Genomic DNA, 230,686 nt, shown 5'->3' on the forward strand with positions numbered 1-230,686 from the left:
ATCGTGCTGGAATTGCTGGCGTTCAATGTGGGCATTGAATTTGGCCAGTTGTTGATTGTTGTAATCGCGCTTATGCTTAACTTCCTTCTCACCAGGGCCTTGCCCGTACAGAAACGGGATTGGGCACTGGGCATCAGCAGCGCAGCCGGGGCCATTGCGCTTATGTTGATTTTAAGCCAGGATTTTTCAGCCATTTTCTGAAAAACGAGTATAAAACAGGAATGCCCCTGCTTTCCTCTTTTCTAAGCCGCATCCATGCTGACTGAGTCTTACCGCGTATTAGGAGTCCCTTTTGGCGCCGAGATGCCCCAGGTAAGGCATGCCTACCGGAAGTTGGTCTTGCAGTACCATCCAGACAGAAACAAAGACCCCGAGGCGCCGGCCATGTTCCTGCGCATCCAGTCGGCGTATGAGTACCTGCAGCGGTTCAAGGAGGTAAAGGCGGCCGCGCCCAATGCCTCCTATTCCTACACGGCGCCTCCCAAGCAGCAGTCTGACTGGGAGAAATATGAGTTTGTCTATGATCCGCCGTCCGATCCCAAAGAGTACCTGGCCTGGGCCGCCGTAGCCCAGGAACGGGCCCGCCGCCAGCGCGAGAAAGACCATGAGGCCTACGTGCAACGCACCCTGGAGATGAAGAAAAAGTGGTGGTACGCCATTGCCTGGGGCAGCAGTTACCTGGTGCTCTTGCTGGGCTTCCTTACGGGCTTCATCTTTATACTGGTTCCCTTCCTTTTCTTCTATTCCGGGCAATACAAGCACCTGTTGCTGGGCGTGATCACGGTTCCCATTGGGTCAGCCATCTTCCGGCTCATGAAGACCCTCCGGCAGGATATCAAAAAGCACTTTGGGGAGGATCTTCCCCAAATGTCTAAATAAGAGCACGTCTGCTTTTATCTTTGCGCAGAATTGCCCAATTTGCTATTTCTCACAATCAGACAAACACAACCTTCAACACTAAATGAAACAATTCTTACTCGCCTCCGGGCTGCTCCTAGGTTTGGCAGTACCGGCTCTGGCGCAGGAAAACATTGACAAGTCCAAGTTCAGGCAACTGGCGCAGGAATTGCCCACCCCCAATACCTACCGTACCGCTTCCGGCGCCCCGGGCCATGAGTACTGGCAGCAGCGCGCTGACTACAACATCAAGGCCGAGCTCAACGACGACAATCAGTCGCTCACCGGCTCGGAGACCATCACCTATACCAACCTCTCGCCAGATGTTTTGACGTACCTGTGGGTGCAGCTGGACCAGAACATCTTTGAGAAGAACTCCATGACCAACCTCACCCGCACGAACCGGATCCCGGACAAGCCTACCTTCGGGGTGGCCGAGGCGCTGGCCGAGCAGACGTTTGACGGCGGGTACAAAATCAAGTCGGTGAAGGATGCCAACGGCAAGGCTTTGCCGCACACCATCAACTTCACCATGATGCGCATTGACCTGCCCCAGCCCTTGAAGCCGAAGCAGTCTGTGAAATTCAGCATTGAGTGGTCTAACCTCATCAATGACCAGAAAAAGCAAGGTGGCCGCGGTGGTTACGAGTTCTTCCCCGAAGACGGCAATTACGAGTACCAGATGGCCCAGTGGTTCCCGCGCATGGCCGTGTACGATGACGTGAACGGTTGGCAGCACAAGCAGTTCCTGGGCACCGGCGAATTCGCCCTTCCGTTCGGGGATTACAAAGTTAGCTTGACCGTTCCCGCTGACCACGTGGTCGCCTCTACCGGCGAACTGCAGAACATGGACGTGCTCACCAGCGCGCAACGCAGCCGCCTGGCCCAAGCCCAAAAAGCGAACAAACCTGTTTTGATTGTGACGCCAGACGAAGCCCTGCGCGCCGAGAAAAACAAAGCCAAAGGCAAGAAGACCTGGACGTTTGTGGCCAAAGACGTGCGCGATTTCGCGTGGGCCTCTAGCCGCAAGTTCATCTGGGATGCCATGAACGTGAACTACGCCGGCAAAAACACGCTGGCCATGAGCTATTACCCTAAAGAAGGCAACCCATTGTGGGGCCAGTATTCCACTGAGGTAGTGGCGCATACCATCAGAACGTACTCCAAGTTCACCATTGACTACCCGTATCCGGTGGCCATCTCCGTACACGGTGCCGTGGGCGGCATGGAGTACCCGATGATCTCCTTCAACGGCGGCCGTCCAGAGAAAGATGGTTCTTACACGGAGCGCACCAAATACGGCATGATTTCCGTGATCATCCACGAAGTGGGCCACAACTTCTTCCCGATGATCATCAACTCTGATGAGCGCCAGTGGACCTGGATGGACGAAGGCCTGAACACCTTTGTGCAGTACCTGGCCGAGCAAGAATGGCAGCGTGACTACCCGTCTAGCCGTGGTGAGCCCCGCAACATGACCACCTACATGAAGATGGACAAAAGCATGCAGCAGCCTATCATGACCAATTCTGAGTCTATCACGCAGCTGGGCAACAACGCCTACGGCAAACCGGCCACGGCCCTGAACATCCTGCGCGAGACCGTAATGGGCCGCAAATTGTTTGACTACGCCTTCAAAGAATACTGCCGCCGCTGGGCCTTCAAACACCCCATGCCGGCAGACTTCTTCCGCTCCATGGAAGACGCTTCGGGCACGGACCTGGATTGGTTCTGGAGAGGCTGGTTCTACACCACCGACCACGTAGAGCAAGAACTGACCGGCGTGAAATGGTACTCTGTGGACACCCGCAACCCCGAGGTGGAGAACGCCAAACGCAGAACCGAGATCAACGCCGCGCCTAAGAGCCTGTCACAGCAGCGCAACCTGCAGGACATCCCTAAAACCCTGCTGGACTCCAAACCAGAGCTGAAGGATTTCTACAACACCTATGACCCTTTGGCCGTGACCGAGGAAAGCAAAGCGCAGTACCAGAAATACCTGCAATCGCTGGCCCCAGAAGAACGCGCCCTATTACAGAAAGGCCTGAATTTTTACGAAGTAGGTATCAAAAACAACGGCGGCCTGGTAATGCCGGTGGTGATGCAGATGACCTACCAAGACGGCACTTCGGAGATTGTGCGCATCCCCGCGGAGATCTGGCGCTACGACGAGAAAGAGATCACCAAGGTGTTTGTGACCGAGAAACCGGTAGCCAGCTTCATGCTGGATCCTTTCCAAGAAACCGCCGATATTGACATGAACAACAACTCGTATCCGCAGCGTCCGCAGCCAAGCCGTTTCGAGCTGTTCAAAGAGCAACCCCGCGGCATCACGCCCAACCCGTTGCAGCAGCAGACCCAACGCCAGGCAGCACCCCGTTCGCAAGGCGGTAACTAAGCAACCTATTTTGGGCGCGTTTTCCTGAAAACAGCCTCAAAACAATAACTCACCTAAAAGCCTCACCTGTTCATCTGGGTGGGGCTTTTGCTTTTACCAGGATTTCTACTCTGGATTGATGCACTGCCATTGCTGGCCGTTCCAGTAAACCCACCGCACCGCTTCTGGCTTCCGCAGGTCCAGCACTAGGCCACCACCTTTGATCCCGGGCAAGACAGATCCTGCGCCCGCCGGGAAATGAGGCGTGGCTTTCCAGTAAGCGATTTCTTTGAAGTCTTTCAAGGCAGGCCACTGCCCTTCCGCCACTACCATGGCTTTGGCTGGATTCGCGCCCAGCACAAAAGCGATGGCAGGTTTCTGGGTGTGCTTGTTTTGCAGAAACACAGCGTAATCTGCCGTACTGTCTCCGTCAAAGTTCTCCTGCAGGTAGAAAGGATTGAGGTTAGGGTTGAGGGTGTACTGTGTTTTAAGATCGTTTTGCTCAAAAGCAGGCAAAAGTGCGTTAGGCAATTCATCCAAGGTTGGAGCAACCTGAGGTGATTTTGTAGGGAGACATCCCTCTAGCGTGAGCACCATGCCCAGGAACAATAGGTATTTTGGTTTCATGTAAGTTTACTGTCAGCTTGTCTTTAGAAGACAGCCATACGCCCGATATCCCTTGGCTGGCGTCAGAGGTAAAGACAAAAAAAGGACTGCCCAGTATCTGAACAGTCCCTTGAAGCGGCAACAGCCTGCGTTTATTCTTTGTTTTTGAAATCCCCGTTCTTAATGGCTTTGATTACCTGGTACCACTTAATCGGGTCTAAGAGCGGGTTGGTGGCTCCGGGATTATAACCTCCCCTGCGCATCTGCTGCTGGTTCTGCAGGTTCATGTAGTTGCGGTGGTTAGAGTTGGCATCCATGGGCGTGTTCCGGAACATCTGGTTCAGGATCTGCTGGCTCATGGCGCTCTCCTTGTCAATATCCTCAACCGGCGACTTCATGGCTAACACGGCTTGGGTAAAGTCGCGGAAGGTGGCATAGGGGAAAACCCTGATCTCGGGCAGGGCCGTAGGATCTTCCAGCATCTCAATGATAATGGAGTAACTGTCTCGCTCAAAACTCTGCGGAATCACCAAAGACTGCTTGGCGTACCCCAGCGAACTGAACACCACGCTGTCGCCTGCCAGCACCGGCAAAGAGAAAAAGCCATATTCATTCGTATTGGTCCCGCGGCCGGCCTTGGGGATGTACACGCTGGCCCCCGGGATTCCCAGAAGGCTATCGCCGGCGGTCACTACCCCGGTTAACTGAATCACTTTTTTGGCTCCCTGGCCGTGCGCTGAAGTAAGGCTAATTCCTGAAAGAAGTAAGAGAACCACCAGAAAGCGCCCTAGATGCGCCCAACAGCGGGAATATAAAGGAGAAGGATTGAAATATAGCGTAGTCATGGATCAGTTCGTTTACAAGTATAGGCTTTTTATAGTATTTTGTGCCGAAGAGCTTTAAATTAATTTTACGAAGAGATACTCCATGAGGCTCAAACATTTTAACGTCAGTTTTGGGGAACAAGTATTCAAAGCCATGAGTGACGTTTCCAGAATACGCGTCCTGAACCTGTTAATGCGCAACAAAGAGCTATGTATCGCTGATCTGGAACTGGTGCTGGATTTCACCCAAACCAAGACCTCTCGCCACCTCATCTATTTAAAAAACACGGGTTTGGTATCTTACCGTAAACAGGACCAATGGGCTTTTTATTACATCAAAGACGAAATGCTGGACTTTTTGCAACAGATGTTCGGGTACCTGGAAAAAGACCCGCTCTTGCTCAAAGACCAGGAAGTCTACCAGACGCTTTTCTCAAACCGCGAACTGGCCATTAACCGCCTACAGCAGCGGCATTTCACCGGCCTGTAATTGCATGCGTACCCTAGATGCCTCCGGGCGGTATTTCTCGGCATTGACCGGACTGCGCGCCGTAGCCGCTTACCTGGTGTATGCCCACCACGCCAAACCCCACGTTCCGTTTGCCACCTCTTTCTTTGATGCCTTGTCCCGGGAGGGCCACATGGGGGTGTCACTTTTCTTTGTGCTAAGCGGCTTCCTCATTGCCCTTAGATATAGCCAAAGTTTCAAGGAAAAGGAACCTAGCGGCTGGCGGCTATATTTCCTACACCGGGTGGCCCGCATCTATCCCGTTTATCTCATCTGCACCATTATCGCGTTGGTTTTCCGGCAGGATTTCAGACCTGGTTCATGGCTGGTCAATCTCTTCTTGGCGCAAGGCCTTTTTCCGCAGTACTCCTTCACGGGTATTGGCGTGGGCTGGTCCATGACCGTAGAAGTATGTTTCTATGCGGCGGCTCCTTGGGTTTTATTGTACTGGCAAAAGTTGGGGCTGTTCCGGTGGTTTCTGATGACCCTGCTCGCCGGCGGCGGCTTACTCCTGATGGGGCAAATGCCTCTTTCCTTTCCAGTTGTTCCTGATTGGAATTTTCTGTTGAGGTCCACTTTCTTCGGGCGGTGCTTTGAATTCTACATAGGCATCTGGTGTGCAAAAAGGTATCTGCTGTCGCCTGCCCAGCCATTTGTCCTTTCTAGAAGGGCAACTGGCGTATTCACCTATGTTGGCGTCTTTGGTGTCTTGACCATCATGCTGCTCATAGCCCCGGCACTTGCGCTGCTTCCGGATCTTCCTCCTTTAAAGGCCCTTTCCTTCCATATCATCAACAATTTTTTGCTTCCTGTTTTCATCGGAAGCCTGGTGACCGGGTTGGCTTTGGAAAAGACCGCGCTTGCTCGGCTACTCGGCTCTAGAATTGGAGAAGCGCTGGGAAAAGGTTCTTACATTTTCTACCTGGCCCATTACACCTTCGGGTTTGATGTCCTTTACTTTCATGTTTGGCAGAACAAAGGAGGTGTGTTGCTATTGCTGGCTTTGGCTTCGGTGGCGGGATATTATGTGTTAGAGGCTCCTTTGCACAAAAAAGCCCTTAAGATGTTTTCCCCACGAAGCTTTGTTGAAACTAAAAGCCTGTAGAATGGTTTAAAAATAACAACTTTGTTATTCTGCTGCTTTTTAGTGAGCGTTTCTGATATGAAAAAGCCAAAAACTTACCGTCACCTGTTCTTCGACCTGGACCACACGCTGTGGGACTTCGAGAAGAACTCTGAAGAGACGCTATTCCATTTATACGACCAATACAAGTTAGACCAGCTGGGGAATTTCTCTCGGGACTCGTTCTACAAAAAGTACAGTTTTGTAAACCAGCGCCTGTGGGACCTTTACCACAAAGGTAAGATCACGCAGCAGCAGCTCCGCGAGAATAGGTTTATCAAGTGTCTGACGGATCTGGGCATGGAGGCCACCGATGTGCCCGAGGGAATTAGCAAAGCCTTCATAGACCTCTGCCCCACTAAGACCGCGGTGTTCCCGTTCACCCATGAGGTTCTGGGCTATCTGAAAAATAAATACGTGCTGCACATCATCACCAACGGGTTCAAAGACGTGCAATACATTAAAATGAAATCGGCGAAGCTGGATGCCTACTTCTCTGAGATCATCACTTCTGATTGCATCAACTGCACCAAGCCAGACAAGCGCATTTTCCAGCATGCCCTGGACCGGGCCGGGGTAAGCGCCCAGGAGAGCCTCATGATTGGTGATAGCCTGGAAGCCGATGTGCTGGGTGCCATGAACGCGGGCATTGACCAGGTTTTTTTTAACCCCGAGAAGAAACGCCCTCGTCTGAAACCAACCTATGAAGTGCACTGCCTGAGCCAGTTGAAGACCTTTCTGTAACCTGTTTTAGGGTTCCTTTCCGCAAAACAGGCCTTAAACGGGAACTCCCGCCAGGTAGGATTTGTCTATAATTTGGTTACTTTTGCAGGCATCGGCCGTAGAAGACCGAAAGAGTTCTTTCACAATTGGGGATGACCGGAATTGACAGCTTGAGCAAGCTGGGTGTAAGCATGTCGGGAGTTGGCAGTTTTCCCGTAAATCAGAATTGACCGACGATTATCTGGCGAGTCTAACTACGCCATGGCTGCCTAGTCTAGGTACTAAGCATTTTGCCATTGTCCTGCAGCTCCTCGGTTCGGTGGGGGCTGGTCACAGGGCATCGTAATGCCGATCTAGTGTAGGCCAAGGTGCGGGGTCTGCATGAAACTAAAGCATCTAAGGTGACTTCACAGGCCAGGCTTGGGCCTGGAGCCACACGAAAACCCAACCAAGACTAAACATGTAGAAAGCGCTCAAGTTTCCTTGTCTGGACCAGGGTTCGAATCCCTGCATCTCCACAAAACACGCACACAAAAGCCTGATTATCAATTAGATAATCAGGCTTTTGTGTGCGTGTTTAACCCTATCTAATAACCTCTTACGCATATATTAGTACAGACAGAAGTTTTGTTAGCACAAGCTTAGGAGAAAAGTCCTTGGTAAAATTTTATTTTACTTAGCTATTTACTTACTTAAATAGCGTATCTCACTTTGGAATTCGGCTGAAAGACAGAGAAGGGTTAATGGAAGTGCTTAGAGGCAAACAGCTGTTTTTGTGTGGTTTTCCAAAAAAGGGGCGGAAAACACATTCCCAACACATCTTATAAATCGGACCGCCTTTGGGCATAATTAAAATACCAAGAGTGGAAGAGAACAAAGGGTGGAACGAATCCACACCAAAAACAATCATGCAACCGGACGAGGTCTACTCCATCTTCATGCAGGCCCCGGCCATGATGTGCGTGTTCGAAGGCCCTGACCATGTCTTCAAATTCGTGAACCCTCCCTACCAGGCTTTGGTGGGCAACCGTCCGCTGTTGGGCAAGCCCATTGCGGAGGCCATGCCGGAATTGAAGGGGCAGCCTATCTTCGACCTTCTGGACAAGGTATACCACACAGGTGAGCCTTTCCATGCCCATGAGATGCAGGTGCGGCTTTTCCACGACAACTCCACGGACAACCTAGGGCAGAACTACTACAACTTCATTTACCAGGCCCTCAGGAACCCTAATGGGGAGATTACGGGCATTTTGGTGTTCGCCTATGAGGTAACAGCGCAGGTGAACGCCAAGAGCAAGGTGGAGGAACTATACGAGGAACTAGCGGCCGCTAACCTCAGCCTTAGATCCACCAATGCGGAACTGGCCTCCTCCTACCAGCTCCTACTGGAGACGAACCGGGAGTTAGAGGAAAAACAGGAGAGTCTCCGTTCCCTCAACGAAAGTTTGGACGCGCGCGTGAAAAGGCGGACCCGGCAGTTAGAGGAGGCGCTCCAAGAGACGCAACTGAAGAGCCAGGAACTGGAGATGCAGAAAGGTCTTCTTTCCGAGATCCTGGGACAGGTTCCGGCCTATATCGCCACCCTGCAAGGACCTGACCACCGCTTCACTTTCTTCAACGACAGATACAAAACCCTTACGGGCAACCGCGCCAGAATAGGCCTAAGGGCGTCTGAGGTTCTGCCGGAGATCGCGGAACAGGGTTTCGTTAAACTGCTGGACGGAGTGTATGCCACCGGGGAGCCCTTTGTGGGCCAAGGCATGGAGGTCCAACTTAACAACGCCTCTGGAAAGCCCGAGCAGCGTTTTCTTGACTTCGTTTACCAGCCCCTGAAAAATAAGCAGGGCAAGACAGAGGGCATTTTGGCCTTCATAGTGGATGTGACGGAGAAGTTCATCGCCCAGACAGCGCTGGAGGAAGCCAACCAGCAACTTAGCCGCACTAATGTGGACCTGGACAACTTCGTCTACTCCGCCTCCCATGACCTCAAGAACCCCATCCTGAACATAGAAGGGTTGGTTATTATACTCCAGGAGAACCTGTCTGATGCCGGCGAGTTACCCCACTTTACTCAGCAAATATTCGAGCGAATCCAGGACTCCATTTCGCGGTTCAAGAAGAACATCAGCTTCATGTCTGATATCACCAAACTGAAGAAGGCCTACAGTGCGGCACCCTCCGAGATCAACCTTGCCTCAGTGGTGAAAGACGTAAAGCTAGACCTGGCGCTTGAAGTCCAGGAGTGTGGGGCAGAGGTGTCCATAGACAGGGACAGCTGCGCCACCGTCCGCTCTCCAGAGAAGAACCTGAGGAGCATTGTCTACAACCTGATCTCAAATGCCATCAAATACCGCTCCCCTGAAAGGTCATTAAAGGTCATTATTCGGTGCCAAGCTGAGGATGGGTACCACGTACTGAGCGTGCAGGACAACGGCCTGGGCATGGACTTGAACAGAGACAATAAGTTATTTGAGATGTTCACCCGGCTGCATGACCATGTGGAGGGCTCCGGATTGGGCCTGTATATGGTGAAACGGCTCATCGAGAACGAAGGCGGCAAGGTGGAGGTGGAGAGTGAGGTCGGCAAAGGTTCTACCTTCCGGGTATATTTCCCCGCCTAACTCCTGCTTCCCGCTGTCTATCTAAGCAAGAGACTAGTGCCCCAATCACCCAGTTGACCACCTAATCTACAGCCTACCGTATTTGTGGCATAAAGTAGAGGTAAGCCCATCAGGCGTCATAACCTTTGGCCCTTTCTAGTAAAAGAAAACCCGAGCACCCACTCTACACCAAGCCTACCTTGCCCGTTTAAGAGCACCCATTCCAAAGAAAGGGGAAGATGTCCCGACTTCTTTTCTACCCCACTCTGGCCCAGTACTGCCCCCTTTATTATCTAATTAAAGTTGCCCATCTTTCCTACATTCATTGAACGGGAGCGTATGTGCTAGGCTGGACTTCTGAGAACTGTTTTGTCAGGTTAAAAACCTTGCAGGTAGAGGCGTGATCAAGGGAAAACTACAAGCGGGCTAGTGCTTCAGCCATTCTATGGCGGGTTCTATCTCTGAGAAACTCTCGAACTGGATGGGAAGCACGTTATTGTTGAACACTTTGCTCACTACGTGTTCCCGGAAGACGCTGGTGGAGCTAACGCGTGCAACCTTCTGCACCCGCGTGGTTGCCAGGTCTAACACAAACTGGGTGATGACCGGGGCGAATACCTCCTCCTGGACATCAACCCGCGTCTCCCTTGCATCAAACAGGAGTCTCTTGATGTCATAGTTTCTCACGTTTTCTACAATAATTGCGAACGACCTGTTGATTTCAGGTACTAGAATGTCGTTCACCGGGGGCATGGTAACAGACAGGATGTCCACGCTTGGATCAAAATCAAGGGTTAGGAAGGCGCTATTGTAGATGATCATGGATTGTTTATCTGGGTCTATCAGAAAACGTGCCTGCGTCGTATTCGTTACAAGGTATGATGGATGAGAGGTATCTCAGAAAGACAAGTAGTGTAACAGGGAGACCTTCGCTCACAGTTCAGCTGCATGACTTGGCTTCCCCTTCTTCCTACTCCCGCAACGTAAAAAGCGTCTGTCCAGCGTCCCTATTTAAGCCCTGACCGCCTGAAGGTTGCTCAAAATGTGTCCACGTCTTTCTGTTCAAACAACAGCATAAAAGCAAAAAGCCAGCAGGATAATTCCTACTGGCTTTTTGCTTTTACCTGTGATTGCTACTTAGCCTGCCTAGTTTTTATAGAAATCAAAGGCGACGATGTTGCAGAATTTACCCGGCCATCCGTCTGGTTGAGTGGTGAGGTAGCCCATGCTTACCTCTGATTTCTCCTGGACCGTGAAGGTTACCCGCAGTTCACCAATGGGTCTTCCGTTGAAGATTTTCACATGTCCCAAAGAGGTGGTGACTTGCTCCACGTCCGGCAAGGTATTGCCCAAGGCTACTACCAGGTAGGTGTTATCGTCAGGTGTCAGGTTGGTGTCCCTTAGATTTGATATCTCAAAGGTATAGATCCCAGGATCAAGGGTAAGGGTCTGGTAGATTTTTCCGTTTCTGATAGGAGGCGAACCCCAGCCAGACTCAACATTGAAGATGTTGCCATTCCACTCATCCCAACCACCAAAACCGTCGTGGTTTTTGGCAGCGTCATTCGTGATCCAGTTTGCCAGATTGCCCCACCTTCCCGAGGTAGCGGAAGCAATAAACGGTACTTTCTTGTTTTTCAACTGCGGCACAATGTTGATGGCGTAATCCTGGAAGGCCACCGCAAATGTGTCAATACTGGTGGGCTCTGGCTTAAAGACCGTTCTATACTTGATGATAGTGGACTCTGTGAGCCCTTCAAGAGCAGTCTTAGATTCAGATACTGGGGTGGTCACACGCTTAGTTTCGCCGTTCACGACATACTCCACTTCGGTATATTGCGCGCCGGTTGACAGGTCCATGGCATCCCAATTGATGATTGTCTTATCCGCTTCAAAATCAAGCAGAGAGATGAACCGGTTGTTCAATCTCCTCCGATAGGTATCTCCGTAGGAAGTACCTACCGCATTCACCGGAATAGAAGAATTCCCGGCGGCGTCATAGGTGATGGTCACAAAGTTCTTTACCCCTTCATCTACATTGAAAGTTCTCTCAAAGGGTTCTTTGCCCACGCCTTTCTCAATCTGGTATTCAACGGAGTCTTTCCGGTCATTCCAGAATATTCTCACCATTTTCACCTTAGGATCGGCACTCAGCTGAGCCTTGTACAGCACGCGTCCCTTGCCCGAGAAAATCTTAACGGAGTCCATTTTGCCGGCGTACTGAATCTCCCCCTCCTCGGTAAACTCCTTGAAGTCATCCCAGTCAGAACAGGAGTACAGAGCCATTAAGGAAAGCAAGGAGGCAAAGGCCAGCCTTATTCTATTTGTAAATATCCTTTTCATTGTATGTTCTCTTTATAGGCCCTGCTCCCCTTCCATGGAGTTCATAGAGTTCCACAGGACCTGGATTTATATCTTTTACAAACGGGTATCTCCGTAAACTTTCAGTTCATTGATGCTTTGGGCCGTGCCACCTGCAAAGTTCTCCAAACATCTGATTCTGATGTATCGCACCTTGGGCGCATTCAAGTCCAGATCCCAGTTGAAGCCAGCGGCGGCTGTTTCTCTGTCTTTGGGCGTGTCTTGGCCGTACCCGGTACCTGAAGGTTTTACCACTTCATAAGAGCCCAATAAAACCCAAGTATCGTCTAAGGCTCCGTTCAAGGAAGGATTGGCAGATCCGTAGATCTCAAACCGCTTCATGGTGGTGAGATAATAGAACTGGGATGGATCTAACTCTGGGAAAGGACGAATCCAGATACGGCTCATTTTGGCTAGTTTACCGGTATCAAAGGTGATCATGTGGGGCTCGGGTCCTCCGTTCACCTGGTGCGTGAAGCTCACATAGGGCCACCCTAGAAGTCCATCCCAGGCATATTCCAGCCTGGCACCATTGGTCACCTGAGGCGCATCACCGGGCAGAACAAAGGCCCTGAACCCTGAACTTGGCAGTTCCGCTTCAAATAAGGGCTGGACTATCTTGGTGGTGGTGTCTGTGGTGTTGCCCCATCTGTCTTTGACAAATACCTGAAATTCATACCGGGCAGTATCCAGGCCCCTCACCTTTGAAGTGATATCCTTTACCGAGGTGAACACACTTTTTTGGTTATCTACCTCAAACTCATTTAAAGCGTTTTTCTTCATCACAATGATGGATACATTGGCCGTGTCTGGGTTTGCCGCGGACAGGTTGTACCCCCCGAATGCCGTAGCGATCTGGATGCTTTTGTATACTTTCCAGATAGGAGCCTCAAGAGGTTTTACCTTCACCGTCACCGGATTGGATTTGATGTTGCTTCGGCTTACGGTGAACACCTGAACCTCATGCTCGTTCGTGTCTGCAAACCCATCCACAATAAGCGAGTTGTTGTAGTAAGAGGTCTGGGCCTCCAGGGTTTTACCAGTGGCAATGGTGTACACGGCCTTCACGTAAAGCAGGTTCTGGTCGTTGGGTATGGTATAGGTCAGTTTAGCCTTACCCGCCAGGTTCTCCACGGAGACATTAGACACCATGCTGGGAACGCTGTTATCACCTCCAATGGGTTCCCGGAACTGCAGATCCTCCTCGCAGGAAATCAGGCCCATTATTCCAAAAAAGAGGAAAAACGATGTTTTTAGTTTATGTAAGTTCATAAGTTTGATTCGCTAAAATGTTGATTTACCACCCTGGGTTTTCTACCAAATTCTGGTTGCGTCTGATGTCATAGTTGCCCACTGGCCAGAAGTAGTCTCGCGGAGTGATAAACTTCTGGCTGAACACCACACGTTCGTTGTTGTAGGTCTCGGGGGTTTTCCCCATGATATTGAAGCCAGTGATGTCTTTGTTCAACTCCTCGGCAGCCAGTTTCCATCTTCTCAGATCCCAGAAGCGGTGTCCCTCAAAAGCAAGCTCAATGAGACGCTCACGTCTGATGATTTCCCGCAGACCTGTCTGCGAGGTGTATTTTGAGGGGTTTTTAGAGAAACTAGACCAAGACTCAACAACGCCTTTCAGACCGGCTCTGTCTCTTATTTTGTCTAAGTACTCAATGGCCACCGGAGAGCCTGCCTGCACTTCATTCAGGGCTTCGGCATACATCAGGTATAAATCTGCCAGCCTGATTTCTGGCCAAGGATAGGATTTCCAGGTAGGGGCATTGGTACCGTTGGTGGTGGATTCCCAGTGCACCAGCTTTTTAATGAAGTACCCGGTCTCGTTCCAGTTCACAAAGTCCCCGAAACCTGCCTTGTCGCCATTTTTAGATTTTACATAAAAGGTGTTGACGTCACTCCCCGTGGCGTTTCCGTCTTTCATGTACCAGATTCCGCCATCAAATCCTAAATCGGCATAAAAACGGGGTTCGCGGTCAAAATTCAGGCGGGCGGTTTTGTAGTTTGCCTCTATGTTAAAGGCCTCCTCCGGACCAGCTACTTTCACGGCTGAATAGTTGGTGAAGTCCAGCGTTTTGTCTTCCTCAATGGGCACCCCGTTTTTGGTGTAGAACATTTTGGCAATCTTGATGGGAGCAGACCAGGGGGCCTGCAGTTCAAACCTGCTGTTCTGGGACCCTCGCTCCATGGGAGGCATGCACAGCCTTTCATTCACGAAGTAGCTGTTGGATAAGGCCCAGACATGCTCGGTGCCCCACCGGTTGGTAACTGCGTTTCTGATGTTCAACTGGGTTTTGGTAACCTGGCTCAGGTTGTGCACATCCGTTGCGTACCGGTACAGCGTGTTCCCGTTTTCCTCAGCAGATTCAATGGCCGCCTTGGCAGCTTCGGCAGCCTTCACCCACTTGTTCTGGTCATAGGTTGGGTTAAACAAGGCAACACCCTGTTTGTCTGTGAAGCCTGCATAATCTGGGTTACCGTTATACAAAGGGCTGGCAGCGTACAACCAGAGCTTTGCTTTCACAGCCAGCGCGATGGGCTGGGTGATTCTGCCCATCTGTTTGTTTTCATCAAAAATCCGGCTGGGTAGTTTCTCTACGGACTGATCAAGCAGATTTGAAATGTAGTTCACCACCTCGTCTACCGGCATACGCTTGGCGCTGGGTTCATCACTCACCGGAATCTCATCTATGATGGGAATAGGCCCATACATCCGGAATAAGTAGAAGTGGTAGAATGCCTTTAAAAACTCCACCTCCCCAATCCACCGGATGCGCTCCTCTGGGGTGAGATCAGGCACCTTGCTGGGGTCCTTTACATTGGCCAGAAAGATGTTGCAATGGCGAATCCCTCTGTAAATCATCAGGTGGTCATTCCAGGCACCGTTGCCTTTGCGGTTGCCCGCCCACTCGTTAAACAGGGGAGCATCTTTGTTCTGCTGCCCCAAGGCAATCCTGTAGGCTGGGTGCCAATGGGTTTGACTTGCCTGGGGCAGCCAGATCTCATCGCCAGACATTAACCCTGCGTTGTACCAGCCGTCGCCGTTTTTAGGCAGAAAGGAATAGCAGGTGAATAGATACTTTTCAGCTTCATTGCGCAGCTTAAAGGCGTGTTCTATGGTGGCTACGTTGTCCGGCACCACATCCAGATAGTCTTTGCAGGAAGATGCAGCCAGCGCCAAAAGAACGAGGAAGAAGCTGAACGGTTTCTTGCTTCTGAGTGAAGACGCATTCTTGGCCAGGGATTTGGGAAGCCTTTTGCCAAAAGGATATATTTTTGAGAGGAAACTCTTCTTTTCCATGGTATCGTAAATCAACTATGATTATAAATTAAGAGAGACGCCCAGGTTGTAAACAGACTGGATTGGATAGTTCAAGCCATTGCCACCCATTTCCACATCCCACAGCTTGAATTTGCTGAACATAAGCAGGTTGGTGGCAGAGAAGTAGATCCTGGCGCTCTGAATTCCAAGTCTTTTCACCTTATCCAGATTGTAGCCAAAGTCAACATTCTTCAGTCTGATGAAACTTCCGTTTCTCATCCACCAGGTAGAGGTTTGGTTGTTGGAAGGTACCTGCCAGGTGCTTAGCCGTGGCCAGAAGGCATACAGGTCTCCATTTTGCTCTGACCAATGGTCATCAGCTATGGCCTGCAACAATCCTGTCTGGTAACCGCCTGCCTGATTGGGAAGTTGGTACTGATAGAAGGGTTGGATCGCCCAAGGGTCAATGAAGAACGAGGTGCGGGCAGCTCCCTGGAAGTACAGGTTCAGGTCAAACTTCTTGTATCTGACAGTAGTACCGAAACCGTAAATGATCTCCGGTTGCTGCGGATAACCCAAGGGAACCATGTCATCGGTGTTGATGACGCCATCTTTGTTGATGTCCCGGTATTTGATATCTCCGGCTAGCAGGCCCATGTCCCCGAATTGTACCGGCGAGTTGGCTACCTCTTCGTTGTCCACGAACAAGCGTTCTGCTATGTAGCCCCATCTCTGGCTTAGTGGACGCCCGGCTCTGGACAGATGGGCTAAGTCACGGTCATAGGCCAGTTCATCTACCTTCACCGCCTTGCTGGTGGCGTAGGTGAAAGTTCCCCTGAGTTCTACATTCAGATTCTGGGAAAGGGTCTTACTATAGTTGGCAGAAAGATCCACCCCTTGAGACTCTGCCTTGCCGTAGTTGGAGAGCGGGGTAGCCATCAACCCTGAGGCATTGTCTATATAGGTTATAGGCTGCAAAATCTGGGATCTCTGTTGTTTGAACACATCTACGATGAGTTCCACGGAGTTGAGGGCAGATCCAATGTTCAGGTCCATTCCTAAGTTGAGCTGCTTTGATTTCTCCCAGGTGATGCTCTCATTAGAATACCTAGAGATGGAAACTCCTGGCCGGTAATAAACAGCGGTACCGTCATTTCTTCCGAAGGAAGAACCAAAGCCGTTGTCATTAAGATTGACGTTGGACATATAGAGGAACCGTTCATCTCTGTTCCCGATTTGGTCATTCCCAACAATCCCGTAGGTGGCCCTGAATTTCAGGTTAGAGATGATGCCTTTCAATGGCTCAAAGAATTTTTCATTGGAGATGCGGTATCCAATACCGGCGGATGGGAAGAACCCGTAGCGGTTCTTTTTGGCGAAGCGCTCAGAACCGTTGTAGCCAAAGTTCATCTCCACTAGATAACGCTGGTCATATCCGTAGGTGAACCGGCCGGAGATACCGTGGTTTCTGTTTGGGAGGGAACGGATCAAGTTACCGGGGTTACCGGCCTCGTAGTTGGAGATATAAGACACCAATAATCCGCCTACCTCATGTTTGTCAGCGAAGTTTCTGTTATAGTCCACCGCTCCCTGCAGCCAGAACGTTGACTCCACTAGTTTAAGGCCTTCGGTGTAGTTCAGGTACTCTGTTCCCGGCAATCCGATGGAAGTAGAGGAACCATCGTTCAGCACCCCAATTTTATAGCTTCCGTCTTCCGGGTTGATGGTTGAGTTATAGAAGAACGGATTGTAGAACCTGTTGAGCGACACAAAAGACACCCGCTTCAGGTACGTCATCGCCCTGGCGCCAAGTCCTTTGGTAAGGAAACCCAGGTCCTGCTTTATCTCCAGCTGGGGGTTCAGGTTGGCTGTTTTGTAGGTTTCGTACCCTTTTACCATCTCGGCGTAAGGATTCACGAACAAAGTGGTCGTTTCTACGGCATCGCTGTTAATGGTGCGGGCCGAGCCAAACAGCGGGTGATCTACGAAAGGCAGTTTGTCTTTGGGGTAAAAGGCCGGGAACATCACTGGGTTGGTGTTCAAGGCATTTCTAAAGGTAGTACCCCCTCCTCCTATCGGTCCGTTGTAATCATCAAACTGGCCATACACCCGCGCGGTTAGAACGGTTGTGGGTGTGAGATCAAAGTCAATGTTGGACCGGATAGAGTAATTGTTCAGGCTAATGTTGCTATTGAAGTTGTTGATAGGGTCTACTTTCAATATCCCGTTATCGCGGTTGTAGGTCATGGCCAGGTAATAGCGGCCTTTGTTGGTCCCCCCGCTTAAGTTGATGTTGTACCCCTGGTTGAAGGTATAGTCCCTGATCAGCTGATCAACCCAGTTGTTATTGGGGAATAAATAAGGGTCTTCCCCCATTCTGGTGCTGTTGATTTTATTCTGGGAATAAGGCTCCTTCGCAAGTGGGGAACGAGTCAAGGTAGCATCGTTCGCCAGGTTCATGTAGGTGATGTTGTCAGCCAGCTGGAAGTTCTTCGTATTGCTGGAGATGCGGTTTTCCACCCGCAGGCTAACTTTGATGGGTCCCTCTTTACCAGACTTGGTATTAATTAGGACTACTCCGTTGGCGCCTCTAGCCCCATAGATAGAGCTGGCGGCGGCATCCTTCAAAACCGAGAAATCTGAGATATCATCTGGCTGCAGGCGGGCCATGTCTGTTGGAGAAGACTCAATGCCGTCAATCAGAATCAGAGGATCGCGTTTACCGGTCCCGAAGGTGGACAGACCCCGGATATAAAAAGTGGAGTTATCGGTCCCCAAGCCAGGCTCGCCGCTTTGCTGAAACGAGATCACCCCGGCAACTTTCCCCGCGATGGCATTGGTTAGGTTAGAAGTTGGGGTCTTCAGATCAGCCACGCTCACCGAAGTGATAGAGCTCACCAAACTGGCTTTTTTCTGCTCTCCAAACCCTACCACGACAACTTCCTGGATCGCTTTAGTGTCAGGAGCAAGCTTGACGCTGATTTCTCTCCTGTTCTCAAGAGGTACTTCTTGGGTGACAAAGCCTATATAGGTAAAGACGAGTGTCCCTTTTCCATCGGGCGTGTTGAGGGTAAAATCACCGTTTATGTCGGTGTTGGTGCCAATGGTCGTGCCTTTCAAAACCACGCTTACCCCAGTCAAAGCAGAGGCATCTTCAGAAGACACCACTTTCCCTGTCACTTTAAATTGGGTTTGGCGTTCAGTGGCGGCGCCTCGGCTTGCCTGGTGGTTACTGGCAAGAATGGTGGGATTATGGCCTCTTTTTGAAGAAACAGCACCAATCCCAGAGGGCTTTATTTCACTTTTGGGGAGCCCCTGGGCCAAGCCCGTGAAATGCATGGAAAAATAAAGTAGCAGAACCAGAGCGTACTTGTTCTCTTTAGGTGAGTAGTTGTGCTTCATAGATAAAATAGTTGGTTAAAATTTTAAAAGAGTATCAATGCCAAGCCCTTCTCCAAGAGATTAGGGCATGGAACCACTACAGCGTTTTACTTCTTGAAAATCTTGGGTCAGGATCAACCAAACCTATTGTACCCGTTGGGGGAGACGGGCTTTGGCAACGGTATCTATGGCAGCATGGGAGCAATGGCAACTACTCTTTGCATGCGTGTTGTGCATCCTATATTCAGGTAGGCGCAACCTAGGAATACCAATTCTGGTATGGAACCTTTCGGTAAAATAATAAGCGTATTTTATACACTTATATTGCTTGAGATAAACCTACTCTTTAATTCAGAATTTGCAAAATCCGTAACCATGTTTTTATAAAATAAATTTTTATCAATTATTAACAGCCATTTAGCCTCCTACGGGTTAAACTTTTAAAAATTACCTATTCCTTAACTAGAAGAATAAATAATTGTTAATTTTACACATATAAGCTAAATTCACCTATCAAGGTGGTGTACACTCCCGTGCCATCCCCGCCCAATATGTATGAAGTACAATAAGAAGTTTAGAAGGGTCGTCGTGGGGATGTTGTTGCTGCTGGGCATTACCGAAAGTGTCGGCACAGCCCAAAGAAGACCAAGGGCAGCCAAGGAACAGGACATGAAGGCATATCTAATGGTGTATTTCAAGGACGCAACTCATGGACTGCACATGGCCCTGAGCCCAGACGGGTACTCCTTCACGGATGTCAACTCCGGAAATCAGGTTATTGCCGGAGATACGATTGCCTTGCAAAGGGGTATTCGGGACCCGCACATCACTCGTGGTCCAGACGGAATGTTTTACTTGGCGATGACGGACCTGCACATCTTTGCCCAAAAAGCGGGCTACCGCAACACAGAATGGGAAAGAGACGGAAAACGGTATGGCTGGGGAAACAACCGGTCGCTGGTACTGATGAAATCAAAGGACCTTATCCACTGGTCACGGACCATCCTGCGGGTTGACCAGGCATTCCCGGGACTGGAGGAGATTGGCTGCGCCTGGGCACCCCAGACTATCTATGACGAGAACAAAAAGAAGCTGATGCTGTACTTTACCATGCGGTTTGGGAATGGCAACAACAAGCTGTACTATACTTACATGAACGATGCCTTCACTGCCATGGAGACAGCACCCCAACTCTTGTTCCAGTACCCGAAAGACATCACCTATATTGATGCGGATATCACCAAAGTCAGGAACAGGTACCACATGTTCTATGTGCCGCATGATGGGGTCCCGGGCATCAAACAGGCGGTGTCAGATTCAATGCACATCGGCTACCAGTATGCGCCCCAGTGGATTGACCCCGAGCCCCAGGCCAGTGAGGCGCCTACCGTTTTCAAACGCATTGGTCAGGATAAGTGGGTTTTAATCTATGACATCTATGGCATTAACCCGCATAATTTTGGGTTCAGCGAGACAACCGATTTTGTGAACTTTACCCATATAGGCCATTTCAACGAGGGGGTGATGAAAACCACCAACTTTTCCTCGCCCAAGCACGGTGCAGTGGTGCATCTTACCAGAAAAGAGGCGAAACAATTGGCCAAGCACTGGCACCTGAAGATGAAGTTCTAACAGACCTTACAGAGACATCGCAAAGCAATATTTTCATTAATCGGGTTTTTGGCTCAAAAATTTAAAACAAGCGTAAAACGAGTTCTTCTTAAGAGGAGAGTACCCTTATAGAAGCAGGCACGTTACACCCTTGCTTACCATCAGCAGATTAAGGGTGCAAAGGCTTCACTGCGCTCTAAGCGATCCATTCAGCATAAAACGGAATGCTCAACTTTACTTGGCAGAAGATGCGTTTTTAGCACCTTTTCAGGAAAAGGGTGGCAAACCTCAGGCTTTTGGTTGGGCTAAGCGACAGTGGAGGCCGTCTGCCAAAAGCTGACGTTTGGGTATTGTTGTCATAGGTTTTAATTCTCCAGATTCCACCAGAAGTAAAGAATGTTTTCTTCATCTGAATCAGAAATAGCAAAATCACCCTTGCCTTGTGGTATACCAGCTATTGCCGTCCTAAGTTGGTTAAGTTTGCCAACTCCAAACCTGACTTCTACTTCTTCACCATTTTCTGTGATATTCCACTCACTAATTTGCCCTTGCTTCTTGAAATTAAGGGTTAAGTACTTTGCTGCTCGCCATGAGGCAAGCCCTTGTTGGTAATTAGGTACTTTAAGTTGCAACTTCGTCGGCACTTCTGTTGGAACAGTTTTCTTTGAAGGCAATTCTGACGTATCCATTAAGTTTAACAACTTGACCAGACTATCACAGCCATCCGCATCAGTTGCTAAATTCCAACCTGGATATCTATTTTCTAGCTCTTTATACTTCCAGAGGTATACCCTACCCTTTAGTTTGAATTTTTGAATTTCTGCTTCCATTTATAATTCACTTGTCACAACCTTATAAGATCTGCAAGCCTGCTTTTCTGTAATTGTCCAGGAGAGGGTTATCTGGGGCTAGTTCGGTGATTATGGTATGCACCCGCTCTATGGGGCTTACCTTGAAGGGTTGGGTCGTGTTTAACTTTTCTGAGAGAGGCATAGAGACCACCTGCCTGGCACAGGAAATTAAGGCCTGCTTGGTTTGGGTTTCCTCCCGGTCAAAGTCCGTGATGCCAATTACATGGTGTATGCTGCGGGTGCCTATAAAGCAAATATCCGCATGAATGTCGGCTACAAAGTTGATCACATCCAAGCCCACTGCCACCTGGGCATTCCTCAGGATCTTGCCTCCCATAAAGATTGTCTCCACCCCGGGGTGTTCTGAGAGTTGGAGCGCAATAGGTAAACTGTTTGTAAAAACCGTCGCCTTCAAATCAAGGGGTAACTGCCGAGTCAACTCCAGGTTAGTGGTGCCTCCATCCATGACCACCACAGAGTCGTCCTGTATCAGTTGTATGGCTTTTCGCACAATGGTTACCTTTTCTTCGTGGGCATAGATCTCCCGGTCTTTATGGCTAAAGGGAATATAGCCGTTCTGCATAGCGCCTCCGTGCACCTTTTTTATCTGCCCAACGTCTGAAAGCTCTTTCAGGTCCCTGCGGATAGTGTCTTCTGAAACACTGAGTTTTTGGCTCAGCTCAGAGGAGAGTACCTTGTTTTGCTTTCTTACTTCCTCCAGAATATAATTATGTCTTTCCTGTTTTAGCATATGCTCCGGCGATGCTGCTCTATATTATGTGCCACAAAAGCTCCTAAGTTAATAATTAATGTCCTTCTTCAGGAAGAAACGCACCTCCGAGTCAAGAACCCTGCTCCATTTAGTCCAAAAACTAACGCTTGAGATAACTAAAGTTAGCTAAATATGCACAAACCCGCAATACACATGCATGTTTGTGCATATTTAGTGCGGGTTTGCTTTGATTTACGATTTTTAGTTTGAATATTTATGTCATCAGAAATGAGGTAGCATCGACTCTCCATTCCTGAAAGAAGAAACCTTTTCAAAACCAGAGGCTGGGCAGTTGTGAGAGGAGCTACAAATCCCTCAATAGATCATTGATCCGGCAAGTGCTTCCGCCATTGAGCGACCAGTTTTGACAACAAGGCCTTTTACAGCAAGGCAGTTGAAAAAGAACAATCCTTTGAGGGTAGCGGGCCTGCAGATGAGGCCGCCTAAGGGATTTATTACATAAGGGTCCTTCAGTAGACGCAGGAAAGGCAGGCGCAAGTGCTGGAAGGAACCATAGTTGAAGAGGATGGCCCGGGAAAGAAGGCAAGGTTTCTTTAGACCCTGCTCCAAGGGTAAAACAGCAACTGCCAGGCAGATAGTATTCTGTAGCCTGACAGGCAGTTTGTTTCTGCGGTACGAAAGTTTTTGAAAGATACTCCTTAGGTGATGTTGGTGGGAATAGCGCATGAAGGTGTGCCTTACCCAAAGGATTTTAGAAGGAGAATCTATTGACCCTCAGTCTTAAAGATTAGCATTCTGAACTGGAATCAAGTAATAACCACTAATTATACCTAAATGAGAAACAAATACTCGTACGCTCTAATAATGGGCTTGTTGGCATTTTGTTGCCAAGTGAGCTGGGCTCAGCAACAGATCACAGGAAGGGTAACTGACCAAGGAAATCAGCCATTGCCTGGTGTTTCGGTTATCATCAAGGGTACTACCAATGGTACGTCTACAGATACGGACGGTAACTATTCCTTGCAGGCGGCTAGTGGTACCGGCACCTTGGTATTCTCCTTTATAGGCTATGTATCGAATGAACAACCCATTGATGGCAGGTCTGTTATCAACGTGGTTTTGACGGAAGATGCCAAAGCGCTGGGCGAGGTGGTAGTAACCGCCTTGGGGATAGCCAAGGAGCAAAGAGCCTTGGGGTATGCGACCAGTACCGTAAGTGCCGAGGAGATTACCAAAGCGGGTAATACCAACTTTGCCTCTGCCCTTTACGGAAAAGCTGCCGGGGTTAAAATCACCACGGCCCCTGGTGGTGCCACCAGTGGGGTGAATGTGCAGATTAGGGGGATCAACTCCCTTTCTTTCAATAATCAACCTTTGTATGTGGTAGACGGCGTTCTGATTCGGAACAACAACGAAAGAGGTGCCAGTGGCGCCAACAACGGGGGTTACTGGGATGACCAGAGAATCAGAGGTAACGGCATTCTGGACATCAACCCTTCTGACATTGAGAGTCTAACCGTTTTGAAAGGCGCCAGTGCTACGGCCTTATACGGGTCTGATGCCGCGAGCGGTGTTATTGTCATCACCACCAAGAAAGGTTCTGAAAGACAAGGCTTAGGCGTTGATGTAAACTACACCTACAATGTGGAGAATGTGGCTTTCACGCCAAAGTACCAGAATGTATACGGCCCCGGATATGACAGAGCCACTAACCTTTCCGTTGGCGGCACAGAAGAAGGCTTGATACCGGTAGACCTGGACGGCGACGGAGTAAATGAAAGCTTTCGTCCGAATTTCAGAGCATGGGCGCAATTTGGCCCTAAGATGGAGGGGCAAATGATGCCTTGGTGGGACGGTACCACCAGACCTTTCTCTGCTCAGCCTGACAACTACAAAGACTTCTATCAAACGGGTTTTAACTCCATCATCAACGCGGCACTCTCTAACAGAACAGAAAAAGCAGCTTACCGCATTTCCTATACTAGAAACGACTATGAAGGAGTACAGCGGGGCGGTAAAATGAACCGGAACACGTTCAACCTGAACAGTACCCTAAAAATCAGCGACAAGGTTACGGCAGATGTGGTGGCGAATTACGTCAATACGTATGTCAAAAACCGTCCGATGCAGATTAACCGGCTTACGGCTTCTTATGATGGTTTCCTGGGTCGCTCAGAAGACATGTCTGTATGGCTAAACAATTACCAGACTTCTGATGGGTATAAGTATGTGCTCCCCGCCCAGAGAGACCGTAACCCCGAAGAAGCGTTGGCTTATAACATAAGACCTGAGATCCTGAACTTCCTTTGGAGCCAGTTGCGCAACAGAGAGGAAGAATATGAAGACAGGTTGATCACCAGTGCCACCTTAACCTATGAAATAGGCAGAGGTCTAAGGCTAAGAGGTCGGGTAGGAAACGACTATACCAGCCGGGCCATTGAAAACAGGCAATACAATGAGTTTCCCATTGCCTTCAACCAAAACAACAGTACAGGATATTTCGGTACCTCAAAAGGCAGATACTCTACGTACTACGGAGATGCCTTACTGTCCTATACCAAAAACTTCACCGAGGACCTTGAGTTCACCGTGAACGGAGGTTTTCAAGGCAGAACCGAAAGCTACAGAGATCAGTCTTCCGGCACCAGAGACGGTTTAACCACGGCCAACTGGTTTAGCTTGAACAACTCCTTCAACTTACCTACTACTTCCGCCTCCCGGGCAGAGGTAACCAAGTATGCTTACCTGGGTACGGTAAGCTTCAACTACAAAAACTTCCTCTTCATTGAAGGTACAGGAAGACAGGAGTACACTTCTACCCTCCCCGTTTCTAACAACAACTACTTCTACCCTTCTGTTAACACGGGGTTTGTGTTCACAGATGCGTTCAAGCTGCCCACTTTCCTGAGCTATGGTAAAATAAGGGCTTCTTACGGGGTGGTTGGAAATGCGCCTCCTTATTATCAGGCAAACGTTACTTACAGCCAGACGCCTCTGCAGACGATCAACGGCCCTGTGGCATCTCTGAGCTCCAAGTCCACTTATGGTAATGAAAGCTTGAAGGCAGAGAATAAGTACGAAGCCGAATTTGGCTTAGAAACCAAAATCTTAAACGATAAGATAGGGATTGATCTTTCTTACTATAACAACAAGGTAAAGAACCAGATCTTACCGTTTTCCTTGCCCAGCAGCACCGGAGCTAACTCCAGAATCTCCAACATTGGTGAGATCCGCAGCTATGGCTGGGAACTGGCCTTGAATGCTACGCCTGTCTCCAGGGCTTTCACCTGGGACACCCGTTTCAACTTCGCGTTAAACCGCAGCAAAGTGCATAGCTTGAACGAAGGTCTCACGGAACTGGTGTTCTATGATGCGGAGCAGAGTGCGGTGCGGGTAGTAGCTACGGTAGGCCAAACGATAGGTGATATCTATGTATTCCCCCGTGCCACTGATGATAACGGGAATCTGATCATCAGTTCAGACGGATTGTACGTGATAGACAAGTCACGCTATGAGAAAGCGGGCAACATTCTGCCAAAAGTAATTGGTGGCCTTTCCAACACTTTGTCTTACAAGAATCTGTCTTTAGACTTCCTGATCGATTACCGCTTGGGCGGACAGATTGTCTCTACTCCCTTGAAGTATGCTTATGGCGCTGGTATGTTTGAAAACACCATGGAGTTCAGAGACGAAGCCAATGGAGGCCTGCCGTACTACATTGACGCCAATAATACCAAAGTACTTTTGCCAAGCCACAACACCACAGCTCCAAACGGAGGCAAGGTTTACCACGATGGTGTTTTGCTTGAAGGGGTAACTGCCGAAGGCGAGAAGAATACTACCGTTATTGACGCGGCCTACTATTACATGAACACCTTCTATTGGGGAGCAGATGCCTGGAATGCCAAAGGCTCTGTGTATGACAACAGCTATGTAAAAATGCGTGAGTTGGTATTGGGCTACAACCTGCCCAGGACATTTGCTCAGAAGTTCAAGTTTCAGAACCTGAGGGTGTCACTGGTAGGCAGAAACCTTTTCTACTTGTACAGAACGCTGGAGAACCTTGACCCGGAAGCACCAATTGGCTCACAGTGGTACAGACAAGGGATTGATGAAGGTTCCAGTGCCGCTACCAGAAGCTTTGGTCTCCAGATTAACGCTAGTTTCTAATTAAGGTCAGCCACGTATTTTTAACTAAGATTTTTATGAAGAGGATATTCATTTATATAGTTAGCCTAACAACTGCTTTTACAAGTTTTACGGCTTGTAAAGACAAACTGGAAGAGAACTTCTACAACCCGGAGGAAACCACGCAAGCCTCTATTGGGGGGTTCTTCACAGAGATGCTGGACAACAACAGGGTACGCCCGTCTTATTGGGACATCCGCACTTTTGTGGCCATGCAGCCGGCGGTTTACACCCAGTCCCTTTCTGTGCAGAACGGGAGTACCATGTACCAACAGAACCCGGGTTATATCCAGAACCGATGGGATGATTTCTACAGACCAGGCGGCGACGGTGGTGGCGCCATGGCCCACTACAGAGCTATTGAGTCTGCTTATGCCACACTGCCTGAGGCAGAAAAAGCAAACTCAGAGATCTTCCTGCACGCAGCCAGAGTGGTCATGTTTGATGAAGCCTCTGAAATGGTGGACATGTGGGGCGATATTCCCTTCAACGAAGCAGGGAGTCTGACCTCTACCGGCGCTGTGGTAAGACCCAAGTTTGACAAAGCAGAAGATGTCTACACCGCCATCCTTACTGGTTTAGAGGAAGCTTCTACCTACTTTGCCACTGCGCAAACAAACCCAGCGTTCTCCAAACAGGACATCATGCTAAGCGGCAACGTGGACAAATGGAGACGCTACACCAACTCGTTGCGCTTACGCCTTTTAATGCGTACTTCTTTTGTGAACGAGGCATCGGCGAAGCAAGAGGTGACCGAGCTGTTGAGCAACCCTACCCAGTATCCATTGGTAGATCAGTCGCAGTACAATATTCTGCTCCAGCCCCTCACCAACTACACTGATAACCTAAACAATGCCTTAACCGAGATCAACAGCTACTCTGCCCCTGAGTACATGCTGGAAAATGTTCTGAAGCCAGCAAACGATCCCCGTATCAGAGTACTGTTTGATAAATATGGTAGAACCGTGGGCGGTAAGTTTGTATCTAACGCTGAGTTCAAGGCCATGCCTATGAACCTGGGCTCAGAAGAGCAAACGCAGAAAAGAGAAGATTTCGCAATTCTTGATTCTGCCACCTTCTTGTTCAACAGCAAGATTCCTGGCATAGTGATGACCGCGTCTGAGGTAAACTTCTTAAAAGCCGAAGCTTTTGAAAGATGGGGCGGCGGAGACCCAGAGGCAGCGTACAAACTAGGCTTGGAACAGTCAGTGATGTTCTACTATGAATTGCACAGATCAAGCTCCAGCGCAAGAACAAAAGAGGCCGCTCCTACCGCTGAGGAAATGACTGCCTTCCTGGCAAATCCGGCAGTAGCCTACACCGGAACCCAGGATGAAAAATTAGCTAAGATATGGACGCAGAAATGGGTGAACTTCGGTTTCCTGCAATCGGTGCAAAGCTGGGCTGAATACAGAAGAACCGGCTATCCAATGCTGACGTTCATTCCGGCCACGCAAGCGGGATATGAAACCCCTCCCAACAGGCTGCTTTACCCTAGCAGCGAGAACGCCTACAATAGTGCAAACTACCAGGCGGTAAAAGCCCAAGATGTCCGCACCGGAAAGATTTTCTGGGATGTAAGATAACCCCAACAACAGGAATAGATTGCCGGACGCTTGTCTAGCAATCTGTTCCTGTTTTATAAGCGTTTTTCTAAAAGGACAGAAAAACCATAGTATTGGAAAGGCATAATTGTTTAGGATGAAAAACAGCAAGTTAATTTTTACCTTATTGCTCCTTGCTTTCGGGAGTTTTGCGAAAGCGCAGAATACGCATCAATTTAAGAAAGGCCTGGTAGTAGAAGACTGTCACCAATACGGACGAGAGGCCATCTACACAGACCAGTTGGCTTACCAGCTCTATAGCAAAACCCTAAAGAAGCCTGCTGAGGGCCAGGTATTTCTCACCAATGAGAAAGGCAAAGAAATTACGTGGAGCGCAGTAGAGGTAGACAGTACAGGTAAATTCAAAGGCAGAGAGTTAGGCAACGGGTACTTATACCTAACCTATGAATCAAACCAGGAGCAGGCTGCTTTGTTGCATATTTCCGGCCACAGCATGGTGTACGTCAATGGCCAACCCCGCACCGGCGATGTCTATAGTGATGGATGGTTGCAATTGCCGGTACAACTCAAAAAGGGAACAAACGAATTATACATAAGAGGATCCAGGTTTTCTGTTTGGAATGGTATTTCCGCAAAACTGGCTCTAAACACAAAATCGGTTATCCTCAAAAAGGAAGACCCTACCCTACCCAGCATTGTATTAGGAAACCAGCAGCAACCCTTGTGGGGAGCCCTGGTGGTGGTGAATGCCTCTAATCAGCCCCTGACCAACCTGCAGTTCAGAAGTAAACTGGAAGGAAAGGAAGTCTTGACCAAGGTACCGGTGATTCCTGCCATGACCACCAGAAAAGTAGGCTTTAGAATAGACCCGGCGGGTGCCAAACAAAAAGGAGAGTACGCCGCTGAGATCAGCTTACTGCAAAACGGCAAAGCCCTGGACGCCCAGACCATACAAATCCCGGCTGTGGAGGCAAAGGACCATTATAGCGGCACCTTCCTCAGTGAGATTGACGGCAGCGTTCAATACTTTGGCGTAGCCCCGCAAACGCAAACCGGCAAAGGCCCCTCGGCTTTATTCCTTTCGGTGCATGGGGCCGGAGTAGAAGCCATTGGGCAGGCAAGGGCCTACCAACCCAAGGATTGGGGGGTGGTGGTTACGCCCACTAACCGCAGACCCCGCGGGTTTAATTGGGAAGATTGGGGCCGATTAGATGCTCTGGAGGTTTTTGAGTTAGCCAAAAAGAAATTCAACCCAGACCCTAAGCAGATTTACCTGACAGGCCATTCGATGGGCGGCCACGGCACCTGGTTTTTAGGCGCTACTTACCCAGGCAAATGGGCCGCTATTGCTCCCTGCGCGGGATACCCCACCTTGGCCGCATACGGCTCTGCCGATGGCAAGATCCCCGAAGCGGGCAGAACCGGTATGGAAAGCCTGCTGCTACAGGCCAGTAACTCAAGCAACGTCCTTGAACTGGCGAAGAACTATGGAGCCGCAGGCGTCTACATCCACCACGGCGACAGCGACAAAGTAGTTTCTGTTGACTACGCCCGGCAGATGAAAAACCTTTTGGCTACCTTTCACAAAGACTTCAGCTATTATGAATACCCCGGCGGGGAGCATTGGTTCGGGAACGAAAGCGTAGACTGGAAACCTATTTTTGATTACTTCAAATGGCACACGATTCCCAATGACAGCGCGGTAAACAAAGTCAACTTCAGCACGGCCAGTCCTGCCATTTCCTCTACCTACCACTGGGTTTCTGTCTTGCAACAGCAGCAATCCTTGAAATACAGCCGTGTTCAGTTGGACCGGGACAAAGGCAAAAAGACCATCACCGGTAAGACGGAGAATGTAGCGACGTTAAGCCTGGCTTTAAATGACTTCAACCCAAGCGAAAAGGTATCGATTGCTTTAGACGGAGGAAACCCTGTTTCTTACACCACCAAAACGGCCGCAGATACTATGTATTTGTACCGTCAGGAGAAAGGTTGGCAGACCGGGGCTAAACCCGCCTTGGCCAGGCAGAAAGGCGCCGTGCGCAATGGGACCTTCAAAGAGCCATTCAACCACAAGATGATTTACGTGTATGGCACCTCGGGCAACAAAGAGGAGAACGAGTGGGCCTACAACAAGGCAAGATATGATGCCGAGGTTTGGTACTACCGGGGAAACGGTGCGGTAGACATCATCGCGGATAAAGACTTTAAACCAGCCGCTTACCCAAATAGAGGGGTCATTCTGTACGGCAACGCCTCTACTAACAGTGCCTGGAAAAAGCTACTGGCCAAGAGCCCTATTCAGGTGCAGCGCGGCAGCATCAAGGTTGGAAAAACAAAGTACCAGGGCGATGATTTGGGAGCCTACTTCATGTGGCCCCGCGCCGACAGCAAAGTTGCTTCGGTAGCCGTGGTAACCGGAACCGGTCTGAAAGGCATGCAGGCCGCTGATGCAAACCAGTATTTCGCCGGTGGTAGCGGCTTCCCCGATTATATGGTGTTTTCCCTAAATCTGCTCAAAAACGGATCTGCCGGTGTAAAGACCGCGGGGTTCTATGGGAATGATTGGAGCATGGAAAACGGCCAGCAAGTCACCCAGGAACCAAGCATGATTCCTTAAAACTCCTTTAAAAAGGGAGCAAACGTCTTAACAGAATTCACACAATCAACGCTAGTACATGTCATTCCACTTCTCAAAGCTTAGTTTGGTAAAACGCATCTTGGTGCTGTCCATCCTGAGCTCCGGTTTATCTATATCGGCTACCGCGCAGCAACAGGGGGTACACCATCAGTCAGCCCAATACGAAGCGCCTACAGACCCGCTTGTGCAAAAGAAGCTGGAGAAGTGGCGCGACCAGAAGTTCGGGCTGATCATCCACTGGGGGCTGTATGCCGTGCCGGGCATCATAGAATCATGGCAGTTGTGTTCCGAGGACTGGATTGAGCGGGATAGTACCGTCGCCTATGAAGACTACAAGAAGTGGTACTGGGGGCTCAGCAAGGAGTTCAACCCGGTCAACTTCAATCCAGAGCAGTGGGCCGGCGTGGCCAAGAAAGCCGGCATGCGCTACCTGGTGTTTACCACCAAGCACCACGACGGTTTTAACATGTTTGACACCAAAGAGACCGATTTCAAGATCACGAACGGTCCTTTCAAAAGTAACCCGCGGGCCGATGTAGCGAAGCATGTCTTCAATGCTTTCCGCAAGGAAGGGTTCATGATTGGTGCTTACTTCTCAAAACCCGATTGGCATTCTGAGTACTTCTGGTGGCCCAAGTACGCCACGGCAGATCGCAATGTAAACTATGACATCAGAAAGCATGCCTGGCGATGGAACCAGTACAAGCAATTTACCTATAACCAGATAGGTGAGTTGATGCACAACTACGGCTCCATGGACATCTTGTGGTTAGACGGCGGTTGGGTAAGACCCAAAGAAACCGTGAATGACGAGGTCCGTTCCTGGGGCGCTGCCATCCCAGAATTTAGCCAGGAAGTAGACATGCCGCGGATCGCTTCCATGGCCCGCTCTGCCCAGCCCGGCTTACTGATAGTAGACCGCACCGTGCACGGACCTTATGAGAATTACCAGACCCCAGAACAGCGCGTACCGGAAAACAAGATAGATAACCCCTGGGAAAGCTGCCTCACGCTGGCCAACAACTGGGGCTACGTGCCGAATGACAAATTCAAATCCGCCACCAAGGTGATTCACTCTTTGGTAGAGGTAGTCGCCAAAGGCGGAAGTCTTTTATTAGGTGTCGGCCCGAAACCTGACGGAACCTTACCCACAGAAGCAGTAGACCGATTAACCAAAATTGGACAGTGGCTAGAGGTAAACGGCGAAGCCATTTATAACACCCGCACTACAGATCGTTTCAAAGACGGAACCACCTATTTCACGCAGGGTAAAAAAGGAACCCGCTACGCCATCGCCTGCTTAGCAGAAGATGCTGCCATGCCCGCTACTATTGAGTGGACCGGCAACGCGCCTAAAAAAGGAAGCAAGGTGAAGCTCTTGCAAAACGGTAAAACCATAAAATGGGAAAGACAAGGAGAAAAGACCATCATCCACCTGCCGGCCTTGGATAAAACCAAAGGGGCTTACCCGGCTATGGCTTTCTCTTATACCGCTGAATAGATCACCAGAGAAGCTTTCTCTATTTACCCTAAGTAAACGTTCCATGAAAAGATATTGTCAGTTGATGTTAGCAACTGCCATGGCTGGTACCTTCTTCTCCTGCGCGAAGAATGGTACTACCTACTCTTCAAGCGCTGTTGCTCCCCCGCAGCCCGTGTACCCTGTGCCTTCGGCGGCGCAGGTAGCGTGGCACGAAATGGAGATGAACGCTTTTGTGCATTTCACCACCAACACCTTCACCGATCTGGAGTGGGGCTACGGAGACGAAAGCCCGGCCATCTTCAACCCTTCCGAAATAAACACGGACCAATGGGTAAGCACCTTGAAAGAGGCCGGCTTCAAGGGAATCATACTTACCTGTAAGCACCATGATGGCTTTGCGTTATGGCCGAGTAAGTTTACCGACCATTCTCTCAAAAACAGCCCCTATAAGAACGGCAAGGGTGATATCGTAAAAGAAGTTGCCGATGCCTGCAGAAAGCACAACGTGAAGTTTGGGGTCTATCTTTCTCCCTGGGACAGGAACCGTGCCGATTACGGGAAACCCTCTTACATAGACTACTACCGCAACCAACTGAAAGAGATTTTCACCAGCTACGGGCCGGTGTTTGAGATGTGGTTTGATGGTGCCAACGGAGGCGATGGGTACTACGGAGGTGCCCGGGAAACCCGCAAGATTGACCGAAGCACCTATTACAACTGGCCTGCCACCTTGCAGATGGTCAGCCAACTACAGCCAGACCCTAAAGTCTTGTTCTTCAGCGATGCCGGACCAGATATCCGTTGGGTAGGAAATGAGCGAGGCGTGGTGGGCGAGACCAATTGGAACACCATCAGCAATGATACCCTTTTTGCCGGTAAAAGCGGCATTGAAGACCTATTGAACAGAGGTGCCGAAGACGGGAATAAATGGATCCCGGCCGAGGTGGATGTTTCTATCCGTCCGGGTTGGTTTTACCATGCCAAGGAAGACGCCAAAGTGAAGACCCCGCAGGAGCTGTTTGACATCTATCTTACCTCGGTGGGAAGAGGCTCTACGTTGCTTTTGAATGTCCCGCCAGACCGGCGCGGGCTCATCCATGAGAATGATGTGAAAGCCCTCCAAGGATGGAGAAACCTGTTAGATGAGGCATTTAAACACAACCTCGCGCTAAAAGCAAAAATCACAGCAGATTCCTTCAGGGGCAATGCCAAACTGTATGCGCCAGCCAACCTCGTAGATGCTGATAAGGATACCTATTGGGCTACAGATGACAAGGTCAAGAATGCTTCCATTGAGATTGATCTAGGCAAAACGCAGCCCGTGAAGTACGTGCTGTTGCAGGAATACATCAGACTAGGGCAGCGGGTAAAAGCCTTTTCGGTGGATGCTTGGCAGAACAATACCTGGCAACCGGTAGCCAACGCTACTACCATCGGGTATAAGCGCATTCTGAAGTTTGATCAGCCCGTGAGTACCAGCAAGCTTAGAATAAAGATTCTGGAGGCAAAGGATAGCCCGGTACTTTCCAACCTTGAGATATACTAAATTCCGCTTTGGGCCTCCTTTTGGGAAAAGAGGCTGAAAACGGAAAAACGTGCTTAAAAGCAGTATTTATAAAAATCAGGATCACCGAAGATGAAGCATAAGACAGAAGCAGAAATCCTGGAGATTTGCCTTCCCTGTGTATGCTGAGAGAAGCCTTCCGTTTATGATACATTTTTTCAAAAACACCTTCAAAATTGCCCTGCTTCTTTCTTTATCCATTGTGTTTTCAGCGAATGCGCAGCAGAAACACTCTTTTGAGATAAAGGACGGGCAGTTCCTGTATGATGGCAAACCCACGCAGATTCATTCCGGCGAGATGCATTACGCCCGCATCCCGAAGGAGTATTGGCGGCATCGTCTGAAGATGATCAAGGCCATGGGGTTGAATACCGTCGCCACGTATGTTTTCTGGAATTACCACAACACCGCGCCGGGCGTGTGGGATTTCAAAACCGATAACCGAAACTTAGCCGAGTACATTAAAACGGCCCAGGAAGAAGGCCTGTTTGTGATTCTTCGTCCGGGTCCGTATGCCTGCGCCGAGTGGGAGTTCGGTGGTTATCCGTGGTGGCTGCAGAAGAACAAGAATTTGGTCATCCGGGCCAACAACCAGCCTTTCCTGGATTCTTGCAGAGTGTATATCAACAAGCTGGCCGAGCAGGTAAAAGGCCTCCAGGTAAGCAAAGGCGGCCCCATCATCATGACGCAGGTGGAGAATGAGTTCGGGTCTTATGTAGACCAGCGGAAAGACATTGCCTTAGAGGAGCACAAGAAGTACAATGCCGCCATCAAGAAGCAGTTGGGAGAGGCCGGTTTTGAAGGGCCTTTCTTTACTTCGGATGGTACGTGGTTGTTCCAGGGCGGGGCCACCGCCGGCGCTTTACCCACCGCCAACGGCGAAGGCAACGTAGAAAACCTGAAGAAAGCGGTAGATCAATACAACGGCGGCAAAGGTCCTTACATGGTGGCAGAGTTCTACCCGGGTTGGTTAGACCACTGGGCCGAACCCTTCACCCGCATCAGCGCAGCGGACATTGCCAAACAGACCGAGGTGTACCTCAAGAACAAGATCAACTTCAACTTCTACATGGTGCACGGAGGTACCAACTTTGGCTTTACCTCTGGCGCTAACTACAATGAGGAGCATGACATTCAGCCCGACATTACCAGCTATGATTATGATGCGCCGGTAAGCGAGGCGGGTTGGGTCACGCCAAAGTACACGGCCATTCGGGAGTTGATGCGCCAATACGTCCAATACCCGGTCTTAAATGTTCCCGCGCAAATACCGGTCATTACCATACCCGCCATCCAGTTAAGCAAAACCGTTGACCTGTTTGACCTGAAGAAAGACATTAAACCTGTTACCAACAGCACGCCGCTGTCCTTTGAAGACCTAAACCAAGGGCACGGCTATGTGCTGTACAGCAAGCGCTTTACCCAACCGGTACAGGGGAAACTACAGGTAAAGGGATTGCGCGATTATGCCACAGTGTATGTGAACGGGAAGAAAGTAGGAGAACTCAATCGCCAGGAAAACAAATACGAGCTAGACATTCAGATTCCATTCAACGCTACCCTGGAGTTGCTGGTAGAGAACATGGGCCGCATCAATTACGGAGCAGAAATAGTGCACAACACCAAAGGCATTATCTCGCCGGTCATCATCAACGGCTTTGAGATCACCGGCGACTGGAACATGTACAAACTGCCTTTCGACAAAGTACCAGACCTCACCAAGTACACCCCCAAGAACAAGGAAGGCAAGCCTACGCTGTACAGCGGCTCCTTTGACCTGAAGCAAACCGGCGATGTGTTCCTGGATATGCGCGGTTGGGGAAAAGGAATTGTATTTGTAAACGGGCATAACCTGGGCCGCTACTGGAAAGCAGGTCCTCAGCAAACCCTTTACCTGCCGGGTTGCTGGCTGAACAAGGGCAAGAATGAAGTGGTGATTCTTGAGCAGCAGAACGATGTACTGCAAAAAGAACTGAAAACAACTGATAAACCCATTCTAGAGGAACTGCAATAATCAGCAAAACAGATAACCTGTAATGGCTGCTTCAGAATCTGGCATAGTGTCTATGTAAGGAACAGATCAGTTTAGCTGTGGCTCCTTTTAAAACGAATTCTTCATGATCAAATACATCCTCTTCGGGCTGAGTTTAGTTTGTGCGACTTCTGCTTTCGCGCAGAAAGAAAAGCCGCTTTACAAGAACAGCAAAGCTTCTACGGAAGAAAGAGTAAAAGACTTGCTCGGGCGCATGACGCTGGAAGAAAAGGTAGGCCAGCTGTCTACCTTGCTGGGCTGGGAGATGTACCAAAAGCAGGGAGACAAGGTATCGGCGAGCGAAGAATTCAAGAAAGCGGTAAAGGAAAGACACATAGGCATGCTCTGGGCCACCCTGCGCGCCGATCCCTGGACAAAGAAAACACTTAAGACAGGCTTGGACCCCGTGTTAGCAGCCAAAGCTACCAATGCCTTGCAGAAGTATGCGATTGAGAATAACAGATTGGGAATCCCGCTGATGCTGGCAGAAGAATGTCCACACGGACACATGGCCATCGGTACTACGGTTTTCCCCACTTCCATTGGGCAAAGCAGCACCTGGAACCCCGCTCTGATCCAGAGAATGGCCTCGGCGATTGCTACGGAAGCGCGGGTGCAAGGCGCCCACATCGGGTACGGACCGGTGCTGGATCTGGCCCGCGAACCGCGTTGGTCCAGGGTGGAAGAAACCTACGGCGAAGACCCGGTGCTGAATAGCCTGATGGGCATCGCCATGGTGAAGGGTTTTCAGGGCGATAATCTGAAAAGTGGGGTAAACGTAATTTCTACCCTAAAGCATTTCACCGCGTACGGCGTACCAGAGGGCGGCCACAACGGGGGCAGCATCAGCACTGGTTATCGTGAGTTATATCAGAGTTTTCTACCTCCCTTCAAGGCAGCGGTGAAAGCGGGTGCCTTGTCTGTGATGACGGCTTATAACTCCATTGACGGAGTGCCCTGTTCTTCCAATGAGTTCCTGCTGAGTGACCTGCTCAGAAAGCAATGGGGCTTCAATGGCTTTACGGTGTCTGACCTGGGCAGTATCTCTGGTTTGGTGGGCAGCCACCATGTAGCCGCCACGCCCGCGGAGGCCGCCGCGCTGGCCATCAATGCCGGCCTTGACGCTGACTTGAGCGGCTATGGCTATGACAAGGCGTTGATAGAAGCGGTAAAGGGCGATAAAGTCCCATCGCAAGTGCTGGATAGAGCGGTAAGCAGGGTGTTACGCCTGAAGTTTGACATGGGCTTGTTTGACAATCCTTATGTAGACCCTACCAAAGCCGCCAAACAAGTGAAGAACCCTGAGCATGTGCAGCTCGCCCGCCAGGTAGCCAAGGAATCCATCGTTTTGCTGAAAAACGAGCGAGATATGCTGCCGCTCAGGAAGAGTCTGAAGCGCATTGCCGTCATCGGGCCCAACGCTGACAACATCTATAACCAGTTAGGTGACTATACCGCTCCGCAACCAGAAAGCAACATCGTAACCGTGCTGGAGGGCATCAAAGCCAAAGTAGGTGCCAGTACGCAGGTTTCCTATGTCAAAGGCTGCGGAATCAGGGACACCACTACAGATAACATTGCAGAAGCGGTTGCCGCCGCTAAAAACGCAGAAGTGGCAGTAGTAGTCTTGGGCGGTTCCAGTGCCCGCGACTTCAAAACGGAATACCAAAGCACCGGCGCAGCTACGGTAAAAGCCTCAGGAGAAGCCGAGACTATCCCTGACATGGAGAGCGGCGAAGGGTATGACAGGGCTACGCTTGATTTGTTGGGCAAGCAATTACAACTGCTGCAAGCAGTGGTGAAAACGGGTACTCCGGTGGTGGTGGTGCTTATCAAGGGACGCCCGCTCAACCTTAACTGGATGGCCGAGAAAGTGCCTGCCATTCTGGATGCCTGGTATCCGGGGCAAGAGGGAGGCAACGCCATTTCTGATGTGCTGTTCGGGGATTACAATCCAGCCGGGCGCTTACCTATCTCCATCCCCAAGCATGTAGGTCAGTTGCCCGTGTATTACAACGCCAAAAGGCCCGCCAGCCATGATTACGTGGAAACTACGGCCAAGCCCCTGTACAGCTTCGGGCATGGTTTAAGCTACGCCAAGTTTGAGTACAGCAACCTGCAGGTAAACACCTCAGAAAGCCAGGGAGCGGTAGCTGCAAGGGTAAAGGTCAACGTGAAGAACACCAGTGGAAAAGACGGCGATGAAGTGGTGCAGCTTTACCTGCGGGATAATGTAAGTTCAACCGTAACGCCGGCCCTGCAACTGAAGAAGTTCAAACGCATTCACGTAAAGGCTGGCGAGGAACAAACCATTGCCTTTGACTTAAACGCGGAGGACCTGATGCTGCTGAACACCCAGCTGCAGTGGATGGTGGAACCGGGCGTCTTTACAGTAATGGTGGGGGCTTCCGCTGAAGACATCCGGCTAAAAGCCGAGTTCAAGGTGCAGAAGGCCATTCAGGTACCGATGGCAGGTGACTAAGGGCTTCTGGTAAATAGCCTCCTTCCACCCTGCCCAAACCTATGCCTGGACTACCTGATAATCCTACGCAGGAAAAGGCCCTTATTGATCAGATTACCTCGTTGCTCATCCGTTAGACAGCGCCCTAAATAGCCAGGCCTATGCCGTTACGTAAACTATTCTCCTGCTTCTTGGTGGTTGGCCTGCTGTCTCCCCTCACAGAAAGCCAGGCGCAGTCCGTGTTTCAGGGGCTGGAGCCTCTCTTTACGGTTCCTAAGAAGTACACCGCTTACTTCACCCAGGCGGAACCCATCATTGACGGCAAACTGAATGACGGCATCTGGCAGCAGGTAGAGTGGAGTGAGGGCTTTCAGGATATTGAAGGTGATCTCAAGCCCAAACCATCGCTGGACACCCGCGTGAAGATGGCCTGGAGCAGCACGCACCTTTTCATAGCCGCTGAAGTAAAGGAGCCGCACGTGTGGGCCACCCTCAAAGACCGTGATCAGATCATCTACCATGACAACGACTTTGAGGTTTTCCTAGACCCCGAGAATACGACTCACCAGTACTATGAAATAGAGGTAAACGCCTTCAATACCGTTTTCGACCTGTTTTTGCCAAAACCCTATAGAAACGGCGGCGCGGCCATGATCCCCTGGAACCTGGACAAACTGAAATCGGCGGTGAAGGTGCAGGGCACCATCAATAACCCCAAAGACCTTGACCAAGGTTGGACGGTTGAACTCGCCATTCCCTTCCGGTCGGTTTCCATGGGCAATAAAACCAAAGTACCCCAGGACGGCAGCTTGTGGCGAATCAACTTCTCCCGGGTGCAATGGGACACAGACGTGCAGGAGGGCCAGTACGTGAAAAGGAAAGACAGCGAAGGGCGCCCATTGCCAGAGCATAACTGGGTGTGGTCGCCGCAGGGAGTGGTGAACATGCACTTTCCGGAACGGTGGGGATACCTGCACTTCACTAAACAGAAAGCGGGCACTCAGAAAGTAGCGTTTTCCCTGCCCTACCCCGAACAGCAAAAGAACTATCTCTGGTTGGTGTACTACCGGCAGAAGGAATTCCATGCCAAGCATAAGCAGTACGCAGGTTCACCGGCTTTGCTCAACCTACAAAACGCCGGGGCGATAGAGATTGACGGGCAAGCCAACCAACTGCTGGTACAAGCCACCGACTATCAGTTTACGGCTACGATCAAAGGCCCTGACCAGGTGCTCTGGAGCATCAACCAAGACGGATTGATTCAAAAGCTAAACAACCCCCTATGAAAACAAGGAGAACTTTCCTCAAGGCTAGCCTGATGGCCGGTGTGGCCGCCAGCCTTCCAATCCCGGCAATAGGCGATAGTATCGGCAAAAAGAAAGGCTGGAAACACTGGGTATGGATCAATCCCAACCATAACGACCCGGAAGCCGATCTCCAGAAAAAATATCAGCAGTTCTACGAGGCCGGCATAAGAGGCATCTTCTTCGAGGCGGATAGTGAAAAGCACTTCAGGGCGGCCAAAAGCCAGCGGTTAGAAGCGCACCGCTGGATTTGGACCATGAACCGCGGGGAGAAGGAGTTGCTACAGGCGCACCCGGAGTGGTACGCCAAAAACAGAAAAGGAGAATCTTGTGCCACGCAGCCGCCTTATGTGGGCTATTACCGTTGGCTATGCCCCTCCCGCCCAGAAGTGCAGCAGTACCTGGAGGCAGATGTGCGCCATATCCTGAGCAAAGATTATGTAGACGGCATCCATCTGGATTATGTGCGTTTCTGTGACGTCATTCTGCCCGTGAACCTCTGGGACAACTACAAGATAGAGCAAACCAAAGAACTGCCGGAGTATGACTACTGCTACTGCGAGGTTTGCCGCACCAAATTCAAAGAATGGCGGGGCGAGGATATCCAGAACATCAAGTACCCCGAGGCGAGTTTGTCCTGGCGGTTGTTCCGCTACCTTGCCGTCACCAACATTGTGAACAATTTGGCCGGGGTGGCCAAAGAACATAAAAAGGCGATTACGGCCGCGGTGTTCCCCACCCCCGAAGTAGCCAGGAGAATTGTTCGGCAGGACTGGACCAACTGGAATCTCACGGGCGTGTGCCCCATGATTTACCACGGATTCTACAAAGAAGACGTAAGATGGATTGGCGATGCCGTGACCGAAGGCGTTCATTTCCTGGCCGGTCGGTTCCCCTTGTATGCGGGCCTTTACCTGCCAGATTTCAAAAGCAGCGCAGAATTGCAGAGCGGAATGGAATACGCGTTGAAGAATGGAGCCAGGGGAATCTCCCTGTTTGGCAACGTAACAGACGAGGTGCTTTCCGCTTTGAAAGCTGCTTCGGCTTCCATCAAAGCGTAGGGTTTCAGGCCGAACTTGAACCTCCTGCTTTCGGCTCGTTTTCTACAAATCAGGGCAAAAACAAGCCTGTCTTTTCCTACCCCCTTACCTACGTGACTGAACAATACCAAGGAAGCGTTCTGGTGTACTTCTAATCCAATATGACCCGATATCTACTGATTACCCTTTTTTGTTCATTGGCGTACGCTGCCAAGGCTCAGTCTGGTTGGACCAAAGTAAAAGAGGAGCTTGTCTTTGAGAATGCGCCTTTCCAGCAGTGTCATGCCTCTACCCTCGTGGAGGTATCTGATGGCAAACTGCTGTTGGCTTGCTTCGGAGGGTCTGGTGAGGGCCGCGTGGATGTAGATATCTGGCTGAGTACGCTTGATCACAAAGGCACCTCAAAACCAGTAAGCGTTGCCAACGGCATCCTCCATGATACGCTGCGCTACCCCACTTGGAACCCGGTCTTGTTCAAAGAGCGAAAAGGAACCTTGTTTCTGTTCTACAAAGTAGGTCCCAACCCCAGAGAGTGGTGGGGCGTGGTAAAGACCTCTAAGGATGAAGGGCAAACCTGGTCAGCACCTAAAAGACTGCCCAACGGCATTTTGGGCCCCATCAAGAACAAGCCCGTTCAACTCACGGATGGCACCATTCTAGCGCCCTCCAGCGTGGAGGAAAGCACAGAACGTTGGAAAGTCCATATCGAGAAGTCCACGGATGCGGGATTAACTTGGCAGCGAATTTCGGTTGATCCTGAGTCTGGGTTTGATGTCATACAGCCTAGCATTGTATTTCACTCAGGAAAGCGCCTTCAGATTTTGTGCAGGAGCAAGCAAGGCAGCATTGTGCAGGCCTGGTCCAAAGACGGAGGTAACAGTTGGGGGAAGCTGTCTAAAACCAGTTTGCTCAATCCTAACTCCGGTACAGACGCGGTTACCTTGAAAGACGGCACCCAGGTGATCGTGTACAACCCCGATGTACCCGGGAAGGATTGGTTTAACGGACGGGGCAAGTTGTATGTAGCGGTCTCTAAAGATGGCAACACCTGGAAAGATGTCGCGGTTCTGGAAGACGGGAAAGAAGAGGAATACAGTTACCCGGCCATTATCCAGACCAAAGATGGCTTGGTGCACATCACCTATACTTACAACAGAAAGAACGTGAAACACGTGGTCTACAAGCCGGCAAAGCAATCCTAAGTAAGCAACCTCACAACCATTCTCAAAAGAAACGCCGCCTCTTACTGAAGAGAGCGGCGTTTCTTTTGGTGGACAATTCTACTTGTTGAGTGATTCTCCTGTTCAGGCATTCTGCTTTGCGCTTGTTTTCTTAAAATCAGGCCAAAAGCAGAATGCCTTCTTGGTACGTGGAGGACTACCCTTTCGCTTGGTCTTAGCCTTACTTGGTCACGGACCTTGGTCTGTCCTCTTTAGCCACGCCCCAGGTAGTACTGGGCGTGTTGCCCATGTCAAATACCAGTTCGCCCCCCTGCATCAGGTCTTTGTGCAAGATGTACGATTTGGTGTACGGCTTGCCGTTGAGGGTGACTTTCTGGATGTATTTGTTTTCAGGAGTGTTGTTGGGCGCCTTGATCACCAGTTTTTTGCCATCGGCCAGGTTCAGGGTGGCTTCCTTCACGGCAGGGCTCCCGAACACGTACGCGCCGTTGGCCGGATTCACCGGGTAAAAACCAAGCGACGAGAAAACATACCAGGCCGACATCTGACCCACGTCCTCGTTCCCGATAATGCCATCGGGTTTATCGGTGTAGAAGTGGCTGAGGATGAACCGCACCTTATCCGCGGTTTTCCAGGGCTGGCCTACGTAGCTGTAGAGATAGGTGATGTGGTGACTAGGCTCGTTGCCGTGGGCGTATTGGCCAATCAACCCCGAGATGTCATTGGAGGCTTCCTCCCCCATATCGCCCTGGGCCACAAACAGTGAATCCAACTTCTGGCTGAACGCCTTCTCCCCTCCCTGTAAGTTGATTAAGCCTTCTACATCCTGGGGCACGAGCCAGGTGTACTGCCAGGAGTTTCCCTCGCAGAAATCATCGTTGCGGTGGCGTGATACAAACGGGCTGAAGGGTGCGCGCCACTCCTGGTCAGAGATCCGGCCACGCATGAAACGGGTCTGTTTGTCAAAGTAGTTTTCATAGTTTCGGCCGCGTTTGCTGAAGTAGGCGTAGTCTTGGGTGGCGCCTCGCTGCTTGGCCACCTGGGCCAGGCACCAGTCGTCAATGGCGTACTCCAGCCCCATGGCCACAGATTCTACCGTGGTGTTGGCGGGGATGTAGCCTTTCGCTTTCACATGGTCCAGGCCTTTGTCGTCTCGCATGGCCGTGGCTTTCATGGCCTCGTACGCCAGGTCTTTGTCAAACCCATTGAAGCCTTTGAGAAGGGCATCGGCGACCACCGGCACGGCGCTGTAGCCCACCATGGTGTTGGTCTCGTTGCCCATCAGGTGCCATACCGGTAATTTGCCTTGTTGCTTGTACACGGCCAGCATGGAGTTGATCATGTCACTTACGCGCTCTTTCTGCAGAATGGTAAACAGCGGATGCGCCGCCCGGTAGGTATCCCACAACGAGAAGGTGGTGAGGTTGGTGAAAGGCGCGTTCTTGTACACCTTTTTATCCGTGCCCAGGTAATCTCCGTTATGGTCGTTGAAAATGGAAGGCGCGATCAACGTGTGGTACAGCGCGGTGTAGAACGTCTTCAGCTGTTTGGGGTCATCGGTCTGGATGCGCACTTTCTGCAGTTCCTTGTTCCAGGCGGCATCGGCATCGGCTACCACTTTGTCAAAGTTCCAGTGCGGAATCTCTGCCCTGATATTCGCCACGGCGTTCTGGGTGCTCACCGGTGAAATGCCTACCTTCAGTTTCACCTTCTCGCCGTTGGACGTGGCAAAGCTGACCACTCCTTTGATCCTGGTTCCTTTAGCCGCCGGGGCGGTGTTCCCCAGGGAATCCAGCAGCTGATAGCTCTTGAAGTTTTGGATGGGTTTTGAGAAAACGGCCGCGAAATAGATGCGCTGGTCGGTTGCCCAGCCTTTGGAGTAACGGTAACCGGTCAGCGTGCTGTCATTCAACTGCTCAATGAACGTCTCTGTGGGCTGGTCCCAACCAATGCCCGACTGCAGATCCACCACGATGTGCGCTTCTTTGGAGGCCGGGAACGTGTATTGATGGAAACCCACCCGCTCTGAGGCTGTCAGTTCCGCCTGTATGCTATAACGTTTTAGCTTCACCGCATAATAGCCGGGCTTCACGCGCTCATCCTGGTGCGAGTACAGCGACATAAATCCTTTCTCGGGGTCCTTCAGGGTTCCTTCCATCACTTTCACCGGACCGGTGGTGGGCATCACCGCAATGTCTCCCAGATCCCCGATGCCGGTGCCGCTCAAATGCGTATGCGCAAAACCCACAATGGTGGAGTCTGAATAATGGTAGCCAGAGCACCAGTCCCAGCCTTCGGTGATGTTGGTGGGGCCTAGTTGCACCGCGCCGAAGGGAACGTTGGCTCCCATAAAGACGTGGCCGTGGAAACTGGTCCCGATGTAGGGATCAACATACTGGGTAAGGCTGTCGGTGACGGTTGCCCTGGTTTCCTCTTGCACACTTTTACAGGCGGCAAAAATGCTCAAACCCAAGGCCAGCGCAGCAAAGGGTTTGATAAGGGGGATTGTTCTTTTCTCTTTCATATTTGGCCATTATAATGGAAGTTCAGTTGCAATGGGAGGGAAATCTCAACACAGTTTCAGCAGGATTCTGGATTTTCACCCCCTAAACGCCAGGCTAGTGTTTGAGCCAGCTGTCTGGGATGTCACGTGGTTCGCTGCCGTCTTTGCTGTACTTGAGTTTGAGGGTATAGCCGCCTCCGCCTTCTACAAAGTCCAGCGCCAAGGGCTGTACTCCTTTCGCAAGTGCTACTTGCCCGCTTTTCTCAATGGCTGAATGGAGCCCGTCGTTATCTACGACCATCCGGTCGGCTATGCGCAGTACCCCACCGTCGTCGCAGGTGAGATAGAACGTGTAAATGCCGGTTTCCGGAACCTCCAGGTACCCGCGAAACTGTACCCCGAATTGACCCGCGTTGGCTTGTTTGGGAACCTGCAGGGTGGTCACCGTATACGTGCCGGTGGCGGTGGCTTCGTTCATTTTACCCGCCGTGGGGAAGTAACCTACAAAATAACGGCTTTGCAACCCGCTTTTCAAACCTTTGGCCTGTACCGGCGCTGCATGGTTCTGTTTCTTGTAGTTGACGGTGTAGGTGTCTCCCTTCAGTCCTTCGGGGGTGAAGGCCGCCAGCTTAATGGTGGAGGAATTGGTAATTTGCAGGGGTTTGCCCAGCACCTGGGAAGCGCCCGTGGGCAGACTGCCATCTGTGGTGTAGCGGATGGTGAGGTTATCCAGTGGCTTCTGCACGTTCAAGGTAGCCTGGTCCACAAACACGCCTTCCTCGGCAAAGCCCGTCAAGTCCGGCACCCGGTAATGCACATCCAGCAGGGCCAGCCTGGGGTAGTGCTCCTTCAGTCTTTTCTGGTAACCCATAAAATCTTTGCTCTGGGCCCAGGTCGCTTCTGCCAAAGCAGTCATGCGGGGCATAACCAGGTACTCGGCCCGATCTTCCGAAGGAACATACTCCGTCCAGAGGTTGGCCTGCGCCCCCAAAATCTGTTTTGCTTCTCCGGCATTGAGCCCGGCCGGAACAATGTTGAAATGGTAGACATTGAAAAGCGAGTTCTTGTCTGGCTGGTAATCATAGTACAGGGTATTCACCGGCGTCATGATTACCTGGTTCCCGTTTCTGACGGCTTTCAGCGGTGCGTCTGGCACCCAGCTGCGCCAGTACATGACCGTGGCCGATGGGTTTACGCCACCTTCCAGCATTTCATCCCAGCCAATGAGTTTTTTGCCTTTGGTCTGCAGAAACTTCTCTATCCGGTGCACAAAGTAGCTTTGCAGTTCATGCACGTCTTTAAGCCCTTCTTTTTGCATGAGGTCTTTACATACCGCAGCCTGCGCCCAGGTTGTTTTCTCCACTTCGTCTGCCCCAATGTGGATATATTGGCTAGGGAATAGGGCTGCGATCTCGCTCAAGACATTCTCTGCAAACGTATAGGTGCTCTCATTGCAGGGGCAAAGGGGCGTGGAGAAGTCTTTGCCCCAGCCGGCGTCACCGGTGCAGCTAAGAAAAGGATAGGCCTTGATGGCTGCCATCATGTGGCCCGGCATGTCTACCTCCGGAATGATCTCAATGTGTTTGGCCGCGGCATAGCGAATGATTTCCTTCATCTCGGCCTGCGTATAGAAGCCGCCGTACAGGGTCTTTCCCTCCTTCTGCACCAGGTGTTTTTTCTCCAGGGCAAAGTCAGGGTTGTCTTTGGATTTCTCTATGCAGACAGAGTCATGTTTGTTGAAGGTGCGCCAGGCACCTTCCGATGTCAACTTAGGGTACTTCTTGATTTCAATGCGCCAGCCTTGGTCATCGGTGAGGTGGAGGTGCAGTTTGTTGAATTTATAGAGCGCCAGCAGGTTGATATACTTTTTGAGGAAGTCTGTAGAGAAGAAGTGCCTTGACACATCTAGGTGCATGCCGCGCCAGGAGTACGCCGGTTGATCCTGGATCTGCACCGCGGGTAACGTAAGCCGCCCTGATGCCTGCTTTTTCTCAATGGCCGCAGGCAGTAACTGGCGCAGCGTCTGTATGGCGCGGAACATGCCTGCGGGCTCTTTGGCCGCAAGCGTTACCTGTTGGGGTGTAATGGTCAAGCTGTAGCCTTCAGGCGCGGTGATTGCCTTGTCATATTGCAGCTGAATGCTGTTGGCTTTTGCTTCCTTCGCTCTACCCAAAGGTTTGCCCAGTCCGTTTTGCAAAATTTCCTGCAACTGTGCCGCCTCCTGTTCAAACATCCCAGAGACTTTGGGCAAAACCAGCTTTGTTTGCCCTGTAATGGTGAAACTCCCCTCTTGTGCTACCAGGGAAGTAGGATAAGGGATAAGGGCATACCTGGAGTCTGACGCGGGCGCCTGCGCGTGGGAGAGATAGCGACAGCTAACCAGCAGGAGGAAGAAACAGAGAAAGCCTTTCATGTGAACATTTATGCGTTTTCTAGGAAGAATATCCCTGTTGATTAACCCGGGATCAAACATAGCACAGGCGTTGAAAGCAACCCATAAGGGAGAAAAGTACCATCAGCTTAGAGGCCTTCTATTAATGCTCTAAGATACCACCAGATACAGGAATAACAAGCTTATCTAAACCCTTATGACCTAGCGGCAAGGAGCGGCGTTTTACTTTCAAAAGTATCTATACCATCACAAACGCAATCGCCTTTTTTACCTAACATTTCTTTATTTCATCCCGAAAACGCATTCTATCAATGCTCGTTAGCACGCAGCAGTGATGCGAGGGAAAACCAAAGAATAGCTACAAATTATGTAACTTCCCGCCTGCCATCACAGAGGGTTGAAATGAGAGGCACGTGCATGTTACTTGTTCAGCTCCTTCCCAATCACCGCTCATGAGGCAGAACCTATAGTCCGTAAATTCACACAGAAGGAGAACCATGAAAAAGATACTTATTCCCCTGCTTGCGGCCCAGGCTTTCTTGTTTGGCGCACCGCAGGTCTCGGCGCAGAAGGCCAAGGATTTCACCCCAGAGTGGAGCAAAGGCGTGGTGTGGTACCAGATCTTCCCCGATCGGTTCCATAACGGCGACCCCAGCAATGACCCCAAGGTAACCGACCAAAGCGGCGCCTACCCTTTCAACGATTCCTCGGCATTCCAGATCCATCCCTGGACGAGCGATTGGTACCAACTGCAGCCCTATGAGCAGAAAAACGGCAAGGACATTTACTACAACCTCCAGCGCCGCCGCTACGGAGGCGACATACAGGGTGTGATAGACAAATTGGACTACCTGCAGTCTTTGGGCGTGAATGCCTTGTACATGAACCCCTTGTTCTGGGCCCCGTCTTCGCACAAGTACGATGCGCTGGCTTACCACCACATTGACCCTACTTTCGGGCCGGACCCTGAGGGCGACAAAAAGCTCATGGAGAAGGAAAACCCGTTGGACCCAAATTCCTGGGCCTGGACCTCTGCCGACAAACTCGCCCTGAAACTCATTGAGGAGGTACACAAGCGCAAGATGTACATCATCTTTGACGGCGTGTTCAACCACATAGGCATCAATAGCTTCGCGTTTAAGGATGTAGAGAAAAACCAGCAAGCCTCGCCTTACAAAGACTGGTTCATGGTGGAAAGTTGGCGCGATCCGGCCAAAAACACACCCTTCAAGTACAAAGGCTGGTTTGGCGTAAGGACCCTGCCGGAGTTCAAGGAAGACAGCACTGGTATCGTGGCAGGACCCAAGGAATACATCTTCAACGCCACCAGACGCTGGATGAACCCTATGGGCAAGGGCGTAGCCAAAGGCATTGACGGCTGGCGCCTGGATGTGGCCTATGACGTAGGGCACCCTTTCTGGAAAGACTGGCGCAAACTAGTCCGCAGCCTCAACCCCAACGCGTACATGACCGCCGAGCTGGTGTTTTCCATTGAACAGACCCGGCCTTACCTCAGCGGCGATGAGTTTGACGCCACCATGAACTACAACTTCGCCTTCATCATGCATGATTTCTTTGTGCAGGAGAAAACCGCCTCCACGGTGACCCAGTTTGACACCCGCCTGAAGGAACTGCGGGAGGCCTTCGGCGAGGGGGTGGCCCAGAACATGCAGAACCTCATGGACAGCCACGATGCCACTCGCCTGGGCAGCGCGGTCGCGAACCCAGACGGCCTCAAGTTCGGGGATTGGGGGAAATACTTTAACTGGAGCCAGAAAAGCAACAACAAGAATTACAACGCCCGCAAACCCACGGCTCCGCAATTGCAGAAACAGAAGCTGATTGCCGCCTTCCAACTGCTGTACCAGGGCGCACCCATGATCTATTACGGCGACGAGGTAGGCATGTGGGGCAGCAATGACCCAGACTGCCGCAAGCCTATGGTGTGGAAAGACCGGAAATACGAGCCCGAGACCTTCAACCCAGACCAAACCAAACACAGCCCCGATGAGGTAGCCTTCAACCAGGACCTGTTCAATTGGTACAAGAAGTTCATCGGGTTACGGAACCAGTACAAGTCCATCAAAACGGGCAACTACTCTACCCTGGCGGTAGACGATGCGCAGAAACTGTACGCCTTCAGCCGCAAACTGGGCAACGAGGAAGTGGTTGTGGTGGTGAACCGCGGTGACAAACCCGCCTCTTTCACCCATGCCGCCCTGCAGAAGGGTGGTTTTAAGGACGTTTTCACCAAAATGGCTGCAAAACAGGTGAAGGTGCCCGCCATGGATCTGGTGGTCTTGAGCAACAAATAAGCCCGTAGACCTAGACCTATCTAATAGCGGGCTGAGGCTATACTTCAAAGCAAAACAGGTACCCCACGGCAGAAATGGGGTACCTGTTTTGCTTTTTTTTATAAAAACACTTTTAAAACAGAACGGCAAGATTCCATCACAAGGTTCTCCTGGGACTTGCCGTGCAGCCGCCAGAATTCAATAAACCACTAGTGACATCAACCGGGTTAAACCTGACCAGTTTGATACTACTTTCCTTTATCGTAGTATTGCGATGAATTAGTCAGGCAACACCATGGGGATTACCAAAACTCAGCATTTTACCGGCGAACAGAACAGGTTGGCGGCTTTGGCCAAGGCCCTGGGGCACCCGGCCCGGATAGCCATTCTCCAGCATCTGCTTAAACAACAGGCCTGTATCTGCGGAGATCTGGTAAGCGAACTTCCGTTGGCACAGGCCACCGTGTCGCAGCACCTGAAAGAACTGAAAGCCGTGGGACTGATCAAAGGCACGGTGGAAGGCACCAGCGTGTGCTACTGCATAGACAAGCAGAACTGGGAAGAAGCCCGCGACATGTTCCTGCAGCTATTCTCCAGCCCGGTAACCTGCCAGGAAAACTGCTGCTGAAAGATTTCTCTCCCCTCAACTTTACCTTACCATAAGATGAGAATCGCCCTTTTCTCCGATATCCACGCCAATCTTCCAGCTTTGGAGGCGGTATTGGCTCACCTGGACACCCAAAATCTGGACGCCGTTTACTGCCTGGGAGACCTGGTGGGGTACGCGCCCTGGCCCAATGAGGTAGTGGCGGAAATCAGGAAAAGAAGGATTCCCACCATCGCGGGGAATTATGATGAAGGCGTGGGCCTGGGGAGCCCCAACTGCGGCTGCGCCTATAAAACCGATGCCGAAAAAGACCTTGGTCAGCAGTCCATCGACTACACAAACGGGGTAATCACGCCGGAGAACCGCCAGTACTTGCGCATGCTGCCGCGCCACCTCCGCCTCACCTTCCTGGACGAGTCTAAGGAGGAGAACAGAATAGAGGCCCTGTTGGTACACGGCAGCCCCCGCAAGATCAACGAGTACCTGTTTGAAGACCGCCCTGAGCAGAGCCTCCTGAAGATGATGCAGGAAGCCTCCGCCGATCTCCTGTTTTTCGGGCACACGCACAAACCCTACCACCGCGTCCTGCCTTACGAGCACGAGGGTCAGACCAGGTATCGGCACGCCATCAACACTGGGTCGGTGGGCAAACCGAAGGACGGGGACCCCAGGGCGGGCTACGTGATCCTGGAACTCACCCCAGACAGCAACCTCCGCCAGCCGGATAGCATCAAGGTAGAATTCGTTAGGGTGTCATATGAGGTGGAAAAAGCCGCGGAAGCCATAGAAGCCAGCCCGCTGCCTAACAAATTCGCCCAAATGCTACGGACTGCCTGAGACAGACACCTGGTTTAATCTTCTTTTTGGGCCTGGAGCTGCTTTTCTGTTTTGGGGCTATTTTGAGGAAAACAGCCCTGAAACGAACGCCTGGGTTCAACCAAAAGCCCACGCCGATACTATCATTTATAAAATACACACCCGAATGAGCCAATGCACTGTAGATAAAAGGAAAAGGCTTTCCACCCTAGACCGCTTTCTTACCCTCTGGATTTTTGTGGCCATGGGCGCAGGCGTGCTCCTGGGTTACCTGTACCCCGGTACCGAGGAGGTCATCAACACCTTTCAGGTGGGTACCGTGAACGTGCCCATCGCGGCGGGGCTGATTCTGATGATGTACCCGCCTCTGGCGAAAGTGCGCTATGAGCAGTTGGGCCGGGTGTTTGACAACGTGAAGGTCATCACCCTGTCTTTGGTGCTGAACTGGATCATCGGGCCAGTGCTCATGTTCCTGCTGGCCATCCTTTTCCTGCGGGATTACCCCGAGTACATGATCGGGATTATCTTGATTGGGCTGGCTCGTTGCATTGCCATGGTGCTGGTCTGGAACGAACTGGCCGAGGGTGACCGCGAGTACGCGGCCGGGTTGGTGGCCTTCAACAGCATTTTCCAGGTTCTGTTCTACAGTGTATTCGCCTTCGTTTTCATTACGGTGCTGCCTACCTGGTTCGGGCTGGAGGGCAAGGTGGTCAACATCAGCATAGCCGATATCGCGCAGAGCGTCTTCACGTATCTGGGCATTCCGTTCCTGTTGGGTTTCCTATCCAGGTTGCTCCTGCGCCGCCTCAAAGGCGATGCCTGGTACACGCAGAAGTTCATCCCGGCCATCAGCCCCATCACGTTGGTAGCCCTGCTGTTCACCATTGTGGTGATGTTCAGCCTGAAAGGCAACCTGATTGTGACCATTCCGCTGGATGTGCTGCGTATTGCCGTGCCGCTGGTGATCTACTTTGCCGTGATGTTTCTGGTGAGCATTTACATGGGCAAGGCCTTGGGGGCCAATTACGCCCAGAACGCCTCGGTGGCGTTCACCGCCACGGGCAACAACTTTGAGCTGGCCATTGCCGTGGCCATTGGCGTGTTCGGGCTTAACTCGGGGCAGGCTTTCGCCGGAGTGGTGGGTCCACTTATAGAGGTCCCGGCGCTCATTGCGCTGGTGAACGTGGCTTACTGGTTCAGGCGAAAATATTACGGAACTGAGCCGCTGCTTTCGTCCGAGGCTGAAAAAGGCAGGGTTTAGGAAAAACAGCCCCTAAACGCAGGCTGGCTTCTTCCGGACTCAAAAGCTAGCCTGCTCTTGTATTTAATTTTGGTTACGAGTTCCATAGGCTGAAAACTCATAGAACCCTTCTTTACCCACCCCTACCCCTCCGAGGAGGGGAATGCCAAAGTTTGCAGGAATCCAGAGTTAGATTTACCTAGACACTTTAGTGGATAATCCCCTCCTCGGAGGGGTAGGGGTGGGTTGACAATCAACCTCCTTTCCAAATCATACCTAACTAGACCAAGCATCTCACCGGGAGGCTTTAGCATGATGCTCTTATTTCCAGCTACGTCTACCAGAAGGTTCCTTCCCCTATTTTTTCGTCCTGAATATTTCTGAATTAGAGAAAATTACAGGAAATTAAGGTCTTCTTGCGGCCTGCCTTCTTTTTGGCTGCCCCCTTTTCTTCGGCTTGCTCCTGTTCGGCTCTAAAACGAGCACAGACGGACAGCCACCGCTTAGCGTACTTCAGCCCGGCATTTTCAATTTCTTTTCTTGGGATGGCCGGATCTGGAGAAAGTGTATCAGGTTCATTTGTGATAAGGGATGAGAGAGAAGTGCAAAATCTGTTTGGTTTTAGGCTGGGTAATGCTGTTTTGCACGGCGGTTGCCTCGGCCCAGATGAGCGAGCGTGCCAGTTTCCCGTTTGTCCAGAATTACTCAAAACTGCTGTACCAGGCCGGGAACCAGAACTGGTCTATTGCCGAGGGAAAAAACCGGGTCATGTACTTCGGCAACTCAGACGGCCTCATGGCCTATGATGGGCAGTACTGGCAACTCTACCGCATGCCCGAGAAGATCATTGTGCGGGCCGTAGCCGCCGACCAGGAAAAAGACCGCATCTACGCCGGTGGTTTCGGGGAGTTCGGGTACTGGAGCCACAATGACCAGGGCAAGTTCACCTATCATTCCCTCACCAAGCTGGTTCCCCGCGGAAGCGCGCTCAAAGATGAGATCTGGAAAATCTACGTAGAGAAAGACCGGGTGCTTTTCCAGTCCTTCTCCGCGATCTACATCTATGAGAAAGGCAAGATGGAGGTAGTGAAAGGCCCTAGCACCCTGCTCTTCCTGCTCAAGGCCCATGACCGGTATTTTGTGCAGGTAATTACCAAAGGCTTGTATGAGCTGAAGGGTAACAGGCTGGAGTTCATCAAGGGCAGCGAAAACTTGGGAGAAGCCGGGGTATTATCGGTGTTGCCTTTCCAGAAGGATTCTTTTCTGGTGGGCAGCGCTAAAAGCGGCCTTTTCCTGTACAACGGTTCTTCCATTTCGCCCTGGGGCTCTCAAGCGGCCAATACTTTCCTTAAAACAAACCAACTGAACAACGGGGCGGTACTGCAGCATGGGCAATTCGCCTATGGCACCATCCTCAACGGCATCATCATTCTGGACCGGCAGGGCAACATCACCCACCGCATAAACAAAGCCAGCGGCCTGCAGAACAACACCGTCCTCAGCCTCTTCACCGATAAAGAGCAGAACCTCTGGACCGGCCTGGACAACGGCGTGGACCGCATTGAAGTCAACTCCCCGCTGTACTTCTACTTTGACAAAACCGGCACCTTTGGCACGGTGTACTCCAGCATTGTGCATGACGGCAAGATCTACCTGGGCACCAATCAAGGCATCTTTTACAGCAACTGGGCCGCCAACAACGCGCAGTCATTCCAATCCCTGGACTTCAAGATTATTGAAGGCTCCCAGGGCCAGGTTTGGGAACTCATTCTGGTAGACGGGCAACTCCTCTGCGGCCACAACGAAGGCACCTTCAGGGTACAGGGTAACACCATCCAGAAGTTGTCTGATTTTAAAGGCGGCTGGACCATTAAGCGGCTGGCCTCTCACCCTCATCTGCTGGTGCAGGGCACCTACACGGGGCTGGTCATCTACAAAAAGGACCCGACGGGCAACTGGGTTTTCTCGCACCAGGTAACGGGCTTCGGGGAGCCGTCCAGGTACGTGGAGCAGGACAACTCGGGGCACTTCTGGGTGAGCCACGCCTACAAAGGCCTGTACCGTCTGGCCCTGAGCAGTGATTTGAGAACCGTGAAGAGCTCCAAATACTATGAGAAAGGGAATGGTCTGCCCAAGAACAACCAGATCAACGTGTTCAGGCTGGGCAGCCGCGTGGTGTTTTCCTCTAACGTGGGCTTCCAGGTCTATGACGAGATCAGCGACCGGTTCTCTGGCTACTCCGAACTGAACAAAATGCTGGGCCCCTTTGCCGGTTCTAACCGCATCATCAAAGCCGCCGGAAACAAGTATTGGTTCATTAACCACGGCAAGGTGGCGTTGGTGAACCTGGCCAGCCCCGGGGCGCTGGAAATCAGTTCCAGTCCGTTCAGTATGCTTAGTGGGCGCATGGTGCAGCAGAATGAGAACATCAGCCGGATAAGCAATTCCATTTACCTCATCAGCATTGACGATGGCTTTGTGGTGTACAACACCGAGGTATCGCCGCAGCGGAACAAAACGCTGCCGCCGGTTTTGGTCAGAAGAGCCCAGTACGCCGCCGACGGGTCCGTTCTTCTTACAGAGCGGGGCAGCCAGGACCTGAGCATCCCTTTCAGCCGGAACAACATCAGCGTGGCCTTTTCCCTGCCCTATTACAGCCAGGCCCGGCCGCAGTTCAAATATTTCCTGGAAGGATTCTCTGAGAGATGGTCAGACTGGGGCAGCGCCACGCAGAAGGAATTCATCAACCTGGAGCAAGGCGATTACCGGCTGCTGGTAAAAGCCCGCATTGACAACGAAGCCGAGTCACCGGTCACGGAGTTTGCCTTCACGGTGGCGCCGCCCTGGTACGCCACTTATTGGGCGGGCATCGTCTATCTAATCTTAGGTGGTATTTTGCTTTTGCTGTGCCGGCACCTGTACCTGCTGAAGCTGCAGAAAGACAAAGAACGCATCAGGCTGAAGCTGGAGAAAGAGAAAGAAGAGTTCCTGCGGCAAGAGGCTATCAATAATGAACAGAAGCTGATCAAACTCAGGAACGAGCAACTGCAGTCAGAGCTGGCGGCCAAAAGCCGGGAACTGGCTAATTCTGCGCTGAACATCGTCTCTAAGAATGAGCTGCTGCTCAACATCAAAGAGGAGATTCTGCAACTGAAGGACCAGGGCGGCAAAAAGCTGGGCGATGACCAACTGAAGAAGATACAGAAGGTGATCAAGGATGGCATGACCGAGGACTATGACTGGAACCTGTTTGAGTCCAGCTTCAACGAGGCGCACGAGAACTACTTCAAGAAACTCAAATGCCGCCACCTGGACCTCACCCCCAATGACCTGAAACTGTGTGCTTACCTGCGCATGAACATGAACAGCAAAGAGATCGCCTCCCTGCTGAACATCACCCTGAGAGGCGTGGAGATCAGGCGCTACCGCCTCCGCCGCAAACTGAACCTGGACCATGAGAGGAACCTGGTGGAGTTTCTCATGGATGTATAGGTCCTTTCCACCATCTGAGCACAGCGCAGCAATACGGAAATTACTCGCCACGTAGATGCGCCTCTGGCTCTGACCGAAATCAATTGTTACTTCAAACACCTTTCATGAACGTGGTGTTTAGGGCCTGTTTTCTAAAAATCAGCCTCTATACACCACGTTCATAGTTTTCCATTGACCTGCAGAGGTGCAGAGAAAGGCTTCGGTTTTGCCAAGCATTTCGTGAAATGCCACCTGTCCCCTCTTCCTACTTGACCCTTTCCAAATCTCAGGTCAAAACCAAAAGGATCAGAACCCGCCAGCTTTTTTGGATTAATTTTTCAATAACAGCCCTGAAACAGAATCCTCCCCTTCTGCCTCTCTACAAAAACATTCCTTTTCCGGGGGTTGCTCATCTCGGCTCCTTCCAACGGCTTGCCTCTACAACCTTGTTTTTCACCTCTCATCTCTCCTTAAAGCCGCTTGTTTCTATCCTTAGGAACCCGGAGCTTATCTATTATCGCGGAGCGCTTCAAGCACGAAATTCTCACAATCATGGGGAGGCTAACGCCTTTCTAAAGGTTTTACAGCCTCAACTCCGGGCCCAATTGAACTGGGAAAGGCGCATTTTACTACATCATTACCTCTCATGGGCAGTACACACCCACCAAAAGCTTATGATTTTTATAACTGAATAGGTATAAAAATGCCTATTCCTTAGCATTAAACTGCATTTAAACGGGCATATTGAAAATTTCGTAAATGATGTAGTATTGTTGAGGCGGATTTTTAGCCTTTGGTGAATAATGTCAGGACTTTTAGGTCAGTTCAGCAGTGTGTACTCTTATACCAAACTACCTATGAAACAACCCCTACTCCTATTCCTCTTTTACCTGTTAACCTTCCATCTTGCCCACGCACAAGGCAACATCACTGTAACCGGCCGGATTACCGATGCCGGGAACAGTGATCCCCTGATTGGCGCAAGTATACAGGTAAGGGGCACCACTCTGGGTGCCCAGACCGACGCCGATGGTAATTTCACCATCACCAACGTACCCTCAGATGCCACCCTGGTGGTGAGCTATATTGGCTATGTAGACCAGACCGTGGCCGTGGGCGGCAGAACCTCCATCAACATCCAACTACAGTCCTCGGCCAATGAGTTGGAGCAGGTAGTGGTAGTAGGGTATGGGGTGCAGCAGAAACGAGACGTGACAGGCTCCATCTCCTCCGTGAAAGCCCAGGAATTTGAACGGCAGTCGTCCCAGAACCCGGTAAGTTCTATCCAGGGAAGGGTGGCTGGTGTGCAGGTGACCAACTCCGGCGCGCCGGGCGCTTCCCCCCAGGTAAGGATCAGGGGTGTGGGCTCGGCCCAGGGTGGAGTCGAGCCGCTGTATGTGGTGGACGGAACCTTCGTGTCTGATCTTAGCTTCCTCAACCCCGCGGATATCGAGTCTATGGAAATCCTGAAAGACGCCTCCAGCGCCTCTATTTATGGTATCAGGGCGGCCAACGGTGTAGTGATCGTTACCACGAAACGTGGCAAGGAAGGCGTAACCAGAATCAATTACAACGGGTTTGTGGGCGTGCAACGCGTAACTAATAAACTGGAAATGACAGATGCCCAGGAATACGCCCAGCTTTACAATGAGAAAAATGCTCCTGCTACCATAGGTACCAATTTTCCCACTACTGATTGGTATGATGAAATCCTGCAGACGGCGAATATCCAAAACCACCAGGTCTCAGCCTCCGGCGGAACAGAAAAGGCTACGTACAGCGTAAGCGCCGGTTACCTGAACCAGGAAGGCGTGGTAAAAGGACATGAATATGAAAGGCTTACCGCCCGCCTGCAATCTGATGTTAAGCTTTCTTCCCGATTAAAAGTAGGCTACAGCGGTATCTTCTACGGGTATAAGTCCAAAGACATTCCCGGGGGTATCTTTTACCAGGCCTATGTGGCTCCGCCGGTATTACCCGTCAGAAAAGCGAATGGCAACTACGGAGACCCAGTTGATTACCCCATCGGGAATTTTAGTAACCCGCAGGCCTCCCTGGACTGGTATAACCAAAGATCCAACGGCCAGCGCGTAACGGGTAATGCCTTCGGTGAGTGGAACTTCCTTAACATATTCACTTTCAGAACCAGTTTAGGGCTTGACTACAACATCAATGAGTACCGGAATTTCACGTCAGAAGATTCGTTAACCACTATCCAAAAGGCACAGGTTAGTTCGCTTACCAGAAGCAGAAGCAAAGCGAACAGCTGGCTCTGGGAGAATACACTTACTTTCCAAAAGACGTTCGGAGACCATGAACTTACTGCCTTGGCCGGAACATCCTCGCAGGAAGCTTTCAACGAGACCTTGGGCGGTTCCGTGAATGGGGTGACCTATGAAACCGAAGCCAACCTGTACCTGAGCAACGGGGATCCTACTACCCTCAGAGCTTTCAATAGCGCCGGAAGAGAGAAGTTCTTGTCTTACTTTGGGCGGGTCAACTACTCCTTCATGGGCAAATACCTGCTCACGGCTACCTTGCGGTACGATGGTTCCTCTAAATTCCCAGAAAGCGACCGCTATGACTATTTCCCTTCTGTTGGATTGGGCTGGGTAGTCACCGAAGAAGCCTTCCTGAAAAATCAGGAAGTCCTGAGTTTCCTGAAACTAAGGGCCAGTTGGGGAAAACTGGGCAACAACAACGTACCCTCCAACATTACCACGGTTACGGTGAACAATGCCCCCCAATACACCACTTTCTTCAACGGCATTGCCTACCCAGGAAGGAACGTGACCACTTTTGCGCCGCCTACCCTGCTGTGGGAAGTTGTAAAAGAGACCGATTTAGGGGCTGAGTTCGGGTTCCTGAACAACCGGCTTAACATTGAGGTAGACTGGTACGACAAGAAAACGGAGAAAGCCGTGTTCACGGTGCCCCTCATTGGTACCTCCGGGTCATCCAGCAGTTCCATCATCGGGAACTATGCTTCGTTCCAAAACAGGGGCATTGAACTGGCGGTACGCTGGAACGCCACCGTGGGAACTGATTTCTCCTACAACGTGGGGGCCAACTTCTCAAAGAATGAAAACGAGGTTACGGGCCTTGCTACCGGTGCCACTTCCTTAGCTGCCGGGAGTTTAGGCCTTGGCGGATATCTTGCCACCATTTCCAGGGTGGGTCTCCCCATTGGTTCTTTCTACGGGTACATCATGGACGGCATCTTCCAGACCACAGATGAGATAGCCGCCTCTGCCCAGACGGGCGCCAAACCAGGTGATTTCAGGTACCGCGACTTGAACAATGACAAAGTGATTGATTCCAGAGACCAAGCAGTTTTAGGCAATCCAAATCCTGGCATTACTTACGGCATCACCACCGGCTTTGCGTATAAGAACATTGACCTACAACTAGATATCCAGGGCGTAGCCGATAGAGACATCTATAACGGTAACCGCAACACCCGTTTCGGAAACGAGAACTACGACCAGGATTTCTACGACAACCGTTGGACGGGGCCCGGATCTTCCAACACCTACCCATCAGCCAACCTGACGGGTAACAACCTGGATCCAAACAGCTTCTATGTGGAGAGCGGAGACTATGTGCGCATCAGGAACCTGCAACTAGGGTATACCTTCCCTGCCCCTATGGTCACTAGATGGAAAATGCAAGGACTGAGAATCTTCCTGAATGCCCAGAACCCGATTACCCTCTTTGACTATAATGGCTTCTCCCCAGAAGTAGGTGGCCCCACCCCTATTGACTTTGGTATTGACAAAAATGTCTACCCGCTTTCTGCCACCTATAACCTGGGTGTAAATGTCACTTTCTAATCAGATGAACACCATGGAAAACAAATCACCTAAAATAAAACGCTTGACCTGGCTTCTGGCCGGAACCTTAACCCTGGGAGTGTCCTTTTCCTGCGATGATTCTTTTCTGGAGGTTCCGCCAGAAGGACAGGCGGTGAATACCCAGTTCTTCCAGACACAGGCCCATGCCCTGGAAGCGGTAAACTCCATCTACGGTAACCTAAAGGAATGGAACAACATTGCCTTTGCCTTTCTGGCGGTAAGCACCGTCACTTCAGATGACGCGGAGAAAGGCAGCGATCCCGGTGATGCCGAGTTCATGAACCTGTATGACCAATTCACCGTGACTTCCACCGAAGGTCAATTGAATGGCTACTGGACCGGACAATACCAAGGGATAAACCTTGCCAACCGCGTCCTGGATAACGTGCCCGGCATCACCATGGACGAAAACCTGAAAACCCGTCTCCTGGCCGAGGCCAAGTTCCTGCGGGCTTACCATTACTTTAACCTGGTAAGAACGTTTGGCGGTGTGCCCATTATGAGCCGGGTGCCCGTAGATCCAGAAGAATTGAACCCAGCCCGCAACACCAGGGAAGAAGTGTATGCCTTCATAGAGAAAGACCTGACCGATGCCGCGGCAGTTTTACCTACTGCATACGGTTCTGCAGACATTGGCCGGGCCACCAAAGGAGCCGCGCTGGGTATGCTAGCGAAGGTGAATTTGTACCAGGCCCAATGGGCCGATGTGCTCTCCCTCACCGAACAGGTGATGGGCCTGGGCTACAGCCTTACACCTGATTACAACCAGATTTTCAGATTACAAGGCGAAAACAACAGCGAATCCATCTTTGAGATCCAGGCTCAGACCCTGCCCGGAAACTGCGATGCCTCCAATAGCCAATGGGCGGAGGTGCAGGGTGTCCGTGGCCAGTTCGGATGGGGCTTCTTTGTACCTTCCGAAAGCCTGGAAGCTGCGTTTGAGCCTGGCGACGAGCGCAAAGAAGCCACTATTCTGTACCGGGGCGAAACCACGCCAGAAGGGGATGTCATCATTTCCACGGCTCCTAGTGCCCGCTATAACCAGAAAGCGTATGTACCTTCCAGTGTAACCCAGGTGTGCGGCTACGGAAAAGACCAAAATATTCGCATCCTGCGCTACGCCGAGATATTACTCATGCATGCCGAAGCCGCGAATGAGTTAGGGCAAACCAGTAAGGCAGAATCTTCTTTGAACATGGTTAGGGAGAGAGCCAGCCTGGCGCCGCTTTCCTTTACCACCAAAGAAGACTTCCGGATGAAAATCTGGCAGGAGCGCCGGGTAGAACTGGCGCTAGAGAACGGTGAGCGCTTCTATGACCTGGTGCGTCAGGGAAGAGCCGCTGATGTGTTGCGGGCACACGGCAAAAACTTCACCGCCGGCAAAAACGAAGTCTTGCCAATTCCTCAGAACCAGATCACCCTTAGCGGTGGTACCCTGGCGCAGAACCCAGGCTACTAATTTGAATTAGGATCAGGTAAAAGGCCGGGGATTTGAGGCCCCGGCCCTTCCTTTAAACTGTATCCTCTTGTGTGAACGCCTCCTGCGTTTCGGGCCCATTTTCAGGAAAACACCCTGAAAGCAGCCTCGCTATACCCTACTACCACAGGCTAATTCAACAGGACTTATACGCACTCTCCCCCAGATGACCAAACCCACGTTTTACATCTTTTGTCTTCTGCTCACCTGGGCTACCTTCGGCTGCGATATAGGCAAAACCGAACCTGACGGCTCCACGGTGCTCCCGCCGGAGGACCCTACGAATGTGGCCCATGATCGGGAGTTGCTGGACCGCGTGCAGCGGGAAACGTTCAATTACTTCTGGGAGTACGCGCACCCAACCTCGGGCATGGCCCGGGAAAGAACTAACTCCAATGAAACGGTTACCAGCGGCGGCACCGGGTTCGGCGTACAAGCCATCATCGTGGGCGTGCACCGCAAGTTCATCACCCGGCAAGAGGCTACCGAACGCTTACTGAAGCTTTGTACCTTCCTGGCTTCGGCGGACCGATTCCACGGGGTTTGGCCGCATTGGCTCAACGGCAGCAACGGCAAGGTGATTCCGTTCAGCGCCAAAGACAACGGCGGCGATGTGATAGAAACCGCTTTCCTGATAAACGGACTGCTTACCGCCCGGGCTTACTTCAACGGCGCCGATGCCCAGGAAACCGAGCTGCGCACCAAGATCACCCAGCTTTGGGAAACCGTGGAATGGGACTGGTACGCCTCGCGTGGCGACAACAAACTGTACTGGCACTGGAGCCCCGATTTTGGTTGGGAAATGAACATGCCCATCCAGGGCTGGAACGAGGGACTGATTGCGTATGTGCTGGCGCTGGCCTCCCCTACCCATGCCATTTCTCCGGCGGTGTACCAGACTTCCTGGATTGGCAGTGGCTTCAGAAGTACCCAGACGCTGGAAGGCTATAAATTGGAGATTGGGCCACCCTACGGCGGACCGCTGTTTTTCGCCCATTATTCATTTTTGAGCTTGGATCCGCGTCAGATGCAGGACCAGTACGTGAATTATTGGCAGCATAACGTAAAGCACACGCTCATCAACCGCTCTTACAGCATCCATCTGGCCCCCAGGGAACACGGCTATTCTGAAAGCTTGTGGGGTTTGACGGCCTCTGATGATCCATTCGGCTACTCGGCCCACAGCCCTACCAATGACAACGGCACCGTTACGCCTACCGCGGCGCTCGGTTCTTTCCCCTACACGCCCTATTACTCCATGCAGGTGCTCCGGAACCTGTACGGCGGACTCAGCTCTATCATGATTGGCCCCTACGGACCTTACGATGCCTACAATAGGCAGCGGAACTGGGTGGGCAGAGATTACCTGGCCATTGACCAAGGACCCATCGTGGCCATGATGGAGAACTACCGCAGCGGGCTTTTATGGGGTCTTTTCACCAATCTACCCGAAATCCAGGCTGGCTTGACCAAGGCCGGCATCACGAAACCAGTCTATGATACAGGCTTCTACCTGGCCATCCCGGAAGTAAGAAGCGGTCAGTTTGATCTGCTGAAACACCCCGATGCCGATGCTTACGGGATAGACGTGGCGGTGAAAGAGGCAGGCCCCATGACCTTGACCGTGGAGAAGCCGGACGGCACCGTCATGGAGACGCTCTGGAACAATGAAACCAAAGCAAGCGGGCAGTACCAGGTCAATTTCGGAAAAACGCTTTCGCCGGGGGCTTACAAACTCAGACTTAAAGCCAGCATCCTTAACAAAGAACTGTCGGTTTTCCTGCATTAACTGGAAAACGGCCTCAAAACAGAACGGCACACCACCAACCAACGAACTATGAAGCACTTCTACACCATAGCACTTCTGCTGATTCTCTTCTGCGGCTGCGTACAAGCCCAGAAGAAAGGCACCGTGAAACGCCCCAAAAACCTCTCCGATGAACAACTCATGGAACTGGTGCAACGGCAGACATTCCGGTATTTCTGGGACTTCGGGCACCCGGTGAGCGGCATGGCCCGCGAGCGCAGCAACGTGGCCTTTGACTACGGCGGCGAGGTAGTGACCACCGGCGGCACCGGCTTCGGGGTGATGGGCATCATTGTGGCCGCCGAACGCAAGTGGATCACCCGCCAGCAGGCCGCCGAGCGGATGCTCAAAATCGTGAACTTCCTCTGGAAAGCCGACCAGTTCCACGGCGTGTTCCCACACTGGCTTGACGGTGCCACGGGCAAAGTGATCCGCTTCAGCCCCAAAGATGACGGAGGCGACCTGGTGGAAACCTCTTTCCTGTTCCAGGGTCTGCTCTGCGCCCGCCAGTACTTCAACCAGGACAACCCCACCGAGAGCCAGGTGCGCAACAAGATCCTCTGGATGTGGGAAGGCATTGAGTGGAACTGGCACACCCAGGGCGGGCAGAACGTGCTGTACTGGCACTGGAGCCCCAACAACGGCTGGAGCATGAACCACCAACTTCGGGGCTGGAACGAAGGGCTGATCACCTACGTGCTGGCCGCTTCCTCACCGCGGTTCAGCATCCCTCCGCAGGTGTACCACCAGGGTTGGGCCACCAACAGCTACTTCCGGAATGACAGAGAGTTCTACGGCATCAAACTGCCGCTGGGCTTTGACTACGGCGGGCCGCTGTTTTTCGCCCATTATTCGTTTTTGGGCCTCGATCCGAGGGGCCTCAAAGACCAGTACGCTGATTACTGGGAGCAGAACAAACGCCACACGCTCATCAACCGGGCCTACTGCATCGAGAACCCCAAGAAGTACAAAGGCTACTCAGAGAACTCCTGGGGCCTCACTGCCAGCGATAGTTACCGGGGCTACGCCGCCCACTCGCCCACCGAGGATTTGGGCGTGATCACCCCTACCGCGGCTTTGTCGTCGTTCCCCTACACCCCGGAATTCTCCATGAAAGCGATGCGGTACTTCTATGACACCCTCGGTGATAAAACCTGGACCGAGTACGGCTTCGTGGATGCCTTCAGTGAGCACCACAACTGGTACGCCAACTCGCACCTGGCCATCGACCAGGGGCCCATTATTGTCATGATGGAAAACCACCGCACCGGCCTGCTCTGGAAGCTGTTCATGAGCATCCCGGATGTGCAAAATGGCCTTCGGAAACTTGGGTTTGAAAGTCCACAGGTACCCGTAAATGCGAGCAAATGAAAACAGTAACTAACCTTCTGCTCCTCCTTCTCTTCTCCTGGGCCATGCACTTACCGGTCACAGGCCAGCCCAAACCGCAGCGCACCTACTGCAACCCCATGAACCTGGATTACGGCTACACGCCCATCCCGCACTTCACCGAAGCCGGGAAGCACCGCGCCACCGCCGATCCGGTCATTGTCATGTACAAAGGCGATTATTACCTGTTTTCCACCAATCAGTGGGGTTACTGGTGGAGCAACAACCTCTACAACTGGAACTTCGTGTCCAAGTCCTTCCTGAAGCCGCACCATAAAGTCTACGACGATCTGTGCGCCCCGGCGGTATTCGTCTTGGGCGATACGCTGCTGGTGTTCGGGTCTACGCACGAGAAGAATTTCCCGCTCTGGATGAGCACCAACCCTAAGGCCAACCAATGGAAGGAAGCCGTGGAGCCGTTCCAGGTGGGCGCCTGGGACCCCGCCTTTTTCCTGGACGATGACAACCGCCTGTACCTCTACTGGGGCAGCAGCAACGTGTACCCCATGTACGGCATCGAGATCAACCGGAAGACTTTTGAACCGATCGGGGAGAAAAAGGAGATGATCGGGTTGAATCATGAGCGGTTTGGGTGGCAGCGTTTCGGGGAGTACCTGGACAACACCTTCCTGGACCCGTTCATGGAAGGCGCCTGGATGGACAAGCACAACGGCAAATATTACCTGCAGTACGGCGCACCCGGCACTGAATTCAGCGGCTACGCCGATGGCGTGCAGGTGGGCGACAGTCCGCTGGGCCCGTTTAAACCGCAGGCGCACAATCCGTTCGCCTACAAACCGGGCGGATTCGAGCGCGGGGCGGGGCACGGCAACTCCTTCAAAGACAAATGGAACAACTGGTGGCACGTCTCTACGCTGGTCATCGCGGTGAAAAACAACTTCGAGCGGCGCCTGGGCGTGTGGCCGGCTGGGTTCGACAAAGACGGCGTGCTGTACTGCAACACCACCTTCGGCGATTACCCGCATTACCTGCCCAACGGCCCCGCAGATCATCTCAAGAGTCGCTTCACCGGCTGGATGCTCCTCAACTACAACAAGCCCGTGACGGTTTCCTCTACGCTGGCAGCCTACGCACCCAACTACGCCGTGGACGAGAGTATCAAAACCTACTGGAGCGCCGCCACCGGCAACAAAGGCGAATGGATCCAGACCGATCTGGGCCAACCCAGCACCGTCAACGCCATCCAACTCAACTACGCCGACCAAGACGTGACCTTCCTGGGCAAGCAGACCAACATCTATCACCAGTACAAGCTGTACAGTTCCCTGGATGGTAAAACCTGGAAGGTGCTGGTAGACAAAAGCCAGAACAAAACCGATGTGCCGCACGACTACATTGAGCTGGACAAGCCCGTGCAGGCCCGTTACCTCAAACTGGAGAACCTGCACATGCCCACCGGCAAATTCGCCATCAGCGGTTTCCGGGTATTCGGGAGCGGAAACGGCAAAAAGCCCCAGGCCGTAAAAGACCTCACCATCCTGCGCACCGAGAAAGACAAACGCAGCGCCTGGATCAAATGGTCGCAGGTGAGCGATGCCTACGCCTACAACCTCTACACGGGCGTGTCACCGGACAAACTCTATAACTGCATTATGGTGCACGGCGGCGGCGAGTACTACTTCAAAGGGATGGACAAAGAACAGCCCTACTACTTCCAAATTGAGGCCATTAACGAGAACGGCGTCTCGGAACGTACCAAAGTGATAGAATCGAAATAAAGGTGTTTTAGAGCTGATTTCAGGAAATCAGCCCCGAAACGCCTCGCCTGAAATCAGGTGAAATAGCACGTGAAATGCGCCCGAAGAACGGTTCCGTTTCCGGGCTGATTTCATTAAAACTGACTTAAAACGCCAAGCCGGAGTTCCCAAGCAAAAGGTCATCGGCTAGTCGATAGAAGAATGTAAGAATACCATTAGAAGCCACTAAACACGCGCGCATGATGAGAAATTTTACCCTTGCTTTGATCCTGCTGATAAGTGGAGGCTGCACGCAGATGCCCCCGCAGAAAACCCCGGAAACCGCCTCCAACGGCACCGGACAAAACCAGCCTGCGGCCACCGCCACTAACCCCATCCCTAACCGACCGCAGGACCCCAAAATGAAAGCCTTCATCGACGACCTCATGGGCAAGATGACGCTGGAGGAGAAGATCGGGCAACTGAACTTAGTGTCGGTGGGCTTTACGGTGACGGGGCCGGTGGTGAGCGAGAACGTGGATGAGAACATCACCAAAGGGCTGGTGGGCGGCGTGTTCAACACGTTTACGCCCATTGCCGTGCGCAAACTGCAGGAAAAGGCCATCACCCAATCGCGGCTCAAAATCCCGCTCCTCTTCGGGTACGACGTCATCCACGGGCACCGCACCATTTTCCCGATGCCCATTGCCCTGGCCGCTTCGTGGGATTTGGCCGCCATTGAGCGCAGCGCCCGCATCGCCGCCGACGAGGCCTCCGCAGATGGGTTGAACTGGGTTTTCTCGCCCATGGTAGACATCGCCCGTGATCCGCGCTGGGGCCGCATAGCCGAGGGGGCCGGCGAAGACACCTGGCTGGGCTGTCAGGTGGCCAAGGCCATGGTGCGCGGCTACCAGGGCAATGACTTATCGGCGAACAACACGGTGATGGCCTGCGTGAAGCATTTCGCGCTGTACGGTGCCGCCGAGGCCGGCCGCGACTACAACACCACCGATATGAGTGAGCGCCGCATGATGGAAGAATACCTGCCGCCTTACAAAGCCGCCCTGGATGCAGGTGCCGCCAGCGTCATGTCCTCGTTCAACGACATCAACGGTGTGGCCGCCACCGGCAACCGCTGGCTCATGACCGAGCTGCTCCGGAACCAGTGGGGCTTTGATGGGATGGTGGTCACCGATTACACCGCCATCAACGAGCTGATTCCGCACGGCTTGGGCAAAAACGAGTACGAAGTTGCCAAAGTAGCCTTGGACGCCGGCATTGACATGGACATGGTGGGCGAAGTCTTCCTGAAACATTTAGGCCAATTGGTACGCGACAAGAAAGTCACCGAAGAGCAAATCAACGTCGCCTGCCGCCGCATTCTGGAGGCCAAGTACAAACTGGGTTTGTTTGAAGACCCCTATCGCTATGCCAACGAGCAGCGCGCTAAAGAAACCCTCCTGAAAAAAGAGTACCGCGATGCCTCCCGTGACATTGCCCGCCGCACCATGGTCCTGCTGAAAAACCGGAACCAGACGCTACCCCTTAAGAAAACAGGTTCCATTGCGCTGGTGGGCCCGCTGGTGAAAAGCCAGGTAGACCAACTAGGCAACTGGAACGGTGCCGGCGACTGGAAACAAGCCATCTCAGTAGAGCAAGGCATCCGGAACGTAGCCGGACCGGACGTGAAGATCACCTACGCCAAAGGCGCCAACATCGCGGATGACACGTTGATGCTGCGCCGGTTGAATGCCCACAGCGGCAACATTGAAGTTGACCCACGCTCTGCGGAAACCATGATTAAGGAAGCGGTGCAGGTCGCCCGTCGGGCCGATGTAGTAGTAGCCGTGGTAGGCGAATCACAAGGCATGACGGGTGAAGCCTCTAGCCGCTCCGATATCACCTTGCCAGGCCGTCAGTTGGACTTGCTCAAAGCCCTGAAAGCCACCGGTAAGCCCTTGGTAGTGGTGCTCATGAATGGCCGTCCGCTGGCCTTGAAGTGGGAAAACGACAACGCCGATGCCATCCTGGAAACCTGGTTCGCGGGTACCGAGGGCGGCAACGCCATCGCCGATGTGCTGTTCGGGAACTATAATCCGTCCGGGAAGATCACGGCCACTTTCCCTCAGAACGTGGGGCAGGTGCCCATCTACTACAACGCCAAAACCACCGGTCGGCCGTACGGTGGGCAGCAACTGGACAAGTACAAATCGCGCTACCTGGACGTGTCCAATGATCCGCTGTATCCGTTCGGGTTTGGGTTGAGCTATACTACGTTCTCTATCTCCGCCCCTACGTTGAGCAGCGCCAATCTGCAGACGGGCGGCAACATGACCGTGAGCGTGCAGGTGCAGAATACCGGCAACTATGATGGCGAAGAAGTGGTGCAGTTGTACGTGCAGGATCTGGTGGGCACCGTCTCCCGGCCGGTGAAAGAATTGAAGAACTTCAGGAAGGTATTCCTCCGGAAAGGCGAGACCCAGACCGTGACCTTCAACCTCACCGAGAACGACCTCAAGTTCTATGACATCAACATGAAGTACGTAGCCGAACCCGGCGATTTCATCGTGTACGTGGGCCCCAACTCCCGTGACGTGAAGTCTGCGCCTTTTACGTTTACTTCTTCCGGGGCCTCGGCGGGAAATCCGTAACGGAGAACGGAACCTAGTAGAAAGACTTAATCGGGTTTAGGGGCTGTTTTCCAGGAAACAGCCCCTAAACCCGATCTCGTCGTTGTGGTTATGCTGCTATTAAAATCGGAATTGGTCTCAAGGCTTCAGCAGTTTAGCGTCCTATATGCCACCTGCGTTTGCACAAGGCAGACTCTCCCCTTGAGGGGAGCGAAGAGGGGTGTTTCCAACTGTGGGTAATTTTTGCAAGGATAAAGATGTAGGGGCAATCCCTTGTGGTTGCCCTCAACAGTGCTCAACGGCAGAGGGCAACCACAAGGGATTGCTCCTACATGCAAGATGCATGTCCTCCTGTGTAAACACCCCTCTTTATCTCCCTTCAAGGGGAGAGTCTGCTCTGAATAACCGCAGTTGGTGAAAAGAGCAGTTGGTGAAATGAATAGTTTCTTTCAATTCCCAAGTTCACGCTGATCTCTGGGAAACCGAAAATCCCAGCTTATGCAAACGTTGGCAACTTAGCTAAGATGGATTGAATTGCTTTTGTCTCGTCAAAATCAAGTAGCTTTATTGATTCCATTCAACAATCGCAGATAAAACATGAGTAAACTTTCTTTATTGACCCTCCTGATGGTGTTTTTCGTGGGAATGGCCCAAGGGCAGGAACTGAAATCACCGAACGGGAAATTCAGCATGCGCTTCTCGCTGCAGGGAAACGGGGTTCCCACCTATACCCTCACCTACAAAGGCAAACAGGTCATCAAGCCCAGCAAACTGGGTTTTGAGCTGATCACCAAAGGCGCCGCGACGGCCTCGGGCGGCTCAGATGCCAACATGGAGCAGAAAGCCGTGAACCTGCAGGGCTCCCTGCACGACAACTTCACCGTCACCGATACCAAAACCGCTACTTTCAACGAGACCTGGAACCCGGTGTGGGGCGAGGTGAAAACCATCCGGAACCACTACAACGAATTGGCCGTGACCATGAACCAGAAAGGCACCGACCGCCAGATGGTGGTCCGTTTCCGGTTGTTCGACGACGGCCTGGGCTTCCGCTACGAATTCCCTACCCAGAAGAACCTGACGTACTTCGTGATCAAGGAAGAGAGAACCCAGTTTGGCATGGCCGGTGACCACACTGCCTTCTGGATTCCTGGCGACTATGACACGCAGGAGTACGACTACACCACCTCCAAACTATCGGAGATCAAGGGCATCATGTCCAAGGCGGTGACGAACAACCTGTCGCAGACCACTTTCTCCCCTACCGGCGTGCAGACGTCTTTGATGATGAAATCCAAAGACGGCCTGTACATCAACCTGCACGAGGCGGCTTTGATCGACTACCCGGCCATGCACCTGAACCTGGACGACAAGAGCCTGGTGTTTGAGTCCTGGCTCACGCCCGATGCCATTGGCGACAAAGGCTACATGCAGGCGCCGCGCAGCACCCCTTGGCGCACGGTGATCGTGAGCGACGATGCCCGCGACATCCTGGCTTCCAAGATGACCTACAACCTCAACGAGCCCAGCAAGATCAAGGACACCTCCTGGATCAAGCCCGTGAAATACGTGGGTGTTTGGTGGGAGATGATCACCGGCAAGAGCACCTGGTCGTACACCAACGATTACCCTACCGTGCAGCTGGGTATCACCGATTTTTCCAAGGCCAAACCCAACGGAACCCACGGCGCCAACACGGCCAACGTGAAACGCTACATTGACTTCGCGGCCAAGCACGGCTTTGACGGCGTACTGGTGGAAGGCTGGAACGTGGGCTGGGAAGACTGGTTCGGGAACTCCAAAGACTACGTGTTCGATTTCGTGACTCCGTACCCAGACTTTGATGTGAAAGGCATCCGGGAGTACGCCCAGTCAAAAGGCGTGAAGATGATCATGCATCACGAGACCTCTTCCTCGGTACGCAACTATGAGCGCCACCTAGACAAAGCCTACCAGTTCATGAAAGACAACGGCTACGATGCGGTGAAAAGCGGGTACGTGGGCGATATCCTGCCGCGCGGCGAGAACCACTACAGTCAGTGGATCGTGAACCACTACCAACACGCCCTGGAGAAAGCCGCCGAGTACAAGATCATGGTGAATGCCCACGAGGCCGTACGCCCTACCGGTATCGCGCGTACCTACCCTAATCTCATCGGGAACGAATCTGCCCGCGGTACCGAGTACCAGTCGTTTGGGGGCTCCAAGCCCAACCACGTCACTCTGATTCCTTTCACCCGTTTGCTGGGAGGCCCGATGGACTACACGCCGGGCATCTTCGAGATGGACCTGAGCAAGCTCAACCCCGACAACAAGTCGCATGTAAACAGCACCCTGGCCAACCAGCTGGCCCTGTACCTGACCCTATACAGCCCGCTGCAGATGGCCGCTGATCTGCCTGAGAACTACGACCGCTTCCCGGATGCGTTCCAGTTCATCAAAGACGTAGCCGTAGACTGGGATGACAGCAAGTACCTGGAGGCCGAGCCGGGCGAGTACATCACCGTGGCGCGTAAGGCCAAAGGCACCGGCCAGTGGTTCTTGGGCAGCGTGGGCGGCAACGAGGCCCGCACCTCCAACATCAAGCTGGACTTCCTGGACAAAGGCAAGAAGTACGTGGCCACCATCTACGCCGATGCCAAAGACGCCCACTACAAAACCAATCCGCAGGCCTATAACATCCGGAAGGTGAACGTGACCAGCAAGTCCAAGCTGTCGCAGTTTGTGGCCCCGGGCGGCGGGTACGCCATCAGCTTTGTGGAGGCTACCGGAAAGTAGTTTTAAGCTCTCATTTCATAGAATACAGCAGAAACGGGTTGGCGGGTTTTCCGGTCAGCCCGTTTCTGTTTTAATGCCTGATGCTTCTTTGCGTTTAAGAGGCTTTTTTAGAAAATCATCCGGAAATCAGAAAGGAGCCTTTAACTTGCGGTACACTTTCTCCGTTTTGGTTGCAGCCTCACAAACTGATGGCCGGAAAGAGAAAACAGTTTTCATGCTGTTTCTTTAAAATTGGCCTTAAAACAACCCGAACCCTATACCTATATCCTTGTTACCCATGCAAAGAATCTTATTGTTTCTCCTGGCCTGCGCCTTCACGGTGCAACTGCAGGCCCAGACGCTCACCTCGCCCGACAAGAACTTCACGTTCAAGTTTGAGTTGAAAGAGAAAGGCGTTCCCTCTTACCAACTGACCTACAAGAAAAAACCGGTCATCAAACCCAGTACCCTGGGCATTGAGACCAAGGACGTGGCTTCTTTCCTGGATGGCTTCACCATAGTTAAAACCGAGCTGCAATCGGTGAACGACACCTGGGAGCCGGTGATGGGTGAGCAGAAAACCATCAAGAACAACTACAACGAACTGTTGGTGACGCTTACCCAGAAGGCGCAGAAAGACCGCATCCTCCGCCTCCGCTTTCGGTTGTTCAACGACGGGCTGGGCTTCCGCTACGAGTTCCCGAAACAGAAAGAGTTGAACTACTTCGTGATCAAGGAAGAGCACACCCAATTCAACTTGGCCGGCGACCACAAGATCTTCTGGATTCCGGGCGATTATGACACGAACGAGTATCCGTACACCACCTCCAAATTATCGGAGATTCCCGGTTTGCAGAAGAAAGCCACCGTGCAGATCACGGCGCAGACGCCTATCAAAGAACCATCGGTGCAGACGCCTTCCATGATGAAATCCTCCGATGGCCTGTACATCAACATCCACGAGGCGGCGCTCATCAACTACCCGGCCATGGACCTGGAAGTGGATGCCAAAACCCTCCGGATGAAATCGCACCTGGTACCCGATGCCGTGGGCAACAAGGGCTACATGCAAACCGATGCCCAGACGCCCTGGCGCACGATCATCGTGAGCGACAAAGCCACGGACATTCTGGCCTCCAAATTAATTCTGAACCTGAACGAGCCCACCAAATACAAAGACGTTTCCTGGATCAAGCCGGTGAAATACATTGGCGTGTGGTGGGAATACTTTGTGGCCGGCAAAAGCACCTGGGCCTACGGTACCGAGAACAACGTGAAACTAGACCAGGATTTCAGCAAACTCACGCCCAACAACCGCCACGGCGCCACTACCCAGAACGTGAAAAGACACATTGACTTCGCGGCTGAGCACGGTTTCGATGCGGTGCTGGTGGAAGGCTGGAACATTGGTTGGGAAGACTGGATTGGCAACTGGAAAGAGAACGTATTTGATTTCACCACGCCTTACCCAGACTTCGATGTGAAGGAATTGCAGCGCTATGCTGCTTCTAAAAAGGTGAAACTCATGATGCACCACGAGACCTCGGCCTCGGCTACCAACTATGAGCGCCGCCTGCATCCTGCCTTCCAGTTCATGGTAGACAACGGTTACAACGCCGTAAAAACCGGCTATGTGGGCCAGATCATCCCGCGCGGCGAGCACCACGACGGCCAATGGATGGTGAACCACTACATTCACGTAGCCAACACCGCCGCCGATTACAAGATCATGGTCAACAGTCACGAAGCTGTGCGCCCCACCGGCCTTAACCGCACCTTCCCGAACTGGATTGCGCAGGAATCGGCCCGCGGTACCGAGTTTGAGGCCATGGGCGGTCTGGTCCCAGAACACACCACCATCCTTCCGTTCACGCGTTTGATGGGTGGCCCGATGGACTACACGCCCGGTATTTTCCAAACCGATTTATCCATCTACGGCACCAACAACAAACAGCGCGTGAACACCACCTTGGTGAAACAATTGGCTTACTACGTGACCATGTACAGCCCGCTGCAGATGGCCGCCGACCTGCCTGAGAACTACCTCCGCTTCCCCGATGCGTTCCAGTTCATCAAAGACGTGGCCGTGGATTGGGATGACACCTACGTACTGGAAGCCGAGCCCGGCGATTACGTGACCACCGCCCGCAAAGCGAAAGGCAAAGATGAGTGGTTCGTAGGCGGCGTGACCGATGAGAACCCGCGGACGGCCGCTGTGAACCTGTCTTTCCTACCCAAAGGCAAGCAGTACATCGCCACCATCTACGCTGACGGCGCCGATGCCAGCTACGACAAAAAACCGCAGAGCTACACCGTGAAAAAAGTAGTGGTGACTCCTAACAGTGTCATCAAACAACGCCTGGCCTCCAGCGGCGGCGTAGCCATCAGCATCAAAGAAGGCAGCAAGAAAGAAGTAAAAGACCTGCCTAAGTTGTAAGAAGTTTCTTACTTGTTTTAACAAAAAGCCCTGTCAAATGCATTGATAGGGCTTTTTGCTTTGTGTTGAGAAGATTGTCACTTGCCAAAAGTATCTCCGTTTCAACGAGAAGATTCTCCCCTTGAGGGGAGCGTAGAGGGGTGTTTACACCTGCTGATCATAGCATTCCCAATTGTAAGAGGTAAACTTTCAGGTAAGAAACGGCAACTCAGGATGGCATCGCAAATAAATAAGCAATATGTGAACCCGCAGATGTAAACACCCCTCTACGCTCCCCTCAAGGGGAGAATCTGCATTGATTTGGCGTTTTGGCGTAAAGATTACATCCCCATTTCATCGGCGCTGGGGCCATAGCTGCCGGGGATGGGTACGTTGAGCAGACGCAGGAACACGCCCAACTGCGCCCGGTGGTGGATGATCTGGCTCATGGTCATGCGCAACACATCATATTTGGTGGAGGTGAGATAGATGGTTTCTCCTTCTCTGAGGGTCCATTCCTCGTTCAGGTACTCATCGGTGTTTTCAGAAAGGTGCTTTCTGGCGTCATCCAGCATTTCCTCAAAATAGGCCAGCACCTCGGCGGTGGTGTTCACTACTCTGGGGTTATAGGGATTTTTGGCGAAATCAAGTTCACTCGTGGTCAGGGTCATGCCTACCCAAGACGGCAGATCCGCGATGTGTGTGGCTAGCGTGCGGATGTCCATGCTTTTGGGGTGAGGTCTCCAGTCGTACTTGTCATCTGGAATGCGTTCCAGCATCTTACGGGTAGTGACAGCTTCCTGCTCCAGTTCTTTGGCGAGCAGATCCAGGATAGTAGTGGTGGCGACGGTGGTTTGCATCTCTGACATACGATTAGTGGTTTAGTGATGACACAAAGAAAAAGTCACCCACTGACAACCCTATGGCAGTCTACTTTCAGGAAGTAAGATTTATTTTTTGAGGTTCTGCTTTAAGCCTGATTTCTGAAAAAAAGGCATAAAAACGGTTTTCAAGACAAGCCTCCCAAATCAATACGGCACGGGTAAATGTTTCATGTACTCACTCACGGCCATGTGCTCGGTTTTGCAGAAAGGCAGCCCGGTGTTTCTGATGGTGAGAATGCGAGACACCTTGAAATCGCGGTAATCCTGGCGATGATGGCACCACCCGATGAGGTGCCAGCTGTAGGCGTAGAAGATTAGCCCGATGGGTTCTAATTGCCGCTTACTCACCTCCTCATTTTTGTTTTTATACCCGATCTCCAGGATAGTCTTCTCTGAGATGGCCTGCTGAATAATTGCCAGGTACTCGTAGTCATTGTTGAGGCAGGGCGGCAGTTGCAGCTTGATGTGGTTGTTCAGGAAGTCCAGCTTTTCTTTCTGGGTAGTGCGCAGCACAGCTTTCACTTTGCTCAGCGCCGAGGCATAATGCGTATGGATGGATTTATCCGTGAACCCGAAAACCATGGCCTCCATCAAGAGCAGCGCGTTGGCTTCCTCGGAGGTAAACGAGACCGGCGGAAGAAAATAGCCCTGTACCACAAAATAGCCTTTGTGCGGCTCAAAGCCCACGGGCACGCCCTGCTCGCCTAATGCTTTCACATCGCGGTAGACAGTGCGCACACTAATGGAAAACGCCTCCGCGATCTTCTCGGCGGTCACGTATTTCTTGGACTGCAGCAAGGTCAGTATCCCGAAAAGCCTGTCTACCCGGTTCATAGGCGTATTTGTTTGAAAGAATAAAGGTGCGCTTTTAAGCTGTTTTTATAAACCCAGGCCGAAAAGGCATACTGGATTTTAGGCGTTGTGCCGAGTTTTAATTCTGCTTTTCTTCTGAGCAAACAGCCTGGCATCCACTTCCCCGGCCTCGAAAAGCAGCATCCTGATGAGGTCATAATCCAGATCCTGCACGTGGAGGAAAGTCTTGGTGAACACCTGCTTCCGCTTGCCTTTTTCCAGGTAGTTTGTCTCGTCTTGCAGCAGGTTTCCGTTGCAGAAGCCCAGTTGCACGCCCCTCTGCTTCACGGGTCCCCAGGGCAACGAGCCGGGCCAGATAAAGCAGATTCGGGTATGCCCAGCGTAGAACGGCACGTTGTAGGAAAGCTTCTCTGCGCAGTAAGGCAGGCATTCCAGCACCAGTTGCCGCAACTCGGCTACCAGTTTGCGTTCTTCCAGGGGCAGAAAAGCCAACAGCTCCTCCACCGTGTCAAACTTCTGGATTTCTTCCGCTTCCATATCGTTGGTGTTTTAGCTTTTACCACCATCGGTTTGCCATGGATGAAGATACCTAATTTGCTGAGAAATCGGGAGCTAAAACCAGATAAAAACACCTGCCAGAGCCAAACCTTGCGAAGGTATTTCAGGCACGTTTTTCTGAAATCGGCTTAAAACAACCCGGGCCTATTTACCCTCCAGAGAGGTTTTCAGCGGATGCCGGAACGTGATCAGACTAAACAGCAGGGCAAATACGCCATACACCAAAACAAGCGCCCACATGATGCCCGGTTGGTGCACCGAGGACAGGCCTTTCAGAAGCGCCATGGCGCCGGCGAAGAAGTGCAGCAGGTTCCCCATGGCCAGCGGACGGGCATAGATACCACCAATCAGGTTTCCCTTCGCCATCCAGTTCAAGATGGCGAAGCCCAGGTACAAGGCGCCCAGCAGTTGCACGAGCAAAGGGGCCATGCCGGTGGTTTCCCCACCTACGTACAGCAACACCTCCTGCGGCAGAAAAGAAGCGGCAAAGCCCAGGGCCGCCATAACAACGGCGCTCGCCGTCATGATCATTCTTGTATTCATAAGGCTGCCAAGGTAGAAACTTTTGCGCCAAAACAGTAATCGCCCCGACCTGGAAAATTTCTTTTCTAAGCCGGGGCGATCGCTGTTTCAGGGCCGATTTTTAAAAACTGCCCCTAAACCAAGGTTTATCTTACATAAGCCTCGCGGGTTCTATAGCCTACGAAGCCGTAGTAGACAATGTACGCGTAGCAGAGCATGGGCACGATGAAGGAAAGCTGCACGTCACCGGTCACATCGGCCACGATTCCCTGCAGCGGCGGCACAATGGCGCCGCCCACAATAGCCATCACCAGCAGCGACGAGCCCTGGCTGGTGTGTACGCCCAGGCCTTTGATGGCCAGGTCAAAGATGGTAGGGAACATCACGGAATTGAACAACCCAATCCCGATTACGGCCCACATGGCCACGGCGCCCTGCCCGAAAGTCCCGATCAAAAGCAGTACAATCACGGCCGTGGCGTAAAGGCCCACCGTGCGGTTAGGAATGAAACGACCCAGGAGCAATACCACGAAGTTCGCAGCAATCAGCCCCAGGATAATCAAGGCTTGGTTCAGGTCATAGATGGCGTACACCGTCCCGAAGGTCACCGCGGCAATCACCGCCATGATCACGTACTTAAGCGAGTTGTTGCGGAACTGCGCCAGCGCCACCGCCCCGAAGAAACGGCCAATCATGGCCCCGCCCCAGTAGAAGGACAGGAAGTGTTTGGCCTCAGACTCGTCCAGACCGGCAATCTGCGGCAGTTTGAAGTAGTTGATGAGCATGCTGCCCACGGCCACCTCGCCACCCACGTACATGAAAATACAGATGATCCCTAGCACCAGGTGTTTGTGCTGCAAGGCCCCGGAACCGGCCACTGCCACGGCACCATCGCCGGTGAGGCGGGGCAGGCGCGCCAGTTTGATGATCACGGCAATCACGATCAAGGTGATGGACAGGCCCACGTAGGGCATTTTCACCGAATCGGCGGTGGCGGCATCGTTAGACACCTGGTCAAAGATGAGGTACCCACCAATGATCGGCGCGATGGTCGTTCCGAAGGAGTTCAGGGCCTGGGTCATGTTCATGCGGCTGGAGGAAGACTCCGGCGGTCCCAGGATGGACACGTACGGGTTAGCCGTGATCTGCAGCACCGTGATACCCGAGGCCAGCACGAACAAAGCGCCCAAAAACAAACCGTACGAATGGGAATCAGCTGCGGGCAGGAACAGGAGACAGCCGATGGCCGTTACCGCCAACCCTACAATGATCCCGTTTTTGTACCCGATCTTTAAAATAGGGTCGCCTTTGGTCACCGAGAAAATGAAGTACAGCAACGAGACAATGAAATAGGCCCCGAAGAAGGCCGTCTGGATGAGCATCGCCTGCCAGTTCTGCAGCGTGAACACCTGCTGCAGTTTAGGAATGAGGATGTCGTTCATACACGTGATGAAGCCCCACATGAAGAAGAGCATGGTCACCACCATCAAGGCACCGGTGTAGCTCTTGCCGGTGGTACCTGGCTCTGTTACCGCGGGAGCCGAGGCCGCGCTGCTGGAAATTCCTGCCATATTGTTTGGTCTGTTTGGTAAGGGGATGAAATGTTTTCGGTTCTGGTCTTCAGAAACGGGCTACCCAGCCTTTTCCTCCGGAAGGTGTAAGCGTTTCGGAAAGCTGGAAATCAAGGGAATAACCTCCCCTATTTGCTCCTGGCGGAAATCCGTTTTAAGGCGATTTCCTTAAAAATGAGCGTAAAACCAGCCGCCTCCGTGTTGCCTCCTATCCTTCAGAAAAGTAACCGTTAGGTGGTAGCAACCTTCTGTTCATAGAATCTTCAAGTATACTGTTTTCTTGCCAGATTTTTGTCATAAACGTCTACAGAAAATCAGTTTGCAGCCAGATAAAACAATTTAGCAAATTGTAAAAGCAAAGGCTTCAAAGGCAGAAACCATTTCCTACCCTTGAAGCCTTATAAGCCATTTATAGAAGAACTGCTTTGGTTACTTCGCGCTCTTTGCGGCAAAACCAGCCTGCTGCTGCAGGGCCTCCATGGCACCGGTGAGGTACACCAGCGGGGCGTTCCAGTTGATGGCGATTTCGTTGGCGGCGTAAGAGCAGTCGGCGTCCAGGTACATCTCATCGGGGGAGGTGGCGGTGTAGCCTTCGCATTTGTCCTGCTTGTTGGCGTTGCCGTTGGTACCGCCAGACAACAGCCCCGGCACCGGCTCCGCCACGTTATCGGCGATGGAAGGACGGTGGTGGGGGCGCATGGTGGATTTCTCCCCGAAACCGGTCACAAAAGAGTACCCCACGGCGTTGCGGCCCAAAAGGTAATCCAAGTTGGAGAGCGCGGCCTGCAGATACTTTTTGTCACCGGTAAGCTGGTAAGCCTGCACCAGCAACACGCCCTGGTTCGCGGCCACTGAGGAACTGCCCCACACATAATCTTCCTTCGCGCGGCCCATCACCATTCTATAGGATGCACTGGCGGCACCCGTCACCATGTCATCGGCGGACTGCAGCAGTCTTTTTCTGATTTCCGGCAGGTCTTTCTGGGCGGCTCCTTTCTGGTTCTTGTTCCGCAGCAGGGTGTAGTAGCCCAACAGACGCACCTGCGCCCAGCTGGGCAGCGGCATTTTGGCATCGGGCAGCATGTTCACGGCCTGGTAGTAACTGTCTTGCTGGGTGGTGGTGTACAGCTCGGCGGCGGCCCACAGACGTTCATCGCTGAAGTCTCTGTCACCGTAGGTACCGGTGGTCACATCCGGGTCGAAGCTCTTGTTCATGGCGTCTTGCTCGTAGGCCACATTGGGGTTCTTCTGCGCCCACTCCCAAGCTTTGGTAGCCGCGGTGAGGCAGGAATCTGCCAGGCCCGGAAAGGCCTTGGGGAAGTTCTTGTACACGCGGCTGGCTTGGGCCATTACGGCCGCGAAGTTCAGCGCCGCGCCGGTTCCTTTCTGCACCACATATCTGGGTTTAGTGGCTTCATGGGGCATCACCATCCCGTCAAAAGCAGGATTGGTCAATTTGTGGTACACGCCGCCGTCATTGGGGTCTTGCATGGTGAGCATCCACCGCAGGTTCCAGAGAGCCTCGTCCAGCAGGTCGGGCACGGTGTTTCCGCTCTCGGGGATGTTCAGTTTCTGGGCCGCGTAGAACTTGGGGAAATCCTCGTAGGATGACAAGAGCGTGCCCATGGTGATACCGCTGTTCACAATGTATTTGTTGTAGTCCCCGGCATCGTACCAGCCTTTGGTGGAGGATATCACCGTTCCGGCTGGGCGCTGGGCAGAGGCTGCCGAAGGGTGTACCAGCACCTTGTCATCTGGGTGGCCGGCCGGCCGATGCCACTTACCGGCGTATTTCTCCGGCAGGTCAATGGCCGTGCGCTGGAAGTAAAAGCCTTTGATGGCCGCGGCAGCCACCGGTCCGTGCACCTGCGACTTGATCTCAAACGGGTACGACTTGCCCACACCCGGAACCTCCAGCACGTAAAATCCATTGCCGCTGAAACCGCTGAAATCGGCTACCCGGGTAGGCTTGCCGGAGAGCTCGGCTGCTTTTACCTCGGAGAGTTGGCCGGTGAAGACCGTTTTAGACCCGTCGGCGGTTTTCACGAAGAATTTGCCGCCTTTGTTCTCGCCTACCACTACGGCTATTTTGGAGGCATTTGGATAAAAACCGACCTGATTCAGGCGGATGGCTTCTTGGCTGGACAATGGTTTCTGCGCCTGAGCACAGGAGAAGGAGAGGCAGAGCAGGGCTCCGCCCAAGGTCTTGTAGAGATGACGCATGGTTGTTCTTTTCAATGTAGGGCCTCTGCCCGAAGAGGCAAAGACATGGAAGATGCAGCCTTTTACTGGTAACGAAAGGCTGTTTTCTGGTTGGCTAAGATAGGCAAGCCCACCCGCGCCGGGGTACACCAAATGTTTCAAATCTGTTCCCGTTTGGTTAACCCGTGTCCAGCCAGCGGTGTGTTTACTGCCTGATTGTTAGAAAACAGACATAAAACGGCTTAGGACTGCTTTTTTTCGTTCTCGCGGCTCTCGGCGTAATGCGAGGGCAGGATGTTGTATTCCTCTTTGAAGTATTTGGTGAAGTATTTCCGGTTGTTGAAGCCCACCTTGTAGGCCACCTCGGCTACAGTCAACTGGCTTTTCTCCAGGAACTGGGCCGCATGCTGCAGGCGTATCTTCCGGATGAATTCCACCGGCGACTGCCCCGTGATGGCCATCATCTTCTTATACAGGTGCACACGGCTCACGCCCAACTCCTTGCTCATCTCCTCCACCGACAGGTCTGGGTTAGACAGGTTGTCTTCCACGTATTTAATGGCTTTCCGGATGAGTTTATCGTCCAGAGACACGATCTCGTTCTCGCTGGCCTGCACGCTTATCTTCTTCTCAAACACCTTCTGCAACAGCGCCCGCTGCGAGATCAGGTTCTTGATGCGAGACAGCAGCATATCAAAGTTGAAGGGCTTGGTGAGGTAATCGTTGGCGCCTACGTCCAGGCCTTTGAGTTTTTTCTCGTCTGAGGCGTGCGCGGTTAGCAAGACAAACGGAATCTGTGAGGTTCTGGGGTCGGCCTTGATCTTTTTGCAGAACTCCATGCCGTCTACCTCGGGCATCATGAGGTCGCTCACAATCAGGTCGGGCAGGTGGAAGAGCGCCTTTTGCCAGCCTTCTTTTCCGTCACGGGCCTCCAGGATGTTGAAGTGCGGTTTCAGGCTGTCTTTGAGGTAGAACCTGAAATCATCGTTATCTTCCACCACCAGCACCACGGGTTTGTTGTCGGCGAAAACCGGCTTCTGGGGTTTAGAGGATTCTGCCTCGGCGGGCTGGACAGTCTCCTGGGTTTCTACCGCAGTCTCTTGGTCGGCCTGGGCCTTGCTCCGTTCTTTCACCGGGATGGTCACGGTAAAGCAGCTTCCCTGGTTGGGGGCACTCTCCACAGTAATCACGCCGCCGTGCAGGTTCACAAACTCCTGCACCAAGGCCAACCCGATGCCGCTGCCCTGGTTCACCATGTGGCTGGGCACCGTATCGCGGAAAAACCGCTCGAAGATCTTTTTGTGGTTCTCCCTGGCAATACCAATACCGCTGTCTTTCACCTTGATCTCCAGAATCTTGATTCCTTCTGAAGAAGAGTCATTGTTGTGGCAGTTCAGCTCTACTGAGATACGGCCGTGCTCCGGGGTGAACTTAAAGGCGTTGGACAGCAGGTTGAACAGGATCTTCTCCAGTTTATCCTTGTCAAAGGAAGTGTGCAGTTCGGGCACGGTGCTCTGGAAAGAAAGGGAAATATGCTTCTTGTCAGAAAGGTCCCCGAAAGATTGGACGGTTTCCTCTACAAAGGCCACCACGTTGCCCTCAGAAGGAGAGAGTTTGATATCCTCCACGTCCATCTTCTTGAAATCAAGCAGCTGGTTCACCATGTTCAAGAGGCGCCGGGCGTTCTTGTTGATCATCTGGTACTGCTGGTGCACCTCAGGGTCAGAAGTGGTTTTCAGCAGTTTCTCAATGGGCGCCAGAATAAGCGTGAGCGGCGTCCTGAACTCATGGCTCACGTTGGTGAAGAACTTGATCTTAAGGATATCCAGCTCGTGCAATTGGCGCGCCTCCCTTTTCTCCTGCTCCATCTCAAACCTGGCGATGGCTTTTTTGAGTTCTATCCGCCGGATTAGCACCAGTCCTACCACTATCACCACAGCGTACAGTAGAAAAGCCAGGGGCGTTTGCCAGAAAGGCGCCAGCACGGTAATCTTCATGGTGGCCGGGGTTGGGGTCCAGACGCCGTCATTGTTGGCCGCCATCACCTTGAACTCATACTCGCCGGGGTCCAAGTTGGTATAAGTGATTTTCCGGTTGCCATCGGTGATGGGGTGCCACTCCTTGTCAAAGCCTTCCAGTTTGTAGCGGTAACGGTTCTTCTCGGGGTGGATGAAGTTCAGGGCCGCGAACTCAATGGAAAACACGTTCTCGTCATGTTCCAGGGTGATTTCCTGGGTGTCAGAGATGGATTTCTCCAGAATCACGCGGTCATTGAAAGGCTGGTTGGGCTCCAGGCTCTTGTTGAACAACTGAAAATCGGTGAACACCACCTTGGGCGCTACCCTGTTCTTCTCTATGCGGCCGGGCGTGAAAAGATTGAACCCGTTGGAGCCGCCAAAGACCAACTCCCCGCGGCGGGTGACCAGGGCAGCGTTTTCATTGAAGGCTTTGCCCTGCAACCCGTCCTGCTCGTCATAGCTCCTGAAATCATAGCGGTACCCCTGCCCCTCTTTCTTGATGATGACGTTGGCGATGCCGTTGTGGGTACTCACCCACAGGTTGCCGCTTTTGTCTTCCAGCATGGTGGTGACGGAGTTGTTGGGCAGGCCGTCTTTGACCGTGAAATGGGTGAAGGAGTTATTGCGGTCGTTGTACAGGTCAAGGCCCTCGGTGGTGCCAATCCAGAGGTTGTTCCGGCTGTCTCTTTTTATAAAGGTGATGTTGTTGCTGAGGAGGCTCTTGGGGTTCTTGGGGTCATGGAGAAAGAAAGTGCTCTTGCCCGTTTCCTTGTTGAAAACGTCAATGCCGTAGCCGCCGCCCACCCAGAGATTGCCCTGCCGGTCCTCGGTGATGGAACTGATGTAATCGCAGTGGATGGGGAATTTGCCCGCGCCTCCTTTGGAGTGGATGAACCCGTTCAGCGCCGGATCAAAGAGGTCCAGGCCGCCCCTGAGCGTGCCAATCCAGAGGTTGCCTTGGGTGTCTTCGTAGAGTTCCCAGATGTTGTTATCGGCCAGGCTCTGCGGGTTTCCCGGCTCATTTTTGTAATGGACGAACTTCTGGCCCTCCAACCGCGAGAGGCCGCCCAGGTAAGTGCCCACCCACAGCTTCTGGTTCCGGTCAAGGAGCAGGCTCACGATGATGTCACTGGAAAGGCTGGAAGCGTCCTTGGGATTGTGCGTGTAGCGGGTGTACTGGCCCGTGGCCCGATCCAGATACAGCAGACCGGCGCCGTTGGTACCAATCCAGAGATTGCCTTTCGCGTCCTCGGCGAAGGCGTTCACATCATCAAAAGGCAGGCTGCCGGGCACCGAGGAGTGGGACTTGACATGCGGAAACCGGATGATGTTCTGGTGGTAGTAGTTGACTCCTTTCTTGAAGGTTCCCACCCAGATAATACCCTCGCTGTCTTTATATAAAGAGTGGATGCTGTTATCGGCGAGGCTCTGGTCAGAATCCCAATTGTGCCGGATGTACTGCACGGTGGAGTTCTGCTTGTCGATGACGTTGATGCCGCCGTGGTCGGTGCCCACCCAGATCTTACCCGGGGCGCCTTCAATGATGCCGCGCACCATATTGTTGTTGAGTTTCAGCCCCGGAGAGTCTTTGTGGATATGCTGGAGCGTTTTACCAGCGCTGGAGTAAAAGTAGACGCCGCCCTCCCTTTCGCGCACGTAGAGCCACAGGTCATTGGCGCTGTCCACAGTGAGCGCGTAGTCCTGGGTTTCCTGGCTGTACTTGCGGTAGATGTCATCGTTGCGCTCTACCACCTTGAGGGTTTTGCCGTCCAGCCGCTCCAGGAGGCCGTTTTGGTGCACCATCCAGATATCGCCGCGGGAGGTCTGGCCTATGGCCGATAGGTTGTTCGTGCTCAGGCTGCTTTTGGCGGAGAACGCGTGCTTCAGGTGGATGGAAGTGCGGTTGCGCACATTGTATTTCACCAGTCCCTGGCCAGCCAACACAAACCAGAAGTTACCCTCCCGGTCTTTGAGGATGTCCTGCACCACGCTGCTCGCCGGCAGTTTGTACTGCTTCAGGAAAGCCTGCTGGTTGCGGTAAAACCGCTCGGTCTGCGGGTCAAAGATGCAGCTGCCCTGGAACGTCTGCACCCAAATGCGGCCATCGGGGCCTTCCAGCAGTTTGGTCACATCGTTGCTGATGAGGGATGTGGTGTCGTTGGACTGGGATTTGTAGACTTTGAGTTTATTTCCGTCATAGCGGTTCAGCCCGCCCGAGACGGTCCCCACCCACAGGAAACCGCGGCTGTCTTTCAAGAAACACTTCACTTGGTTGCTGGACAAGCCCTGGTCCATGTCTATCGACGAAAACCTGAACTGCCCCGGTGCCTGCGCCTGTCCCTTCCGGGCCATTGACCCCAGCAGCACCAGCATTACCACTAACCATCTATTCAATCCCATACCTGATATTCAGCGGATATTTACCCCAATACCGTCCCCTGTCCTGAGGTTCGGTTCTTCATTTTGATCCTGCACCGGCGGGCGGCGCCTACCTCTTTTGCTTCGGCCTTTTAAGCCTGTTTTCAGAAAACTGGCGCTAAAACAAAACCCTTCAGACTGGCAAAAGGCAGTTATCATTCTAACCCCTCCAACACAGACCAACCTTCCAAAACGTTCCTTGGCCAACCAAAGCTTTTTAGCCGTTTTCCAGAAAACAGGCCTGAAACACAAGCTTGACATTTTAGGCTTTAAACTCCCAAAAGTTACGACTTTGCTAACAGAACCCCAATTTTTGCTCAGGCCGCGGAAAGAATGTCAACCACTGGGGCCAGAACCAAACCTCCCACCTGGCCAAAGGTACCGCCTTTGGCCGCGCCCCGGAAGTATCAAATGTTTCCTTTTGGTGGTTCATTTGTTAAGAATGGCCCACCACCGCAGGACTCCTCAAAAAGATGCTTTATACTTGTACAATCCCTGTTTTTGGGCGTTCCAAGGCAGGGGATTATCTGAACAAAATCAAACAACCGAAAACAATGAGATACCTTACCCCAATGGCTTTGGTCTTGGCGTTAGGGCTGCAAGCCTGCAGTTCTACCCAGACGGGGCAGTCTGCCAAACCAGAAGCCTCTATGTCTGCGGCCACCAGCACCGCTCCGGCCACCCAAGCCCGCGACCAGCAGATTGAGGACCTGCTCTCCAGAATGACCGTGGAGGAAAAAGTAGGGCAGATGACGCAGCTCACCATTGACCTGATCCTGAAAGACACTGAAGCGGCCACGGTAGACACCGCCAAGCTGCGCCAGGTCTTGGTGAACCACCACATCGGCTCTATCCTGAACGTCAAGGGCCGCGCCTACACCATTGACGAGTGGCACACCGTCCTGAATGCCATCCATGACGTGACCGACAAGACCCGCCTGAAGATTCCGGTGATCTACGGCATTGACGCCATCCATGGGAACAACTACCTGGCCGGTACTACCCTGTATCCGCACAACATCGGGATGGCCGCCACCCGTAACCCGGAGCTGGTGAACCGCCTGGCCCAGATCACCGCCCTGGAAACGCGGGCGGCCGGTATTCCGTGGAACTTTGACCCAGTGTTGGATGTGGGCCGTCAGCCGCTGTGGCCGCGCTTTGAGGAAACCTTCGGCGAAGACGTGTTTGTGGTGAAAACCATGGGCGCCGCCGCCATCAGAGGGTATGAGCAGAACGGAAAAGGCCCCGATTTCACCGTGGCCGCCTGTATGAAGCACTTCCTGGGCTACTCCTACCCTTCTACCGGCAAAGACCGCACGCCTTCCTACATTCCGGAGCAGATGCTGCGCGAGGTTTTCCTGCCGCCGTTCAAAGCGGCCGTGGAAGCCGGCGCTTCTACCGTCATGATCAACTCCGGCGAGATCAACGGCGTTCCGGTACACGGCAGCAAGTATTACCTGACCCAAATCCTACGGAACGAACTGGGCTTTGAGGGCGTGGCTGTCTCTGACTGGGAAGACGTGATTCGTCTGCACACCCGCCATAAAGTGGCCGCCACCCCTAAAGAAGCGGTGAGAATGGCCGTAGAAGCCGGGCTGGACATGAGCATGGTCCCCACCGATTATTCTTTCTATGACCACCTGGTGGCTTTGGTGAAAGAAGGCACCATCTCTGAAGACCGCATCAACACCTCGGTGCGCCGCATTCTGGCTCTTAAGAAAAAACTGGGCTTGTTTGAGCAAGTGAGACCAAAGGCAGCCCTCAAAACCACCATTCACAAGGCTGAGTTTGACCAGGTATCCCTGCAGTCTGCCCTGGAGAGCATCACCCTGCTGAAGAACAACAACCAGGTGCTGCCGCTTAAGAAGACCTCCAAGATTGTGGTAGCCGGCCCAACCGCCAACACCCTGGCGGCCTTGCACGGCAGCTGGTCGTATATCTGGCAAGGAACCGATGAAACGCAATATCCAACCAAAGCCAAAACCTTGGTGCAAGGCTTGGTGGCGGAGATCGGGAAGAACAATGTGATTTCCCGTTCTGTGGCTGATTTCGCCAATGCGGCCAACTACAACGTGGCCCAGCTGAAAAGAGACGCCGCCCAGGCGCAAGCCATCGTGCTTTGCTTAGGCGAGAAAGCGTACGCCGAGAGCCCTGGCGTGATTGATGACCTTGACTTAGAGGAAAACCAACTGGCCCTGGTGAGAGCCGCCAAAGAAACCGGTAAACCGGTGATCATTGTATTGCTGGAAGGCAGACCACGCGTGCTTTCTTCGGTAGAGCCGTTAGCCGATGCGATTGTGATGGCTTACAGACCGGCTACCTTCGGGGCTGCAGCCATTTCCGATGTGCTCTTCGGGGACTACAACCCTGACGGCGTGCTGCCGTTCACGTACCCAAGATTCTCCGGCGACGTGCTGACCTACGACCACAAAGGCACCGAGATCATCCGGGAGGATATTCCTAATGCCGCCGGTAACCGTGGTTTCAACCCGCAGTGGCCGTTCGGACACGGTTTGAGCTACACTACTTTTGCTTTCTCTGACCTGCGCGTAGACAAAACCACCTTCGGCAACAACGATAACCTGAAGGTAACGGTGAAGGTGCGGAACACCGGCAGCAAGGCTGGTAAAAAAGCGGTGGAACTCTACAGCCACGACCAGTACGCCAGCATCACCCCGGCCGCCCGCCGCCTGAGAGCTTTCTCCAAAGTGTCGCTGCAGCCCGGCGAGGAGAAGGAAGTGAGCTTCACTATTTCGGCTAAAGATTTGGCTTTCGTGAACGAGGCCGGCAAATGGGTAACGGAGCCCGGCGCCTTCGACCTGATGGTAGGCGACCAGAAAACTGTGATAACTCTCCAATAACTGACTCACTGTAAACAAGCTTTCCGTTTAGGGCATTTTTCTAAAAAACAGCCCCAAAACGGAAAGCTTGTTTCTTTTAGCTTAAGCCTCACCTGCCGCAGATAGCTGTTTCCGGGCTGTTTTCCAAAAATCGGCCTTGAAACCAATAGATAAAACCGGCAGGTCACTTTTGAATCAAATCATCAAATCTCATATCACCAATTCCCAAGAAACATGAACCCTATTAAGCATTTTTTGCGCCACACTTTCGTCCTGTTGCTGGCGGCAACCGTGTGTTTTGGGTGCAAAAGCACCGTGCCAGACAAGCCTGCCGCGGTGCAGACGCCGGTGGAGAAACACGGGCAACTGAGTATTGTGGGCACGCACTTGGTGGACCAGAACGGAAAAGCGGTGCAGCTCAGGGGCATGTCTTTCTTCTGGAGCCAATGGCAGGGCAGTTTCTACAACCCAACTACGGTGAAGTGGCTGAAGGACGATTGGCAGAATACCGTGGTGCGGGCGGCCATAGGCGTAGACATGGGCGGTTACCTCAAGAACCCCGAGGCCGAGAAGCAGAAGGTGATCACGGTGGTGGAAGCCGCCATCAAGGAAGGCATTTACGTCATCATTGACTGGCACGACCATGAGGCGCACAAGCACACTGAGCAGGCCAAAGCATTCTTCAGCGAGATGGCCCAGCGCTTCGGGGAGTACCCCAACGTGATCTACGAGCCGTTCAACGAGCCTCTGGAAGACGCCGATTGGGCCACCCAGATCAAACCTTACCACGAAACCATCATCCAGGAAATCAGGAAGCATGACCCCGACAACGTCATTGTCTGCGGTACCAGAATGTGGTCTCAGCGGGTAGACGAGGCCGCAGAGAACCCCATCAACGCGCGCAACATCGCCTATACTTTGCATTACTACGCCGCCACGCACAAACAGGAGCTCCGCAACATTGCCGCCAAAGCCATCGCCAAAGGGGCGCCGCTGTTCGTGACCGAGTTCGGGACCTGCGCCGCCGACGGCAACGGAAAGGTGGATGAGGCAGAGTCTATAGCTTGGTGGGCTTTCCTGGACGAGCACCAGATCTCGTGGTGCAACTGGTCGGTAGCCAACAAAGACGAGGCCGCCTCGGCCCTGAAACCCGGTATTAACGCCCCTGGTCAGTGGGCCGAAGCCAACATCAGCGCCTCGGGGCAACTGGTGCGGCAGCAACTTCTGGAGAAAGCCAAACAGGAGAAAACGCAGCCTTAACCTGGTTGTTCGAACCAGCTATTAGCAGAAATCCCCACGTAAACCATTTTACGCGGGGATTTCTGCTTTTCAAGAAGAAGGCCTGCCGTTGTGTTTAGGGCCTGTTTTAAGAAAATCGGCCTTGAAACGGAGCTTTGGTTTTGTATTAAATAAACACCCGAGAGCCGGAGTAGTTCTGCCGGAATTCTTTGGGCGTACAGCCGTTTTTGCGCCGAAAAATGCGGTTGAAGTAAGAGAGGTTGTTGAAGCCGCACTTGAAAGAGACCTCCGAGATGGTTTCGGTGGTGTCAATGAGCATGCGCGAGGCGTGCCCTAGCCTGATCTCGTTCAGGCTCTCGATAAAGGTTTTTCCGGTCCGTTTTTTAATAAACCGACTGAAAGAGACTTCGGGCATGTTCACCACTTTGGCCACATCGGCGAGGGAAACCTCTTTGTCATAGTAGGTCTGCATGTACTCAAACGCTTTCTCAATGCGCCGGCTGTAGTAGTTGAACTGGTCTGAGGTGAAGGAGCTGTTGGAGAGCGTGCGCATGTTGCGCGAGATGGACAAATCATGCAGGATGGAGATCAGCTCCAGCACCGAGTCAAAGCCGCCTTTCTGGGTCAGTTGTTTCAGGCGGGGCCTGAACGCCTCTTTTATCTCACGGGAGAAAGAAATGCCTTTGCTGGCGCGCTCCAGCAAAGCCCTGATGAAGCTCAACTGGTTCCGGCGCAGGAATTTCTCATCCAGCAGATCGCGGTGGAACTGAATGGTGATCTCCTCAATCTCCTTGCTTTTGCACTGGTGCGTAAACCAACCATGCGGCAGATTGCTTCCCACCAAAACCAAGTCCAGGTCATCAATGATCTCCACGTGGTCGCCCACTACCCGTTTGGCACCGGCAGCGTTGTACACAAAGTTCAACTCGAAGTCCTCGTGGTAATGAAGCGGAAAGTTGAATTCCTCCTTCACCCTGGAAAACAGGGTAAAGCAGTCGTTCTGCGTCAGAGGGGTAATCTCACGATAAATTGCACTCATAAGAACTGAATTATATGGTCAATTTACACATTTTTGCTTAAAGCCGCCTCCAGAACGTTAAAAAAATACCAGTCTGTTGACACCTTGTCACCCCCTTCAATTACCTAGAAAGCCATCACTACAGCTAAATTCCCCGAGACAACTATTTACCACCATATCTGGTCAAAGCAAAACAGACCATCAACCAACCCTTGATTTGTTTAAGCTATTAGTAAAATCAGCAACAATTAGTCAATTTCAAGCTATTCTATTATAGTTCTTGCAACATTCAACAAAAACGCCTTCAAAAACTCCTCTTCCATAGCTGGCACATGGAAGGGCTATATTCCATCAAATAAACGATAAAATAGTACTACAACCCTGCAGAAAAACTACCTAGTTTTGTAAAGTAGCGAAGAGCCATGCACTCGCTTAGGCAGAAATCAAGAGAAAACCATAAAGACCTTAAACACCGGGCAAGCTCGCCGATTAAAAACCACGATTTCGGTCTTTTAAATTCAAAGCCTTTACCAAACAGAACATATGACTAGAATTCTACTGGCCTTCCTTTTTCTGTTGACTGCGCAACTCACCGCTTTAGGGCAGGCACTACCTATCAACAAGAAAGCGACCCAGGCCACCAAGAACCTGTACGCCAACCTGAAACGCCTCTCCCAGAAAGGCATCATGTTCGGGCATCAGGACGCGCTGGCCTACGGCATTGGGTGGAAATACGAGCCCGGACGTTCAGACGTGAAAGAGGTGGTGGGCGAATACCCGGCGGTAGTGGGCTGGGAACTGGGCCACCTGGAACTAGGCAAGCCCATGAACCTGGACAGCGTTCCGTTCCAGAAAATGCGGGAGTACGCCCAGGAAGTCTACGCCCAAGGCGGCCTGAATACCTTTAGCTGGCACCTGAACAACCCCGTAGACCCGGGCAAAACCAGTTGGGACGCGGCAGATTCTACCATCCAGCACCTGTTCCAGGACAAAAAAGCAATGAAGCGTTACAAATCCTGGCTAGACGGATTGGCCGGTTACATGAAGAGCCTCAAAGGACCCAACGGTGAGCTGATCCCGGTGGTGTTCCGCCCGCTGCATGAGCACACCGGCAGCTGGTTCTGGTGGGGCCGCAAACACTGCTCCCCCGAGGAATACAAGCAGATGTGGCGTTTCACCGTGGATTACCTGCGGAAGAAAAAAGCCAATAACCTGCTCTTCGCCTATTCCACCGACCGGTTCACCTCCCGCGAGGATTACCTGGAGCGTTACCCCGGCGATGACTACGTAGACATTGTGGGCTTTGACATCTACCACCGGCCGCCGGCCAACGCAGACGCCAGCCAATTGGCTCAATCAAACCAGGCCTTTGTGAAAGAGACCCGCCAGATGGTGGAGACGCTGCGCCAGATTGGCCAGGAGAAAAATAAGGTCTGGACCCTAAGCGAAACCGGTCTGGAAACTCTGCCTGTGTCCGATTGGTGGACCAATGTGCTCGCCCCCATTGTGAAAGACGCAGGCCTGTCTTATGTCATGGTGTGGCGCAACGCCAGAACAGACCATTACTACGCTCCTTATCCCGGCCAGAAAAGCGCCCAGGACTTCAAAAGCTTCTACCAGAACCCCAACGTATTCTTCATCAAGAAAGTAGCCCAGGAGCAACTGTACGCACCGGTTCCGCAAGAAAACCTGGGCGCCAAGAAATAGAACCGTATTACACCGCCTCTTCTACACCAACTACAACAAACCTTCACTCTCGTCCATGAAACTAACCGCGCTTGACATCGGGATCATCTTCCTCTACCTCTTTGCGGTGGCGGCCATCGGGCTGGTGCTGCAGAAGCGGGCCAAGGCCAACAAGGAGGCGTACATGCTGGGCGGCAACACCCTGCCCTGGTACGCGCTGGGCCTCTCCAACGCCTCGGGCATGTTCGACATCTCCGGCACCATGTGGATGGTGATGCTGGGCTTCGTCTACGGCCTGAAGAGCATCTGGATCCCCTGGCTGTGGCCCTCCTTCAACCAGATCTTCCTGATGATGTTCCTGGCCGCCTGGCTGCGCCGCTCCAACGTGACCACCGGGGCCGAGTGGATGCTCACCCGCTTCGGGCGCGGCAAAGACTCCAACAAGTCGCACGCCATCGTGGTGGCCTTCGCCTTGCTGAGTTGCCTGGGCTTTCTGGCCTACGGTTTCATCGGGCTGGGCAAGTTCGTGGAGATCTTCGTGCCTTGGGCCGTGGTGCAGCCGTACGTGCCTTTTACCGTCTCCCCTGAGTTCGTGCCGCATTTCTACGGCATGCTCTTCACCTTCTTCGCGGTCTTTTACTCCATTCTGGGCGGCATGGCCAGCATTGTGTGGGCCGACGTGCTGCAGTACGCCATCATGACCGCCGCCTCCGTGGTGGTGGCCGTGCTGGCCATGAACAACCTGGACACCGCCCCGCTCAACGTGCCGGAAGAGTGGAAGACGCCTTTCTTCGGGGCCACGCTCAACATGGACTGGACCGGCATCATCGACGACGTCAACGCCAAGATCCAGTCAGACGGATACTCGCTCTTCGGGATCTTCTTCTCGCTCATGGTCTTCAAGGGAATCCTGGCCAGCCTGGCCGGCCCTACGCCTAACTATGACATGCAGAAGATCCTCTCCTCCCGCTCGCCGCAGGATGCCGCCAAGATGAGCGCCTTCGTGTCGGTGGTCCTTATTCCTACGCGCTACCTCATGATCATGGGCTTTACGGTGCTGGCCATCCTGAACTACGACCAACTGGACCTGCAGTCGGCCTCCGGGATTGACTTTGAGCGGATCCTGCCCGCCGCCATCCAGAAGTTCGCGCCCACGGGCATTATGGGACTGATTCTGGCCGGTCTGCTGGCGGCCTTCATCGGAACCTTCGCCGGAACCCTGAACGCGGCGCAGGCCTATCTGGTGAATGACGTGTACCTGAAATACGTGAACCCCAAGGCTTCCAACGCCACGGTGACCCGCATGAATTACGGCACCGGTATTGTGGTGGTACTGGTGAGCATGGCCCTGGGTTTCCTGGCCAAGGACGTGAACAGCCTCCTGCAGTGGATCGTGGCCGGCCTGTACGGCGGCTACATCTCCGCCAACGTGCTCAAGTGGTACTGGTGGCGCTTCAATGCCAACGGCTTCTTCTGGGGCATGTTGGTGGGCATCGTAGCGGCCCTCATCTTCCCTTACTTCACCGAGGGCCTGGACCTCTACTACTTCCCGTATCTGCTGCTCATTTCATTGGCGGGTAGCCTCATTGGTACCTTTATGGCGCCGCCTACCGACATGGAAACCCTGAAAAGCTTCTACCGCAACGTGCGCCCCTGGGGCTTTTGGAAACCAGTGGCCGAGCAGGTGAAAGCCGAGGACCCCTCGTTCGCGGAGAACAAGAACTTCGTGCTGGACATGTTCAACGTGGTCATCGGGGTGGTGTGGCAGATGAGCCTTACGCTTCTCCCCATTTACCTCATCCTGACCATGTACACCGAGCTTCTGGTGACCTGCGGCATCCTGCTCGTGTGCAGCGTCATCCTGAAGAAAACCTGGTGGGACAAACTGCCCAAAGACGGCGACTCCGTGGCCGCTACCCTCAAAAGAAAATTAGTCTCTGTTTCATAAGTCAAGGACGGCCCTGACCAGCCGTTTCAGCAACCTTTTACAAAATCCCCATGGAAAACACCTTCCAGAAAAGACAGCATGCCTTGGAGCAGTTCCAGGCTGAGTTGATCACCAGAAAGAACGAAAAGCAGCCGCTCGGCAACGGCATCTACGATAGATATAAATTCCCTATCCTGACGAACCAGCACGCGCCGCTTACCTGGCGCTATGACCTGAACCCCGAGACCAACCCCTTCTTCATGGAGCGGATCGGGATCAACGCGGCCTTCAACGCCGGCGCGGTCAAGCTGAACGGCAAGTACCTGGTGGTGGCCCGCGTGGAGGGCAACGACCGCAAGTCCTTCTTCGCGGTGGCCGAGAGCCACAACGGCATCGACAACTTCCGGTTCTGGGAGAAGCCTATCACCATGCCCGAGACCGAGGACCCGGACGTGAACGTGTACGACATGCGCGTGATCCAGCACGAAGACGGCTGGATCTACGGCCTGTTCTGCACCGAGCGCAAGGACCCCGAGGCCAAGCCCGGCGACGAGTCCTCGGCGGTGGCCCAGTGCGGCATCGCCCGCACCCGCGACCTGGTTTCCTGGGAGCGTCTGCCCGACCTGAAATCCACCTCGCCGCAGCAGCGCAACGTGGTGCTGCACCCCGAGTTCGTGAACGGCAAATACGCCCTCTACACCCGTCCGCAGGACAGCTTCATCGAGGCGGGCAGCCGCGGCGGCATCGGCTGGGGCCTCACGGATTCCATGGAGAACGCCGTGGTGGACGACGAGTCCATCATCGACCCGAAGACCTACCACACGGTGTACGAGGTGAAGAACGGCCAGGGCCCGGCGCCTATCAAAACCGAGAAAGGCTATCTGCACCTGGCCCACGGCGTGCGCAACACCGCCGCCGGCTTAAGATACGTGCTGTACCTGTTCCTCACCGATCTGCAGGACCCATCTAAAGTCATCGCCAAACCAGGCGGGCACTTCATCGCGCCGGAGGGTGAGGAAAGGGTGGGCGACGTGTCCAACGTGACCTTCGCCAACGGCTGGATCCTGGACGAGGACGGCACCGTGTTCATCTACTACGCCTCCTCAGACACCCGCACCCACGTGGCCACCTCCACCCTGGAGCAGCTGCTGGACTACGTGCTCAACACCCCGGCCGACGGGTTCCGCTCGGCCGCTTCCGTGGAGCAGATCAACCAACTGGTGGACCGGAACAAAGCCTACATCAAGAGCAAGAAGCAGGCCCTGGCCCCTGAGCTTAACGGCGCGAACTAATGGCTACCCCTCCCGATACTTCCTTAACCCGCCAGCTTTCGGTTTACCGCCAGGAGATGGAGACCGAGCTGGAAAGGATATTGGCGTTCTGGATAGAGCACACCCTGGACCACCGGAACGGCGGCTTCGTGGGGCAGATCGGGCCTACCGGTGAGGTGAACCCCGAGGCGCCCAAAGGCAGCATCCTCAACGCCCGTATCCTCTGGACGTTTTCGGCGGCTTTCCGGCAAACGGGGCAGAAAACGTATCAGGAGATCGCCACCCGCGCCTTTGAGTATCTGTGCGCTTCCTTCCTGGATTCCGCCCACGGCGGGATTTACTGGATGGTAGACGCGCAGGGCCAGCCCCTGAACACGCGCAAACAGATCTACGCCCTGGCCTTCACGGTCTACGGCATGAGCGAGTTCTATTTGGCCACCCAGAACGAAAAGGCGCTGGAGGTGAGCCAGGAACTATTCCGCTGGATTGAGCAGTACAGCTATGATCCGGAGCACGGCGGCTACCTGGAGGCCTTCAGCCAGACGGGCGAGCTGCTGGAGGACCTGCGCCTGAGCGAGAAAGACCGCAACGACCCCAAGACCATGAATACGCACCTGCATATTCTGGAGGCCTACGCCAACCTGTTCCGTGCCTGGCCAGACCCTTTGCTGGGGAAACAGCTCAGAGGCCTGATCGGGGTGTTCCTGGACCACATTGTGGATGCGGAGACCGGGCACCTGAGACTGTTCTTCGCCTGCGACTGGACCTCCTCGGCCAACCTCATCTCCTACGGCCACGACATCGAGGCCTCCTGGCTTCTGCAGGAAGCCGCCGAGGTGCTGGGCGACCAGGAGCTGCTTTCCCGCGTGAAGGCGCTGGCGCTCACCATGGCCCAGGCCACGGCGGAGGCCCTGCTCCCGGACGGCAGCCTGTACCACGAGCTCAACGTGGACGAGCACCACTATGACACGCACCGCGAGTGGTGGGTGAGCGCAGAGGCCATGGTGGGGTTCCTCAACGCCTACGAGCTGACCGGCCAGGAAGCCTTCCTTCGGCACTCGCTCAACGCCTGGAGGTTCGCGCAGACCTACTTCCTGGACCTGGAGCGGGGCGAGTGGCACTGGGGCGTGCACGATGACTACAGCCTCATGTCAAAGGAGGATAAAGTTGGATTCTGGAAGTGCCCTTACCATAATGCTCGGGCTTGCCTGGAGGTCATCCACCGCTGCCGGAAAATCATCGGCGAAGCCGTGGCGGAGTAACTAAAATACCTTTCTCGTTTTAAGGCTGGTTTGCGGAAATCGGGCTTGAAACGGGAAGGAATCAGCTTCAGCGCCATTTCCGTGAAAATGGCCCTAAAACACTTGAAGAGGTCTTACCCTGTCACCTAAAACCCTGAAATGAAAACACTGCTACCTTTGCTTTCTGGATTAAGCAAGCCCGTGCATTTGGCCTGGCTGGCGTTCTTTTTGTTTCTGGGCCTCGCGCCTGCGGCCCAAGCGGCGGACATCAAACTGGAGGCCGAGAGTGGCACCCGCAGCGGGGTGACCGTGGCGAGTTCCATGGCGGGGTATTCGGGCACCGGGTACGTGCAGGGCTTTGACAACTCCTTCGCCAAGAATGTGAAATTCACGTTCAACCTCCCGGCTGCGGGCATCTTTGAGCTTTCCATCCGCTACGCCACCCCTTCCGGGGAAAAAGGCTACGTGGTAGAGGTGAACGGGCAGCAGTCCTCGGGCATGTTCGCCAACGTGGCGGGCTTCGGGACAGCGCAGGGCGGCCTGGTCAATTTACCGGCGGGCACCAACACCATCACCCTGGGCGGTGGCTGGGGATACTACGTGATTGACTACCTCAACCTGGCTCCGGCTTCCATCCCGCTGCCCGCCAAACCACCCAAGACCTTAACCGATGCCAACGCCACCACTTCCACCAAAAACCTGTTCTCGTACCTGGTAGACATTTACGGTACCAAGGTGCTGGCGGCCCAGCAGGAAACCAATGAGCTGCAGGAAATAAACTATGTGCGCACGCACACGGGCAAAGATCCGGCCGTGGGGTCCTATGACCTGATTGAGTACTCGCCCTCGCGCATCCAGTACGGGTCCAACCCCGCCGGATTTTCTGAGAAAGCCATCCAATGGGCCAAAAAAGACCAAGGCCGCGGCATCATCAGCCTTTTGTGGCACTGGAACGCGCCTACCGATCTGATCAACCAAGGACCAGACAAGCTTTGGTGGAGCGGTTTCTACACGCGGGCCACCACTTTCAATTTCGCGGCGGCGCTCGCCGATAAAAACGGGGCCAATTACCAGCTCCTGCTCCGCGACATAGACGCCATTGCCGTGGAACTGAAGAAATTCCAGGCGCAGGACATTCCGGTGCTGTGGCGTCCGCTGCACGAGGCCGCCGGCGGCTGGTTCTGGTGGGGTGCCCAGGGCGCTGAGCCCTTCAAAGAACTATGGAAACTGATGCACGACCGCCTCACCAACCACCACCAGCTGCACAACCTCATCTGGGTCTACACCGCCGAGCGCGCCAAACCAGAGTGGTATCCCGGCGACGCATACGTGGACGTGGTGGGCATTGACATCTATGAAAACACCGCCGTGGCCTCTAACCTGAGCGGCCAGTGGACCGAGCTGCAGACCCTTTTCAACGGTAAGAAACTGGTCACCCTCTCCGAGACCGGCAACCTGCCCAACCCCGAATTCATCCGGACTTACAAAACCTGGTGGTCTTGGTTTGCCGTATGGCCCGGCGCCGATTACACCAGAAAACAACCCATCCCCCTCCTGCACGCCGTTTTCAACGACCCCGATATGATCACCCTGGACGAACTGCCCGATTGGCGAAAATCAGGCGCGGTGACCGGCAGTGCGCTGGAACAGGCTTTGGGCCAACTCACGGTATATCCCAATCCGGCTACCGGCTCGCACCTCACCATCAAGACCACGGCCAAATCTCCGTTGAAAGCCACCTTTGCCCTGTACAACGCCAAGGGTGCCAAAGTAACGGAGGTCACCGCGCAGTTGACCAGTGGCCAGAACCAGGTGCGCCTTCCACTGCGGCAGGTGCCGGCGGGCATCTACGTGCTGTCCATCCGGAAGGGAGACGAGCAGATTTGCCGCAAAGTGGTGGTAGAAAAATAACCAAACGCACACCTCTTGCCCAATCCCTGTTTAGGAGCCGTTTTCCTGAAACCGGGGCCAAAACAGAAGTGCGCCCAATAGAAACCAAAGCAGATAACCAAGAACCCCATACCTGACCTAACAATCCAAACCTCATGAAAAAACTATTGCTCTCCTTAGCGGCCCTCACGCTATCGGTTACGGCTTTCAGCCAGGGAAACAACTATGCCCAGAACTACAAGAAGTTCGAAGGCTTGGCCATGACGCCGCCCATGGGCTGGAACAGCTGGAACAAATTCGCCTGTAACGTAGACGAGAAACTCATCCGGGAAACCGCCGATGCCATGGTGAGTTCCGGCATGAAAGCCGCCGGCTACACCTATATCAACATTGACGACTGCTGGCACGGCGACCGCGACAGCCTGGGCTTCATCCAGGCCGATCCCAAGCGTTTCCCCTCGGGCATGAAAGCCTTGGCAGATTACGTGCACTCCAAAGGCCTGAAACTGGGCATCTACTCCGATGCCGGTTCCCAGACCTGCGGCGGCCGTCCTGGTAGCCGCGGCTATGAGTTCCAGGATGCGCAGCAGTACGCCAAATGGGGCATTGACTACCTTAAATACGATTGGTGCAACACCGAAGGCCTGAAAGCCGAGGGCGCCTACAAAACCATCGCGGCGGCCTTACAGAAAGCCGGCCGGCCGGTAGTATTGAGCATCTGCGAGTGGGGCAATGACAAGCCTTGGGAATGGGGACCTTCTGTTGGCCACCTGTGGCGGACCACCGGCGACATCTACAACTGCTTTGACTGCGTGGAAGACCACGGCACCTGGAAATCATGGGGCGTGATGCAGATCCTGGACAAGCAGGACGGTCTGCGCCAGTATGCCGGACCCGGCCACTGGAACGACCCAGACATGCTGGAGGTAGGCAACGGCATGCCCGTGAACGAAGACCGCGCCCATTTCACCATGTGGAGCATGATCGCGGCGCCTCTGATCGCCGGAAACGACCTGCGCAAGATGAGCAAAGAGACTGTAGCCATCCTCACCGACAAAGAAGTGCTGGCCATCAACCAGGACAAACTGGGCGTGCAGGGCCTGCGCTACACCGTGAAAGACAGCCTGGAGACCTGGGTGAAACCCCTGGACGGCGGCAAGTGGGCGGTGGCGTTCCTGAACCGGGCCAAGAATCCGCAGAAGATTGAATTTGACTGGAAGAAGAACGTGATCAACGATGAGGTAGCCAAACGACAACTGGACGGCGGCAAAACCACCTACAAAATCCGCAATGTCTGGACGAAGAAAAGCCAGGGCACAACCAAGAAAGACTTCGAGACGACCGTACCGGCCCACGACGTGGTCCTGCTGGTGCTGTCTGAATAGAGACTCCTATTTTCGTTTAGGGCCTGTTTTGAAGAAAACAGGCCCTAAACGTTTTCCCCCAATTCCTTAAATTGAGGCATCGGTCACAACTGTCACGCACGCAAAAAACGAGGAAAGATGCGCTTGAAATCATTTAAATCACTAGGTAAACTTTTCATGGGTATGCTGCTGGCGGCCGGCTCCACCTCGGCGGGCGCCGTCTCGCTGCCGGCCATTATCGGCAACCACATGGTGCTGCAACGCAACGCCGAGGTCACCATCTGGGGCTGGGGCAAAACCGGCGAGGAAATCACCGTCACCGGCAGTTGGGACAACAAACCCGTGAAAGTCAAAACCAATAACCTGGCCCAATGGTCGGTGAAACTGCAGACCTCCGGTGTGAGCGGTCCCCAAACCTTAACGGTGAAAGGCTACAACACCATTGTGCTGGAAGACGTGCTGCTGGGCGAGGTCTGGCTGTGCTCAGGCCAGTCTAACATGGAATGGAGCGCCAACGCCGGCATAGACAACGCCGAGAAACACGTGGCGGAGGCCAACTACCCGTCCATCCGTTTCTTCCAGGTAGGCCACCGCACCGCCGATGCTCCCCAGCTGGATGTGCAGGGCCAATGGGTGGTATGCACCCCCGAAACCATGAAACACTTCAGCGCCATTGGGTACTTCTTTGGGCGCGAGGTCCACCAGAACCTGAAAGTGCCCGTGGGTTTGATCAACAGCAGCTGGGGCGGCACACCCGCCGAGGTCTGGCTGAGCGCCAACGCCATCTCGGCGAACCCCGTGCTAGCCGATGCCGCCGCCAAACGCAAAGAGGTGGAATGGGGCCCAGTGCAGTCGGCCAAAGCCTACAACGCCATGATCGCGCCGCTCATCCCCTTCCGCCTGGCCGGGGCCCTCTGGTACCAGGGCGAGTCTAACACTGATGCACCCGAGGTCTACGCCCAGATGCTGCCCGCCCTGATCCGGAACTGGCGCACCGAATGGAAAAACGAGTTCCCGTTTTACTTTGTGCAGCTCGCGCCTTACAAATACGGCGGCGCCGAGGAATGGCCTCGTTTAGCCGAAGCCCAGCTGAAAACCCTGAGCGTGCCCAACACCGGCATGGCCGTGATCCATGACGTGGGCAACGTAGACGATATCCACCCCAGAAACAAGCTGCCCGTGGGCCAACGCTTGGCCAGCCTGGCCTTGAATAAAACCTACGGCCAAAAAGACGTGCCTGCCTCCGGCCCCATCTACCGCGAGATGAAAAAGGAAGGCAACAAAATCCGCCTCTACTTTGACAACGCCGAGCAGGGCCTGGTAGCCAAAGGCAAAGAACTCACCCAATTTGAGATCGCCGGCGAAGACCAGGCCTTTGTTCCTGCCCAAGCCAAAATCGATGGCAAAACGGTGGTGGTAAGCGCCAAAGGCGTAAAGAACCCAACGGCCGTCCGGCTGGGCTGGAGCAACGCGGCCAACCCTAACCTCTTCAACAAAGCGGGCCTGCCTGCCTCCGGTTTCAGAACCGATAACTGGACGAAGAAACCTAACCTATAGTTGGTTTTTGGCCGATCTTAGTTTTTGTGCTGAATTTTAGAAAACGGCCTTATAACACCATTATCCTTTCCTCTCTTTGTCATCTTGGAAAGATTTTTTGAGTGAACGGTAAAAGTGTTGTAGTAAATAATATTACCGTTCGCTCAAAAGCTCCTTTCAGGATGACAAAATGAAAGACTGCCTTTCTCTATACCTTGGTCTTTCCTTTAGTTGAGGATAACCCACTTGAAACCACATGAAAAGAATCTATTTTCTGCTCGCGCTTCTGTGCACCGCCTTCACCCAGGTTCAGGCGCAGAAGGCTACTGATTTCGTGAAGCGTGAAGGCCAGATGTTCACCTTGGGCGGCAGGCCTTACTACTACATCGGCACCAATTACTGGTACGGCGCGCTGTTAGGTTCTACCGGTGAAGCCGGGAACCGCGAGCGTTTACGAAAGGAACTCGACCTGCTCAAGAAAGCGGGTGTGACCAACCTGCGCGTTCTGGCCGGCGCCGAAGGACCGAACAACCAACCGTACCGCGTGTCGCCGGGTTTGCAGCTATCGCCGGGGGTGTACAATGATACCCTGCTAGCCGGACTGGATTTTTTGCTCGCCGAGATGACCAAGCGCGACATGAAAGCGGTGCTGTACCTGAACAACGCCTGGGAATGGTCGGGTGGGTTTAGCCAATATGTAAACTGGAATACCAAGGTGCCAATTCCTTACGCCTTGGCCAACAACAATGACTGGGCGAACTTCATGAAGTACTCGGGCCAGTTCCACCAATGCGACCCTTGTAAGCAGCAGTTCGCGGATCACGTGAAATTCATGCTGGGCCGCACCAATCAGTTCACCAAGAAGAAGTACACCGATGACCCCGTGATTATGGCCTGGCAGATTGCCAATGAGTCCCGTGCCTTTTCCATGGTCAATGTGCCGGCTTATGACCAATGGATTAAAAGCACCGCCGCGTTGATCAAATCCCTGGACAAAAACCACCTGGTGTCTACCGGCTCCGAAGGCTCCCACGGCTCTGAAGGCTCCATGGACGTGTTCAAGCAAGTGCACACCGATCCGAATATCGACTACTTTACCATGCACATCTGGCCGCGCAACTGGGGATGGTTGGACAACAAGAACCTGGCTGGCACCCTTGATGCTGCCATCACCAAAACCATGGAGTACATGGACCGCCACATCTCCTTCGCGCGCGAGCAGCAGAAGCCCATCGTGCTGGAGGAGTTCGGTCTGCAGCGGGATAACAACGAATTCAGCCCCTCGGCCAAAACTACGCACCGTGACCAGTACTACCAGCAGGTGTTTGAGCGCGTGCTCCAAAGCGCCCAGGCCAAAGACGCTCTGGCCGGGGCCAATTTCTGGGCCTTCAACGGCACGGCCCGTCCTAAACCCACCCGCCACTTTTGGAAACCTGGCGATGACCTCATGGGCGACCCTCCCCAGGAAGAGCAAGGTCTCTACGGCGTCTTCGACACCGATTCTACCATGCCGCTGGTTGCCAAGTATAGCAAAGCGGTCATGAAGGCAGGAAAGAAAGGAAAAGGCAGGAAGTAAAGAGCGGGTGAAATTCTGCACCCAAGCTTTAGGTCACCTTTTCTTCGTCCTAAGATCTACCTTCCCAAACTGTCACCCTGTAAGGATTTGGTTTGAAAATGCAATGGCCTTAAAGGTTACGCACTCGCTACCAGCCTCTTGCAGGGTGACTTTGTTTTTAGAACTTGCCTGGGTTTAAGAACCTGAAGCACTCTCCAGTTCCAGCCTGGTTTCCTAGAAACAGGCCTGAAACGGAGACCATTTTCGCATATCTTTACCTACACCACCCTCCTACCTTTGCTACCCATGAAATGGATTACCCGCGAGCGCCCCAAGATTGACCGGCTGGCCTGCCCGTGGCTGATCAGGCGGTTCATTGATGCCTCCGCGGAAATCATTTACGTGCCAGAAAATCAGGTGCTGGACAAGGCCAAGGAACTGGATGCCGTTCCGTTTGACATCCCCGGGGTGGAGTATTCACACTATGAGGACCGGTGCACGTTTGACTATTTCCTGGAGAAGTACCGTCTTACTGAGCCTGCCTTGCAGACCATGGCCCTCATCGTGCGCGGCGCAGATACCGATGACCACTCGCTGGCGGCGCAATCGGCGGGGCTGTGGGCGATCTCGCACGGCATGTCGTTCAACATTTCGGATGACCAGGAACTGCTGGAGAAAGCCATGGTGCTCTATGACGGGCTGTACAGTTGGGCCAAGCACCTGCAGAAGCAGAAGCATACCACCGAGCCCACGGAGCAGCTTTTCCTGCAGGTGTACCACAAATACCTGCAGGAAAAGAAGGAGAACCAGCAGAAGGTCCCGGCCTGGGCGCTGCACCTGAAGGAGATCATCCAGGACCAGATAGACACCAACCTCGCGCTCAACCTGAAGGAAATTTCCGAGGCGCTGGATGTGCACCCCGCCTACGTGTCCAGGGTTTTCTCCAAATACTTTGACAACCTCTCTTTTGGCGAGTACATCCGGAAGCTACGCATAGAAAAGGCGCTGAGCCTGCTGCATACCTCGGGCTACTCCCTGGCCGAGGTGGCCTACCTCACCGGTTTCTCTGACCAAAGCCATTTCACCCGCATTTTCCGCCAGCACATGGGCCAGAGCCCCTCTGAGTACCGAAAAAATTTGCTCAAAAAGTAAATCAGGTTCCAAAGGTTACCTGTGTTCTAGCATGATGCCAACGCACAGGGTAAACTTGCAGCTCCTTCCATCTCAATGGAAGCCAGGCTCCGGATGGTCGATGGTCAACCTTTAGGTAGCCTCGCAGATTACTAATTGAACAAGAACCGCCAATAACTGACAATCTGCTTCACAATGGACTTTAAACCAGAAACCCTGGGCTCACCCTCTTTCGTCCACGTGCCAACTCCTGAGTTTCTAACAAACGTTCACCATTTACAAACTTGTAATACGCATAACAACCTGCAGATTTCTTGATACTTAGCCTAAGCCAGCACCCTGTTAAGTTATTTTATATCATTGATTTTCAAAACGATACAAAAATAAACATGAAAATCTCCTGCTAAAATTTGCTGAAGCCGTAAAAAGCCATTCTATTTGTCTACTGATTCTATAGGGATTAAGAGTATCAAAGAAGAGGAAGCACGCTGGAGCTTTAGGTCTTGCTTAGGAAATCTCTTTGGAGACAGGAAATCAGGTCGTGTGGCTGAGTGGCTAAGCAAAGACCCGCAAGGTTTTTTAGGACGGTTCGATTCCGTCCGTGACCGCAACCCTTGTTCTTTCCAGAGTGCGGCGCCGAAAGGTAAAGAGAGTTGAGCGCCGCGTTTTGGGGCTGTTTTATGAGAAAAGGATCTAAAACAGCCTGAAGGGGGAGTTTGGTAGGCAAGAGACAGCCCGGTCACGGTGCAAGGAAAAGCCGGGCTGTCTCACCTCCCTTCTAAAAAGAAGTGTGTCCCTCTGGTTTCCACCAAGAGCCTAGGCCAGACGCAACGGCAGCAGACAGGCATCCCCCAATGCCTCTTCTGCTAAACCCGGCACCTCCACCACCCAGCTGGGATTGAGATCTGATTTACCCGGGAGCAACCCTCCCACTTACGCATTCACTTTTACCCTATTGCCCCATGAAACCTGATGTTTTTACCAAAAGAATGAAGAAAAGCAGACCAAGTCCTTTTGCAGGCTTTGGTTGTTGTTGCCGCTAACTGCCTCCGCTCCCTTTCTCTTTAATTTTCAAAACATCAATCATGAAATCAAAACTTTTACTTCTCCTTCATTTTCTATTCCTTCCACTTTTAGGCCTCTACGCGCAGGAAACCAACTTTGTGGAAATCAACGGGCGGGTGACCGAACAGGGCACCAAAGACCCGATGCCCGGCGTGAGCGTGTACGTACGCGGCACCGTGACCGGAACTACCACCAATGCCTCCGGGGACTTCAACCTCAAGACCAAACTGAAATTTCCGTTCAACCTGGTGATTTCCATGGTGGGGTACCAGCCGCAGGAATTTGAGATCACCCAACCCGGCTCTCGCCTGGACATCGCGCTGGTGACGCAGACCTTATTAGGTAAGGAAGTGGTGGTAACGGCCTCCAGGGTGGAAGAAAGCATTCTTAAATCGCCGGTGGCCATTGAGAAACTAGACATCAGGGCCATCAAGGAAACAGCCGCACCCAGCTTCTATGAGGCGCTGGAGAACGTGAAAGGCGTGCAGATGCTCACTTCCAGCCTCACGTTCAAGGTGCCTAACACCCGCGGGTTCAACGTGCCCAACAACTTCCGGTTCATGCAGCTGGTAGACGGCGTGGACATGCAGGCCGCTACCCTTGGTGTGCCGCTGGGGAATGCCATCGGGGCGACTGAGCTGGACATTGAGAGCGTGGAGATCACGCCCGGGGCAGCCTCGGCTTTGTACGGCATGAATGCCATCAACGGCATGGCCAACCTCACCACCAAAAGCCCTTTCCTGTACCAGGGACTGAGCGTCTACCAGAAAGTGGGGGTGAACCACGTGGATGGCATTGACCGGGACCCCAGCATCCTCACCGAAACCGCCGTGCGGTATGCCAAGGCGTTCAATGACAAATTCGCTTTCAAAGTAAATTTCAGCACGCTCAAGGGCACCGACTGGGTAGCGAACGGCCTGGTAGACCAAAACCCGCAGAACCTGGCTACCGCCAACCCCAAATTCCCCGAGCTATCCGGCGAAAACAACCCCGCCCTTGACCAGTGGAGCCGCTACGGCGATGACCGCCAGGCCCGCCAGGCCATCAGCATCAATTACCAGGGCGTGAACCAGACCTTCAACGTGGCCAGAACCGGGTACCTGGAGAAAGACCTCATCTACCCATCGGTGCGGAACCTGAAGATAGACGGAAGTCTGTTTTACCGGCTGAACGAGAAACTGGAATTGTCTTACGGCTACCGCTACGGCGTGATGGACGGTATTTTCCAGCGCGGAAACAGGATTCAGCTAAAAGACGTCAAAGTCCAGAACCATAAACTGGAACTGAAGGGCACCGATCTTTTGGTGCGGGCTTATGTGCTGAAGGAAAACACAGGCAAATCTTATAACCTGAACCCTTTGGCCTACAGCCTTGACCTGAGCCATGCCACCAACGCACAATGGGGTGGCGTTTTCAAAAACACCCTGCAAACCCAAGTAGACAACGGAGTGGATTTGGCCACGGCGATGAAAGCAGCCCGCGCCGCCGCAGATGCAGGCCGCGCCGAGCCCGGCACCCCGGAATTCGATGCCCTCAAAAACACCATCATCAACTCCAACAACTGGGACATCGCCTCGGTGGTACCAGGAGGAGCGCCCAACGGGGGTGCCGCCCTGTGGCAGTACAGCAACACCTACCACGCCGATTTCCAGTATAATCTGAGCAAATTCAAATGGGCCAACGTGTTGGTTGGCGCTGATTACCGCCGCTACGAGGTAATTCCCGATGGCAATACCTTTGTGGACCTTTCAAGACCCCTGGAAACCAGAACCGTGGCAGGCGCCAACGGATCTTTCGGGGAGAACCAGTATTACACCAAATATGGCGGCTTTGTGCAGGCCAGCAAATTGTTTCTGAAGGACCGATTGAAGTTCACGGTGTCTGCCCGCCTTGACAACAACCCGGAGTTTAGTCCTAAGTTCAACCCCCGTATCGCGGCCGTGTACACCGCCGCGGAGAAGCATAACTTCAGGGCCTCCTTCCAGAATGGCTACCGGTTCCCGGCCTTGTTTGAGGCATTGTCCTTCCTGAACAACGCCAGCGTTCGCCGGGTAGGCGGTCTGGCCAGGGTAAATGAAGGCATCGGGTTTTTGGAGAATTCCTACACCTTGGCCTCCTATGACAAATTCACGGCGGCGGTGAATGCCGATGTTTCTGCCGGCCTGACCCGCAATGACGCCGCCCTGAAAAACCGGGGTGTGCTGCAGGTGGCCAATCTTCCGGTCATGAAACCAGAGAGCATCAACTCCTTTGAGGTGGGGTACAAGAGTGTCTTGTTTGATAATACCCTCACCATAGATTTTGATGCCTACCATAACTCTTACAAAGGCTTTTTGGGCCAGGTAGAGGTGGCAGTGCCAAGCTCAGGTCCGGTTGGCTCAGATGCGGCGGTGCTGGACATGCTTACCCGGTCCAAGCAAAACCGTTACCGAGTGTATACCAACGCGAAAAACATCTACAACAGCTACGGATCGTCTTTGGGGTTGACCTATATCTTCTACAAGAAATTCACCCTCTCGGGCAACGCGAACTACAACGCCTTGTCCAAGAACCCTACCCCGGATATCTTCCTGACCAGTTTCAACACGCCTAAATGGGTGACCAACGTTTCCATCAGCAACCGCGAGGTCTTCAAGAACATTGGCTTCAACGTGGTGTGGCGCTTCCAGGACGAGGTATATTGGGAAAGTACGCTGGCCAACGGTCTGGTTCCGGCCTTCTCCACCATTGATGCCCAGGTAACCGCCAAACTCCCCACATGGAAGTCCTCGGTAAAACTGGGCGCCACGAACCTGTTCAACAAACGCTATTACCAGTTTGCCGCCGGCCCTACCATAGGTGGCCTCTACTACGTGGCCTTGACCATAGACGGACTCCTGGCCAAGTAATCAAAACCAGAAGCGGCAGGCCTAGTAACTTGCCGCTTCTAGTTTACATCCTCAGCCTTTTCGTTTAGAGCCTATTTTCCGGAAATCAGCCCAGAAACGATGCTTTTTAGACAGCGGGTTTCCTCAGACTTTAACCAAATTCTTGCTGACAGGCTCTCTGGCTGATACAAAGCCAACCAAAGGAATAACGGACTAAATTATCGTCCCCCTTTGAAGGGGGGTAGGGGGATGACAAGGCATTTGAAGAACCAGTTTGCTTTGGCTACAGAGCAAGCACTTCTATTACGCTCCTCAACCAAGGGCAACCACAAGGGATTGCCCCTACATTTCGGGAATGCCTGATCAGAAGTAGAAATCATCCCCCTACCCCCTTCAAAGGGGGACATCCGGGAATCGTCATCCACAAGCCTTTGTCCTGAACTATTCAACATACACCTACCCTATGAAACAAACTTTACGCTTTACTCTTACGCTGCTCCTCATATTTCCCTTCCAAAGCCAGGCCCAGACGGCCGAAAAGAAGGTGACGGATCGCTCTCAGGTGTGGCTGGGCTATTTCAACCAGACTCGCCTGTCAGACAAGTTCTCTTTGTGGCTGGACCTGCACGCACGCCGTACGGATTTCCTGGATCGCTGGGCGACGACCATTGTGCGGCCGGGTATCACGTACCACATCTCTGACCATACCCGCTTTACCGTGGGCTATGCTTACGCCTCCCATTGGCCTATCTCGGAAACGGATGAAACGGTACGTCCCGAGCACCGGCTCTGGCAGCAGATCAACTGGTCGGGGAAAAGCAAACGGCTGCAGACAAACCAGTGGGTACGCCTGGAGGAGCGGTTCAACCGCAACATCGCCAATGACCAGTTGCAGGAAGGCTACCATTTCAATTTCCGAGCACGCTATATGATTGGCCTCATGGTGCCCTTAACCGCCGATGCCATCGCCCCGGGCGTTCCTTTTCTGGTGTTCAATGATGAGGTGCACGTGAACTTCGGGAAGGAGATCGTCTACAATTACTTTGACCAGAACCGCCTTTTCGGGGGTGTGGGTTACCAGTTCAGCAAGAGCTTCAATGCGCAGTTAGGCTACATGAACGTGTTTCAGCAGACAGCCGCCGGAAACCAGTTTTTCAATACCCACACGCTTAGGCTGTTCCTCTTCCACACCCTGGATTTGCGTAAACCCAAGGCAGAACCGGTGGCCAACTAACCAATACGTTTTCCCCTTATATTGCAGAAACAGCCTTAAAACATCTATCCGTTTGTAGACGAGCAGGGCCACTAATCACTTTGCCGAATGGCCATAGGATCTTTTTGGTTTGGGGCTTATTTCCAGAAAACAGGCCTAAAAAGCCGATGAAAAGTTAAAAGGATTCTAAAGGTTGCGCCTGTTCTATCTTCCTTGGGGCGCATGCCGTAGTATTGTAGAGCGTTTACACTTAGCCGTATGACCCAGAAAATTTCAGTCCAACCGGAAACCCAAGCATCCCTTCCGGCTCCGGAGAAACCTTCCTTTACAGAGGCCCTGCTTTTCTGGCTGAAGTTGGGGTTCATCAGCTTTGGCGGCCCGGCGGGACAGATCGCCATTATGCACCAGTTTGTGGTGGAGCAGAAACGCTGGGTCTCTGATTCAAGGTTCCTTCACGCGCTCAACTACTGCATGCTGCTGCCGGGCCCCGAGGCGCAGCAGTTGGCCACGTACCTAGGCTGGCTCATGCACGGTGTGAGAGGCGGCCTAGTAGCCGGAATTCTGTTCGTGCTGCCCTCGGTGTTTATTCTGCTGGGCCTGAGCACCGCCTATGTCTCCTTCGGGACTATTCCGTGGGTATCTGCGCTGTTCTATGGCTTGAAGCCGGCGGTGGTAGCCATTGTGGTGCTGGCTTTGCTGAAGATCGCCGGCAAATCTTTGAAAAGCTGGTTTCACTATACCGTGGCAGCCGTGAGCTTTGTCAGCATTTTCTTTCTGCACGTGCCCTTCCCGTTCATCATTCTGGGTGCTATTGTCATTGCCTTCCTGCTGCAGAAACTGCACCCGCCTTTCCTGACCGAGAAACCCACCACCGCCAAAGCCCAGACCGATGAAGAAGGCTATTACCTGAACGCCTCCAGTGAAGTGGTAGGCGCCGGGGTGAACCTGACCACCAGCGTGCTGCGGGTGATGATCACCATCGTTCTGTGGGCCCTGCCGGTGGCGCTGTTCTATTTCCTCACCCGTGACTTTGCCTTCTGGAACACCCTCATCCTTTTCTTCACCAAAGCCGCGCTTATCACCTTTGGGGGCGCCTATGCCGTGCTGCCGTACGTGGCTCAGGTAACGGTGGAGCAACTGAACTGGCTGACTAAATACGAGATGATTGACGGATTGGCCCTGGGTGAAACCACGCCGGGTCCGCTCATCATGGTGCTGGCGTTTGTGGGGTACATGGCCGGTTACAACCATTACAGCGGTTCCCTGACCATGGGCGCGGTGGGTCTTTTTACCACCACGTTCTACACCTTCCTGCCCTGCTTCCTTTTCATCCTAGCCGGTGCGCCACTCATTGAACGCACCCGCGGAAACGCGGCCGTAAAATCGGTGCTGGGCGTGGTGACAGCAGCGGTAGTGGGTGTGGTACTCAACCTGACGGTCTACTTCGGTCAGGCGGTTCTGTTTCCCAAAGAGCTTTCCCTCTCCGGCTTAGATTATTTCGCGTTGGCCTGGACCGTGATTTCGTTTGTGGCGATGTACCGCTTCAAAATTGGTATGATCACCTGGATCATCATCAGTGCCCTAGCCGGTTTAGGGTATTACCTGGCTACGAGTTTGTCCTGATTATTTAAACAAGAGCCAGAAAGCAGTCGGGCCTTTGGGAACATCCTAAAGGCCCGACTGCTTTCTGGCTTTCTGCACTACCCAGAGTACACCAACGCACCCCAAGACATTCTCTGTCAAACTATTTCGGTGCCAGCCAATAATAGGTTGATAAATCAAAATTTCACAGGCCGGCAAGTAGAAGTCAGATAGCTTTTTGCCCATAAAAACCGGCAGTAATTTAGCTGACTTCTTACAAGCTGCCTGTCTCTTAGCTGATGTTTATGGCTTTGGCAAGGGAGCTCCAACGGCAACGCTACAGTCATGGCCAGGTTGACCGTGCGGCGGGTTCATGCCTTGGGCGGTGACAACCGGAGGACCTACGGGAAGAACCGGCGCCGGAGGCAAGGTATTAGGTCTGGCTGCGGGAGTAGCGGTGGCCCCGGAAGCGGAAGCGGCAGTGTTACCCGGAGGCGAGTTCAAAGGAGCCCCTACCGGGATATCGCACCGGTGCCCGGGTTGGCCGTGGGCCGGGTTCATGCCGGCCGTCACTACCGGCTGCGGAGCAGAAACGGGTTGACTCACGGTTGCCGGCTGACCAGAAACCACTGGGGCAGAACTAGAGGAGGAAGTAGTAATCGGCAGGGAGGTGTTCTTCCCGGGCTCAGACGCAGAGGCGGCCTCTTTTTTACTATCGGTACAACCTGCTCCAAAGAGCAGCGAAGTGAGGACTAAAAGCTGAATCGTACTTTTCATTAGTAGAGTTTTGTTTTCAGAATAAAGGTAGGCCAAACGGAGCCCACATCTTAGTTCAACATAGGATTCTGCGGAAACTTAGAGAACTTTGATTTAGAGGCGAAGATCAGCACCTGAATCATGATCCCAATACTGATGACCAAGACAAACGCCAACTGGGTAAGAACCTCAGAGCCCGCCATCATCTGTTTGGTAGAATCATTCAACCGCTTGCCCTCGGCTACCTGTATGCGAGACAGGTGGTTCAGGTAGTTCGTGGCCAATTGGAATTTAGCGTCCAGCTTTTGCTTGGCTGGTTGCGCTGCCTCCCCTCCCACCTGTTGCAGATATTGGTTTTCCAGCGCCTGCAGCGCCTGGTGGTTCTGGTTGAAGGCCGCTAAGTACCGGGCCTCGGCATGGGTTAACTCCGTCTTGCCAAACTCCGTGAGGAGGGTGGCAATGGCCTTGTTGTTTTCCTGCAACCCAGACGCCAGCTTGCCGTCATTGCCGGCATAGAAGGAATTGTCCACCAACATTTTTTTCTGGTACAGGTGCCCCGACAATTGGTAGATGTAGCTTTCCACCAACAGTCTGTCTTCATAGACAGTGGCGAAGGAAGAGCCCAGTTTGGTGACCGTTTTGTTGTCCAGCGTATTCTTAGCCAGCACCAGCACCATCACTACTGCCAGCAGCAGCGCGGCTTTTGTTTTATGTTTCACGCTATATACCCATCTCATCTTTCCGGAAAGTAAGGAGTGAAAAAAACAGAAAGGGAAAGCACTTACAGAAAACAATCTCTTGCTAGCCGCAGAAGAAAGAACAAGGCTTCGCCCTGTCAGTAAGTTACGAAATTTAAACCACAAAACCGAGGCATTTCCCTCTCCAGAAGCCAACGTCTGAAATAGCCCAAAATTACTACAGAACCAGCGCCAAAGAACGTGTTTCGGGCTCATTTTCCGGAAAACAGGCCCGAAACACGTCTTGCCTTACGCCCAACGGGAGTTCATCTCCAGGAAGAAGGCATCGTTCTCTTTCCTAGAGGCGTTCCTTCTCACTTCAGAGGTCCCGAAGCCCACCTCCAGTTCCCCGTTGTCTATGCGCTGCATGACCGAATCTGCGAACTCATCCAGAGGCACCCCGAAGGTATGCAACCCGGTACCGCCCAAATCTGTGTTGACGGCAGGCGGCACAATCTCCACCACCTCTACATTGGACTTGGACAGCAGGTACCGCAAAGACATGGTAAAGGAATGCAGCGCGGCTTTGGTGGCACAGTACACCGGCGCGAACACGCCCGGCGTGAAGGCCAGTCCTGAGGTCACGTTCACGATGGCCGCGTGCGGCTGTTCTTTCAGATGGTTTACAAACAGGCTGCACAGGTGAATGGGCGCCTCCAGGTTAATGGCGATTTCCTGCTGCGTTTTGCTCCATTCTTCCTGCTCCGTGACCAGGTTCACCCGCCGCTGGATGCCCGCATTGTTCACCAGCACATTCAGGGTAGGGAACTCGGCGGTGGTCCATTCCAGCAGCGCGATCCGGTCGGCCTCGCGGGCTACGTCACAGACCAGGGTATGCAGTTCGGGGTACTTTTCTTTTGCCTCGTTGAGTTTATCTGAGCGACGGCCGCAGATGATGACGGTGCTGCCAGCCTTCAAAAAACGCTCGGCAAGGGCCAGTCCAATCCCAGAGGCGCCTCCGGTAATCAGCACTGTGTTTCCAGCTAGTTTCATCTTTTCTGTTTTGGGATAGGTGTACTTGTGTTTACTCACCGCCTGCAAAGGAGGTTCTACTTGCCTTTAAGATTTAACTGCAAAGAGGTTCCTTTGCTTCCTCCCGGATATCCATCTTTCTTCATTGGCCTGGTTGTTTTGATGGTGTTTTCACAAACTCGGCCCTAAAACAACTCCCGCGTTTCTGAGGTGTTCCTCCAAAAAGCAAAAGGCCTCCCCTGCATTGCAAGGGGGGCCTTTATTGAAGTATCAGAATAGTTATTCCTGAACGCCTGGTACGCCCAGTGGAAGGGCGCTGTGCCAGTCAAAGTCTGGAGCTTTCTTCTTGGTAGGAGCTAGTTCATCCAGGGTGTTGGCATCGTACAGACGACCGTTGCGCATCACATACTTGATGGTGTTGGTGTTCCGGATGTTTTCCAGCGGGTTTTGGTCCATGATGACCAGATCCGCCAGTTTACCGTTCTGGATGGAGCCTAAGTCACCGTCCAAGCCCAGGGATTTCGCACCCAAAATGGTGGCTACTTTCAAGGCATCCAGGTTCTTCATGCCCCCGGATTGGATAGACCAAAGTTCCCAGTGGTAACCCAAACCTTGCAACTGTCCGTGGGAGCCTACGCCCGCCAAACCGCCGTCTTTCACCAAACGGTTCACAAACTGCGCGTGCTTGTCAAAGATGTGCTCTTCTTTCATAAACCAACCAGCGCGGCGGCGAGACTTCTCATCTAGCTCCACTTTAGGGGTGAAGTAGTTCAGCTTTTTGTCGCCGGTGAGGTTCTCCGTGGCATAGTAGTAGTTCTCGGCCCAAGGTCCGCCGTAGGCTACCAACAGGGTGGGCGTGTACGCGATCTGCGACTTAGACACAAACTCCAGCACGTCTTTATACAGCGGATAGATAGGGTACGAGTGCTCGTGGCCCGGATAGCCGTCCAAAACTTCGGTCAGGTTCAGTTTGAAATCCAGACCGCCTTCGGTCGTTGGCATCAGGCCTTGCTCTTTGGCGGCCATGATGATCCACTGACGGTGCTGGCGGTTGCCCACCAGGTACATCTTGATGGTCTTGGTGTTGTAGTAGTCTGAGTACTGCTTCAGCACGCTCTTAGCGTGGTCTAAGCTCTTCAGGTTGTATGACCAGTACCCCACACCAGGGCCGGTGGAGTACACGCGCGGCCCGATCATCTTGCCGGTTTCCACCATGTCAGCGTAGGTCAACACGTCGGTAGTAGCAGTTTGTGGGTCGCGGGTGGTGGTCACGCCGTAGGCCAGGTTAGCTGCGTATATCCATACCTGGTTCGAGTGCACGCCCCAACGTGGCCACATGTGCGCGTGGGTGTCTATGAAACCTGGGGTAATGGTCTTGCCTTTCACATCCATCACGGTCGCGTTCTGCGGAACGGTCAGCGTACCGGAAGCGCCTACGGCCTTGATACGGTTGTCCTGGATCAGGATGTCGCCGTTCTCAATTACTTCATCGCCGTTCATGGTGATGATGCGGGCGCCTTTCAACAGGATGTTTCCGGTTGGGATGTCACGCGGCACAGTAATCGCGATTCTGGTTTCTACCGGCTTGTAGCCTTCAATCTTCACGGCTTCTTTCGCGCCGGTGCTGTCTTTCTTCACCTCAGTAGCTGGCTTAGCGTCTTTCTTCAACTCCTCGGCAGCTTCCAATTCGCGTTTCTTCGCGAAGGCCTGGTCCATGTTGTAGGCGAAGAAAGCATTTCCGATAGACCAATACACGCTCTTGCCATCAGCGGACCAGCTCGGGAATTGACCACCGATGTCAGTCAGTTTCCAGGACGGAAACTGCGAACTGGCGATGTCGGCTACGGAGATGGTTGGCGTTTCACCGCCCACGAACGGGATGGTGACCACGTAAATCTCGTTGTTGATCAAAGCCAAAGCTTTGTCGCCTTTAGGCGCTTTGATGATGGTAGTAGCGGTAGAAGCCTGTTGCTGCGGCTCGCGCTCGTTCAGGTGCTGGTTGTGGCTCATTTCCTCCTCCAGCATATCAGCGTACGACCCGAAGGTGGTGATGCCTTTCACTTTCACGTACGGCTTCTTGTCGGTGCCATCCCAACGAATAGAAATCAACCCGTCAGAAGAGCTGTACAGGTAAATGCGGTCATCGCCCTGCACGAAGTGCGGGTTCGCGCCCAGGTTGGCTTTGGTCACAAACGTGCTGGCACCACCTTTCGCGGAGATCCAGTTGATGGTCTGGCGCGAGTCAAACGCACCCGGCCCCGCCGATTCACGATACGTCTGCGCCGAGCCTTTCACGAACACAATCTTGTCTCCTTTTGGCGACCAAACCGGCTCCTGGAAAACAGAATTTTCTTGGCTCAACTTCACTGGTTTGGCTTTGCCGTTGGCAGCTACTTTGTAGATAGCGCCACCGGTTTTCTCGTGCCAGGTCACAAACACCAACTCCTTGCCGTCTGGCGACCAGGCGGGTTGTGCCTCGGTGAAATCATTCGTGGTCACGCGTTTTGGCGTGCCGTTCGGGTACTCCGTGATGTACAATCTGTCCAGCGCGGTGAAGGCCAGACGCTTGCCATCCGGTGACATGGCCGCATCGCGGATCTGGGTCACCTTCATGGTTTTGTCATCGCTGATCGGGTATTTGAACTCTAGTTTCGGACCGATGGCAATTTTGGTATTCACTTCAAACGGAATCTCTTTGGCCGCTCCGCCGCTTACCGGAATGCGGTAGATTTTTCCGCCGTAAGAGGCTACCAGTTCTTTGCTGTCTGGCGTGAACGACATGGCCGGCAACACCCCAAGCGGGGCGATGGATTCCTGCTCATCGCGCTGCACCGGATAGGCCAGCCACTTCTCGTCACCAGATTTCAGGTTCTGGATAATCAAACCGGTTTCGTTGTTGTGGCGGGTTCCGTAGACCAGCATGGTGCCGTCCGGCGACAAGGTAGGCGAGAACGCCGATCCGTAGCGTGAGGTGCGGGTATCGGTCTCACCGGTTTCGCGGTCCAAGGTGGCTAATTGGTACTGCGGCAATTGTGCGTTGTAGTTCCAGCCGCCCGTGCGGCGGGAGTACCAGATATAGCGGGGGTCTTTGCCGAAGGCCGGCTCCACGGTTTTCAGGGTCTCCGGCGTTTTGATCAGCTGGGTTCCGCCGCCACTGTCTTTGTGGTACAGGTGCAGTTTCAAATTCCGACGGCCCTGTGACACTACCAGGTATTCACCATCCGGCGTCCACTCGGCGGCTTGGAAGTTCTCGTTTTTGCTTTTGCTGATCTGGCGGGTTTTCTTCGTAAGCAGGTCCATGACCCACACGTTGTCGTTTCCGTCGCGGTCTGAGAGAAACACAATGGATTTGCCGTCCGGACTGAATCGCGGCTGTACGTCCAGAGCCATGCCTTCGGTCAGTTGCTCGGCTTTGCCACCCGCCATGGGTAGCAGGTATAAATCACCCAGCATGCTGAAGATGATCTGTCCGCCGGCCGGGTGCACGTCCAGCGCGAGCCAGGAGCCTTCCTTGGTGTTGATGTCAATGGTGCGGCCCGCCTCTAAGGGCAGGTCTTTCTTTTCTTCTTTTTTGGCGCCGTCTTTCTTTGCCGTAGTGGGTGCGTTCTGGGCCATAGAAGGCTCCACAAACAGGCCCAAGGTGCAAAGCAGCAACACGGGTTTCCTCCAGCCAGCGATGTGGTTGGTAAAAAACTGCTTCATAATAAAAGGGTTAGTGGTGTGATGGTTTGGGATTTGTGAAGATAAGGATTGTTTTGATAGGTTGTTGAGCTTTGAGCAGTTGACCAAGTGCTTGCGGTGTAGGGCGTATCAGCTTTTAAGGATGGCGAGGACGTTTTGAGGCTGTTTTGATGAAACTGGACGATAAACGATTTTCAAGTATATGGTCCCCTTTGAAGGGGGTAGGGGGCTGACTTCTTCTGCTGATCTTCCTTCTCTCCCTCTTTCCTGGTTCAAGTTTTCAACTTGGACCTACCATGGTCTGCAGTTTGCAACTGCAGTGAGGCGTTAGCCTCAAACTACTACAGCACGGATGTACTTTCCTGACTTTCTACTGCCTTTACTTTCTACTCCCTTCCTTACAACCTTTTAATTGCAGTCGCGGCCTGCGGGCGTTTGTCACTTTTCTCCTTGATGAGAAAAGTAACCAAAAGAATCAAGAAGAAAAGAAACTCGCTGACGCTCAAACAGTCTTTTCTTCAGTAAAGGTACCACCCCGCTGCCGTCCTCTGTTTCATAGCACACGTAAGCTACTGCCACTTTAACTGTCCTTCTGTGCGGCAGCCCGTGCCTCGGCCTCACTGTAGGCCTTCGCCCCGGCCCGCCGCAGGATACGGATGTTCTTGATGTCTGCTCGGGTTTTCTGATCATGTAGAGACAAGGCATGCCTTGTCTCCCACGGGTGCTCCGCACAGGGCAGGTGCTACCTGAAAGGGCACCCACAAGAGGTGCCCCTACATTATCCTAATCGTTCTCTCGGCAACCTCACCCGCCGTTGTTGGTGTTATCACCAACAACTAAAACTACGACTCGACTACCTTCTCCAACCCGGAAACAAAACTCGACAAAAGCCCTAGAAACGCATTTCGGGCCTGTTTTTGGTAAAACAGGCCCGAAACGGTGATGGCAAAATGGATGCAGCTGCTTACGCGAGCAAGGTGTTTTTCACGTAGTCGCGGCTTTGCTTGATGCTTTTGAAGGGGTCCATGCCGGCGGCGAAGTTTTCCTGCTCCACGAAGATGCGGTCCAGGCCGGAGGTCTGGGCTTGGGCGAAGATGGCTTTGTAGTCCATGGTGCCGCTCCCGATCTCGGTGTTGAGGTCAGGTGAGTTTTTGTCCATGTCTTTCACGTGCCACATCACAAAACGGCCTTTGTGCTGGTTGAACATGTCTACCGGTTTGTGGCCGGCTTTCTCCATCCAGAACAAATCGGCTTCGAAGCTTACCATCGCCGGATCGGTTTCCTTGAGCAGGATGTCATAGCCGGTGGTGTTACCGTATTGCTTGAATTCGAAATCGTGGTTGTGGTAGGCGAGCTTCAGGCCGGAGGCTTTGCAGAGCTCGGCGGCCTTGTTCACTTTCTCCGCGATGTTCTTGTAGGCATCGGCGCTGTTACGCAGCTCTTCGCCAAGGTAAGGCACCGTGATGTATTTGTGGCCCACAATGTTGCCGGCCTCAATGTAGCGCTTCACAATGTCGGTGTTGCCGTCTTTCATGTACTGGCCAAACTCATAGTGTCCGCTGGTAGAAACCAGGTTATTGGCTTGCAGCAGTTCTTTGAATGCGTTCGGCTGAAGGCCCCAGTAGCCTTTGTCTACCGAGTAGCCGTAGGTTTCCACATCATTGTACCCGGCCTGGGCCACTTTGCCAATCACGCCTTTCACATCATTGGGCAGAAGCTCGCGCAAGGTGTACAACTGAATTCCGATATCACTGATGCGGGCATTACCGGTGCCAGTGCCAGCAGTGCTGGTATCTGTGGAGGCATCGGCGGAGGCGTTATCGGTATTGGTGGGTTTTGAGGAATCGCAGGAAGTAAGCAGCGATGGCGCGAAGGCAACGCCCGCCGACAGCAAACCTAGCTTCTGCAAAAAAGATCTTCTGTTGTTCATTTCAGTTTGGTGCTTAGTAGAAGGTTGATTGGTTTAGAATATTCTTTTGAAGGCAGCCTCCTCAGACATCACAGATCTGGACGGCTTGCCGCAATGATTTCAATTTGTCTTTGGCCTGCGGAATGAATTCCTGCGCCACAAACCCTTTGAAACCCGTGTCTTTGATGGCCCGCATAATGGCCGGATAGTTGAGTTCCTGCGAATCGTCAATCTCGTGCCGACCAGGCACGCCGGCGGTGTGGTAGTGCGCAATGTACTGGTGGTTGTCCCGGATGGTCTGGATCACGTTGCCCTCGTCTACCTGCATGTGGTAGATGTCATAGAGCAGCTTGAAATTCTCAGAACCCAGGCGCTTGGCCAGTTCGGCGCCCCACGCGGTACGGTCGCACTGGTAGTCTTTGTGGTTCACTTTGCTGTTCAGGAGCTCCATCACCAGCACCACCTTGTGTTTCTCGGCCAGGGGCAGCAACTTTTTCAGACCTTCCACGGAGTTCTTCAAACCCGTTTCATCATCCAGGCCGTTGCGGTTCCCGCTGAAGCAGATGAGGTTGGTATAGCCGGCTTTGGCCACCAGCGGAATCATGTCTGAGTAGTTCTTCACCAGCGTGGCATGGTACTGCGGATGGTTGAACCCTTCGGTGAGGCTGATCTCGGCGCCGTTGCACATGGTGGAGATCAGGCCGTGTTTCTTCAGGGTCGGCCATTCTTTGGGGCCTATCAGGTCAATGCCTTTGAGGCCTATCTCCTTCGCAGCCACGCAGAGCTCCTCCACTGACAAATCATTGAAGCACCAGCGGCACACCGAGTGGTTGAGGTTTCCTTTCAAAGTGTAGGCAGCTTCGGTTTTAGGTTCATTTTGGCCAAAACAGGCCAAAGGCCCGGCCGCGGTAAGGGCCGCCGTCCCAGCCAGGATTCCCTTGATGGCCGATCTTCTGTTTTTCTCTGACATGGCGAATTGCTTCTGGTAAAGGTTTGGGCCTTATAGCCGCTTGATCATGATGTTCCGGAACCACACATCGTCGCCGTGGTCCTGAAGCGCGATCTTCCCGGATTTGAACGCCCCGAAACCGGCCATGTCTTTGAACTTGCTTCCGGCTACCATCTTTTTCCAGTTATCGTCCCAGAGTGTGGTGGTCACTACTTTGGTTCCGTTCTGGATGATCTGCAACTGGCCGTTGTTGCTGATGATCTCCACTTGGTTCCACTCGCCGGCGGGTTTAGACGTCTCCGGGCTACTGGCGATGAGGTCATACAAATCGCCGGCGCGGTGCTTGTGGATCTTGGCATCGGGGTGGCCGGCGTTGTCCAGCACCTGCACCTCGGGGCCGGTGCTCCAGGTGTTAGGGTACTTGGTGGGCTCATCCTGCACAAACAGAATGATGCCGCTGTTGCCGTTGGCCGCAATTTTCCAGTCCAGCTTAAGATGGAAGTTGCCGTAGCTTTCCGCCGTCACAATATCTCCGCCGTCACCCGCTTGCCACTCGTTTTTGTGGGCCGCGTCCAGGTGCAGGGTGCCGTTGTCCACTTTCCAGGCGTTGCCTACTTTGGCCTGCCCGTAGGTATGCCAGCCTTGGGTGGTTTTACCGTCAAAGAGTGGCTGCCAGGCGGCTTCAGCGGAAGAACCGCTTGTTTTCTCGTTTGCCGTCACAGAAGTCTGGGAGGTGGAAGATTGGCAGGCGCCCAATGCGCCTAAAACCAGAATGGGGAGAAGGTGGCGGAGGGTCATAGCGTGACGTTATTTTTTAAGCGACAGGATGTACTGGGCCATTTGCTTCGCATCTTCCTGGCTCAGGTTAGGGTGCGGGGTCATCGGGATCTCGCCCCAAACGCCCTTACCACCCTGAATGATTTTGTTGGCCAGGTACTCGGTGTCTTTGTCGTTGTTCTCGTATTTCTGGGCCACCGCCTCGTAGGCCGGACCTACCAGTTTCACGTCTATTTTATGGCAACCGGTACAGTCTGAGCTGGAGATCAGTTGGGCTCCTTTCTCGTGCACCTTTCCGCCGCCAGTGCCAGCGGCGCGGTTGGTTCCAATGTCCATGCTGGCCGTGTCTGCATCGGGCTGGCGGGTGGCCGCGCTCATAGAGGCCGAGGCGGCTGAGTCTGCGTCTGTGCTGGCGACGGCTCCTTCGTTGGTGGTGGAGGAATTGCTGTTACAGGCTGCCATAAATGCGCAGCAGCTCAGGAAGAAGAATACTTTTTTCATAGTAGGCAAGCGTAATTCTGTGGTTGTAAATTAAGTTATATAGATGCTTTGGTTAATTCCTTTGTTCATTCCCGGCCCCAATGATAGACCTTCGCCAACGTTGGTTTTCGTTGCTGCGGCAGAGCCGAGGTTCTGTTTTAGGCGTGTTTTTCCAAAATCAGCTTAAATATGGCGTTTTATCTGACAATTCCCGCTTTTGACCCAAAATCTAAAAATTGGACCAAAAGCGGGAAGCACCTGCCAGCCAAAAAACAACCCTCGGCTGGGCAAACAGTTTTTAATTAAGGCTTAGGTTGCCCAGGCTTTGTCGCCTTTTTTGTAGGGCATGCAGCCGTCATATCGCCCGGGTACCGGCAGGTAGCGCAGGGCTTGCGTGGCGCCCACCTCAGAGGTGAAGAAGCCCAGCAAGGTAAGCTCTTTCATCATCCGGAAGTAGTGGTTGGGCGCATCCTCTTTTTTGTTTTTCTGATGGGCTTTCTGGTCGTTGTCCAGTTGGGTCAGCAGTTGGGTGCGCTGCTGCGGCGTGGCCTCCAGAAACTTCTTATCGAACCTCTTCTTGCTTTCTTCATCTACTTGGGAGATGCCTTTCATGAAGATTTTCTGGTCTTCTGGGGTGTAGCAGTCCTGCACCATGGTGGCCATGAACATGCCAATCTTGGCCGCTTTGGCGCCGGGCGTGCTGGTAGCTGGCAAGATGGTCTCCCCTACTTCGTCCAGGAAAGTCACCTGGTCCTGGTCAAACAGCTTGTTCACCTTGGCGGCGCTGCTGGTGCAGGACACCAGGAACTCGGCCCCAATGAGGGTACCGCCCAGAATCCAGCCCACGGCGGCAATCGCTTCTCTTCTATTCATATGTATTTTTCTCTTCTATGAATTTCGTTCTGATCTTTCTGTTGCGGTTAGGTTTCTGGTTTTGGCCTTGTTTTACCAAATCAGGCCCGAAACCAGAACACCGTACCTTGAATTTACACACCCAGCGTCCAGCCGGCGCGGTAGTTGCGTTTCACAAACTGGTTCACCTCGTCAAAGTTGGTGACGCGCATGTTCTGGTTGTCCCAGAGCAGTTTCACGCCGCGGCCCGGATAGTCAAAGCCGTTGCCGGCCGCGTTGGGCCGCTGCACGTCTGTCCCCCTGATGGCGAGGTTGGCCATGAGCAGCGCCTCGGTGAGCGGACCGGCGATCTCAAACGGAGAACTTACCTCCATCTTGCCGTATCCGGCCAGGCAGGCTTCTACCCACTGGGCGTAATGGCCTTCGGCTCCGCCGGGTACCCGGGCCAGTTTCTGTTTCACTTTTACCTCGTTGGTGCGGGAAGTAGGCAGCAAACGAGGATCGGCGCCATAGGTGCTGCACATCATCTTGCCCTTGGTACCCACAAACAGCGTTCCGTTACCGCCATCGCCAAATACTTCATTCGCACCGAGTTCCTCAGGCCGCTCCGGTTGAATACCACCGTCCATCCAGTGGATGGTTACGGGCTTCTTGGTTTTTTTCGTTTTAGGGAACGTGAGGGTCACGTGGCTGGACGGCGGACAGCTCTCAGGGAAGTAGCCGCGCTTGAACTCGTCTACGTACACGCTGCCCACGCTGGCCTGCACATCGGTGGCGTAGGTCAAATCCAGCACCCTGAACGGCGCTTCCAGCAGGTGGCAGCCCATGTCGCCCAAGGCGCCGGTGCCGTAGTCCCACCAGCCGCGCCAGTTGAAAGGCACCAGTTTGTTCACGTATTCTTTGTAAGGGGCGGTGCCCAGCCATAGGTCCCAGTCCAGGCCCTGGGGCACATCGCCCTTGGTGGCGGGCCATTGGATGCCCTGCGGCCACACGGGCCGGTTGGTCCAGGAGTAGACGGTGTGCACCTTGCCAATGAGGCCGGCGTCATACCACTCCCGCATCTGGCGCACGCCATCGCCGGAGGCGCCCTGGTTGCCCATCTGGGTGACTACCTTGTAGCGCTTGGCGGCCTCGGTGAGCATGCGGGCTTCGTAGATGTCGTGGGTGAGCGGCTTCTGCACGTAGACGTGCTTGCCCAGCTGCATGGCGGCCATGGTGGTCACGGCGTGGTTATGGTCTGGCGTGGAGACGGAGACGGCGTCAAAGTTTTTGGCCTCCTTGTCAAACATCTCGCGCCAGTCTTTGTAGTACTTGGCTTTGGGGAACCGTTGCCGCGAGGTGGCGGCGCGGGTGTCGTCTACGTCGCAGAGAAACGTGATGTCGGCTTTGCCGCTGTCATAGAAACTCTTGATGTCGCTTTCGCCTTTCCCGCCCACGCCCACGGCGGCAATTCTTAACCTGTCGCTGGGCGCGGTGTAGCCTTTGCCGCCCAGCACGTAGCGGGGCACAATCATGAAGCCGGCTGCGGCCAGGGCACCGGTTTTCAGGAAATTGCGGCGGGTGCTGTCCTGAGGGGCAGACTTGTTTTCTTCTTCGGCCATGAGATTATCTATAGGGGGTTTAGAGGTTCATTTTCTTTAACTCGCTCACGGCGTGGTCTACCGCGCGGGCGGTCATGGCCATGTAGGTGAGCGATGGGTTCTGGCAACCTGCCGAGGTCATGGCCGCACCGTCTGTGACGTAGACGTTGGGCGCGTCCCACACCTGGTTGTACTGGTTCAGGACCGATGACTTAGGGTCGCGTCCCATGCGGGCGGTGCCCATCTCGTGGATTCCCTGCCCCATGGCGTAGCCGGCATCGTAGGTCTCCACGTTCTTGAGGCCCGCAATCTCCAGCATCTCCTTGGCGTCGTTGGCCATGTCTTTGCGCATTTTATGCTCGTTTTCCTTTATCTCGCAGGAAATGTTGAGCACGGGCAGACCCCACTTGTCTTTCTTGCTCTTGTCTAGGGTGACCATGTTCTCATGGTACGGCAGCGTCTCCCCGAAGGCGTTGATGCCCATGGTCCACTCGCCAGGCTCGCACATGGCGTCTTTGAGGTCGCCCCCGATGCCCATTTCCGCGATCTCGCGGCCCCAACCGGTGCGGCTGGCGCTGCCCTGGTACCCGAAGCCCCGGATGTAGTCGCGTTTGTCGCCGTTCACGTTCCGGAACCTGGGGATGTAGATGCCGTTCGGCCGGCGGCCGTAGTAGTATTTGTCTTCGTAGCCTTCCATGTCGCCTTTGGCACCGGCCCGGAAGTGGTGGTCCATGAGGTTGTGGCCCAACTGGCCGCTGCTGCTGCCCAGTCCGCCTTCCCACACATCCGTCGCCGAGTTCATGAGCACCCAGGTGGAGTTGAGCGTAGAGGCGTTCAGGAACACTACTTTGGCGAAGTACTCATAGGTTTGGTTTGTCTCGGCATCCAGCACCTCCACGCCCTTGGCTTTCTTGGTGTCTTTGTCATACAGGATCTTGGTCACGATGGAGTGCGGCCGCAGCGTGAGGTTACCCGTGGCCTCAGCCGCCGGCAACGTGGCCGACTGCGTGCTGAAGTACGCCCCAAACGGACAGCCCAGCCAGCATTTGCTGCGGTACTGGCAGTTGGTGCGGTTGTTATGCGCGGCAGTGAGGTTGGCCGTGCGGCCGATGATCATGTGCCGGTTTCCTTTGTAATGCGATTTGATGCGGGCAGCCACGTCTTTCTCCACGCAGTTCAGCTCCATGGGCGGCAGGAACTCGCCGTCTGGCAGGTGCGGAATGTTTTCCTTTGAACCGCTGATACCCGCAAACTTCTCCACGTAGCTGTACCACGGCGCCAGGTCTTTGTAGCGGATGGGCCAGTCCACGGCAATGCCGTCTTTGGCATTGGCTTCAAAATCCAGGTCTGATAAGCGGTAGCTCTGTCGGCCCCACATGAGGGAACGCCCCCCTACATGGTAGCCCCGGTACCAGTCAAAACGTTTGCTTTCCACGTAAGGGCTTTCCTTTTCATTTACCCAGTAGTCCAGGTTGGCCTCGTTAAGGGTGTAATCGCGTTTGAGAACCGGGTAGTTCTCTATCATTTCCTGGGTGCGGCCGCCGCGATGGGGCAGTTCCCAGGGGTTTGCATTTGCGTTGACGTAGTCTTTGACGTGCTCAATGTTGCGGCCCCGCTCCAGCATGATGGTTTTGAGGCCCTTTTCCGTCAGTTCCTTGGCAGCCCAGCCGCCAGATATTCCAGAACCTATGACAATGGCATCGTAATGATTATCGGCCATAAAAGAAGATGGTTAGCTTAGTTGTTAGTTGGGTTTTGGGTGGTGCTCTTGCTGTTGAAAAAATAGGGTAATGATAACTTGAAAGACCTTACCCCGCCCCTTGTTATAAGAGTAATAACAAAATGGCTTTTTAATAATAAAATTTAAAAACAGCAAAAGCAAGCGCACCCCGCTAACCAACCCCAAAAAACCAAAAATTCTCTTGATACTGGTAAGATATTAGCAGCGGACGTGCTAAAAGGATTTACCTGAGGAATACTCCTTTAAGTCTTCTTTGGCTAAAACAGGCTTAAAACGAGGACCCGCGCATCGGATTTGTCCATGGAAAGATGGGGCTACTCAGCCTATAAAAATTGCGAGAACCGTTTCAGACCTTATTTTCAGAAAAGGGCTTAAAAGGAGGCGAAGGCCCGGACCGACTTTACCGATAGCCCTGAAAGCAGAAGCGGGAATCCGATGACCGGGTTCCCGCTTCTGCTTTGCTTTTCTGGAAAGACCTATCAGCGTCCTTGCACGGTGATGTCTTCGGTTTTGATCTCGCTCTGGCGCAACTGCACCGGGTCGGTTTTCTTGCGGAGCTTCATGTTCAGCATCTCCACCAGCAGCGAGAAGAACATGGCGAAGTAGATGTAGCCTTTCGGGATGTGGGCATGCAGGGCCTCTACCACCAGCATCACCCCAATCATGATCAGGAAGGACAGGGCCAGCATCTTCACGGTAGGGTGCGTGTTCACGAAATCGCTCACGTACTTAGCGAAGGCCAGCATGATGCCCATGGAGATGATCACGGCAATGATCATCACAATCACGTGGTCCACCAGGCCCACGGCGGTCAGGATAGAATCAAAGGAGAACACAATGTCCACCATCACAATCTGCACCAATATCTTACCCATGGTAGCGGTACCGCCCGCAGTGCCATGCTCCTCTTCTTCGCCTTCCAACTTGTTGTGGATCTCGGTGGTACTCTTGGCCAGCAGGAACAAGCCCCCGCCAAAGAGAATAATATCGCGCCAAGAAACAGCAAACGGCTCATCCATCCAGGGCAGGTTCCAGGAAAAGAGCGGTTGGTTCGCGTTCACGATGTAGCTGATGAAAGACAGCAGGATGATGCGGAAAACCAGCGCCAGCATCAACCCGATGGTGCGCCCGCGGGCCTGCTGCGCTTTGGGCAGCCTTGCCACCACAATGGAGATGAACACAATATTATCAATTCCCAACACCACCTCCATGAAGGTAAGCGTGAGCAAGCTGAGCCAGACATCTGGACTGGAGAATACGTCAAACATAGTTTTATTTTAGATCAGGTAGTGCGTAAAAAGGCAAGATAAGGGTTTAAACGCAACCCGCTGGGCTGAGTTAACCCCTAAAACGTAGGGCGGTCTACTTCAAGTAGAACTACGTAGGTCTCTTTACGATTTCATGTTCACAAACTGCAGCGGAATTCCCAACTCGGCACGGCGCAGCATGCCAATCACTTCCTGCAGGTCGTCAATCTTTTTGGCGGTCACGCGCACCTGGTCGTCCATGATGGCGGGGGTCACTTTCAGCTTGCTGTCTTTGATGAGCTTCACAATCTTTTTGCCGTCCTCTTTGTCAAGACCGGCCCGCACCTTCACGTCTTTCTTGATCATGGGCCCGCTGGGCGATGCCTCGTTGCTGAAGTCCAGGGCGGTGGAGTCTATCTGCTGCTTTACAATCTTGCTCAGGATAATGTCTTCAATCTGGCGCAGGCGCATGTCATTCTCGGTGACAATGTGCACCAGGTTGGTTTTCTTGTCCAGCTCCACGCTGCCTTTGGTGTCTTTGAAGTCATAGCGGGTCTGGATTTCTTTTTTAACGGTATTGATGGCGTTGTCCAGGGTCTGCGGATCAACTTTGCTCACGATATCAAATGAAGGCATGGTCGTTGTGTTAATTAAAATGACAGGTATTTATACGGTTTTTTATCACGAAGCCGAACAAAGTTACTAGTTTAGCGAAATTTTACGGAAAAGAGCTTAAAAACGCAGTCATGCAAATTATTCAGCCCTCTACCTTTCACGAGTTTGAGCAGTATTACCGGTTACGCTACGAAATGTTACGCAAACCTTGGCATCAGCCCGTTGGCAGCGAACGCGCCGAGGACGATGACCAGGCCACGCATTTGATTGCCCTGGACGAGAACACCGGCGAGATCATGGGCGGTTGCCGCGTGCACATGGAAACCGACACCGAGGCCCAGCTTAGGTTCCTGTCTGTGGCCCCCAAATACCAGAACAAACAAGTAGGCCGCCGTTTGCTGCAGGCCGTGGAGGAAGAATCACGCAAATTGGGCGCCAAGGAACTCATTGTGCAGGCCCGCGAGTACGCCAAAAACTTTTACAAGCGCAACGGGTTTACGGAAGAGTACCCCACTCACCTGCTCTTCGGCGAGGTGCAACACTACCAGATGCGCAAGCCCCTTTACTAACAGCGCCGGGTAAAGGCATTGCTCCGCTTGCCCTCTGCCGTTTGCAGACGTATAGGAGCGGGAGCAATCTTTTATCTGCCCTGTCATGAAAAAATCCCTTGTCTTTGCCGGAGTTGGCGTTGGTTTGCTGGCCATAGGTGCGTTGTACCTGGCCCTCAAACCCAAACCCGCCCCTTTGCCCACTGTCGCTTCCGTGGACCTGCAGCGCTATGCCGGTAAATGGTACGAGATTGCCGCTTTCCCCAACCGTTTTGAGAAGGGCTGCCACTGCACCACCGCCGTGTACACGCCCAAAGAAGGCTACGTGGAAGTGAACAACACCTGCCGCAAAGGCAGCGCGAACGGCAAAGACGACGGCGCCCTGGGCAAAGCCTTCCCGGTGGAGGGCAGCAACAACGCCAAGCTGCGGGTGCAGTTCTTCTGGCCCTTCAGGGGCGATTACTGGATCCTGAGCCTGGCAGATGACTACTCCCACGTTCTGGTAGGCTCCCCAGACCGCAAGTACCTCTGGATCCTGGCCCGCTCCCGCCAGCTAGACCCAGCCACCTACCGCCAACTGGCACAGAAGGCCCAAAGTCTGGGGTTTGACACCAGAAAACTGCGCCTGGCAGACCAAAGCTGCCCAGACCGGTAACCCACTTCCTTTTTCCATAGGCTGCGTCTCCCCTATTTCAGGTCTGATTTCACCAAAACGGACCTGAAACAGAATGGCATTCTATCAGCAGTCCTGAACTGCTAAACCATAGAAATCCAGAAAATCCAAGGGAATTAAGCGCCTGTTGAAGTTACCTCACCCAATCTAAACGTAAGGTGCTGGCGCTTTGCACAAACGAAACAGGCCCCTGCCTTTAAACGCACACTTCCTCTAGCGGCGGAGATTTTGCAGGGAGAAAACATAGCTTATCCGGAAGGAAAGGAGCCACCTGTTTACCAGTACGTTAGCAGGATGCTCCTTTTAGACTTATTTTTCTGAAAACGCCCTGAAAACGGGCTTAAACTGCTTCTTTAACAGGACAATATGTAACCACAGCTATATAACTGGAGTACAAGTAGCATCTCCCAAAACTGCTACTGTATTTATTTTGTCTACGCATACTGTCAAGAAATATACGCTTAAGACCCTTGCCGTGCTCCTCTGGATCATTGGCGGGTTGTTGGTGCTGGTGGTGCTCCTGTTGGTGGCCCTCCAAATACCAAAGGTGCAGGACTTTGCCGCCAGCAAGGCAGAGAACTACCTGCAGAATAAGATCGGCACGGAGGTACGCATCGGCAAGTTCCGCAGCGATTTCCGGAAAGATATCCTGCTGGAAGACGTGTACCTGGAAGACCAGAAAGGCGACACGCTCTGGTACTCGCAGCGGTTGGCCGCCAACCTGGACATCCTGGGCATCCTGAAATCCAAAGTGGCGCTCAAGTCACTGGAACTGGAGAACGCCACCGCCCACATCTACCGCACCCTGCCTGACAGCGTCTCCAACTTTGACTACATCCTGGAAGCTTTCGCCACGCCCACTGATACTACCGTTCAGGACACCACCAGTGCCGGCTTCACCTATGACATAGGCACCATCAACTTCAAGAACATCTTTCTCACCTACCGTGACGAGGTGAACGGCCAGAACGTGCGCACCCGCGTGGGCAACCTCAACGTGGAGATGGACGAGCTGGACCTCACGAAGGAAATCTACCGCATCGGCGACATCACGCTGCAAGACACCTATGTAGACATGGTGCAGACCAAGGTTCCGCCCGAGGGCGAGTCTGAGCCGTTGACCATGCAGTTCGGGCTCAAGACGGTGGCCTTGGACCGCGTGAAACTCAAGTACCGCAACGGCGTGGCCAAACAGTACATAGACGTGAACCTGGGTCAGGCCCGCATGGCTTCCGATAAAATCGACCTCATCAACTCGCGCATTGACCTGAGCAACCTGGAGCTTCACAACAGTACCCTGGCGTACGCGCAGAACGCCGAGATGCCCGCCGAGTACCGCGTGGTAAATCCGGCGGAGGCATTGGAAGCTGTAGAGGAAGCCGTTTCCAAAACCACCGGTGAGCCCGTGAACTGGGTCTTCACCCTGGACAAACTGAACGTGACCGAGGTAGACGCCGCCTTTGACAACTACGATGCGCCCAAGCAGGCCCGCGGCATGGACTACAACCACCTCATGGCCCGCAACCTGAACCTGCAACTGAACGATCTGTACTACAGCACCAACCGCACCACCGCCCAATTGGAGCAACTCACGTTCCAGGAGAAAAGCGGGTTTGAGGTAAAGCAATTCACGGCCGGCATCCTGTTTGACTCGGTTCAGACCGAGTTATCAAATTTGGAACTGGAAACGGGCCACAGCCGCATCGCGCGCCGCCTCAAAGTAGGCTATCCTTCCTTAGAGACGGCCGCCGATGACCTGAGCAAACTAACCCTTTCCGCTGATCTGCAGAACACCTACATCGGGTTCCGGGACATTGCCTTGCTGCAACCTGCGCTGGTGAATCAGCCGCCGTTGGCCGGCAATCTGGGCCAAACCGTGCGCCTGAGCGGCCTGGTGAACGGCCGTATGGACAACCTGCTGCTAAGCAACGTGCGCGTGAGCGGCTGGCGCAACACAGACCTGGCATTGAGCGGGCGCATCAGGGGACTGCCTAACCCAGACAACCTGGCGGCCAATATCCAGATCAACCGTTTCCATACCACCGCCGCCGATGTGGAGTCCCTGCTGCCGGCAGGCACCTTGCCGGCCAACATCACGCTGCCGCCCTCCATGGACGTGGCCGGTTCCTTCAGCGGAAACATGAACGCCTTTGATGTGAACGCTACGGTGCGTACCACCTTCGGGAACGCCATCGCCAACATTGACATGACCCCGGGCCGCTCCAAAGGACAGGAGCGCATCAAAGGCAACGTGCGCCTCATGCGCTTTGACCTGGGCCGCCTGATGAACGATAAAACCTTGGGCAGAGCCTCCTTGGTAGCCAACATCAACGGTACCGGCATCACGCCGGAGACCATGGTAGCCAAGATTGACGGCACTGTGCAGAGTTTTGAGTACGGCGGGTATAACTACCGGGCCATTGGGTTCAACGTAGACGCCAACCGCAACAGCTACGCCATCAAAGCCAACAGCACCCAGGACCAGAACTTAGATTTTGCCCTGAACGGCACCGTGAACCTGCGCGGCGCCCAGCCGGTTGTGGCCATGAACGCCAACCTGCGGGCCATAGACTTCCAGGCGCTGAAACTCTACCCAGAAGACCTGCGCCTGCGCGGCGACATCATCGCCAATCTGCGCGGCGGCGATGCCAACAGCCTCAACGGTTCTATCATCGCCCGCAACACCGCTCTTACCAGCAACAACCGTCCGCTGCAGTTCGATTCGCTGGCCGTTTACCTGGTGCAGAAACCCAACCAAACCGATGTGCGGGTGCTCTCTGACGTCATCACGGCCAACCTGAACGGGAACATCGGGTTGGGAGACATCGGGCCTGAGTTGATGAACCACATCAGCCGCTACTATGACCTGGGCAACGGCGGTTACAAACCCAGTGCCCGGACCCGGCAGTTTGCCTTCAACATGGCGCTGCACAAACCGCGTGTGTTCCAGGCCTTTGTGCCCGGGCTTACCCGCCTGAGCCTGGATACGCTGTATGGGAACTACAACAGCCAGACCGCCAACCTGCAGATGGTGGCCAGTGTGCCCCGCGTACGGTACACCGGCATGCGCTTAGACTCTATTTCCCTGAATGTATCGTCAGACCCCAAGCAGTTGAATTACAACGTACGGGCCGAGCGCATCCGACAAGACACTACGTTTAGGGTGAACAACATTGTGCTGGGCGGAAATGTCCAAAACAACACGGTAGCGGCGCGCGCGGCCAACCAAAGTGAAGCCGGCGAAGAGGAATCAGCCATTGGCGTTCTGCTGCGGCAAATCACCAACGGGTTTGAAGTGAACATCGCCCCAGACTTGATCATCAACCGCGATGCCTGGGCCGTAGGACCTAACAACTTTGTGCGGTACTATACCAACAACGGGGCCGTGGTGGCCAATAACCTGCGCCTCTCCAATGGCCCCATGGCCATTGCCCTGCAAAGCCAGAACCCCACCGCCCAGAACTCCCCGCTTAACGTCAACCTCACCGATGTGGACTTAGGCTACCTGGCCCGCGCCATTCTGCAGGAAGACAGTCTGGTGGCCGGCACCCTGAACGGAAAGGCCACTGTGAATGACATCTCGGGCAACATGAGCTTTACCGCAGACATGGCCCTCACCGGTTTAGAGTACGAGACGTTCCCGGTGGGTGACCTTACCCTCCAGGCCAGCAACCCTACCGCCAACCGCTACAACATGACGGCCCGCCTTTCGGGTTACGGCAACAACGTGACCCTTGCCGGCTATTACCTGACTACCGAAGGCAAACCGATGTCCTTTGACCTGAACTTGGGTCAACTGAACCTGGCTAGCCTCCAGCCCTTCACCCAGGGCATGGTCAAAAACCTGGGCGGCAACTTAGGGGGCCAGGTGGCCATCAGAGGCACCATAGAAACCCCCAGCGTGGTGGGCGACCTGCAGTTCCGCGACGCGACCTTTAACCTGGCCATGCTCAATTCCACCTTCCGGGTACCGGATGAGCGCCTGAGCGTTACCAGCACAGGCATCAGGTTCGATGATTTTGTGATGCTGGATTCTCTGAACAACCGTGCCACCGTGAACGGAGCTATCCTTACCTCCAACTTCGTGGATTACCGCTTTGACCTGCGGGCCACCACCGAGGACTTCATGGTCATGAACAGCACCGCCGCGGACAACGAACTGTATTACGGCCGCGTGTTCCTGGACAGCGATACCCGCATCACCGGAGACCTGAACGTGCCGGTCATCAACACCACCGTGACGGTAGCGCCTAACTCCAACCTGACGTATGTGATGCCGCAGGAAGAAGCGGGCGTGAACCGCGAGGGCATTGTGGTCTTTGTGGACGCAGACAGCACCCGCAACCGCCGCATCAACCGGCAGAAGCAGATTGACACCGTAGAGGCCGAAATCCAGGGCATTGAAATGGACATGACCCTGAACCTCACCGATGAAACCCCTATCACTGTGATCGTGGACCCAGAGGCGGGCGACAACCTCGTCATCAAAGGCGAAGCGAACCTGCGGGTAGGCTATGATGTCACCGAGAACATCACCCTCACTGGCCGCTACGACGTGACCGAGGGGCGCTACGCCATGAGCCTGTATGAACTAGTGAGCCGTGAGTTTGAGATAGATCCTGCCAGCTACATTGTCTGGACCGGTGACATGCTGGAGGCCGATGCCAATATCACGGCCATTTACAACGTAGACGCGGCCCCGCTGGAACTCATCCAGAGCCAGACCGCTGGCGTTGACGCCGGAACCGCACCGGGTGTCTATCGGAATAAAATGCCGTTTGACGTACGCCTGAACATGAAAGGCGAGATCATGCGCCCTGCCATCTCTTTCAACATTGAGTTGGATCAGAAAGCCAAAGGCGATGTGGAGGAGGTACGTGCCCGTCTGGAACAGTTAAGCCAACCTACGCAGGAATCTGAGCGCACCAAACAGGTCTTCTCTCTGCTGGTGCTGGGCCGGTTCATGGCCCAGGATCCGTTGGCTTCCTCCGGCGGAGGCGGCATCAACAGTGCCCTGCGCGGCAGCGCGAGTAAGGTACTCTCTGACCAGCTCAATAACCTGACTGGCCAGTACCTGGGCGGCCTGGGAATTGAACTGGGTCTGAACTCCTATGATGATTACTCCTCCGGTGATGCCCAGAGCCGCACAGACCTGAACGTGGCCATGCAACGCCAGCTCCTCAATGACCGCCTGACCGTGAGTTTCGGGACGGACATTCCGTTGGGTGGCGGCAATGACCAGGGCAATTCCGGCAACGCAAACAACAGCGGCAGCAATGCCTTTGCGGGAGACGTATCGGTGGAGTACTCCGTAACCAAAGACGGACGGCTGCGGCTGCGGGCTTTCCGGAACAACTCCTATGAAGGCTTCCTGGACGGGCAGTTGCAACGGACGGGGGTTTCCCTGCTGTTCGTGCGCGAATATGACAGCCTCGCAGACCTCTTTAGAAATACTGGCAAAGCAAAATAAATGATATCGCCTTCTAGACACGTGACCTTCTCTACCTTCTCCTTTTTCAGGAGCCTTTCCTTGCTGTTTCTCCTGGCTTTGCTCGCAGGCTGCAGCAGCACCAAAAGCGTTCCGCAGGGAGACTACCTTTACATTGGCGGCGACATCAAGGTATCTTCTCCCTATCCTGAGACCGACACGAAAGCCCTGGAACCGGAACTGACCGCTGCCATCCGGCCCCAGCCCAATACCTCTTTTCTGGGCATGCGGCCCAAGCTCTGGATCTATAACGCCATGGGCGGAGAACGCAAACGGAAAGGCATTGCCAACTGGATCAAAACCCGCTTGGGAGAGCCGCCCGTGCTGCTGAGCGAAGCGCATCCAGACCGCGTGCAAGGGGCCATGATCAACCGCTTGTACAACAACGGGTATTTCTCCCCCACCCTGGAGCACACCGTAGACAGCACCACCAAGCGCAAAATGGCCAAAGTGCATTACGCCGCCACGGTGGGCAAGCAGTACACCATTCAGCAGATTCAGTTTCCGCAGGGGAACGACAGCGTTTCCATTGCTATCAGGGAAACGGAGCCCCAAAGCCTGCTGAAGGTGAACGACCCGTACAACCTGGAGAAACTCATTGCCGAGCGCCTGCGGGTGAACGAGATCCTGAAAGAGAAGGGCTTCTTCTTTTTTGACGAGAGCTATCTGATCTACCACGTAGACAGCACCCAGAACAACAAGGTCAACGTCTATGTGCGCTTAAAAGACACGGCTCCTGCCAAGGCCCTGATCCCGTACCGCTACAAGCAGGTGAGTATTTACACCGACTTTTCTTTGGGTGACTCCATTGGCGACAGCGAAGCACCGGTACAGTTCAGAGACTACAAGTACTACCCAGACGAGGAAACCTTCAAGGCCAAAACCATCCTGAATGCGGTCTTCGTGGAAAACGGTGACTTGTACAGCCGCAAACGCCACCTGCAGACGGTGAACCGCCTTATGGACTTGGGAACGTTCAAGTTTGCCGAGGTACGGTTCACGCCCCAAGACTCCATCGGGTTAGACGGGCGCCTCAATGCGGACATCCTCCTGACCCAAGCCAAAAAGAAATCCGTTCGCGCTGAGGTCCAGACGGTGCAGAAATCCAACGGGTACGCGGGGCCGGGGATCACGGTCAGTTTCCGGAACCGGAATGCCTTGCGCGGCGCCGAGTTGCTGCTCATTAACCTGGTGGGTTCTTTTGAGTCGCAGATCAGCGGGGACAGTGCCCGCTCGGGCCTCACGTCTATGGAGGTAGGTGCCGATGCCGAGATGCACGTACCCCGCATCATCTCGCCGTTCAACATCCGGATCGCCAGCAGTATGTACCAGCCCAGAACGCGGTTTTCACTGGGCTTCCGGTTCATCAACCGGCAGGAATTCTTCCAGCAGAACTCCTTCAACTTTGAGTACGGCTACTCCTGGCGGCAGTACGCCACCACGGAGCTCCAGATAAACCCGGTGCAGGTTCAGTACTCGCGGCTGCTGAACCCTACCCCGGCCTTTCAGGAGGAGCTGGCGATACGGCCTTTCCTAGCGCGGGCTTTTGACCAACAGCTCATCATTGGCGGTAATTACCGGTTGGTGTACAATACGCTGGGCATTGAAGGGCGAAGTCATCAGTTTTATATCAGCCCGGGGCTAGATTTCTCGGGTGGTTTGTGGGGGCTCTTTTACCGCGTCAAAAACGGCCAACCCGCCAATCCGGAGTTTCCTAATACCTTCCGGGGGCAGGCGCTCTCGCAGTACGCCAAATTTGACCTGGAAACCCGCTATTACTTCAACATCACCGATAAACTGGTGCTGGCCACCCGCTTTCTGGGCGGTTACGGTTTGCCATACGGTAACTCCAATGTGCTTCCGTACATCAAGCAGTACGGAATTGGCGGCCCCAACAGCATTCGGGCATTCCCGGCTCGCAGTCTGGGCCCGGGGATTTACAACCCCAGGGCTTTGCAGGAGCCCGGCAATGAAGTCTCCCAAAGCTTCTCCTATTTTGACCAGACCGGCGACATCCGGTTGGAGGGAAACGCCGAGTTCCGCTTCCCGCTGATGGACCCGTACCTGAAAGGCGCCCTCTTTGTGGATGCCGGTAATATCTGGCTCGTGAACGAAGACCCTACCAGACCAGGCGGTAAGTTCAGCGGCGATTTCATAAGTCAACTGGCCGTGGGAGCCGGGGCTGGCCTCCGGATAGACGTGCAGTTCTTCGTGATAAGGGTAGATTTAGCCTATCCGCTCCGCGACCCAACGTACCCCAACGGCGGCAGGCCTAAATCCGGTCTCTTCGGGACGGGGGTGCTGAACCTAGCCATCGGATATCCTTTCTAGGAAAACCTACTTAAAAGAAACTCCCCGGTTTAGGGCCTGTTTTATGAAAACAAGCCTTAAACCGGGGAGCTTACATTTACGGTAATCTGTTTCATTGGCAGGTAGATTTTGCTCTTGCTTTACCTTCATTCTTCAGGTCATTTCAGCTTCACCAGGTTGAGCGCGGGCAAAGGTCCACCGGGGAATTGCTGTAGCCGTCCGCCTTCGTTCAGGGTGCCTAAATCCACGCCGGCAAAGCCGATGCGATTGATGAGATCCAGCACGGTCCTTTTCGCTTCGGCGTCATTACCGGAGTAGAAGATCACGCGGTTACCGCCTTCTTCCTGCGGGTTTGCGGCCAGAACGGCGGCCAACAATGTATTGAAGGCTTTCACCACTTTGGAGCCAGGCAACAGGGAGGCCACCACTTCGCTGGAAGCTTGGCCATCTAGGTCGGCGGGCACAAAACCGGGCAGCACGGCATTGGTGGCATCTATGACCACGCGGTTCTCCCAAGACGGCACGTGGGCCACCGCTTCCTCCAGTTTATTCCAGGGTACGGCCAGAAACACAATGTCTGCCGCAGCGGCTTCCTGGGTTGTGCCCGCCTTTATGCCTTGGCCAATTTCCTCCACCACAGGGCGTAATGACTCTGGTCCGCGGCTGTTACTGATGAGGGTGTCATACCCTGCTTTGGCGGCGTGCCGGGCAAAGGCTTTGCCTATTTTACCGGCTCCTATGATTCCTATTTTGGTCATGACTTCTGATTTTTAGGCGCTAAACATTCCTTAGTTATGGTACACGATCTCGCCGTACTTGCCATTGAAGAAATCTCGGTACGCCACGGCAATCTCGGTCCGGCTGTTCATCACAAAAGGACCTTCGGCCACGATGGGCTCCGTATAGCTTTCTCCCCCGAAAATGATCAGGTCAATGGCTTTCTCGGCGGGGTTGTACACGTCAATAGCGCCGTCTTTGCGGTCAAACTCAATGAACTCACCAGCCGTGTAGGCATCTCCGTTGATGCTGACATTGCTTTCCAGCAGGAAGGCGGCATACTCTAACCCGCCTTGGGTGGCAAGAGAGAATTGCTGGCCGGCCTCTAAATGCAGGTGGTAGATGAACTGCTCTGAGTAGCTGGGGATCTGAGAAGTGAGTTCCGCGTAACGCCCGGCTACGACTTTGATCCATCCTTTGCCCTGTTCCAATTCTTTCTGCGGCACTTCTTGGGCCTGTACAGCCAGGTACTCAGGAGACTCGGCTTTGTTTTTGGCGGGGAGGTTCACCCAGAACTGCAGGCCGTGGGTGGTTCTGTTTTCCAACTGCGGATCTGGGTTCAGGTTCTCGTCATGGATGACTCCGTTACCGGCTTTCATCCACTGGATACCGCCGAGGTTACCTTGGCGTGGTGCCCGGCACTGTCAAAGTGTTCATCCTCGCCCTGGAGCAGATAGGTCAACGTGGCGATGCCTCTGTGGGGGTGCGCGCCGGTCCCGTTTTTCATTCTAGGCGCATCTGCCGCGTGTACTTTAGGGGCGATGTGGTCCAGGAACACAAAGGGGCCCACGGCCTGCGTGTATCTGTTGGGCACAATGCGGTAGATGGTTAAATCGCCTATATCGGCCCGTTGGCCTTTGGTGGTGAAGCTTACTTCCTTTTTCATGTCTGTATCGTTTTAAGGTTGAAGAAGGGCTGTTTATTTCCCTTATGAACGATACAAAGATGCGGCCTTGCCCTGCCCAAAGACGATGAGATTTGGTAAATAAAAGCGTTGACAAATGTCAACGAAACCCGGTAAAGGCTAGCCGCAGTAAACTAAAGGGAATGCTTTCTAATGCGGCTGAGGGTTTCCTTGGTGATGCCCAGGTAAGAGGCGATGAGGTGTTGCGGAAAGCGCTGCACCAACTCGGGGTGCTGGAGGGTGAAATCGGTGTAGCGTTTCTCAGCGGAGAAGCTGATGGCGGCGTTGATTCTGCGTTGGTTGGCCATGGAGTGGCGGTCATCCATCTGGCGGGCCATTTTAGTCAAGGTTGGTACCTGCTCGTAGAGTTGGAACAGGTGGGCTTTCTCCACCAGCAGCAGGTCTGTGTCTTCCCAGGCATCTATGTTAAACGCGGAGGGAGTGAGCATCAGGAAACTTTCGCGGTCGCCCACCCACCAGTTCTCAATGGCCAGTTGCACAATGTGCTCGGCGCCTTTCTCGTCTACGCTGTACTGCCGCATGGCGCCTTTCACGATGAAGGCCATGTACCGGCAGATATCGCCGCTCTGCAACAGGTACTGCCGCTTCCGCAAGCGTTTGGGAACAAAGGCGTTTCTGATCAGTTCCTGCTCCTGGGGCGTAAGCGTGGCCTGGGTATACTGACCGATGTAGTTGAAAAGGGCTTCGTGCATGGCGTCTGAAAGCGTGCCGCAGTATACGGAAAAATCACTTGCGCCGGAAACATGCCCCAGGAAGAATCTGCTGGCAGCATGGCCTTGCCGCCGGAAAGAGCATGAGTTATTGGCCGATATGGGAGTTGGTTTAATCTGGGGAATGTCGTGCCGTAGACTTTGCCCCCCTTCCCTAACCTTTTCCCCCGATTGCGGTTATGGTTACAATTCAAAAAGATTAAACCATGTTCATTGACGGGAGCGCTGTATTGCAAGAGAAAACCATTGTTATAGCCGGTGCCACCGGAGACCTGGGTACGCGCATTGCCGGACACCTGCTGCACCGCGGAGCCCGGGTGCGGGCACTTGTGCGCCCCGGCAACACCAGCGATAAAACCGCGAATTTGCAGGCCAAGGGCGCTACGGTGATAGAGGTAGATTACAGAAACCACGCAGAACTGGTAAAAGCCTGCGCGGGCGGCACCTGCGTGGTCTCCGCGCTATCTGGCCTGGAGGAGGTGATTTTGGATGCCCAGACGGCGTTGTTGCAGGCGGCCGTGGAAGCCGGAGTACCCCGCTTTATTCCTTCTGACTTCGCGATTGATTTCACCAAGCTGCCCCACGGCACCAACCGCAACCTGGATCTGCGGCAGGAGTTCAAAGAGCGCCTGGACAAAGCACCCATTGCGGCAACCTCAGTACTCAACGGTATGTTCTCTGACCTCCTGACGGGCCAGGCGCCGGTAGTCTTGTTTCCGCTTAAACGGGTAGTGTACTGGGAAGACGCAGACCAACCGCTGGACTTCACCACCATTGAAGACACCGCCGCGTTCACCGCCGCTGCCGCCCTGGATGCGGCCACACCCCGTTACCTGCGGATTGCAGGCGATGTGCTGAGTGCGCGGGGCCTGAAGGAAGCCGCCAGCCAGGCCACCGGAGATCAATTCAAGTTGCTCAAGGCCGGAAAGCTGGGTCGGCTGGACAAAATCATCAAGTTCACGCGAACGGTCTTCCCGCAGAAAGAAGAAGTCTTCCCGGCTTGGCAAGGCATGCAGTACATGCGGAACATGTTCAGCGGGCTCCCCATACTAACACCGCTGGACAACAATCGTTACCCGGGCATCAGATGGACCACCGTTCAGGAAGTACTCGCGCAGCACGTTCAGCAGAACCCAAAATAAACCTTACCAAGCATCTGTCAAGCCGGGCTGCTTTTGGCTTGTTTTACAGATATCAGCTTCAAAACAGCTTTTAGGAGAATTCATGTTTTAGAAGCTCTTTTTGAAAAACAGGCTCAATTTGCGCTTGCTTTCAAAACAGAATCGCCACCCGTTGCAACACGGGTGGCGATTCTGTTTTTTGGCTTTGGGTCTAAAGGCTTATTGCAAGACTTCCTGCTGGTACGCCTTGGCGTGGACGTTGGCCACGGCTCTACCCGAAGGATCGTTCAGGTTCTTGAAGGAGGCATCCCATTCCAGCGCTACTGGCGAACTGCAGGCCACGGATGGCACGGAAGGCACTGAGAGCGCGGCGGCATCGCTGGGGAAGTGCTTGGAGAAAATAGACCGGTAGTAGTACTCCTCTTTAGACGATGGCGTCTGGATAGGGAACCGGAAGCGGGCGTTGGCCAGTTGCTCATCGCTCACTTTGGCGTTCACCATCTCCTTGAGGGTGTCAATCCAGCTGTAGCCAACCCCGTCTGAGAACTGCTCTTTCTGGCGCCAGGCCACGCTGGCCGGCAGGTAGTCTTCAAACGCTTTGCGCAACACCCATTTCTCCATGCGTTCGCCGTTGATGAGCTTGTCCTGGGGGTTGATGCGCATGGCCACATCCATGAACTCTTTGTCCAGGAACGGCACGCGGCCCTCAATGCCCCAAGAGGCCAGGGATTTGTTCGCACGCAGGCAGTCATACATGTGCAGTTTGTCCAGCTTGCGCACGTTCTCTTCGTGGAAGGCCTTGGCGTTAGGTGCCTTGTGGAAGTACAGGTAACCCCCGAAGATCTCATCGGCGCCCTCGCCGGAGAGCACCATTTTGATGCCCATGGCTTTGATGGCTCGGGCCATGAGGTACATAGGCGTTGACGCGCGCACGGTGGTCACGTCATAAGTCTCCAGGTGGTAGATCACGTCTTTGATGGCGTCAATGCCCTCCTGGATGGTGAATTTGATCTCATGGTGCACCGTACCCAGGTGATCGGCTACCTTCTGAGCCGCCGCTAAGTCTGGGGAGCCTTCCAACCCGATGGCGAAGGAATGCAGTTGGGGCCACCAAGCGGCCTCCTGGTCGTTGGTTTCTACGCGCCGCTCAGAGTATTTCTTGGCAATGGCCGAGGTGATGGAGGAATCAAGTCCGCCGGAAAGCAGCACACCGTAGGGCACATCGCTCATGAGTTGACGGTGCACGGCGGCTTCCAGGGCTTCTCTCAACGCCTGGATGTCTGTTTCGTTTTCGGCTACGTTTTTGTACTCCATCCAGTCGCGGTCATACCATTTCTGGTAGCCTTCTTCTTTGCTGGACAGGTAATGGCCTGGCGGGAACAGCTCAATTTTGGCGCACTTCCCTTCCAAAGCCTTCAGCTCAGAGGCCACGTAGAACGTACCATTCTGGTCCCAGCCGATGTACAGCGGGATAATGCCCATGTGGTCACGGGCGATGAGGTACTCGTTGTTCTCAATATCATAGATGGCAAACCCGAAGATGCCGTTGAGGTCATCCAGGAACTTGGTGCCTTTCTCTTTGTAAAGCGCCAGAATGACCTCGCAGTCAGACTTGGTCTGGAAATTATAGTTGGTGGTGAGGTTCTCACGCAGCTGCAGGTGGTTATAGATCTCGCCGTTGGCGGCCAGCACCAGTTTTCCGTCCTGGCTGAACAAAGGCTGTTTCCCCGAGATAGGGTCCACAATGGCCAACCGCTCATGGGCCAGGATCGCATTCTCATTGCTGTAAACCCCGCTCCAATCCGGACCACGGTGCCGGATACACTTCGCCATTTCCAAAACCTGGGGCCGCAACGCCTCAGATGACTCTTTTAAATCGAAAGCACAAACAATTCCACACACGATACTTGCATCTTTTAATTAACGATTATCAAATATGGCAGGAATAATTTAAAACAACATAAATATTCGCAACATTTTTACCAAAACGTTGAAAAATACCTAACATTACGCTTCTACAGGTGCTTGTATTATATTAGAACAGCAGAATGGTTGTTAGTTTGGCACTAGGCGGATTGATTGATTGATTGATTGGAGATCTGGTTCCCTGCAGGTCTTCCATTCTCTTCTGCGCGAGAACAGCTTTCTGTTTCTAGTACGATTTTTTGAAAACAGCCCTAAAACTCGCATGGGGAGACTTCCCGCTTTTCAGGTGAATAACCCAACCCCTGCTACCATGTACAATTTGTGTTTCAGGGTTGTTCTTGGGAAAACCAGGGCAAACCGTTGGGTTACTCTAAACTCAGGAATCATTTGACGCCGCTGGCTACAAACACGGATTCTCCGCTTGAGTGGAGCGAAGAGGGGTGTTTACACCTGCAGGCGGGTGAAGAACTCCCTCATGGCTGCAATCGAGAAGCGGCGCTTATGCTTCTTTGGAGAGGTCCATCAGGGCGGACAGGGCTGCCTGGGCGTGCTGCTGGTCCACAAAGATATGGTCGTGGTAAAAGGCGGCCACTACGTTGCAGCTTATCCCCTTTTCGGCGAGGGCTTGGGAGAAAGCCGCCGTTAAACCTACTGCCGCCAGCGAAGAATGGACCGTGAGGGTGATCCAGGCCGCGGTAAAGGAGTAGGAAAGTTGCCATTCATCGGCGAGTTCTTTTCTGAGAATTACGGTGATGCCTTCGGTTTCCCGAAAGGTCATGAGCGCCTGATTGAGGTCTATTTTTGCGGAATCTTGCACCACGCAGAAGACGTAATCTCCGGGGTTTAGTTTGGGCTCTAAAGTCCTCAGCATACCGGTCAAATCTGTTTCGCCGGTCATCTGCTTGATGGGTTGGTTGGAACAGACTGATTACTGAACAGCAGCAGGTCTTCGTGGCTGCCAGGCAAACGGGTGGTTTTCTGGAGCTTCAACCCTACTTTCTCCAGCAGCCGGATGGACCTTGCGTTATTGGGGGCGGTGATGGCCAGGATGGTGGGGATCTGCAGGCGGGTGCTGGCGTCTTCCATCACGGCGCTGGCCATCTCAGAAGCATAGCCTTGTCCGCTGAAATCTGGGAGAAAAGCAAAGCCCAGATCGGGGTGGTCCAGACCGTCGCGGTTCACCAGGCCACACATGCCAATCGCCTGCCCGTCTTCTTTGCGTTCTACCAAAGACAACCCGTAGCCATGCTGCAAGTAGCTTTTCAGGGGGCCGTTCTGCAGGTAAAATAGGGCCTGCTCCTGGGTTTTCACGTTTCGGTCCCCAATGAACTGCAGCCACCCCGGGCTGTTCATGAGGGTGATGATAAAAGCCGTGTCCTGGAGCGTGAACTCCCGCAGCCTTAGTCTTTCTGTTTCCAGGAGGATTTTCATAAATCGTTGCTAAAGTAGAATGCTAGCAGATCGGGCTTTTATAAGGAACGCTGACGCTGTTTTTGATGGCTGCTGATTCTCACGGGCAGGTTAACGGACACTTTGCGCTACACTTGTTTCGATGGGCTGCGACAACAGTTTTTTAAGAAACACTATCTGGCCTAAATGGTAGTGGGCATGCTCAACCACGCCCTGAATGTTGCGGTAGTAGCTTCCGTATTTCTCCTCCACAAAGGTTTCCCACAGTTTGCATTCCGGCAACTGCTCCACCAGCAGGGCCAGGTCTTCGGCATCGGTCCAGGATTCCTGCAGCAATTTCCCCCAAGCTTCGGGTGAGTCGATGGCCGGATGGTTGAAACTGTCGGTGTCCTTGGCGTTGAGCGATTCATCCCTTAATACCCGCAACACCGCCTTTACATAGTAGTTGGTATGGTACACCAGGGCCGCAATGGTGTTGAGCGTAGAGATTTTGGCGGTAGCCTGTTGCCAGGTAAGGTCCGAAACGTTTTCCCGCATGGTGACGTCCGTCCAGTTCTCCCCGAAATGAACTTCTCTCAGGTGCCTGGCCAATTGCTGTGGTAGATTCATGGGCATGAGGTTTTATTGAAGTTTACAGAAAATAGGCAGAAAACACTTGAACTGGACTTTTATTTCTGCTTAGCCTTACCCCCATACTTTTATCTAGGAATTTGCTTCAGGCTTGCAAGAATTAAATCATTCACTTTCACTAAAACGCACGGGCGGCTTGCGGTGCTTTGTGCCCTGCTCATACGAATACGTGAGCTTGATCAGCGTAGGCTCTGCAAACAGATCGCCCAGGAACTGCAGGCCGGCCGGCAGGTTGCCATAGGTATAGCCCATGGGTACCGTAAAGGCGGGTAAGCCGGTGTGCGGCGCAATGATCTGGCTATTGTCGCCCTTGTAGCCCTTGAAATCGCCTACTTTCGCGGGCGGGTGGTTCCAGGTTGGATAAATAACCGCATCCAGCCGGTGCTTTTTCATGGCCCCGGTCACAGCCTCCCGGAAAGCGATGCGGCGGGTATCGTGGTAGGCATCGCCGCAAGTGGTGGCATTAGCAGCCGGTGCGGTCGTCTGGCTCAGTTCGTACTCTAAGTTTTCTTTGATGTAGGCCGAGTACTTGCCCGAGGCTGCTACTTCCTGCAAATTCTTCACCGGCGCCTTGGGTCCCAGAGAGGCCAGGTACTGGTTTATATCGTGCTGAAAAACGGAACACCACTGATCCTCGCTTACCTCCGCAAAATTCGGGACTTCAAAAGGATCCACGATCTCGGCACCCAGGCGTTTGAGGTCTGCAATGGCTTTTTCAAACAGGGCTTTTACCTGTGGGTCGGGGTTTTTGTCACTCAATATCCGCAGCACGCCAATACGGGCGCCTTTGAGGCCGTTCTTATCCAGGAATTGGCGGTAGTTGGCCGGTACCTTGCCCCGGCTGTGTTCGGTTAGTGGATCAGCTGGGTCGTGACCCGCAATTACCTCCAATATACGGGTAGCGTCTTCTACCGTCCGGGCCATGGGACCGCCCACATCGTTGCGCAGATACAGCGGCGCGATGCCCGCACGGCTGGTAAGCCCCAACGTGGAGCGGAAGCCCACCAGAGCATTGTGCGAAGAAGGACCACGAATGGAGTTGCCAGTATCAGAACCCAAACCCACGCTGCCCAGGTTGGCAGCCACCGCCGCAGCCGTGCCGCCGCTGGATCCGGCCGGTACATGCCCTAGGTTGTATGGATTCAGTGTTTCGCCCGCAATGGAACTGATGGAGACCATGGGACTGAAGGCCCACTCGGCCATGTTGGATTTCGCCAGCACCAATGCGCCAGCCTCCTGCAGTACCCGCACCTGGTAGGCATCGGTCTCCGGCTCAAAGCCTTTCATGGCCAGCGAGCCCGCGGCGGTTTGCAGGCCCTTGGTATTGAAATTGTCTTTCACAATAAGCGGAATGCAGTGCAGCGGCCGCAGTTTTTTCGTTTTCCGGTATTCTGCATCCAGTTCCCGGGCCAGTTGAAGCGCCTTTGGATTGGTGAGAACTATGGAATTTAGTTTGGTAGGCTGGTCGTAGGTTTCGATCCGCTGCAGGTAGGTGGTCACCAATTGCTCACAGGAACAGGTGCCTTTTTTGAAAGCCGTATGGATGTCGGCAATCGTCGCTTCCTCCACATTGAATTGCCCGCCCGCTTCGGTTCCCACCTCACCCGGTCGGGTACAGGAGCTAAACAGGGCCACTAAAACCAAGAAGCTAAGTACCCTGGAGAAGTAAAGTCGCATAAGTATTATTTAAAATGAGTGACAGCCTGTAACGCAGCACTGCGTTACCACCATCTTGTCGTTAGTTTTTATTCCATGGCGTTCAAGCACCATAAAGCCCGTAGGTGAATCAAGCCCTGGCTAAAAGTGCTACCATTTGGGAATGTAAAGGTCTTTATAAGAAAGATTCGCCTCTTTGAGGACCTTCATCACATACATTGATTTTTGCATGTTTGAAGCAGGTACTAGTCCTGCGAAGGTGAATTTACAGCCTTTGGCCTTCGCCATCTTTATGATTTCCACCGACGGGCTCTTGCTTACATTGTCAATCTCAATGGCAATGTTGTTTTGTTTTGCCAGGTCCAACAGTTCTGCGGCTGTAGCGGTGGTAAGGGTTCTGCCCTTGTCAGACCAGATATTGATTTTCTTCCCTTTCAGCAATGCCTGCGCCGTCTTTACATCAGTGCTTTCACCCACAATATAGTCTGCGGCGGATGCCTTGGCCATTGCCTGGTTTGTAGCCGTCACTTTTATACCGGTAAAAAGGGGAAGATTTTTACCTGTGGCAAGTTCTTTAGCAGCGGCAGGACTTTTTACCATAGAAACATTGATGCCCGTGGTATAGAAGTAGTCTGCAAGTTCTTTTGCGGATAAGGTAGTCTTTGGATTCAAGTCAATAAAAGCAAACTGACGGCCCTGCAGCACAACGAGGCTGTCATGCCAAGCACCCAACACTGGAGCAACCGCGTTAGAACGGGCATCATCTGGCAAGCGGCGCACCCTGAAACTTTTGTACTGCATCTTGCTCAGCGTATCATGCCCCTGCAGGCAGAACGTTCCTTTTCCAAGTCGTGGAACGGTCTTAAATGTTTTCTCGGGCTGCAGGTAGTCCACCGTTTTCAAGCCATTGAGCCAAACCTGCACCCGGTTGCTTTCTACCCGGGCTTTTATCGTCATCCATTCCCCATCCTGGCCAAACGTTTTGTATAGATTCCGCACCCCGTAAAGGCTAGCCGTTTTTTTGAGTTCTACATAGTCCCCTTCTCCTATATGAGTATTGTTCACTTGTATTTCCAGACCGCTATTGGGCCAGCCTGTTTCCTGGTACTTGGTATGAAAATAGATGCCTGTATTAGCTAGCTTGAAAGTTTTCACCTGCACTTCCAGTTCAAAATTTTTGAAACCGTCTTTCAGGTGTTCTCCTTCATAAAACAGATGGGAACGTTTTCCGTCGGCTTGGAAAAGACCGTCCGTTACTGACCAGGTAGCAGGATTCTCGGTGGCTTTCCATCCGGTTAAGTCTTTCCCATTGATAAGTTCCACCCAGCCGTTCTCATCTGAGAGGTTAGAGACTGTTTTATCATCAGCAGGTTTGAAAGCAAGAATAGCCAAGGCAAGCAGGCTCAGCAGCGCAAATATATTTTTCATTAATCTTTATTTAGCTAGAAACTGAATTACCTGATCAGGGTTAGGCTAAGCGATAGGCGAGAACGTTGGCTGAGGCTGACGTTTAGCTGTGTTGATGTAGTTTCTCTTTTTTATTTTTTTATTCAAATTCAACCACACTTTCAAATCAAGTCTTGTAAGGGTGGTGGATTGTATAGAGTAACTTCCCAATCTTCAAATGGAGGCTCAACCTTATAAGAAGAATCACAATAAGAGCGGATATACTGAGTTGCTCTTTTTTCAGCATATTTGGCATTCAGAACATTTCCATCCTCGTCCAACTCAATAACATTGGTGTAAATGGCAAAGGCTTGCTCAATGGCACTTGGTTCTTCTCCATATAGTTCAAGGTAGTTTATGCCCTTAAGCATATTATGGCTTCCACTTGCCATGAAGTAAGCAAATGTTCTTAAAGCGCCACTGAAGGAATTGCTTAATCTCATTTTCTGAAATTCATTTTTATTATTTCACATTACTACCAAGGGCCTCGTGTAAACAGCGTGCAAGGCCATCCGGGCGAAGTATGCTGTTTACACGAGGCCCTTGGTAGAAGTGTTTTTTTACTTTACAGTTCTACTTATCCATCTGTCGCTTGGCCCTTCTCCCTCATAATAGACCAGATTTGCGTCTCCAAACACAACTAAGGTTCCAAAGCCATGCCCGATGGATTCTCTTAAAGCTAATTCTACATTCATTCTTCTCGCGTCAATTTCTCCGTTCTCAGAAATGACGTAACAGTCAGTCGGATTACCAAGGTTCTTAAGTTTCTCCTCAAGTACTTTCCACTCATTCTTTTTGATTTCTTCAAAGTCCTTGAGTTGGGAACTAAAGTGGGCTAATGCGTTGGTGAATTTACTTCTGGTTTTTTCAGCCTGAATAAGTGTTAAATACCGTTCCTGCTTTCTATCAACGATAAATCGCTTAATGACTTTTGCTTCTAATTCCGCGTCCATTCATCTTTAACATTACTGGCAACGATTAGTGTGAAAGTCGTGCTAGACCGTTGGCTAAAGCATGATTTTCACATAGTGTTAACACCTGTTGTTTCTTCTTTTCGCATCTTGCCTTAATTACACTTAAAAGTCTGTTTTGAAAATCTGACAAGATTATATCACCCCAAAATTTACCGTAAAAATTTATTGTTGATGTTAATCTATAACTTGATAAAAGTGTCAGTTTTACTTGACCATTATTCAATTCTGTTAATTTGTATGTTGCGTCAACGAATGTAAAATAATTACCGTTTAGAACATGTTGGTCAAATACTTTTTGCCTTACAGTCTTTGGATCAATTTCAATATCAAACGAAACTTTTTTAAAATCTTCATATTCTGTTATTGTTTCAATAAACTTTAATCCGCCTTCAAATTTTCCAATTCTCTGACCATCAATTTCTTTCTTTTCAACTGTTGCACTTATTGGCCTTGGAATACCCACAGAATTAAAGAAACCAGAGTTGTATTCACCTTTCTTGATAGTTTTCACTTCAACTATATTATCCCAAATTACTTCTGGTTTTGATAAAATAACAACTTCGCTTATGGTGCTGTATGTTTCCGATGGGGTTTTTATGTAATTTTCTATTGGGGCAAAAAGAAAGGGCACTAAAACCAAAGTCAATAGCTTTCCTTTGCTTTTATGGTTGTTAATTTGAACAAGCCGGAAAAGCAATGCACCAATAGTCCCGAGGATAAAAAATGGTCCAGCAAGAACCAGCAAACAAATAAAATCTTCTAATCCGATAAGGAACATTGTCAAAAAGAAAGTGGAAACAGTCAACCAAGGAATGAAGATGATATTCCGATAAGATTTCAGTTTGTCTGTGTCTGCAAACATCAATGGTATAATGCCCAAAATTGTTGGAATTATAAACAAATATGTCACCGAAGCTAAAGTTGCTTTATATCCAAATACCAAACGTGTTATAAGTCCGTATGCGATACCGATTACAATTCCAATTATTAAAAGCCCATATTTATGTTTTAGTCGTGTCATATTATAATCTGTGCCAACGGCTAGTATAAACAACGTGCTAGGCGGTCGGTTGTAGCATGATGTTTTTACTTTGTTAGCCAATGCTGTTTTTTATACTTCTATAAATACTAATTCTTTAGTTGCCTCTAAAGTTAATATGACTTTTTTATTTAATATTTTGGCCACGGACTTCATATACCCGACTATTGCTTGATGGTCTTCCAATGATTGGACTTCTCTCGGAGAGATGTCGCTTTCCATTTCAGGTTCCCAAAACAAGATACAGTTGATATATATGTTGCCGAATATTATTGAGGCCTTATTTACTTCTTTGAAATCGGCAGGATTAGTAAAATACAGTAACAAATCATCAACATTTATTCTGTCTTCCGTTTTCAGTGTCCGTCCGTTGAAGAATTGAACTGTATAGTTTTCGTTAACATAGTTAGCCCAGCGCCTCCAATCTTCCTTGTCGGTGTCAAAGACGTAGATGTCACGTAAGGAGCCATCTACAAAATAGATTTCCTCCTTTAACGTCTCCCAATTTTCCATTTTTTCAGTTTTGGCTAACTACTGGATAAACGGCGACGAGGCCGTCGGCCGATGCTGACGTTTACACGTTGCTAGGGTTAGTAGTTCTTAGTAAATTTCATCTTTTGGTAGTCTGAGCTTGGCCAATGCCAACATCTCTTGACCAATCCTTTTTATGGCAGGGCTCACTGAGTTTGAACTTACTTGATGGTACTTGCCATTCATGTAGATTTCTAACTCCCAGATTGAGCCATCTAGAATCTCCTTTATGTCTGATTTTACCTCCCAAATCTTTAGCTGATTAGCCAATGTCTTCAGGCTCTCAATCTCTTCCAATGAGATTCTGGTGTTTCTTTGCTCATATAGGTATGGTAGAGCCGAACTAGAGTAATCATTCAATTCGTCTAGATATATTTTGGATACAGCGTACTGCTCCACATGATAAAGGGAATCTGTGGTTTTTGTATAAATCGGGAAGTTCTCAACTCTTAGTATGACTTCAGGGTGAAAGGCGCGAGACCAATTTAATCTGAAAACAACTCTATTAGTATCGGCTATTTTCCTTATGTCTTCTTCATGGCTTGTTCTAAGCCACTCTTCAAAGCGTTTCGAGCTCTCCAGAACATTTTCGTCTTTAGGAGTTTTATTGGGTGGATTGCCTTTTTCCGATGCCTTTGGGTGGCAACTAACAGCTAATAAAGTCAAAAACAAAAGGAGGCTTTTATTCATATTTTCTATTAACTCTAACGGACTTGGCAATAGGGCGTTTTAATGCCCTTTAGGTGTTGTTACCGCTAGTGTTTATTGTTCCAATCTATTTTAATCATTTCTTTACCTTTTATTACTACCAGTGATACTTCTCTTTCACCCCCAGTACCATAATGGTCCAAATTTATCAGCACCTCTCCAGTGGAATATTTTTTAGTTATGGGGTTGTGTGTGTAAAGGTCAGAGTTGAAGAGGGGGTCGACGATAATAAAATCATTTCCTTTTATTTCAGCCAAAAAAGTCCTTTCCTGCCAATGGACTAAATACAAATCCTTTCCTTCCCAGTTGAATCGGGAAAACATCTGAATCCAATAGTAATCAAAAATTTTAACCGCGTGGTTTGAAGAATCGGCATACCCTAATGCTTCTACGGTTTTTCTTTTTCTTTTGAAGTCTTTTACATTTGGCAGTTCGGTCGGGTTAGGAACATGCTTCAGCTCTGTGCTCCCACCACCATGGCCTAATTTTGATAATACATTGAATCCTCCATTGGCTTCTGTAACGGTGTTTGCGCAGGTTGCTTCGGTAAAATAAGTTTCTTTAGTTCTTCGATTATAGAAGTATACTGTCCCGCCCCATTCGCCATTGCAGTCCCCATACACAATGTAATCATTGTTTTCGCAAAGGTGAGACTTTGAGTTTGCTTTTAAAGGTAGCCCTTTAGTTCTAACCCATTTGTCCATTGAATCTAGATGCCAGAACCTTCCTTTAGAGAGGCCATATAGCTTTTCATCAATTAGCCAGAAAGCTTTAAACTTATGCTTATTTAATGAAACCTCAAATTGAGTATTTCTTGAAAAGTCAGACAATCTAAGGCAGGTAAAGGAACCTGGTTCGAACAAGGAAACAATATGCTCTTTGTAAATAACAGAGTATGATAACGGAAAGGACCCATCTGAATTTGGACTGCCTATAACAATGGATTTTGTCTTGAACCCTAAGGAAGAATCCGCTAAGTTGATGTTGAACTCTTTCCCTCTGTAAATTAGTGGTACGTGAATGCTGTCTTGATAAAAAGGGCCCACTCTAGGACCGAAGGAAACTATCAAAGAATCAAAGTCTTCCGTCTGCGCACAACAAAATATTGAGATTAGGAACAATAAAGGGATTGTGAGGATAGATTTCATTCTTAATTTTTACACATTTGCGGTAACGTACTAGGCTAAACGGCGGGTGAGGCCATCGGCCGAAGGTTGACGTTTAGGTGTTGTTATCTGGAGTTATTTCTGCTGTATAATATACTCATATGTTACTAAGAACACTGTATCATAGGTGTTTGGGCGCGGTATATTAATCATTCCTCGCCAAGTATGCACCCTTGATTCACCTTTCTTTAAATTCACGTCTTTTGCTATGAATTTTATGAAGGCTGTGTCCTGAGTCCCCTCCACAACTTGGTTGCTATTGTGTAACTTATGCCATGAAAGGGAGTCTCCAGTAAAGTATTCGTAAAATCTGAAGGTTGGCCTTACACTATCTGAAGAGTATAAGTTCTGATGGTTTTCTATAAATAACTTCAGCCTATAAGTATCCCCATTCTGCATCGTGTCTTTCTCTGTAAATGCTAATCCAAAACTACCTTTTCCAGGAGAGGCTTTGTAGTTAATATTCGTGAAGTTGAATTCTGATAAGGCACTTTGGTTATTTTCAGTATCGTTAAGTTTACAGGAGCCAAGTGCAACAATTATTATTAGGAGGAAAGTTTTTGTCATATGTTAATTCCAGATAACTACTGAATAAACGGAGTCATTCCGGTTATCAGCACTATAGCTTCGGCGAACATCCTGCTTACAGCATCAATTGACAGATAACCGGATCGGTACTGCCGAATATACTATATAGGAATAACATTATTGACCAAACTCGTTTTTCAACAGCAGACCTTTGCAAACCAAGTATCAGCCAGCGCTACACCTGGCAATTGGGGCAGAAGTAGGTAGCGCGGCCACCCACGTATTTCTTCTGGATGAGCGTTTGGCAGCGGGGGCAGTGGAGGTGCGCGTCTTTGGTGGCAGAGGCAGGCGCTTCGTCCCATTCGCGGGCATGGATGAGGTAATGCGAGGGGAAATCACGGTAGATGGCCTCGGCGGCGATGGCGGTTTCCAGCACCTCTCGGATGCAGGTGGCTAGGCGGTCCACCTCGGCGGGCTGCAGGGAATCAGCGGGGCGCTCTGGCTCCAGTTGGGCTTGGAAGAGCACCTCATCGGCAATCCAGTTGCCAACGCCGGGCGCTATGCGCTGGTCCAGCAGCAGCGGCTTGATCGCTGATTTCTTTCTGGCCAGTCCTTGGGTTAGTTCCTCGGTGGAGAGGGTGAGCGCATCGGGGCCCAGTTTCTTCTGTAGCCGGAACGCGGCAACGCTCTGGGTGAGTCCCAGCCGACCGAACTTGCGGGAGTCCAGGAAAGCGAACTTAAAGCCGTTCTCAAAATGGAAAATGGCCCGGGCAAAGCGCGGCGTGTCTGCCTCGTCTTTGTAGTAAGCCACGTCGCCGGTCATCCCGAAGTGCATGGTCACGATGGGGCCTCGGGCAGTTTCCAGGAAAAGCTGCTTGCCAATGCGGGCCGTCTGGGTGAACTGCTCTCCGCGCAGCGTCCTCCTGAAATCATCCAGGTCTACCTGCAGTTGCCGCTTGGGGTCCTGCACCTCCACCTCGGTAATAGGCTGGAACAGGCTGGTCTCGTCAATGAAACGGCGATAGGTCTCTACCTCGGGTAACTCTGGCATCTTTAAAGGGATTTGCGTTTAGGACCTGTTTTCATAAAAAGAAAGTAAAAGCAGCGCCTGTTCTACAACCCGCAGCACCTGTCCATTGTTGCGCAAAAAATGCATTTTCATTCTGTATCCGAAAGTGATAATCTGACTTTACGCTAAAATAGTTTTCCACCGGTTTTAAAAATTAAGGCCCTAAACGCAGCCTGAAATGGTCTATTTCGTTAGATTTGTTTGAGACTAGTTCTGTATCTGCATGGAAACACCAACACTGCCCCTTGAACTTTTACGCTACCCTGTAGGAAGATATGAGGCACCCCCATTGTACGGGTCGGCTTTTGTAAAGAAGTCGCTTATGGCCATTGAGGCCTTGCCTGCCAAACTGCGCGCCGCCATCCACAACCTGTCAGATGAACAGCTGGACACCCCCTACCGCCCCGGCGGCTGGAGCCTGCGCCAGGTGGTGCACCATCTCGCTGATAGCCACCTCAATGCCTACACCCGGGTACGGTTGGCACTCACAGAAAACACCCCGGTCATTAAACCCTACGAAGAATCTTCCTGGGCTTACCTCCGGGATGCCCACTGGGCAGACCCCGCGCTTTCCCTCCAGATGCTGGAGGCCTTGCACCAACGGTGGGTTATTTTGCTTCGGTCTCTTTGCATGGAAGAATGGCACCGGTCTTACATCCATCCGCAGAGCGGCGAGACGTATCTGTTCCAGGTGGCGGGCATGTACGCCTGGCACGGAGAGCACCACGTGGGGCATATCACCTCCCTGAAAGACAGAATGGGCTGGTAGTTCGTTTTTTATCTCTTTTTTAAAAACAGACCTAAAAACAAGGGCAGCCCAAAAGCTGACATTTAAGAAAATTAGCTTATTTTTAGTCAGAAGTTTCAAATTCTGACAATGAGCCTGCCCCCTTTCCTTTTTATTGTTTCTGCCTTCTGGACCCTACTGGAATTTTTCATGGGGGCTCCAGCGCCCGCGCCTGTTACCGCACCCAACCCAGCGCCCCAAGTGGTCATGGCCAGAACCAATAGCACAGATTTCCGCACGCTGGAGTTTGTGGAGAACAAAGGACAGTGGCCTACCCAGGTGGCTTTCGCCGCCGATGTCTGGGGGGGCAAGATGTTTCTGCAGCCCACCGGGTTCATGTATGTTCTGCATGATGCAACGGCATTGGCCGCGGCCCAAAACCACGGACATTCCCAAGCGGGTGCCGCGAACCAACGTACTTCGGCCGCGCCCGATGTTCTGAAGAGCCACGCCTACTCCGTTACGTTTGAGAATGCCAATCCGGCCCCGGTGCTGCAACCGCAGGAAGTCACCGAAGGTATCCGGAACTATTACCTGGGCAAGGACCCTAAGAAATGGGGGTCCGGTGCCCGGGGTTTTCGGCAGGTGCGCTACAAGGGCCTGTACAAAGGGGTAGACCTGGCCCTCTATGAAAAGGCTGGTAACCTAAAATACGATTTGTTTGTGGCGCCGGGCACCTCGCCAGACCAGATCAGACTCAAGTACAAGGGCGTCTCCAACCTGTCTTTGCAAGACGGAAACCTGCGCGTAGAGACCTCGGTGGGTGACGTGAAAGAGCACAAGCCCGTGGCGTACCAGATGGTGCAGAACCAGCGCGTGGAAGTGAAATGCCTCTACCAACTCTCGGGCCAGACCGTCACGTTCCAATTCCCCGATGGCTTTGACAACCGCTACCCGCTGGTGATTGACCCGGTGGTGGAATTCTCGTCCTTCACCGGCTCTACCGCTGATAACTGGGGATACACCGCCACCTATGACAGCGAGGGCAACATGTACTCGGGGGGGATCGCCTCCAGCACCGGGTACCCTACCTCTACCGGGGCCTTCAGCGAGGCTTTCAACGGCATCTGGGACATGGCCATCATCAAGTATGACACCAAAGTAAGCGGACCAGCGGCGCGCCTGTATGCCACCTACCTGGGCGGCAGCAGTACTGAGTCTCCGCACAGCCTGGTGGTGAACGCCGCAGATGAACTCCTGGTGCTGGGCACCTCCAGCTCCGCCGATTACCCTACTTCTGCCGCTGCGCTGAGCCGCACGTTCAAAGGCGGTCCGCCTATTACTCCGCTGGGCACCGGTGGCAACCCTTCCTATACTTTCGGGTCAGACCTGGTGATCACCCGCCTCAGCAAAAACGGCGACAAGTTGCTGGCCTCCACTTTCCTGGGCGGTAGCCAGAACGATGGGCTCCTCACCCGGACCGGTTCCTTTCCTACCCTGGTCCAGAACTACGGCGACCAATATCGCGGCGACATCATCACTGACCCAGACGGGAACGTGTACATTGCCTCCAATACTTCCTCAGATGACTTCCCGGCTACCAACGGATTTGGGTCAGAGATGCAGGGCGGCTCAAACGATGCGGTGATCTGCAAGCTTTCCCCAGACCTTAGCCAGGTGCTTTGGGCCAGCTACTACGGCGGCTCCGGCACCGATGCCGCCTACTCCATCCAGCTGGACCAGAACCGGCAGGTATACGTCTGCGGCGGCACCACCAGCACCACCCTTCCCGGCACCGCCAATGGCATGAAACCAACCTCCGCGGGCAACACAGACGGCTTTGTGCTGAAGATAAACAACACGGGCTCCACTATCATGGCGGCTACTTTCCTAGGCACCCAGGCGTATGACCAAACCTATTTTCTGCAGTTAGATGCCGAGTACAGCGTGTACCTGCTGGGCCAGACCTTGGGTGGTTACCCGGTCACCAGCGGCACCTACAGCAACCGGGGCGGCCGGCAGTTTCTCCATAAGCTAAGCAATGACCTGTCTACCACCGTTTGGTCTACCGTGTTTGGCACCGGGCGCACCACCATTGACATTTCGCCTACAGCATTTCTGGTAGATGACTGCCAGCGCATCTACGTCTCTGGGTGGGGCGGCAGCAACAACGGCGGATTCTATGGCAACGGCACCACCACGGGTCTGCCCACTACCCCAGGGGCGGTGCAGACCACCACAGACGGCGGCGACTTCTACCTCATGCAACTGGGCACCAACGCCAGCGAGCTTATCTACGCTACTTTTTACGGCGGAAACCAGACCATCACCGGCGGCAGCTTTGAGCACGTAGACGGCGGCACCAGTAGGTTTGACAAGAAAGGCTACGTGTATCAGGCGGTCTGCGGCGGCTGCCAGGCCAAATCCAATTTCCCGGTTCCGGCGGGCGCCAACTTCTACTCCAGAACCAACAACAGCATAAATTGCAACAATGCCGCTTTCAAATTTGATTTCGCAGAGGAACTGCGCGCCGATGCCGGCCCTGACCAGGAAATCTGCCTGGAGGCTGGCGCCGTGAACCTGCCGGGCTCGCCCAGCGGGGGCGTCTGGGCCGGCAATGGCGTTTCTATGGTAAACGGGGCCTACAGGTTCACCCCCACCCCTGAGATGGTGGGTGCGCACACGCTCACCTACACCGTAACCGGAACTGGTTCCTGCGCCATCTCCAACACCATGGTCATGACCGTGACCCCACCCGTGACGCACACCCTCACCATCCCGCAGAACCTGTACTGCGTAAATTCCAAGGACCTTGTGGAACTGACGGGCTCGCCGGCGGGCGGCGTTTTCTCGGGCAAAGGCGTCACCGACTCTTTGTTCAATCCGGCCGTAGCCGGGGTAGGCAAGCATGTGATCACTTACCGCAATGACGGCTCTGACGGCGTCTGCGGCTCTGCCTCCATTACCGTGGAGGTAATTCTCCCCCTGGTGGAGATTGGCCCCGATACCACTTTGTGCCCAGGGAGCCTCACACCTTTCCAGTTGCGGGCAAATGTACCCGGCGGCACCTGGAGCGGCACCAACGTATCGGCGGCGGGTGTTTTCACGCCGCCTCCCGGCTTTACCGGCACCATCACCGCGTCTTACTCGCTCGCCACTCCTTGCCCGGTCACAGATACCAAGGTGATCAACATGCCACCGGTGCCCACCATGCAAGCCCAGCTTTCCAATGGCTGTAATGACAATCCTCTGGTATCAGGCTACGCTCCTTTCAACGCGGCTTTTGCCAACGGCTCCAGCAACGCAGACAGTTTCACTTGGGACTTTGGGGACGGCACCCAATCTACGGAGCATTCGCCGCGGCACCTTTACAAAACCCCGGGCAAGTACAAAGTCACCCTCCTGGCCACCTACGGAAACGGTTGTCAGGCCATTCTGGAAGTAGGAGAAGTGGTAGTGGAGCCGCCTTTCATCCCCAATATCTTCACGCCCAACGGCGATGATAAAAACGAGACCTTTGTGCAGCATTTCAGTTGTTTCCCTACCGAGATCATTGTCTATGACCTTTGGGGAAAACAGGTGTACCAGCAGAAAATCTATAACCAGAAATGGAATGGCGGTAACCTCTCTGAAGGCACGTATTTCTACATCCTTAAAGACACGGAGGGCAACACCGCCAAAGGTTGGGTGGAAATCCTGAAATAGCCCCTTATTTATCTACGGCATTGAGCTACGGCATTGAGAAGCCTCTTCTTTTCAGTGAGCTTCCCCATGCCATTGCTCTACTTTTTCTGTTATATGCGCCTTTCTTTTACTTTCTTTCTATTCTGTTCTTTGGTTTTCTTCTCAGGCTGTGGCGATGAATTCATCCAGGATCCTGCCATGACGGCTAAAATAAACGGTTCTAACTTCACGGCCTGCTCCAATCTGGAAGGCAAAATCCCCGTTCCTACGGCACCTAAAAACAACCTGGAGGTGACCTACGACCCTACCAGCGGCCAACTAATCATTAAGGGCACTGACAGTTGCAACGACTCGGTTAAAACCATCCACCTGGACATAAGGGATGTACACGGTGTGGGCAACTACACCATCAATTATCAATCAAAGTTATATTATAACCCTGATGATACCCCCGGGAGTGGCGCTGGAAGCAACGGGGCACTCCAGTACCTGGGCCGGCATCCGGCCAACTCGGCAGGCATCTTCTCCACTGATCCGCAGCACGTGGGGACCTTTACCATTACCGCCTTTGACCTGGAGCAAAGACGTTTTTCAGCCACTTTTGAGATGGATGTTTATGGGGCGTACTCCAACAAACTGTTCAAAATCAGGGAGGGCCGGTTGAACAACGTGTCGTACTAGGGCAGCCCCCTCTCCTTCCGTTTAGGGCTTCTTTTTAGTTTTTTCGGCCAAAAACAGAAGCTGCCGAGACCTGTCTTTCTTCCTGAAAGTAGGCCCCGGAACTTCCAGGGAAAACGAACTCTTCTCTCCTAGCCATAGTTTTAATACTTTTAGAACTTTATCTTATTCAAACATACTATGTCAAAACGCGGTAGACGCACCTTAGGCGTTCCTACTTTTCCGTTGCCCATCTCGGGTCAGTTCATGCCCGCCATTCTTTTGATCATTATGGGCTTAGGCTTGCTGGTCTTCAAAAACCTGACCCAGGAAGTGAAGCATGTGCAAGACCTGATGGTGAAGGAAGGAACCCTGATCAACTATTCATTCAAGAAAACCCCCGAGGGAGAGAGAGATTACGGTCTCTGGCTCAAAGAATTCGCTGAGCGGTTTGAGCTCGCCGGCAAGCAGGAATCCTCTTTTGATACCACCGCCTTCAAAGCCGCCCTTAAACCCGGCGACCGGCTGCGGGTGGAGTACAGTGACCGGGAAGACGTGCTGGAGAACGGCGGTGTGCGCAGGCTGTACGGGTTGTCGGCCCCGGCCAAGAACCTTACTTTTTTCCAGGGTAAAGACACGGTGTACCAGCAGAACAACGGAACGCTTACTTTTGCCATCTATGGGCTACTGGCCGGCGGCATTCTGCTCTACATCTGGCAGATCTACAAAACCCAACGTCAGCGCAACGCTTACGAAGACTAACGCCTCAGGCTGCCCTTTCCGATTTTAAGGCTCATTTTATCAATAGGGCTCTGAAACAGGAACGTTCGGGAATGGAGGCTCAGTCAAAACGAGGCAGCCATTCCGGACTGGGGCCGTACAAGGGAGAAGACATCCACGCCTTATATGAGTAAGTACCCAACCACCCCCCGCCAGGTAATCTACGCCTGCGGCAGCGGCAAATGCCAGAAACGCGGCGGCAAGGAAATCCGCAAGGCCATGCGCGACCAATTGAAGATGGCCGGCCTGAAAGACGAGGTAGAGATCATTAAAACCGACTGTACCGATCGCTGCAAGCATGGCCCTATTTTCAGTATCCAGCCGCAGAACATCTGGCTGCATGACATGAGCGAGGCACAGGTTCTGCAGGTTTTCAGGGAACAAGTGCTAGGCAAATAAAAAACCCCTCAGGCTTACGGGCTTGAGGGGTTCTGTTTTTTATACGGGAAGTCAGTGGAAAAGGCTATTCGCCGTCGTTGTCGTATTTGATTTTACGCACGTTCTTGTCAATCTCCCAACGGCCGGTGCCTTCCTCGCCAATCACGTCAAACAGTTCCAGGGCGCGGCGGGCCACATACTCCTCTTCTACCTGCTCTTTCAAGAACCACTGCAGAAACTGGAACGTCATGTAATCCCGTGATTTCATGCACTGATCGGCCAAACGGTTGAACTGCTGGGTCACAAAAATTTCCTGCTGCAGCGCCTTTTCAAACACATCTCTGAAAGAGTCAAACTCCTGCGGAATGTTCACCACCTCCGGAGAGATGGAATGGCCACCCAAATCACTCACGAAATTGAATATCTTGAGCATGTGCTCACGTTCCTCGTGCGATTGCTTCATGAAGTAATCGGCGCTGTAGTCAAAGCCCTGGCGGTTGCACCAGCTAGACATAGCCAAATAAGTGGCCGAAGAATGGGCTTCTACTTTTATCTGTTCGTTTAAGAGCGTTTCTATTTCTTCTGAAAGAGAGGTACGCAGTCTCAATAAATCTTTCATAGTCTGTATCTCCTTTTGCAGGCCTGCCTTGAATCAGCGGCCTAACTCAAATATACCGGTTATAGCCGCTCTTTGTTCTTGTATATCCCCTTTTTGGCGTAATACAGATTCAGTCTAAATTCAGGTCTGGAAGGTCATGGTATATGTGCGACTGCCCGGGGAGGCTGTTCTGTTTTGGACCTATTTTCTTGAAAACAGGCTCTAAACGCGTAACCCACCCCTACCCCTCCGAGGAGGGGAAATCAGCTATACGTGAGAAGCGCTTGAACAGTAGTTGTGGTTGTTGGTGATAATCCCAGCAACGGTTGGCAGGATTAGGACGCATCCAAAAGGGATTGTGCGCCATTCTCCGGCACAAGCAAGAATGCAGGGGCGTCTCTCGTGGATGTCCTCTCTGGTAGCAACCGGTTTAGTGCAGCGGAATCGTTGGAGCCAAGGCGGTGCCTGGTCTCTACATGGTCAAACCGGTGAAAACATGACGAGGACAGCAGATTTGATTCCACCCGTCCGCAGGACGATGAAGGCATTGTAGCGGCTCAATAGCAAAAAAGGAGCATGCAGCTCGGCGGAGGTTGGGCGCGTGCGTAACCCAACCTCCGCCGAGCGCAAATGATGGCTTCTCCAGCAGCAATGGCGTAAGTTCCCTATGCAACAGAGGACGGTGGCGGGGTGCCACAAGAATGAAGAAAAGACTGTCTGAGCGTCAGCGAGTTTCTTTTCTTCTTGATTCTTTTGGTTACTTTTCTCATCAAGGAGAAAAGTGACAAACGCGGGCAGGCCGCATCTGCAACCAAAGAGTTAGAAGAAAGGAAATAGGAAGTAAAGACCAAAAAAATGGTTTTGAGGCTAGCGCCTCACTGCAGTTGCAAACTGCAGACCATGGTAGGTCCAAGTCACAGACTTGAACCAGAGAAGAGAGAGAAGAAGATCAGCAGAAGAAGTCATCCCCCGCCCCCTTCAAAGGGAGACATGCGTTTAAGACACAATTTGCGAAAAATAGGCTCAAAACAAATCCCACGTCAACTCCAAAAGAGTAACGACAAAGGCAAACCTAAACAAGACAAAAGGAATTACGAAGAGGAGAAGCTTAGTAAACAGCGGGAGCGTAAAGACACTCATAAAGCAAACTGTTCAAAGACATCATCGCGCGGGCGCCTTGTAGCAACTCCTGGAAATGCAGCACATCGGTGAGAGTCAAGACGAAGCACCGCTCAGAGCGGTAGGGCATGAGCACATGGACATCGGAGGCGCGGGAGGGATCTTCCACCATGGCCTCCACGTTGATGGCGTCAACGTGCTGCTTTAAAGCCAGAAAGTCCTTCACTTTGAAAGGCGAGATGCCGCCGGCGAACTCTACAAAATAGCAGTTATACCTATTGCACTGGTAAACAGCGCCGTAAAGGGTCCGGAATAGCTCTTGTAGGTTCTGGGAGGTTGGCATAAGGCAATTCTACTGATTTGCTCAAAGGGAACACTACAAATTTAGCTTCTGTTTAGAATTAGTCCAAATAAATAGGAATGATATTGCTCACTTTTTCTGCGGCCTTAAAGAAAAAAAGCGTTTAGGGCCTGTTAAAAAGGAAGCAGGCCCTAAACGCTTACAAAAGAATTCGCTGGAGATAACTATTTATCGCGGCTTACCAGTTTGGAGAAGCGGCTGTCTTTCTCATCCTGGTAGAGGAAAGCCAGTTTCTTTTCCTCAAATTTCTCAAAGAACTCCTCCCAGGTAATGTCCTCCAGGTTGTCCTCGGCGTAGCCAGGGAAGTTGATGCGCAGCAGGCCGGCCTCATCGCCGTCGCCGGTGCCTTTCACAGAAGCGGGTTTGCCGTCGCGGGCTTCGGCCCATTTCTTGATGGTGTTATGGTCGGTGGTGGTTTTCGCAGATTCTGCCATAGTTTTACGGAAAGGTTAGTGAACTATTCTTTGGACGAAGCCAAACCCAAAAAGTTACCTGCCCCGGCCCTCGGTCCCCGAAACTTATACCGTACTTTTACGGTTCTACGCGTATGTACTTTCTCCCTTTTCCAAGACCATGAGACTTCTCCTTTTTGCCTGTATATTTTTATTGGGTTTCACGTCCTGCGCGCAGGGCCGGAAAGAAAAACAAGCCGCGAAACCTGATCAACCAACCACGCAGCAACCCGCCATTTCCCGTGACAGCCTTTCTGTGGCCACTTTTGCCGGCGGCTGTTTCTGGTGCACCGAGGAAGCCGCCGAGAAGCTGAAAGGCGTCTATGACGTGGTCTCTGGCTACACGGGCGGCTCTACCCAAAACCCCACCTATGAGCAGGTGAGCACCGGCCTGACCGGCCACGCCGAGGCGGTCCAGATTTACTATGACCCCAAGACCGTTTCTTACCTTACCCTGCTGGAAGCCTTTTTCGCGGCGCATGACCCTACCACGCTCAACCGCCAGGGCCCTGATGAAGGAACCCAGTACCGCTCTGCTATCTTCTACCGCACCCCAGAAGAGAAAGCCCAGATAGACGCCTACATGAAGCAACTAAACAGTACCCGTGCGTTCCAGGCCCCTATTGTAACCCAGGTGGTGGCGTTCAAAGCCTTCTACCCTGCTGAGGAAGAGCACCAGGATTTCTACCGCAACAACCCCAACAACCCGTACATGCGCGCCGTCTCTACACCCAAGGTGGAGAAATTCAAAAAGAAGATGGAAGGAAAGTTGAAGAGCGAAGAATAACCCTTTGCCAGAGGTGCTGGTCCAAATCATATAACATACAAAAGCAAAGAGCGCTGCCCCCCTGGGAACAGCGCTCTTTGCTTTTGTATGTTTCAAGGCCTAAGCGGCTAACTTGCCCTCCAGTTTGGAAAGGAGCTGCAGAAAGCGCTCAGACAGTTTTTCAATAGTGCCAAGACCGTTCTGGGCCTCGTCTATCTTACCCTTGTCATAAAGGGAAAACAGGGAGTCGGCGGCGGCGCTCAGGTCTTGTTGCACCTGCTTTAGCTCCAGTACCTCGGAAACGTTTCTGTATCTGGAGAACCCCACAGAGTTAAACCAGATGTTGATGGGTCCATTACGCGAAAAAAAGTCAGCATCATGCGTGCCGCCGTAAAGTACAGAACGCACTTTTGACTTAAACAGAATATGCTTAATCCGTAATTGTTGGAAATCTACCTGCGCTTGATTCATTTGCAGCAAAACTACTTTTATAGATAGTCCTAAACCTCAACCAGGGCACTACCCTTTCCTGAGTGTTTCCAACTCTTGTCTTAACTCTACTTTGTCTGTAACATTATACCCGAAAGCAATGATACCGGTTACCTTATCGGCTTCAACCAGGGGCTGGTACGTGGTGGTAAAATAGCGCCTTTCTACCTTCCCGGTGTTGTCCCAGTCCATTTCCACGCCAATTTCTTCAGCCACAAATGGTTTTCCGGTGCTATAGACATTGTCCAAGATTTGGAGGAATCCTTGCTCAACCACTTCCGGCAAAGCCTCTGTCACGCTCTTTCCTATCAGGTCTCTTCCGGGCATCAGTTGCTGGTATTGCGGGTTCACCAGTTCAAACCGGTGCTCGGCTCCTTTCAGGATAGCGAAGATGGCGGGTGCCTGCATGATGAGGCGCTCCAAGGTAAGGCGCTGGTCCTCGGCTTTCTGGAATGCCTGCTGTACCTGGTCAGACAAGGCCGACATCTGCTCATTAGACTCCAGAATCTCCTGCACCATCAGTTTGGTGCTGTGGATGTCGTTGGCGCTGCCTACGCGCATGATCACCTTACCTTGGTCATCTTTCATAGGCAGGCTTCTTACCAGGTACCAGCGGTAATCGCCGTCTTTGCTCCTAATGCGCAGCTCGGCCTGGAAATCGGTCTCAGCGTAGATGGCTTCCTTCTGGCGGTTTGTTACCCGGTAAATGTCATCGGGGTGGATCACCTTTTGCCAGCTGTTGCCCATGAAGTCCTCAAATGGCAGGCCGGTATAGTCCAGCCAGCGTTGGTTCACGTAGGTGCAGGCGCCGTTCGGCTCGGCCGTATGGATCAGCTGCGGCACGGCATCGGTGAGGAACTTGAATTTCTCCTCGCTGGCCTTGCGGGCCAGTTTAGCCAGTTCGCGCTCCGTTACGTCAGTGGTGTTCTGGATCACGAACCGAACATTTCCGGCCTCGTCCAGCACCGGGGTGTGTGACGCCTCCCAGTAACGGGGCTCAAAACCGCCGCCCTCCTCGGTGGGTCTCTCCAGGTCGTACCGTAGTACGTCCAGGTAGTCCACCTTTTTGGTATCCATGGCTTTCCGGATGGAGATGATCACCGGATTCTCCTCAAATAAGACCGATGGGTCCTGGTACACTTCCTTCAGAAAGACTTTCCCTATTATCTCTTCCCTTCTGCGCATGGTGGTTTTCAGGTACCGGTCTGTAGCAGCCAGAATCTTGAATTCAGGAGAAACAATCACGATGTTCTCGGGGACGTTGACGAAATAATCAAAGAATTCCATATGCAGAGGTTAGGCTTGGGGCGGAATGCAGTTCCAAAAGTACGGCATTCGGGCTAAAGATTTTACTGCGTATACAAATCACCTTTGTTTTTTGTTAAGCCAAACATTCCTGTTTTTTGCCTGTTTTGGAGAAAATACGCCTAAAATGGTGTTGACAGATAGGCCTGTACCTTCAGGCTCAGAGGCAACTAAGCTTCCGTGCTCTTCGTTTCCTTAACCGGCAAGAATAGCTAGCTTTGCCCCTGATTTTCTAGAAAAGATTTACCCTTGAAAGCAACTCAATTTTTGGAGCTGTACCGCCAGGATCCCGTGGTGCAAACCGTGGCCCAACGCCTGCAGACTCCTGAACCTCAACATATACAACTGAAAGGACTGGTGGGCAGCCTGGATGCCGTGGTTGCGTCTGCCCTGCAGACCATGCAGCCCAACACGCACCTGTTCATCCTGCATGACCGCGAGGAGGCCGCCTATTTCTACAGCGACCTTTCCAACCTGCTGGAAGACGGCCAGGAAGTGCTGCTCTTCCCCAGCTCATACAAGCGTGCCTACCAGTTTGACCACACTGAGAACGCCAACATCCTGCTCCGCGCCGAGGTGCTCAACCGCCTCAATGACCGCGCCGGGGCCGGTGCCTTGATTGTCACTTACCCAGAGGCCCTCACTGAGAAGGTCATCAACAAAAAGTCCTTGGTGGCGAACACGCTGGGCGCGAAGGTGGGCGAGAAACTAGATGTGAATTTCCTGACGGAAATGCTCTCCAGCTACGACTTTGAGCGCACCGATTTCGTGTACGAGGCCGGTCAGTTCGCCGTGCGTGGGGGCATTGTGGACGTGTTCTCCTACGCAAATGAATTGCCGTTCCGCCTGGAGATGTTCGGGGATGAGATTGAAAGCATCCGGACGTTTGATCCCAACACGCAGCTCAGCGTGGAGCAGAAAAAGCAGATCTCCATCATCCCAAACGTGCAGACCAAACTGCTGCAGGAAACCCGCGAGTCGTTCCTGGACTTCATCCCCGAAGACAGCAAAATCTGGGTCAAGGATTACCGGCAAACCGTGGACGTGGTGACTGAGTCTTTTGAGAAAGCCGAGCAGGCATTCCATGAGATGCTGGAGCATAGCGCGGGCGTGCAGATCGTTTCTAACCCTGAGGCGCTGTTTGAGTCCGGCAAAACGTTCAAGAAACTGCTGGAGGGATTCACCTTGGTGGAGTTTGGCAAGCGCTTCAACTTCAAGAACGCCGAGGTGGTGCAGTTCCAGGCGCATCCGCAGCCCTCCTTCAACAAAGACTTCCAGCGGCTGGTGGCCAACCTGCACGAGAACCAGAGCAAAGACTACGTCAACGTCATCGCCGCCGAGTCTCCGCGCCAGGCCGACCGCCTCACCACCATCTTCGATGAACTGGACCACGACGTGCGGTTCCACCATTTGATGCTGGCGCTGCGCGAGGGTTTTGTAGACGATTTAGTCAAACTGGTGTGTTACACAGACCACCAGCTGTTTGAGCGGTACTACAAGCATAAAACCCGTGAGGGTTACTCCAAATCAAAAGCGCTTACCCTCAAAGAACTCCGCACGCTCAAGCCCGGCGACTACGTCACCCACATGGACTACGGCATTGGGCGGTTTGCGGGGCTGGAGAAAGTAGAAGTGGGCGGACGTCTGCAGGAGGCGATAAGGTTAGTCTACCGCGACGATGATTTGCTCTACGTGAGTATTCACTCGCTGCACAAGATCTCAAAGTACACCGGCAAGGAAGGCACGCCGCCCACTATGAGCAAACTGGGCTCGCAGGAGTGGGAAAACAAGAAGAAGAAGGTCAAGAGCAAGGTCAAAGACATTGCCGCCGAGCTCATTTCTTTGTACGCCAAACGCAAGAAAGCGCCCGGTTACGCCTATTCCCGCGATGGTTTCCTGCAGGCTGAGCTGGAGTCATCCTTCATCTACGAAGACACCCCAGACCAAGGCAAGGCTACCGAGGACGTGAAAAACGACATGGAACTGCCCCACCCTATGGACCGGCTGGTCTGCGGCGACGTGGGCTTCGGGAAAACGGAGGTGGCGATACGCGCGGCCTTCAAAGCGGCCTGTGACGGCAAGCAGGTGGCGGTGTTGGTGCCAACCACCATCCTGGCCATGCAGCACTACAAAACGTTCCGGGACCGCCTGGAAGCCTTCCCGGTAAACGTGGAGTACATTAACCGGTTCAAGACCACGAAGCAGATAAAAGAGACCCTGACCCGCGTAGCAGACGGCAAAACCGACATCCTGATCGGGACGCACCGCCTGGCCAGCAAAGACGTGAAGTTCAAGAACCTGGGCCTCCTGATTATTGACGAAGAACAGAAATTCGGGGTAAAAACGAAAGACCGCCTGAAGGAGATCAAGGTGAATGTGGACACGCTTACGCTTACCGCCACGCCAATCCCGCGCACGCTGCACTTCTCCTTGATGGGCGCCCGCGACCTTTCGGTGATTGCCACGCCGCCGCCTAACCGGCAGCCGGTACAGACCGAGCTGCACGTGTTTGAAGACACGCTCATCAGAGACGCTGTGGTGCATGAGCTTAAGCGCAAAGGCCAGGTATTCTTTGTGCACAACCGCATTTCAGACATCGAGGAGATGGCCAACCTCATCCTTCGGTTGGTGCCTGATGCCAAGGTGACCTACGCTCACGGGCAGATGGACCCCGAGGAACTGGAGAAACGCATGATGCGCTTCGTGGAAGGCGAATATGACGTCCTGGTGAGTACCAACATCATTGAAAGCGGGCTGGACATTCCTAATGCCAACACCATCATCATCAACCGGGCGCACATGTTTGGCTTGAGCGATCTGCACCAGATGCGCGGGCGCGTGGGCCGTTCCAACAAGAAAGCCTACTGCTACCTGCTCACCCCGCCGGTGTCCGGACTTCCGTCCGATGCCCGCAAGCGCCTGAGCACCCTGGAAGAATTCTCTGATCTGGGCGAAGGCTTCAAGATTGCCATGCGCGACCTGGACATCCGCGGAGCGGGGAACATGCTGGGCGGCGAGCAGAGCGGCTTCATCAACGACCTGGGCTTTGAGGCCTACCACCAGATTCTGGATGAGGCCGTGCAGGAACTGAAGGAAACCGAGTTCCGCGACCTGTTCTTCAAAGACGTGGAGCTGGAGAACCTGGTGGAGCCCGTGCGGGAATGCACCGTGGAGACCGATCTGGAGATCTTGATTCCAGACACCTACATCAGCAATATCTCAGAGCGTCTGCAGATGTACAGCAAGCTGGACCGCGTGAAAGATCTGGAGAGCCTGGAGAAACTGGTGGAGGGCATGGTTGACCGTTTCGGGCCTATGCCGTCGGAAGTGGCGCAGTTGGTGAACATCGTGAAAATGCGCTGGGAAGCCTGCCACCTGGGTTTTGAGAAGCTTACGCTTAAGAAAGACACTCTTAAAGGCTATATCCCCAGCCAGAACAACGAGGCGTTCTTCCACTCAGAAACCTTCAGCCGTATTTTACGGTACGTGCAGCAACACTCCCGCCGCTCTCGTTTGAAAGAGGCCAAAGACAAACTGATTGTGACGGTAGAAGATGTTTCCACACTGGAGCAGGCCAAAGCTATCTTCGGGGAAATGCAGGCTTAGAGCCATTTAGGGGCTTATTTTTAAAAATAGGCCCCTAAATGGTTTCACCTATCTTTACCAAGCTGTTTTACTATATGCTACAGGAAGGTTCCCCGGTGGGCATCTTACCCAGTTTTTAATGCGTTGACGCACATGATGCTTTCTTCCACCTCTGCTTCTACTTCTGCCTTACCCTCCCTGATAAGGGCCATACCAGGCCTGCACCTTTTCCTATCCCCGGAATTCATCATTCTGGAGGCCACGAGTGCGTACCTGGAGGCTACTCTAAAGGACTCGTCCATTCTAGGAAAATACCTGTTTGATGTTTTCCCAGATAACCCCGCCGTGCCCGGTATCCAGAGCGAACTGAACCTGAGGCAATCACTGGAATACGCCCGCACCCATAAGGTGGAGCACACCATGGCCCTGCAACGCTATGACGTGACCCGGCCGCAGGAAATGGGCGGAGGCTTTGAAGAGAAATACTGGCAACCCCACAACAAACCGGTTCTAAACGCCGCCGGCGAGGTACAGTACCTTATTCACAGCGTGGTAGACGTGACCGAGGCCCACAAGTACAAACAGGAGCAAGAAATCACCAAAGGCAGCATCCGTGCCTTTGTAGAAGCCTCGGGCGGCTCTTCCTGGGACTATGACATCGCCAGCGGCAAATTCTACTGGGGCAAAAACTTTGAGGATGTCTTCGGCCACAAGGTTTCTGAAGAAGGTGAAAGCCCTGCCCAATGGGATGCCCGGGTACATCCGGCAGAATATGAGGAGCTGCGTGAAAGCATCACGGCGGCGGTCAAGAAAAAGGAGAAAGTATGGTCTGGCAAATACCGTTTCCTCAAAGGAGACGGCACCTACACCCACGTCATGGACCATGGCTACATCCTCTACAATGACGAAGGCAAGCCGTACCGCATGCTGGGCACCCTCATTGACATAGAGCACCAGCAGGAAAACGAACGGCTGGCCAAAGAGAACCTGGAGCGGTTTGAGCTCCTGGCCAAGGCCACCAATGACGTGATCTGGGACTGGAACCTGACCAATGACTTTATCTGGTGGAACGACGGGTTCAAAGTCACCTTCGGGTACAAAGACGAAGACATTGAGCATGATATCAACTCCTGGTATGGCCGCATTCACCCAGAAGACGCCCACCGGGTGGTGGAAGGCATTCACCAGGTTATTGACAACGGCGGCACCAACTGGCAGGATGAGTACCGTTTCAGGAAAGCAGACGGCTCCTACGCCCACGTTTTTGACCGAGGCCTGGTGGCCCGTGATGTCGCAGGCAAGCCCTTGCGCATGATTGGCGCCATGCTGGACCTGACGGAGAAAAACAAATACGCCGCTGAGCTGAAGGAAAGCGAACAGCACGTGCGCGCGTTGCTGGAGGGCATCCCCGAGATTGCCTGGGTAGCCCGCGCCGATGGGTACATCCACTACTACAACAAAGCCTGGTACGAATACACCGGCAACAAAGGCCCCGATGAGGGTTGGGATCACATTGTGCATCCAGAGGACCTGGCCATGACCATTGAGAGATGGAGTCAGTCACTAAAAACCGGGCAGGAGTACGTGAATGAGGCCAGGCTCAGAAGGGCTTCAGACGGCAAGTACCATTGGTTTACCATGCGCGCCACCCCGCTCACCAGAGAAGACGGCACCATCAGCGCTTGGATTGGGGTAGACACCAACATCCAGGACCAGAAAGACATCCAGTTCAAGTTGAAAGAGCGCGATGAGTATGTGCAGCGCATGCTGTCCCAGTCTCCGGTTCAGTTTGCCGTCCTGAAAGGCCCAGATTGGGTCGTGGACTTTGTCACCCCGCAGTTCAAGCAACTCATAGGCGGCCGTGAGACCGTGGGCAAACCGTTCCGCCAGGCGCTTCCTGAACTGGAGGAGCAGGGCTTCTTTGATATTGTGGAGAACGTGTATGCCACCAAAGAACTGTACCTAGGAACCGAGACCCCTGCCTATCTGGACCGCAAAGGAAACGGGGAGTTGGAGTTGGGCTATTTCAACTTCATGTACCAGCCCTTGCTCAATGAGCAGGAAGCGGTGGAAGGAATCATTATTGTGATTGTGGAGGTAACCGAACGGGTGCGGGTACGGGAAGAAGCGCAGAAATTAGCTGAGGAACTGAAAGTCTCGCATGAACGCACCCTCAAGATTCTGGATGCCCTGCCCCACATGACCTTTACCGCAAAACCAGACGGGTATGTAGAGTATTACAGCCAGCAATGGTATGACTACCTGGGTACCACGCAGGAAGAACTCACCGGTTGGGGCTGGGAGTATTTCATTCACCCAGATGACCTGGCCATGACCCATGCCGGCTGGGGCCACTCGCTTAAAACCGGCGAGCCTTACATGGTGGAAAACCGGTGGCGCACCAAAGGAAAAGAGGAGTACCGCTGGTTTCTGGTCCGCGGCGTACCCATGCGCGACGAGGAAGGCAACATCACCTTATGGGTGGGCTCCCACACCGACATCCAGGACCAGAAGCAAATGCTGCTGGATCTGCAGGAAAGCACCCAGAATTTCCAGTTTCTGGCAGACAGCATGCCCCAACTGGTCTGGACCACAGATGCAGAGGGCTACCATGAATACTTCAACAAACAGTGGGTTGAATTTACCGGCTTTGACGTAGAGGCCAGCAAGGGCCCAAAAGTATGGAACGACCTGCTGCACCCAGATGACCGGCAACGGTCTTTCGCCCGCTGGCACCACTCTTTGCGCACCGGAGAACCTTACCAGGTGGAATACCGCTTCCGGCGGGCCGCTGACGGGGAATGGCGTTGGTTCCTGGGCCGGGCCCTTCCGCTCCGTGGCCCCGAAGGTAACATCATCAAGTGGTTTGGCACCTGTACTGAGATAGAAGATCAGAAACGCAATGAAGCGCTCATGGAGCAAACCAACCGCGAGCTCCGCAGCATCAACGAGGACCTGGACAGCTTTGTCTACACCGCCTCTCATGATCTGAAACTGCCCATCATCAACATGGCCGGCATTTTCCAGGAGCTTACCCAGAACGCCACCTTCCATGACCCAGATGCGCAGCTGCTCATCAGTATGTTCAACAAATCACTGAAGCAGATCAACGCCACCATTTCAGACCTGGCGGAGATTGTGAAAGTGCAGAAGGAAATTGATGCGCATCAGGAGGAAATAGAACTGTCTGAGTTGGTAGACGAGGTGCAGCTCAGCATCCAGGACCTCATCCAGAAATCGGGGGCCAAGATCACCTGTGACTTCTCAGAGGCAGACACGTTGGTGTACTCCAGGGTGAACCTCAAAAGTATCTTCTACAACCTCATCAGCAACGCGGTGAAATACCGCTCGCCAGAACGCGCGCCCGTAGTGCACCTGCATACGCACAAAGACCAGCACGGCTACACGGTGCTCACCATACAGGACAACGGCATGGGCATGGATATGGAGAAACACGGCGCCAAGATGTTCCAGATGTTCAAGCGCTTCCACAACCACGTGGAGGGTTCTGGCCTGGGGCTGTACATCCTCAACCGCATTGTGCAGAAGAACGGCGGCCGCATTGAGGTAGAGAGCCAGGTAGACCAGGGCACCACGTTCACAATTTATTTCAAAAACAGCGTTCAATAGACCCAGTGCTTTCTATATTTGTCCTATGAAAAGGTTAAACCTCATTTTGTTGGTAGACGATGACGAAACCACCAATTATTTAAACAAGCGGCTCCTTACCCGTATGGAGATAGCAGACCATATTGAAGTGGTCACCAACGGAGAAGAGGCGCTTACGTTTCTGAACGATGCCATTGCCCAGGGGCAACCCCTCCCCGACCTGATGTTCCTGGACATCAAGATGCCGGTCATGGACGGGTTTGAGTTCCTGGACCAGTACCACCAGTTGCCTGAGACCTACCAGAAATGCATTCTGGTCATGATGCTCACTTCCTCGGCCAGCTTCTATGACCTGGAGAAACTGAAGAAATACAACGCCGTGGAGCAGCACATCTCCAAACCGCTGGAAGAAGCCCACGTGCGCGAGATCCTGAAGCAGCACTTTCAATAGACCGCAACCGTTTTAAGCCTATAAACAAGAAGGCGGCCCTGAACTGGATCAGGGCCGCCTTCTTGTTTATGCGTGAGTGCCGTAGTTTGGTTTGTAAAGGACTTAAAATTGGTCAGGATTAGAGGAAGGATGTAGCAGTGTAACTGCCAGGAATTTTCTGCGGTTGTCTAGCGGATGAGCGTAGCGGTTTGCGCTGCATCAGTAATCTCAGAAGTCTGGCTTTCATTTTTAGGCTGGCCATAAGCAAACCCAGAAATCACCAGAAAGAACAACAAGAAAACACCTAACAGAGGTAAGTACTGTTTCATAAAAAGTAAGCTGAAAATTGATTTCTCCCACTTACTCTTTTCTTTCGCAAAGGTTATCCACACACTTTCTCCGACCTTGCATTTGAAGGCCGCACCGTAAAAATACTAATCTTCAATCCCCGGTAACTTAACCCTGCGCAAACGCTATCGTACACATACTTACATTTCCCACCAGTACCGGTGGGTATTCTAACCGAAAGTTAAACGATAGAAATCATGGACGATAATCAAAGAAACGGCTTCAACCCCAGCCGGGAAAACGAAGCCCAGAACCACAAAGTAGGCCGCGATTTGTATAATCGGGACCAGCAGCGGAACCAACCTTCGCAGCGCTCGCATGATAACCATTGGGACAACGGGAACAACTTCCACACGGGGCCCAGCAACCAGACCAGAAGCCACTTCCCCGAGGACTCTCACCAGCGCAACTCCAACGCAGACCGTGGCGCCAGCATCAGCAAACACTACGGTGACCGCGAGTACAGCTCTTACCGCAACCCCAACAGCCTGAACTACGGCGATGGCCGCGGCAACAGCACTCCACAGTCTGAGCGGCAGCCGGGCCACTCGGCCTTCAACAACAACAACAACAACAACAACAACAATAGAAACTCTCAGTTCTCACCGTCCGGTGATGGCCGTGGCAACTATTCTGCCCGCCAGGATTCCTATGGCCAGGGCCATGAACGCGTTCACCCAGACAACAGAATCTCTGAGCAGCGCCGCCGCGATGACTCCAATGAGAACTATTACCGCGGGGGGTACATGGAGCCAAGAGGCGTGCAGCAGGAGCTGCCCCGCCCAGACAGCAACCCGTACAATGAGTATCCCGGCTCCCGCAGCCGCTACAAAGACGACGATTACCGCTACGGCAGCGGTAACCATGACTGGTACAGTGAGCAACGCTACACCTCCAATGACGGCCGCCGCATGGACAATGACAAAGGCGATATCTTAGGAGACATGGGCGAAGGCCTGCGCGAAGTATGGCATGATGTGAAGAACATCTTCAACCGCAACAGCCATTCAAATGACCACGACAATGATCGCGACCGTGGCCATGACAACCGCCGCCACGACCACGACTATGAGTACCGCGCCCGCCACGACCGTGGCACCGAGAGAGGTCCGCGTTGGTCAGATGAGACGGACTCCGGCGATGACCGTTCCAATAACCCGCGAAACAACAACCCCCGGCACTACTAACCAGGGGTGCCCTCTAAGGAGAAGAACATGAAAGCGCTCATGATTGCCATTGCGTTGACCAGCGTAGTCGCCTCTATCTTACTGCTCCGGGCTTTCCCGGACGATGAGGTGCCTGTGGACGGTTACCTGGAAGCCTAAAACAAATCTAAAACAGACTTGAAGCCGGTGCCGTTTGGTACCGGCTTCTTTTTTTGCAGGTGTTTGGCCTCTTTTTCAGAAATTTGCCCTGAAACACCTTCGCCTCCGCGCCATGCTAGAAGAACTCCTTCCCCAGATAAGAGCCTGCCAGATGTGCGCCGCCCACCTGCCGCACGGTCCCCGGCCGGTGCTGCGGGCCGCGGCCTCGGCGCGGCTGCTCATTGTGGGGCAGGCGCCTGGCACCAAAGTCCATGCCTCGGGCATTCCCTGGGATGACCAAAGCGGCAAACGGCTGCGCAGCTGGCTGGGGCTCACGCCCGATGAATTTTACAACGAGGCGCACGTGGCCATTGTGCCCACAGCCTTCTGCTATCCGGGCACCGGCAAATCCGGCGACCTGCCGCCCCGCCCCGAGTGTTTCCAACACTGGCACCCGCAGCTCTTGCCGCTGCTGCCCAACATCCAGCTCACGTTGCTCATCGGCACGTATGCCCAAAAAGCCTTTCTGGGCCAGAACGCCAAAGCCACCCTCACCCAAACCGTAGAGGCCTGGCAAGACTACCTGCCCAGATTCCTGCCGCTGCCGCACCCCTCGCCCCGGAACATTGCCTGGTTCAAGCGCCACCCTTGGTTTGAGCGCGAGGTAGTGCCCACCCTGCAGGAAATTGTGCAGTCGCTTCTGCCTTCTTCTTGACCGAAAGCGTTTTTTGCCTATTTTCACCAAAACAGGCTTTAAACGCATGAGCATTCATCTGCAGAGCAAACTCCCCAACGTAGGCACCACCATCTTCTCCACCATGAGCCAACTGGCCCTGCAGCACGGGGCCATCAACCTCTCGCAGGGCTTCCCTGATTTTGACTGTCCGCCGGAGCTGGTGGATTTGGTAACCGAGGCCATGCGAACCGGCCTGAACCAGTACGCGCCCAGCCCGGGGCTTTTATCGCTCCGGCAGAAAATCAGCGAGAAAACGCAGTTACTGTACGGCCACACCGCCCAGCCAGAAACAGAGATCACGGTGACCTCCGGCGCCACCGAGGCATTGTTCGCGGCCATTGCCGCCGTGGTGCAGCCCGGCGACGAGGTAGTCGTGCTGGAGCCCTGCTATGATTCCTATGTACCAGCCATTGAGCTTAGCGGCGGCATCCCGGTTTTTGTGCCCCTGCGCTTTCCGGATTTCAGCGTGGATTGGCAGCAGGTAGAGGAAAAACTTACCCCTAAAACGCGCCTGCTCATCATCAATTCGCCGCATAACCCCAGCGGCGCCGTGTGGCAACAATCCGACCTGGATGCGCTCACCCGCCTCACCCAAAAACACCCGTTCCTCATCCTCAGCGACGAGGTCTACGAGCACATGGTTTTTGACGGGCAGCCGCACTGCAGCGTGCTCACGGTACCGGAGTTGGCTCAACGCGCGTTTGTGGTCTCGTCCTTCGGGAAAACCTACCACACCACCGGTTGGAAAGTAGGTTACTGCATCGCGCCCGCGCTGCTTACGCATGAGTTCAGGAAAGTGCACCAATACCTCACCTTCAGCACGGCCACCCCGCTGCAGCATGCCATCGCCGCGTACCTTGACCATCAGGAGCACTACCTTACGCTGGCGTTGTTCTACCAACAGAAACGCGACCTGTTCGCCTCGCTGTTGGCATCCTCCAAATTTGAACTACTGCCCTGCGCCGGCACCTATTTCCAACTGGCCCGCTACGCCCAAATCTCTGACCTGTCTGACGTGGACATCTCCCAATGGCTCACCAAAGAAGCCGGCGTAGCCGTGATCCCCGTCTCGGTGTTCAACCACGACGGCCTAGATCAACAGGTCATTCGGTTCTGCTTCGCGAAGAAAGAGGAGACCCTACGCGCCGCTGCAGAAAGGCTGTGCAAGCTGTAAGGAATCTTGAGTTCTGAGTCTTGAGTTGTAGGGGCAATCTTGTGGTTGCCCTTAGCTGAGAGGTGCAGTTTTGGTCCCTAGTGAAAATGGGGAATGTTAACCCACCCCTACCCCTCCGAGGAGGGGAATTCTGGAATGCGTGGGAAAGCGAAGTAAGTGGCAGGGCTGTGGGTGATAACACCAACAAAAGCAAAAGTGATTTGAAGATATTTTCGCAAAAGTTGCTCCAAAACACCACCGTCCGCCAGGACGATGTAGGCATTGCAGCGGTTCTATATGTAAGGCAGCTAACATGCAGCTCGTCGGAGGTTGGGCGCATGCGTAACCTAACCTCCGACGAGCGCAAGTAGTGGCTTCTCCAACTGCAGTGGCGTAAGTTATCCATGCAACAGAGGACGGCAGCCAGGTGTCACAACAACTGAAGAAAAGACTGTTTGAGCGTCAGCGAGTTTCTTTTCTTCTTGATTCTTTTGGTTACTTTTCTCATCAAGGAGAAAAGTGACAAACGCCCGCAGGCCGCGGCTGCAACTAGAAGGTTGTAAGGAATGCTATAGGAAGTAACTACCTCCAAAGTAGTTTTGAGACTAACGCTTCACTGCAGTTGCAAACTGCAGACCAAGGTAGGTCCAAGTCTCAGACTTGAACCAGTGGAATAGAGGTGAATTTGCAAAAACAGCCCTAAAACAAAAAATCACAAAAGCTTCTCCGCCACTTCCTTCCACGTACTCACCCGCTCAAACTCATGGATGTTCACATTATGCGGCGAGGTAAACAGCAGCTTGCGGTCGCCGGAGAAGGTGCGGAGGTTGCGGGGACGGTCATCGATCATGATATCAGCCCCGATGATGCTTTTGTCACCGCAGAGCACATAGTTGCGCCAGCTGATGAACGGAAAATGGTCCTGCAGCCAGTCAAACTTGTCAATGAGCGAATTCCGGAACTCCATGCCCGCGCTCACGATGAAGACCTCGTACCGCTCCATCAGGGCCTTGATGACCTCCTGGCTGTCTGGGATCACCTCCAGGTCCCGGAAGAAACCTTCGGCGTTGATGTACTCCCAGACTTTGTGGGAATGCTCGGGCGGCACCACCTCGTGCACGTCTTTGCCGTGCAGGGCCTCCAGGGTGAGTTCCAGGGCGCAGTCTTTGTTATATAGCTGTATGAATTTGGCGATGGGGTCGGCCATGACCTCGTCCATGTCAATGGCAATCTTTTTCTTTTGAATCTCCATATGGGATTTTTGATGTAAACAGAAGTGAGTACTTTTATCGGGGGATGGAGCAGATAGGTTCTCCTGAAGGATCAAAATCAGGGTTTATCGCTCCAATTCCTACTCCCAGATTCCTAATTCTTCCTTACCCCGATGTCTGACCTAAGCGTTTCCCTTCTTCAGTTAGATCTGGCCTGGCACGATGCCGCCGCCAATAGAGCCAAGTTCCAGGCGAAAATCCAACAACTTCCCGCAACCGATCTGATTATTCTGCCCGAGATGTTCACCACCGGCTTCAGCATGGACGCCCCGGCGCTGGCCGAGGAAATGGACGGGGAATCGGTGGCCTGGATGCGGCAGATGGCGCAGGAGCGCAACGCCGTGGTGATGGGCAGCCTCATCATTACCGAGCACGGAAAGTACTACAACCGCGTCCTCTGGATGCGCCCTGATGGCACCTTAGAGCACTACGACAAGCGCCACCTCTTCCGGATGGCGGGTGAGTGCGAGGCGTACACCCCGGGTACCCAAAAGTTGATTGTAGAGCTGAACGGCTGGAACATCTGCCCGCTTGTGTGCTATGATCTCCGGTTCCCGGTGTGGTCCCGCAACACGCCCATTTCCTACGATGTACTTATCTACATCGCCAGTTGGCCGGACCGCCGCCGCCTAGCTTGGAGAACCCTGCTGCGGGCCCGCGCCATTGAAAATCTAGTGTACTGCATAGGCGTGAACCGCGTGGGCACCGATGCCAAAGGCCACGCCTATTCCGGCGACTCAGCGGCCTACAACCTGCTGGGCGAAGAACTGGTGCACCATGAACACGAAGAAGCCGTTTCCACCATTACCCTCTCGCGGGAGCACCTGGAAGAAACCCGCCGCAAACTCCCCTGGGACATTGACGCCGATGTCTTCACGATTGAGGTGTGATCAAGGGAAATGAGTGATTGAGTGGATGAGTGATTGAGAGAAGGGATGGAGGAGTGGATAAGTGGAAGAATGCTCCCCCTTTTTGTCATCCTCGCTCCTCTTTTGTCATCCTGAAAGGACCTTGTGGGCGAACTAGATGGACGCTTAGTAAAGGGTACTGCTATTTCACCAGCCAATGCTGTTTTGAGGCTCACGCCTCACTGAAGTTGCAAACTTCAGATCATTTTGGGTCCAAGTCACAGACTTGAACCAGAGTAAGGAGAATTGTGGAGGTGAAAAAAATCGTTAAAAGAGGACCCCGTTTCAAGGCTGATTTTTAGAAATCAGCCTTGAAACGGGGTCCTCTTTTCTAATGCTTTAGTTAGGGTTTTGATTAGTGCTTCACTACTAATTTATGCGTCACCACCTTACCATCGGCGGCTTGGAGGCGCAGCAGGTAGAGGCCGGCAGGCAAGGCTGCGGTGGAGATTTCCTGGGGTTTGCCGGCTATTGTTTTTCCTTTCTTGATCAGGGCGCCTGCCACGTTATGCAGTTGGTAAGTGGCGTTTTTCTCCGTGAGCACCTGCACCAGTTTATCGGCCGGATTTGGGAAAACCTTGCCAAAGGAGCGCTCAGCCGTGGGGTTCTCTATGCCCAAAGGTTCGGTAATGGCTTTCACGAAACGGAGACCTCCGGCATGCGTCCCGATGATGATTTCAGGCAAGGCATCGGGGTTGAGGTTACCGGTGGCCAGGACCATACCGGTGCCGAAATTCGCTTCTCCGTACTGCTGGGTGGAAGGCTGATAAAGCAGGTTCTCCTCTACCGGAAACGTGCCGGCAAGATGGTCTTGAAAGGCAGAGAACACCCGAAGCTTGCCGCTTTCATCGGTGGCGAGCAGGTCGGGTTTCTGGTCTAGGTTCACATCTGCTACGGTGACTTGGAGCCTTTTGCGTTCTACATCGGCCGCCAGGCCACCAAATGCTTCGGAGATAAGCGCCCAGGTGGGGCTGGTGTTGGTGCCCGTGTTGCGGTAATAGGTGAGCCCTCCAGAGGTACGGCCAATGAGCACGTCCAACTTTCCGTCGGCGTTCACATCATACAGGTAAGGCGTGTCGCCCTTGAACAGCAGAATGCCGGGTATGCCCACGGCGTTTGCCAGGGTGTAAGAGGCAGGTTGCCCGGCTGCGGCTTCGTTCAGGGCATACTTGAACTCCACGGTGTTGTTAGACGACTTGAAAGCGCTCCAGGCCAAGTCTGTTTTACCATCGGCGTTGATGTCCAGCAGTTGGGGCTTCAAAGACTGCAAGCCTAAAGCGGAGAAACCCAGGAAGTCTGAATTGACATTTTGGAAAAGCGCATCGGTGGGAGTGCCTTGGTTCTGGAACAGCGTGAGCGAGGCGGCGTAGCGGCCATTCTCCAGCACGGCGGTGTTGCCTACCAGTAAGTCCAAGGCTTCGTTGCCGGTGAGGTTGCCCAAGGCCGGAGCGGCACCTTCGCCCACGTCTACCATCTGGTCCTGCAGGAAAGGCTGTTTTGAACTGGCAAATACAGGTTGGGCAGCGGTGCCTGTGTTGGCATACACCCACACCGAGCTCTTCAGGTTCACGTTCTGGTGCGAGTTGGAAGTCATGTTGGGCGCCACCACCAGATCGGGGATGCCGTCAAAAGTGACATCCAGGTAATAGGCGGCCGGAAAAACGCTGAACTGCAGACCGGAGACGTTAGGCGGGAGGTTGTACTCGGCGCGGGTGATTTTAGGCTGCAGGTTGGTACCGGTGTTGTAGAGGCTGGCCAGATCGGGGCAGTCATCGTGGCCCGCGAGTAAGTCCAGCACGCCATCGGCGTTCAAGTCCAAAGGTAGCACGCTGGAGCCGCCAATGTGGTGGGTAGACGGGCAGTTCTCATTGAAGCGGTAGTTGTTGCAAGTTCCCACGCAGCGGGTTACCTGCCCCCAGTTAGAGGAGGTGCGGGTAAACGTGAGCATGTTGCAGTTCAGCCCCTGCTCTACCCGCTCGTTGCGGTAATACTCCAGTTTGGTGCCGCCCGACCACTCCCAGGTAAGAATGTCCAGGTCGCCGTCATTGTCCATGTCTACAATGGCAGGCATGTCTTCTGAGCCCACCAGCAGGTTGGCATCGGTATTGAAGTAGACGGTAGGATGGGTGAGGTTGAAACGGATTCCGGTGCTCGCCGAGGAGACGTTGGTGTACACTACCAACCCTTGGTTAGAGGCGGTGAACAGGTCTGGGGCGCCGTCGCAGTTGAAATCGCGGAGCAGGGCGAAAAACCGCAGTTCACGGGGGAAGGCGTTCTCGTACTCGGGGGCGTGCCGGTAAGCCCAGGTTCCGTTGGTCTGCACCGCCAGAAAAGTAGCCACGCGCTGCGAGCTTCGGTCAAAGACAAACAGGTCCTGTTGCTCGTCCTGGTTCAGGTCGATGGCCGAGAACTGCGGACTGTTGAACCCTCCGGCCCAGGGCAGTTTCAAGGATTGGCCAGCGGTGTTCTGCACGGTTGGCCCGGTTACCTCCTGCAGCCGGATGGGGTTCTGCGCCTGGGCAGTTTGCGCCAGGCCAATTATCCAACTTAAGGAAAAGCCTAGTACCTTTAATGCTTTGTTCATTTATTCGTAATTCTAGACGTACAAAATAACTCTTTTCTATGGCGGAGCTAGTGGAGCACCTGTATCAGAAATACCTGGAATGCCGGAAGGTAAGCACCGATTCCCGGGCGGAACAAGAAAACACGCTTTTTTTTGCGTTGGACGGCCCCAATTTCAAAGGCAGCCAGTTTGCCCAGATGGCGCTGGACAAAGGAGCCCGGTACGCCGTGGTACAGGACCCTACCATCACTGGTCCCAACATCATTCAGGTAGAAGACTCGCTTAAGGCCCTGCAGGAATTGGCGCTGCACCACCGCCTGCAACTGAGCATTCCCTTCATTGGCATCACCGGCAGCAACGGCAAAACCACTACCAAAGAACTCATCAACGCGGTCCTGAGCCAGAAATACAACGTGCTCTGCACCAAAGGCAACCTCAACAACCACATCGGGGTGCCGCTTACGCTGCTCAGCATCCAGCCCGAGCATGAACTGGCCATCATTGAGATGGGCGCCAACCACCCCGGCGATATCGCGGAGCTCTGTTCCTATGCGTTGCCCACCCACGGCCTCATTACTAACATCGGGAAAGCGCACCTGGAGGGTTTCGGGAGTCTGGAAGGCGTGGCCCGCACCAAGAGCGAACTGTACCTGCACCTGGACAAAGCCGAGGGCACTGTCTTCGTGAATACATCTAACGAACACCTCATGCGCATGGTACGCCGGATCGCGAACAAAGTCACGTATTTCGGTCCGCAAGACGATTACACCGCCGAGTTGCTGCAGGCCGCCCCGCAGGTCGTTTACCGCGCCGCCAACGGCGAGGAAGTACGCACGCACCTGATGGGCTCTTACAACTTTGAGAACATGATGGCCGCCGCCTGCATCGGGCGATTTTTTGGGGTACCGCACGAGCAAATCAATGCCGCCATTGCCGGTTACGTGCCCACGAACAACCGCTCGCAGATTGTACAAAAAGACACCAACACCATTCTGCTGGATGCCTACAATGCCAACCCAAGCTCTATGTCTTTATCAGTTTCCAACTTCGGGCAGATGGCCGGTGAGTCTAAAGTCGTCATCCTGGGCGACATGCTGGAACTGGGCCAGGAAAGCGAAGCCGAGCACCGCGCCCTGGGTGAGCAACTGAGCCAGCAGCCCTTCGCACAGGTATTTCTCTGCGGAAAGGAAATGCGCTACGCCGCCGAAGTGAACCCTGATTTCCGCTACTTCGCCGAGAAAAGCGCCTTGGTGCAATGGCTCACCGATCACCCCGTCCGCAACAGCCACGTCCTGATCAAAGGCTCCCGCGGCATCGGTCTGGAAACGGTGGTGGATTTGCTGTAAGCACTGCGTTTAGGGTCTGTTTTCTGTAAAATTGGCCCTAAACGCCGTTGGCGGAGACACTCGCAGGACTTTAGGACGCTGCGAGTTTTTTTTGAGAAGCGGCAATGGAAGAGGCAAACGTAATTGAACCCACCCCTACCCCTCCCAGGAGGGGAATTCTCAGGAATGCGTGCTCGGCGTGGGTAAAAATTTCTTCACCTCCTTCAAAGGAAAAAAGCGTCTTTACCCATTGTTGGTGTTCTCACTAACCAAAACTGCAACTTATATTGCGCACTGATGCATTGCGAGATTCCCCTCCTGGGAGGGGCAGGGGTGGGTTCTCGTTCTAAGCCAGTTTTCAATTAATCAGGCTAAAAACAGTTGAAGTTGATTCCCGTTTCGCGGTTGATTTTCTGAAAACAGGCCCAAATCAAAAGAGACTTCCTTCTCAGTTAAAACGCCATTTGCTAAACTATAAAAACAAGAAAGGAGACCATCTTCATGGTCTCCTTTCTTGTTTGAAAGCAACACTACTTATTGCCTAATCACCTTGTTGTAGAAAATCTGATCCTTGTCAATCAGGCGCATGAAGTAGGCACCGGTGGCCAGGCTGCTCAGGTCAAGCTCGGTCTTGAACAATCCGCCTTGTACTTTCACCTCTCGTTCCAGAATTGGCGTGCCCAAGGCATTGTACAGGATGATGGTTACTTTCTGCGAGCCTTTCTCAGACAGGTACTCCACCTGGGCCTTATCACGGGTTGGGTTCGGGAACAGCTTCACGTAGGTGTTGTTGAGGCCGTACGGCGAGTCTGTGATGTCGTTCTTGGTGGTGGCACTGGCCACGGCGGTGTAGTCAGACTGCGCGCTGGTGGCGTTGATGGCCTTCAGGCGGTAGTAGTACGTGGTCTTGGTGGCGAGTCCTTTGTCTGCGTAGGCGATGGTGTTGGCGGGCAGCGTGGCTACCACGGCAAACGGTCCGGCTGCAGAGAAGGCTCTTTCCACCACCACCCCAGTCTCAGAAACGGTGTTGTCGGTCCAGGTCAGGTTGATCTGAGTGCCGGATATTGCTTCCGCGGCCAAGGTGCCAGGTGCCAAAATCACTGGATTCACCGCGATGGCTTTAGACACCGAGGCGCCGCAATTTCCGTCCACCGTGTAGGTAATAGTGAAGGTTCCGGTGCCTACCAAAGCAGGGTTGAAGGTTCCGTTCACCACGCCCATGCCGGCGTAGGTACCTCCTGCCGGCGAGCCGCCGGTCAGGGCAAACGGCGCGGTGGTCTCGGTTACCGGGGCCAGGTTCGCCAGGGTCACCGCCGATGCCGTGGTCACGGTTACTTTCTTCGTGACGCTGGTGGTACAGCCGTTCACGGGCACGGTATACGTCAAGGTGTGGGTTCCTTCGCCAGCCGTGGCCGGGTTGAATGTTCCGTTGGCACTTACACCCGTTCCGCTCCAGGTTCCGCCCGCCGGGCTGAACCCGGTTAGGTTGAAAGCAGCCTGGTTCTGGCAGACGGTCTGGTCGGCGCCTGCGTTTACCGGTGCGGTAATGCCCACGGTGAAGGCTTTGTCGCTTACGTCTTTCACACTGGTGGAGGTCGCGTCTTCCACCTTGATCACGAAGTTATCAGAAGCCGCCAACGTGGCCGGCACCGTCCAGTTAAGCGAGCCGGTAGCGGCTTGACCTGTGGCGATGCTCTGGAACGTCTGGCCTCCGTTAGATGAGTATGAGACGTTCACGTTCTGCACGCCCTGGCTCCCCCACGCAATCTTGACAGGAGTACCCGGACAATACTGCTCGCTGCCGTTCGGCTGCAACACGGCCACTTTTTTGGTGTTATCCGTGCCTTTCACCAGGAGACAGGCCTCGCCGGTCAGCTTCATCGGCTCCAGGTTTCCTACGTTATCCCTGCCTATGGAGAAGAAGCAGTAGGTTCTGCCCGGTTCGCCCTTGAAGGTGTAGGCTGTGCCTGCGCTCAGTTTGGCTTTCAGGATTGTGAAAGCTCCGCCGTTCTCAGACACGTACAGGTCATACGACTGTACGCCGCTTCCCTTCGCCTCGTCCTGGATGGTGATGGTTACCGGCGTAGTCGCTTCCACTAAGGCCGGCAACGCCGACACCTTAGATTGAGGGGCTTTCGCGTCCAGGATGTTTTGGGCTCGGTTTGTGATAATTGGGTCATTTGTATCGAAAACAATAGAACCTCGGGCATGAATGGTGTCTCCGGTCACGGCCGTGTTCTTCGGCAGCACGGTGTAGGTCACGTAGCCTTCGCCGGCACCGCTGGCGTTGTTTTTAGGAAGGAAGCCTTTCAACGGATCGGCGGGCGGTAAGCCGGTGGTTGGGTCAACGGTCTGCAGAATCCAGAACGCCTCGTTCTCCACTACGTCTACCCCGGCGGTCACTTCCACGTTGTAGCCCACTGAATCTGCAATGACCAGAGTAGTCTGGTAACTGGCCAGATCTGCCGGCACGTTGAAGTTGAACGGACCGAACCCGAAGGAACCCAATCGGAAACTCAGCGGATCCAGGTCTTTGTCCAGCGGCACGGTAACCTGCACGCGCTGCGCCGGCGCCGAGGCCTTGGTAGAGTCATTCTCATACGTCACTTTGTAGCCCATCGGCACGGTGGAGGACACTATTCGGTTCGGCCCGAAGCCCACCGGCCCAATGATCTCGTTCGGGTCACAGGACGCCACGATATCGGTGCAGAAGAACAACTTCCCGAAGCAACTGGCCATGTTGATGCCCAACTCCAGCGCACTGGAAGAGTTAAAGCAGCCAATGAGGTCAATCACAAACTGCACATCGCGTTTCCGGTCTCCTTCTGGTAAAGAGCAGCTATAGATGGATAACCCGAATTTACCGGCATTGAGCACCGCGCTGGTAATTACCAACGGCGTAGGTCCGCCTTTCACGATGCCGATGGTGGTGTTCACCGCATCACCCACCCCACCAATAATGGCACTGGTGTAGCACTCTGAGGTAGCCGTGGAAACTGAGCCAATTACCGCCGAATACGGATCACTGGCGCCGGTGCGCACTTTCACCATCTGGTTCAGGAAGTCCAGTCCTTTTTTACAGTCATCCTCAGAGAAAATGGTCTCATCACACTTCTTAGGTGTGGTGGGCGGTTGGTTGTCCTCCGGATTCTGCGGCTGTGGCCAACTAGGAATATACGACTTGCTGTACCGGTAAGAGCCCGGTCCTTTTGGTCTGGACGTAGGTTTTCTGTGCGGAGGGGTTCCCGGCGGAGTTCCTGGAGGCGGACCTGGTTGCTCAGGACCTACCGGACCAGTCGGGCCTGTGGGACCTTCCGGACCTGGGCCTTGCGGACCCGGGCCACCTTCGCCGCCTTCACCACCAGATCCGCCGCCCGGGCCACCCGGACCACCTGGGCCTCCAGGACCGCCCGGACCCGTTGGCCCACCGACTCCGCCTTTTCCGCCCGCGCCACCGGCTCCGCCGCCAGGGCCGCCGGCGCCACCCGGTCCGCCAGCACCAGGGCTCACAGTACCTGAGCCAGGGCCGCCTTGTCCGCCGGGAGTACCAGGTTCTCCGTATCCACCAGGGGCACCAGGTACGCCCGGTTCTCCCGTTTTGGGCACATATGCGGTAAAACACAGGTAAAGCGTATTGCCGATTACTTTCACCGAGAACTTCCCTTTGTAGGTGTAGTTGTAGGCCACGAAACGAGACGTGTCAATGGCGAACTTATCAGCTGAGAAACCAGTGATGCCGCCCTCGGCTACGGCAATGGGCCAGCATTTGTCCACGGCTGGGTACCAGCCTGCCAGGTAGCTTGGGTAATTGTCATAGTCCAGCGAGGAAACCCTGATCACGAAGGGGTTCTGCGCCGTGGCGGTGATGTTCAACCGGCCGTTGATTTTCACCAGATCCCAACCTGGGTCTGCCCCGGCATTGCCGTTGTACTTGTTGATTTCCCACAGATAATCCTGCCCCGGCGCAAACGTAGCCGTTGGCATGAGGGTGGAACCTGGGCTGGCGCCCGGATCGTAGTCAAACGCCATCACCTCGGGGTTCTGGTCCTCTGACTGCGGCGGCTGCGGATTGGAAGGTACCGGCCCGCAGACAGGACAAGTGTAGTCAAAGCCGGTGGTGTCTGCAGAAGAAAGCAATCCGTTGGAAATAAGGGTAGCCATTACGGCTTCGCCGAATTTCCGCTGATTTCCGGCCAGCGTGAGCAATCCTTCCACCTGATCGGCTTTCAGTAGGGCTGGGTCAGCAAGAATTGCCCGGCGGGAAATCTCTATCTGCTCACTCAGGTTGGTCATAAGCGTGCTCCTGGAATACGCCAGCAATTTCACTGTGAGCGGGAATCTGTTCAGTTTGAAATCCTTGAGGCCTACGTTGAGGGCAATGGTCATCTGCTCGCCCGGGGCCACGTTGCGGGAGATAAACGGTACTTCCTTTGCGCCGCCCACCACGGTGTAGTCGGTATTAGGAATGCCCGGCGCGATGGGCCAGTCAGAACCGGTCAGGAACTTGCCTTCGATTTTCTCTACTGTCACGTCTGCATCGCCCAGCACGGTAAGCGTACCGTGCAGTACTGGGATGTCCACGTTGGAGGTATTCCGGAAGGAGAAGGTGTACAATCCGCCTTTGCCCCGGCGCAGCACGTTTGGTGCCTGTGGCACATAGTCTACGGCATATTTACTTGCGGCTTCCACGGTTACTCCTTTGGCCAGCGTCTGCTGCTGGTTGTTGGGGTTGGTGGCTACCACGTCATAGATGCCTTTGGGCGTATTGGCCAGACTCCAGCGTAGTTTCAATTCCATGCTGTTGACCATCTTCACCACCTCGGCGGTAGCGGCGGTGGTTCCGGTGTTGCCTTTCAAGATGATGGTAACGCCCTGCCGGAATCCGGCACCCAGCAACGTGCTGCTCACCACGCCCTGGCCCATGCGGTTAGGCGTGATGCTCATGATGGAGAACGGCAGCGCTTTAGCCAGCAAGGTCACGTTCTGGCTACCCCCGAATCCTGAGGAGGCCCTCACCAACACATAGTAGTTCCCGGCTTTGGTCTGCGGAATGAGTACTTTTTGGTTGGGTCGGTTGACATCGGTGTACTTGAAGTCAAAGTTGGCGGCGGTAGGAATGCGGTTATAGGCCACATACACCTCGTTGAGGCCGTAGTTCTGGTCACTGGTCAAGGTCAGGAGCAGGTCCTGGTCTGCCGTAACGGCTACCTGGTAGAAGAGCTGATCGTTAAGCTTGAGCGGCGCGATCTCCGGCACGTTCAGGAAGAGGGACTTGATCTTGACGTTAACCGGTGTGTCTCCTACCTTCTGGTTGTTGTTGAGGTCACTCTCATGCACGGCATTGCTGGAGTTGGCCAACAGAATGCCCTGGTAACTGTTGGGGAGTATGCCGGGTACCGGAGCCATCAAGGTGCCGGAGACGGTCTGACCCGGCTCCAGGTTGATGCGGGTCTCGCCGTAGTTGATCAGTATGTCGGAGGCCGCGTTCAAGGTTGCATCGGTAGACAGGAACGCGCTGTTTCGCAGGTTCCCTACGGCGGCCACTGTGCCCACGTTCTTCACCGTGTACGCCGCCTGCAGGTTCTCGCCCAGGTACACACTAGGCGTCAGGTTCACTTTCTCCACGATGAGATCAGCCGGAGGCGCCGTGGTGATCTTCAGCGGGATGGCGATGGACAGGTTATTGTCTTCCTTGTCGTGCTCAAAGACCATGTCCTGGTTATCAGTGCGCACAAAGAGGTAATAGTCGCCAAGAAGATACTTGGGAATATCCAGTTCCACACTGTCTGTATAGCTGGCACCTTTGGCCAGGGTAACAGTTCTCACCTTGCTACCCAAATTCTGGCTCGTAGCAGTGGACGCCAGCGCCGGATCAAGCCCCAACCAGATGGCATCGTGCCAGTAAGACCGGTCACTGAGTTTGCTCACGGCCGTTCCCTGCCCCTGGTTTGTCACGGTAAATTTCACCTTCAGGTATTGTCCTGCAAAAGCCACGTTTGACGCCTCAATCTTGGATACCACCAGATCAGCGGCCGGATTAGAATTCAGAGTGATTTCCTTTACCTGCAGGTTGTTGGTCCTGTTCACCTCGTTGGAGATCAGTTTACCAGGGTCTGCCAGATGGATGAGGTAATAGGTGCCAGACAATCCTCTGGGGATCTCTGTTGTATAGGTGGCGTTGTAAGAAGCGCCCGGCTCTAAACCACTCACGCGGAAGCTCTTAGAGAAAAGCACAATATCGGCGGGATCCAGTTCTCTATCTTTGGAGAGGTATACCCCGTCTGCCCAGGTGGACACAATGGGGCTGCCGTTGCCTTTGTTGAAAACATTCCAATCCAGTTTAATGGACGTTCCGGCCTGCGCCACAGTTGGGGCGGCTAACCCGGAAACCTCCAGGTCTGGTTCCAGAGGAGCCAGCTTGATCCGCACCTTCGTCCCGAACCCTTTCAGGTTGTTGGTCTCGTCTGTCTCGTAGATCCTGTTACGGGGGTCTGTCTGCACAAAGAAATACGCGTCACCTTCCATGTTGGGGGCTCTTACCGTCAGTTCCCGGTTCTGGGTCTGAGAAGGCTCCGGCTGGCCGGTGAACCGCTGGGTCCCAATCTCCCGGGTTGGGTCCCAGGTAGCCGTGGTGGAGTAGGAAACGGCATCCTGGTACTCAGCGCCCGGCCTGCCGGTACCGCTGTTTTTGACCTGATATTTGATTTTGAAGTCTCTTCCGGCAATGACCTCGGTAGGCATCTCCACGTTGAGTACCTCCAGCTCAGCGTAGTTACCGGCCGTGATGGTAATCTGCTTGTCGCTGCGTTTTAGGTTGTCATTTGTAAAAGTGTGCTCAAAAACCTTATCGTCTTCATCGGTGACCAGGTAGGCGTAGTAGTTCCCAGCAATGCCTTCTGGTATCCGGATGCTTTTGGTCTCGGTGTAGGTTCCTTTGGCGCCTACAAAGTCAGGTTCCGGGGTCTGGTAGAACTTACCCAGGCTAATGCTGGCCTCTTTGTTGAAGGTGGCTTCTTTGGAGATGTACAGGTGGTCGTGCCACACGTTTTCAATGGCCCTTGGTGCGGAGGCGCCGCTATTTTTCACCGTCCAGGAGAAAGTAGCTTCGGCTCCGGCTACTGCGGTGTTGGGCACAGTTACGGCCGTGACTTCCAGATTGGGCGGTGGGGTGAGTTTGATGGTAATCTCGCCACTGGCTTTCACGTTGTTGCTGAGGCGGGAACCTTCGTCTACTCCATCTTTATCGGCGGCTACCACAAACACGTAGAACTTCCCTACTTTATTGATGGGCAGCGTCACCGGTGCCACCAGGTTGTAGGTTTCATTTTTGGGGAGTGGAATACCGGTAAAGTTGCCGCAGACATCTTTCTGCGTCTTGCTTTTCAGGCTCACGAAGGAGTAACCCAGATAGATATCATCTGCGGGTGAGAACTGGTCATCTGATGACAGGTAGATGCCGTCTATCCAATAATGGTCATAGCAACTGGCGGCTGGTCCTAATCTGGCCCCACGTCCGCCCACGACTTGTGTCTGGGGCATCACGCCGCTGGCGTAGGTTTTCTTGCCCAGGGCACTTGCCTCCCCAATATTCTGCACCGAGTAGGTTACGTTGATGGTGCTGCCATTGAAGATATCCGTGGGAGTACCTACGGAGAGCACTTTTAAGTCGGCCGTAGGGCCTACCTGGATGTTGAGGGTCTGGTAAACAAAGTTATTCTGCTCATCTGCTTCGTGAAGGGCTTCCTTTCCTGCCAGTCTGCCTTGCGGGCATTGGTCTCCGGTGAGGGCTCCGGCGCAGTTGGCGTGCTCGTTATCCGTGATTACGAACAGGTAATAGGTACCTGGCGTGGCGGGCAGCGTCACATCCTGCACTTGCTTATAGGACTGGCCTGGCTGCAGGTACGTCACCTGCGGGAAAGTACCCAGCAGTTGATCCTCATCGCGGCGCAGGTCAAGGTCCGTGGACAGGTACACCCGATCCACCCACTGGGTGTTTCCGGTACCGGTCTTGCCAGTGTTTTTCACCTCCCAAGTGATAGGAATGGAGGAACCGCTAGTAGCCGTAGCTTGGATAGTTTTGCTTACAATGGTAAGGTCTGGCAAGGGGAACGTGCGGAAAGTCTGCACTGGTCCTTCGGTCTGGCGGCAATTGTTCTTAGCCACCACCTGCCACTTGTACACCACATCAGAAGTCAGTTTTTGCCTAAGCGTATAGGCTGCGCCTACAATGTTGGAAGCCGTAGGGAACTGAGGACGCGCCGAAGCGGTTTCCGGCCAGATGTACACATCATAGGAAGTGGCGTTGGCCGCTGCGTCCCAGGTGAGCGGCGTGGAAACAAGGATGCCCTGGGCGCCGTTGGCAGGCTTCATGTTCGTCACCGCAGCTGGGTCTACTGGATTGCCAACGACCACGGTAAGGGTCTGCGACTGGCCTGCCGCTCCGCAGGCGGAAACCGGCGTCACGGTAATGGTATGCGTCCCCAAAGTGGTCCAGTTCACCGTGAGGGTAGCACCGGTTTCGGTTTTGGTGCCACCGCCAGACAACGTCCAGGTGTAGGTGGCGGCATTTGAGTTTTTCGCCACATATTTCCAGGTACCGGGGCAAACGCTGGTTAACCCCTCAATGGCTTCAGGCTTTTCTGCGGGAAGGCAGTTGGCTTTGAACGTCTGCACCGGGCCGTCTTTCTCATTACAGCTGTTCTTAGACACCACCTGCCACTTGTAGGTTACCCCGTAGTCCAGCCCGCTAGTTACCCTGAAACTCAGGTTGATCAGGTTATCCTCAAAGGGGAAGTTAGGTCTGCTGGTGCCGTTATCTGGCCAGATGTACAGGTCATAGGAAGTAGCGTTGGCAGCCGCACTCCAGCTAAGATCCAGCGGAATCAACACGTTGGTTTTACCGTCCTCGGGCAGCATGTTGCTCACCATTCCCGGGGCAGATAGGTTCTGCACGGTTACCTGGATGGTACGGGCAGGACCAGCTTGTCCACAACCCACCGATGGCGTAACAGTAAGGGTATGCGTGCCTGCTTTGGTCCAGGTGATTTGCACTGAATTGCCCGTACCAGACACAATTCCGGCATCCCCCGCCGACCACGTGTAATTTACCCCATTGACATTGGTGACGCGGTAGTCCTGCTGCTCCAGGCAGACCATGGTCTTCCCGCTGATGATGCTGGGCTGGGCCGGCGTTACGCAGTTGATGATAAAGGTCTGCACAGGTCCATCGGTCTCCTGGCAGGCGTTTTTAGACACCACCTGCCACTTATAGGTAATGCCGTTGCTCAGACCGCCGGTGAGCGTATGAGTCAAGGTCTGCAGGTCGTTGCCGCTAGGCGTAAAGGGCCGCGTGGTACCATCGCGCCAGATATACACGTCATAGGAAGTAGCGTTGGCCGCTGCGGTCCAGGAAAGGTTCAGGGGTAAGGACAAATCCCCGATGCCGTTAGTGGGTTGCATATTACTTACCGCGGCGGGCGCCTGCATCTGCGTGACGGTGATCTGCACCGAACGCGCCGGCCCGATGGTACCGCAAGCCAGGGATGGGGTTACGGTCAAGGTGTAGGTACCCGGCGTAGCCCAGGTGATCATGGCAATGTTGCCAAAAGCCGTCATAGCACCGCCTCCGGTCAACGCCCAAGTGTACGTTACTCCAGGCACCGAAGGAACAGAATAAAACTCGGCATCAGGGTTCACGCAAACCGGGGTTTTACCGGTAATGAGGGCAGGTTGCGTAGGTGTGGTACAACCCAAGGCAAAGGTCTGCTCAGCGCTCTCGGTGGTCTGGCAGTTGGTTCTGGCTACTACTTTCCATTTGTAGGTTACCCCATTTACCAATCCCGAAGTAACCGTGAAAGTGGTTCCGGTGAGGTCATCCTCGTAAGGCCGGCTAGGCGGAACCGGTGAATTGGCGGCCCACAGGTAGAAGTCATACGAGGTGGCATTGGCCGAGGCTCCCCAGGAGAAAGTAAGCGGCAACGAAAGCCCTCCGGCATTCTGTGCCGGCACCAGGTTGGTGATGGCGCCCGGTTTGGGACTGGTGACCACGTCTACCTCAAAGGAGGTGGTTTTACCGGCCGGTTCGCAGTCGCTGGTGATTTTAAGGGTAAGCGTGTGTTTGCCGGTATTCGCCCAGTTGACGGTCACCTCAGGCCCAGCCGCCGAGACGATGGTACCTTCCGCCGAAACTGACCACTGGTAGGTGGCGCCTTCCACTTCATAGACGGAATATTTCCCTTGGCCCACGCAGTTGTTTTCCTCCTCCTGGTCCAGGTAATCGGGCAGCACGATTTTGGCGCAGAAACTTCTCTCCACCGCGGGCGCCGGTGCGTACGTGCTGTTCCCGCTTTGCTGGGCCGTCACGGTCACTTTTCCGAAGCCTTCTATCCAGAGGATGTTTCCGCTCAGCACCTGTGCCGGACCGGCGGCAGTGTAGGTTACCGGCAACCCGGAACTGGCTTTGGCTTTCAGGGTGATACTCCCCTCTCCATCCCGGTCCTCCAGCGGCGCGAAGTCAATGGTTTGGGCGGTCTGGCCGGTAGACAATTTACCATTACCGGTTAACTGCAGAATGATCACCTTTTCGCCGCCATCACTGTTCCCCTGGCTGTAGCCGCCCTGATTGGTGACCACGGGCAGGTCATTGCTATGAGAGGAGCCCACAGACACTACGTTCCCCTCGGCATCGGTGGCCACGCCGTTCAACGCATCGTCTTGCAAGGAGCCGTAGTATGTGGCCCATTGCCGGGCCCCGGCCGTATTGAATTTGAGCAGGAAACCATCTGTGTAGTCTTCTGAAGAACCTTGCAATTGGTTATAGCCACCAGCGATGGTTTGGGTAGGTAAACCGGTGCCCTCGGAGACACCTACCACGTAGATGTTGTTGCTGCGGTCGGCTATAATGCTTTTGCCGTAGTCTCCCTGCGGACCGCCGTAATAGGTGGCCCAGGTGCGGGCACCGCCGTTGGTGAACTTCAGGATAAAGGCCTCTTCCTCGCCACCAGCCTGGGCTTGGTTGTAGGCGCCGCCCAAAGTCTGAAGGGGGAAAGAGAAGCCTTCGGTGGTACCAGTGACCAGCACGTTGTTGGCGCCATCCACGGCAATGCGGCTTCCGTAATCTTCACCCGTGCCGCCATAGTAGGTCGCCCACTGACGCACACCTCCGCCCGAGAACTTCAAGATGAACGCATCTGACTCGCTGGAGGAACCAACGCTGGGTTGGTTGTAAGCGCCGCCCAGATTCTGCACGGGCATGGCGCCATCGGCTTGGCCCGTTACCCAGATGCTGCCGTTCTGGTCGGTGGCTACGCCGGTGGCGATTTCCTCATTTCTGCCGCCGTAAAAAGTAGCCCACTGGCGTACGCCGCCCGAGCTGAACTTAAGGATAAAGGCATCGTCATCGCCTCCCCTAGTGGGTTGGCTGTAGCCGCCAGCCGGCGCCTGGATTGGGAAGTTGTTGCTGTTGGTGGAGCCTACCACAATGATGTTGCCGGCGCCATCGGTGGCCACGTCATTTCCTTCCTCGCTCTCGGCCCCGCCGTAATAGGTGCTCCAGAGCCGGGCGCCGCTGGCGCTCAGTTTCAGGATAAAGGCATCCTCAAATCCGTTCAGGGTAGTCTGCTCAAAACCGTCGTTGGCCAACCGGGGCAAATTGGTGCTGGAGGTGGCTCCCGTCACAATCACGTTGCCGTTACCGTCCACCGCCAAACCATGTGCAGTCTCATTGCTCCCGCCCCCGAAAAAGGTGGACCATTGCCGCACACCGTTTTTGTCAAACTTCACCACAAACGCATCATAAGAGCCGCCATGCAGCGTCTGGTTGTAGCCGCCCCCTACGGTTTGGGTAGGAAAATCCTCGCTATAGGTATTGCCGGTGAAGTAGATATTGCCCGCTGCATCAGTGGCCACATCAGTGGCTTCCTCAAACAACGAACCTCCGTAATAGGTGGCAAAAGGGTCTATGACCAGGTCTTTCCCCGTGTCATAGTCCCCCACGTTGAAACCGATGTTATTTTTATTTTTCAGCGTGAAAGCGGAGGTCACCGCCTGCGCCGAACTGCCTTCCTTTCCGTTCTGCTGATACGTGTAAGGCGCCTCCTCCTGGATGCTTCCCAGCGGATGCACAATCTGGAGTTGTCCTTTTTTGTCGATGCTGATATCCGTAGCCCCCGCATATTCCATCTGAATATCCGAGGCCTTGCCGCCTGGGTGGACCACGAAATCATATTTCACACCCTTGGTGCTGGCATGGAAAACCAGGTCGATGTTGGGATAGACCTCCTGGTAGACCAACTTCTGGAAAGCCGGAACACCCGTAATGCCCTGAGGGCAATGCGGGAGATAGTAGTTGTAGAACTCCTCGGCCTTCTGCTCGCTCAGGATTTTTACCTGCGGGTTTCCGTTGACCAGCTTCATGACTACTTGCTGCTCTTTCATTGCCTCCTTCCCAGCGTTCTTTCCCGTCTTGCCGCTGCTTTCCTTTTTCTGGAAGTTATAGATGATCTGGTCTGCGGCGAAGTAGATGGTGGCGCCTTGCACCATGGCCACATATTCTATTTCCTGCTGCAGGTTCCGCTTCTCCTTTTGTATCTGGCCTCGGTTTTGAATAAAATGGACCGGCTTGGTCGATTTCGGGGTTGCCGCCTGCACCCGTAGCAGGGTGAGCAGAAACAAAAGCAAGACAAGGGAAAATCTGGTAGAGTAACTTTTCATTGGCAAAGGGTAGCTGAGGGAATGAGAAAGGAGTTTCAAGAAACCGGAAGACTAGGCAATACCCTTCCAGGCAGCTCCGGACATGGATTTTTTCCACTACCCGATAGCGCTGGGCTGGTACAAGAAAGAAGGACTTTTGGTATTGAAAAGAGCTGATTTATCTTTTAACCAGATAACATAGGGCAGATGGCATTATAGATGGTAGTCTTACTGGAATTAGATGACAGACCAAACCCAGCAATCCCCTATATGCTTAATTAAAAATTAGAAATGTTTAATTACAGGAGTTCTGGTATAGAACTAAGCCTATATTTAGATTTCCTGCATGGCCTGTTAAAGGAGAAGTGCACCTAAGTTTTATATTTCGAGGCTGTTTTGTAAAACCCGGCGTAAAACTCAGGAGATATTGTTGTGATAAGATTTAACTAAGGTTTGTCTGTCCGCAGGAAAAGCCATGCACCTGAAAACCTGAATATCCCAAGGGCTCTGCTGATTGTTTCTCGGGCGTTTTCTTAAAATCAAGCTGAAAACAGAAGTAGACTGCAGGAAGGGAACTAAGGGAGATAGATTATATGCATCGCTATTTTCAAATGATCCGTTTTGTGCCTGCTTTTTTGAAAACAGGCACAAAACAAAAAGCCTCCGCAGTGTTGCAGAGGCTTTTTGTTACTGTCATGACACAAGTATTAGAAAGGAGAGTCAAAGCCTTCCAGAGTAGGAAGAATCTCGTCTTTCTCTGAAACCAAAGGTTTGTCAATCCCCCATTCAATTCCAAGCGCAGGATCATTCCAGAGCAACCCGCCTTCAGAATCTTTGTGGTAATAATTGCTGCATTTGTACTGGAAAATAGTGCCTTCCTCCAACGCCACAAATCCGTGGGCAAACCCCACCGGTATAAAAAAGGAATTACGTTTCTCGGCATCCAGCAGACAGGTAACATGCTGCCCGTAAGTAGGCGAATCTTTGCGAATGTCTACGACTACATCTAGGGCTTTGCCTACAGTGACACTTACCAGTTTTGCCTGTGCAAAGGGAGGCCTCTGAAAATGCAACCCTCGTAAAACACCTTTTTTGGAGATGGATAAGTTGTCCTGGACAAACGTTTCGCAGATGCCTGCCTCGGCAAACATTCTCTCACTAAAAGTCTCTAAAAATGCTCCTCTATCATCGGCAAAAATCCTTGGAGTAATCTCCATCACTCCCGCTAACGGGAAGTTCCTTACTTGCATATAATACGTTATTTTATCTGGCGGCTTATTTTTCCGGTTGCTCCTTCAATTGCCGCAAAATAACGATCAATTACAAATTTTTCATCGAATTTTTCCTCAGCCAGACGGCGGCTGTTGTGGCCCATGGCCTGCAACTCTGGATTGGAGAGCAGATACACCTGTTCCATTTTGGCGGCCAGGTCTGCGCCGTTGCGGACTTCGCAGAGGTAGCCGTTGTAACCGTCAATCACGGTTTCCTTGCAGCCGGGTACGTTGGTAGTGACAATGGGCTTGGCCATGGCAGCGGCTTCCAGCAGGGTGCGGGGTGTGCCCTCGCGGTAAGACGGTAGCACCACGCAATCGGCGCCATGTACAATGCTGGCCACGTTGTCTGAGGTGCCCAGGTACTCCAGCCAGCCTTCGTTCGCCCACGCTTCCACCTGGGTTCGCTTGATCCCGATGTTGCCTTCCTCGTCAATGGCGCCCAAGAGTTGGATGCGCAGCTCGGGGTGTTTGGCCTTCAGGATTTTGCTGGCCTCCACGTATTCCACCAGGCCTTTCTCATAAAGTGCGCGGGAAACCATCAGAAATACAAACGGATGCTGACGCTTGAATTCAGGGGCCGGCAGGTAGCGTTTGGTGTCAATGCCTGAGCCGGGGATCACCTCCGTGATGGACTCGCGCACCAGTTTGCGGTCCAGGAAAAGCGCTTTGTCATCTGAGTTCTGGAAAAACACCTTAGCCGGAAACTGGAACGAGAACCGGTACAGTGCCATGGCAATCTTAGACACCAGGTTCTGCACAATGAACACCGTTCCCAAACCAGACACGTTGTTGATGGTAGGAATCCCCGCCAGATGCGCCGCAATGGAGCCGTAGATGTTGGGTTTGATGGTGTACTGCAGAATCACATCGGGTTTCACGCTTTTGTAGGCCTTCAGGAACTTGCGCACCAGCAGCATGTCTTTGAACGGGTTGGTGCCTTTGCTCTCCAGGGGCAGCGGAACAAACTGACATCCCTCGGCTACCAGCTTGGCAGAATAGGCATCTTCGGGGGCGATGGCGACAACTTCATGCCCGGCCGCCAACAGGGCTTTGACCAAACTAAGGCGAAAATTGAAGATATTCCAGGACTTGTTGATAACAATGGCAATACGCATGGGGTAAAGGAAAGCAAAAGACAAAGATAGCAGCAGATTTGGCAGCAACCCGCTCCTACGCACAGAATCTACAAGGGGTTAGGCGGTTTTCAGCGCCATTGTACTTACTTTGCACGTAAACCAAGCCTCCGTTACCAACTTACACCACCGTGACCACCGCCTCTTTGCACATCCATGTTCTGGTAGTAGTCCTGTTCCTGCTCCTGTTTCTAGTGAAGGCGTTCCTGCTTTTCGCCGGCAAACACGAGACCCTGAACAAGACCCGCTCCTCCACCAAAATGCTGGACATAGTGACCGGTACGCTCATTCTGGTAAGTGGAGGCTATCTACTGCTCAACTACAACGGGCCGCTTCCCTCCTGGCTGCTGGTAAAAGTGGTGCTGGTGCTGGCTGCTATCCCGTTTTCCATTGTGGGCATCAGGCGGCACAGCAAAGTCCTGACCTCCGTAGGAGTACTCATTTTCCTGTATGTCTACGGAGTGGCCGAAACCAAAAGCCTGAAAATGCGTCCTGATAAAGGCGAAGCCGTGGCCGTCTCCCCCAACGGAAAAGTAGGAACCGCCTCTCCCCATCCGGGAAAGGCCAGCAATCCTATCGTGGCCCAACTGGAGGGAACGCAGCTGGACAACACCAAGGCTATTTACACTGCTCTGTGCGCCAACTGCCACGGCGCGGATGGCCAGAAAGGATCCAGTGGCGCCACTAATTTGCAAGAGAGCACCCTTACCGTGGAAGAACGCCGGGAAGTCATCGCCAATGGCCGCGGCCTCATGCCGGGCTACAGTTCCCAACTCTCTGAGCAGGAGCTGGAGACGCTGGCGCTCTATTCCACTTTGCTTAAAAAGTAACCGTACTACATGAAAAACCAACTCCATATCACTGCCAAAGAACAGGAGACCGCCGTGCTGGTGGCCGTGCCTGAATACCGGCAGACCGATGAAAAGACCAAAGAGTACCTGGATGAACTCGCGTTCCTCACCGAGACCGTGGGCGCCAAATCCCTCAAACGCTTTGTGCAGAAACTGGACAAGCCAGACGCCAAAACCTACGTGGGCAAAGGCAAACTGGAAGAGATCATCGCCTATGTAAAAGAGCACAAGGTAGACATGGTCATTTTTGACGATGACCTCTCCCCCTCGCAGGTGCGCAACCTGGAGCGCGAGCTGGAGGTGAAGATCATAGACCGCAGTTTGCTTATCCTGGACATCTTCGCGCTGCGTGCCCAGACTGCTACCGCCCGCGCACAGGTGGAACTGGCCCAGTACCGCTACCTGCTGCCCCGCCTTACCAATATGTGGACCCACTTAAGCCGCCAGAAAGGCGGGGGCGTGGCCATGCGCGGACCAGGGGAAACCGAGATCGAGACCGATAGACGGATTGTGCGGGACAAGATCTCCTTGCTCAAGGAAAAGCTGGAGAAGTTTGAGAAGCAGAACTATGAGCAGCGCAAGTCCCGCTCGGGCATTGTGCGCGTCTCGCTGGTGGGCTACACCAACGTGGGCAAATCCACCATCATGAACCTGCTCACCAAAGCCGATGTCTTCGCCGAGAACAAGCTGTTTGCCACGGTAGACGCCACGGTGCGCAAGATGGTGATTGAGAACATTCCGCTGCTGCTTTCAGACACGGTTGGATTCATTAGAAAACTGCCCACCAAACTTATTGAGAGCTTCAAGTCCACGCTGGACGAGATCAGGGAGTCTGACCTGCTGCTGCACGTAGTGGACGTGTCGCACCCTTCGTTTGAGGAGCACATCGGGGTGGTGAATGACACCTTGAAAGACATCCATTCGGCGGATAAGCCGATAGTCTTGGTCTTCAACAAAACCGACCTGTACCTGGCCCAGCGCGAGCAGGAACTGAAAGAGGAAAACCCAGACGCCCTTCCAGACATCAACGACCTGAGATCGTCTTACATGGCCAAGCAGCACACCCCGGCCATCTTTATCTCGGCCACAGACCGGGCCAATATTGATGAGCTGCGCCAGGTCTTGATGGAGCAGGTGTCTAAGATCCATTTTGAGCGCTACCCGCATAATGCTCCCCAGGTAGAGTAGGTCTGTTTAGGGCCTCTTTTAAGGAAAACAAGCCTTAAACACCTCTTCAGGAACGGGCACCCGGGCACCCTTGCCAGGACAACTATTTTCAGGCGTAAACAGTAAACATGAAAGCCGCAGCTGCCCCACAGTTGTGGCTTTCATGTTATGTAAGCCAAATGAAAACGCTATATCTGTTACGCCACGCCAAGTCCAGCTGGAAGTACGAGGAACTGAGTGACCATGACCGTCCTCTGAACAAAAGAGGCCGCACAGATGCGCCCCTCATAGGCCAGGAGCTGCTGGAAAGGGAAATAAAGCTTGACCTGGTGGTCTCCAGTTCAGCGGTGAGGGCCATCACCACCGCTACGCTGGTGGCCAAGGAACTGAATTTCGCGCCAGACAAGATTGGGGTGCAGGAAGAACTCTACCTCATCTCCTCTGAGGACCTACTCATCTTTGTCCAGTCTCTGCCAGATGAATACAACCACGTGATGGTGGTGGGGCACAACCCCGCCTTCACTGAACTTGCCAACCAACTCAGCCCAGACAAAAGCATCGCCAACATTCCTACGGCCGGCATTGTGGGCCTCAGCTTTGACTGCAGTTACTGGGGCCAGATCTCCAAAGACAACGCCAAGCTCCTTTTCTTCGATTTCCCAAAAAACTATCGCTAACGAGGGCCCGTTCTGCCCCTCCTAACTCCACCTGAATGTCGGCAAAAGACAATACAGACCCTACCAAACCTTCGCAGGAGAAATCCCTGGTTGATGAAGTTCCGCAGATAAGCCGCGAACTGAGTTGGCTTAGGTTCAATTACCGCGTGCTGCAGGAAGCCAAAGACCCGCGGGTGCCCCTGCTGGAGCGCCTGAATTTCCTGGCCATTTTCTCCTCCAACCTGGATGAATACTTCAAGGTGCGGGTGGCCACCATGCGCCGCCTGGCTAAGCTGAAGAAAAAGACCCGCGAGAAACTGGAAGACGATCCCCTGCCGGAACTGGGCGAGATCATTGCGGAGGTGTCACGGCAGCAGCAGGAATTCGGGCAGGTTTTCCGGACTGAGATCCTGCCGGAGCTCCGCCGCGAGCACATCCACCTCATAGACGAGACCGAGTGCACAGACGGGCAGCGCGACATGGCGCTGGACTATTTCCGGCGTACTATCAAGCCGCTTCTGGTGCCCATTATCTTCAGCGCCAACGCGAGCCCGCTGTTCCTCAAAGACCAGACCGTGTACCTCATCGTGCGCCTGAAACCGCAGGCCCAGGAGGAAGCAGAGCAATACGCCATTCTGGAAATTCCTACCCAGAAACACGGGAGCCGCTTTGTGCAATTGCCCGTGGAGCAGGGCGAACACTACGTCATGCTCCTGGACGATGTGATCAGGGTGGGTTTGCCCGAGCTATTCCCCGGCTTTGCCGAGGTGGAGGCCTACGCCGTGAAACTCTCCCGCGACGCCGAGCTGGACATTGAGGAGGAGGTATCGGGCAATTTAATGGCCAAAATCAAGAAAAGCCTCAAGAAACGGGAAACCGGCCGGCCCAGCCGCCTCCTCTATGACCCAAAGACCCCGGAGCCCATGCTGCACGCACTGCTGGAGCACATTGGCATCACCACCGATGAACTGGTGGTGGGCAGCCGCTTCCACAACTTCCGGGACTTCTTTGGGTTTCCCAAGTTTGACATTCCGGGCCTGTACTATCCGCCGCAACCGCCCTTGCCGCACCCGGTACTGGAGAAAGCGCCCAGCCTGTTGGCAGCCATGAAAGAGCAGGAGTTCCTGCTGCATTACCCTTACCAGAAATTTGATTACGTGCTCCGCTTCCTGGAAGAGGCCGCCGATGACCCCGCCGTCACCAGCATCAGCGTCACGCTCTACCGCGTAGCCGATAAATCACAGGTGGCCAAGGCGCTCATCAGGGCCGCCGAGAACGGCAAGCTGGTCACCGCCGTGGTGGAGCTCAAGGCCCGCTTTGACGAGGAATCAAACATCTACTGGGGCAGCAAACTGGAGAAAGCCGGCGCCAACGTCATCTACGGGGTTCCGGACCTGAAAGTGCACAGCAAGATTGGCCTGGTGACCCGGCAGGAAGACGGCCAGACTGCCCATTACGCGTACCTGAGCACCGGCAACTACAACGAGAAAACCTCGCGCATCTACACCGACCACGCCCTTTTCACCACCGACCAACGGCTCACCAGCGAGATGTCCAAGGTCTTCAACTTTTTGGTGGACGGCAACACCAACCTGACGTTTGAGCACCTGCTGGTGGCGCCCTTCAACCTGCGCGACGGCTTGGAAAAGCTCATCAAGCACGAAATGGAGCTGGCCCGGAACGGGAAGCCCGCCTACATTGTGGCCAAGATGAACGCCCTGCAAGACAGCCGCATGATCAAGCAGCTGTACGAGGCCGGCCAGGCCGGCGTGAAGATAGAGTTGCTGGTGCGCGGCATCTGCAGCCTGATTCCGGGCGTGCCGGGGTTGAGCGAGAACATCTCGGTGCGCAGCATCGTGGACCGGTACCTGGAGCACGGGCGCATCTACGTCTTCGGGAACGGCGGGGAGGAGAAAATCTTTATCGCCTCGGCAGACTGGATGAACCGCAACCTCAACCGCCGCGTGGAAGTGGCTTTCCCCGTGTATGACCCTGTTCTGCGCCAGGAAACCCGCCAGATGCTGGACCTGCACATGAAAGACAACCAGAAAGCCCGCCTCTCAGACAACCAGTACTGGATCTCTGATGACCCCACCTTGTCTGTGCACGCGCAGGGTGAGGCTTACCGGCTCTTGAAAGAAAAAGCCACCCAGGCCGGCCTTCCGGCAACCTAGGACCTCAGATATACATCCATACCCACAAAAGCATAGGGCCGATATCTTCTGATATCGGCCCTATGCTTTTTGGTTTGAGGTGAACGGATGTTCTGTTTAGGGGCCGTTTTCAGGAAATCGGCCCCTAAACAGAACGGTTATTGTTTCAGGAAGCGGCGCGGCGGCACCAGGAACAGCTCCACATTGAAGAAAACCGCGTCTTTGATATGGGTTTCGATCAACGGATTGGCAGTGCGCTGGCGGCCATCGTACAAGTCAAATTTGTGGTTGTAGCGGTACCCTGTTTCCAGCGCGAACCAGATGAAGTCATAGATCTCCCGGTCCCAGCGAAGCCTGGCTTTGATCTCCGATTTCCGCAGTTCCACGGTCTCGTACTGGTTGAAGGGCTCGGTGTTGATGTTGATGTTGTAGGTAGAGCCGTCAATGCGGTAACCCAGATACAGCAGCGATTTCTCTGAGAAGTTGCGCCGGAAGGTGACGTTGGCCGGGAACAGCGCCTCTACGCCCCACTTGTCGTTGAAGGTGCGGTTGTACAGAAAGGCCGGGTAAATGGTCTGCCGCCCGAACGCGTAGCCCAGCTGCACGCCCACCCCGTAAGACAGGTAAGGACTTTTCTTCCAGCCGTAAATGGCCTCCATGGAGGTTCTCAGGTAGCGGGTCAGGCTGATGTCGCTGTACTTGCCGTAGTCACCGTTCAGCTCACCCTTCACCCTGAAGACGAGGTAGTTTTTGCGGTTCAGGGGTTTGAGCATGATCAGTTGGCCGTCCAGGGAGCGCAGGTTCTTGTCTTCCAGGCGCTGGTACAAAGGGTACTGCTGCGTCTCGGGCTTTTTGTAGTTGAACTCCTCCAGAAAGTAACTGCCGCCCAGCACCAGCTTGAAGTGCGGGTTGTTCACCAGCGGCGCATAGGCCTTGAACTCAAAGCGGTTGCTTTTGAGCACATCGGCGCGGGCATCTTCCACGGAACTCTGCTGCCCCCTTGAGTGCATCCCAAACCGCGGCAACCGCTCATACCTGATGATGATGCCCTTGCTTTTGCCCATGCCCACTACGGACGGGTTGGCTAACTCCTCTGCATCGGTGGTGTCCTGGGCCGCCCTCAAAGAATCAGAGAAAAAACCCTGGGCGTTTACCGGCTGTTTGGTAAAAACCAGGCCTAAAATACCCATCAAGAGAAAGAGCTTTTTCATAGTAGCGGCGCGGTGAAATGAACGTGTGGTAAGAGACATGTTAAAAGAGGAAGCCAAAATTCACGTTGTACAGTTTATCATCTTCGCCTACGGAGTAGGTGGCATTGATCACGGCCTGCTTGAGCACGTCAATCCAGATACCGCCGCCTACGCCGCGGTGTATTTTGTTGGAGTCATCGTTGTCTGCCCACACGCGGCCGTGGTCCACGAGCCCCATGATCCCGAATTTACCCGGGAACAGGTACACGTTGAACTTGAAGAGTTCTGCCCGCACCTCGGTGTTCTGGTAAACGGAGCTACGCCCGGCAAAACGGGTGCGGCGGTATCCGCGCAGGTTGGTGAGCCCGCCTAAGGTGTTGGCCTGGTAGAACGGGAAATCCCCGAAGTTGTAGGCCCCGCCCAACCTTGCCGCCAGGGTAAGCTGGAACGGCAAGCGCGGCCCTATGTAGAACATGAACTCAGAACCAACGCGGCCGAAGTTTCGGCCTTCCCCGCCCAACTGGCGGGAGTAGGAGAATTCGTTCAGCCATTTTAACCCGATGCGCGGGTTCACCGGGGTGCTCACCGCCTGCAGGTTCAGGAAGCCCCTTATCCCCGTGAACTGCTCCACCCCGAAGACTTCCTCGGAGAAGATCTCGTCTACGTAGCGGCCGGGGTAATGCTGCAGCTCATATCGGTCATAGAACGGCCCGATGCCCATCTTCACGAAGTTGGTGAAACTGGTGTTGATGGTAGGAGACACCATCATGCGAGCTAACCGGACACGGTAGTATTCTATGTCATCTCGCTCCTGCCTTGTCTCATTGCCCAGCCCGAAGAAGTTGATCTGGTACTGCGGCCCGAAAATGGCGGCTCTTATCCCCAGGTCCAGCTTGTCGTTCAAGATCTGCTTGAACTCAGAGTCATACCTGATGTTGTAGGCGCGGGTGGCGAAGGCGTAGTTCGCCCGCAGGTAATGCTCAGAGGCGTACGGCTTCTTCCGGAACTTGTGGTTGCGGTACAGCACGCCGCCACCCAGGAACAGACCATCGTCCACGTTGTATTCTATGGACAACCGGGGCCCAAAGTAAGGGATCTTGTAGTTGTCGCGGTCGTAGAGGTTCACGTCTTCAAAGGCCTCGGTTTTGTCCTCGGCCTCAGTGCCAAAGTCTATCTGATTTTTCTCGCCGGTGAAGTCATAGATCTTGGTTTTGCGTACCGGGCCTGTCACGCAGGACTTGTCTGAGATGGAGTCGTTTCCCTCGCCCCCAACTATGCGCACCATAGGGCCGGTTTTGGTAGTTCCGGTCACCTCAAATATGTCATCGTCTCCCAGGCCGTACAGCCTGATCTCCTCGGTTTCCTTGTTTTTGAACAAACGGCGGTAAAGCACTTTGGTCACCTCGCCCTCTTTGTTGATCTTGCGCATGGTCACCTCAGTCTCGTCGTCTGAAATGCGGCGCACCTCAAACTTCTCGCGCTTGTCAGAGCCGGCAATGTCCACGTCCTCGGCCAGGTGCAGGTAATATCTCTCGGCTACTTGCGGCAACAGATCACGTCTTGATTTGAGGTTCGCCACCACCTCGGGGCCCGAGAGCGGGTACACTTCCGGCGGCATCTGGCGCACGGCTTCCTCAATGGCCTGGTCAGTCATGGAGGCTTTCAGGTCGTTGGCCAAGGTGATCCACTGCTCGCGCGTCACGCTGGACAGGAAGGTACGGTCTGCGGAAAGGGCCGAGAGGTTGAGGCCTTTGTAGTCCCCGAAATCTTTCCCGAAGTGCTGGAAGTTACGCACTGCCCACCGCCGGCTCACGAGCCAGGGAATGATGCCGTCGGCTTTGAAGAACGCAATGTCGCGGTCTTCGGGCACAGGCCGGTAGGTACGGTTATCCTCGCCAGATCTGGTTTCTACCCAGCGCCACTGCCCTTCGTGCCGATCCCAGTCGCCAATGAGCATGTCCAGCAGGCGGGCGCGGGCAAATTCCTGCTCGTTCACCTGGTTGTCATGGTCATTGCGCTTGCGCTCCAGCAGTTTCTCGGTGCCAATGATGTTGGTGGCATTGCCCAAGCTGGCTACGTCTGAGTGGTCTTCGTCGGCGTCTTCCTCCAGGAAGGCCACAGTGTTGTTGAACTCATCCAGGTACTGGCGCAAGCGCGGATCATTGGGAATGTACACCAGTTTAGGGTTGGTATGGTACACCCCGGCGGCATCGGCGAGTTTGGCGGCCACCAAGGCGCCGTACGGATGCTGCGCCGAGATCTGGTCCTGCAAGATGTCGCGGGCCACGGTGCGCTGCAGTGCTTCGGGCAGCACGCTGGTTGGGTCTTTGTTCACAGAGCGCAGGGTGTACTCGCGGCCTTCCTCGTTGCGGAGTTTGAGGGAAGAGGTCTGCTTGCCGCCGCCTTTCTGGTACGGCACCAGACCGCCCTTCTCGCGCTGCAAATCCAACAGGGGAATGCTTACCGGCGTCTGCCATTCTCTACGGTAGTGGTTTCCCAGCAAGCCTTTCTTGAACGCGCCCCCGCCATAGGTCTTGTTGGCTGGCGTGGTGATGGTGCTGTCTTTATAGTCTTCCTTGGAGACGGCCATCTGCTCGGTCTCTGGTTTGGCCTTGGCGTACATGGGCATCCGGAAGGAGAGCCTGGCCGGCTCATCATCATCGTTCTTGGCGTAGAACTCTACCCAGGCCTCGCCGTTGCGGTAATAGTTGATGCGGGCATACCCCTGCGACTTCTCGGCGTAGAGCGCGTCTCCGCCGTTTTTCACGTGCTGGGTCTTGCAACCCGCCCCACTCACAATGTGCGACAGTTTGCCTACTTTGAAATACTGCAGGTTGTGCTCATGCCCCGCCGCGTACACAATGTTGTCATACTTGGAGAACACGGTCATGAGGCCGTTGATGTACGCCTGGTAGCTGGGGTGCGGAATATCCTGGGCAATACCGCCGTACTTCCGCGCCAGTGGATAGATAGACCCGATGACCGGCAGCGGCAACACCCAACCCTTGCGGAGGATGGTGAGCGGGAACAGGTGATCTGTGAGGGTGAAGTACCCCCCGTGAATCCCGTTGCTGAACATTGGGTGGTGGCCCACCACTACTATGTTTTTGTCTTTGTTTTTCTGGATGATGTCTTCCAACTGCACCAACACGTCTACCTCGCTGGTGACGCCGCAGGGGTTGTCGTCGCCGTAGGGTTTGTCAAAGGGGTGCAGCCACCAGTGTGAATCCAGTGCGATGAGGACGATCTCTTCTTCAATGAGTACTTCAAAGGGACCAGGGCAGCCGTTGCCCGGCACAAAAAAATCGGTACCTACTACAATGTTGCTGTCTGCGAGGTATTCTTCCACAAAGCGCTCTTCGCGCACCACGGCCTCCCAGCCGTCTGGGGTTCCGCTGCCCCCGCCCCAGTCGTGGTTGCCGGGGATCATGTACTTCTCGCCTTTGTAGCCTTTAAGGATATCCAACTGGGCCTTCATGCGGGCCTCGGCGGTTTTACGGTCATAGGCGTCTGGCGCGGGCAGTCCGTTATGGTAGATGTTATCGCCCAGGTACACTACGGCACTCTTTTCCCCGGCCCGGTCAATCTGGGACTTCAGGTGCATGAGCGTGGGGTCTGGTTTGTCAGTAAGCGGGGCGCCGGCGTCTCCAATCAGGAACACGCTGTAGATAATCTCGGAGGTATCCTTGGGCGTCTGTGACTGCCAGTCCAAGACGTTGCGGGCATAATAAGGTTTAGCCGTGGTACATGCTTGCACGAACCAGAAAATGGCAAAGGGTAAGAAGAGGAGACAGTATTTTTTTTTCATGAACGATAGATGCCAAAGCTTCAATCTGCGGGCCCAGGCAATAACCGACGGGCCGGGAAGTATCTTAAAGAGGTAAAAGATGGTCTTTATACGGAGCGCGGCCTTCAGAGATTATCAACAACCCTATAGAATAGCTTCCGGATAATATTTGCCTGTATGACGTACGCAGGGGGGCTAGGGTTAGAAGAAATTTTGCCTGGGCAGATTCTTTTAATTCTTCTATCCTGATGAGGATTCTATCATATGCCTGCCCGTTTTAGCACCGTTTTTCAGAAAACAACCCCTAAACCGCTGCCAGAAGACCATGGCTACCTGTAGACAGAACATGTCCTGATTCGCTAGCTTTCTACTGAAGAGCCACTTACAGGACCTCCGGTTTACAGGGCGGTGCGCCTGGCGTAGCTGCGACCAGCAGATGGCAGCATATTGTTTCAGGGCTGTTTTATTGAAAATGGCCTTGAAACAGCATCTCCGCAGGCTGCGGCCAGGATCTTCCCCGGGGCGCGAAATGGAATACTGCTAACCTTAAAGACCGATTTCGCGTTGTACACCTTTGGATTCAACTCTATTGCGGGCAGCCCTTTTGCTGCCTTAGACAAGTGCTACGGGCAATATCGCTCTCACCTATCTTTATGGAAAACGAAGATCTCATCCGGAAAGCTGGCAACTACGTGTTCACGCTTTTCAAAGAGAAACTATCTAAGAAATTGGTTTACCACAACTACAAACACACGTTTGAGGTGGTAAAAGAGGCCAGGGAACTGGCCCAGGGGTGCAACTTGCCCCCCGAGGAAATGGAGATCCTTATGCTGGCCGCCTGGTTCCATGACACGGGCTACATCAGCACCTATGAGAATCATGAAGAGGAAAGCGTAGAGATTGCCACCGCCTTTCTGGAGAAGGAGAAATACCCTCCAGAGAAGATCTCGATGGTGAACACCTGCATCATGGCCACCAAACAGGGCAGCACCACGCACCACCTGCTGGAAGACCTTCTGGTAGACGCCGACATTGCCAATATTGGTAAGGAGACTTTCTTTGCCACCGCTGAGCTCCTGCGCGTGGAGTGGGAGATTTACCAAAACCGTACGTTCTCTGACCTGGAGTGGGCGCAGTTCCAGCTTGACTTCCTGCTTTCGGTGTCTTTCCGGACCCAGCCGGCCCAGGCCAAGTTCTCCAAACAGCTCAGCAAGAACATACAGGAGCAGCGCGACCACCAGAAGGAACTGGCCAAGAAGAAAAAGAAAAAGGAGAAGAAAAACCGCGAAGACCTGGCCCAGCCCAAACGGGGTATTGAGACCATGTTCAAGAGCACCTATGACAACCACATCAGTCTGAGTGCCATCGCAGACAACAAGGCCAACATGATGATCAGCCTCAACGCCATCATCATGTCTATCATTATCACGTACCTGGGCACCAAGTCCTCCATCATCGGGGCTGAGTTCACGCGTAACCCTATCCTTATGATCCCGGTGGGCATCCTGCTGGCTACCACTCTGGCGTCGGTGATCTCAGCCATCATCTCGGCGCAGCCGGAGGTGACCAGTTTTCGCCTGCGGCCCGATAAGCTCACCAGCCGTCGCATTAACCTGCTGTTTTTCGGGAATTTCACCAAAATCCCGCTGGAAGATTTCCAGAATGGCATGCATGACATCATGCGCGACAAGAACGCCCTCTACAACAACATGATCACCGATATCTATTACCTGGGAGACGTGCTCAAAAACAAGTACCGCCTGCTACGCATCTCCTACACCATTTTCATGATCGGGATTATCTTAACGGTGTTGTCCTTCGTGATTGCCATCTCTAGATAAAACAATAGAGTAACATAAAGCAGAAGGGGCTGCCGTTGTAGAAACGGCAGCCCCTTCTGCTTTTAACCTTTATATCTTATTTCTGGCGGTTCTGGTGCAGTTGCTCACAAAGGTGCTTCAACTGCAGCAAAGAGGCCTTCATGAACCCTTTGATCTGCTTGCGCCCGAAGTTGTCATAGAAATAATCGCCCACGGATACCCGGCTGTAATGGAATTCCAGGGTGAGTTGCGTTCCGCCCTCCTCTTGGTACAGGTGATAGAAGATGAGGGCATTGGGGAACATCTTAAAGTTGGCCATCTTCTCAATGACCTCAATCTTCTCTGGCGTGACGCGGCTCTGCAAGGTCTGCATTTCAATGGAGCCCCCTTTCTCCATCTCGCAGAAGTAGTTGGTACCAATGCGGTTCACTTTCTTGGTGTCAAAGCGCGCGCTTTTCACGCGGTGCATCCATTTGGGCTTGAGCCGGTAGTTCTGAATCACCCGCAGCACCAACTCAGCGGGCGCCTTGATACAATCCTTCAAGGAAAACGTGTTGGGATACTGCTTGTGCGTGTGCTCAGCCTCTGGGTCTGTGACCAGGAGGCGCAGCGGGGTAAGGAAGGCGTATTTGTAGCGGATATCCCCTACGTGCTCATAGGTGTTCATGCCGTCTTTGAGCTGAGACCATTCAAAGTTCTGCGCCACCGCCTCGGGGTCCTGGGTGTTGAGGTAGCCTTCAGTCAGGAGCACGTATTCTGAGCCCTCTATGCTGTTTTTTAACAGGCGGTGAGCCAGGATCACATCGGTGCCCATGAGCTTGATATGGTCCCGTATTTGGGTCACACTGATGCGCCCGTAATGCACCACTACTTTAAGGGTGAGTTTGTTCTCAGAGAGTTTGGGGCTGGACAGGATATCGTCCCGCTCCATGATGCGCAGGTAGTTCTGAAAGTCCAGGAAAATCTGCTTGCACTGGCTCACAATCTGGTCAATGGCCGGGGCCTCTCCTATCTTGTAGAACAGGATGGCGTCTCCCTGTATCTCGCAGACTTCCATGTTGAGGATGTTGGCCTCAATGATGATCTCCAGCAGATCGGCGATAAGGTTACGGCTGTACTGCACCCCGTTTTCATGCATGAACCGGGTGAAGCCGCTTATATCAGGGATGAACAGCAAGGCTGGCTGCGTGTCATCCGCATCATGGGGCGCTAAAGAAATATTGGTTACTGTTGACTCCATGGATAAATTCTAAGTCAGAAGCCGTTCAGTTGAAATCTCAACCAGTTCCATCCTCTTGTTGGATTACCTTCCAACGCCACATATACGTGAATATGGCCTCTTCCTTTGCCTTTCAGGCGCAGATGTTGAAAATTTTCCTCAACTTCTTTTCCCTGCCCTCCTTAATACGGCTTAGAATACAGCCAGAGGAAGCCATTAGGTTATTACTGCAGTGTCATCCAAGCCTCATGCAAATAACTTGAATAGCGCCCAAATTCACTTTTCCTTTTAAAGAATACTCCACGGATCAATTTCCGTTTGGGGGCGAATTAAATTGATAAGCGAGTTCTTTTTGCCTTGTTTACCTCAAAATGGCCCTAAAACAAAAAGGAGTGATGGGCCATCTGCATGGTCTCCTTCACTCCTCTAAATTAACCTAAGGTCCTTACTAGGAATTAGCGTCTGCGCTTTTTGGCTTACGGCCTCTTTTTGCGCCTTTAGGCTTGTTCAAAGAATCTGGAATTTGATTCAAAGCCTCATTCATTTGGCTAAAAATACCTAGCATCAATTGAACATCTTCTACATTTTGGCAATCGCGGATTACCTCCATTTGCATCTTGTCAAGCTTGCTTTTAAGTTGATCTCTCATAGTAATTAGGTTGTTATAGAATGAATTCTGTGCAAATATATAAATAACGTTGAATCTTCAGCTTAAAGCTGCCAATTGTTCCCTTTTAATTCCTCTACGAATTACTTTACGCAATTTGTTTCTTATTTAATGAATTACTCTGGCAATTATTGCCTTAATTTTCATTATTTTCTTTTAAATCAACTTTTAAACTAATTCCTCAAGGCATTTCCTTTGCTCCTAACCCAACTAATTGTTTCTTTGGGGCAGGAGAAGGTAAAGCAGTAAGAAGTAAAAAATTTTTAGTGCGTTAGATTTAATGGTTCTAAAATTTCCTGGAGATTAATTTTGCTTTACTTTTGCAGATAGCAAATGCGGTCCTGCATTGACTGGCCCCGTAGTTCAACGGATAGAATAGAAGTTTCCTAAACTTTAGATCTGGGTTCGATTCCCGGCGAGGCCACACAAACGCCCCTTAAACCCAATTATAGGGACATTTTACTTTTGTTCGGATACATTTCGGACACCTAGCTCAATTCTGCTATATTTTCTATTCTTAATTTATACCCAATTTCTTCTTCATGAATTGCTTGAGTTCTACTTCTCTCAAGTCCTTTGCTTTCTTTTTTGTGCGCTCAAGCAGAAGATCCAAATCTTAAATTTTCCCTCGAGTAAACAATGGCTTTATCAACTATTGCTTATTCCCCGACCTTTGATTCCTTTTAACCCTGATGGCAATTAGTATAGATCCTAATATCCATAGTATTAACTCCTAATAACCATAGTATTAACTCCTAAAGCGATAATACCTAATCGCAACTTCACCATCATATATTTATAAATTTATCAATAACTATGTTGTTATCCTTTCTTCATACTTAAATATTTATATTTCACCGACTTATTGCACTCAAAATTGACTGAAGATCATACAGAGATTTGGCCCCTTTCTTCCCCTACTGTACAATTGCACTAAGCCTTTTCGCTCTTAATCGAGTGCGCGGCGGAAAAGCCCAGATAAGTTAAACTACAGATACTAAAGTAAGCTATAAATAAGCCATAAAATAGACTTGATTAGCCGCCCTGTTTAAAATTCCAAAAAACAAGGGTTTGTCTCTATGGTCTCTGATAAAGTGAATTACCAGCGTAAGTTTGGAAGTAATGGTAACAAAAGCATCTCTTTCCTAGTTGATTTCTTCCATTTTAAGGGTAGGCGCGCTGCCGTATTTCTCCTTGAATATTCCTTTAAGCATTTCCTTAACCACATCTGCTTTGTCCACAGTGGTGAGGATGCAGTCGTGGATAGTGGCGATGAAGAAACCCTCTTCCCCCAGCTCGGCCACCTTCCGGCACACCCCGTGGATGATGACCTCGCTCTCCTTCCGCATCAGCAGGACTGGCAGGGTGCTTCGATTTTTCCCCTTCATCCCCTTGACGGCGGCATACACACTCGGGAAGTGTTCGATGAAGGTCCTTCCAGCCAAGTTATTGAGATCCTCGGCCTTCCAGCAGGAGCAATAGAGGATGCCCCCGAAGATGGTCTTCTTGAAAGCGTCCCGCTCCTCCTCCTCGATCCCGCAGCGGTCCATAATGAAGCGGTAGAACCCCCTCTCCCCAGTGAGTTTAAGGTAATGGTCTACGTCTACGGGCAGGCCTTCCGGCCATAGGGAAGAGGCTCGCTCCAGAAGCATCATTCCCAGCAGGAAGGGCTGGCACTCCCCGATGTCGATGCCCACGATCCTCTGGCCAGTGTCCAGCCGCAGGAACCGCCGGAGGTCCCTGTTCAGGTTGGTGAGGTTGGTGAACAGGCGCCCCGTCTTTCCGTCCACCTTGAACTCCCATGGGACTTCCCCAATGGTGGCCCTGTGTATCTTCTCCAAACGGTACAGTTTCGCGGACACGTTGAAGTCTAAAAAAGTGAGAACATAGGGGGAATGGGGAGAGAGAAGGGATGGGGTATGCATAATAATAAGGAGGTAAGGGAATGGATTGGGAGTTATGTTAGAATAAGGGAATGGATTGGGAGTTATGTTAGAATAAGGGTATGAGGTGGGAAATTAAAGAGGATAAAAAATAGCGCGCCGTGTGGTGCATAAATGAATAACCAATAACCATCCTGTACAAACCGCTACCGCCGTCAATTTTGAGGAAGACATCCCGCCATCAGGGCTTCCCCATTTTTGCATAAGCTACGCCATTACCTTCAATGAGCTATTAATTAGCAAGTTAAACACCTTAACCCCTTCATTTTTGAATGGGGAACCTAGGATATCCCCTTCATTTTTGACGGGGGCAGCTACAATAGCGTCCCCATTTTTGAAGAATCACCTACAATAACGTTCTCATTTTTGAAGGAAGCGTTCTCATTTTTGAAGGAGTCAGCTACAATAGCGTTCTCATTTTTGACCGGCAGGCAGTCAGCTCTGATCGGGTTTGGCTAAGGAAAGCCTTCCATCTTTGGAACGAAGGCAGTTACTTCTGGCCGGCAGGTGTCATTTATGACCGAGAAGCCCTATGAGTGCAGTGGTGACGAGGTTGGATAGAGCCGGATTCTTTTGACGAGGTAAGGAGAACATCACAGGGGTGCAACTGAACCCGCGGCCGAAATCGATCCGTCAGAAAGCCCCTCCACCGGTTACACTTTTATAGGCTTTCTGCAGGTCAATGCCGAGGCGCCCCAGCTGCCTGTGGAGGTACCTGAAGGTCTCGTCCTCCGGGAGAATAATAGCTTCCGACGCCTGCACCTTCCTGAGGAGCACCCTGTTGTGGAACGTCTCTATATAGAGCCTTTGGCTGGCATAGACCTCGGTGAACCGGTAACCCAGGCATTTGCCCGGCCTGCCCTCCTTGCCTGCCCTAAATTCTCCGTCCAGTTCAATCACCCCAGCCTCCTCCAAATCCAAGACGACCCTCTTGCACTCTTTTGTGGTCAGCATTCTCTCAAGGTCCTTGCTGCATAGGTGGACGTAGGGATTTTCCTCCTCCCCTTTCCGCCCCATGATCCTCTTCTCATTGATGATGTGGCAGACATAGGCGTGCAGATGGTGCTTCTTCCACCTGTGCTCGGGTAGTACGGACTTCAAGTCCAGCCCAGCGGGCACCAGGAAGTCGAGCGAGGTTCCAGATTCTAGCTTAATGTATTCTTTTTGTTCGGCTTCGGCCACTCCATGGATTCGTGTAGTCATGTTTCGATTTGTTTGTGATTTGGCAAAGCGGTGGCAGGACCCGCCTTGCGGGCCTGCTACCTTTGGTTTGGAAAGTGTTGTTAGTTGTGCCTGCCCATGTCGGCGGGCTTGAGCGAGGCCAGCAGCTCACTGCGCTTGAAGTACACCCGGCGGCCTTTCCGACGAAAGAGGATACTCCCATTCTTCTTCCAGGCATGTATCGTGGCTTCCGTTACGCTGAGCAGCGTTGCCGCTTCTTTTACGGTGAGCAGGGAGTCCTCCGGCTCCTTCGTTTCCTTGGCAGGGAATTGGCTGGAGATGGCTTCTCGGACCATCTCCTCAAAATAAGGTTTAAATAGTTCAACCAAAAAGCCGATTGAATTTCCTAATTCAATAGCTATTGATTCTGATAACAAGACGGATTTTCCGTCTGCTTTCGGAACCGGTCTCCAGGCTCTAAACACCTGTGTACCGCTTCCTGTGGTCACTCTTTCACCCTTTTTACTCACGCGGGTTCAAATAGACATTTTTCATGTTTAAATGGATAAATGATTGATTTAATATGTGCAAACCTAAAACAGTAAAATAAAAAAGGCAAGATTCACAGGAGGGGAATAAAGAGGGTTCAAATTTTCGTAAGAACCTATTACTTAATAATTAACATTTAACTAGGGAGCAATAAAATCAAGACAGGGGGAACTACAGGGAGCACTTCAGGGAGCACTAAAGAGGCTTTTCTCCAGAATTATTTTTGTCTTTAAACAAGATATGCTCACTCCATAAGATCCCTACAAATTATAAAGGATTATTTTAGAAGGGAAAAATAAAAGTGGAAATAATTTTGACTTAGTAATTAACAATTTTTAACATTCCCTAAAATTCAGTCCTTCTAAAATCCTTTTAGGATTACGTTTAGAAATCCTTTCAACCGTTCTGTCTCAGCAATTTCTTATATTAATCCTATATAAAATAAATCTTTTGCTTATTATGATATTTTTTATATGATACTAATAAAGGCTTAGATTTCTTTTGGCATTTACTACCTAAAAACTTGAATCTATGGAGATCAAGTATTGGATTAAAGAGTATGCAGGAAAAGGAACTTGTTACGCCATAAATCAAGAATATAGCGATCAAATTTTAGTTGTTGATCAGTGATGTTTGAGGTTAGGTAAACTGTCGGGGTTGGACCAATCTAACCCTTTATGGGAAATCCATTTTTAACAAATTAGGTCCTTTGTCCAACTACTTGCAAGTAATTGTGGAAGGCCTTTACATTATAACATGAAACCTACTCCTCAAAAAGTGATTTTGCCACAAGCATTATATGACAGGCCTTTATTACCTTATGCTTGACAACTGCAAGACTCCAAAGGGCCTCCACTCTGCTCTACCTCCGTTATCGCAGAAGGTGCAAGATTATCGGACAAAGAAATTTAGGACTTTTGCAATCAAAATTCAGTTGCAGAGAATTACTACGATTAGCATTCCATGGTTCAACTCCCTACGCGACCACAGTTAAATTTTTAAATGCCTGTTTTGCAAAGCATTACAGGCGTTTTTCTTTTACTGCGCACACATATACGTACAACTTCTGCTTCCCTGCTGCATTTTATCCCTTAGAAAGACCTGTATTAGGGTGCGTAATTTTCTGCGCATCTCCCCTTTTTACGCACCAAAGAGCCAAGAAAAAGTAGCTTGTACAAGGGAGACCTTTGTGTTTTCCCCTTTGATTTTCGGTTGATTTTCTGAAAATGGCTCCTAAACACACGAGGGTCTTGCCAGCGGCAGGAAGCTGAAAAGGTATAAAACAGAAACGGGTTGGCCGGAAAACCCGCCAACCCGTTTCTGTTGTGTTTTATGGAATCTGGGCCTGAAACTATTTGCCAGGCGCCTCCACGAAGCTGATGGCGTACCCGCCGCCCAGGGCCACAAACTGTGACAGCTTGGATTTGCTCGTCACGTTCACCTTCCGGATGTTGTAGGCCTGCGGATTGGTTTTGTAGTGGGCATCTTTGGCATCGGCGTAGATGGTGGCCACGTACTTTTTGCCTTTGTCCAGAAAGTCCAGCTTGATGTTGGAGGTGCGGGCCTCGTTGCCGCCCACGCTGCCCAGGAACCACTGGCCAGTGCCTTTCGCTTTGCGTGCCACTGTGATGTACTCGCCAGGCTCTGCCTCCAGGTATTTGCTATCGTCCCAGTCCACGGCCACGTCTTTGATGAACTGGAAAGCATCCGCGAAGCGGTCATAGTTCTCAGGCAGATCGGCGGCCATCTGCAGCGGGCTGTACAGGGTGAGATAAAGCGCCAATTGGTTGGCCAATGTGCTGTTCACGTGCGATTTGTTCTGCGGGTTCAGCTTGCTCAGGTCCATCTCAAAAATGCCCGGCGTGTAGTCCATCGGTCCACCAATCAAACGGGTGAAAGGCAGCAACGTCACGTGGTTAGGCTTGGAACCACCGAACGACTGGTACTCCGTGCCGCGGGCCGACTCGTTCCCAATCAAGTTGGGCCAGGTGCGGGCCACGCCGGTAGGGCGCACCGCCTCGTGGGCATTCACCATGATCTTGTACTCGGCGGCTTTCTCGATGGCATACTGGTAGTGGTTCACGATCCACTGGCTGTAGTGGTTCTCGCCGCGCGGCAGGATGTTGCCCACGTAACCGCTTTTCACCGCATCGTAGCCGTTGTCTTTCATGAACTGGTAGGCTTTGTCCATGTGGCGCTCATAGTTGCGAACCGAGGAAGACGTCTCGTGGTGCATGATCATCTTTACGCCTTTGGATTTGGCATAATCGCGGATTCCCTTTACATCGAAGTCTGGGTACGGGGTCACGAAATCGAATACGTAGTCTTTGGAGTTCCCGAACCAGTCTTCCCAGCCCACGTTCCAGCCTTCCACCAGCACGCCGTCAAAGCCGTGCTTGGCCGCGAAGTCAATGTAGCGTTTCACGTTGGCCGTGTTGGCGCCGTGGGTGCCATTGGGTTTGGCTTTGGAGAAATCGGTGATGCCCAGCTGCACGGTGGGGTAGTCGTTGGTGTAAGACCAGGTGCTCTTGCCGGTGATCATCTCCCACCACACACCCACGTATTTGGTAGGCTTGATCCAGGAGGTGTCTTTGATTTTGCTGGGCTCGTTGAGGTTGTAGGTCATCTTGGAGGCCAGGATGTCGCGGGCATCATCGCTCACGATCACGGTGCGCCAGGGCGTGCTGCGCGGCGCCTGCATGTAGCCTTTGGCTCCCTGGGCATCGGGCGTGAGCCAGGACTCGAACACCAGGTTCTTGTCGTCCAGGTTCAGGTGCATGGCCGGGTAATCGATCAGGGCGGCCTCGTGCAGGTTGATGTACACGCCGTCCTTGGTTTTCATCATGAGGGACGTCTGCACGCCGGTAGGCGAGAACGTAGTCTGCGACAAGTTGTTCGTCACCGCCTTGGCCATAATGCCCCTGATCTCAGACAGCTTGGAAGTGGTGTAGTCGTACTCCTGGGTGTCATAGTCGCCCGCGATCCAGTAGGCGGTGTGGTCACCGGCCATCCCGAATTGCGTCCTTTCCTCCTTGATCACGAAGTAGGTGAGGTTCTTCTGGGTAGGGAACTCGTAGCGGAAACCCAGCCCATCATCGAACAACCGGAAACGGACCACCATCTGGCGGTCGGTGCCTTTCTGGTTCATGGTCACGGCCAATTCGTTGTAGTGGTTCCGGATGGTTTTCACCTCGCCCCACACCGGGTTCCAGGTCTCGTTGAAAGTAGCGGTTTTGGTATCGGTGACGGTGAAGTTGTCGTGCAGGGAGCCCTGCAGGTTCACGGCTTTCTGCTCCATGTTGGCATCTGAGCCGCCCGAGGCCGTCGCGGCGCCTTTGGTGATCAGCTCAAAACCCAGTTTGCTGGGCTTGATGACCTGTTTGCCTTTGTAGGTGAGGGTATAGGTGGGAACCCCGTTTCCCTGCAGCGAGAAGCGCATGCTGAATTTCCCGTTGGGCGATTTCAGTTCCTGGGCCTGGGAAAAGCCTACAAAGAAAAGGAGGAGTAATGCGGTAATAAAAAACTTTGGCATTTTCTGTAATCAGTTTTGAAGGATAAATGGGGGTGAGATGTTATTATTTTAGAAGCAACACCTGATCTTCTATTTAGTGATGTTGACTTCTTGAGCCTTCCCAGAATCTGGCAATTTGACGTAAATAATATTACTTTCCTTATCCCAAGACCAAGCAGCTTTGAAGTCATTTTCTAAGCCTTCTTGCAGGGACTTCAGTTTGTCTTTTTTCACCTTAGTTGAGCCAAGGGTAACAGATTTAGGTTCTTGGCTTGCGTGCAGCTTGATCACCAGATTGCGGGGCTTCGTGGAAGTGTACCCTTTCTCTTCGCGCTCATTCACGCGCACGGTCCAGTTATGTTTACTGGTGATGCTGGTAAATTTGGTCTTCGCGTAGATGTTTCTCAGGTAATTGTTCGTTTCGCCGTCATCTTCATACAATTCAAAAGATGCGGATTGGCCCTCGTTGGCCGGAAACACCTCTAACATGATGGGGTAAGTGGGTTTCTCATGCAGGTACTGCATCAAGGGCATCATGGGAATAATAGAGCCTTTCTTCACGAAGACCGGGGTTACGTCCAGGGGGGCATCATAGGTGATCCATTGGGAACCGTTGTAAACGGTTTTCCCATCCTTGAAATCTATCCATTGCCCTTCGGGCAGGTACACTTTCTTAGTGACGGCGCCTTTCTCTACTACCGGGGCCACCAAGAGTTCTTTCCCGAACATGAACTGGGCATCGGCTTTGAACGTCTCCACATCATTGGGGAACTCCAGTAGCAAAGCCCGCATGAGCGGGACACCGGTGTCATGCGCCTCTCGTCCGTAGGTGTAGATGTATGGGAATAGCTTGTATTTTAACTCAATAGCCTCTTTCGATCTCCTTTCGGCATCCGGGCCGAATAGCCATGGCTCCACGGCAGTGTTTCCCTCGTGGTGGGCGCGGCTCAACGGATTGAATACGCCAAACTGCATCCAGCGGGTATAAAACTCGGCCATGGCCGGATAATCCTTGATATCCCCGCAATAGCCCGAAATATCACAGGCCCAGAATGGAATCAACCCCATGCCCGCCGATAAACTCATAGGAATCTGGTTCGCTAATTGCCCCCAACCCTCCAGCACATCACTGCCGTTACCAGAGTCCCCGGACCATCCGAAGGTGTAGCGCTGCAGACCTGCGTATGCGGCCCTAGTCATCTGGAATATCCGCTGATTGGGATTGTGTTTCTCGAACTGTTCTTTTACTACTTTGTCCCAGGTGAGGCCGTACACATTGTGGATTTCCTCGTGCATTCCCAAGTGGTGTCTCATGTTAAGGCGGTCCACAGCATCTTCATTGCTCCAAGCAGGTTCACCCATGTCCGTCCAGAAGCCTTTCACCCCGTCGGCCAGTGGTTTTTGCTGGTAGGCACCCCACCAATCGGCCACGCCGGGTTTGGTGAAATCCACTACACCGCAGTTACCACCCCACGGCCAAGGCATGTCATAGGATTTCCCGGTGCGGATATCGGTGGCGAAATAACCCAAAGAATCAGCCTCACGCCATTGTTTCTTGTTTGTCTGGGAAATCACCGGATCTTGGGAGACAATCATCTTGAATCCATCGGCGGCCAAGTCTTTCAACATCTGTTTCGGATTCTGGTAACCGCGTCCCCACTCAAAATCCTGCAGGTTCTTGGTCCAGCCTATGTCCTGGTACATGATGTCGATGGGAATCTTGCGGGCGCGGTATTCTTTGGCTATGTCACGGGTCATGTCTTCGCGGGTCATAAGACCCCGGCTCTGGGAGAACCCAAACGCCCACTTAGGCGGCATAATAGGCTTGCCTGTCAATTGGGTATAGCCTTCGATGATCTGTTTGTAGTTATTGCCGAAGATGAAGTAATACAGCATCTCGCCGCCGGGCGCCTCAAAAGAAAAGTAGTCATTTGACTCGCTACCCAACTTGAACTCCGTCTTGTGGGTGTTGTCAAAGAAGATGCCGTACTTGTAGCTGCTTATGAAAAACGGAATGCTTTTGTAGAGCGGGTCTTGGGTGGGGCTGTAGCACGGCTGGTCGCTGTTCCACATTTTGTAGGTCAGCCCCCGTTTGTTCAAAGGTCCTGATTTCTCCCCTAACCCGAAAAATTGTTCATCGGCCTTTAATGACTTGTACGCCACTAAACGATCCCCTTCTTTCACCAGGCCATGATCTTTGAAATCGCTGAGTAGTAGTTTCTGGTACTTATCAAAAATCTGAAGCTGAAACGGGTCTTTGTTTACCCGTATGCGTAAAAGATCAGTGAAAATCTCGTACACCTGTGCCTGCTCATTCACCTGCAACGTTCCCACATCCTCCAGCTTCTCATTTATGACGGCGAAGGACTCATTGTTGCGCTTGAACACGCCGGTGGGTTCGTACCACACCTTCACCACACCTCGACTGCACAGTTCCAGCAAGACTTTTTGGTTGTTCTGCGCGGTGAAAACTACCTGGTTGCCGGTTACTTTATACGAACTGACCTTACCTGGGCTTAAGCCTTTAGGTGCTGTTTGTCGGGCAAAAGCAAGACTGCTTAGCAGGAGAAACGGAAGAAAAAGGAAATTGTATTTCATAGTAGGAATAGGAACTCGGTTATCAAAGGGTGTTTTCAGGCTAGATCCCTAAAAGGAGGCTTAAATCAAATTATGCAGTTTTACATTCGTGCGGATGATAACTCATGCAAATACAGGGTTCCTTGGCGTTATAAGATCAGGAGTTGAAAAGAGAGGGTTCTGCAGTAGTGTTGCTGCAGAACCCCTCATGCTCATTATTGTACCTTGATCAAGCGCATATAGTCTAACATGGCGCGATTTACCTCTCCGTTCATGTTCTCGTTAACTGGGTCAAAGGCCAGGGTCAGTTCATGACGGCCTTTCTCCAGTTTTACCTGCACGGCATTGGTGAATCCCCAGTCTGACCATTCGTCTGTGCCTCTTTGCGGCAGCACAATTGTGCCCAAGGGATTGTTTCCTTGCTTCAAGGTGCGGATAGCACACTTGTTAGATGTATTAATAGGACCTTCACCGTTGGCGTAACGGAAGTCAATGGCATAGATGCCGCTTTCCGGCACAGACACAGTAAATGCTGGGGCCGTATTCTTGGTTTTACTGATTTCCACAAACCCCTTTCCTGAGAAACCTTTATATGCTTGGGTAGCCTTAGCTAGGCTGGTCTCTGCTTCATGAATGATTTGCTTCCCGCTTGGCACTACCGCTATTGGCTCCGTCGCGAAGGATTCATGTCCTTTGGTGTCTACAGCAACCACCTGGTACTCGGCATACTCATTGGGATTGACTTTGAACAGGGTCTTGTCTGTTTCCTCTATCCGCTGTCCATTCTTAAGTACCAGATATTGTTTCACGCCCTCTGCGGTACTCCAGGAAAGCGTGGCGTGGGCGAAGGTCACCGTAGGAGCAGCCGGGGCGAACTCAACGGCCACCCGGTTTACTTTACCCTCCCCAAAGGGTTTGTTGGCTAACACGATCTTCACCTGGTGTTGCCCTGACAGATTAGCCGGAATCTCTGCGTTGGGCAACGGCTGATTGTCTATGGTAATGGATTGGATTTGATCACCGTAGCCTTCCATTTCAATGTCCAGCACGGCCTTGCGGTACTTAAAGTTGGTAAGCTGGCGCTTTCCGCCGAAGGCCTGCGGCACCACGGGTTTAAACACCAGGCTTTTGGCGCGGTAATCCATACCAAAGAGGACTTTATAGGTCATGCTCAGGTTCCCGGCCAGACTCCAGAGCATGTTGCTGGAATTAATCTGGGTGCCGGCGTAGTCCCCATTGGTGGCCACAAAGTTTTCTTTGTTGGTGAGCCATAAGGCGGCCGGACGGTAAATGGCGCCCATACTCTCCACCAAGGCGGCTTCGTTCCCGGCTTTCGCGGCAGCCAATGACCAGTACGACTGCACAAAGGGCCAGGTGGCGTTATTGTGGTACGGCGGAATGTTAGGAATCTGCGGATAGATGTTGGTGATCCCAAACGGGGTCACCGGGGTACTGGCCACAATCTGCCTCTGTTTACCTCCATCAGCGATGTCAAACAGCACGGTCAAGGCTTCACCAAGTGCTTCTGCTTTTGGGGAAAGGGTCAGGTAGTTCCGTCCGTACAGGTATTGTCCGTAATAGCCCTTCTCGGGCATCCAGAGGTAATCATTGATACCTTGCTTCACCTTTAGAGCAATCCCTTGGTATCTGGCCGCAGCCGGGGCATCTTGTAGCAAACCCGCCATTTCTGCCAGAATTTTATTGGCTTGGTAGAAAACCGCGTTTGTACCCAAGTTCTCCGAAGCGTAAATGTCCACAGGCTGCATCCACTCAGGGTAAGTCTGCTCCCGCCAATCCAGGAAAGAGGACTCGCCCCGGAACAAGCCTGTTTTAGGATCATACACATTCTTCAAATCATCTTCCATGGTGTTTTTGATGATCTGATACGATTCCCGTAGCCACGCTTGGTCACCAGTCACTTTGTACAGTTCCCAGGCGGCCACGGCCCACACAATGCGGTCTGAAGAGGCTGGATACGCGCCGCCGGTACCAGTGTCCTGGACGATGCGTCCGTTCTTCACTTTCCGCATAAGGCTGTACTGCGCAACTCTGGGTTGCAGTGCCGCCATGGAAAGGATGATGCTGTAGCTGATGTCCCTAGTCCAGACACCGGCCCATTCTTTCCCGGTTCTGAACGTACTGTCCGGCTCTACGGCGTTGATCATTTCTTCCAGGGCCTGGTTGTACAAGGCATCTACTACCGGATAGTCTGATCTATACTGCGGGAAAGCGGAGGTGTTGCGGGTCATCTTCCAAGTAGAGGCCGTGACAGTTTCATCCTGCGATGGGTTCAAAACCAAATCCAGTTCATAGATGCCGTCTTTGTCAGCGTCTTTCAGCTCCAGGTTCTTGAAGTTGTGCAGGTTGTCAAAGTCCCAAGTGAGGGGAGCCGTTCCCCCTGCCACAAAAACACCCTTGAAGTCTTCCTTGTAGATTTTGTCGCCGTTGAAAGCGGTATAGAAGCCTTTTTTGGAAAACGCCTCTAAAACAGGGCGCATGTCCAGCCGGATTTTTAGATTGGTGTTGGGGGCCAGGTAGGTATTGGCCGGGATTTTGGAGCCGATAGTGTTCTGCGTCCCGAAGACGATCAACGGCATTTCACAACGGCCATTTTCTGAGATACAAGCAAAGGAATGATCTCTACCCGACAACATTTCATTGTCCTTGCCATTGATGCTGAACTTGAATTTCAGCTCAGGACTCAAAAACTCCTTGGCCATGCTTTTGTAATTGGAGACTAGTTCTGTGGGAGAAAGAACTTTCGCCTCAAAATGGCCCTGAACAACCCGGTTCGGGTAAATGGTGTACTGTTCTGATTGGTAAATGGGCTGCTCTTGCACAACCGGCGTTGCAGTTGCCACAAGGCTGTTTCCTTTTTGCATTTGGCAGGCACCAAAAAACAAGAGAGATAGCCCCAGACTTAATTGTACAGATTTGTTGCTCATAAGGGTTTGCAGGTAAATCTTTTTAAAGGAACCTTTTAGGCACAAGTGGCCCCGCGTGATAGGCCACGCCGAACCTATCGCTTCTTTTTTAAGAGTTTGTAAAATTTGATTTTTAAAGAGTCAATCTCTTTCAGGGCTGTTTTTAGGAAAACAGCCCTGAAACGAGAACTACCAGGAACAAGAGATTGCCACTGATTGCGACCCATGCACTTTGGTGTATGACTTAATATTCTACCACAATCATGCTCCAATACTGTAGTTCCGGTAGCGTAAAGCTGACACTGTTACCGTTCTGGGCAAAGTTCAGTGATCTGGAAGCGCCGCCGATGTTATCGGGTGACGCGCACCACACTTTCTTCACTGTTCCGGTGGCCGTGAATGTTAGCTTAGAATCCTTTACCTGAAGGGGTGCCGTCTGGATGCCTGTGTTGTCTCTCCAGTTCTGGGTTTTGGCGTTTTTAAAGTTGATCAGATGAATGACCTGATTGGTGCCTACCTGCTTGCCAATTGCCGCTACGGCTCCAGTGGAGGCTGGCCAGTTGGCTATGCTCATTTTGCCGTCGGTAGAGGAGAGCGTCACGTTGTTGAACGTACCGCCATCACGCAATATATTTTGGTAGGCCACCAAAAAGTCATAGTAGTTAACCATGGCATTTTTAAGATCCTGCTTCATCACCAGATTGCTGTTGGGGAAATACTCGTTGGCAAGCATGTGTTCTCCCAGTTCTAGGTGGGAACCGCCAAAAGCGAAGATCACGGCGTTGGTCATTAGGACCGAAGGTGTATTGAAGAAGCCTGCATTTTTAGACAAATCGTAGTTCACGTAGGCCGCCAGCACCGTATTCTTGGTGTTGTTGCTGAGGGTGTTGTTCTGCTTGATTAGGTTCGCCAAATCATTATAGGTGTCAAACGGGCTCCAGACCTCGGTGTAAAGGAAATCGGCATTAGACTCTGCTATTCCCTGTTGCCCGTATTGAGCTACCGCGTTCAGAACAGCGTATTTGTTTGGTGCTTCAGCTTTAACCGCATTAATGAACGGCTTAAAGGTAGAAGCTAGGTTTAACGCACTTCCATCGTACTTATAGGTAGTGCCTCTGTTGCCTAGTTGGTCCATGTGAAAACCATCAAACGCCAAGGCCTGATACACTTTCTTGTTCTGGTTGATTAAGTACTGCTGCCAGCCGGTATTGGAAGGGTCTAGCAGGTAGATGTTACTTAAGAACGGAGCGCCCAGCGGATGGAAATCTCTGTTAGTACGGGTGTTGTCTTTGTACACAAACCATTCCCTGCTCACGCCATCAGCCTCGGCGTTATCCCAAGCCCCGTAGATCAAGTTGTACTGCATGGCCTTCATATTGAAGCCATGCGCGCTATTGATATATTTCTCAACAGTGTTGAAGTAAATGTCCCTGTTGATGATGTCTTTCCAAGTGCTTGCCGGGGCTGAGCCATTCATGGGAAGGGGCATATGGTGCTTGTTGTGCCAGTCGTAGAACTGAATACCGTTGATGTGATGCCGGTTGAGGTTGGTTGTGACTGCGTTTACTTCTGCATTATTTAACTGAGGAAACTTAGACACAAATCCGTACCGCGGGAATTTGACCCAGTCGGATGAAACATCCACCCCTATAGTGGCATGTATAGTTTCTGTGTCATTGGCAGTGCTGAACACCTCGGCTAGGTAGCCCCTAAAATCTGTGGCGGGCGCTTTCCAGGTCCAGGTACTAGCCGTAACCGCTGCTTCACTCACCACTTGGTTCAGGTATTTGTACCTGATTTTTGCATTAGCGGGCAATTTGGAGAAATCAACCGTAATGGTGACTTCACTCCCAGGCGCATAGGCTGCTTTATCAGTGGAGATAGTCACGTTCCCGTACGCCGGGGTACCAGGGTTTACTGGCACTTCTGTTGGAGTGGGGTCAACATCACTACTGCTTTCTTTGCAACCCAATCCTATTGACAGCACAAGCAAACAAGACCAAAAAAGTTTAGATGTCATAATAAGGTAATTTGATACCGGCCTTCCTACTGGAGAAAGTCCGGTATCATGTAAGTAAGGGAACTATTGCTTTTCAAATTTGATGGTTTCGTGCAACACATCAATGGTGATCTTGTAGTTGCCAGCTTGTGCCGCGGAGATCTTCCATTTGTTGTCTGGCTGACCACCCGGTACAAATTTCATCTCTGTGCTAGTAATGTCTTCGTTGGCTGTAACGGGCATGTAGTAATCACCATTGAAGTCTTTCTGCAACGGGAACTTGAACTCTCCCGCTTTAAGCGCACCAGTGTAAGTGAAGATGTTAGGGTTGACGGCATCACGGACCAAAGGCGTGGCATTACCAATGTCCCATCCGTTAGGGGTGGCATCTCCTACAAACCAGATTTGGGTAGGCGGCGTGAACGGCTTGATATCAATCTCCATGGTTTCCAGATCCAGCCTAATCTTGTAAGCACCCGGTGTAGTGATTCTCCACTTCAGGTCTGGGCTGCCGCCTCTCACGAGTTGAACTCCGGTCAACGAGAGGTCCTGGTTGTTAGCTAATGGCATATAGAAATCACCTGCCCACCCATTTCCTGTGAAAGTTGGTATCTTGAACTCTCCGGCATTGAGCACTTCATTATAGGTAAACACGTAAGGATTTGACCGGTCTACCCGCATTTTATTTGGGTTGTCAATGTTCCACCCATTAGGGGTAGCGTCTCCTACAATCCACAGCTCAGAATAAGGCGGAGCGGAGCCTTCTACAATGGAAATGGTCATGTCCAGTAGGTTCACAGAGATGGCGTACAATCCGGCTTGGGTAATGGTGAATTTATCATCCGGCTCAGCATCTGAAGTGCGGTACACCAGTTGAGTGGGAGACGTTCCTTTGTTATAAGAAGGAAGGAAAGCGCCTTTGGTGGTAATAAACTTAAAATCCCCAGTCTTGAGTCTTCCTTGCCAGGTGAACCTGCCCGGAGCAGAAGGGTTTAACGTCAAAGGCGTGGCATCATCGGCACTCCAACCGTTCGGCGTGGCGTCCCCAATCAGAAACAGAGTGGTGGAGACTGGTTGGTATGAGGTTACTTTCAGGGTAGTAGTGGTAGAGTCTGACAAATCTGTACCAGAAACTTTCGAAACTACTTTGGCTTCAATAGTAGTCTCCACCCCGGGGGTAAGGTTCAAGCCTAGCAAAAGGTCATTAAATTCCTTCACGCTGTACTTCTTCTGGAAAATGGCTTTGCCCATATCGGCTACCACGGAGTTCTGGAAATTGTTTCCTTGCCGGTCAAGATAAAGGGTGTAGGAAATAGAATTGTTGGTACCGTAATTAGAACCGGTAGTCCAGTTGAAAGCAACGGCCTCGCTGGCTGCTATGGTTTCCTGCAGGACCACGCTCTCTTTGCTGGTAGAAAGGGCCAGTGGCGCATTTACACCTTGGTCAAACTCGTCGTAAATATCGGTTTTACAAGAAACCCCAAATAAGGTGACCAGTAGGAGCAGCACGGCAGAGAACCAGCTTGCTTTTTTAGGAAGGATTAGAATATTTTCCATATCTGTCAAGGAGAATGAATAGGCCAATGATTAGAAACCGGGATTTTGAACAAGATTAGGGTTTGCCGTTACTTCCTGCTGCGGAATGGGTAACAGCATGTGCTTGGTGCTGGCGTTTGTCTTGCCTAAAGAATGCAGGTAAGGCACAAAATACTGTCCGTTGTCATACCGGATGATATCAAACCACTGGTGTCCTTCAAAGGCTAGCTCAATCCGACGCTCTTTTCTGATGGCTGTTCTCAAAGCAGTTTGGTTAAGCCCGGTAATGTTCGGCAGTCCTGCTCTCAGGCGTACCCGGTTCAAAGGTCCCCCGCTGCTGTTGCTGGTAGCAGGGGCCTGTGCTTCTGCCGTTCTTCCCAATTCATTTAGTGCCTCGGCTTGCATCAGAAGAACATCGGCATAGCGCAACACCGGGAAATTGGCTGGGTTAGTGTTATATTCAGGAGAAACAGACTTTGGTACCAAGAACTTGCGCAGGTTATAGCCCGTCACGGAGTAAGATTTCTTGTACACCTGCCCGTCAAAGTCAGGACCGCCTTCATACAGAATGGTTTTGTCCTTTCTGAGGTCACCCGCCTCATATTGGTTCACAAACTCCTGGGTAGGCTGGTTCCATCCATAGCCCCCTGCCACCATGTTGGCGTTTCTTGGTCCGGTGAACGTGCTCACCCAAGAGGCCATCTGCTCATTGCCCCCAAAGAAATCGGCGGTGTTCACTTTGCCCGCGTATTGTACTTCAAAAAGAGATTCGGGGCCATTTTCAGTTAAAGGGTTAAAATTGGTGCTGTAGTCCGGGTTCAAGGAATATCCCAAGGCGGTCACTTGCTCGCACAATTCCACGGTTTTGCCATAATCACCTAAAGTCAGGTACACCTTGGCTAATAACCCGGTAGCAGAACCTTTAGAGGCGCGTCCGATATCAGCGCCGGAGTAAGTTTCTCTCGTTGGCAATAACTCTATGGCCTCGGTTAAATCCTGCACAATCTGGGCATATACCTCCTCTTTAGCCGTACGCGAAGGATAGAGATATTCTTGGGTTGGGGTATCGGGAGCATCAGTGATTAAAGGAACGTCGCCAAACGCCCTGACCAGAATAAAGTAGTAGAGACCTCTCAGGAACTTGGCCTCACCCAAAATGCGGTTCTTCAAGCCTTCTTCCATTTCGATAGCTGGCACGTATTTCAAAACCACATTGGCCCGCAGGATACCCGGGGAGGGTCCTCTCCATAAATCCAGCGCTGCTTCGTTGGCGGTGGTCAGCACAAAGTTGGAGACATCCTGCGTCCCGATCCCATCTGTGCCGCCGCCAGCTCCTACAATGCTATTACCCGCCCAGATGTCTGATCCCCAGATCTGGAAATTGTACAGCTTGGGCCACATCAAGGGTTGATAAGCACCATTGATGGCCGCAATGGCATCTTTCTCTGTCTTGTAGAAATTCTGCGGGTTAATAGTGTCTAAGGGGGTCCTGTCTAAGTAATCTTCGCAGCTTCCAAGCCCAAAAGTGAGCAACAGAGCCGCAGTATATTTTATAAATGATTTCATGCTTGTTCGTTTAAAAGATTAAAAACCAATGTTGATACCGGCGCTCAGGGTTCTAGCCAAGGGATACACGCTCAGGTCTACCCCGCTGGTGCCCACTTCTGGGTCAAACCCAGTATAATCTGTAAAGGTGAACAGGTTCTGGCCTGATACATAGATTCTGGCGGAACTCATCTTCACCTTTTGGGTAAGACTTTGCGGCAGGGTATACCCCAGGGTCACGTTTTTCACCCGCAGGTAAGATCCGTCTTCCATGAAGCGGGTAGAGTTCCTGGTGTTTTTGTTGGGATCATTGAAAACCGCCCGCGGCATGATAGCGCTGGGGTTAGACTCTGTCCAGCGGCCTAAGACCGCTGTGGTCTGGTTCTGCGCCACAGCCATGCCTTCCTGGAAGATTCTGTTCGCGTTGAAAATGTCATTACCCTCTACCCCTTGCAGGAACAGAGTCAAATCAAATCCTTTCCAAGCCACAGTGTTATTCATAGCAAAGGTGAACCGCGGATTAGGGTCCCCTATGTAGGTGCGGTCCGCATCGGTGATCTGGCCGTCGTTGTTAATATCCAGAAACTTAACATCGCCTGGGGCGGTGCTGTTGAATGGGTCAGCGCCTTGCTGCTGGCGGGCATAGTTGTCTACTTCTTCCTGGGTCTGGAAGATGCCATTCATAACGAACCCGTAGAACGAGTTGATAGGGTATCCCACTTTTTGGCGGTTAATCTGTCCTATACCCCCGTACAAGGGCACATCGCCGTTCAGGTTTAGGACCTCATTCTGGTTGATGGAGAAGTTGAAGTTAGTGCTCCAATCAATTGCACCCGTCAGATTCTGGGTGTTTACGGCAAACTCAAGTCCTTTATTCCGGACCTTCCCGAAGTTGATACTCGGCACGAAGATGTCTGAATAGCCAGTGGTTACTGGCACGTTCATGGGCACCAACATGTCATTGGTGTTTTTCAGGTAAGCATCAACGGTTACGTTTACTCGGCCATTCAAGAAAGCAACGTCCAAACCAATGTTGGACTGTTCTACTTCTTCCCAGCGCACGTCTGCGTTTGGCAGCACCACCGGTACCACTGAGTTTACCACGGTGTTGTTGAACGTAGCTTCGCCAATGGATAATCGGGAGGCATAGGCATAGTTGCCAATGTTCTGGTTACCGGTAATACCGTAACCTACCCTTAATGATAAATCACTTAGCCAACCTATTTCTTTTAAGAAGCCTTCTTCTGAGATCCGCCACTTAGCCGAGGCAGACGGGAAGGTACCGTAGCGGTTGTTAGGCCCGAAACGGCTGCTGCCATCACGACGGATGTTGGCGGTAAGCAAATATTTATCATTATAGTTGTAATTCACCCTCCCTAAAAGGGAGAACAAGGCCCAATCACTGGCATTTCCGCCGGAAGGAAGAGTTAAGGTGGCATTGTCCAGTTGCTGGGCATCATCACTAATGAAATCCTGCCCGGTGGCATTGATCTGATCATAGCGGTTGTCTTGGGCACTGGTTCCTGCCAAAATGGTTAGGTGGTGCTTGCCCCCAAAAGTGGCATCATAGGTAAGGTAATTGTCCCAAAGTTTGGTGATGCTTCTGTTAGACCCCTGATAGAGGGTGCTGAACTCATTGGCTATGGGTTTCCAAGCATATTGCGGCGACCAGCTTCTGCTGTCCCAAAAGGCAGCTTGGATACCCAAAGTGGTTTTGAATGTTAACTGCGGCAGAATAAGAAACTCACCACTTAAGTTGCCCAATACATTGTAACCGGAAGTGGTATTGTCATTGATGAGGGCCTGGCCTATGGGGTTGCGCACATCGCCATACCAGCTGCTTTGGCCTTCCGGGCCAGACCAAGTGCCATCAGGATTGTAGATCGGCTGAACCGGCAGAGCAGCCATGGCATTCCTGATATCTATGGACCCACTGCTCTTTTTGTCATGGCTTAACAAGAGGTTATTGGAAAGTTTAAACCACTTGACAAAGTTATTTTCGCTGTTGAGGGTGAGGGTATATCGTTTATACCGGTTGTTGATTACAATTCCTTGCTGGTCTGTGTAGGTGCCTGATGTATAGAAGTTAGACTTCTCGGTACCACCTGAGTAAGAAAGAGAATAGTTCTGCTGGGGTGCCGATTGGAAATATTCACCTAACCAATCTGTATTGGTAGTAATGGAGGCCGGATCTGCATATGCCGGGTTCTGAAGCTGACCGTTATTGGCCATGATCTCATTGTGCAAAGCAGCGAATTGGGCAGAGTTCAACATCTCCACCATGTTGGTGGCTTGCTGTACGGCCGTATACGCTTTGAACTCAAGACGTCCTTTGTCAGTACCTCTTCTGGTGGTGATCTGTACTACCCCATTAGCACCTCTTGAGCCATAGATAGCAGTAGCAGAGGCATCTTTCAGGATGTCCATGGTGGCAATGTCATCTGGGTTAATGGCATTCAAAGGAAGGTCTGTGGGTACGCCATCGATCACAATAAGAGGATCACTGTTCCCGATGGTACCAGTACCTCTTACTCTAATAGTTACGTTGCTGCCCGGAGCACCTGAACCAACTACCTGCACCCCGGCGGCACGTCCCTGCAAGGCCTGACCCGCATCTGGTACAGGTAGTGACCGGGTTTGCTCCATGTTCACTGAGGAAACAGATCCTGTTATCTCTCGTCTATTTTGGGTACCGTAACCAACTACCACTACTTCATCCAAGGCTTTGGCATCTTCCCTTAATACCACATTCACATTGGTCTGTGTGGTTAGCGGGATTTCCTGGTTAAGGTAGCCGATGTACGTAATCTGTAAGGTGCCACCCGCCTCGGGGACCGGAATGCTGAATTTACCGGAGCCATCCGTAGCAGTGCCTACGGTAGTACCTTTCAAGACAACCGAAACCCCGGGAAGACCTATGCTGTTTACATCTACCACAGTTCCCGATATAGTTCGGGTGCTTTGGGCCCACGCGGGTAGGGTGAGGAAAAGAAACACCACTAGGGCAGCCACCTGCCCATGCCACCTGGAAGAAAGTCCTTTCTTGCAGAAAACACAATCCACAAAAGAACTATGCTTTGGTGGCCACTGAGTTAAAAGTTTGGTCATAAAGGTGTGAAGTATGTTATGTTAGCTATTAAAATTTGTCATTTTGTTAATTTTGACAGGCTGTTCGTCAGAGGAGAAGCGCAGGAATAGATGAAATGATGTGCGTACTTAATCCTTGTTTACAAATTTGAGATTCTTACTAGCCAAGTAGAAGAAAGTGAAATGGAAAGTAACTATTTTCAGCGGTGAACCATGTTTAACTAAATGAAAATCAGTGTTTTAAAATTTAAAAATACCTTATTGGGGTATTGGAAAAAGTAAATGGTTTTTAGCTTAAAAAGCCCAATTTGTGTTGATTTTCATCCCATTCTTGATTTTTTAGACATTGATTAAGCCTCTACTAGGGAAGCATTACTATCGCAATGGTTTTAACAAAATCTCAAAAAGGCATCTTGTCTTCGACTGGAAATATCATGTACCAAAACAATAGCAGGTCCTCAGTTGGCGGCTTGGAACTGGATAAAAAAGGAAACCCCTTTTCGGATTCTTTTTGTGAAAAGAGCGCCAAAAAGGGGTTTGCTGAATTTCTGGTTAAGAGGTGGCTTCAGATATTCTCAAGGCCAGCCTAAAAGGCTTTGATCTCCATGATCTTTTCCTCGAAGTCATCGTTGGGCAAGATAGACCGGTTCTTGACCTTGGTTTTGTAGTTGTAGATGGTTCTCACGGAGTAGTCCAGGAATTGAGCCACCTGCTCATGGTCGGTGATGCCCAAGCGTAGGAGCGCAAAGATTCTGAGTTCAATGTTGAGGGAATTTTTGTCTTTGAGCCTGATTTTGTCTTCCTCCTTGAAATAGGAGTTGAAAGTAGAGACAAAGTTAGGGAACAGTTTCAGGAAGGTCTGATCAAAACTCTGGAACAGCAACTCGCGCTCGTTCTGCACATTGATGCTCTTCATGGCATGTCCGATCTCGTCATACTTCTTAGCCATGAGTTTGCGATCAATGGATTTCTTGAACTTATCTATCTTGTCCAGGTACGTGGACTGGAAGTTGAACGAGTAGCCAATGTACTCCTCCTTAATTACGTTTGCCTCAATCAGCTTATCATTGGTTTCCCGCAGCTGATCATAGGCATCGGTGAGGGTCTGCTTGGCTCCCACCAGTTCATCGTTCGTTTTCTGCAGCTTGTCAAAGGCTTCGGTGAGGGTGCGTTTTGCCTCCCGCAGTTGTTTCAATTGCCGGAAGATGATGTAGGCGAAGACAAGCACCAACAAGGACAATACGGTGACCACGATGGCGTAAACGTAAAGCCGTTGGCGCTGCCCTTCCACTGTAGTCAGGCGCTCGCCCTCAATAATAGGCAGAATGGCTGCTACCTGAATAGTCCGTTGTTTGGCCCCGTAAAACGTGGCATCTTTCAAAGCCTGTTTGATGTACTCATAGGCTCTTACCTCATCACCGGTTTTGTAGAGGAACTCCGCAAGGGTCATGAGCGCCACACCTTCTTTTACTGAGCCTTTCAGGTCGGCTATGGCGGCCTTAGCCATCATCTCAATAGCTTTTTCCTTGTCACCTTTGTTGTAGTAAATGTTGCCTAGGGAGTTTGCAGCCATCGCATATTGATTTAGCGATGGGTGGAACCTGTCTAGAATAGTCTGAAAGTAGTCACGCGCCTCGTCTGGTTTCCCAGCTATCTCTGATCGCATCCCATTCAAGGCATGGA

Annotated in this window: 144 protein-coding genes, 2 tRNA genes, 1 other RNA gene and 2 pseudogenes (2 of these 149 only partly in view); 72 read left to right on the forward strand and 77 right to left on the reverse strand. The window is 52.8% G+C overall.

Features of this window, described 5'->3' with window-relative positions:
* The 3 genes from FOA19_RS03540 to FOA19_RS03550 all read left to right on the forward strand — a co-directional run.
* Positions 1-201, forward strand: the end of a protein-coding gene (locus tag FOA19_RS03540; protein WP_149089403.1) for a HupE/UreJ family protein. It extends 402 nt beyond the left edge of the window; the window shows 201 of its 603 coding nt (coding positions 403-603); its start codon lies off the left edge, out of view; the stop codon is at positions 199-201.
* Between the two features lie 54 nt (positions 202-255).
* The gene (locus FOA19_RS03545) at positions 256-879 is read left to right on the forward strand and encodes a J domain-containing protein (protein ID WP_149089404.1); all 624 of its coding nucleotides are present in this window, start codon (positions 256-258) and stop codon (positions 877-879) included.
* 82 nt (positions 880-961) lie between these two features.
* Complete coding sequence (locus tag FOA19_RS03550) at positions 962-3,295, forward strand: M1 family metallopeptidase (RefSeq protein WP_149089405.1); 2,334 nt, start codon at positions 962-964, stop codon at positions 3,293-3,295.
* 105 nt (positions 3,296-3,400) lie between these two features.
* Here the strand turns inward: FOA19_RS03550 and FOA19_RS03555 are convergent, their stop codons facing one another.
* The gene (locus FOA19_RS03555) at positions 3,401-3,901 is read right to left on the reverse strand and encodes a hypothetical protein (protein ID WP_149089406.1); all 501 of its coding nucleotides are present in this window, start codon (positions 3,899-3,901) and stop codon (positions 3,401-3,403) included.
* Positions 3,902-4,032: 131 nt separating this feature from the next.
* Complete coding sequence (locus FOA19_RS03560) at positions 4,033-4,593, reverse strand: carboxypeptidase-like regulatory domain-containing protein (protein ID WP_190300271.1); 561 nt, start codon at positions 4,591-4,593, stop codon at positions 4,033-4,035.
* Between the two features lie 214 nt (positions 4,594-4,807).
* Between FOA19_RS03560 and FOA19_RS03565 the strand changes: the two genes are divergently transcribed.
* The 5 genes from FOA19_RS03565 (at position 4,808) to FOA19_RS03585 (ending at position 9,679) form a co-directional block, all read left to right on the forward strand.
* Positions 4,808-5,194: an ArsR/SmtB family transcription factor gene (locus FOA19_RS03565; protein WP_149089408.1), complete on the forward strand. Its 387-nt coding sequence runs from the start codon at positions 4,808-4,810 to the stop codon at positions 5,192-5,194.
* A 4-nt stretch (positions 5,195-5,198) separates the two neighbouring features.
* Positions 5,199-6,317 (forward strand): acyltransferase family protein, encoded by a 1,119-nt coding sequence (locus FOA19_RS03570; protein ID WP_149089409.1) that lies wholly within the window; start codon positions 5,199-5,201, stop codon positions 6,315-6,317.
* Positions 6,318-6,374: 57 nt separating this feature from the next.
* Positions 6,375-7,079, forward strand: coding sequence for a YjjG family noncanonical pyrimidine nucleotidase (locus FOA19_RS03575; RefSeq protein WP_149089410.1), 705 nt, complete (start codon positions 6,375-6,377; stop codon positions 7,077-7,079).
* Between the two features lie 127 nt (positions 7,080-7,206).
* Positions 7,207-7,579, forward strand: a transfer-messenger RNA (tmRNA) gene (ssrA, locus tag FOA19_RS03580).
* A gap of 387 nt (positions 7,580-7,966) precedes the next feature.
* On the forward strand, positions 7,967-9,679 hold the full coding sequence (locus FOA19_RS03585; protein WP_149089411.1) for an ATP-binding protein: 1,713 nt from the start codon (positions 7,967-7,969) through the stop codon (positions 9,677-9,679).
* Between the two features lie 405 nt (positions 9,680-10,084).
* On the opposite strand, the gene FOA19_RS03590 is transcribed toward FOA19_RS03585, so the two are convergent.
* The 6 genes and pseudogenes from FOA19_RS03590 to FOA19_RS03615 all read right to left on the reverse strand — a co-directional run bounded on the left by FOA19_RS03590 (position 10,085) and on the right by FOA19_RS03615 (position 18,692).
* Positions 10,085-10,480 carry a hypothetical protein gene (locus tag FOA19_RS03590; protein WP_149089412.1) on the reverse strand — a complete coding sequence of 132 codons (396 nt, stop codon included), beginning with the start codon at positions 10,478-10,480 and terminating at the stop codon, positions 10,085-10,087.
* 47 nt (positions 10,481-10,527) lie between these two features.
* Positions 10,528-10,611 (reverse strand): annotated as a pseudogene (locus FOA19_RS23735) (DUF4113 domain-containing protein); the annotation flags it as partial.
* A gap of 193 nt (positions 10,612-10,804) precedes the next feature.
* Positions 10,805-12,001, reverse strand: coding sequence for a DUF4998 domain-containing protein (locus FOA19_RS03600; RefSeq protein WP_149089413.1), 1,197 nt, complete (start codon positions 11,999-12,001; stop codon positions 10,805-10,807).
* Between the two features lie 75 nt (positions 12,002-12,076).
* A complete protein-coding gene (locus tag FOA19_RS03605) occupies positions 12,077-13,243 on the reverse strand; it encodes a DUF4959 domain-containing protein (protein WP_190300272.1) in 1,167 nt (388 codons plus the stop codon).
* 73 nt (positions 13,244-13,316) lie between these two features.
* Entirely contained in the window at positions 13,317-15,329 is a 2,013-nt protein-coding gene (locus FOA19_RS03610; RefSeq protein WP_149089415.1) for a RagB/SusD family nutrient uptake outer membrane protein, read from the reverse strand.
* Between the two features lie 21 nt (positions 15,330-15,350).
* Positions 15,351-18,692, reverse strand: a complete 3,342-nt coding sequence (locus tag FOA19_RS03615) for a SusC/RagA family TonB-linked outer membrane protein (RefSeq protein ID WP_223808715.1) — start codon at positions 18,690-18,692, stop codon at positions 15,351-15,353.
* A gap of 648 nt (positions 18,693-19,340) precedes the next feature.
* On the opposite strand from FOA19_RS03615, the gene FOA19_RS03620 reads away from it, so the two are divergent.
* The gene (locus FOA19_RS03620; RefSeq protein WP_223808716.1) at positions 19,341-20,303 is read left to right on the forward strand and encodes a glycoside hydrolase family 43 protein; all 963 of its coding nucleotides are present in this window, start codon (positions 19,341-19,343) and stop codon (positions 20,301-20,303) included.
* 344 nt (positions 20,304-20,647) lie between these two features.
* Here the strand turns inward: FOA19_RS03620 and FOA19_RS03625 are convergent, their stop codons facing one another.
* Both FOA19_RS03625 and FOA19_RS03630 read right to left on the reverse strand, forming a co-directional pair.
* Complete coding sequence (locus tag FOA19_RS03625) at positions 20,648-21,112, reverse strand: hypothetical protein (RefSeq protein WP_149089417.1); 465 nt, start codon at positions 21,110-21,112, stop codon at positions 20,648-20,650.
* A 22-nt stretch (positions 21,113-21,134) separates the two neighbouring features.
* Positions 21,135-21,884: a DeoR/GlpR family DNA-binding transcription regulator gene (locus FOA19_RS03630; protein ID WP_149089418.1), complete on the reverse strand. Its 750-nt coding sequence runs from the start codon at positions 21,882-21,884 to the stop codon at positions 21,135-21,137.
* An 873-nt stretch (positions 21,885-22,757) separates the two neighbouring features.
* Here FOA19_RS03630 and FOA19_RS03635 point away from each other — a divergent pair.
* The 10 genes from FOA19_RS03635 to FOA19_RS03680 all read left to right on the forward strand — a co-directional run bounded on the left by FOA19_RS03635 (position 22,758) and on the right by FOA19_RS03680 (position 41,346).
* Entirely contained in the window at positions 22,758-26,036 is a 3,279-nt protein-coding gene (locus FOA19_RS03635; RefSeq protein WP_223808717.1) for a SusC/RagA family TonB-linked outer membrane protein, read from the forward strand.
* A gap of 35 nt (positions 26,037-26,071) precedes the next feature.
* A complete protein-coding gene (locus FOA19_RS03640) occupies positions 26,072-27,640 on the forward strand; it encodes a SusD/RagB family nutrient-binding outer membrane lipoprotein (protein WP_149089420.1) in 1,569 nt (522 codons plus the stop codon).
* 115 nt (positions 27,641-27,755) lie between these two features.
* Positions 27,756-30,239 carry an alpha/beta hydrolase-fold protein gene (locus FOA19_RS03645; protein ID WP_149089421.1) on the forward strand — a complete coding sequence of 828 codons (2,484 nt, stop codon included), beginning with the start codon at positions 27,756-27,758 and terminating at the stop codon, positions 30,237-30,239.
* 58 nt (positions 30,240-30,297) lie between these two features.
* On the forward strand, positions 30,298-31,761 hold the full coding sequence (locus FOA19_RS03650; RefSeq protein ID WP_149089422.1) for an alpha-L-fucosidase: 1,464 nt from the start codon (positions 30,298-30,300) through the stop codon (positions 31,759-31,761).
* Between the two features lie 43 nt (positions 31,762-31,804).
* Positions 31,805-33,289, forward strand: coding sequence for an alpha-L-fucosidase (locus FOA19_RS03655; RefSeq protein ID WP_149089423.1), 1,485 nt, complete (start codon positions 31,805-31,807; stop codon positions 33,287-33,289).
* A gap of 163 nt (positions 33,290-33,452) precedes the next feature.
* Entirely contained in the window at positions 33,453-35,321 is a 1,869-nt protein-coding gene (locus FOA19_RS03660) for a beta-galactosidase (protein WP_149089424.1), read from the forward strand.
* Positions 35,322-35,424: 103 nt separating this feature from the next.
* Positions 35,425-37,821 carry a glycoside hydrolase family 3 N-terminal domain-containing protein gene (locus tag FOA19_RS03665; RefSeq protein WP_149089425.1) on the forward strand — a complete coding sequence of 799 codons (2,397 nt, stop codon included), beginning with the start codon at positions 35,425-35,427 and terminating at the stop codon, positions 37,819-37,821.
* A 140-nt stretch (positions 37,822-37,961) separates the two neighbouring features.
* Positions 37,962-39,086: a carbohydrate-binding family 9-like protein gene (locus tag FOA19_RS03670; RefSeq protein ID WP_149089426.1), complete on the forward strand. Its 1,125-nt coding sequence runs from the start codon at positions 37,962-37,964 to the stop codon at positions 39,084-39,086.
* The gene (locus tag FOA19_RS03675) at positions 39,083-40,165 is read left to right on the forward strand and encodes a family 10 glycosylhydrolase (RefSeq protein WP_149089427.1); all 1,083 of its coding nucleotides are present in this window, start codon (positions 39,083-39,085) and stop codon (positions 40,163-40,165) included. Before FOA19_RS03670 ends, FOA19_RS03675 begins: the two co-directional genes overlap by 4 nt.
* A gap of 140 nt (positions 40,166-40,305) precedes the next feature.
* A complete protein-coding gene (locus FOA19_RS03680) occupies positions 40,306-41,346 on the forward strand; it encodes a sialidase family protein (protein ID WP_149089428.1) in 1,041 nt (346 codons plus the stop codon).
* Between the two features lie 199 nt (positions 41,347-41,545).
* Here FOA19_RS03680 and FOA19_RS03685 read toward each other — a convergent pair whose 3' ends face one another.
* Together FOA19_RS03685 and FOA19_RS03690 are read right to left on the reverse strand one after the other, a co-directional pair.
* Positions 41,546-43,849, reverse strand: a complete 2,304-nt coding sequence (locus FOA19_RS03685) for a GH92 family glycosyl hydrolase (protein WP_149089429.1) — start codon at positions 43,847-43,849, stop codon at positions 41,546-41,548.
* A 94-nt stretch (positions 43,850-43,943) separates the two neighbouring features.
* Positions 43,944-46,241, reverse strand: a complete 2,298-nt coding sequence (locus tag FOA19_RS03690; RefSeq protein ID WP_149089430.1) for a family 20 glycosylhydrolase — start codon at positions 46,239-46,241, stop codon at positions 43,944-43,946.
* Positions 46,242-46,717: 476 nt separating this feature from the next.
* Here FOA19_RS03690 and FOA19_RS03695 point away from each other — a divergent pair, with 476 nt between their 5' ends.
* The 13 genes from FOA19_RS03695 (at position 46,718) to FOA19_RS03755 (ending at position 72,696) form a co-directional block, all read left to right on the forward strand.
* Positions 46,718-48,535, forward strand: a complete 1,818-nt coding sequence (locus FOA19_RS03695) for a glycoside hydrolase family 13 protein (protein WP_149089431.1) — start codon at positions 46,718-46,720, stop codon at positions 48,533-48,535.
* A gap of 274 nt (positions 48,536-48,809) precedes the next feature.
* Positions 48,810-49,142, forward strand: a complete 333-nt coding sequence (locus FOA19_RS03700; protein WP_149089432.1) for an ArsR/SmtB family transcription factor — start codon at positions 48,810-48,812, stop codon at positions 49,140-49,142.
* A 36-nt stretch (positions 49,143-49,178) separates the two neighbouring features.
* Positions 49,179-49,958 (forward strand): metallophosphoesterase family protein, encoded by a 780-nt coding sequence (locus FOA19_RS03705; RefSeq protein WP_149089433.1) that lies wholly within the window; start codon positions 49,179-49,181, stop codon positions 49,956-49,958.
* Positions 49,959-50,103: 145 nt separating this feature from the next.
* Positions 50,104-51,198: an ACR3 family arsenite efflux transporter gene (gene arsB, locus FOA19_RS03710; RefSeq protein WP_149089434.1), complete on the forward strand. Its 1,095-nt coding sequence runs from the start codon at positions 50,104-50,106 to the stop codon at positions 51,196-51,198.
* A 612-nt stretch (positions 51,199-51,810) separates the two neighbouring features.
* Positions 51,811-54,669 carry a triple tyrosine motif-containing protein gene (locus FOA19_RS03715; RefSeq protein WP_223808718.1) on the forward strand — a complete coding sequence of 953 codons (2,859 nt, stop codon included), beginning with the start codon at positions 51,811-51,813 and terminating at the stop codon, positions 54,667-54,669.
* A gap of 836 nt (positions 54,670-55,505) precedes the next feature.
* Positions 55,506-58,481 carry a SusC/RagA family TonB-linked outer membrane protein gene (locus FOA19_RS03720; RefSeq protein ID WP_149089436.1) on the forward strand — a complete coding sequence of 992 codons (2,976 nt, stop codon included), beginning with the start codon at positions 55,506-55,508 and terminating at the stop codon, positions 58,479-58,481.
* Positions 58,468-59,961 carry a RagB/SusD family nutrient uptake outer membrane protein gene (locus FOA19_RS03725; protein ID WP_149089437.1) on the forward strand — a complete coding sequence of 498 codons (1,494 nt, stop codon included), beginning with the start codon at positions 58,468-58,470 and terminating at the stop codon, positions 59,959-59,961. Before FOA19_RS03720 ends, FOA19_RS03725 begins: the two co-directional genes overlap by 14 nt.
* A gap of 184 nt (positions 59,962-60,145) precedes the next feature.
* On the forward strand, positions 60,146-61,768 hold the full coding sequence (locus FOA19_RS03730) for a glucoamylase family protein (protein WP_149089438.1): 1,623 nt from the start codon (positions 60,146-60,148) through the stop codon (positions 61,766-61,768).
* 48 nt (positions 61,769-61,816) lie between these two features.
* The gene (locus FOA19_RS03735) at positions 61,817-63,157 is read left to right on the forward strand and encodes a glucoamylase family protein (RefSeq protein ID WP_149089439.1); all 1,341 of its coding nucleotides are present in this window, start codon (positions 61,817-61,819) and stop codon (positions 63,155-63,157) included.
* The gene (locus tag FOA19_RS03740) at positions 63,154-64,914 is read left to right on the forward strand and encodes a family 43 glycosylhydrolase (protein ID WP_223808719.1); all 1,761 of its coding nucleotides are present in this window, start codon (positions 63,154-63,156) and stop codon (positions 64,912-64,914) included. The genes FOA19_RS03735 and FOA19_RS03740 overlap by 4 nt, the downstream gene beginning before the upstream one ends.
* Positions 64,915-65,132: 218 nt before the next feature.
* On the forward strand, positions 65,133-67,523 hold the full coding sequence (bglX, locus tag FOA19_RS03745; RefSeq protein WP_223808720.1) for a beta-glucosidase BglX: 2,391 nt from the start codon (positions 65,133-65,135) through the stop codon (positions 67,521-67,523).
* Positions 67,524-68,099: 576 nt separating this feature from the next.
* Positions 68,100-70,280: a glycoside hydrolase family 97 protein gene (locus FOA19_RS03750; RefSeq protein WP_149089440.1), complete on the forward strand. Its 2,181-nt coding sequence runs from the start codon at positions 68,100-68,102 to the stop codon at positions 70,278-70,280.
* A gap of 277 nt (positions 70,281-70,557) precedes the next feature.
* Complete coding sequence (locus FOA19_RS03755) at positions 70,558-72,696, forward strand: glycoside hydrolase family 97 protein (protein WP_149089441.1); 2,139 nt, start codon at positions 70,558-70,560, stop codon at positions 72,694-72,696.
* 320 nt (positions 72,697-73,016) lie between these two features.
* Here FOA19_RS03755 and FOA19_RS03760 read toward each other — a convergent pair whose 3' ends face one another.
* From FOA19_RS03760 to FOA19_RS03790, 7 genes are all read right to left on the reverse strand, one after another.
* Positions 73,017-73,544 (reverse strand): DinB family protein, encoded by a 528-nt coding sequence (locus FOA19_RS03760; protein WP_223808721.1) that lies wholly within the window; start codon positions 73,542-73,544, stop codon positions 73,017-73,019.
* A 159-nt stretch (positions 73,545-73,703) separates the two neighbouring features.
* Positions 73,704-74,393: a helix-turn-helix transcriptional regulator gene (locus FOA19_RS03765; RefSeq protein ID WP_149089442.1), complete on the reverse strand. Its 690-nt coding sequence runs from the start codon at positions 74,391-74,393 to the stop codon at positions 73,704-73,706.
* A gap of 78 nt (positions 74,394-74,471) precedes the next feature.
* Positions 74,472-74,909: a DUF1801 domain-containing protein gene (locus tag FOA19_RS03770; protein ID WP_149089443.1), complete on the reverse strand. Its 438-nt coding sequence runs from the start codon at positions 74,907-74,909 to the stop codon at positions 74,472-74,474.
* Positions 74,910-75,074: 165 nt separating this feature from the next.
* Positions 75,075-75,473 carry a hypothetical protein gene (locus FOA19_RS03775; RefSeq protein WP_149089444.1) on the reverse strand — a complete coding sequence of 133 codons (399 nt, stop codon included), beginning with the start codon at positions 75,471-75,473 and terminating at the stop codon, positions 75,075-75,077.
* A 125-nt stretch (positions 75,474-75,598) separates the two neighbouring features.
* Positions 75,599-77,023, reverse strand: coding sequence for a sugar MFS transporter (locus FOA19_RS03780; protein WP_149089445.1), 1,425 nt, complete (start codon positions 77,021-77,023; stop codon positions 75,599-75,601).
* 429 nt (positions 77,024-77,452) lie between these two features.
* Positions 77,453-79,246, reverse strand: coding sequence for a glycoside hydrolase family 9 protein (locus FOA19_RS03785; protein WP_149089446.1), 1,794 nt, complete (start codon positions 79,244-79,246; stop codon positions 77,453-77,455).
* Positions 79,247-79,467: 221 nt separating this feature from the next.
* Positions 79,468-83,643 carry a hybrid sensor histidine kinase/response regulator transcription factor gene (locus FOA19_RS03790; RefSeq protein ID WP_223808722.1) on the reverse strand — a complete coding sequence of 1,392 codons (4,176 nt, stop codon included), beginning with the start codon at positions 83,641-83,643 and terminating at the stop codon, positions 79,468-79,470.
* Positions 83,644-84,215: 572 nt separating this feature from the next.
* On the opposite strand from FOA19_RS03790, the gene FOA19_RS03795 reads away from it, so the two are divergent.
* Both FOA19_RS03795 and FOA19_RS03800 read left to right on the forward strand, forming a co-directional pair.
* Entirely contained in the window at positions 84,216-86,522 is a 2,307-nt protein-coding gene (locus FOA19_RS03795; protein ID WP_223808723.1) for a glycoside hydrolase family 3 N-terminal domain-containing protein, read from the forward strand.
* Positions 86,523-86,756: 234 nt separating this feature from the next.
* The gene (locus tag FOA19_RS03800) at positions 86,757-87,761 is read left to right on the forward strand and encodes a glycoside hydrolase family 5 protein (RefSeq protein ID WP_190300273.1); all 1,005 of its coding nucleotides are present in this window, start codon (positions 86,757-86,759) and stop codon (positions 87,759-87,761) included.
* Positions 87,762-87,906: 145 nt separating this feature from the next.
* Here the strand turns inward: FOA19_RS03800 and FOA19_RS03805 are convergent, their stop codons facing one another.
* Positions 87,907-88,779: an AraC family transcriptional regulator gene (locus FOA19_RS03805; protein WP_149089448.1), complete on the reverse strand. Its 873-nt coding sequence runs from the start codon at positions 88,777-88,779 to the stop codon at positions 87,907-87,909.
* Positions 88,780-89,301: 522 nt separating this feature from the next.
* On the opposite strand from FOA19_RS03805, the gene FOA19_RS03810 reads away from it, so the two are divergent.
* From FOA19_RS03810 to chrA, 13 genes are all read left to right on the forward strand, one after another.
* Positions 89,302-90,465 (forward strand): glycoside hydrolase family 26 protein, encoded by a 1,164-nt coding sequence (locus FOA19_RS03810; RefSeq protein ID WP_149089449.1) that lies wholly within the window; start codon positions 89,302-89,304, stop codon positions 90,463-90,465.
* Positions 90,466-90,520: 55 nt separating this feature from the next.
* Positions 90,521-92,392, forward strand: coding sequence for a sodium:solute symporter family protein (locus tag FOA19_RS03815; protein ID WP_149089450.1), 1,872 nt, complete (start codon positions 90,521-90,523; stop codon positions 92,390-92,392).
* Positions 92,393-92,442: 50 nt separating this feature from the next.
* Entirely contained in the window at positions 92,443-93,663 is a 1,221-nt protein-coding gene (locus tag FOA19_RS03820; RefSeq protein ID WP_149089451.1) for a glycoside hydrolase family 130 protein, read from the forward strand.
* Positions 93,663-94,904, forward strand: coding sequence for an AGE family epimerase/isomerase (locus FOA19_RS03825; RefSeq protein WP_149089452.1), 1,242 nt, complete (start codon positions 93,663-93,665; stop codon positions 94,902-94,904). The genes FOA19_RS03820 and FOA19_RS03825 overlap by 1 nt, the downstream gene beginning before the upstream one ends.
* Before the next feature lie 138 nt (positions 94,905-95,042).
* Positions 95,043-96,794: a glycosyl hydrolase gene (locus tag FOA19_RS03830; protein WP_149089453.1), complete on the forward strand. Its 1,752-nt coding sequence runs from the start codon at positions 95,043-95,045 to the stop codon at positions 96,792-96,794.
* 134 nt (positions 96,795-96,928) lie between these two features.
* A complete protein-coding gene (locus tag FOA19_RS03835; RefSeq protein ID WP_149089454.1) occupies positions 96,929-98,158 on the forward strand; it encodes a glycoside hydrolase family 27 protein in 1,230 nt (409 codons plus the stop codon).
* A gap of 123 nt (positions 98,159-98,281) precedes the next feature.
* Positions 98,282-99,694, forward strand: coding sequence for a sialate O-acetylesterase (locus FOA19_RS03840; protein ID WP_223808724.1), 1,413 nt, complete (start codon positions 98,282-98,284; stop codon positions 99,692-99,694).
* A gap of 235 nt (positions 99,695-99,929) precedes the next feature.
* Complete coding sequence (locus tag FOA19_RS03845; protein WP_149089455.1) at positions 99,930-101,249, forward strand: glycoside hydrolase 5 family protein; 1,320 nt, start codon at positions 99,930-99,932, stop codon at positions 101,247-101,249.
* 285 nt (positions 101,250-101,534) lie between these two features.
* Positions 101,535-102,380, forward strand: coding sequence for a chromate resistance protein ChrB domain-containing protein (locus FOA19_RS03850; protein WP_149089456.1), 846 nt, complete (start codon positions 101,535-101,537; stop codon positions 102,378-102,380).
* 516 nt (positions 102,381-102,896) lie between these two features.
* Positions 102,897-102,967, forward strand: a tRNA-Cys gene (locus FOA19_RS03855).
* A gap of 477 nt (positions 102,968-103,444) precedes the next feature.
* Positions 103,445-106,312, forward strand: coding sequence for a TonB-dependent receptor (locus FOA19_RS03860; RefSeq protein WP_149089457.1), 2,868 nt, complete (start codon positions 103,445-103,447; stop codon positions 106,310-106,312).
* A 442-nt stretch (positions 106,313-106,754) separates the two neighbouring features.
* Positions 106,755-107,525 (forward strand): DUF2490 domain-containing protein, encoded by a 771-nt coding sequence (locus FOA19_RS03865; RefSeq protein ID WP_149089458.1) that lies wholly within the window; start codon positions 106,755-106,757, stop codon positions 107,523-107,525.
* A 237-nt stretch (positions 107,526-107,762) separates the two neighbouring features.
* Positions 107,763-109,127 (forward strand): chromate efflux transporter, encoded by a 1,365-nt coding sequence (gene chrA / locus FOA19_RS03870; protein ID WP_149089459.1) that lies wholly within the window; start codon positions 107,763-107,765, stop codon positions 109,125-109,127.
* 261 nt (positions 109,128-109,388) lie between these two features.
* Here chrA and FOA19_RS03875 read toward each other — a convergent pair whose 3' ends face one another.
* The 13 genes from FOA19_RS03875 to FOA19_RS03935 all read right to left on the reverse strand — a co-directional run bounded on the left by FOA19_RS03875 (position 109,389) and on the right by FOA19_RS03935 (position 125,402).
* Positions 109,389-109,862, reverse strand: coding sequence for a hypothetical protein (locus tag FOA19_RS03875; RefSeq protein ID WP_149089460.1), 474 nt, complete (start codon positions 109,860-109,862; stop codon positions 109,389-109,391).
* A gap of 50 nt (positions 109,863-109,912) precedes the next feature.
* Entirely contained in the window at positions 109,913-110,560 is a 648-nt protein-coding gene (locus FOA19_RS03880; RefSeq protein ID WP_190300274.1) for an MCP four helix bundle domain-containing protein, read from the reverse strand.
* 267 nt (positions 110,561-110,827) lie between these two features.
* Complete coding sequence (locus tag FOA19_RS03885) at positions 110,828-111,571, reverse strand: SDR family oxidoreductase (protein ID WP_149089462.1); 744 nt, start codon at positions 111,569-111,571, stop codon at positions 110,828-110,830.
* 258 nt (positions 111,572-111,829) lie between these two features.
* On the reverse strand, positions 111,830-115,252 hold the full coding sequence (locus FOA19_RS03890; protein ID WP_223808725.1) for an amidohydrolase family protein: 3,423 nt from the start codon (positions 115,250-115,252) through the stop codon (positions 111,830-111,832).
* Positions 115,253-116,195: 943 nt separating this feature from the next.
* Positions 116,196-117,161, reverse strand: a complete 966-nt coding sequence (locus tag FOA19_RS03895; RefSeq protein WP_149089463.1) for a sugar phosphate isomerase/epimerase family protein — start codon at positions 117,159-117,161, stop codon at positions 116,196-116,198.
* A 61-nt stretch (positions 117,162-117,222) separates the two neighbouring features.
* Positions 117,223-118,110, reverse strand: a complete 888-nt coding sequence (locus tag FOA19_RS03900) for a hydroxypyruvate isomerase family protein (RefSeq protein WP_149089464.1) — start codon at positions 118,108-118,110, stop codon at positions 117,223-117,225.
* 30 nt (positions 118,111-118,140) lie between these two features.
* A complete protein-coding gene (locus FOA19_RS03905; RefSeq protein WP_149089465.1) occupies positions 118,141-118,887 on the reverse strand; it encodes a 3-keto-disaccharide hydrolase in 747 nt (248 codons plus the stop codon).
* A gap of 9 nt (positions 118,888-118,896) precedes the next feature.
* Positions 118,897-119,367, reverse strand: coding sequence for a c-type cytochrome (locus tag FOA19_RS03910; protein WP_190300275.1), 471 nt, complete (start codon positions 119,365-119,367; stop codon positions 118,897-118,899).
* A gap of 288 nt (positions 119,368-119,655) precedes the next feature.
* Positions 119,656-120,219 carry a gluconate 2-dehydrogenase subunit 3 family protein gene (locus FOA19_RS03915; RefSeq protein ID WP_149089466.1) on the reverse strand — a complete coding sequence of 188 codons (564 nt, stop codon included), beginning with the start codon at positions 120,217-120,219 and terminating at the stop codon, positions 119,656-119,658.
* A 113-nt stretch (positions 120,220-120,332) separates the two neighbouring features.
* Positions 120,333-121,799, reverse strand: a complete 1,467-nt coding sequence (locus FOA19_RS03920; protein ID WP_149089467.1) for a Gfo/Idh/MocA family protein — start codon at positions 121,797-121,799, stop codon at positions 120,333-120,335.
* 19 nt (positions 121,800-121,818) lie between these two features.
* On the reverse strand, positions 121,819-123,498 hold the full coding sequence (locus tag FOA19_RS03925) for a GMC oxidoreductase (RefSeq protein WP_149089468.1): 1,680 nt from the start codon (positions 123,496-123,498) through the stop codon (positions 121,819-121,821).
* A gap of 500 nt (positions 123,499-123,998) precedes the next feature.
* Positions 123,999-124,787, reverse strand: coding sequence for a TerC family protein (locus FOA19_RS03930; RefSeq protein WP_149089469.1), 789 nt, complete (start codon positions 124,785-124,787; stop codon positions 123,999-124,001).
* A gap of 123 nt (positions 124,788-124,910) precedes the next feature.
* Complete coding sequence (locus FOA19_RS03935) at positions 124,911-125,402, reverse strand: YajQ family cyclic di-GMP-binding protein (RefSeq protein WP_149089470.1); 492 nt, start codon at positions 125,400-125,402, stop codon at positions 124,911-124,913.
* A 110-nt stretch (positions 125,403-125,512) separates the two neighbouring features.
* On the opposite strand from FOA19_RS03935, the gene FOA19_RS03940 reads away from it, so the two are divergent.
* The 4 genes from FOA19_RS03940 to tamL all read left to right on the forward strand — a co-directional run bounded on the left by FOA19_RS03940 (position 125,513) and on the right by tamL (position 134,421).
* Positions 125,513-125,950 (forward strand): GNAT family N-acetyltransferase, encoded by a 438-nt coding sequence (locus FOA19_RS03940; RefSeq protein ID WP_149089471.1) that lies wholly within the window; start codon positions 125,513-125,515, stop codon positions 125,948-125,950.
* Positions 125,951-126,035: 85 nt separating this feature from the next.
* Complete coding sequence (locus FOA19_RS03945) at positions 126,036-126,584, forward strand: lipocalin family protein (protein ID WP_149089472.1); 549 nt, start codon at positions 126,036-126,038, stop codon at positions 126,582-126,584.
* A gap of 493 nt (positions 126,585-127,077) precedes the next feature.
* A complete protein-coding gene (locus FOA19_RS03950) occupies positions 127,078-132,072 on the forward strand; it encodes a translocation/assembly module TamB domain-containing protein (protein ID WP_190300276.1) in 4,995 nt (1,664 codons plus the stop codon).
* Positions 132,073-134,421 (forward strand): translocation and assembly module lipoprotein TamL, encoded by a 2,349-nt coding sequence (gene tamL / locus FOA19_RS03955; protein WP_149089474.1) that lies wholly within the window; start codon positions 132,073-132,075, stop codon positions 134,419-134,421. It begins immediately after the preceding gene.
* A gap of 137 nt (positions 134,422-134,558) precedes the next feature.
* Here the strand turns inward: tamL and FOA19_RS03960 are convergent, their stop codons facing one another.
* The 4 genes and pseudogenes from FOA19_RS03960 to FOA19_RS03970 form a co-directional block, all read right to left on the reverse strand.
* Complete coding sequence (locus FOA19_RS03960; protein ID WP_149089475.1) at positions 134,559-135,158, reverse strand: NADPH-dependent F420 reductase; 600 nt, start codon at positions 135,156-135,158, stop codon at positions 134,559-134,561.
* A gap of 30 nt (positions 135,159-135,188) precedes the next feature.
* A complete protein-coding gene (locus FOA19_RS23525; protein ID WP_223808802.1) occupies positions 135,189-135,686 on the reverse strand; it encodes a pirin family protein in 498 nt (165 codons plus the stop codon).
* Between the two features lie 60 nt (positions 135,687-135,746).
* Positions 135,747-136,063: pseudogene (locus FOA19_RS23530) on the reverse strand (pirin family protein); the annotation flags it as partial.
* A 152-nt stretch (positions 136,064-136,215) separates the two neighbouring features.
* Entirely contained in the window at positions 136,216-136,794 is a 579-nt protein-coding gene (locus FOA19_RS03970; protein WP_149089476.1) for a Crp/Fnr family transcriptional regulator, read from the reverse strand.
* 224 nt (positions 136,795-137,018) lie between these two features.
* On the opposite strand from FOA19_RS03970, the gene FOA19_RS03975 reads away from it, so the two are divergent.
* Positions 137,019-137,954, forward strand: a complete 936-nt coding sequence (locus FOA19_RS03975) for an NmrA family NAD(P)-binding protein (RefSeq protein ID WP_149089477.1) — start codon at positions 137,019-137,021, stop codon at positions 137,952-137,954.
* A gap of 198 nt (positions 137,955-138,152) precedes the next feature.
* Here the strand turns inward: FOA19_RS03975 and asnB are convergent, their stop codons facing one another.
* From asnB to mutM, 14 genes are all read right to left on the reverse strand, one after another.
* Positions 138,153-139,835, reverse strand: coding sequence for an asparagine synthase B (gene asnB, locus FOA19_RS03980; RefSeq protein ID WP_149089478.1), 1,683 nt, complete (start codon positions 139,833-139,835; stop codon positions 138,153-138,155).
* Between the two features lie 523 nt (positions 139,836-140,358).
* Positions 140,359-140,757: an ACT domain-containing protein gene (locus FOA19_RS03985; protein ID WP_149089479.1), complete on the reverse strand. Its 399-nt coding sequence runs from the start codon at positions 140,755-140,757 to the stop codon at positions 140,359-140,361.
* Complete coding sequence (locus FOA19_RS03990; protein ID WP_149089480.1) at positions 140,754-141,290, reverse strand: GNAT family N-acetyltransferase; 537 nt, start codon at positions 141,288-141,290, stop codon at positions 140,754-140,756. Before FOA19_RS03990 ends, FOA19_RS03985 begins: the two co-directional genes overlap by 4 nt.
* A gap of 90 nt (positions 141,291-141,380) precedes the next feature.
* Positions 141,381-141,878, reverse strand: a complete 498-nt coding sequence (locus FOA19_RS03995; RefSeq protein WP_149089481.1) for a DUF1572 domain-containing protein — start codon at positions 141,876-141,878, stop codon at positions 141,381-141,383.
* Between the two features lie 126 nt (positions 141,879-142,004).
* Positions 142,005-143,576, reverse strand: a complete 1,572-nt coding sequence (locus tag FOA19_RS04000) for an amidase family protein (protein ID WP_149089482.1) — start codon at positions 143,574-143,576, stop codon at positions 142,005-142,007.
* Positions 143,577-143,705: 129 nt separating this feature from the next.
* The gene (locus tag FOA19_RS04005) at positions 143,706-144,983 is read right to left on the reverse strand and encodes a DUF1080 domain-containing protein (RefSeq protein ID WP_149089483.1); all 1,278 of its coding nucleotides are present in this window, start codon (positions 144,981-144,983) and stop codon (positions 143,706-143,708) included.
* A 140-nt stretch (positions 144,984-145,123) separates the two neighbouring features.
* On the reverse strand, positions 145,124-145,444 hold the full coding sequence (locus FOA19_RS04010; protein ID WP_149089484.1) for a DUF7677 family protein: 321 nt from the start codon (positions 145,442-145,444) through the stop codon (positions 145,124-145,126).
* Positions 145,445-145,561: 117 nt separating this feature from the next.
* The gene (locus FOA19_RS04015) at positions 145,562-145,954 is read right to left on the reverse strand and encodes a hypothetical protein (protein ID WP_149089485.1); all 393 of its coding nucleotides are present in this window, start codon (positions 145,952-145,954) and stop codon (positions 145,562-145,564) included.
* 25 nt (positions 145,955-145,979) lie between these two features.
* The gene (locus FOA19_RS04020; protein WP_149089486.1) at positions 145,980-146,996 is read right to left on the reverse strand and encodes a hypothetical protein; all 1,017 of its coding nucleotides are present in this window, start codon (positions 146,994-146,996) and stop codon (positions 145,980-145,982) included.
* A gap of 90 nt (positions 146,997-147,086) precedes the next feature.
* Positions 147,087-147,527, reverse strand: a complete 441-nt coding sequence (locus FOA19_RS04025; protein ID WP_149089487.1) for a hypothetical protein — start codon at positions 147,525-147,527, stop codon at positions 147,087-147,089.
* A gap of 87 nt (positions 147,528-147,614) precedes the next feature.
* Complete coding sequence (locus FOA19_RS04030) at positions 147,615-148,235, reverse strand: hypothetical protein (RefSeq protein WP_149089488.1); 621 nt, start codon at positions 148,233-148,235, stop codon at positions 147,615-147,617.
* A 65-nt stretch (positions 148,236-148,300) separates the two neighbouring features.
* Complete coding sequence (locus FOA19_RS04035) at positions 148,301-149,401, reverse strand: hypothetical protein (RefSeq protein WP_149089489.1); 1,101 nt, start codon at positions 149,399-149,401, stop codon at positions 148,301-148,303.
* 93 nt (positions 149,402-149,494) lie between these two features.
* On the reverse strand, positions 149,495-149,986 hold the full coding sequence (locus FOA19_RS04040) for a hypothetical protein (protein ID WP_149089490.1): 492 nt from the start codon (positions 149,984-149,986) through the stop codon (positions 149,495-149,497).
* Between the two features lie 196 nt (positions 149,987-150,182).
* Positions 150,183-150,998, reverse strand: coding sequence for a DNA-formamidopyrimidine glycosylase (gene mutM / locus FOA19_RS04045; RefSeq protein ID WP_149089491.1), 816 nt, complete (start codon positions 150,996-150,998; stop codon positions 150,183-150,185).
* 241 nt (positions 150,999-151,239) lie between these two features.
* Here mutM and FOA19_RS04050 point away from each other — a divergent pair, with 241 nt between their 5' ends.
* The 5 genes from FOA19_RS04050 to FOA19_RS04070 all read left to right on the forward strand — a co-directional run bounded on the left by FOA19_RS04050 (position 151,240) and on the right by FOA19_RS04070 (position 157,263).
* On the forward strand, positions 151,240-151,785 hold the full coding sequence (locus FOA19_RS04050; RefSeq protein ID WP_149089492.1) for a YfiT family bacillithiol transferase: 546 nt from the start codon (positions 151,240-151,242) through the stop codon (positions 151,783-151,785).
* A gap of 108 nt (positions 151,786-151,893) precedes the next feature.
* Positions 151,894-155,448 (forward strand): DUF7948 domain-containing protein, encoded by a 3,555-nt coding sequence (locus FOA19_RS04055; protein ID WP_149089493.1) that lies wholly within the window; start codon positions 151,894-151,896, stop codon positions 155,446-155,448.
* A gap of 177 nt (positions 155,449-155,625) precedes the next feature.
* Positions 155,626-156,108 carry a hypothetical protein gene (locus FOA19_RS04060; RefSeq protein ID WP_149089494.1) on the forward strand — a complete coding sequence of 161 codons (483 nt, stop codon included), beginning with the start codon at positions 155,626-155,628 and terminating at the stop codon, positions 156,106-156,108.
* 177 nt (positions 156,109-156,285) lie between these two features.
* On the forward strand, positions 156,286-156,846 hold the full coding sequence (locus FOA19_RS04065; RefSeq protein ID WP_149089495.1) for a hypothetical protein: 561 nt from the start codon (positions 156,286-156,288) through the stop codon (positions 156,844-156,846).
* Between the two features lie 144 nt (positions 156,847-156,990).
* Positions 156,991-157,263, forward strand: a complete 273-nt coding sequence (locus FOA19_RS04070) for a (2Fe-2S) ferredoxin domain-containing protein (RefSeq protein ID WP_149089496.1) — start codon at positions 156,991-156,993, stop codon at positions 157,261-157,263.
* A 64-nt stretch (positions 157,264-157,327) separates the two neighbouring features.
* Here FOA19_RS04070 and FOA19_RS04075 read toward each other — a convergent pair whose 3' ends face one another.
* The 3 genes from FOA19_RS04075 to FOA19_RS04085 all read right to left on the reverse strand — a co-directional run bounded on the left by FOA19_RS04075 (position 157,328) and on the right by FOA19_RS04085 (position 159,754).
* Entirely contained in the window at positions 157,328-157,861 is a 534-nt protein-coding gene (locus tag FOA19_RS04075) for a ferritin (protein WP_149089497.1), read from the reverse strand.
* Between the two features lie 1,087 nt (positions 157,862-158,948).
* Complete coding sequence (locus tag FOA19_RS04080) at positions 158,949-159,302, reverse strand: hypothetical protein (protein WP_149089498.1); 354 nt, start codon at positions 159,300-159,302, stop codon at positions 158,949-158,951.
* A 182-nt stretch (positions 159,303-159,484) separates the two neighbouring features.
* Positions 159,485-159,754, reverse strand: coding sequence for a hypothetical protein (locus tag FOA19_RS04085; protein WP_149089499.1), 270 nt, complete (start codon positions 159,752-159,754; stop codon positions 159,485-159,487).
* A 139-nt stretch (positions 159,755-159,893) separates the two neighbouring features.
* On the opposite strand from FOA19_RS04085, the gene msrA reads away from it, so the two are divergent.
* Positions 159,894-160,559, forward strand: coding sequence for a peptide-methionine (S)-S-oxide reductase MsrA (gene msrA, locus FOA19_RS04090; protein WP_149089500.1), 666 nt, complete (start codon positions 159,894-159,896; stop codon positions 160,557-160,559).
* Between the two features lie 99 nt (positions 160,560-160,658).
* Here msrA and FOA19_RS04095 read toward each other — a convergent pair whose 3' ends face one another.
* Complete coding sequence (locus FOA19_RS04095; protein ID WP_223808726.1) at positions 160,659-160,946, reverse strand: histidine kinase; 288 nt, start codon at positions 160,944-160,946, stop codon at positions 160,659-160,661.
* A gap of 111 nt (positions 160,947-161,057) precedes the next feature.
* Positions 161,058-162,314 carry a PAS domain-containing protein gene (locus FOA19_RS04100; RefSeq protein WP_149089502.1) on the reverse strand — a complete coding sequence of 419 codons (1,257 nt, stop codon included), beginning with the start codon at positions 162,312-162,314 and terminating at the stop codon, positions 161,058-161,060.
* 267 nt (positions 162,315-162,581) lie between these two features.
* Between FOA19_RS04100 and mfd the strand changes: the two genes are divergently transcribed.
* From mfd to FOA19_RS04115, 3 genes are all read left to right on the forward strand, one after another.
* On the forward strand, positions 162,582-165,938 hold the full coding sequence (gene mfd, locus FOA19_RS04105) for a transcription-repair coupling factor (RefSeq protein WP_149089503.1): 3,357 nt from the start codon (positions 162,582-162,584) through the stop codon (positions 165,936-165,938).
* Positions 165,939-166,070: 132 nt separating this feature from the next.
* On the forward strand, positions 166,071-169,547 hold the full coding sequence (locus FOA19_RS04110; protein WP_149089504.1) for a PAS domain-containing protein: 3,477 nt from the start codon (positions 166,071-166,073) through the stop codon (positions 169,545-169,547).
* Positions 169,548-169,572: 25 nt separating this feature from the next.
* Positions 169,573-169,977 (forward strand): response regulator, encoded by a 405-nt coding sequence (locus tag FOA19_RS04115; RefSeq protein WP_149089505.1) that lies wholly within the window; start codon positions 169,573-169,575, stop codon positions 169,975-169,977.
* Positions 169,978-170,144: 167 nt separating this feature from the next.
* On the opposite strand, the gene FOA19_RS23275 is transcribed toward FOA19_RS04115, so the two are convergent.
* Positions 170,145-170,285 (reverse strand): hypothetical protein, encoded by a 141-nt coding sequence (locus FOA19_RS23275; protein ID WP_190300277.1) that lies wholly within the window; start codon positions 170,283-170,285, stop codon positions 170,145-170,147.
* Between the two features lie 216 nt (positions 170,286-170,501).
* Here FOA19_RS23275 and FOA19_RS04120 point away from each other — a divergent pair, with 216 nt between their 5' ends.
* The 3 genes from FOA19_RS04120 to FOA19_RS04130 all read left to right on the forward strand — a co-directional run bounded on the left by FOA19_RS04120 (position 170,502) and on the right by FOA19_RS04130 (position 173,518).
* Positions 170,502-171,491 carry a hypothetical protein gene (locus FOA19_RS04120; protein WP_149089506.1) on the forward strand — a complete coding sequence of 330 codons (990 nt, stop codon included), beginning with the start codon at positions 170,502-170,504 and terminating at the stop codon, positions 171,489-171,491.
* Positions 171,492-171,741: 250 nt separating this feature from the next.
* On the forward strand, positions 171,742-172,323 hold the full coding sequence (locus FOA19_RS04125; protein ID WP_149089507.1) for a uracil-DNA glycosylase family protein: 582 nt from the start codon (positions 171,742-171,744) through the stop codon (positions 172,321-172,323).
* 46 nt (positions 172,324-172,369) lie between these two features.
* Positions 172,370-173,518: a pyridoxal phosphate-dependent aminotransferase gene (locus FOA19_RS04130; protein WP_149089508.1), complete on the forward strand. Its 1,149-nt coding sequence runs from the start codon at positions 172,370-172,372 to the stop codon at positions 173,516-173,518.
* 691 nt (positions 173,519-174,209) lie between these two features.
* Here FOA19_RS04130 and FOA19_RS04135 read toward each other — a convergent pair.
* Positions 174,210-174,749: a 5' nucleotidase, NT5C type gene (locus FOA19_RS04135; RefSeq protein WP_223808727.1), complete on the reverse strand. Its 540-nt coding sequence runs from the start codon at positions 174,747-174,749 to the stop codon at positions 174,210-174,212.
* Positions 174,750-174,881: 132 nt separating this feature from the next.
* Between FOA19_RS04135 and FOA19_RS04140 the strand changes: the two genes are divergently transcribed.
* Positions 174,882-175,658 carry an amidohydrolase gene (locus FOA19_RS04140; RefSeq protein WP_149089509.1) on the forward strand — a complete coding sequence of 259 codons (777 nt, stop codon included), beginning with the start codon at positions 174,882-174,884 and terminating at the stop codon, positions 175,656-175,658.
* 373 nt (positions 175,659-176,031) lie between these two features.
* Here FOA19_RS04140 and FOA19_RS04145 read toward each other — a convergent pair whose 3' ends face one another.
* Positions 176,032-178,260, reverse strand: a complete 2,229-nt coding sequence (locus FOA19_RS04145; RefSeq protein ID WP_149089510.1) for a T9SS type A sorting domain-containing protein — start codon at positions 178,258-178,260, stop codon at positions 176,032-176,034.
* A 38-nt stretch (positions 178,261-178,298) separates the two neighbouring features.
* Between FOA19_RS04145 and FOA19_RS04150 the strand changes: the two genes are divergently transcribed.
* Entirely contained in the window at positions 178,299-179,585 is a 1,287-nt protein-coding gene (locus FOA19_RS04150) for a UDP-N-acetylmuramoyl-tripeptide--D-alanyl-D-alanine ligase (protein ID WP_149089511.1), read from the forward strand.
* Between the two features lie 513 nt (positions 179,586-180,098).
* On the opposite strand, the gene FOA19_RS04155 is transcribed toward FOA19_RS04150, so the two are convergent.
* From FOA19_RS04155 to FOA19_RS04165, 3 genes are all read right to left on the reverse strand, one after another.
* Entirely contained in the window at positions 180,099-192,275 is a 12,177-nt protein-coding gene (locus FOA19_RS04155) for a DUF7948 domain-containing protein (protein ID WP_149089512.1), read from the reverse strand.
* Between the two features lie 686 nt (positions 192,276-192,961).
* The gene (gene rfbC, locus FOA19_RS04160; RefSeq protein WP_149089513.1) at positions 192,962-193,504 is read right to left on the reverse strand and encodes a dTDP-4-dehydrorhamnose 3,5-epimerase; all 543 of its coding nucleotides are present in this window, start codon (positions 193,502-193,504) and stop codon (positions 192,962-192,964) included.
* A gap of 8 nt (positions 193,505-193,512) precedes the next feature.
* Positions 193,513-194,643, reverse strand: a complete 1,131-nt coding sequence (locus tag FOA19_RS04165) for a glycosyltransferase family 4 protein (RefSeq protein WP_149089514.1) — start codon at positions 194,641-194,643, stop codon at positions 193,513-193,515.
* A 149-nt stretch (positions 194,644-194,792) separates the two neighbouring features.
* Here FOA19_RS04165 and FOA19_RS04170 point away from each other — a divergent pair, with 149 nt between their 5' ends.
* From FOA19_RS04170 to ppk1, 4 genes are all read left to right on the forward strand, one after another.
* Entirely contained in the window at positions 194,793-195,491 is a 699-nt protein-coding gene (locus tag FOA19_RS04170) for a c-type cytochrome (protein ID WP_149089515.1), read from the forward strand.
* Between the two features lie 9 nt (positions 195,492-195,500).
* The gene (hflX, locus tag FOA19_RS04175; RefSeq protein WP_149089516.1) at positions 195,501-196,700 is read left to right on the forward strand and encodes a GTPase HflX; all 1,200 of its coding nucleotides are present in this window, start codon (positions 195,501-195,503) and stop codon (positions 196,698-196,700) included.
* A gap of 158 nt (positions 196,701-196,858) precedes the next feature.
* Complete coding sequence (locus FOA19_RS04180; protein ID WP_149089517.1) at positions 196,859-197,356, forward strand: SixA phosphatase family protein; 498 nt, start codon at positions 196,859-196,861, stop codon at positions 197,354-197,356.
* 35 nt (positions 197,357-197,391) lie between these two features.
* Positions 197,392-199,509: a polyphosphate kinase 1 gene (gene ppk1, locus FOA19_RS04185; protein ID WP_149089518.1), complete on the forward strand. Its 2,118-nt coding sequence runs from the start codon at positions 197,392-197,394 to the stop codon at positions 199,507-199,509.
* Positions 199,510-199,646: 137 nt separating this feature from the next.
* On the opposite strand, the gene FOA19_RS04190 is transcribed toward ppk1, so the two are convergent.
* Positions 199,647-200,699 carry a DUF6268 family outer membrane beta-barrel protein gene (locus FOA19_RS04190; RefSeq protein WP_149089519.1) on the reverse strand — a complete coding sequence of 351 codons (1,053 nt, stop codon included), beginning with the start codon at positions 200,697-200,699 and terminating at the stop codon, positions 199,647-199,649.
* A gap of 40 nt (positions 200,700-200,739) precedes the next feature.
* A complete protein-coding gene (locus tag FOA19_RS04195) occupies positions 200,740-204,486 on the reverse strand; it encodes a metallophosphoesterase (RefSeq protein ID WP_149089520.1) in 3,747 nt (1,248 codons plus the stop codon).
* 632 nt (positions 204,487-205,118) lie between these two features.
* On the opposite strand from FOA19_RS04195, the gene FOA19_RS04200 reads away from it, so the two are divergent.
* Positions 205,119-206,306, forward strand: a complete 1,188-nt coding sequence (locus FOA19_RS04200) for a Pycsar system effector family protein (protein WP_149089521.1) — start codon at positions 205,119-205,121, stop codon at positions 206,304-206,306.
* A gap of 76 nt (positions 206,307-206,382) precedes the next feature.
* Here FOA19_RS04200 and FOA19_RS04205 read toward each other — a convergent pair whose 3' ends face one another.
* Together FOA19_RS04205 and FOA19_RS04210 are read right to left on the reverse strand one after the other, a co-directional pair.
* Complete coding sequence (locus FOA19_RS04205; protein WP_149089522.1) at positions 206,383-207,525, reverse strand: DUF2652 domain-containing protein; 1,143 nt, start codon at positions 207,523-207,525, stop codon at positions 206,383-206,385.
* 427 nt (positions 207,526-207,952) lie between these two features.
* Entirely contained in the window at positions 207,953-208,153 is a 201-nt protein-coding gene (locus FOA19_RS04210) for a hypothetical protein (protein WP_149089523.1), read from the reverse strand.
* A 370-nt stretch (positions 208,154-208,523) separates the two neighbouring features.
* Here FOA19_RS04210 and FOA19_RS04215 point away from each other — a divergent pair.
* Positions 208,524-208,595 (forward strand) — tRNA-Arg (locus tag FOA19_RS04215).
* Positions 208,596-209,316: 721 nt separating this feature from the next.
* Here the strand turns inward: FOA19_RS04215 and FOA19_RS04220 are convergent.
* The 11 genes from FOA19_RS04220 to FOA19_RS04270 form a co-directional block, all read right to left on the reverse strand.
* A complete protein-coding gene (locus FOA19_RS04220; protein WP_149089524.1) occupies positions 209,317-210,012 on the reverse strand; it encodes a hypothetical protein in 696 nt (231 codons plus the stop codon).
* Positions 210,013-210,747: 735 nt separating this feature from the next.
* Positions 210,748-211,317: a hypothetical protein gene (locus FOA19_RS04225; RefSeq protein WP_149089525.1), complete on the reverse strand. Its 570-nt coding sequence runs from the start codon at positions 211,315-211,317 to the stop codon at positions 210,748-210,750.
* Positions 211,318-211,397: 80 nt separating this feature from the next.
* Positions 211,398-211,631: a helix-turn-helix domain-containing protein gene (locus FOA19_RS04230; protein WP_149089526.1), complete on the reverse strand. Its 234-nt coding sequence runs from the start codon at positions 211,629-211,631 to the stop codon at positions 211,398-211,400.
* Positions 211,632-213,175: 1,544 nt separating this feature from the next.
* Positions 213,176-215,356: a glycoside hydrolase family 97 protein gene (locus tag FOA19_RS04235; protein WP_149089527.1), complete on the reverse strand. Its 2,181-nt coding sequence runs from the start codon at positions 215,354-215,356 to the stop codon at positions 213,176-213,178.
* 69 nt (positions 215,357-215,425) lie between these two features.
* Complete coding sequence (locus FOA19_RS04240) at positions 215,426-217,933, reverse strand: glycoside hydrolase family 31 protein (RefSeq protein WP_149089528.1); 2,508 nt, start codon at positions 217,931-217,933, stop codon at positions 215,426-215,428.
* Between the two features lie 194 nt (positions 217,934-218,127).
* A complete protein-coding gene (locus FOA19_RS04245) occupies positions 218,128-220,773 on the reverse strand; it encodes an alpha-L-rhamnosidase-related protein (RefSeq protein ID WP_223808728.1) in 2,646 nt (881 codons plus the stop codon).
* A 307-nt stretch (positions 220,774-221,080) separates the two neighbouring features.
* On the reverse strand, positions 221,081-222,760 hold the full coding sequence (locus tag FOA19_RS04250) for an endo-dextranase (RefSeq protein ID WP_190300278.1): 1,680 nt from the start codon (positions 222,758-222,760) through the stop codon (positions 221,081-221,083).
* A 159-nt stretch (positions 222,761-222,919) separates the two neighbouring features.
* Entirely contained in the window at positions 222,920-224,392 is a 1,473-nt protein-coding gene (locus tag FOA19_RS04255; protein ID WP_149089531.1) for a SusF/SusE family outer membrane protein, read from the reverse strand.
* Between the two features lie 30 nt (positions 224,393-224,422).
* On the reverse strand, positions 224,423-225,937 hold the full coding sequence (locus tag FOA19_RS04260) for a RagB/SusD family nutrient uptake outer membrane protein (RefSeq protein ID WP_149089532.1): 1,515 nt from the start codon (positions 225,935-225,937) through the stop codon (positions 224,423-224,425).
* An 18-nt stretch (positions 225,938-225,955) separates the two neighbouring features.
* A complete protein-coding gene (locus FOA19_RS04265; RefSeq protein ID WP_149089533.1) occupies positions 225,956-229,024 on the reverse strand; it encodes a SusC/RagA family TonB-linked outer membrane protein in 3,069 nt (1,022 codons plus the stop codon).
* 565 nt (positions 229,025-229,589) lie between these two features.
* Positions 229,590-230,686: the 3' portion of a DUF6377 domain-containing protein gene (locus FOA19_RS04270; protein WP_149089534.1), read on the reverse strand. Its footprint extends 289 nt past the window's final position; the window shows 1,097 of its 1,386 coding nt (coding positions 290-1,386); its start codon lies beyond the right edge, outside the window; the stop codon is at positions 229,590-229,592.

The sequence above is a fragment of the Rufibacter hautae genome (genome assembly GCF_008271695.1).
GTDB lineage: Bacteria > Bacteroidota > Bacteroidia > Cytophagales > Hymenobacteraceae > Nibribacter > Nibribacter hautae.

Bases quoted from the DNA above. Each gene is read 5' to 3' on its own strand.
- FOA19_RS03545 (WP_149089404.1), top strand. From the start codon at position 256: ATGCTGACTGAGTCTTACCGCGTATTAGGAGTCCCTTTTGGCGCCGAG.
- FOA19_RS03550 (WP_149089405.1), top strand. From the start codon at position 962: ATGAAACAATTCTTACTCGCCTCCGGGCTGCTCCTAGGTTTGGCAGTA.
- FOA19_RS03555 (WP_149089406.1), bottom strand. From the start codon at position 3,901: ATGAAACCAAAATACCTATTGTTCCTGGGCATGGTGCTCACGCTAGAG.
- FOA19_RS03565 (WP_149089408.1), top strand. From the start codon at position 4,808: ATGAGGCTCAAACATTTTAACGTCAGTTTTGGGGAACAAGTATTCAAA.
- FOA19_RS03570 (WP_149089409.1), top strand. From the start codon at position 5,199: ATGCGTACCCTAGATGCCTCCGGGCGGTATTTCTCGGCATTGACCGGA.
- FOA19_RS03575 (WP_149089410.1), top strand. From the start codon at position 6,375: ATGAAAAAGCCAAAAACTTACCGTCACCTGTTCTTCGACCTGGACCAC.
- FOA19_RS03585 (WP_149089411.1), top strand. From the start codon at position 7,967: ATGCAACCGGACGAGGTCTACTCCATCTTCATGCAGGCCCCGGCCATG.
- FOA19_RS03590 (WP_149089412.1), bottom strand. From the start codon at position 10,480: ATGATCATCTACAATAGCGCCTTCCTAACCCTTGATTTTGATCCAAGC.
- FOA19_RS03600 (WP_149089413.1), bottom strand. From the start codon at position 12,001: ATGAAAAGGATATTTACAAATAGAATAAGGCTGGCCTTTGCCTCCTTG.
- FOA19_RS03605 (WP_190300272.1), bottom strand. From the start codon at position 13,243: ATGGGCCTGATTTCCTGCGAGGAGGATCTGCAGTTCCGGGAACCCATT.
- FOA19_RS03610 (WP_149089415.1), bottom strand. From the start codon at position 15,329: ATGGAAAAGAAGAGTTTCCTCTCAAAAATATATCCTTTTGGCAAAAGG.
- FOA19_RS03615 (WP_223808715.1), bottom strand. From the start codon at position 18,692: ATGAAGCACAACTACTCACCTAAAGAGAACAAGTACGCTCTGGTTCTG.
- FOA19_RS03620 (WP_223808716.1), top strand. From the start codon at position 19,341: ATGAAGGCATATCTAATGGTGTATTTCAAGGACGCAACTCATGGACTG.
- FOA19_RS03625 (WP_149089417.1), bottom strand. From the start codon at position 21,112: ATGGAAGCAGAAATTCAAAAATTCAAACTAAAGGGTAGGGTATACCTC.
- FOA19_RS03630 (WP_149089418.1), bottom strand. From the start codon at position 21,884: ATGCTAAAACAGGAAAGACATAATTATATTCTGGAGGAAGTAAGAAAG.
- FOA19_RS03640 (WP_149089420.1), top strand. From the start codon at position 26,072: ATGAAGAGGATATTCATTTATATAGTTAGCCTAACAACTGCTTTTACA.
- FOA19_RS03645 (WP_149089421.1), top strand. From the start codon at position 27,756: ATGAAAAACAGCAAGTTAATTTTTACCTTATTGCTCCTTGCTTTCGGG.
- FOA19_RS03650 (WP_149089422.1), top strand. From the start codon at position 30,298: ATGTCATTCCACTTCTCAAAGCTTAGTTTGGTAAAACGCATCTTGGTG.
- FOA19_RS03655 (WP_149089423.1), top strand. From the start codon at position 31,805: ATGAAAAGATATTGTCAGTTGATGTTAGCAACTGCCATGGCTGGTACC.
- FOA19_RS03660 (WP_149089424.1), top strand. From the start codon at position 33,453: ATGATACATTTTTTCAAAAACACCTTCAAAATTGCCCTGCTTCTTTCT.
- FOA19_RS03665 (WP_149089425.1), top strand. From the start codon at position 35,425: ATGATCAAATACATCCTCTTCGGGCTGAGTTTAGTTTGTGCGACTTCT.
- FOA19_RS03670 (WP_149089426.1), top strand. From the start codon at position 37,962: ATGCCGTTACGTAAACTATTCTCCTGCTTCTTGGTGGTTGGCCTGCTG.
- FOA19_RS03675 (WP_149089427.1), top strand. From the start codon at position 39,083: ATGAAAACAAGGAGAACTTTCCTCAAGGCTAGCCTGATGGCCGGTGTG.
- FOA19_RS03680 (WP_149089428.1), top strand. From the start codon at position 40,306: ATGACCCGATATCTACTGATTACCCTTTTTTGTTCATTGGCGTACGCT.
- FOA19_RS03685 (WP_149089429.1), bottom strand. From the start codon at position 43,849: ATGAAAGAGAAAAGAACAATCCCCCTTATCAAACCCTTTGCTGCGCTG.
- FOA19_RS03690 (WP_149089430.1), bottom strand. From the start codon at position 46,241: ATGAAAGGCTTTCTCTGTTTCTTCCTCCTGCTGGTTAGCTGTCGCTAT.
- FOA19_RS03695 (WP_149089431.1), top strand. From the start codon at position 46,718: ATGAAAAAGATACTTATTCCCCTGCTTGCGGCCCAGGCTTTCTTGTTT.
- FOA19_RS03700 (WP_149089432.1), top strand. From the start codon at position 48,810: ATGGGGATTACCAAAACTCAGCATTTTACCGGCGAACAGAACAGGTTG.
- FOA19_RS03705 (WP_149089433.1), top strand. From the start codon at position 49,179: ATGAGAATCGCCCTTTTCTCCGATATCCACGCCAATCTTCCAGCTTTG.
- arsB (WP_149089434.1), top strand. From the start codon at position 50,104: ATGAGCCAATGCACTGTAGATAAAAGGAAAAGGCTTTCCACCCTAGAC.
- FOA19_RS03715 (WP_223808718.1), top strand. From the start codon at position 51,811: ATGCTGTTTTGCACGGCGGTTGCCTCGGCCCAGATGAGCGAGCGTGCC.
- FOA19_RS03720 (WP_149089436.1), top strand. From the start codon at position 55,506: ATGAAACAACCCCTACTCCTATTCCTCTTTTACCTGTTAACCTTCCAT.
- FOA19_RS03725 (WP_149089437.1), top strand. From the start codon at position 58,468: ATGTCACTTTCTAATCAGATGAACACCATGGAAAACAAATCACCTAAA.
- FOA19_RS03730 (WP_149089438.1), top strand. From the start codon at position 60,146: ATGACCAAACCCACGTTTTACATCTTTTGTCTTCTGCTCACCTGGGCT.
- FOA19_RS03735 (WP_149089439.1), top strand. From the start codon at position 61,817: ATGAAGCACTTCTACACCATAGCACTTCTGCTGATTCTCTTCTGCGGC.
- FOA19_RS03740 (WP_223808719.1), top strand. From the start codon at position 63,154: ATGAAAACAGTAACTAACCTTCTGCTCCTCCTTCTCTTCTCCTGGGCC.
- bglX (WP_223808720.1), top strand. From the start codon at position 65,133: ATGATGAGAAATTTTACCCTTGCTTTGATCCTGCTGATAAGTGGAGGC.
- FOA19_RS03750 (WP_149089440.1), top strand. From the start codon at position 68,100: ATGAGTAAACTTTCTTTATTGACCCTCCTGATGGTGTTTTTCGTGGGA.
- FOA19_RS03755 (WP_149089441.1), top strand. From the start codon at position 70,558: ATGCAAAGAATCTTATTGTTTCTCCTGGCCTGCGCCTTCACGGTGCAA.
- FOA19_RS03760 (WP_223808721.1), bottom strand. From the start codon at position 73,544: ATGTCAGAGATGCAAACCACCGTCGCCACCACTACTATCCTGGATCTG.
- FOA19_RS03765 (WP_149089442.1), bottom strand. From the start codon at position 74,393: ATGAACCGGGTAGACAGGCTTTTCGGGATACTGACCTTGCTGCAGTCC.
- FOA19_RS03770 (WP_149089443.1), bottom strand. From the start codon at position 74,909: ATGGAAGCGGAAGAAATCCAGAAGTTTGACACGGTGGAGGAGCTGTTG.
- FOA19_RS03775 (WP_149089444.1), bottom strand. From the start codon at position 75,473: ATGAATACAAGAATGATCATGACGGCGAGCGCCGTTGTTATGGCGGCC.
- FOA19_RS03780 (WP_149089445.1), bottom strand. From the start codon at position 77,023: ATGGCAGGAATTTCCAGCAGCGCGGCCTCGGCTCCCGCGGTAACAGAG.
- FOA19_RS03785 (WP_149089446.1), bottom strand. From the start codon at position 79,246: ATGCGTCATCTCTACAAGACCTTGGGCGGAGCCCTGCTCTGCCTCTCC.
- FOA19_RS03790 (WP_223808722.1), bottom strand. From the start codon at position 83,643: ATGGGATTGAATAGATGGTTAGTGGTAATGCTGGTGCTGCTGGGGTCA.
- FOA19_RS03795 (WP_223808723.1), top strand. From the start codon at position 84,216: ATGAGATACCTTACCCCAATGGCTTTGGTCTTGGCGTTAGGGCTGCAA.
- FOA19_RS03805 (WP_149089448.1), bottom strand. From the start codon at position 88,779: ATGAGTGCAATTTATCGTGAGATTACCCCTCTGACGCAGAACGACTGC.
- FOA19_RS03810 (WP_149089449.1), top strand. From the start codon at position 89,302: ATGACTAGAATTCTACTGGCCTTCCTTTTTCTGTTGACTGCGCAACTC.
- FOA19_RS03815 (WP_149089450.1), top strand. From the start codon at position 90,521: ATGAAACTAACCGCGCTTGACATCGGGATCATCTTCCTCTACCTCTTT.
- FOA19_RS03820 (WP_149089451.1), top strand. From the start codon at position 92,443: ATGGAAAACACCTTCCAGAAAAGACAGCATGCCTTGGAGCAGTTCCAG.
- FOA19_RS03825 (WP_149089452.1), top strand. From the start codon at position 93,663: ATGGCTACCCCTCCCGATACTTCCTTAACCCGCCAGCTTTCGGTTTAC.
- FOA19_RS03830 (WP_149089453.1), top strand. From the start codon at position 95,043: ATGAAAACACTGCTACCTTTGCTTTCTGGATTAAGCAAGCCCGTGCAT.
- FOA19_RS03835 (WP_149089454.1), top strand. From the start codon at position 96,929: ATGAAAAAACTATTGCTCTCCTTAGCGGCCCTCACGCTATCGGTTACG.
- FOA19_RS03845 (WP_149089455.1), top strand. From the start codon at position 99,930: ATGAAAAGAATCTATTTTCTGCTCGCGCTTCTGTGCACCGCCTTCACC.
- FOA19_RS03850 (WP_149089456.1), top strand. From the start codon at position 101,535: ATGAAATGGATTACCCGCGAGCGCCCCAAGATTGACCGGCTGGCCTGC.
- FOA19_RS03860 (WP_149089457.1), top strand. From the start codon at position 103,445: ATGAAATCAAAACTTTTACTTCTCCTTCATTTTCTATTCCTTCCACTT.
- FOA19_RS03865 (WP_149089458.1), top strand. From the start codon at position 106,755: ATGAAACAAACTTTACGCTTTACTCTTACGCTGCTCCTCATATTTCCC.
- chrA (WP_149089459.1), top strand. From the start codon at position 107,763: ATGACCCAGAAAATTTCAGTCCAACCGGAAACCCAAGCATCCCTTCCG.
- FOA19_RS03875 (WP_149089460.1), bottom strand. From the start codon at position 109,862: ATGAAAAGTACGATTCAGCTTTTAGTCCTCACTTCGCTGCTCTTTGGA.
- FOA19_RS03885 (WP_149089462.1), bottom strand. From the start codon at position 111,571: ATGAAACTAGCTGGAAACACAGTGCTGATTACCGGAGGCGCCTCTGGG.
- FOA19_RS03890 (WP_223808725.1), bottom strand. From the start codon at position 115,252: ATGAAGCAGTTTTTTACCAACCACATCGCTGGCTGGAGGAAACCCGTG.
- FOA19_RS03895 (WP_149089463.1), bottom strand. From the start codon at position 117,161: ATGAACAACAGAAGATCTTTTTTGCAGAAGCTAGGTTTGCTGTCGGCG.
- FOA19_RS03900 (WP_149089464.1), bottom strand. From the start codon at position 118,110: ATGTCAGAGAAAAACAGAAGATCGGCCATCAAGGGAATCCTGGCTGGG.
- FOA19_RS03905 (WP_149089465.1), bottom strand. From the start codon at position 118,887: ATGACCCTCCGCCACCTTCTCCCCATTCTGGTTTTAGGCGCATTGGGC.
- FOA19_RS03910 (WP_190300275.1), bottom strand. From the start codon at position 119,367: ATGAAAAAAGTATTCTTCTTCCTGAGCTGCTGCGCATTTATGGCAGCC.
- FOA19_RS03915 (WP_149089466.1), bottom strand. From the start codon at position 120,219: ATGAATAGAAGAGAAGCGATTGCCGCCGTGGGCTGGATTCTGGGCGGT.
- FOA19_RS03920 (WP_149089467.1), bottom strand. From the start codon at position 121,799: ATGGCCGAAGAAGAAAACAAGTCTGCCCCTCAGGACAGCACCCGCCGC.
- FOA19_RS03925 (WP_149089468.1), bottom strand. From the start codon at position 123,498: ATGGCCGATAATCATTACGATGCCATTGTCATAGGTTCTGGAATATCT.
- FOA19_RS03930 (WP_149089469.1), bottom strand. From the start codon at position 124,787: ATGTTTGACGTATTCTCCAGTCCAGATGTCTGGCTCAGCTTGCTCACG.
- FOA19_RS03935 (WP_149089470.1), bottom strand. From the start codon at position 125,402: ATGCCTTCATTTGATATCGTGAGCAAAGTTGATCCGCAGACCCTGGAC.
- FOA19_RS03940 (WP_149089471.1), top strand. From the start codon at position 125,513: ATGCAAATTATTCAGCCCTCTACCTTTCACGAGTTTGAGCAGTATTAC.
- FOA19_RS03945 (WP_149089472.1), top strand. From the start codon at position 126,036: ATGAAAAAATCCCTTGTCTTTGCCGGAGTTGGCGTTGGTTTGCTGGCC.
- tamL (WP_149089474.1), top strand. From the start codon at position 132,073: ATGATATCGCCTTCTAGACACGTGACCTTCTCTACCTTCTCCTTTTTC.
- FOA19_RS03960 (WP_149089475.1), bottom strand. From the start codon at position 135,158: ATGACCAAAATAGGAATCATAGGAGCCGGTAAAATAGGCAAAGCCTTT.
- FOA19_RS03970 (WP_149089476.1), bottom strand. From the start codon at position 136,794: ATGCACGAAGCCCTTTTCAACTACATCGGTCAGTATACCCAGGCCACG.
- FOA19_RS03975 (WP_149089477.1), top strand. From the start codon at position 137,019: ATGTTCATTGACGGGAGCGCTGTATTGCAAGAGAAAACCATTGTTATA.
- FOA19_RS03985 (WP_149089479.1), bottom strand. From the start codon at position 140,757: ATGACCGGCGAAACAGATTTGACCGGTATGCTGAGGACTTTAGAGCCC.
- FOA19_RS03990 (WP_149089480.1), bottom strand. From the start codon at position 141,290: ATGAAAATCCTCCTGGAAACAGAAAGACTAAGGCTGCGGGAGTTCACG.
- FOA19_RS03995 (WP_149089481.1), bottom strand. From the start codon at position 141,878: ATGAATCTACCACAGCAATTGGCCAGGCACCTGAGAGAAGTTCATTTC.
- FOA19_RS04000 (WP_149089482.1), bottom strand. From the start codon at position 143,576: ATGCGACTTTACTTCTCCAGGGTACTTAGCTTCTTGGTTTTAGTGGCC.
- FOA19_RS04005 (WP_149089483.1), bottom strand. From the start codon at position 144,983: ATGAAAAATATATTTGCGCTGCTGAGCCTGCTTGCCTTGGCTATTCTT.
- FOA19_RS04010 (WP_149089484.1), bottom strand. From the start codon at position 145,444: ATGAGATTAAGCAATTCCTTCAGTGGCGCTTTAAGAACATTTGCTTAC.
- FOA19_RS04015 (WP_149089485.1), bottom strand. From the start codon at position 145,954: ATGGACGCGGAATTAGAAGCAAAAGTCATTAAGCGATTTATCGTTGAT.
- FOA19_RS04020 (WP_149089486.1), bottom strand. From the start codon at position 146,996: ATGACACGACTAAAACATAAATATGGGCTTTTAATAATTGGAATTGTA.
- FOA19_RS04025 (WP_149089487.1), bottom strand. From the start codon at position 147,527: ATGGAAAATTGGGAGACGTTAAAGGAGGAAATCTATTTTGTAGATGGC.
- FOA19_RS04030 (WP_149089488.1), bottom strand. From the start codon at position 148,235: ATGAATAAAAGCCTCCTTTTGTTTTTGACTTTATTAGCTGTTAGTTGC.
- FOA19_RS04035 (WP_149089489.1), bottom strand. From the start codon at position 149,401: ATGAAATCTATCCTCACAATCCCTTTATTGTTCCTAATCTCAATATTT.
- FOA19_RS04040 (WP_149089490.1), bottom strand. From the start codon at position 149,986: ATGACAAAAACTTTCCTCCTAATAATAATTGTTGCACTTGGCTCCTGT.
- mutM (WP_149089491.1), bottom strand. From the start codon at position 150,998: ATGCCAGAGTTACCCGAGGTAGAGACCTATCGCCGTTTCATTGACGAG.
- FOA19_RS04050 (WP_149089492.1), top strand. From the start codon at position 151,240: ATGGAAACACCAACACTGCCCCTTGAACTTTTACGCTACCCTGTAGGA.
- FOA19_RS04055 (WP_149089493.1), top strand. From the start codon at position 151,894: ATGAGCCTGCCCCCTTTCCTTTTTATTGTTTCTGCCTTCTGGACCCTA.
- FOA19_RS04060 (WP_149089494.1), top strand. From the start codon at position 155,626: ATGACGGCTAAAATAAACGGTTCTAACTTCACGGCCTGCTCCAATCTG.
- FOA19_RS04065 (WP_149089495.1), top strand. From the start codon at position 156,286: ATGTCAAAACGCGGTAGACGCACCTTAGGCGTTCCTACTTTTCCGTTG.
- FOA19_RS04070 (WP_149089496.1), top strand. From the start codon at position 156,991: ATGAGTAAGTACCCAACCACCCCCCGCCAGGTAATCTACGCCTGCGGC.
- FOA19_RS04075 (WP_149089497.1), bottom strand. From the start codon at position 157,861: ATGAAAGATTTATTGAGACTGCGTACCTCTCTTTCAGAAGAAATAGAA.
- FOA19_RS04080 (WP_149089498.1), bottom strand. From the start codon at position 159,302: ATGCCAACCTCCCAGAACCTACAAGAGCTATTCCGGACCCTTTACGGC.
- FOA19_RS04085 (WP_149089499.1), bottom strand. From the start codon at position 159,754: ATGGCAGAATCTGCGAAAACCACCACCGACCATAACACCATCAAGAAA.
- msrA (WP_149089500.1), top strand. From the start codon at position 159,894: ATGAGACTTCTCCTTTTTGCCTGTATATTTTTATTGGGTTTCACGTCC.
- FOA19_RS04100 (WP_149089502.1), bottom strand. From the start codon at position 162,314: ATGGAATTCTTTGATTATTTCGTCAACGTCCCCGAGAACATCGTGATT.
- FOA19_RS04110 (WP_149089504.1), top strand. From the start codon at position 166,071: ATGATGCTTTCTTCCACCTCTGCTTCTACTTCTGCCTTACCCTCCCTG.
- FOA19_RS04115 (WP_149089505.1), top strand. From the start codon at position 169,573: ATGAAAAGGTTAAACCTCATTTTGTTGGTAGACGATGACGAAACCACC.
- FOA19_RS23275 (WP_190300277.1), bottom strand. From the start codon at position 170,285: ATGAAACAGTACTTACCTCTGTTAGGTGTTTTCTTGTTGTTCTTTCTG.
- FOA19_RS04120 (WP_149089506.1), top strand. From the start codon at position 170,502: ATGGACGATAATCAAAGAAACGGCTTCAACCCCAGCCGGGAAAACGAA.
- FOA19_RS04125 (WP_149089507.1), top strand. From the start codon at position 171,742: ATGCTAGAAGAACTCCTTCCCCAGATAAGAGCCTGCCAGATGTGCGCC.
- FOA19_RS04130 (WP_149089508.1), top strand. From the start codon at position 172,370: ATGAGCATTCATCTGCAGAGCAAACTCCCCAACGTAGGCACCACCATC.
- FOA19_RS04135 (WP_223808727.1), bottom strand. From the start codon at position 174,749: ATGGAGATTCAAAAGAAAAAGATTGCCATTGACATGGACGAGGTCATG.
- FOA19_RS04140 (WP_149089509.1), top strand. From the start codon at position 174,882: ATGTCTGACCTAAGCGTTTCCCTTCTTCAGTTAGATCTGGCCTGGCAC.
- FOA19_RS04145 (WP_149089510.1), bottom strand. From the start codon at position 178,260: ATGAACAAAGCATTAAAGGTACTAGGCTTTTCCTTAAGTTGGATAATT.
- FOA19_RS04150 (WP_149089511.1), top strand. From the start codon at position 178,299: ATGGCGGAGCTAGTGGAGCACCTGTATCAGAAATACCTGGAATGCCGG.
- FOA19_RS04155 (WP_149089512.1), bottom strand. From the start codon at position 192,275: ATGAAAAGTTACTCTACCAGATTTTCCCTTGTCTTGCTTTTGTTTCTG.
- rfbC (WP_149089513.1), bottom strand. From the start codon at position 193,504: ATGCAAGTAAGGAACTTCCCGTTAGCGGGAGTGATGGAGATTACTCCA.
- FOA19_RS04165 (WP_149089514.1), bottom strand. From the start codon at position 194,643: ATGCGTATTGCCATTGTTATCAACAAGTCCTGGAATATCTTCAATTTT.
- hflX (WP_149089516.1), top strand. From the start codon at position 195,501: ATGAAAAACCAACTCCATATCACTGCCAAAGAACAGGAGACCGCCGTG.
- FOA19_RS04180 (WP_149089517.1), top strand. From the start codon at position 196,859: ATGAAAACGCTATATCTGTTACGCCACGCCAAGTCCAGCTGGAAGTAC.
- ppk1 (WP_149089518.1), top strand. From the start codon at position 197,392: ATGTCGGCAAAAGACAATACAGACCCTACCAAACCTTCGCAGGAGAAA.
- FOA19_RS04190 (WP_149089519.1), bottom strand. From the start codon at position 200,699: ATGAAAAAGCTCTTTCTCTTGATGGGTATTTTAGGCCTGGTTTTTACC.
- FOA19_RS04195 (WP_149089520.1), bottom strand. From the start codon at position 204,486: ATGAAAAAAAAATACTGTCTCCTCTTCTTACCCTTTGCCATTTTCTGG.
- FOA19_RS04200 (WP_149089521.1), top strand. From the start codon at position 205,119: ATGGAAAACGAAGATCTCATCCGGAAAGCTGGCAACTACGTGTTCACG.
- FOA19_RS04205 (WP_149089522.1), bottom strand. From the start codon at position 207,525: ATGGAGTCAACAGTAACCAATATTTCTTTAGCGCCCCATGATGCGGAT.
- FOA19_RS04210 (WP_149089523.1), bottom strand. From the start codon at position 208,153: ATGAGAGATCAACTTAAAAGCAAGCTTGACAAGATGCAAATGGAGGTA.
- FOA19_RS04225 (WP_149089525.1), bottom strand. From the start codon at position 211,317: ATGACTACACGAATCCATGGAGTGGCCGAAGCCGAACAAAAAGAATAC.
- FOA19_RS04230 (WP_149089526.1), bottom strand. From the start codon at position 211,631: ATGGTCCGAGAAGCCATCTCCAGCCAATTCCCTGCCAAGGAAACGAAG.
- FOA19_RS04235 (WP_149089527.1), bottom strand. From the start codon at position 215,356: ATGCCAAAGTTTTTTATTACCGCATTACTCCTCCTTTTCTTTGTAGGC.
- FOA19_RS04240 (WP_149089528.1), bottom strand. From the start codon at position 217,933: ATGAAATACAATTTCCTTTTTCTTCCGTTTCTCCTGCTAAGCAGTCTT.
- FOA19_RS04255 (WP_149089531.1), bottom strand. From the start codon at position 224,392: ATGGAAAATATTCTAATCCTTCCTAAAAAAGCAAGCTGGTTCTCTGCC.
- FOA19_RS04260 (WP_149089532.1), bottom strand. From the start codon at position 225,937: ATGAAATCATTTATAAAATATACTGCGGCTCTGTTGCTCACTTTTGGG.
- FOA19_RS04265 (WP_149089533.1), bottom strand. From the start codon at position 229,024: ATGACCAAACTTTTAACTCAGTGGCCACCAAAGCATAGTTCTTTTGTG.